Annotated in this window: 144 protein-coding genes, 7 tRNA genes, 1 rRNA gene, 1 other RNA gene and 3 pseudogenes (1 of these 156 running past the window's edge); 85 read left to right on the forward strand and 71 right to left on the reverse strand. The window is 23.7% G+C overall.

The genetic code is table 11. The annotated features are described in order from the left end of the window. From nuoG to folC, 10 genes are all read left to right on the forward strand, one after another. A protein-coding gene (nuoG, locus tag RJT40_RS00535; protein ID WP_343182624.1) for an NADH-quinone oxidoreductase subunit NuoG crosses the window boundary here: on the forward strand, positions 1-726 show its 3' end. The gene continues 1,992 nt to the left of window position 1, outside the view; only the last 726 of its 2,718 coding nucleotides appear in the window; its start codon lies off the left edge, out of view; its stop codon occupies positions 724-726. A 6-nt stretch (positions 727-732) separates the two neighbouring features. Next, the gene (gene nuoH, locus RJT40_RS00540) at positions 733-1,704 is read left to right on the forward strand and encodes an NADH-quinone oxidoreductase subunit NuoH (RefSeq protein ID WP_343182625.1); all 972 of its coding nucleotides are present in this window, start codon (positions 733-735) and stop codon (positions 1,702-1,704) included. Between the two features lie 14 nt (positions 1,705-1,718). Further along, the gene (gene nuoI, locus RJT40_RS00545; protein ID WP_343182626.1) at positions 1,719-2,249 is read left to right on the forward strand and encodes an NADH-quinone oxidoreductase subunit NuoI; all 531 of its coding nucleotides are present in this window, start codon (positions 1,719-1,721) and stop codon (positions 2,247-2,249) included. A 13-nt stretch (positions 2,250-2,262) separates the two neighbouring features. Continuing rightward, positions 2,263-2,784 (forward strand): NADH-quinone oxidoreductase subunit J, encoded by a 522-nt coding sequence (locus tag RJT40_RS00550; RefSeq protein WP_343182627.1) that lies wholly within the window; start codon positions 2,263-2,265, stop codon positions 2,782-2,784. A 3-nt stretch (positions 2,785-2,787) separates the two neighbouring features. Continuing rightward, the gene (gene nuoK / locus RJT40_RS00555; RefSeq protein ID WP_343182628.1) at positions 2,788-3,090 is read left to right on the forward strand and encodes an NADH-quinone oxidoreductase subunit NuoK; all 303 of its coding nucleotides are present in this window, start codon (positions 2,788-2,790) and stop codon (positions 3,088-3,090) included. Next, the gene (locus tag RJT40_RS00560) at positions 3,087-4,925 is read left to right on the forward strand and encodes an NADH-quinone oxidoreductase subunit L (RefSeq protein ID WP_343182629.1); all 1,839 of its coding nucleotides are present in this window, start codon (positions 3,087-3,089) and stop codon (positions 4,923-4,925) included. The genes nuoK and RJT40_RS00560 overlap by 4 nt, the downstream gene beginning before the upstream one ends. Before the next feature lie 99 nt (positions 4,926-5,024). After that, positions 5,025-6,497 (forward strand): complex I subunit 4 family protein, encoded by a 1,473-nt coding sequence (locus RJT40_RS00565; RefSeq protein WP_343182630.1) that lies wholly within the window; start codon positions 5,025-5,027, stop codon positions 6,495-6,497. A gap of 25 nt (positions 6,498-6,522) precedes the next feature. Next, positions 6,523-7,974 (forward strand): NADH-quinone oxidoreductase subunit N, encoded by a 1,452-nt coding sequence (locus RJT40_RS00570; protein ID WP_343182631.1) that lies wholly within the window; start codon positions 6,523-6,525, stop codon positions 7,972-7,974. A gap of 31 nt (positions 7,975-8,005) precedes the next feature. After that, entirely contained in the window at positions 8,006-8,965 is a 960-nt protein-coding gene (locus RJT40_RS00575; RefSeq protein ID WP_343182632.1) for a TerC family protein, read from the forward strand. A 29-nt stretch (positions 8,966-8,994) separates the two neighbouring features. Beyond that, complete coding sequence (folC, locus tag RJT40_RS00580; RefSeq protein WP_343182633.1) at positions 8,995-10,269, forward strand: bifunctional tetrahydrofolate synthase/dihydrofolate synthase; 1,275 nt, start codon at positions 8,995-8,997, stop codon at positions 10,267-10,269. A 13-nt stretch (positions 10,270-10,282) separates the two neighbouring features. Here folC and RJT40_RS00585 read toward each other — a convergent pair whose 3' ends face one another. Continuing rightward, positions 10,283-11,263, reverse strand: coding sequence for a ribose-phosphate pyrophosphokinase (locus RJT40_RS00585; protein ID WP_343182634.1), 981 nt, complete (start codon positions 11,261-11,263; stop codon positions 10,283-10,285). 183 nt (positions 11,264-11,446) lie between these two features. On the opposite strand from RJT40_RS00585, the gene prfA reads away from it, so the two are divergent. From prfA to pta, 4 genes are read left to right on the forward strand one after another with little or no spacing between them, the layout of a single operon-like run. Then, positions 11,447-12,517 carry a peptide chain release factor 1 gene (gene prfA / locus RJT40_RS00590; protein WP_343182705.1) on the forward strand — a complete coding sequence of 357 codons (1,071 nt, stop codon included), beginning with the start codon at positions 11,447-11,449 and terminating at the stop codon, positions 12,515-12,517. A 10-nt stretch (positions 12,518-12,527) separates the two neighbouring features. Beyond that, complete coding sequence (gene prmC / locus RJT40_RS00595) at positions 12,528-13,382, forward strand: peptide chain release factor N(5)-glutamine methyltransferase (RefSeq protein WP_343182635.1); 855 nt, start codon at positions 12,528-12,530, stop codon at positions 13,380-13,382. Positions 13,383-13,431: 49 nt separating this feature from the next. Continuing rightward, positions 13,432-14,649, forward strand: coding sequence for an acetate kinase (locus tag RJT40_RS00600; protein WP_343182636.1), 1,218 nt, complete (start codon positions 13,432-13,434; stop codon positions 14,647-14,649). 52 nt (positions 14,650-14,701) lie between these two features. After that, positions 14,702-16,816, forward strand: coding sequence for a phosphate acetyltransferase (gene pta, locus RJT40_RS00605; RefSeq protein ID WP_343182637.1), 2,115 nt, complete (start codon positions 14,702-14,704; stop codon positions 16,814-16,816). Between the two features lie 20 nt (positions 16,817-16,836). Here pta and RJT40_RS00610 read toward each other — a convergent pair whose 3' ends face one another. From RJT40_RS00610 to gyrA, 4 genes are all read right to left on the reverse strand, one after another. Further along, positions 16,837-17,127 (reverse strand): 2Fe-2S iron-sulfur cluster-binding protein, encoded by a 291-nt coding sequence (locus RJT40_RS00610; protein WP_343182638.1) that lies wholly within the window; start codon positions 17,125-17,127, stop codon positions 16,837-16,839. Continuing rightward, a complete protein-coding gene (gene nrdB / locus RJT40_RS00615; protein ID WP_343182639.1) occupies positions 17,102-18,232 on the reverse strand; it encodes a class Ia ribonucleoside-diphosphate reductase subunit beta in 1,131 nt (376 codons plus the stop codon). Before nrdB ends, RJT40_RS00610 begins: the two co-directional genes overlap by 26 nt. 43 nt (positions 18,233-18,275) lie before the next feature. Then, entirely contained in the window at positions 18,276-20,561 is a 2,286-nt protein-coding gene (gene nrdA / locus RJT40_RS00620; RefSeq protein ID WP_343182640.1) for a class 1a ribonucleoside-diphosphate reductase subunit alpha, read from the reverse strand. Between the two features lie 67 nt (positions 20,562-20,628). Then, positions 20,629-23,154, reverse strand: coding sequence for a DNA topoisomerase (ATP-hydrolyzing) subunit A (gene gyrA / locus RJT40_RS00625; protein ID WP_343182641.1), 2,526 nt, complete (start codon positions 23,152-23,154; stop codon positions 20,629-20,631). A 132-nt stretch (positions 23,155-23,286) separates the two neighbouring features. Between gyrA and RJT40_RS00630 the strand changes: the two genes are divergently transcribed. Then, positions 23,287-24,027: a DUF2076 family protein gene (locus tag RJT40_RS00630; RefSeq protein WP_343182642.1), complete on the forward strand. Its 741-nt coding sequence runs from the start codon at positions 23,287-23,289 to the stop codon at positions 24,025-24,027. Positions 24,028-24,132: 105 nt separating this feature from the next. On the opposite strand, the gene RJT40_RS00635 is transcribed toward RJT40_RS00630, so the two are convergent. Continuing rightward, the gene (locus RJT40_RS00635; protein ID WP_343182643.1) at positions 24,133-24,723 is read right to left on the reverse strand and encodes a peroxiredoxin; all 591 of its coding nucleotides are present in this window, start codon (positions 24,721-24,723) and stop codon (positions 24,133-24,135) included. Positions 24,724-24,809: 86 nt separating this feature from the next. Here RJT40_RS00635 and ung point away from each other — a divergent pair, with 86 nt between their 5' ends. After that, positions 24,810-25,469 carry a uracil-DNA glycosylase gene (ung, locus tag RJT40_RS00640; protein ID WP_343182644.1) on the forward strand — a complete coding sequence of 220 codons (660 nt, stop codon included), beginning with the start codon at positions 24,810-24,812 and terminating at the stop codon, positions 25,467-25,469. Between the two features lie 21 nt (positions 25,470-25,490). Here the strand turns inward: ung and grpE are convergent, their stop codons facing one another. Then, positions 25,491-25,826: a nucleotide exchange factor GrpE gene (grpE, locus tag RJT40_RS00645; RefSeq protein WP_343182645.1), complete on the reverse strand. Its 336-nt coding sequence runs from the start codon at positions 25,824-25,826 to the stop codon at positions 25,491-25,493. Positions 25,827-25,947: 121 nt separating this feature from the next. Here grpE and nadK point away from each other — a divergent pair, with 121 nt between their 5' ends. Next, complete coding sequence (gene nadK, locus RJT40_RS00650; protein WP_343182646.1) at positions 25,948-26,823, forward strand: NAD(+) kinase; 876 nt, start codon at positions 25,948-25,950, stop codon at positions 26,821-26,823. 43 nt (positions 26,824-26,866) lie between these two features. Here nadK and ssrA read toward each other — a convergent pair. Then, positions 26,867-27,227: a transfer-messenger RNA gene (ssrA, locus tag RJT40_RS00655) on the reverse strand. A gap of 154 nt (positions 27,228-27,381) precedes the next feature. Here ssrA and grxD point away from each other — a divergent pair. After that, positions 27,382-27,699, forward strand: a complete 318-nt coding sequence (grxD, locus tag RJT40_RS00660) for a Grx4 family monothiol glutaredoxin (RefSeq protein ID WP_343182647.1) — start codon at positions 27,382-27,384, stop codon at positions 27,697-27,699. Positions 27,700-27,741: 42 nt separating this feature from the next. Here grxD and rnt read toward each other — a convergent pair whose 3' ends face one another. Next, positions 27,742-28,389 carry a ribonuclease T gene (gene rnt, locus RJT40_RS00665; protein WP_343182648.1) on the reverse strand — a complete coding sequence of 216 codons (648 nt, stop codon included), beginning with the start codon at positions 28,387-28,389 and terminating at the stop codon, positions 27,742-27,744. Positions 28,390-28,681: 292 nt separating this feature from the next. Here rnt and ychF point away from each other — a divergent pair, with 292 nt between their 5' ends. Then, a complete protein-coding gene (gene ychF / locus RJT40_RS00670; RefSeq protein ID WP_343182706.1) occupies positions 28,682-29,758 on the forward strand; it encodes a redox-regulated ATPase YchF in 1,077 nt (358 codons plus the stop codon). 50 nt (positions 29,759-29,808) lie between these two features. Here ychF and thrC read toward each other — a convergent pair whose 3' ends face one another. The 3 genes from thrC to thrA are packed head-to-tail and all read right to left on the reverse strand — an operon-like array spanning position 29,809 to position 34,481. After that, a complete protein-coding gene (thrC, locus tag RJT40_RS00675; protein ID WP_343182649.1) occupies positions 29,809-31,095 on the reverse strand; it encodes a threonine synthase in 1,287 nt (428 codons plus the stop codon). Positions 31,096-31,099: 4 nt separating this feature from the next. Then, on the reverse strand, positions 31,100-32,032 hold the full coding sequence (gene thrB, locus RJT40_RS00680; protein ID WP_343182650.1) for a homoserine kinase: 933 nt from the start codon (positions 32,030-32,032) through the stop codon (positions 31,100-31,102). 16 nt (positions 32,033-32,048) lie between these two features. Beyond that, positions 32,049-34,481: a bifunctional aspartate kinase/homoserine dehydrogenase I gene (thrA, locus tag RJT40_RS00685; protein ID WP_343182651.1), complete on the reverse strand. Its 2,433-nt coding sequence runs from the start codon at positions 34,479-34,481 to the stop codon at positions 32,049-32,051. A gap of 295 nt (positions 34,482-34,776) precedes the next feature. Between thrA and truA the strand changes: the two genes are divergently transcribed. The 6 genes and pseudogenes from truA to lpdA all read left to right on the forward strand — a co-directional run bounded on the left by truA (position 34,777) and on the right by lpdA (position 44,815). Then, on the forward strand, positions 34,777-35,562 hold the full coding sequence (gene truA / locus RJT40_RS00690; RefSeq protein WP_343182652.1) for a tRNA pseudouridine(38-40) synthase TruA: 786 nt from the start codon (positions 34,777-34,779) through the stop codon (positions 35,560-35,562). Between the two features lie 116 nt (positions 35,563-35,678). Then, a pseudogene (secA, locus tag RJT40_RS00700) lies at positions 35,679-38,167 on the forward strand (preprotein translocase subunit SecA). A gap of 83 nt (positions 38,168-38,250) precedes the next feature. Further along, positions 38,251-39,294, forward strand: coding sequence for a GMP reductase (locus tag RJT40_RS00705; protein WP_343182655.1), 1,044 nt, complete (start codon positions 38,251-38,253; stop codon positions 39,292-39,294). Positions 39,295-39,412: 118 nt separating this feature from the next. Beyond that, entirely contained in the window at positions 39,413-42,076 is a 2,664-nt protein-coding gene (gene aceE, locus RJT40_RS00710) for a pyruvate dehydrogenase (acetyl-transferring), homodimeric type (protein WP_343182656.1), read from the forward strand. A gap of 13 nt (positions 42,077-42,089) precedes the next feature. Further along, complete coding sequence (locus RJT40_RS00715; protein ID WP_343182657.1) at positions 42,090-43,304, forward strand: 2-oxo acid dehydrogenase subunit E2; 1,215 nt, start codon at positions 42,090-42,092, stop codon at positions 43,302-43,304. Between the two features lie 89 nt (positions 43,305-43,393). Further along, positions 43,394-44,815: a dihydrolipoyl dehydrogenase gene (gene lpdA, locus RJT40_RS00720; RefSeq protein WP_343182658.1), complete on the forward strand. Its 1,422-nt coding sequence runs from the start codon at positions 43,394-43,396 to the stop codon at positions 44,813-44,815. Positions 44,816-44,904: 89 nt separating this feature from the next. On the opposite strand, the gene RJT40_RS00725 is transcribed toward lpdA, so the two are convergent. From RJT40_RS00725 to map, 9 genes and pseudogenes are all read right to left on the reverse strand, one after another. Continuing rightward, complete coding sequence (locus RJT40_RS00725; RefSeq protein ID WP_343182659.1) at positions 44,905-45,621, reverse strand: 5'-methylthioadenosine/adenosylhomocysteine nucleosidase; 717 nt, start codon at positions 45,619-45,621, stop codon at positions 44,905-44,907. Positions 45,622-45,646: 25 nt separating this feature from the next. Next, the gene (gene erpA / locus RJT40_RS00730; RefSeq protein ID WP_343182660.1) at positions 45,647-45,988 is read right to left on the reverse strand and encodes an iron-sulfur cluster insertion protein ErpA; all 342 of its coding nucleotides are present in this window, start codon (positions 45,986-45,988) and stop codon (positions 45,647-45,649) included. 244 nt (positions 45,989-46,232) lie between these two features. Beyond that, positions 46,233-47,187 (reverse strand): annotated as a pseudogene (gene ftsZ / locus RJT40_RS00735) (cell division protein FtsZ); the annotation flags it as partial. Between the two features lie 29 nt (positions 47,188-47,216). Then, positions 47,217-48,479 carry a cell division protein FtsA gene (ftsA, locus tag RJT40_RS00740; protein ID WP_343182662.1) on the reverse strand — a complete coding sequence of 421 codons (1,263 nt, stop codon included), beginning with the start codon at positions 48,477-48,479 and terminating at the stop codon, positions 47,217-47,219. Positions 48,480-48,561: 82 nt separating this feature from the next. Further along, a complete protein-coding gene (gene rsmH / locus RJT40_RS00745; protein WP_343182663.1) occupies positions 48,562-49,500 on the reverse strand; it encodes a 16S rRNA (cytosine(1402)-N(4))-methyltransferase RsmH in 939 nt (312 codons plus the stop codon). Between the two features lie 46 nt (positions 49,501-49,546). Continuing rightward, complete coding sequence (gene ilvN, locus RJT40_RS00750; RefSeq protein ID WP_343182664.1) at positions 49,547-50,020, reverse strand: acetolactate synthase small subunit; 474 nt, start codon at positions 50,018-50,020, stop codon at positions 49,547-49,549. A gap of 3 nt (positions 50,021-50,023) precedes the next feature. Continuing rightward, positions 50,024-51,739 (reverse strand): acetolactate synthase 3 large subunit, encoded by a 1,716-nt coding sequence (locus tag RJT40_RS00755; protein WP_343182665.1) that lies wholly within the window; start codon positions 51,737-51,739, stop codon positions 50,024-50,026. 128 nt (positions 51,740-51,867) lie between these two features. Further along, the gene (gene dapD, locus RJT40_RS00760; RefSeq protein ID WP_343182666.1) at positions 51,868-52,692 is read right to left on the reverse strand and encodes a 2,3,4,5-tetrahydropyridine-2,6-dicarboxylate N-succinyltransferase; all 825 of its coding nucleotides are present in this window, start codon (positions 52,690-52,692) and stop codon (positions 51,868-51,870) included. 36 nt (positions 52,693-52,728) lie between these two features. Continuing rightward, a complete protein-coding gene (map, locus tag RJT40_RS00765) occupies positions 52,729-53,520 on the reverse strand; it encodes a type I methionyl aminopeptidase (RefSeq protein ID WP_343182707.1) in 792 nt (263 codons plus the stop codon). Between the two features lie 227 nt (positions 53,521-53,747). Here map and rpsB point away from each other — a divergent pair, with 227 nt between their 5' ends. From rpsB to dnaE, 7 genes are all read left to right on the forward strand, one after another. Continuing rightward, entirely contained in the window at positions 53,748-54,434 is a 687-nt protein-coding gene (gene rpsB, locus RJT40_RS00770) for a 30S ribosomal protein S2 (RefSeq protein ID WP_428994190.1), read from the forward strand. 101 nt (positions 54,435-54,535) lie between these two features. Next, complete coding sequence (tsf, locus tag RJT40_RS00775; RefSeq protein ID WP_343182667.1) at positions 54,536-55,324, forward strand: translation elongation factor Ts; 789 nt, start codon at positions 54,536-54,538, stop codon at positions 55,322-55,324. A 67-nt stretch (positions 55,325-55,391) separates the two neighbouring features. Continuing rightward, on the forward strand, positions 55,392-56,102 hold the full coding sequence (gene pyrH / locus RJT40_RS00780) for a UMP kinase (protein ID WP_343182668.1): 711 nt from the start codon (positions 55,392-55,394) through the stop codon (positions 56,100-56,102). Positions 56,103-56,184: 82 nt separating this feature from the next. Beyond that, positions 56,185-56,742 (forward strand): ribosome recycling factor, encoded by a 558-nt coding sequence (frr, locus tag RJT40_RS00785; protein ID WP_343182669.1) that lies wholly within the window; start codon positions 56,185-56,187, stop codon positions 56,740-56,742. Positions 56,743-56,885: 143 nt separating this feature from the next. After that, positions 56,886-59,297, forward strand: a complete 2,412-nt coding sequence (gene bamA / locus RJT40_RS00790; RefSeq protein ID WP_343182670.1) for an outer membrane protein assembly factor BamA — start codon at positions 56,886-56,888, stop codon at positions 59,295-59,297. Between the two features lie 13 nt (positions 59,298-59,310). Continuing rightward, entirely contained in the window at positions 59,311-59,742 is a 432-nt protein-coding gene (gene fabZ / locus RJT40_RS00795; protein ID WP_343182671.1) for a 3-hydroxyacyl-ACP dehydratase FabZ, read from the forward strand. Positions 59,743-59,823: 81 nt separating this feature from the next. Further along, positions 59,824-63,318, forward strand: a complete 3,495-nt coding sequence (dnaE, locus tag RJT40_RS00800; protein ID WP_343182672.1) for a DNA polymerase III subunit alpha — start codon at positions 59,824-59,826, stop codon at positions 63,316-63,318. On the opposite strand, the gene RJT40_RS00805 is transcribed toward dnaE, so the two are convergent. Next, the gene (locus tag RJT40_RS00805) at positions 63,311-65,017 is read right to left on the reverse strand and encodes a proline--tRNA ligase (RefSeq protein ID WP_343182673.1); all 1,707 of its coding nucleotides are present in this window, start codon (positions 65,015-65,017) and stop codon (positions 63,311-63,313) included. The two genes, dnaE and RJT40_RS00805, sit on opposite strands and share 8 nt — an antisense overlap. Before the next feature lie 100 nt (positions 65,018-65,117). Then, the gene (argS, locus tag RJT40_RS00810) at positions 65,118-66,851 is read right to left on the reverse strand and encodes an arginine--tRNA ligase (RefSeq protein ID WP_343182674.1); all 1,734 of its coding nucleotides are present in this window, start codon (positions 66,849-66,851) and stop codon (positions 65,118-65,120) included. Between the two features lie 277 nt (positions 66,852-67,128). On the opposite strand from argS, the gene RJT40_RS00815 reads away from it, so the two are divergent. The 9 genes from RJT40_RS00815 to tadA all read left to right on the forward strand — a co-directional run bounded on the left by RJT40_RS00815 (position 67,129) and on the right by tadA (position 71,893). Further along, positions 67,129-68,682, forward strand: a 16S ribosomal RNA gene (locus RJT40_RS00815). A 56-nt stretch (positions 68,683-68,738) separates the two neighbouring features. Next, positions 68,739-68,812: transfer RNA gene (locus RJT40_RS00820), tRNA-Ile, on the forward strand. 22 nt (positions 68,813-68,834) lie between these two features. Continuing rightward, positions 68,835-68,907, forward strand: a tRNA-Ala gene (locus RJT40_RS00825). Positions 68,908-68,928: 21 nt separating this feature from the next. Further along, positions 68,929-69,645, forward strand: coding sequence for a DNA polymerase III subunit epsilon (gene dnaQ / locus RJT40_RS00830; protein ID WP_343182675.1), 717 nt, complete (start codon positions 68,929-68,931; stop codon positions 69,643-69,645). 44 nt (positions 69,646-69,689) lie between these two features. Continuing rightward, a tRNA-Asp gene (locus RJT40_RS00835) sits at positions 69,690-69,763 on the forward strand. Between the two features lie 116 nt (positions 69,764-69,879). Then, positions 69,880-70,350 carry a xanthine phosphoribosyltransferase gene (gene gpt, locus RJT40_RS00840; protein ID WP_343182676.1) on the forward strand — a complete coding sequence of 157 codons (471 nt, stop codon included), beginning with the start codon at positions 69,880-69,882 and terminating at the stop codon, positions 70,348-70,350. Positions 70,351-70,406: 56 nt separating this feature from the next. Beyond that, positions 70,407-70,871 (forward strand): nucleotide exchange factor GrpE, encoded by a 465-nt coding sequence (locus tag RJT40_RS00845; protein WP_343182678.1) that lies wholly within the window; start codon positions 70,407-70,409, stop codon positions 70,869-70,871. Positions 70,872-70,914: 43 nt separating this feature from the next. Next, complete coding sequence (gene smpB, locus RJT40_RS00850) at positions 70,915-71,394, forward strand: SsrA-binding protein SmpB (protein WP_343182679.1); 480 nt, start codon at positions 70,915-70,917, stop codon at positions 71,392-71,394. A 19-nt stretch (positions 71,395-71,413) separates the two neighbouring features. After that, complete coding sequence (tadA, locus tag RJT40_RS00855) at positions 71,414-71,893, forward strand: tRNA adenosine(34) deaminase TadA (RefSeq protein ID WP_343182680.1); 480 nt, start codon at positions 71,414-71,416, stop codon at positions 71,891-71,893. A 20-nt stretch (positions 71,894-71,913) separates the two neighbouring features. Here the strand turns inward: tadA and acpS are convergent, their stop codons facing one another. From acpS to lepA, 5 genes are read right to left on the reverse strand one after another with little or no spacing between them, the layout of a single operon-like run. Further along, positions 71,914-72,294, reverse strand: a complete 381-nt coding sequence (gene acpS, locus RJT40_RS00860) for a holo-ACP synthase (protein WP_343182681.1) — start codon at positions 72,292-72,294, stop codon at positions 71,914-71,916. Between the two features lie 3 nt (positions 72,295-72,297). Continuing rightward, positions 72,298-73,134, reverse strand: a complete 837-nt coding sequence (era, locus tag RJT40_RS00865; RefSeq protein WP_343182682.1) for a GTPase Era — start codon at positions 73,132-73,134, stop codon at positions 72,298-72,300. After that, on the reverse strand, positions 73,131-73,802 hold the full coding sequence (gene rnc / locus RJT40_RS00870) for a ribonuclease III (protein ID WP_343182708.1): 672 nt from the start codon (positions 73,800-73,802) through the stop codon (positions 73,131-73,133). Before rnc ends, era begins: the two co-directional genes overlap by 4 nt. 37 nt (positions 73,803-73,839) lie before the next feature. Then, positions 73,840-74,769 carry a signal peptidase I gene (gene lepB / locus RJT40_RS00875; protein ID WP_343182683.1) on the reverse strand — a complete coding sequence of 310 codons (930 nt, stop codon included), beginning with the start codon at positions 74,767-74,769 and terminating at the stop codon, positions 73,840-73,842. 40 nt (positions 74,770-74,809) lie between these two features. Continuing rightward, entirely contained in the window at positions 74,810-76,597 is a 1,788-nt protein-coding gene (lepA, locus tag RJT40_RS00880; RefSeq protein ID WP_343182684.1) for a translation elongation factor 4, read from the reverse strand. Between the two features lie 155 nt (positions 76,598-76,752). On the opposite strand from lepA, the gene mnmA reads away from it, so the two are divergent. From mnmA to ribA, 8 genes are all read left to right on the forward strand, one after another. Continuing rightward, positions 76,753-77,883: a tRNA 2-thiouridine(34) synthase MnmA gene (gene mnmA, locus RJT40_RS00885; RefSeq protein ID WP_343182685.1), complete on the forward strand. Its 1,131-nt coding sequence runs from the start codon at positions 76,753-76,755 to the stop codon at positions 77,881-77,883. A gap of 34 nt (positions 77,884-77,917) precedes the next feature. Then, positions 77,918-79,291 (forward strand): adenylosuccinate lyase, encoded by a 1,374-nt coding sequence (gene purB, locus RJT40_RS00890; protein WP_343182686.1) that lies wholly within the window; start codon positions 77,918-77,920, stop codon positions 79,289-79,291. Between the two features lie 75 nt (positions 79,292-79,366). After that, positions 79,367-80,149 carry an enoyl-ACP reductase FabI gene (locus tag RJT40_RS00895; RefSeq protein ID WP_343182687.1) on the forward strand — a complete coding sequence of 261 codons (783 nt, stop codon included), beginning with the start codon at positions 79,367-79,369 and terminating at the stop codon, positions 80,147-80,149. Positions 80,150-80,183: 34 nt separating this feature from the next. Beyond that, a complete protein-coding gene (locus tag RJT40_RS00900) occupies positions 80,184-82,118 on the forward strand; it encodes an exoribonuclease II (protein WP_343182688.1) in 1,935 nt (644 codons plus the stop codon). A 109-nt stretch (positions 82,119-82,227) separates the two neighbouring features. After that, a complete protein-coding gene (locus RJT40_RS00905) occupies positions 82,228-82,875 on the forward strand; it encodes a YchE family NAAT transporter (RefSeq protein WP_343182689.1) in 648 nt (215 codons plus the stop codon). 57 nt (positions 82,876-82,932) lie between these two features. Then, positions 82,933-83,559: a lipoyl(octanoyl) transferase LipB gene (gene lipB / locus RJT40_RS00910; protein WP_343182690.1), complete on the forward strand. Its 627-nt coding sequence runs from the start codon at positions 82,933-82,935 to the stop codon at positions 83,557-83,559. 82 nt (positions 83,560-83,641) lie between these two features. Further along, the gene (gene lipA, locus RJT40_RS00915) at positions 83,642-84,529 is read left to right on the forward strand and encodes a lipoyl synthase (RefSeq protein ID WP_343182691.1); all 888 of its coding nucleotides are present in this window, start codon (positions 83,642-83,644) and stop codon (positions 84,527-84,529) included. 266 nt (positions 84,530-84,795) lie between these two features. Beyond that, a complete protein-coding gene (ribA, locus tag RJT40_RS00920; RefSeq protein WP_343182692.1) occupies positions 84,796-85,383 on the forward strand; it encodes a GTP cyclohydrolase II in 588 nt (195 codons plus the stop codon). A 21-nt stretch (positions 85,384-85,404) separates the two neighbouring features. Here ribA and yciA read toward each other — a convergent pair. From yciA to trpD, 5 genes and pseudogenes are all read right to left on the reverse strand, one after another. After that, positions 85,405-85,767: pseudogene (yciA, locus tag RJT40_RS00925) on the reverse strand (acyl-CoA thioester hydrolase YciA); the annotation flags it as partial. A gap of 502 nt (positions 85,768-86,269) precedes the next feature. Beyond that, positions 86,270-87,079 (reverse strand): tryptophan synthase subunit alpha, encoded by an 810-nt coding sequence (gene trpA / locus RJT40_RS00930; RefSeq protein ID WP_343182694.1) that lies wholly within the window; start codon positions 87,077-87,079, stop codon positions 86,270-86,272. Positions 87,080-87,097: 18 nt separating this feature from the next. Further along, the gene (gene trpB, locus RJT40_RS00935; protein WP_343182695.1) at positions 87,098-88,270 is read right to left on the reverse strand and encodes a tryptophan synthase subunit beta; all 1,173 of its coding nucleotides are present in this window, start codon (positions 88,268-88,270) and stop codon (positions 87,098-87,100) included. A gap of 65 nt (positions 88,271-88,335) precedes the next feature. Beyond that, positions 88,336-89,694, reverse strand: coding sequence for a bifunctional indole-3-glycerol-phosphate synthase TrpC/phosphoribosylanthranilate isomerase TrpF (trpCF, locus tag RJT40_RS00940; RefSeq protein WP_343182696.1), 1,359 nt, complete (start codon positions 89,692-89,694; stop codon positions 88,336-88,338). Then, positions 89,687-90,694 (reverse strand): anthranilate phosphoribosyltransferase, encoded by a 1,008-nt coding sequence (gene trpD / locus RJT40_RS00945; protein ID WP_343182697.1) that lies wholly within the window; start codon positions 90,692-90,694, stop codon positions 89,687-89,689. The genes trpCF and trpD overlap by 8 nt, the downstream gene beginning before the upstream one ends. A 180-nt stretch (positions 90,695-90,874) precedes the next feature. On the opposite strand from trpD, the gene sohB reads away from it, so the two are divergent. From sohB to glyA, 4 genes are all read left to right on the forward strand, one after another. Then, positions 90,875-91,810 carry a protease SohB gene (gene sohB, locus RJT40_RS00950; protein WP_343182698.1) on the forward strand — a complete coding sequence of 312 codons (936 nt, stop codon included), beginning with the start codon at positions 90,875-90,877 and terminating at the stop codon, positions 91,808-91,810. Positions 91,811-91,906: 96 nt separating this feature from the next. Continuing rightward, positions 91,907-92,992: a 23S rRNA (adenine(2503)-C(2))-methyltransferase RlmN gene (gene rlmN / locus RJT40_RS00955; protein ID WP_428994191.1), complete on the forward strand. Its 1,086-nt coding sequence runs from the start codon at positions 91,907-91,909 to the stop codon at positions 92,990-92,992. Positions 92,993-93,046: 54 nt separating this feature from the next. After that, entirely contained in the window at positions 93,047-94,312 is a 1,266-nt protein-coding gene (gene hisS / locus RJT40_RS00960; protein ID WP_343182700.1) for a histidine--tRNA ligase, read from the forward strand. A gap of 72 nt (positions 94,313-94,384) precedes the next feature. Then, entirely contained in the window at positions 94,385-95,644 is a 1,260-nt protein-coding gene (gene glyA / locus RJT40_RS00965; protein ID WP_428994192.1) for a serine hydroxymethyltransferase, read from the forward strand. Between the two features lie 58 nt (positions 95,645-95,702). Here glyA and bioD read toward each other — a convergent pair whose 3' ends face one another. Continuing rightward, positions 95,703-96,368 carry a dethiobiotin synthase gene (bioD, locus tag RJT40_RS00970; RefSeq protein WP_343182702.1) on the reverse strand — a complete coding sequence of 222 codons (666 nt, stop codon included), beginning with the start codon at positions 96,366-96,368 and terminating at the stop codon, positions 95,703-95,705. Positions 96,369-96,453: 85 nt separating this feature from the next. Continuing rightward, a complete protein-coding gene (gene bioB / locus RJT40_RS00975) occupies positions 96,454-97,476 on the reverse strand; it encodes a biotin synthase BioB (RefSeq protein WP_343182339.1) in 1,023 nt (340 codons plus the stop codon). 66 nt (positions 97,477-97,542) lie between these two features. On the opposite strand from bioB, the gene bioA reads away from it, so the two are divergent. Continuing rightward, the gene (bioA, locus tag RJT40_RS00980) at positions 97,543-98,832 is read left to right on the forward strand and encodes an adenosylmethionine--8-amino-7-oxononanoate transaminase (protein WP_343182340.1); all 1,290 of its coding nucleotides are present in this window, start codon (positions 97,543-97,545) and stop codon (positions 98,830-98,832) included. 63 nt (positions 98,833-98,895) lie between these two features. Here the strand turns inward: bioA and RJT40_RS00985 are convergent, their stop codons facing one another. Both RJT40_RS00985 and RJT40_RS00990 read right to left on the reverse strand, forming a co-directional pair. Next, positions 98,896-99,885: a beta-propeller fold lactonase family protein gene (locus tag RJT40_RS00985; protein WP_343182341.1), complete on the reverse strand. Its 990-nt coding sequence runs from the start codon at positions 99,883-99,885 to the stop codon at positions 98,896-98,898. Between the two features lie 25 nt (positions 99,886-99,910). Further along, positions 99,911-101,962, reverse strand: a complete 2,052-nt coding sequence (locus RJT40_RS00990; protein WP_343182342.1) for a DEAD/DEAH box helicase — start codon at positions 101,960-101,962, stop codon at positions 99,911-99,913. A gap of 172 nt (positions 101,963-102,134) precedes the next feature. On the opposite strand from RJT40_RS00990, the gene gap reads away from it, so the two are divergent. Continuing rightward, positions 102,135-103,142, forward strand: a complete 1,008-nt coding sequence (gene gap / locus RJT40_RS00995; RefSeq protein WP_428994194.1) for a type I glyceraldehyde-3-phosphate dehydrogenase — start codon at positions 102,135-102,137, stop codon at positions 103,140-103,142. 82 nt (positions 103,143-103,224) lie between these two features. On the opposite strand, the gene fldA is transcribed toward gap, so the two are convergent. Then, positions 103,225-103,752, reverse strand: a complete 528-nt coding sequence (gene fldA, locus RJT40_RS01000; RefSeq protein WP_343182344.1) for a flavodoxin FldA — start codon at positions 103,750-103,752, stop codon at positions 103,225-103,227. Between the two features lie 232 nt (positions 103,753-103,984). On the opposite strand from fldA, the gene RJT40_RS01005 reads away from it, so the two are divergent. The 5 genes from RJT40_RS01005 to pfkA all read left to right on the forward strand — a co-directional run bounded on the left by RJT40_RS01005 (position 103,985) and on the right by pfkA (position 110,488). Continuing rightward, entirely contained in the window at positions 103,985-104,728 is a 744-nt protein-coding gene (locus RJT40_RS01005; RefSeq protein WP_343182345.1) for a Nif3-like dinuclear metal center hexameric protein, read from the forward strand. A 47-nt stretch (positions 104,729-104,775) separates the two neighbouring features. Further along, positions 104,776-107,478: a 2-oxoglutarate dehydrogenase E1 component gene (locus RJT40_RS01010; protein ID WP_343182346.1), complete on the forward strand. Its 2,703-nt coding sequence runs from the start codon at positions 104,776-104,778 to the stop codon at positions 107,476-107,478. A 12-nt stretch (positions 107,479-107,490) separates the two neighbouring features. Next, entirely contained in the window at positions 107,491-108,642 is a 1,152-nt protein-coding gene (gene sucB / locus RJT40_RS01015; RefSeq protein ID WP_343182347.1) for a dihydrolipoyllysine-residue succinyltransferase, read from the forward strand. Between the two features lie 71 nt (positions 108,643-108,713). Further along, positions 108,714-109,415, forward strand: coding sequence for a 2,3-diphosphoglycerate-dependent phosphoglycerate mutase (gene gpmA, locus RJT40_RS01020; RefSeq protein WP_343182348.1), 702 nt, complete (start codon positions 108,714-108,716; stop codon positions 109,413-109,415). A gap of 110 nt (positions 109,416-109,525) precedes the next feature. After that, positions 109,526-110,488, forward strand: coding sequence for a 6-phosphofructokinase (gene pfkA / locus RJT40_RS01025; RefSeq protein WP_343182349.1), 963 nt, complete (start codon positions 109,526-109,528; stop codon positions 110,486-110,488). Between the two features lie 91 nt (positions 110,489-110,579). Here pfkA and tpiA read toward each other — a convergent pair whose 3' ends face one another. The 6 genes from tpiA to serS all read right to left on the reverse strand — a co-directional run bounded on the left by tpiA (position 110,580) and on the right by serS (position 117,734). After that, complete coding sequence (gene tpiA, locus RJT40_RS01030; protein ID WP_343182350.1) at positions 110,580-111,344, reverse strand: triose-phosphate isomerase; 765 nt, start codon at positions 111,342-111,344, stop codon at positions 110,580-110,582. A gap of 134 nt (positions 111,345-111,478) precedes the next feature. After that, the gene (gene rpsA, locus RJT40_RS01035) at positions 111,479-113,095 is read right to left on the reverse strand and encodes a 30S ribosomal protein S1 (RefSeq protein ID WP_428994184.1); all 1,617 of its coding nucleotides are present in this window, start codon (positions 113,093-113,095) and stop codon (positions 111,479-111,481) included. Between the two features lie 102 nt (positions 113,096-113,197). Further along, positions 113,198-113,872, reverse strand: a complete 675-nt coding sequence (cmk, locus tag RJT40_RS01040; RefSeq protein ID WP_343182351.1) for a (d)CMP kinase — start codon at positions 113,870-113,872, stop codon at positions 113,198-113,200. 79 nt (positions 113,873-113,951) lie between these two features. Then, positions 113,952-115,244, reverse strand: coding sequence for a 3-phosphoshikimate 1-carboxyvinyltransferase (gene aroA / locus RJT40_RS01045; RefSeq protein ID WP_343182352.1), 1,293 nt, complete (start codon positions 115,242-115,244; stop codon positions 113,952-113,954). A gap of 69 nt (positions 115,245-115,313) precedes the next feature. Further along, the gene (gene serC / locus RJT40_RS01050; RefSeq protein WP_343182353.1) at positions 115,314-116,399 is read right to left on the reverse strand and encodes a 3-phosphoserine/phosphohydroxythreonine transaminase; all 1,086 of its coding nucleotides are present in this window, start codon (positions 116,397-116,399) and stop codon (positions 115,314-115,316) included. A 45-nt stretch (positions 116,400-116,444) separates the two neighbouring features. Then, positions 116,445-117,734, reverse strand: a complete 1,290-nt coding sequence (gene serS / locus RJT40_RS01055; protein WP_343182354.1) for a serine--tRNA ligase — start codon at positions 117,732-117,734, stop codon at positions 116,445-116,447. A 150-nt stretch (positions 117,735-117,884) separates the two neighbouring features. On the opposite strand from serS, the gene trxB reads away from it, so the two are divergent. The 3 genes from trxB to aspS are packed head-to-tail and all read left to right on the forward strand — an operon-like array spanning position 117,885 to position 120,854. After that, positions 117,885-118,865 carry a thioredoxin-disulfide reductase gene (gene trxB / locus RJT40_RS01060; protein ID WP_343182355.1) on the forward strand — a complete coding sequence of 327 codons (981 nt, stop codon included), beginning with the start codon at positions 117,885-117,887 and terminating at the stop codon, positions 118,863-118,865. A gap of 26 nt (positions 118,866-118,891) precedes the next feature. Further along, complete coding sequence (gene infA / locus RJT40_RS01065; RefSeq protein WP_343182356.1) at positions 118,892-119,107, forward strand: translation initiation factor IF-1; 216 nt, start codon at positions 118,892-118,894, stop codon at positions 119,105-119,107. Between the two features lie 31 nt (positions 119,108-119,138). Next, on the forward strand, positions 119,139-120,854 hold the full coding sequence (aspS, locus tag RJT40_RS01070) for an aspartate--tRNA ligase (RefSeq protein WP_343182357.1): 1,716 nt from the start codon (positions 119,139-119,141) through the stop codon (positions 120,852-120,854). Positions 120,855-120,927: 73 nt separating this feature from the next. Here the strand turns inward: aspS and RJT40_RS01075 are convergent, their stop codons facing one another. From RJT40_RS01075 to pyk, 3 genes are all read right to left on the reverse strand, one after another. After that, a complete protein-coding gene (locus RJT40_RS01075) occupies positions 120,928-121,725 on the reverse strand; it encodes an iron chelate uptake ABC transporter family permease subunit (RefSeq protein WP_343182358.1) in 798 nt (265 codons plus the stop codon). 21 nt (positions 121,726-121,746) lie between these two features. After that, positions 121,747-122,463, reverse strand: coding sequence for a zinc ABC transporter ATP-binding protein ZnuC (znuC, locus tag RJT40_RS01080; RefSeq protein WP_343182359.1), 717 nt, complete (start codon positions 122,461-122,463; stop codon positions 121,747-121,749). A 95-nt stretch (positions 122,464-122,558) separates the two neighbouring features. Then, positions 122,559-124,004, reverse strand: coding sequence for a pyruvate kinase (gene pyk, locus RJT40_RS01085; RefSeq protein ID WP_343182360.1), 1,446 nt, complete (start codon positions 124,002-124,004; stop codon positions 122,559-122,561). Between the two features lie 197 nt (positions 124,005-124,201). Between pyk and zwf the strand changes: the two genes are divergently transcribed. The 4 genes from zwf to tsaB all read left to right on the forward strand — a co-directional run bounded on the left by zwf (position 124,202) and on the right by tsaB (position 128,970). Next, positions 124,202-125,632 (forward strand): glucose-6-phosphate dehydrogenase, encoded by a 1,431-nt coding sequence (gene zwf, locus RJT40_RS01090; RefSeq protein WP_343182361.1) that lies wholly within the window; start codon positions 124,202-124,204, stop codon positions 125,630-125,632. A 132-nt stretch (positions 125,633-125,764) separates the two neighbouring features. Further along, a complete protein-coding gene (gene htpX / locus RJT40_RS01095) occupies positions 125,765-126,643 on the forward strand; it encodes a protease HtpX (protein WP_343182362.1) in 879 nt (292 codons plus the stop codon). Positions 126,644-126,696: 53 nt separating this feature from the next. Then, on the forward strand, positions 126,697-128,265 hold the full coding sequence (locus RJT40_RS01100; protein ID WP_343182363.1) for a TerC family protein: 1,569 nt from the start codon (positions 126,697-126,699) through the stop codon (positions 128,263-128,265). Positions 128,266-128,289: 24 nt separating this feature from the next. Further along, positions 128,290-128,970, forward strand: coding sequence for a tRNA (adenosine(37)-N6)-threonylcarbamoyltransferase complex dimerization subunit type 1 TsaB (tsaB, locus tag RJT40_RS01105; protein ID WP_343182364.1), 681 nt, complete (start codon positions 128,290-128,292; stop codon positions 128,968-128,970). Between the two features lie 69 nt (positions 128,971-129,039). Here the strand turns inward: tsaB and leuD are convergent, their stop codons facing one another. From leuD to minC, 7 genes are all read right to left on the reverse strand, one after another. Next, the gene (leuD, locus tag RJT40_RS01110; RefSeq protein WP_343182365.1) at positions 129,040-129,651 is read right to left on the reverse strand and encodes a 3-isopropylmalate dehydratase small subunit; all 612 of its coding nucleotides are present in this window, start codon (positions 129,649-129,651) and stop codon (positions 129,040-129,042) included. A gap of 23 nt (positions 129,652-129,674) precedes the next feature. Next, positions 129,675-131,075 (reverse strand): 3-isopropylmalate dehydratase large subunit, encoded by a 1,401-nt coding sequence (gene leuC, locus RJT40_RS01115; RefSeq protein WP_343182366.1) that lies wholly within the window; start codon positions 131,073-131,075, stop codon positions 129,675-129,677. Between the two features lie 2 nt (positions 131,076-131,077). Then, on the reverse strand, positions 131,078-132,172 hold the full coding sequence (gene leuB, locus RJT40_RS01120) for a 3-isopropylmalate dehydrogenase (RefSeq protein WP_343182367.1): 1,095 nt from the start codon (positions 132,170-132,172) through the stop codon (positions 131,078-131,080). Between the two features lie 57 nt (positions 132,173-132,229). Then, positions 132,230-133,783 carry a 2-isopropylmalate synthase gene (leuA, locus tag RJT40_RS01125; RefSeq protein ID WP_343182368.1) on the reverse strand — a complete coding sequence of 518 codons (1,554 nt, stop codon included), beginning with the start codon at positions 133,781-133,783 and terminating at the stop codon, positions 132,230-132,232. A gap of 78 nt (positions 133,784-133,861) precedes the next feature. Next, entirely contained in the window at positions 133,862-134,110 is a 249-nt protein-coding gene (locus RJT40_RS01130) for a cell division topological specificity factor MinE (protein ID WP_343182369.1), read from the reverse strand. 3 nt (positions 134,111-134,113) lie between these two features. Then, positions 134,114-134,926, reverse strand: coding sequence for a septum site-determining protein MinD (gene minD / locus RJT40_RS01135; RefSeq protein WP_343182370.1), 813 nt, complete (start codon positions 134,924-134,926; stop codon positions 134,114-134,116). Between the two features lie 28 nt (positions 134,927-134,954). Beyond that, positions 134,955-135,653 carry a septum site-determining protein MinC gene (minC, locus tag RJT40_RS01140; protein ID WP_343182371.1) on the reverse strand — a complete coding sequence of 233 codons (699 nt, stop codon included), beginning with the start codon at positions 135,651-135,653 and terminating at the stop codon, positions 134,955-134,957. A 106-nt stretch (positions 135,654-135,759) separates the two neighbouring features. Between minC and RJT40_RS01145 the strand changes: the two genes are divergently transcribed. Together RJT40_RS01145 and RJT40_RS01150 are read left to right on the forward strand one after the other, a co-directional pair. Beyond that, positions 135,760-135,882, forward strand: a complete 123-nt coding sequence (locus RJT40_RS01145) for a hypothetical protein (RefSeq protein WP_343182372.1) — start codon at positions 135,760-135,762, stop codon at positions 135,880-135,882. Positions 135,883-135,932: 50 nt separating this feature from the next. After that, the gene (locus tag RJT40_RS01150; protein WP_343182709.1) at positions 135,933-136,781 is read left to right on the forward strand and encodes a methyltransferase; all 849 of its coding nucleotides are present in this window, start codon (positions 135,933-135,935) and stop codon (positions 136,779-136,781) included. Between the two features lie 6 nt (positions 136,782-136,787). Here the strand turns inward: RJT40_RS01150 and RJT40_RS01155 are convergent. Together RJT40_RS01155 and RJT40_RS01160 are read right to left on the reverse strand one after the other, a co-directional pair. Beyond that, a tRNA-Leu gene (locus RJT40_RS01155) sits at positions 136,788-136,873 on the reverse strand. Between the two features lie 20 nt (positions 136,874-136,893). Beyond that, positions 136,894-136,964 (reverse strand) — tRNA-Cys (locus RJT40_RS01160). 173 nt (positions 136,965-137,137) lie between these two features. On the opposite strand from RJT40_RS01160, the gene RJT40_RS01165 reads away from it, so the two are divergent. The 10 genes from RJT40_RS01165 (at position 137,138) to ptsG (ending at position 144,703) form a co-directional block, all read left to right on the forward strand. Further along, positions 137,138-137,225 (forward strand) — tRNA-Ser (locus tag RJT40_RS01165). A 364-nt stretch (positions 137,226-137,589) separates the two neighbouring features. After that, positions 137,590-138,513 (forward strand): RluA family pseudouridine synthase, encoded by a 924-nt coding sequence (locus tag RJT40_RS01170; protein ID WP_343182373.1) that lies wholly within the window; start codon positions 137,590-137,592, stop codon positions 138,511-138,513. Between the two features lie 53 nt (positions 138,514-138,566). Beyond that, the gene (gene rpmF, locus RJT40_RS01175) at positions 138,567-138,746 is read left to right on the forward strand and encodes a 50S ribosomal protein L32 (RefSeq protein WP_343182374.1); all 180 of its coding nucleotides are present in this window, start codon (positions 138,567-138,569) and stop codon (positions 138,744-138,746) included. Positions 138,747-138,822: 76 nt separating this feature from the next. Next, positions 138,823-139,752 carry an acyltransferase domain-containing protein gene (locus tag RJT40_RS01180; protein WP_343182375.1) on the forward strand — a complete coding sequence of 310 codons (930 nt, stop codon included), beginning with the start codon at positions 138,823-138,825 and terminating at the stop codon, positions 139,750-139,752. Further along, positions 139,739-140,473 carry a 3-oxoacyl-ACP reductase FabG gene (fabG, locus tag RJT40_RS01185; RefSeq protein WP_343182376.1) on the forward strand — a complete coding sequence of 245 codons (735 nt, stop codon included), beginning with the start codon at positions 139,739-139,741 and terminating at the stop codon, positions 140,471-140,473. Before RJT40_RS01180 ends, fabG begins: the two co-directional genes overlap by 14 nt. A gap of 70 nt (positions 140,474-140,543) precedes the next feature. Next, the gene (locus tag RJT40_RS01190) at positions 140,544-140,783 is read left to right on the forward strand and encodes an acyl carrier protein (RefSeq protein ID WP_343182377.1); all 240 of its coding nucleotides are present in this window, start codon (positions 140,544-140,546) and stop codon (positions 140,781-140,783) included. A 15-nt stretch (positions 140,784-140,798) separates the two neighbouring features. Further along, positions 140,799-141,437, forward strand: coding sequence for a dTMP kinase (tmk, locus tag RJT40_RS01195; protein WP_343182378.1), 639 nt, complete (start codon positions 140,799-140,801; stop codon positions 141,435-141,437). After that, a complete protein-coding gene (locus RJT40_RS01200; protein ID WP_343182379.1) occupies positions 141,428-142,414 on the forward strand; it encodes a DNA polymerase III subunit delta' C-terminal domain-containing protein in 987 nt (328 codons plus the stop codon). Before tmk ends, RJT40_RS01200 begins: the two co-directional genes overlap by 10 nt. 16 nt (positions 142,415-142,430) lie before the next feature. After that, positions 142,431-143,261, forward strand: coding sequence for a TatD family hydrolase (locus RJT40_RS01205; protein WP_343182380.1), 831 nt, complete (start codon positions 142,431-142,433; stop codon positions 143,259-143,261). A 5-nt stretch (positions 143,262-143,266) separates the two neighbouring features. After that, a complete protein-coding gene (ptsG, locus tag RJT40_RS01210) occupies positions 143,267-144,703 on the forward strand; it encodes a PTS glucose transporter subunit IIBC (RefSeq protein ID WP_343182381.1) in 1,437 nt (478 codons plus the stop codon). Positions 144,704-144,778: 75 nt separating this feature from the next. Here ptsG and RJT40_RS01215 read toward each other — a convergent pair whose 3' ends face one another. The 4 genes from RJT40_RS01215 to RJT40_RS01230 all read right to left on the reverse strand — a co-directional run bounded on the left by RJT40_RS01215 (position 144,779) and on the right by RJT40_RS01230 (position 151,382). After that, positions 144,779-145,909 (reverse strand): porin, encoded by a 1,131-nt coding sequence (locus RJT40_RS01215; protein WP_343182382.1) that lies wholly within the window; start codon positions 145,907-145,909, stop codon positions 144,779-144,781. Positions 145,910-146,005: 96 nt separating this feature from the next. Next, the gene (asnS, locus tag RJT40_RS01220) at positions 146,006-147,406 is read right to left on the reverse strand and encodes an asparagine--tRNA ligase (protein ID WP_343182383.1); all 1,401 of its coding nucleotides are present in this window, start codon (positions 147,404-147,406) and stop codon (positions 146,006-146,008) included. 120 nt (positions 147,407-147,526) lie between these two features. Next, positions 147,527-148,471, reverse strand: coding sequence for a rhodanese-related sulfurtransferase (locus RJT40_RS01225; protein ID WP_343182384.1), 945 nt, complete (start codon positions 148,469-148,471; stop codon positions 147,527-147,529). A 58-nt stretch (positions 148,472-148,529) separates the two neighbouring features. Beyond that, the gene (locus RJT40_RS01230; RefSeq protein WP_343182385.1) at positions 148,530-151,382 is read right to left on the reverse strand and encodes a valine--tRNA ligase; all 2,853 of its coding nucleotides are present in this window, start codon (positions 151,380-151,382) and stop codon (positions 148,530-148,532) included. A gap of 1,012 nt (positions 151,383-152,394) precedes the next feature. On the opposite strand from RJT40_RS01230, the gene argF reads away from it, so the two are divergent. After that, the gene (gene argF / locus RJT40_RS01235; protein WP_343182386.1) at positions 152,395-153,408 is read left to right on the forward strand and encodes an ornithine carbamoyltransferase; all 1,014 of its coding nucleotides are present in this window, start codon (positions 152,395-152,397) and stop codon (positions 153,406-153,408) included. Between the two features lie 67 nt (positions 153,409-153,475). Next, entirely contained in the window at positions 153,476-153,859 is a 384-nt protein-coding gene (locus RJT40_RS01240; RefSeq protein ID WP_343182710.1) for a Rid family detoxifying hydrolase, read from the forward strand. Between the two features lie 54 nt (positions 153,860-153,913). Here the strand turns inward: RJT40_RS01240 and RJT40_RS01245 are convergent, their stop codons facing one another. From RJT40_RS01245 to greA, 11 genes are all read right to left on the reverse strand, one after another. Then, positions 153,914-155,575: a DEAD/DEAH box helicase gene (locus RJT40_RS01245; protein ID WP_343182387.1), complete on the reverse strand. Its 1,662-nt coding sequence runs from the start codon at positions 155,573-155,575 to the stop codon at positions 153,914-153,916. 147 nt (positions 155,576-155,722) lie between these two features. After that, the gene (gene pnp, locus RJT40_RS01250; RefSeq protein ID WP_343182388.1) at positions 155,723-157,813 is read right to left on the reverse strand and encodes a polyribonucleotide nucleotidyltransferase; all 2,091 of its coding nucleotides are present in this window, start codon (positions 157,811-157,813) and stop codon (positions 155,723-155,725) included. A gap of 149 nt (positions 157,814-157,962) precedes the next feature. Next, on the reverse strand, positions 157,963-158,223 hold the full coding sequence (gene rpsO, locus RJT40_RS01255) for a 30S ribosomal protein S15 (RefSeq protein WP_343182389.1): 261 nt from the start codon (positions 158,221-158,223) through the stop codon (positions 157,963-157,965). 28 nt (positions 158,224-158,251) lie between these two features. Continuing rightward, positions 158,252-159,160 carry a tRNA pseudouridine(55) synthase TruB gene (gene truB / locus RJT40_RS01260; RefSeq protein WP_343182390.1) on the reverse strand — a complete coding sequence of 303 codons (909 nt, stop codon included), beginning with the start codon at positions 159,158-159,160 and terminating at the stop codon, positions 158,252-158,254. Between the two features lie 41 nt (positions 159,161-159,201). Next, entirely contained in the window at positions 159,202-159,600 is a 399-nt protein-coding gene (rbfA, locus tag RJT40_RS01265; RefSeq protein WP_343182391.1) for a 30S ribosome-binding factor RbfA, read from the reverse strand. Between the two features lie 33 nt (positions 159,601-159,633). Continuing rightward, complete coding sequence (gene infB, locus RJT40_RS01270; protein WP_343182392.1) at positions 159,634-162,183, reverse strand: translation initiation factor IF-2; 2,550 nt, start codon at positions 162,181-162,183, stop codon at positions 159,634-159,636. A gap of 94 nt (positions 162,184-162,277) precedes the next feature. After that, on the reverse strand, positions 162,278-163,564 hold the full coding sequence (gene nusA, locus RJT40_RS01275) for a transcription termination factor NusA (protein ID WP_428994185.1): 1,287 nt from the start codon (positions 163,562-163,564) through the stop codon (positions 162,278-162,280). A gap of 242 nt (positions 163,565-163,806) precedes the next feature. After that, positions 163,807-163,891: transfer RNA gene (locus RJT40_RS01280), tRNA-Leu, on the reverse strand. Positions 163,892-164,295: 404 nt separating this feature from the next. Further along, positions 164,296-166,095, reverse strand: a complete 1,800-nt coding sequence (gene ftsH, locus RJT40_RS01285; RefSeq protein WP_428994195.1) for an ATP-dependent zinc metalloprotease FtsH — start codon at positions 166,093-166,095, stop codon at positions 164,296-164,298. Positions 166,096-166,148: 53 nt separating this feature from the next. Next, positions 166,149-166,775, reverse strand: coding sequence for an RlmE family RNA methyltransferase (locus RJT40_RS01290; protein ID WP_343182393.1), 627 nt, complete (start codon positions 166,773-166,775; stop codon positions 166,149-166,151). A gap of 36 nt (positions 166,776-166,811) precedes the next feature. Further along, a complete protein-coding gene (gene greA / locus RJT40_RS01295) occupies positions 166,812-167,291 on the reverse strand; it encodes a transcription elongation factor GreA (protein WP_343182394.1) in 480 nt (159 codons plus the stop codon). 134 nt (positions 167,292-167,425) lie between these two features. Between greA and RJT40_RS01300 the strand changes: the two genes are divergently transcribed. The 4 genes from RJT40_RS01300 to cgtA all read left to right on the forward strand — a co-directional run bounded on the left by RJT40_RS01300 (position 167,426) and on the right by cgtA (position 169,492). Then, positions 167,426-167,674 carry a BolA/IbaG family iron-sulfur metabolism protein gene (locus RJT40_RS01300; RefSeq protein WP_343182395.1) on the forward strand — a complete coding sequence of 83 codons (249 nt, stop codon included), beginning with the start codon at positions 167,426-167,428 and terminating at the stop codon, positions 167,672-167,674. Between the two features lie 115 nt (positions 167,675-167,789). Next, on the forward strand, positions 167,790-168,101 hold the full coding sequence (gene rplU / locus RJT40_RS01305) for a 50S ribosomal protein L21 (RefSeq protein ID WP_343182396.1): 312 nt from the start codon (positions 167,790-167,792) through the stop codon (positions 168,099-168,101). Positions 168,102-168,120: 19 nt separating this feature from the next. Further along, a complete protein-coding gene (gene rpmA, locus RJT40_RS01310) occupies positions 168,121-168,375 on the forward strand; it encodes a 50S ribosomal protein L27 (protein WP_343182397.1) in 255 nt (84 codons plus the stop codon). 103 nt (positions 168,376-168,478) lie between these two features. Further along, entirely contained in the window at positions 168,479-169,492 is a 1,014-nt protein-coding gene (gene cgtA / locus RJT40_RS01315; protein ID WP_343182398.1) for an Obg family GTPase CgtA, read from the forward strand. The last annotated feature ends 39 nt before the right edge of the window (positions 169,493-169,531 follow it).

Consider the following 169,531-nt stretch of genomic DNA (forward strand, 5'->3'; position numbering starts at 1 on the left):
AAAAATGAATTTGATACTGTTGTGCAAGATTATACTAAAGATATAACGTTTTTTAAAAAAATTAAATTTCTTGCACCAAATGCTAAGTTTCGTTTATTTAATCAAAAAATTGCTCGATATCCTCATAGAGCTAGTAGTAGAACAGCAATATTTTCCATGTTAAATATTCATGAACCTGGACAAAAAAAAGATAGTAATACTATGTTTAATTTTTCTATGGAAGGCATTCAACAACCTGATCAAAAATCATCTTCATATATTCCATTTTATTGGTCTCCCGGATGGAATTCTTTACATTCTTGGAATAAATATATATTTCAGGGTAAAGAGTATAATTCTGGAATTCGATTGTTTAAATCGTATAATTTTCGTAAAGAATATTTTCTGCACAATATGCAGTATAATGATAAAAATAACATTTCTAATAAAAAATGGATTGTTGTACCTTATTATTTAATTTTTTGTAACGAAGAGCTAATTCATAATACTGATTATTTTAAAAAAAAATATTCTATAGGGCCTGCTTTATTGAATACTAAATATCAAAATTTATTGAATTTAAAATATAATTCAGTTATTAAATTTAGTTATTTAGGAAATATATTTACATTTGTTGTACATTTTTCAAAATCATTACCTTTACAACATATAGGTTTGCCAGTGGGATTTCCTAATATTCCTCTTGATTTAATAGGATGTGGAATAGAACACATAAGAGGTGTATAAAATATTATGCTTATATTTTATTTAAATTTTTTTTATTTTGGAAAATTGTTAATACAATCTTTTCTTTTTGTTTTCATAATAATTTTTTTTAGCGCTATGTTAAGTTTTTTAGAACGTAGAATATTAGCGTTATTTCAAAATCGATACGGTCCTAATCGTGTTGGGTGGTTTGGTATATTACAGTTATTTGCTGATATGATTAAGATGTTGTTTAAAGAGGATTGTATACCATCGTTTAGTAGAAAAATTTTTTTTATTTTTTCTCCTATTATTTCTTTTTTATCATTTTTATTCATTATTCCTATTATTCCTATAAATGAAAATATTGTTATTATGAATTTAAATATAGGGATTTTATTTTTTTTGATGATTTCTGCAGTTTCAATATATGCCATTTTATTTGCTGGTTGGTCTAGTAATAATAAATATGCTTTATTAGGAGCAATTCGTGCTGTTGCTCAAACTTTAACTTATGAAATTTTTTTAGGACTATCCTTAATGGGAGTTGTTGTCCAGTCTCATTCATTTAATTTAATTGATGTTGTGCACGATCAGAAACATCTTTGGAATATTATTCCACAATTTTTTGGTTTTTTTTCTTTTTTTATTGCTGGATTAGCTTTATGTCATCGACATCCTTTTGATCAACCGGAATCTGAACAAGAATTGGCGGATGGTTATCATATTGAATATTCTGGTATGAAATTTGGAATGTTTTTTATTGGTCAATATATTTCTATGATTGTGGTTTCTGCTTTAATTGTTGTATTTTTTTTCGGTGGATGGTACGGCCCATTATTTTCAGGAATGACTTGGTTTTTTTTGAAAGTTTTATTTTTTTTAATTTTTTTCATTTTGTTAAGAGCTGCGTTACCTAGACCGCGTTATGATAAAATTTTGTATTTTGGTTGGGTGATATGTTTACCGTTAACATTATTAAATTTAATAGTTACTGCTTTTATTGTATTAATCACTTAATTTTTGGATATATTATGAATTTTAAATATTTTTTTTATTTTGTTTTCACGCAAATATATAGTGTTTTTATTACTTTGAAACATATGTTTGAAGCTCGTGAAACATTATTGTATCCAGAGCATCAAATATATCTATCTCCTAGATATCGTGGAAGAATTGTTTTAACCAAAGATCCTGATGGAAAAGATCGTTGTGTTGCTTGTAATTTATGTTCTGTGGTATGTCCCGTTAGTTGTATATCTGTTAAGAAATCACAAGATAATTCAGGTCGTTGGTTTGCCAAAGAATTTTATATTAATTTTTCTCGTTGTATTTTTTGCGGTTTGTGTGAAGAGGCATGTCCAACTAATGCTATTCAATTAACTCCTGATTTTGAGTTAGGTGATTTTAATCGACAAGATTTAATATATAAAAAAAATGAATTAACTATTTCTGGAGTAGGAAAATATCCTAATTATAATTTTTATAAAAAATGTGGTGTGAAATTATCAAAAAACGATTTTTTAAATGTTATACCGGTTAATGTAAAAGATTTATTACCTTAAGGAATTTTATGATATGTATTTAATTTTTTATTTTTTATCTTTTTTTACTATTTTATTTACAATATTGTCTGTTGTACAAGATAACTTAATGCACGCTTTGTTTTATTTTTTTTTTTCAATTTTAACTACTGCTTGTATTTTTTTTTTATTAGGAAATTTTTTTATAGCTGCTTTACAAGTTATTGTGTATGCTGGAGCAATTTTAGTATTATTTGTTTTTATTATTATGATGTTAAATTATAGTTTGAAAAAAAAGATGTATAATTTTAAAAATTATATTTTTTTTATATTTTTTATCTTGTTTCTTTTATTGTTGTTTTTATTAAAAATATTTTTTTGTTTACATACGAAACATGTTATTTTTAAGATAGAAAATTTGCAAGCATTGGGTTTATATCTTTTTAAACCATATATTTTATTTATTGAATTAATTTCAATTTTATTATTGTCTGTATTAATTGTGATATCTTTGATATATAAAGGGAAAAATAATACGATTTTTTCTTTCTTGATATATGAGAAACAGGATAAATAATGCATGATTACTTTATTTCATATTTTTTTTTTATCAATATTTTTGTTTTTATTAGGAATAGCATCAATTATTTTACATAAAAATTTATTATTTTTATTTCTTGGGTTAGAGATTATGATGAATTCTATTATGTTATTTAGTGTATTTGTGAGTAAATTTTGGAACAATTGTGATGGACAAATGATATATATATTTTCAATTACTATTGCTGCTATAGAAGCCAGCATTAGTTTAATGTTACTAGTAAAAATTATTCAAGAAAAACATACTTTAAATGTTAATAAATTACGTGAGATTTATGAATGAATATACTTTATTTAATCTTTTTTTTTCCATTTTTTAGTTCTTTATTTTTATTTTTTTTTAAAGAACAAATTGGTGTTAAATTAATTTATATTTTTGGCATTGGTTCTATATTTTTTTCTACATGTATAGTTTTTTTTTTAAAATATTTATTTTTTTCTCATATATATTATATTTTTTCAGAAAAATTATGGACGTGGTTGAAAATAAAAAATTTTAGTATAGATATTTGTTTTTTATTAGATAATTTATCTCATATATTTTTATTAATGATTTCATGTATTTCATTACTAATATGTATATTTTCTATTTGGTATATGAAAAAAAGATATGATTCTGTTGTTTTTTTTTCATTAGTAAATTTTTTTGTAGCAAATATGTTTTTTTTAGTTTTATCTGATAATTTTATTAGTATGTATGCAGGATGGGAAGGAGTAAGTTTTTGTTCTTATGCACTAATTAATTTTTATTATTTAAAATCATATGTTAATAATGCTGCTTTTCGAGTTTTTGTTATTACTAAAATTGGAGATCTATTTCTTATTACTGCAATATTATTACTATATAAAAATTTTAATACTGTAAATTTTTATGAAATACAATTTTTAATTAAAATACATCTTATAAAATATAATTATTTTTTAAATTTTATTAATTTATTTTTATTTTTTGGTGCATTAGGAAAATCTGCTCAAGTCCCGTTACAAATTTGGTTATCAGAAGCTATGGTAGGACCAACACCTGTATCTGCTTTAATCCATGCAGCTACTATGGTCACTGCAGGAATATATTTGATTTTAAGAAATCATGATTTATTTTGTTTAACTCCGCATATTTTATATTTATGTGGTGTTGTAGGTAGTATAACCATGTTATTATCTAGTTTATCTGCTGTTTTTCAATTTGATATTAAACGTATACTTGCATATTCTACAATGAGTCAGTTAGGATATATTTTTTTGGCATTAAGCGTAAAAGCCTGGAATGCATCTTTATTACATTTGTTATCACATGCTGTTTTTAAAGCATTATTATTTTTATCTTCCGGTGTATTAATTAAGAATTGTAATAATCAAAAAAATATTTTTTATATGGGAAATATGTTGTATAAAGAAATGCCATTTATATACGTATGTTTTTTAATTTCTGGTTCTGCATTATCTGCTTTTCCTATTTTAACGTCTGGTTTCTATAGTAAAGGTGCTATTTTATTAGCTTTATATGAACAAAATAATATTTTTTTATTTATTATTTCTATCGTTTCTGCTTTTTTAACAACAATTTATATTTTTCGTTTGATTTTTATAGTATTTCATACAAAGTCTGATATTTTTTTAAAAAATTTTTCAATTTCTTTTGTACAATATTTTCCATTAAGTATTTTAGCAATATTATCTACTTACCTTAATACTTATCTAATTTCAAAATTTTTATTATTTTCTTCTTGCGTTACTGTGATATATAATCATGATAAATTTTATATAGAATTTTTTTCCAGTATCTTTACTATTTTAGGAATTTATTTTACATATTATTTATATTATATTAATACAAATTTCATAAGAAAAACTTTTCTAAAAAAATGTTTTCATGTTTTAAAGAACATTTTTTTAAATCATTTCTATTTTTTAAAACTATATAATTTATTATTTTTAGAATTTTATTTAATGATTGTGAAAATTTTTTCATATAGTTATTTTTCTTTTATACCAAAATATTTAATTTTAATTTTTGAAAAATTTTACTCTTATTTGTTATATTTTGAAGATTGTATAATTAGTGTTTATATTATTTTTTTAACTATTATTATTTTATTTTTTTGTATAGTAATACATTAAAAAATTTATATTAAATTGATATTTTTATTTTTTAAGAAATTATATACAATATTTTATTTTATAATAAATGATTTTTTTTGAAAATAGGATACTTGCATTATGAATTTGTGTTTATTTATTTTAATTCCATTTTTTGGTGGTATATTTTGCTGGTTATTTGATAATAAAAAATACCAACTAGCAAAATTGTATGCATTATTTTCTATGTTTTTAACATTTTTATTATCAATCTTTTTTTGTTATAAAGATTTTTTCTGTACTTCCTCTTTGTATTATTTTAAAGAGGAATTTATTGTTGCATGGATACCATTTTTAGGTATTCATTTTCATCTTATGTTAGATGGATTATCATTAATCATGATTATTTTATCTACTTTATTAGGTGTGGTAGCTATATTCTTTTCAAAATATTCTTCTAAAAAAAATCCAGGATTATTTTATTTAAATTTTTTGTTTATTTTTTTAGGAGCTATTGGTATTTTTTTATCAGCTGATTTGTTTTTGTTTTTTTGTTTTTGGGAAATGATGTTAATACCGATCTATTTTTGTGTTATTTTTTGGGGTAATAGTGAATATAATAAACAAGAAAAAATTGATACTGTGAATCAATTTTTAATTTATACACAAATTTCTAGTATGTGCATGCTGTTTTCTATTTTAATTTTAGTTTTCAATGGTTATAATTATATCAATTATTTAACTTTTGATTATAATCAATTAATTACTATTCCTATTTCTATTTTTTATGAATATTTGGTAATGCTTGGTTTTTTTATTGCTTTTGCAGTGAAAATGCCAATTTTTCCTTTTCAAAATTGGGTTCCAAATTTACATAGTAAATTGCCAATTGATGGTTCTATAGATATCTGTGGAATGATGATTAAGGTTGCTTTGTACGGATTTTTGCGATTTCACATGATTTTTTTTCGTCATGAATTACACTTTTTTTTCCCAGTTGCAGTTCTTTTAGGTATAATAACTATTTTTTATAGTTCTGTTATGGCTTTTTCTGAAAAAAATGTTAAAAAAATTATTTCTTATAGTTCAATATCTCATATGGGTTTTTTATTAGTGGCTTTGTATTGTGGGAACATTTTTTCTTTTTATGGTGTAGTAATTCAGATTTTATGCTATTCTTTATCAACTTCAATGTTGTTTATACTTTTTAGTAAAATTTATTTTAATTTTAGAACGACAAATATTAACCGTTTTGGTGGTATTTATTCGCATATAAAGTGGATTCCTAGTTTATTTTTGTTTTTTTTATTTGTAAACTTAAATTTTCCAGGAACTTTAAGTTTTGTGGGAGAACTAATAATTTTATTAAGTATATTTTCTAATTCTCCTCCTATAGCATATATATTGATTTTCAGTTTACTATTTTCAGTGATTTATTCATTAAATATTTTGCATAAGATATTTTATGGGAAATATAAAAATATGAAAATTAATACAATAACACAAATAAATCACTGTGAAGTTTTTTTAATATTTTCCTTATCTATTATAATTATATACTTTGGGTTATTTCCAAAATATATTATAAAAATGATACATATTTTTAATACCTAACTTTATTTATAGGATTTATATTGATATGTTAATTTCTGTCAAAAAAATATTTTCCTTATCTCCATTCTTGATTTTATTATTAAGTATTTTTTCAGTTTTTATTTCAATAATCGTAAATAGAAATTGTTTTTTTGTTTTTTATATTACTATTTTATTTTTGATTTCTATGATTTCTACATTACCGTTAGTGTGTAACGTGATTCCAGTTTATATTACTTCTTTATTATATATTGATTTTTATTCTGTGATTTATATTTTTTTAATTCTTTTTTCTACAATTTTTATGTTATGTGTATCATACTTTTATTTAAAAAAATATTTTTTTTACCAGGAGGAGTTTTTTTTATTAATTTTATGTTCTATTTTTGGATCTATGATTTTAGTTGTTTCGAATCATTTTTTTTCTGTTCTAATTGGAATGGAATTAATGTCAGTGCCTTTTTTTGGATTAATGGTGTATTCTATATCGAGCAATAAAATATCAACTATGTTAAAATATATTATATTATCTAGTTTCATGACTTTATTAATGTTATCTGGGATAGTAATTATATATTTAATATGTGGTAATTTAAGTTTTTATAGTATTAAAATTTTTCTATTAATAAATAATGTGTGTGATAGAAATATTCTATTTTTAGGTTTGATATTTTTTCTGATTCCATTATTTTTTAAATTATCCGCATTTCCTTTTCATTTTTGGATGCCGAATGTTTATAAACATATTGATCCTATATTATTGATATATTCTACTACTGTAATGAAAATTTCTTCTTTTTTTGTATTATTAAAAATATTTTCGTTTTTTCCATATCATCAGTCACATATATTATATTTTTTAATAAAGATGATGATTATATTATCTATTATTTTTGGTAGTATAATGGCATGTTTTCAAGATAATATAAAGAAATTTTTTGGATATACTTCTATAGTACATATGGGGTATTTGTTAGTGACGTTGTTAATTGTTAAAAAATATAATTTATCTATTTTTATTTCTTTTGTTTATTTAATGAATTATTCTATGAGCAATATTGGTATATTTAGTATTCTAAGTGTAATTAAATTAATGAATCCTAATTTTAATTATCAATTTAAAGACTTTTATTTATACCAATCTTCTATATTGAATAAATATTTTTTAAATATTTCGATGATAATTTTTATATTATCTTTTTTATCATTTCCATTTACATTAGGTTTTATTGCGAAAATATTAGTTATATTAATAGGAATGAATAAAAATTTTTATTTTTTTAATTTTATTGTATTAATACAATCTGCTGTAAGTGTATGTTATTATTTGAAAACGATTTGTATTTATTTTAATTATAAAAAGCGTTTTCTGACAAAAAGAGGTCATGTATCTTATTCATTATTAGAATTTTTTGTTTTTTTGATAAGTATTGTCATTTTGGTTCTTGGAATATTTCCACAAATTTTATTTAAAATTATACAGTTTAATTATATATAATGATTATTTAAATATTTATAGGTATTTTATTTTGAATGCTATTATTTCTTTTATTCCATGGGTGATGTTTTTTTTAATTATTATATTTACAATAATAATTTATAATTTTTTATATAAGAGATATTTTTTTAAATTTAATTTATTTAAAAGATCTGTTATATTATTTTTTGTTTGGTTAATATCAAGTATTTTATTTAGTTTAATGATATGGATTTATGATTTATTTTTTTTTAATATTACTGTTGCCAATGTTCGTTTTACAAATTTTTTTTTTGCATATGGGATTGAACAAATATTATCATTAGATAATATTTTGATATGGTTTATTATATTTGAACATTTTTCAATTCCTATTCAGTATCAAAAAAGAATATTAATGTATGGTACTTTTATGGCATTTTTTTTACGAATGATTGTAATGATATTATGTTCTTATTTTATTTTTCGGTGGCATTGGTTGGTTTTGATTTTTGGAATTATATTATTTTTTTCTGGTTTTGAAGTTTTAGTATTGAAAAATGATCATCATCATTCAGTAAAAAAAAGTTTTTTGTTATTTTTAATTATGAAATTAATCAAAGTGACTGATTCTGTTTCTTCAAATCAATTTTTTATTTTTAAAAAAAATGTATTATATTTTACTCCATTATTTGTTGCATTATTAATGATTGAAATGAGTGATATTATTTTTTCTATTGACAGTATACCAATTATTTTTTCTTTTGTTCGTAATTTTTATGTTGTTTTTACATCAAATATTTTTTCTATTTTAGTTTTGCGTTCTATGTATTTTATTTTATCAAATTTATTATATAAAAATAATTTTGTTAAACGTTTTTTTTCTTTAATAATTATGTATCTTTCTATGAAAATTATTATGTTAAATTATATTTATGTATTAAAAAATATATATTTAATTGTAGTTGTATTAATTTTGGTTTTATTTTTAATGTATAATGTAGTTATTACGAAATTGTTACAATTATTTTGATAATAATTTTTTTAATAGAAAAATTTTATATGAAAAAAAATATTTTTAATGAAAGTAATTTATTAAAAAAGTGGTTTAATTTTATTAAAAAAAATTGTTTAAATGATTTTGATGATTCTATTGATCGAGTATTTTTAATTGCAAAAAGATTAAATTTATTTCCATTTTCATCGTTTGTAATTACTGTTGCAGGAACAAATGGGAAAGGTAGTACCTGTAAAATTTTAGAACAATATTTTTTAAGATTAGGTTATACTGTTGGATTATATACTTCTCCGCATTTTTTTTATCATTACGAAAGAGTTCGTATTAATGGAAAATATATTACTAATGATAATATTTATATTCATGTTTTTTATTTAGTGAGTATAATATGCGGTGATACCCTTTTGACATATTTTGAGTTTATTACTTTATCCATATTATTGATTTTTAAAAATTACTATCTAGATATCGTAATTTTAGAAGTAGGTCTTGGAGGAAGATTAGATGCTACTAATGTTATTAATCCTGATATGGCAATAATTACAAATATTGCTTTAGATCACGTTAGTATATTAGGGAAGACGAGAAATATGATAGGGTATGAAAAATCAGGAATTTTTAGAAAAAAAATTCCGGTGATTATTGGAGACTGTAATATACCTTACTCTGTATATCAACAATCTTATAAATTTGAAGTATATTTGTATAGATTTCAGTATGAATGGAATTGGATTAAGTATAAAAATTTTTGGAACTTTTATGATCATTTAGGAGTAATTAGTCACTTACCTATTGATAGTAAAATATCAATATTTAATATTGCCCTTGCAATAGCAGCTATAAGAGTATCTCCATTTCAAATGAATGACCGAGCTTTACAAAAAACAATTCGTTTCTCTTACTTATTGGGTAGGTTTGATGTGATTCATAAAAGACCATATATTATTTTAGATGTAGCGCATAATCCTCATTCTGCTATTTTTTTGTATAATAAATTAAAACAGTTTTTAATAAATCATTCTTGTAAGAAAGTATATGGGGTAATTGGAATGTTATCAACTAAAGATGTTAAAAATACTATTTTTACTTTTAAAGATATCATTGATTGCTGGTATTATAAAACTTTATTACATGAAAAAACTGCAAGTTATTATAATTTAAAAAAATATTTGCCATATAATGCAAACTATATTCCTAATATGCAACATATTTTATGTAAATTATTGAATCACGCACATCAAAAAGATGTGATTTTAATTTTTGGATCATTTCATATAGTTTCTGAAGCTATGATATTTTTTAAAAAATTTATTACATAAAAATTTATATTTTTTATATTTTTTTCTTATACATGTTCGTGTATTTTTTATATTCAAACATTGCAGAAATTGATTCTTCATTACTAATTCTTCTAATAGCTTCTGCAAGCATAGCGGACAATGTTAATATTCTTACTTTTTTTTGTATTTTCATAACTTGAGATAAAGGAATTGTGTCACAAACAATAATTTCATCAATATAATCTTTTTTTATATTTTTTAAAATATTTCCTGAAAAAACAGGATGCGTTGCATATGCTAATACTTGATTGGCTCCTTTTTTTTTCAGTGCTTTTGCTGCTTTGCATAGAGTATCTCCTGTATCAATCATATCATCTACTAAAATACAATCTCTATTTGACACATCTCCTATAATATTCATTACTTGTGCTACATTTTTTTTTGGTCTTCTTTTATCTATGATTGCCATATCAGTGTCATGTAATAACTTTGCTATAGCTCTTGCTCTTACTACTCCCCCGATATCTGGAGAAACAATAATTGGATCTACAAGTTTTAATTTTAACATGTCTTCTAATAAAATAAAACTACCAAATACATTATCTACAGGAACATCAAAAAATCCTTGTATCTGTTCGGCATGTAAATCAACAGTTAAAATACGATCGATACCGACATTAGATAAAAAATCTGCAACAATTTTTGCTGTTATTGGTACTCTAGTAGATCGTACTCTACGGTCTTGCCTAGCATATCCAAAATAAGGTATCACTGCCGTGATTCTTCCTGCTGATGCTCTTCTTAACGCGTCTGTAATTACCGCCAATTCCATGATGTTATCGTTTGTGGGGTAACATGTTGATTGTATAATAAATATATCATCTCCTCTAACGTTTTCATTGATTTTTACACTAATTTCTCCATCACTAAATTTACTGACAGTTGCATTTCCTAAATTGCTATATAATTTTTTTGCGACTAATTTTGCTAATTCTGGTATAGAATTTCCAGAAAATATCTTCATATTTGACATAAATCTCTCTTTGTAATGTATTTAAAAATTTTTTAATCTTTTGAATGATATATTATTTGTGTTTGTATAGTTTTTTATTATTTTGTGATATATTTTAACTATTGTATCGTTTTATTAATAATATTATAAAAAAAAAATAATTTTATATTTTATTTTATTACTTTTTTGAAGGAACATATGAATTTGAAGAATAAAATTATTGACAAATTAGAAATATTGTATAAAAAATTTAAAAAAATTGAAATATTATTATCAAATAAAAAAATTATTTTGCATCAAAAGAGATTTCAGTGGTTGTCAAAAAAATATTTGGAATTATCATATTTAATAAATTTATATTTAAAATGGAAAAAAAATCAACAAGATATTATATCAACTAAATCGTTGTTATGTGATGTTGAAATGGTAGAAATTGCTCACGAGGAATTAATTTTTTTAAAAAAAAAATCTTTATCATTTGAGAATCAAATTAAAAAAATGTTAATTCCTATTGATCCTAATGATATGAAAGATGTTTTTATTGAAATACGAGCAGCAACTGGTGGTGATGAAGCTGCAATTTTTGCTGGAAATTTGTTTAAAATGTATGGTCGATATGCTGAAATGAAAAATTGGAAAGTAGAAATTATGAGTTTTCAAGAAGGTGAAAAAGGTGGATTTAAAGAAATAATTATGAAAATTACAAGTTTTGGAGTATTTGGGAGACTAAAATTTGAATCTGGAGGGCATCGAGTACAACGTGTTCCAAAAACTGAATCTCAAGGCAGGATCCATACTTCTACTTGTACTGTTGCGGTCATTCCAGTTTCTAAAGATTTTAAAAATACTGTTATTAGTCATAACGATTTAAAAATCGATACTTTTCGTTCTTCTGGAGCTGGTGGACAACATGTCAATACTACTGATTCTGCAATTCGAATTACGCATATTCCTACAGGAACTGTGGTAGAATGTCAAGATGAACGGTCACAACATAAAAATAAAGCACGAGCATTATCAATTCTATCTTCTAGAATTCAAGCTAATGAACTTGCAAAAAAACAACAAAAGGAGTCTATTATTCGACGTAATTTATTAGGAACAGGTGATCGTTCAGATAGAAATCGTACATATAACTTTCCAAAAAATAGAATAACTGATCATCGTATTAATTTAACATTATATTGTTTACATGATATACTAAATGGTAATTTAGATGTTCTTATTGAACCAATTATTCAAGAATATAACACTAATAAATATCTTAAATTATAAAAAAATAATAATGTATATTTCTGATTGTTTAAAACATGCAAGAAGGTTGTTATCTGGATGTAAAGTAGCACAATTAGAAGCAGAAATATTGTTAAGTTTTGTTATAAAAAAATCACTTGTTTGGATAAAGTTATTTGATAATTATCAATTAAATGAAATGCATATAAATCTTTTTAATAAGCTTTTAAATCGTCGAATTTATGGTGAACCTATTGCTTATATTATTAAAAATAAAGAATTTTGGTCATTATCTTTTTATATATCAAGTTTGGTTTTTATTCCAAGACCGGAAACAGAATTATTAGTTGAAAAAGTTATAGATTTTTCTTGTAAAAAAAATTGTATATTAGATTTGGGTTCAGGTTGTGGAACTATATCTTTATCTTTAGCGCATGATTTACCAAATTGTAATATTTTAGGAGTAGATAATAATGATCAAGCAATCTTTGTATCAAGAAAAAATTTAAATCGTTTTAAATTAAAAAATGTTATTTTTAAGAAAAGTAATTGGTTTTCTAAAATTAAAAAAAAATTTCATTTAATAGTTAGTAATCCTCCATATTTAAGTAAAATAGAGTATTATACATTATACCAGGGAAAATTTTTTGAACCGTATACTGCTTTTGTTTCTGGGAAAAATGGTATTAGTGATATTGAACATATTATTTTTTATGCAAGAAAATATTTGTTTAATACAGGATGGTTATTTATAGAACATGGTTGGCAGCAAAAAAATATTGTTCAACAATTATTTAAAATAAATAATTATTATAATATTCAAACGTATCAAGATTATTTTCAGTATGATCGATTTACTATAGGTCAGTATATTTGTGAAAATTATAAAACTAATAAATATTGGTAAAATACAATATTAATCATTTAACTGTATAATTTATTAAGAGACTTATATTATGTTACATCAAGGTGTGCTAGTGTTAAATTGTGGAAGTTCTTCTATTAAGTTTTCTGTCATTAATGTTGAAAATAATAAAAGGTATTTTTTTGGTTTTATTGAACGTTTGTATTTACCAAATTCATGTATTGTTTGGCATGATCAAAATAAGAAAAAAAATATCGTTTTTAGAGACTATATTACACATAATAAAGCTTTGAAAAATATTATGGAAATATTATCCATATATGAAAATAATATTATTAAAAAAATTACATGTATTGGTCATCGTGTTGTACATGGAGGTATGAAGTTGAATAAATCAATTATTATTAATCAATCTGTTTTGGAAGAAATTCAAAAGAATATTATATTTTCTCCGTTACATAATCCGATGAATTTTTTAGGAATTCAATTTTCTTTACAATATTTTCCTAATTTAATTAATAAAAATGTTGCTGTTTTTGATACTGCTTTTTATCATACTCTTCCAGAACATGCGTTTTTATATGCTATACCATATTATTTTTATAAAAAATATAATATTCGACGTTATGGAGCACATGGTATTAGTCATTCGTATGTTACACATCAAACATCAAAAATTTTGAAAATTAATTTAAACTGTTTAAATATTATTACATGTCATTTAGGAAGTGGTTCTTCTATTACCGCTATTTGTAATGGTCAAGCTGTAGATACTTCTATGGGTTTAACACCATTAGAAGGGTTAGCGATGGGTACAAGAAGCGGTGATTTAGATCCATCGATTATATTTTTTATGTATAATATTTTAAAAATGAATATGAAAGAAATTGAAATAATATTAAATAAAAAATCTGGTTTTTTAGGATTAATGGATAATATAACGAGTGATTTTCGTTATATTGAGAAAAAATATCTTTTAGAACAATCTTCATATAGAACAGTGAATTTATTTTGTCACCGATTATCAAAATATATTAGTGCGTACACTACTCTTTTGGATGGAAAATTAGATGCTTTAGTTTTTACAGGTGGTATAGGGGAAAATTCTTCTTTGGTAAGAGAATTAACAGTTAAACGATTAAAATTATTAAATTTAAAATTAGATGATCAATTAAATAATATGAAATTTTCAGGTTCATGGAGATTTATTCATTTCAAAAATTCTATTCCTATTATAGTAATTCCTACAAATGAAGAATTAGTTATTGCGAATGAGACAATTAATTTATTAAAAGAAAATATTGTATAGAAAATTATATTAGGTATAATGTCATTATTTAATATTTATTTTTAGGATTTTTGTGACTCGTACTATTATGTTAGTTCCGGTAGGTGATAGTTTTGGATTGACTACTATCAGTATTAGTTTGATCAATATCTTAAATAAGAAAAAAAAAAAGATTGTTTTTTTAAAATTATATTCTAAATATTTACAGAAATATATTTCGAGAACAGATACTGCGTCTTTTTTAAAAAAATATTTTTTTATTCCCAGTATTTCTTTAATTCATAAAGATTTTGATTTATTTTTTTCAGAAAAAGTACTTCAAAAATTAATTTTAGAAGAGTATTTTCAATTATATTTAATGTATAAAAAAAAGTACGATATTATATTTATTGAAGGAATGAAAGTAATTAATAATAATTTTTTTATACATGAAATGAATATAAAGTTTGCACAAATTATACATGCAGAATTAGTTTTTTATTCTTTAGATACATATTATGATATCTTTTTAAGAATTTTTTCTGAAAATTTAAATAAATTTTCTGATTTAAATATTTTAGGAGTAATTAATAATTTTTGTCATTTTCCTATAAAAGATTATTTTCAAGATATTGCACAAAAAAAATTTTTATTTAAAAAATATAAAAAAAAAAATTATGCGAATAAAAAATTAATTACTAAAGTAATTCATTTAAATTGGAAAAGAGATTTAATATATTATCCTGTTTCTATTATTTTAAAATCTATTCAGGCAAAAGTTTTTTTTAAAAATCACGATATTAATATTATTAAAACATTTGTGTTACATAATTCGTTTTTATTAAATAAAAAAAATTTCTATCAAGATTCTTGTTGTATTATTTCATTTAATCAATTTATTGAAATCTGTCATAATGAGCTTTTACGTAAGTTATTTTTATTAAATTTTAATTTTTTTTTATTAACGGAATGTAATTATTGCAATTTATACAAATTAAAAATTTTAATTCAATCTTTAAAATTATTACATACAATTTTTTATACATTATTATCTATTAAAACAGTAGTATCACAAATTAGTAATGTTCGTTCTATCCTTTATTTAAAGAATTCGAAACATGTTGATTCTGTATTAAAATATATTACATCATATCGAAATATTCATGATATTTTAAAAAAAGATACTTCATACCGTGAATTTAGCGTCACGAATTACTATTCAGAAAATTTTAAAAATTATTTAATGAATGAATCTATCAAGCTGCGTAAACGTATTTTATTACCTGAAGGTGATCATCCTAAAATTATTCAATCAGCAAATATGGTGTCTAACTTAGGAATGGCGCAATGTATATTGTTAGGTGATAAAAATAAAATAGAAGAAATTGCTCAACAATATAAAATTCATTTATCGAAAAAAATTATTATTATTAATCCTAATGAAATATATCAAAATTACATTGAAAAATTATTTATTTTACGTTGCAAAAGAGGTATGACAAGAGAAAAATCTGCAATATGTGTTAAGGATCGTATGATATTAGGATCTTTAATGTTACTTGATAATGAAGTGGATGGTGTTGTTTGTGGAATACAATATAATACTTCTGATGTTTTACGTACTGCGTTGCAAATTATTGGAGTAAAAAAAAGTCACAAAGATGGTTTACAGTTAGCCTCTTCTATATTTTTTATGTTATTTCGTCATCGAGTATTAATATATGGAGATTGCGCAATTAATATCAATCCTAACGCAGAACAATTGTGTCAAATTGCTATTTCTACTGCTGATTTTGTTCGTTTGTTTAATATTCAACCAAAGATTGCTATGCTTTCTTACTCTACTGGCAACTCTGGTTCTGGAGAACCAGTGGAAAAGGTTTTGCAAGCAACGAAATTAGTTAAATTATATCGTCCTGATTTAACTATAGATGGTCCAATACAATATGATGCTGCTGTTAATCAAATTGTTTCAAGTGTTAAGTCTCCTCATTCTCCTTTGCATGGTGAATCAAATATATTAATTTTCCCAGATTTAAATTCTGGAAATATTACCTATAAAGCAGTACAACAATCTTCAAAAATTATTTCTATTGGTCCTATTTTACAAGGTTTTTTAAAACCCGTAAATGATTTGTCTAGAGGAGCTACAATATATGATATTATTTATACAATTGCAATTACAGCGATGCAATCTAAAAGTAAATGATATCAGTAATGATAATAATTTTAAATTATGATACTAATATCGTACATTGGAGTGCAACAACATGGAAAAATATATTTTTGTTGATGAAAAGAAAATATATTTTTTTTAAAATATTTGATTTTACCATGTATAAGTCGAATTTTACAAGTTCCACAAAATCCATTTTGACATTGGTAGGGTATATTAATGTTTTTTGAAACTAATATTTCTAATAATGAACGATTTACATTTTTTGTTATTAATATTATGTTTTTATTTATTAAATTTATAGAATATTTTTTTTTCTTATAATTTAAAGTTTTTGAATTCATCTTTAGAAATTTCACAGTCAATTTGATTTGTTAAATATGAGCTTATTTCTACTTCTTGTGGTGCTGGTTGTATATGATCTGAAGTTAACCAATTATTTATCCATGGAATAGGATTGGAAATATTTGAAAATATTTGAGGCAAATCGATAGCTTTCATTCTAATATTTGTAATATATTCTATATATTGGCACAATATTTTTTCATTTAAACCTACAATTTGTCCATTTTTGAATAAATATTTAGCCCATTTTTTTTCCTGTTCTGCAGATTTTTTAAATAAATCAATAGCTTTTTTTTCACATTTTTTTATTATTTTAAACATTTCAGGATCATTTTCATGGTTTTTTAGGATATCAATCATACTTTGTGTACCTGTTAAATGCAATGCTTCATCTCGAGCAATGAGTCGAATAATTTTTGCGTTTCCTTCCATAATTTTTTGTTCTGCAAAAGCAAAAGCGCAAGCAAAGCTGACATAAAAACGAATTGCTTCAAGTACATTGACATTAATTAAACATAAATATAATGCTTCTTTTATTTTTTTTAATTTTAAATTTTTTTCATATTTTTTATTAATATTTTTATTACATTTTGATATATTCCAATCATGAGTCATATTAATTAATTTGTCATAATATTGAGATATATTTTTTGATCTTTCATAAATATTTTTATTTGGTATAATGTTGTTAAATATTTTTGCTGGATCGTTTGTAATATTTCGAATAATATGAGTATATGACCTAGAATGTATAGTTTCTGAAAAAGACCAAGTTTCAACCCAGGTTTCTAATTCTGGTAATGATATAATTGGTAAAAATGCTATATTTGGACTTCTTCCTTGAATAGAATCTAATAATATTTGATATTTTAAATTACTAATAAAAATATGTTTTTCATTTTCTTTTAATTTATTAAAATCAATGCGATCTTTGGACAAATCAATTTCTTCTGGTCTCCAAAAGAAAGATAATTGTTTTTCTATTAAATGTTCAAATATTTTATATTTTTGTTGGTCGTATCGAACAATATTTACTGGTTGTCCAAAAAACATTGGTTCTGTAAGTTGATTATTTTGTTTTTTAGAGAATATTGTATATGACATATTTTCCTTAATAAATTCATAAAACATTTATGAAATATTTAATTTATAATGTGCATGCTCCATTATCACATGAAACAATGCTGGATATTTGTTGTATACCATGATCGATATTTTTTATTCCATCTCTTGTATTTTGATAATATAATGTTTTAATTCCAAGAGCATATGTAGTAAGTAGGTCTTTTAATAATATTTTCATTGGAATTTTGTTGTTTGGAAATTTTTTTGGATCATAATTGATATTTGTTGAAATTGATTGGTCGATAAATTTTTGCATAATTGATACTAAATGTAAATATCCTGTATTATCTGGAATATTCCATAATAATTCATATTTTTTTTTTAGTTTTTTATATTCCGGAACAACTTGTTTGAGCATTCCATCTTTTGATGCTTTTACTGTAATATATCCTCTTGGAGGTTCGATTCCATTTGTTGCATTAGTAATTTGTGAAGAAGTTTCTGTGGGCATAATTGCTGATAATGATGAGTTTCTTAGTCCGTATTTTTTAATTTTTTTTCTTAATTTTGTCCAATTTAATTTTAGTGTTTGGTTACATATAATATCTATTTTTTTATAATATGTATCAATTGGCAATATTCCATCGGCATATTTTGTTTGATGAAATAATGGACATTTTCCTTTTTCTTTTGCTAGTTTACATGAAGCTGTTAACAAATAATACTGTATATGTTCAAATAATTGATGTGTTATATTCTTTGCAGTTCCATCCGAGTAACGTACATTGTTTTTTGCTAAAAAATATGCAAAGTTAATTACTCCTATACCTAATGGTCTTCTATTTTTTACACTGTTTTTTGCAGCTAATATTGGATATTTTTGATAATCAATGATTTCATCTAGTGCTCTTACGAGTAAATTAGATAGTTCTTTTAGTTCGGTAAATTTTTTTATTTTTCCTAAATTGAAAGCAGATAGAATACATAGTGCAATTTCTGCATTAGGATCATGTATATCAGTAATTGCTGTTGTAGGTAATGTAATTTCTAAACATAAGTTTGACTGTTTAATAGTTGCATATTTTTCTTTAAATGGTCCATGCATGTTACAATGATCTACATGTTGTATGTAAATTCTACCAGTAGAAGTTCGTTCTTGCATAATTAATGAAAATAAATCAGTTGCTTTAATTTTTTTTTTTCTAATATTTTTATTTTTTTCGTATTTTTTGTACAGTTTTTTAAATTTTTGTTGGTCAGAAAAAAACGAATTATATAATAATGGTGTATCAGATGGACTAAATAATGTAATGTATTGTTGTTGAATTAGTCTATTATACATAAATTTATTAATTTGTACACAATAATCAACATGTCGAACACGATTTTCTTCAATTCCTCGATTGTTTTTTAATACGATTAAACTCTCAATTTCAAAATGCCAAATAGGGTAAAATAATGTTGCTGCTCCTCCTCTTACTCCTCCTTGTGAACATGATTTGACTGCTGTTTGAAAATGTTTGTAAAATGGAATGCATCCGGTATGAAAATTTTCTCCGTTTCTTATTGGACTGCCAATTGCTCTGATTTGCCCAACATTAATTCCAACTCCTGCTCTTTGCGAAATATATTTTACTACAGAACTTGCGGTAGCATTTATTGAATTTAGACTATCTGCACATTCAATTAAAACACATGAACTAAATTGACGCATTGGAGTACGTACGCCAGACATAATTGGAGTAGGTAATGAAATTTTAAATTTTGAAACAGCATTGTAGAATTTTTTAATATATTGCATTTGATTAGTTTTTGGATATTTTCTAAATAAACATGCTGCTATTAAAATATATAAAAATTGTGCACTTTCATAAATTTTTCCACTAATTCTGTCTTTTATTAAATATTTTCCTTCTAATTGTTTTACTCCTGCATATGAAAAATTCATATCTCTTTCATGTTTAATAAATTTGTTCATTTCTTGATATTCTTTTTTAGAAAAATATTTTAATAATTTTTTGTCGTACTTTTTTAATTTAACCATTTTTTTTACATGCGTATATAATGCAGGAGGGTGAAATTTTCCATACGCCTGTTTTCTTAAATGAAAAATTAATAGTCTTGCTGATATATATTGATAATCTGGATGTTTAGTGGAAATAAGATCGGATGCTATTTTTATTATAATTTCATGAATTCGAATAGTTGTAATATTGTCATAAAATTGTATTTTTGCTTTTAATACAATTTTTGATGTAGAAATATTTTCTAACTTTTCTGATGCCCATTCTAGAATTTTATAAATTTTTTGAATGTTCATTTTTTCTTTTTTATTATTTCTTTTAATAACTGAGTATTTTTTGTACATTATATTTTACCTACAAATTACATATTTTATTTCTACTAATTTATATATATATATATATTTTTGATATTTATATGTTAAATTTATTAGAGATTTTTTGTAATGCTACTACCTTTTCTTTTTTTACAGTACGGATTAGAATTACTCCTTGTGTATTTCTATCTAATATTCTAATTTCCGAAACACGAATACGTACTAGCGTTCCGGCATTAGTAATCATGATGATTTGATCATTTTCTCTAACCTGTATTGCGCTAATTAATACCCCATTTTTTTTTGTGATTTTAATTGATCTAACACCTTTATTTCCTCTTGATTTAATAGGAAATTTATTTATCTTTGTTCGTTTTCCATATCCATTTTCTGTTACTGTTAAAATTTCTCCATTTTTATCTGGCACTAATAAAGATACAACTTGGTCATCTTCTTCTATATTAATTCCTCTAATACCGTATGCTGTTCTTCCCATTTTACGTACTTCTTTTTCTGAAAAATGTACTATTTTTCCATGTTTACTGAATATCATAATATTATTTGTTCCATTTGTAATCGCTGCTCCAATCAACTCATCTTTTTCTTTTAAATGTATTGCCATAATACCTGTTGATCTTGGTTTTTTAAATGTATTTAATGTAGTTTTTTTTACAATACCTCTAGCAGTTAACATAAATACATTTTTATTTCCAGTAGTATTATTTAAATTTAATATAGCTGTAATACGTTCTTGACGTTGTAAAGGTATTAAATTAATGATTGGTCTTCCTCTAGCATGACGGCTAGCTTCAGGTAATTGGTATACTTTTATTCTATATAAAGTTCCTTTATTCGAAAAACATAATATCGTGTCATGCGTGTTAGTAATTAACAATGTTTCTATACAATCTTCTTCTTTGGTTCGTGCTGCTAAACGTCCCTTACCTCCTCTTCGTTGTGCTTCGTAATCTGATAACGGTTGATATTTTACATATCCTGATTTTGATAAAGTGACTACTACATCTTCTTTGGTAATCATATCTTGAATGTCGACCTCAGTTTCATGTTCTATGATTTCTGTTTTTCTCTGATCTCCGAATATTTTTTGTATATCAATTAGTTCATTTGTAATAATTTTTAACATTTTTTTTGGATTATTTAATGTTTTAGATAAATCATTAATTTTTATAATGAGATTTTCATATTCTTTGATAATATTTTCATGTTCTAAAGTGGTTAATTTATGTAGTTTTAATTCTAAAATAGATTTAATTTGTTTTTCAGTAAATTGATACTTTTCTTTTTTATTTGTATTGTTTATTTCTAAATCTTGATTTTTGATATCATCAGTGTAAATCAATTTTGATTTTTTTCCTATTATCCATGTTTTAGATAATAATTCTATTTTTGCAATTTGTGGTTTTTTAGACTGTTTGATGATTTTAATAATATCATCTATATTATCTAAAGCAATTGTTAATCCTTGTAATATATGTGCTTTTTCCTTTGCCCGTTTTAAATCAAATATACTTCGTTTAGTAACTATATTTTTTCGATGTGACAAAAAATATTTTAATATATTTTTTAAAGACATAACTTTTGGCTGTCCGTGGTGTAAAGCTACCATATTAATTCCAAAAGAAACTTGCATTGGTGTTAATACATATAATTGATTTAATAGTATTTCTTTTATTGTATCTTTCTTTATTTCAATTACAATTCGCATACCATCTTTATCAGATTCATCTCGTAATGCATGTATTCCATCAATTTTTTTTTCCTTAACTAATTCAGCGATTTTTTCAATTAATATGGATTTATTGACTTGATATGGCAATTCATATATTATAAGAGACTCTCTTTTATTTTTTTTTTGTATTTCTATTGTATATCTCGCTCGAATATAAATTTTACCTTTTCCTGTACGGTATGCTTGTTCAATTCCTTCGTATCCACTAATTGTTCCTGCAGTAGGAAAATCAGGACCTGGTATGTAATGCATCAATTCTTTTAAAGAAATATCATTATTATTAATATATGCTAGACAAGCATTAATCACTTCATTTAAGTTGTGTGGTGGAATATTTGTAGCCATACCAACTGCAATTCCAGATGATCCATTGATTAATAAATTAGGTATTTTAGTTGGTAAAACCTCTGGTATTTTCTCTGTTTCATCATAATTTGGTAAAAAATTTACAGTATTTTTTTCCAAATCTATAAGTAATTCATGTGCTATTTTTGACATTTTAATTTCTGTATAACGCATCGCAGCTGCTGCATCACCATCAATAGATCCAAAATTTCCTTGTCCTTCAATTAATGTATATCTTAAAGAAAATTTCTGAGCCATACGTACAATGGCTTCATATACTGCTGAATCGCCATGAGGGTGATATTTTCCTATAACATCACCGACAACTCTTGCAGATTTTTTGTATGGTTTATTCCAATCATTTCCCAATACTTTCATTGCAAACAATATTCTTCTATGTACAGGTTTTAGTCCGTCTCTAACATCAGGTAATGCTCTACCAACAATGACTGACATTGCGTAATCTAAGTAAGATGATTGTAGTTCTTTTTCAATGTCAATTTGTGGGATTTTTGTGATTGTTTTCATATTTCATTCTCTTGTAATCATATGTACTGATTAATATAAATTATATCATAATGAAATGATTTAACTAACATTAAAATGATAGTTTGATTTTATATATTTATTTAAATTTCCAAATTATTGTAGGAGAAATTAATGAATGATACAGAAAAAATATTAATCATAGATTTATTTAAAAAACTGAAAAATATAGAAAATGAAACAAAAAATAAAGACCATGAAGTAGAAAAACTAATTTTACAATTATCTAAATCAACCAATCACGCAATATATTTCATGGTACAAAAAATTTTAGTTCAAGATTTAGTAATACAAGAGCTAAAAAATAAATTAAAAGAATATAAAGATAAATTATATAATCAATCAAAAAATGTAAATTTTTTAAATGAAAATTTAAAAAAAAATGTTTTACATGATTCTGAAATTAAAAATAATAATAATATAAGTCAACCATTGTTTGAAAAATTTCGTAAAACAGGTTTAAGCAATTCAGATAATTTTACTACAGATAAATCGAATATTTTTCATTCTAAAGAAAGTAATAGTTATACTTCTAATTTTCTTAGTAATGCTTTACAAACAGCGTTAGGCGTTGCAGGAGGTATGGTGGCCGGAAATATTATTACAAATTTATTTAATTATAATCATCATATTGATAATACTGGTCATAAAAATGATTTAAATAATGAATATTCTGCAGATGAGAATAGTAATTCTATTAAAAATATTTTTTTAAATTCAGATACTGATAATTCAAATAGTTCAAGTGTTTTAGTAGATGATATAAATTCTGATAGTATGGAGAATTTAGAAGATGATATCAATGATATTGATGATGTAAATGATAATATCGATGATTTTGATTCAAATATTTAGAAATATTATCACTATTTTATAAAATATTTTATTATACAATTTAATAAAATTATCAATATAATACATACCAAGCAGGACTTTATCCTGCTTGTTTTATGTTTTATATTATTTTTTATTGAAATATTTTATTAATCCTTCCTGTGAAGGTTGTATACTTTTTTTTCCAATTTCCCAATTTGCTGGACAGACATCTCCATGTTTTTCATGAAAGTAAATTGCATCAATTATTCTTAAAATTTCTTTTATATTTCTTCCAAATTGTAGATCGTTGATTATTTGGTTTCTAATAATTCCATTTTTGTCAATAATAAATGTTGCGCGTAATGATACTCCAAATTTTGGATGTACAACGTCATACGCTTCTTGTATTTCCCCTTTTATATCTGATATTAAAGGATATTGTATCTTTCCAATACCCCCTTTTTTAATTTCAGTATTTTTCCATGCTTGATGCACAAATACTGAATCTCGAGAGATTCCAATAATTTCAGTATTTTTTTTCTGAAATTCTAAATATGATAAATTAAACTCAATAATTTCAGTTGGACATACGTAAGTAAAATCCATTGGCCAAAAAAATAGAACAACTGATTTATTTTTTGTTTCTTTTTTAAGATTGAACTCTTCCGTTATAGTGCCATCCGCAAGTATTGCAGGGGCAACAAAATTTGGTGCATGTTGAGTAATTAAATTCATATTTTATCTTCTTTTTAATTTATTTAATTATCATATAAGTGTATAATATTTTAAACTTTCTAATATATTATATTTTTATAAAAAAAATGAAAAATTTCTCTTTAGAGTGGAAATCTATTTTCAATAAAGAAAAGTTAATACTATCGAAGATTTTATCTCTTGTTACAGAAGAACGTAAAAAATATAATATTTATCCTCCTAAAAAAGAGGTATTTAATGCGTTTTATTTTACACCTTTTCAATCTATTAAAGTAGTAATCATTGGGCAAGATCCTTATTTTCATGTTAATCAAGCGCATGGATTAGCTTTTTCTGTTCGAATGGGGTGTATGATTCCTCCTACGTTACAGAATATATATAAGGAGGTGATTGCCAATTTTTTTTATCATAATAATTATTATCAACATGGTTGTTTAATAAATTGGGCTAATCAAGGAGTGTTATTATTAAATACAATATTGACTGTACGATCTGGTAAACCAAGATCGCATGTATCGATTGGTTGGATGCAGTTCACGGACCAAATAATACGTTATATTAATCATTATTTAAAAAATATTATCTTTTTATTATGGGGGAATGATGCCAAAAAAAAAGCAATATTAATTGATTCTAATAGACATACTATTCTTTTTGCTTCACATCCTTCTCCATTATCAGCACATATAAGTTTTTTTGGATGTAAACATTTTTTAAAAACAAATAAAAAACTTTTTTTATTAAAAAGAAAACAGATTATTTGGTAGTAATTTTTATATGTATTATATTTATTTGTTTTTTTTATTGAAGTGTTGTACAGTTTTTAATAAAGATTTTTGAATTAATTGAATGCCTTTTGTAACAGCATGATTTGTTAAGTTATTTTCTTGAGATTTTTTGAATATTTTTTCAAAATGGTTGATAATATGAGATATTTTTTTTAAAAATTCCATTAATTGATTATTTTTAATATTTTTTATTGTGTCTATGGATTTCTTTTTTATGTTTTCTATATTTGCTTCTGTTCGTAGTTTTATTTCTTTCTTTTCTTTAATAATTTCTTTTAATTGATTTTTTAATTTTTCTATCTTTTTGATAGTATTGTTTTTTATATCGTTTTGCATATAATTTAATATTTTAAAAATTTAAATTTATGGTTATATTATAGAGATTTTAATTTTTAGTTCAATATAATATATTAATTTATTATCTTTTACTTTTTTTTGTGATTTAGGACGATTTATAATGAAAAGAAAAATTCAGCGGATCGCTATTTTAGGATATCCTCGTGATGTGAATTTATTTCTAACTCATAAAATTTTATATGAGTGGTTAACAAAACAGCAATATAATGTTGTTGTTGAATCTGGGATTGCACGATTTTTAAATTTAAATAGTGTAAATACTGCTACTTTAGAACAAATTGGAGAAAAATGTGATTTGGGTATTGTAATAGGTGGAGATGGAAATATGTTATGTGTTTTGCGTACTTTATCTTATTATCCTATTAATATTATTGGTGTGAATTGTGGAAATTTAGGTTTTTTAACTGATTTAAATCCTGATAACATGATTAATATGTTATCTTGTATTCTTTCTGGAGAATATTTTTTAGAAAAGCGATTTTTATTAGAAGTCAGTATATATCATGAGAAAATTCAAAAAAATAGTTTTGCTGTTAATGAAATTATTTTACATGCAGGAAAGAATGTTCATATGATTGAATTTGCGGTTTATATTGATAAGTTTTTTGCTTTTTCTCAACGTGCAGACGGTATAATTATTTCAACACCAACAGGTTCGACGGGTTATGCATTATCTGCAGGAGGTCCTATTTTATCTACATCTTCTAATGTTGTTGTTATAGTACCTATGTTTCCTCATACTTTGTCTTCTAGGCCTATTGTAGTAAGCAGTAATGATAAAATTATGTTAAAAATATTTGATTGTGATAATAAAGCAAAAATTAGTTGTGATGGACAATGTAAGTTTTCAGTTTTTGAAAAAGATAAAGTTATGATTTATAAGAGTAAAAATTTTATTAATTTAATACATCCAAAAAATTATCATTATTTAAATGTATTACGAAAAAAACTATGTTGGTCAAAAAATTTTTTTTGATTGATGAAATCAATAAAATAGTTTTTTTATTTTTAAGTATTTTTTGTGGAGTTGGCGGGATTCGAACCCGCGTCCAAAATATTAACAATTATAGTAACTACATGTTTATTCTTTTTTTTTTTTTAGTATTTCAGTAAAAAAGAAAATACTATTGAAATACTTATCTCAATTTTTTTATCATACAAATTTTTGAGAAAAATTTATAATGATTTTCTTTTTATTAACCTTGTATTATTCTCTAAAAGAATAAATAAGAATAAGAAGGGCTTTTTTAGTTTTTTAAGCTGCTAAAGCGTATTTTTCTTGTTTTGCGTTTGTTTTTTTCGGTTTTTTAACGAGGCAAACCGTACCTCGACATGTACTATAAATTGTATAGATATTTTGTCGAATCCAATATCAACCCCTATTAAATTTTTATAGAAAATTAAATGAAACTTATTATATCACAATTTTAACATATTTTGTCAACAAAAAATATTTTTAATTAGAGTATTTTTTTATTTTGTTTGTAATTTGTATTACAATATAATTTATCATTTGATGTATAAGGTGAATAATATGAATGTTATTAAAGAGATAAAAAAACAAATTCACGATAATCCAATTTTAATTTATATGAAAGGATCTCCAGATTCTCCAAGTTGTGGTTTTTCTGCAAAAGCAGTAGAAGCAATTTCATCATGTGGCGTATATTTTGCATATGTTGATGTTTTAGAAAATGAACATATTAGATCTGCACTTCCTGAGTATGCGAAGTGGCCTACTTTCCCCCAATTGTGGGTAAAGGGTGAATTAATCGGAGGATGTGATATTATATTAAATATGCATCATAGTGGAGAATTAAAAATTCTGTTAAATAAGTCAATAATTAAGTAATACATTTATAGAAATAATTAGATTAATTTTTTATTAATCTAATTATTTATTTATGAATTTATTTTTTTTAATAGGCCACTTTCCTAATTTTTTCCATAGATTAATTAATTTACAAAATAAGTTTGCAGTTTGTATTGCATCATATAAAGCAGAATGCGCTTTTTTATTATCGAAACATAATCCCATTATTTTACAAGCTTTTGATAATACTGTTTCGCCAACAGCGAATCCACTTAATGTGGCTGTATCAAATGTAACAAACTGATGAAATGGATTATTTTTTATATTACATCTTTTGATTGCTTCTTTAATAAAAGAATAATCAAATTGTGGATTATGTGCAACTAATATACTTTTTTTACATTTATTTGATTGCATTTCTTGATTGATAATATCAAATATAAATGTTAGTGCTTCATGTTCAGAAACTGCTTGTCGTAATGGATTAAATGGATCAATTTTATTAAATAATAAAGATTTAATTTCAATTAATGATCCTGAAAATGGAGTAATATGATAATGTATTGTTTTTGATTTTTTTATCCATCCATTTTTATCCATTTTTAATGTAATCACCGCTATTTCTAATAAAGCATTTATTTTTTTATTAAATCCGGCTGTTTCGATATCAATGACTACTGGAAAAAATTTTCTGAATCTTTCTTGTAAGTTATTATATTGAAAGTGCATGTTATTTTTTTTATTATTTTATACATTAATTCTTTCAAATTAATATATTATTATTTTTATATTTATGGTTCATTTTATGAAATTATATATTATTTTTTTATTTTTATTTTATATAAATTTTTTAGGTATATTATATAATACTTTTTTATATTCTATTTTTTATTATATCATTTATATCATGAAATATATTTATTTGTAATATATCAGTATAAAAATATAAAATTTTTTTTTGAAACACATAAAATATATTGTAATGAATATATTATATTTTGAAATTTTTAGAGAGGTAATTATGGGTTTAAGATGTGGTATTATTGGTCTTCCCAATGTTGGAAAATCGACATTATTTAATATTTTAACAGGATTAAACGTTCCTGCAAAAAATTTTCCATTTTGCACTATTAATCCTAATTATGGATTTTGTTCTGTTTTTGATAATCGATTAAATGAAATTGTTAAAATTACAGAACCAAAATCCATTGTTCCAGCATATATTGAATTTGTAGACATTGCTGGATTAGTCAAAGGAGCTTCAAAAGGTTTAGGGTTGGGTAATTTATTTTTAGATAATATTCGTAAAACTAATGTTATAATACATGTCGTACGATGTTTCCATGATAGTAATGTTATACATGTTAATAATGTTATTCAACCGAAAGATGATATTGAAATTATAAATATGGAACTGATTTTTTCGGATTTAAATCTATGTCAGCAAGAAATATTAAAATTAAAAAAAAATAAAATTACTTTAAACAAAAAAAAAATACAGTTATTAGAATTATGTTGTGATGTTTTAGAGAATGGAAAATTTCTAAATACATTATTTTTTAATGAAATAAAACTAAATTTATTATATGATATTAAATTTATTACCATTAAGCCTGTTATTTATATTGCAAATATATCTGTTAATAATTTAGATAATTTTAATATTAAAAAATTCATAAATTCAGATTTAAAAGAAAATAATATTTTTATTCCCATTTCCATTTTACATGAATACAATTTACTAAATAAAAAAGTTAAAAATAGTAAAAATATTTCAACGTTAAATCATCATACTATATTGATAAATAAAATTGTTCATGCAGGATATAAATTATTAAACTTACATAATTTTTTTACGGTTGGAAAAAAAGAAGTACGATCTTGGCCTATTCCAATTGGAACAAATAATTTTCAAGCTGCTAAAAAAATACATACAGATATTCAAAAAGGTTTTATTCGAGCACAAGTCGTTAATTATATTGATTTTATTAAATTTCGTGGTGTAATAAAAGCAAAACAATTTGGGAAGTTGAGATATGAAGGGAAAAATTATATAATACAAGATGGTGATATTATTAATTTTTTGTTTACATCATAATTTATTTTAGAGAAGAAATATATTTCTCTTCTCTAAAAATAGATGTCATTTTATGAAAGTAAGATTTTTTTAATTTTAGAAAAGTCAGGTTTTATATAATGTGATAGTATTGGCATTTTAGATGATAATTTGAGATTCTTTGGTAAAGAAATTTTTACATTTAGTATATTTTCTACAATATTTTTAAATTTTACAGGATGAGCTGTTCCTAAAAATAGTCCAAATTCATGATTTTGAATCTGCTCTCTCAATAATTTATAAGCTACTGCTGCATGTGGTTCGGAAATATATCCCATATGTTTTAGTTTTAGTAATTCCTCAGTAGTAATTTCATCTGATACACTTCCAAATCCTAACGTTTTTAATTTCCATTTTTTGCGATGAAATAATTCTTCTACTCTAGGCCAATTATTTGGTCTGCTAATATCCATAGCATTAGAGATTGTAGAAATACAATTATATGGTTTCCATAATCCAGTTTTTAGAAATCTTGGAACAGTATCGTTAGCATTCGTTGCTGCTATGAAAGATTTGATAGGTAGTCCCATAGATTTTGCTAATAACCCTGCTGTTAAATTACCAAAATTACCACAAGGAATGGAAATAACTAAATTTCTACGTTGTTCTGGATTAATTAATGCGTATGCTTCAAAATAGTAACAAATTTGTGCTAATAATCTACTAATATTAATTGAATTAGCTGAGTTTAATCCAGTTTTTTTTCTTAATTCATCATCATGAAATGCTGTTTTCACTAGTTCTTGACATTCATCAAAACTTCCATCAATTGCTATAGTAGTAATATTTTCCCCTAATGTACAAAATAGTTTTTCTTGTAATAAACTAATTTTACCTTGTGGATATAGTATAACTACTCTAACATTTTTTGCTTTATAAAATGCATGTGCTACTGCTGCTCCGGTATCTCCTGATGTTGCAGTGAGTATTGTGACAATATTATTTTTTTTATTTAAATGTGATATAATTTGTGCCATAAATCTAGCACCAAAATCTTTAAAAGCTAATGTTGGTCCATGGAATAGTTCACAACATGAAATATTTTTTGTTACAGGAATGATTTTCGGTCCTGGAAATGAAAAAGCATGGTAAACATATTTTTTTAATTTTGAAATTTCAATTTCGTTCCCAATAAACATAGATAAAATTTTTACACTTCTTGTTAAAAAATCCATTTCTATCATTTCTTCTATTTGATTTTTATGTAAAATAGGCAAATCAATTGGAAAAAATAATCCTTGATTTTCTCCTAATCCAATTTTTACTGCTTTTAAAAAGTTCACTTGTTCATAATAATTTTTTAAATTGTATAATTTCATAATATTAAATCCCTATTTTTCTAGCTCCTAATAAATCTAATTGACAAATATGTACAAATCCGTTTTTATTTTTGAGATAATTTTCTGATAACCATTGTTTAATTTTAACAGCTCTACTTTGTTTATTACATACTACAAATATTGTTGGTCCTGATCCAGATATCCCAAAATTTATTGCACCTAAATTTAACACTGTTTTTTTAATTTCTAAAAAATTTGGAATTAATTGTATTCGATAAGGTTCTGCAATAATATCTTTCATGAGCATAATTGCTAAACTTTCTTGTTTAGTATGTGATGCATGAATAAATCCAGATAATAATCGACTATGTTCTACACAAATTTCTTTTTTATATTTTGATGGCAAAATAGAGCGAGAACTAGAAGTGGAAATATTAATTCCAGGCCATGCAACAATCCATATCCATTTTTTAAAATATGGTACAGGTTGACTAATATAATTATTTTCATTAATAATTAATTGTAGTCCACCATAATAGCATGGTGCTACATTATCGTAATGTGGTTCTCCTGATATTTCTCCTTCAATTTTTCCCATGAGAGATAATAATTTTTTTTCATTTAATGGTAATTTGCAAAATTTATTAATTGCTACTAAAGTTGCTACGATAGAACAAGCGCTGGATCCTAGTCCTGAACCAATAGGCATATTCTTTTCTAAAATTATAGAGCATGATATTTTTTTTTTCAGAATAATACAAAAATGATTCCAACATTTCCAAACAATATTTTTTTTAATGTTTTGAGGTAATTGTGAAGAAAATTTACCAACATTTTGTAAATCAAAACTATTATTTGAAGTAATTGTCACACAGTCTCCAAGTAGTGATCCATCTTGAGGGGATATAGCCATGCCTAAAGTATCAAAACCAACATTAATATTACCAATAGATGCAGGTGCATAAATTTTTATCATATTAAATTTCCAACTGTTATGATAATATCTGTAATAAATCAGAAAAAATACCGGCTGCGGTCACATTGTTTCCTGCACCGTATCCTCGTAGTACCAACGGTATAGGATTATAGTATTGACTATATATTGTTAACGCATTTTCTCCATTTTTAACAGTATAAAGTGGATCTGTTTTTTTTACAGAAGTTAATTTTACTTGACATATACCATTTTTTTTAATTGTTCCTATAAGTCTCAATACTTGATTTTTATCTTTTGCTATTTTATATTTTTCATAAAAAAATTTATCTAATTTAGATAATTCTGATAAAAATTCTTCTTTTTTTTTGATATTCATCATTTCTTTTGGAATGATAGGTGTAATTGCAATATCATGTAATTCTAGTTGATATCCGATTTCTCTAGCTAGTATCAGTAATTTTCGAGCTACATCTATTCCTGATAGGTCATCTCTTGGGTTAGGTTCAGTAAAACCTAATTTTTGTGCCATAATAGTTGCTTGAGAAATAGATATTCCTTCTTCCAATTTTCCAAAGATAAATGACAGCGATCCTGATAAAATACCTTTAAATTTAATTAATTTATCTCCTGCATTAATTAAACTTTTTAATGTGTGAATAATTGGAATACCAGCACTAACGTTTGTTTCATATAAGAATTTTTTATTGACTTTATCGGATATTTTTCTAATATTAATATAATTTTTCCAACTTCCTGAATTAAATTTTTTATTTGGAGTAATAATGTGAATTTTATTTTTTAAAATGGTATCATAGCAATCGGCTATAGTTTGACTTGCGGTACAATCTATTATTGTTGGATTATATAATGCTGCAGTTTTTAAATTATAAATAATTTTTTTTATGCAAAATTTTTCTTTTTTTTGATATAGCTGTTCTTTCCAGTTATTTAATTGAATTTTATGAGTATTAAATAACATATATTTTGAATTTGCTATGCCATAAATTTTAAATTGAATATTTTTTTGTTCAAGTATATTTTTTTGTTTTTGCACTTGTTGTATTAAAGCTGTTCCAACACCACCTATTCCGATTAAAAATATTTCAATAATTTTTTTTTTATGAAATATTTGATCATGTATAATTTTTATATTTTCTTGAATATTATTATTATCAGTAACAATTGAAATTGCATATTGGGAAAATTCGTTATGAATATTTAATATATTTAAATTGGTATATTTTAATATAGAAAAAATTTTGTTTTTACACTTTATGTTACTTTTGATTGTATTGCCAATTATTGAAATAATTTTTATTTTTTTTTTAATAGTAATATTTTTTATTTTATTATTTTTTTTTTTTAACTGATCGTGTAACAATGTAATTTGTTGATTTTTTTTTATTGTAATATAAAAAAATATTGTTTCTTTTATTTTGGAATAACTTTGAAACAAGATGTGTACACTGTTATTTAGAAATACTGAAAATATTTGGTTTGTTATTTCATGAATAGTCGTAGGTGTAACTACTTTAATTTTTATCATTATAATATTTTCAAGATATGTTATTCCCTTTATTGTTTTTTTTTTCGGATGATTATTATTGATTATTGTTCCTGATTCATTTGGATATTTTGTATTTTTGATAATACATGGAATATTATTTTTTGATAATGGAGAAATAGTATTTGGGTGTAAGACTTTTGCTCCAAAAAAAGATAACGCCTTTGCTTCATTATAAGATAAGTGTTTTAATACCCTTGCGGTAGAGATAACATTTGGATCTGTTGTGTAAATTCCATTTACATCAGTCCATATTTGACATACCTTTGCATTTAAAAGTACGGATAGTATTGCTGCAGAATAATCTGAGCCATTTCTACCTAATGTTACTAGTTCTTGTTGTTCATTACCTGCAATGAATCCTGGCATGAAAATCAGATGTTTTTTTGGAATATTTACTTTTTCTATATTTAACTTTGATTTTTCAATGTTAACTTGAGCGTTTAATATGTCTCCTTTGGCTATAATTATTTTTTTTGGGTCAATCAGGAAAGTAGGAATGTTTTTAGTAATAAAAATATTTTGCATAATTTTTATAGAAAAAATTTCTCCCATTGAGATAATTTTTGCATACAATTGATCACATTTATTATGTTTTTTTGTTTTTTTAATATTTTTCTGAATGTAATCAAATTTGTTTATGATATATGTAGTAATTGTTTTGTCGGGAAAGTTTTTTTTTTGATTTTTAATTCCACAAATTATTTCAGAAAAAATTTTTTTTAATTTATGAAAAATTTCATCTGATGGGGAATTACATTTTATATTTTGTATTATTTGTTCTAAATAGTTTGTAACTTTTGCTGGAGCAGATAAGACAATTGCTAAATCTTCTTTTTGAAATTCTTGTTCAATGATTTTTGATACTTCTAAAAATTTGGTTGAATTTGCTACAGATGTTCCACCGAATTTAAGTATTTTCATTTATTTAATATCTCCGAACTACATGTAGTTATGCTATTTATTGTATAACATTTTTTTTAAATTGATCTTTAATAAAAATATTTAATAAAAAAATGATACTTATATTCTAAATTATGTTAAAATAAATTATTACCTTATATGATTTTATTTAATTTTAGAAAATATTTTTCAAAAAAATTTTTGAAAATATTTTTAATAATTTTATTTTTTATTTTTTATTTTAATATATATTATGATGTATAAATTATCATAATGACTAAAAATACATTTTATTATATATTATAGGTCAAGTATTATGATTGAAAATACTAAAATTAAAAAATTTGCTTTAAGAGTGGAATATAATGGTAGTTATTATCATGGTTGGCAGAACCAAAAATCTGATATATTAAGTATTCAAAAAATAGTTGAAAAGGCTATATCAAATGTTGCAAATCACAAAGTTAGTGTAATATGTTCCGGTCGAACTGATGCTAAAGTACATAGTATAGGACAAATAATACATTTTACAACTGTTTCAGTTCGTAGAGATATTTCTTGGATTTTGGGTATCAATAGTTATTTACCCTCCGATATTGCTGTACAGTGGATTGGCAGAGTGTCTAATAAATTTCATGCTCGTTATAGTGCAGTTTCACGTTGTTATAGATATATTATTTATAATAGTAATTACAGGTCTCCTTTTTTACATAATTATGCTAATCATATTTATAATAAACTAGATGTATATGCAATGTATCAAGCTAGTCAATATTTAATTGGAGAGTATGATTTTAGCTCATTTCGTTCTAGTACCTGTCAATCATATACAGCGTACAGAAAAATTATTTATACTAATGTTTTTAGTTTTAAAAATTTTATTTTTATTGATATTCAAGCGAATTCTTTTTTGCAATATATGGTAAGAAATATTGTTGGATGTTTGATTGAAGTTGGTAAAATGCACAAAAGATCTTATTGGATGCAATATGTTTTAAAAAAAAGAAATCGTAAATTTTGTTCGTTTACTGCTAAACCAAATGGTTTATATTTGCTGTCAGTTAAATATCCAAAGATATTTAACGTACCATGTAATATATAAATAATATGTGTTAATTTTTGTATTGATTGTTATAATTTTATTTACTTAAATTAATATATTTTATACATTTATTAATGTATCTATTTGTATTAATTTTATGAAGCGAGAGTAATTTTATGTTTTTAGAAATATTTAATTTTTTATTTGGTGATACAAATAGTAGAAAGATTAATAGTATGAAAAAAATTGTTGATAAAATTAATATTTTGGAAGCATATATTAGTAAGTTATCAGATAATCAATTAAAAAAAAAACTCAATTTTTTAAAAAATCTTTATTAACTGGATGTTCATTGCGTAATTTATTGCCTGAGGCATTTGCTGTAGTTCGAGAATCTAGTAAAAGAATTTTTAATATGCGACATTTTGATGTTCAATTATTAGGTGGAATTGTTTTGCATAATAATTGTATTGCTGAAATGCGTACAGGAGAAGGTAAAACATTAACATCTACTTTATCTGCATATTTAAATGCTTTATTGGGTTTTGGAGTGCATATTGTGACAATGAATGAATATTTAGCAAAAAGAGATGCAAAAAAAAATAAAGAACTTTTTGAATTTCTTGGTTTGACTGTTGGAATTAATTTATCTGGAATGTCGATTCAACAGAAAAAAGAAGCATATTTATGTGATATCACTTATGGTACTAATCATGAGTTTTGTTTTGATTATTTACGTGATAATATGGTGTTTTCTAAGAAAGATCGTGTACAAAGAAAATTATATTATGTTTTAATTGATGAAGTAGATTCTATTTTGATTGATGAAGCACGTACGCCATTGGTGATATCAGGACCTGTTCAAAAAAGTACAAAAATTTATCATATTATTAATAATATTGTTTTAATTTTGATTGAAAAAAATCAAAAAAATATGAAAGTTAATAAAAAAAACGGATATTATTTTGTAGATGAAAAGAATAAACAGGTTTTTTTTACTGAATTGGGATTTATAGAAATTGAAAAACTATTAATACAGTATAAATTAATTTGTGAAAATGAATCTTTATATTCTATTAAAAATATTATATTTTTACAGTATGTTATTTCTTCTTTAAAAGCAAATATTGTTTTTAATTGTGATGTAGATTATATTATAAAAAATAAAAAAATAGTTATTATAGATGAACATACTGGCAGAATGATGTTGGATAGAAGATGGTCAGATGGAATACATCAGGCAATAGAAGCAAAAGAAAAAGTAAAAATATTTAATGAAAATCAAACTTTGGCATCGATTACATTACAAAACTATTTTAAACTATATAATCGAATTTCTGGAATGACTGGAACAGCTTATACGGAAGAATTTGAATTTAAAATGATTTATAATTTGGATACAATAGTTATACCAACACATTGCCCGATGATTCGAAAAGATTTTTCTGATCTTTTGTATGTTTCTGAAGAAGAAAAAATTATTGCAGTGATTGAAGATATAAAAACATGTATTTCAAAAAAACAACCAGTTTTAGTTGGTACTACTTCAATTTATAAATCAGAAATTATTTCTAAAAAATTATATCAATTGGGTATTAGTCATAATGTGTTAAATGCAAAGTGTTTAGAAAAAGAAGCAGGTATTATTGCAGAAGCTGGTAGATTAAGTGCTGTAACTATTTCTACTAATATGGCTGGAAGAGGTACTGATATTATTTTAGGAGGATGTTTAAATAAAAAGAAAAAATATTTTTCTAATTTTTTATATAAAAAAAATAAAGAAAATAATCAAAAAGAACATGATTATATTGTTTCAATAGGAGGATTACATATTATTGGAACTGAGCGTCATGAATCAAGACGTATTGATAATCAATTACGGGGTAGATCGGGCAGACAAGGTGATCCAGGATCATCACGTTTTTATTTATCCATGGAAGATCCATTAATACGTTTATTTGTTTCAAAAAAAGTTCAGAAAATGATAAAAAATTTTGGTTTAAAATTTGGTGAACCTATTCAACATAATTGGATTAATAAACTTGTTTCTTATGCACAAAAAAAAATAGAAAATCATCATTTTGAAACACGTAAACGATTATTAGAATATGATGATATTTTAGATAAACAAAGAAAGATTATTTATACTATACGAAATAATATTGTTAACATGAATGATATGACGTTAATTATTAAAAAACGATTATTAGAAATATTAACTAAAATGATTAATATATGTTGTCCGAGTCAAAATATTAAACAATGGGATGTATCATTGATAGAAAAATTTTTAAAAAATGATTTTAATTTTTCTATTTCCATAATAGAGTGGTTTAATAAAAATAGAAAAAATTCTCGAGAAGATCTTGTTAATACTATTTACTCTCGTATGTTATATCAATATAATCGGTCAAAAAAAGTTTATGGAAGTGATTATTTATGTATTATAGAAAAAAATATTATGTTAAATACATTAGACTTTTTTTGGAGTGAACATTTATCTTTTATGGAATACTTACGTTCTGGTATACATTTTCAATGTTATGCGCAAAAGGATCCTAAACAAGAATACATTAAGGAGTCATATTTTGTTTTTTCTAACATGTTAGATGTATTACAGTATACAATTTTTTCTAAAATTGTAAAAAAAATATTTAATGTATAGCACTATATTTTATTTAATTAATTTATTTTTTATTTTTTTTTGTAAATAAAATAATGGAATATTAATTTTTTTTGGAATAAAAAATGCGTATTGAAGAAAGTATTAAATTAGGATTTAAGGATGTTTTAATTCGTCCAAAACGATCTATGTTAAAAAGTCGATCTGAAGTAAATTTATGTAGGAGTTTTTTTTTTAAACATTCTAATATATTTTGGAAAGGTATTCCAATTATTGCGTCAAATATGGATACTATTGGCACATTTAATGTTGCAAAGGTTTTATCTGATTTTAAAATTTTAACAGCAATACATAAATATTATGATATTTCTGATTGGAAAAATTTTATTTCTTCTCTTCCAAAAGAAAAATTTAATTATATTATGATTTCTACTGGTACTGCAAAAAAAGATTATATGAAATTAAAAAATATATTATCTCTTTCTCCATTATTAAAATTTATTTGTATTGATGTAGCCAATGGATATTCTGAACATTTTGTACAGTTTGTAAAAAAAGTTCGAATGGATTTTCCTAATAAAGTGATTTGTGCTGGTAATGTAGTTACTGGAGAAATGGTTGAGGAGTTAATACTTTCTGGTGTAGATATTGTTAAAGTTGGTATAGGATCTGGTTCAGTTTGCACCACGAGAATTAAAACAGGGATTGGATATCCTCAATTATCTGCTGTTATTGAATGTGCAGATGCAGCACATGGTTTGAAAGGGCATATTATTAGCGATGGTGGTTGTACTGAATCTGGAGATATTTCAAAAGCAATAGGTGCTGGTGCTGATTTTGTTATGATTGGTGGAATTTTTGCAGGACATGTAGAATGTGAAGGATCTATGGTGCAAGAAAATAATCAGAAATTTATGGTGTTTTATGGTATGAGTTCTAAATATGCTATGTGTTTACATAAAGGAAAAGTTGATGATTATAAAACTGAAGAAGGAAAAGTAGTAAAAATATTAATCAAGGGTTCGATAAAAAATACTATACATGATATATTAGGTGGTATACGCTCTACTTGTACTTATGTTGGGGCTACTACAATTAAAGAACTAACAAAGCGTACTACATTTGTTCGTGTTTTTGAGCAGGAAAATAAAATTTTTAATAATCATTAAATATTTTAATATGTTACTTGACATGATAATATATAAAAATATTATATATTATAATGTGAGTAATGATTATTTTTTATGTTTTATATTTAAATAAAATTTAATACTAGGAATCATAGATATGATAAAACACTTTTTTTCGGATATCGATCCTATTGAAACAGTTGAATGGATAGATTCTATAGAATCAGTAATACTAAAAAATGGATTATATCGCGCTCGTTTTATAATACATCAGTTAATAAAAAAAATTAGAAAATACGATTCTGAAAATTCAATAAATACTTTGGTAACAGATTATATTAATACGATTCCGTTGAATTTTGAACCAGATTATCCAGGAAATTTAGAGATTGAAAAAAGAATTCGATCTGTTGTAAGATGGAATGCTATTATTATGGTTTTACGTGCTTCTCAAAAAAATTTAGATTTAGGGGGACATTTATCTTCTTTTCAATCTGCTGCTACTATTTATGAAGTTTGTTTTAATCATTTCTTTTATGCGAAAAATAAGAATCATGACGGAGATTTAATTTATTTTCAAGGTCATATTTCTCCTGGAATTTATTCACGTGCTTTTTTAGAAGGACGTTTGACAGAAAAACAATTAGATAATTTTCGACAAGAAACTTTTGGTCATGGCCTTCCTTCATATCCTCATCCAAAATTAATGCCAAATTTTTGGCAATTTCCTACAGTTTCTATGGGATTAAGTCCTATTAATGCAATTTATCAAGCAAAATTTTTAAAATATCTTGAAAATAGAAATTTAAAAAACACAAATAACAGAACTGTTTATGCTTTTTTAGGTGATGGAGAAATGGATGAACCAGAATCAAAAGGTGCAATTACTATTGCAGCGAGAGAAAAATTAAATAATTTGATATATGTTATTAATTGTAATTTGCAAAGATTAGATGGACCAGTAATTGGAAATGGGAAAATTATTGACGAATTAGAAAGTATTTTTTATGGTGCGGGATGGGAAGTAATTAAAGTAATTTGGGGAGATCATTGGGATCATTTATTAAAAAAAGATAATAGTGGGAAATTAATTCAATTAATGAATGAAACGGTAGATGGAGATTATCAAAATTTTAAATCTAAAGATGGATCTTATATTAGAAAACATTTTTTTGGTAAATATTCTGAAACTCTACAATTAGTTCAAGATATGTCTGATGAAGAAATTTGGATGCTTAATAGAGGAGGACATGATCCTAAAAAAATTTTTGCAGCTTTTCATAAAGCAAAACAATCAAAAGATAAACCAGTAGTAATTTTAATTCATACTATAAAAGGATATGGAATGGGAGATGTAGCAGAAGGAAAAAATGTTGCGCATCAAGTGAAAAAAATGAATATTCATGAATTAAAATATTTTTGTAAACGATTTGATGTTCCAGTTCAAGAAAATTTAATTCCCTCACTTCCCTTTATTAAGTTCGAAAAATCTTCTCCGGAGTATATTTATTTACACGAAAAAAGGAAGGCATTAGGAGGATATATTCCAAAAAGAATAACTCGGTTTACAGAAGAATTGTTTTTACCTAGTTTAAATGATTTTTCTTCTTTATTTGTCCAACAAAAAAAAAAGATTTCTACAACTATTGCATTTGTTCGTATATTAAATATTTTATTAAATTTTTCATCTTTAAAAAATAGAATTGTTCCTATCATTGCCGATGAAGCTCGTACATTTGGAATGGAAGGTTTATTTAGAAAAATTGGAATTTATAATCCTCATGGTCAAAAATATATTCCTCAAGATAAAAATCAATTATTATATTATAAGGAAGATCAAAAAGGACAAATATTACAGGAAGGGATTAATGAACTAGGAGCAGCTGCTTCATGGTTAGCTGCAGCTACTTCATATAGCAATAATAATTTTCCAATGATTCCATTTTATATCTATTATTCAATGTTTGGATTTCAAAGAATCGGTGATTTGTGTTGGGCTGCTGGAGATCAACAGGCTAGGGGATTTTTGATTGGAGGAACTTCTGGTCGGACTACTTTAAATGGAGAAGGATTACAACATGAAGATGGACATAGTCATATTCATTTTTTAACAATACCAAATTGTATTTCTTATGATCCTGCATATGCATATGAGATAGCTGTTATTATACACAATGGTTTAATAAGAATGTATGGAGAAAAACAAGAAAATATATATTATTATATTACTACTATGAATGAAAATTATTATATGCCAGAAATGTTAAAAGGAATGGAAGTCGGTATTATTAAAGGAATATATAAATTAAATTCTCTGATAGGTAAAAAATATAAAGTACAACTATTAGGGTCAGGAGCTATTTTAAGAAGTGTAATTCAGGCCGCACACATTTTATATAATGATTATTGTATTAGTTCAGATGTTTACAGTGTGACTTCTTTTACTGAATTAGCTCGTGATGGACAAGATTGTGAAAGATGGAATATGTTACATCCTTTTAAAAATCCAAAAGTTCCATATATTACAACAGTTATGAATGATGCTCCAGCAATAGCTGCAACTGATTATATGAAATTATTTGCTGATCAAGTACGGAAATATATACCAGCCAAGACCTATCGAGTGTTAGGAACAGATGGATTTGGTTGTTCAGATAGTAGGAAAAATTTACGTCAGTATTTTGAAATTCATGCTCATTATATTGTAATTGCTGCATTGACAGAATTATCTAATCACTGCATCATAGATAAAAAAATTATTGTTGATGCGTTAATAAAATTTAATATTAATACAGAAAAAATCAATCCAATTTTTGTATGAGAGGTAAAGTGCAGTGGATACTGAAATTAAAATCCCAGATATTGGAATTGATCAAGCAGAAGTAATAGAGATTTTAGTACATGTTAATGATTATGTGAAAAAAGAGCAAGGTTTAATTGTTATAGAAGGAGAAAAAGCTTCTATGGAAATTCCTTCTCCACATACTGGTATAGTTAAGGAAATTAAAGTAAAAATTTCTGATATTGTTAAGAAAAACTCTATTATTATGATTATGCAATTAAAAAATACTTTTAAAAATCAGAACACTATTTATAATAGTGATAAAGATGTTGACAATATTAAACAATCAAAAGTGAAAGATCTTAATATTATTTATGCCTCTCCTATTATTCGTAGATTAGCAAGGTCTAAAAATATTGATTTACATAATATTGTTGGTAGTGGAAGAAAAAATAGAATTATTAAAAAAGATATTGATAATTATATAAACGATTTAAATTCTCATGTTAGTAAAAATAATATATTTCAAGATACCGTGAATCCTGAAAAGAATAATTGCAATAAGTTTGGTGAAATAGAAAAAGTCATTATTAATAAAATAAAAAAACGTACTGGAGATGTATTATCTAAAAATTGGTCTACTATTCCGCATGTAACACAATTTGATGAAATAGATATCACTGATTTAGAAAATTTTCGTATTCAATATAATCAATCCAATAAAGAGAAAAAAAATAATAAACTTACATTATTAACTTTTGTTGTGAAAGCTATTTCTAAAGGATTGGAAAAATATCCATATTTTAATAGTTCTATTTCTCGAGATGGTAATACTATTTATTTAAAGAAATATATAAATATTGGAATTGCTGTAGATACAAATCATGGATTAATAGTTCCAGTGATTAAAAATGTAAAAAATAAAAATTTGTTTGAAATTTCTCAAGAAATATTTCATAAATCGAATAGTGCTCGCCAGGGTAATTTAAATATGTTAGATATTCAGGGTGGTTGCTTTACAATTTCTAGTTTAGGGGGAATTGGTGGTACATATTTTTCTCCAATTATTAATGGATCGGAAGCAGCTATATTAGGAATTTCTCGATCTTGTTATAAACCTATTTGGAATGGAAAAATTTTTGTTCCTAAATTAATGTTACCAATTTCATTATCTTATAATCATTGTATTATTGATGGTGCAGATGGCGCACGATTTATTACGTATATTAATAAAATATTATCAGATATTAGATTATTATTAATTTAATTTTTTAAATTATTTTTATTTATTATATTTTAAAAGTATATTATAATATTAAAATAAAAAAATTCTAAAATTTTATAGAGGGTATAAAAATGATTCGGAAGATTCATACACAGGTTTTAGTTCTTGGCTCTGGTCCTGCTGGTTATGCAGCAGCTTTTCGAAGTGCAGATCTAGGATTAAATGTAACACTGGTTGAAAAATATGATACATTAGGCGGAGTATGTTTAAATGTTGGTTGTATTCCTTCAAAGTTTTTATTACATATAGCAAAAGTAATAAAAGAAGCAAGAGAATTGTCAACTCAAGGTGTTATATTTAATGATCCTACAATTGATATAAATCTTATTAAAGCAAATAAAAATAAAACTCTTTCTGATTTATCACGTGGACTAAAAAGTTTATCTAAAATAAGAAATGTTATTTTATTAAACGGAACTGGTTATTTTTTAAATAAAAATACTGTAGTCGTTGATGGTAAAAAAGAAATGATACATGTACATTTTGACAATGTTATTATTGCGACAGGATCAAAACCAATCACATTGTCAAATTTTCCTATAGATAATAAATATATATGGGATTCAACGACTGCTTTATCATTAAATACTATTCCAAAGAAGATGTTAATCATTGGTTCAGGAATTATTGGATTAGAAATGGCAACCTTTTATAGCACAATTGGTACTCAAGTAGATGTAATTGACCGTTTTAAAAGAATTTTGCCATTTTTAGATAAAGATGTGATTGATGTTTTTACTTCTTCGGTTTGTAAAGATTTTAATATTTTGTTAGAAACAAATGTTAAAGATATTTTCATAAAAGATAATCAAGTTGCAGTTACGATGTTAAATTCTGGAAGTGAAAAAAAAATATTTTATGATGCTATTCTTATAGCAATTGGAAGAAAACCAAATATTAGTGGTTTAAACTTAGAAAAAATTAATGTTGAATTAGATAAAAATAATTTTATTAAGGTAAATAATCAATTATGTACTAACGTTTCTAACATTTACGCAATTGGAGATGTGATTGGACAACCGATGTTAGCTCATAAAGGTATGCATCAAGGTCATATTGCTGCAGAAGTTATTTTTGGACATAAACATTATTTTGATCCAAAAGTTATTCCTTCAGTTGCCTACACTGATCCAGAAATTGCTTGGGTAGGGATAAACGAAAGAGAAGCTGTACAAAGAAATATTAACTATGAAGTTGCAGTTTTCCCGTGGAAAAATTCTGGACGAGCATTAGTATCAAATTGTTCTAATGGAATAACAAAATTAATTATTAATAAAGATAATAGAACAATTATTGGCGGAGTGATTGTTGGAAGAAATGCAGGTGAATTAATTTCAGAAATTACATTAGCAATAGAAATGAATTGTGATATAGAAGATATAGTATTAACAATTCATCCACATCCTACGTTGTGTGAATCAATTAATTTGTCTGCACAAATTATACAAGGAACTATTACTGATATGGTGAATTCAAAATCAAATATTCGGTAATATGAAAAAATTAAATTCATTATTTTATAAAGAATTATTTTTTCAATAATTCTTTATATTTTATATAATAAAAAAAATCTATTATTTCATCACAATGCGAAATATATTTCTTTAATTGATATTATAAATTTTATTAAAATTGTTATTATTTTTTTTATTTTTATAGAAGTTTTTTTTATATTTTTTTTGAAAAGAGAAGAAGCTTTTTTTTTTGAATGATCTGAGATGATTTTTATAATCAAGCATGGTATACGGAATTTGTAACATGTATGTTTAATGGAAGATGATTCCATATCCACTGATATGGCTATAGGAAATTTTTGTAGTATTCTTTTTATTTTACTTTTTTTATCAATAAACGTATCACCACTAACAATATATCCTTCTTGATATTTAATAGAATAATAATTTAATATTGTTTTTAATACATTTCTTAAAATTAAATTTGTTTTAAATATTTTAGGATAATTAGGAATTTGTCCTTCTTTATAACCAAAACTTTTTAAGTTAACATCATAATAAGAAACTTTTTTTGCAATAATTATATCAAATATTTTTACTGAAGAATTTAATTTTCCTGCTGATCCAATATTGATAATAAAATTTACTTTATATATTTTAATTAATATCGTGCAAGCAATACTACTTTCTGTTTTTCCGATTCCGGATTGTATAAAAATAATTTTTTTTTTATTCTTTGTTAAACTTAATTCATGTACTGAATTACTAATTTTTTTAATTTTGTAAATTTCATTATTAAATATTAATAGTTCACTTTTCATGGCATAAATAACGCCAATTTTCATATATTTATACTCTTTCTTTTGAATTTTAAATACTAAAGGATGTTCCGCAACTACATGTACTTTTTGCATTTGGATTTAATACAACAAATTTTGTTCCTGTTAATGTTTCTTGGTAATCAATTGTTCCTCCTTGAATATAATTTAAGCTAATTGCGTCAATCACTATTTTAAATTTTTGTTGCATAAAAAAATCGTTTTTTTTAATTTTTTTTTCTAATTTAAATTTATATTGAAATCCGTTACAACCTCCTCCAGTAATATATATTCTAAAATATAAATTTTCATTCATGTCATTTTTTATTAATTGTGTAATTTTTTTTTTAGCGTTTTTAGTAAATTGTATTTGAAGTTTTGAAAAATTTATCATATATTTTTGTGATTATATTGTTTAAGATAATTATTTTTTTTAATTTATTTTTTTCTTAAAAAAGCTGGTATATCTAAATAATTTGGTTCCTTAATATTATTTTTTTTTATTTCAATATTTTTTCGATATATTTTTTTTTGATGTGATCTTTTTATACAGGAATGAAAATTTTGATAACGATAATTATTTGTTGTATTTTCTTGATGTAGATTTTTATTATTAGAAAATTTATTATTTTTATTTTGATCTATCCCAATTCCAGTAGCAACAACCGTGACTCGTAGAGAATCATTCATTTCTGAATCTAGAGAAGTTCCAATTACAACTGTAGCATTGTCAGAAGAAAATGATCGGACAGTATTACCAACTGTTTCAAATTCATCTAATCTTAGATCTGTTCCAGCGGTAATATTTACTAATACTCCATTAGCTCCAGATAAATCAATATCTTCTAACAATGGACTAGATATAGCAATTTCAGCAGCTTCTTCTGCTCGGTTTTCTCCTGAAGATAATCCAGTTCCCATCATTGCATAACCCATTTCTGACATAACGGTTCTTACATCAGCAAAATCTACGTTCATTAATCCAGGTTTAGTGATTAATTCAGCTATTCCTTGTACTGCTCCTCTTAATACGTTATTTGCAGCGCTAAATGCATCGAGTAAAGAAATTCCTCGATTTAGTACTTTTAAAAGTTTATCATTTGGGATAATAATTAACGAATCAACATATTTTGACAGTTCAACTATTCCCTGTTCAGCAAATATCATTCTTTTTTTTCCTTCGAATACAAACGGTTTAGTGATTACTGCAACAGTTAATATTCCCATTTCTTTTGCAATAGATGCAACGATTGGAGCAGCTCCCGTTCCAGTTCCTCCACCCATTCCAGCGGCTATAAAAACCATATCTGCTCCTTCTAGAGCTGTATGTATTGCTTCTCTATCTTCTTCTGCTGCATGTTTTCCAATCTCTGGGTTTGATCCTGCTCCTAACCCTTTAGTAATATTTTTTCCTATTTGGATTGTTTGTCCTACTTCTATTTTTTTTAATGCCTGTGCATCAGTATTAATTGCAAAAAATTCCACTCCTTCTATTTTTTCTCTTACCATATGTTCTACGGCATTACCTCCACCTCCTCCAATACCAAGTACTTTTATTATTGCATTATTACTTAATTCCATAGATTCCAACATATTTTCCTCTATATAAATATTTTTAATTGTTATATTTTAGTGATTTTTTTATACCATAGATGCAATTTATTATATATTTTGCTTAAAATTGTATTTTTTTTGTGTTTTTCTTTTTTATAAAAGATTTTTTTTTCTGCGTATTTCAATAATCCTAAAACCGTGGAATAACTAGGATGAATAATTTGGTCATTATATGTTTTTATATTTTTTGGCATTCCAATTCGTATTGGCATATTAAATGTTTTTTGTGCTATTTTTTTGATTAATTTAATTTGTGATCCTCCTCCAGTTAAAACAACTCCAGAATTAATCTTATATTTTTGTCCTTTCTCGTATAGTTTTTTTTGAATATGAATAATAATATTGCTAATTATATAAAATAACTCTTTGTATCTAGATTCAATAACTTCAATTAAAGTATTTTGTTGAATTTTTTTTGTACTAATTCCATATTTAGTAGAAATATTAATTATTTCTGATGTTGATAACGATGAAGATATTTTAGATCCATATTTAATTTTTATTTTTTCTGCATTATCAAAGGATGTATTAAATGCATATGCAATATCATGAGTTACAATATTTCCTGCATATGGAATGACTTGACTGTGCTGTATGGAACCATTAATATAAATGACAATACTGATATTATTTCCACCTATATCAATAATACATACCCCAGATTGTTTTTCTTCTAATTTTAATACTGCTTGACCAGATGCAATTCCGGAAAATATTATTTTTTTTATTTTGACATTGCATTGATTAATTGCTTTAATGATATTTTTTTGAATATCATGTTTATGCAAGATTAAATGCACTTTTGCTTGCATACGACATCCTGACAATCCAATTGGATTTTTTATTCCATGTTCTTGATCAATGGAATATTCTTGTGGTATAATATGTAGTATACTATATCCTTCTTTTAATTTTATGCATTTTGCTGTATAAATTGCATATTTAATATCATTTTTTGTTACCTCATTATTGTAAATTGGAACAATTCCAATTTCGTTTTTACATTTTATGTATTTATTAGATATAGAGACGTATATAGAAGAAATATTACATTCAGCTATAATTTCAGCTTCATTAATAGCTTTTTTTATACAAGAAGAAATTGATTTTAAATTTTTTATGTTTCCATGATTATCTATTCCTTGAGAATGGCATTTTCCAAAACCAATAATTTTAATAATTCTATTTTTTAGTATTTTTCCAACTGTTACAACAATTTTTGTAGACCCGATATCTAATCCAATTATTAATTTTTGGTTTTTTTTACTCATTATATTTTAACCTATCTCTACCATTCAAACATATTTTATACTAATAAAATTTTTATTTTATGTTTTATTGATCAAAAAAAAATTAATTTTTTAGTTCTGCAGTTCTTAAAATAGCACTTCTTGATCTCGGATTATTGATGATTTCTTTTTTTGTTGGAAAAATTCGATGAATAATTTTCAGTTTTTTTTGATATAATTGCAATATTTCATTTTCTTTTAATGGAATTTTATTTAAAAAATGTGGATTTTTACTATTTTTTATCATAAATTGTTTTACTAATCTATCTTCCAAAGAATGGAAACTAATAATTGATATTCTTCCTTTATAATTTAAAAATTTTAATATTTTATCTAAAAAAATTTTTAATAAATTTATTTCTTGGTTAATAAATATTCTAATTGCTTGGAAACTTTTTGTAGCAGGATGTTTATGACGTTTTTCCCATGGAATATGAGATTTGATAAGGTTGGATAGTTCTAATGTAGTAATAATTGGTTTTTTTTTTCTTGTTTTTTTAATTGCCTCTGCAATTCTTTTTGAAAATTTTTCTTCTCCAAAATATTTTAATACTTTATAAATTTTATTTATTTTTTCTTGATTTATCCATTTTGATGCAGATATTCCGATTTTTGGATTCATGCGCATGTCTAATGGGCCATCTAAATTGAATGAAAAACCTCGTTTTTTAGACATGATTTGCATAGTTGATACTCCTAAATCTAATATAATTCCATCAATTTTTTTTTTTATTTTATTTTTTTTAAAAAAAAGATCTATTTCTGCAAAATTACCATGAATGATATGAAATCTATGATCTGTTATTTTTTTAGCTATTTTAATTGCTTCTGGATCTTGATCAATAGCATATAATGTTCCATTTTCCCCTAGTTTTTCTAAAATTTTTATAGAGTGTCCACCTTCTCCAAATGTTCCATCAACATATATTCCATTTTTTTTTATTTTTAATGATTGGATAGTTTCTTTTAATAAAACTGTTTGGTGTTTTTTTTTATTATTCATGAAATATTTTCTTGCAGTATGAATTTCTATGTTAAATTTTTATTGATCATTTTTGTATTCCGATAATTCCTGAACGTGATATTTCGATAATTTTGGTAGTTTTTTTTACAATTTTTAAAAAATCATTTATTTTTTCATTAGAATTTATCATTTGTATTACATATGTTTTGTGGTTAATGTTGATTATTTTTCCTTGAAATATTTTGATGATAATTTCTAATTGTACAATTGAATATCCAGAGTTTTTGATTTTAATTAAAGCAATTTCTCTTTCTATATATTGTTTTTGATTTACCTGTGTTACTTTAAAAACATTAATGAGTTTATGTAGTTGTTTTTCAATTTGTTCAATTGTTTTTTTATCACCATTTGTTTGAATTGTTACACTTGATAGCGTTATATCTTCTGTTGGAGATACAGTAATGCTTTCAATGTTATATCCGCGTTGCGAAAATAATCCTACTACACGAGATAAAGATCCTGGTTCATTTTCTATTAATATTAATAAAATTTGTTTCATACATTATACCTTTTTTCTTAGCCACATATCGTTCATACCTCCATCTCTAATTTGCATAGGGTATACATTTTCTTGATGATCAATTTTAATATCTAAAAATACTAATTTTCCATTTTTTAGGTGATTTAATGCTATTTTTATTTTTTTTTCTACTTCATCATTTTTTTTAATTTGTATTCCAATATGTCCATATGATTCTGCTAACTTTATAAAATTAGGTAATGATTTCATATATGAATGAGAATGTCTACCTTCATAAATCATGTCTTGCCATTGTTTTACCATTCCTAATGCGTGGTTATTTAAACTAATTATCAGAATTGATAGATTATATTGCATAGCTGTTGATAATTCTTGTATATTCATTTGAATACTACCATCTCCAGTAATACAAATAACTGTTTTTTTTGGAAATGCTAATTTTACACCTAATGCAGCCGGTAATCCAAATCCCATTGTTCCTAGTCCGCCAGAATTAATCCATTGTCTTGGTTTATTGAATTTATAGTATAGAGCTGTAAACATTTGATGTTGTCCTACATCTGAAGTAATATATGCTTTTCCTTGTGTTAAATTCCATAAATTTTCTATGACATATTGAGGTTTAATCAGTAGACTATTTTTGTTATACTCTAAGCTTTTTATATTTTTCCATTTATTAATTTGCTTCCACCATGGATGTAAACGATTTTTTTTAATATTTTTTACTTTTTTAAGTGTTTTTAATATTTTTTGTAAAATATTTTTTGCATGACCAACAATTGGTATATGTGCAGTAATAGTTTTAGAGATAGATGTTGGATCAATATCTATATGTAATATTTTTGCGTTAGGACAATATTTGTTGATATTATTTGTTGTTCTATCATCAAATCTTACTCCAATAGCTAAAATAACATCCGAATTATGCATAGCCATATTTGCTTCGTAAGTGCCATGCATTCCTAACATATTTAAATTTTGTTTATGCTGACCTGGAAATGCTCCAAGTGCCATTAAAGAAGTAGTAACGGGAATGTTTAACATTTCTGCAATTTCTTTTATTTCCGCAGTACTATTAGATGTAATAGCTCCTCCTCCGATATACATAATAGGCTTTTCTGCTTCTAATAATGTTATTACTGACTTTTTAATTTGTCCTGAATGTCCATCTTTTATTGGATTATATGATCGAATATGAATATTTTTTGGACAAAAATATGGTTTTTTATTTTTTTTATTTAAAATATCTTTAGGCAGATCTATTACAATTGGTCCTGGACGACCTGTTATTGCTAGCCAAAATGATTTTTTAAATACAACTGGAATATCTTCAGTTTTTTTTACTAAAAAACTATGTTTGACAATAGGCCTTGAAATTCCTATCATATCACATTCTTGAAATGCATCGTATCCAATTAATTCAGAATTTACTTGACCTGATATAATTACCATTGGTATGGAATCCATATATGCTGTTGCTATTCCAGTAATGGCATTGGTTGCTCCAGGACCAGAAGTAACAAGTACTACTCCTATTTTTCCTGTTGCTCTGGCATATCCATCTGCCATGTGTGTAGCCGCTTGTTCATGACGTACTAATATATGCTTAATTTTTTTATTATTTTTTAAAGCATCATAGATATCTAGAACTGCTCCTCCAGGATAACCAAAAATATATTCGATTCCTTCATCAATTAATGAACGAATTACCATTTCTGATCCTGATAATAATTCCATTTTATATCCTTATTTATATGATTTATATATTATATTGGTATATTCTAAAATAGAAAGATTTAAAATATTTTTTTTTAATACTTTTCAGATCCATGAATGTTTTATAGGATCTGAAATATTTTATAATATTATGAGATATTTCTTAATAATTGATTAATTCCTACTTTTTTTAAAGTTTTCTGATCTACTTTTTTTACAATAACAGCACAATATAAATTATATTTTTTATTGTGTGAAGGCAATGTTCCAGAAACTACGACAGATCCTGCTGGTACTTTTCCGTAAGTAATTTCTCCAGTTTCTCTATTATAAATTTTTGTACTTTTTCCAATATATACTCCCATAGAAATTACGGATCCTTTTTCTACAATTACTCCTTCGACAATTTCAGAACGTGCTCCAATAAAACAATTATCTTCGATAATTGTAGGATTATCTTGTATTGGTTCTAATACTCCTCCAATTCCTACTCCTCCTGAAAGATGTACATTTTTTCCGATATGAGCGCATGATCCAACTGTAGACCATGTGTCTATCATGGTTCCTTCATCTACGAACGCTCCAATATTAATGTAAGAAGGCATTAATATAGTATTTTTACCGATAAAAGCTCCTTTTCGTATAGTTGCTGGTGGTACAATACGAATATTATTTTTTTTTAGTTCTTCTTTTTTGTTATACTGATATTTAAGATCTACTTTATCGTAAAAAATATTTTTTTCTCCAGAAAAAACTTTATTTTTTTGAATACAAAAATACAATAAAATAGCTTTTTTTAACCATTGGTGTGTAATCCATTCATTCGATATTTTTTCTGATATTTTTAATATACCCCTTTCAATGAATTCAATTGTATTGATAATTGCATTATATGTTTCAGGCTCAACAGTTTGATAATTTATTTTATTTTTTATTTCAAATGCTTTATTAATAATATTTTTTATATTTTGCATGTTTTTGCTCTGTTTAAAATATATTTAAAATGAAATTTACATATTAACATATATTTTTTGTATTTTTTCATTTTTTCTTTTAGTTAATATTTCACATCCATTGTGAGTTACTAGAATAGTATGTTCATATTGTGCGGATAAATTATTGTCTTTTGTTCGAATAGTCCAGTTATCATGCATGCAAAATACTTTATTTGTTCCAGCATTGATGATAGGTTCAATCGTGAAAATCATTCCAGGTTTTAATACAATAGAGGTATCGAAGTTATTATAATGTAAGATATGTGGTTGTTCATGAAAATTTTTTCCAATTCCATGTCCACAGTATTCTTTTACAATTGAAAATGGGGTATTTTTTATATAATTTTGTATTGTTTTTCCAATTATATTTAATGGTAATCCTGGTTTAATTTTTGGAAATGTGATATATAAACTTTGTTTTGCCACTTGACATAATTGAAGTGCATGATCTTGACAATTTCCTACAATAAACATTTTAGATGTATCAGCATAGTATTTTTTTTTTATAATTGTAACATCAATATTAACGATATCTCCATTTTTTAATTTTGTATATTCATTAGGAATACCGTGGCAGACAGTTTCATTAATAGAAATACATATTGATTTTGGAAATCCATAATATCCTAAACAAGCTGGTATTGCTTTTTCTTTTTTTGTAATGTATTTATGACATATATTATCTAATTCTGCAGTGGTGATACCAGAAACAACATGTTTTTTTATCATATGTAATACGTTACTTGCGATATTACCAGCAATTCTTATTTTTTTTATTTCTTCGTGATTTTTTATAGGAATATTTATCATTTTATTTCATATATTATGATTTAATAATAATTTATAATTATATTTTTTTTAAAAAATATTTATCTATATTTTTATTCAATATGACGATGTTTGTATTATAAATTATTAAAATTGAATTTTATTATTGTATTATTGATAATAATATATTGTTTATATAGAATATAGTTAATTAATTTATATTTTTTAGGAAATATTTTTATAATTTCAATATTAAAGAGGTAGTTATGAATTTTTTTTCTATGCATGATATGATAAAAGCAGGTGTACATTTTGGGCATCAAACTCGTTTTTGGAATCCTAAAATGAAATCTTTTATTTTTGGTACACGTAATAAGATACATATTATTGATTTAGGAAAAACAATACCGATGTTTTATAATGCTTTATTAGAATTAAAAAAAGTTTATAAAAAAAAAGGGAAAATATTATTTATTGGAACAAAACGAGCTGCTAGTTCTTTAATTAAAGAATCTGCTATACAATGTAATCAATTTTATGTTAATAAAAGATGGTTAGGAGGGATGTTAACAAATTGGAAAACAGTAAGTCAATCTATAAAAAGACTGAAATTTCTTGAAACACAAATACAAGACGGAACTGTACTAAAACTAACAAAAAAAGAAAGATTAGTACGATCTAGAGAATTATTAAAGCTAGAAAATAGTATTGGGGGTATTAAAAATATGGGTGGTTTACCTGATGCGATTTTTGTGATTGATGCAAAGAATGAACATATTGCAATTAAAGAAGCTAATCATTTAGGTATTCCAGTTTTTTCTATTGTAGATACTAATTCTGATCCGGAAGGAATTGATTTTATTATTCCTGGAAATGATGATGCTATTCGTTCCATTAAATTATATTTACGTGTTGTCGTCGATTTTCTTATTAATGATGCTAAAATACTTTAAAATTATTTTTAAAATATATATATTTATTATAAATGATATAATTTTTACATTCATAGTAATATTTTTACTGTCTTATAGTAGTTATTGTAAGGAAAGAAAATATGTGTATTAATACAAAAGTTGTAAAAGAATTGAGATTAAGATCAGGAATTGGTATTATGGAATGCAAGAAAGCATTAGTTGCTGCTAATGGAGATCTTGAAAAAGCAATTATTATTTTAAAAAAAAATGGTTATATTAAAGCAGAAAATAAATTTAAAAATTTAGCAACTAAGGGAATTATAGCGTTATGTGTTAAAAAAAATATTTCATATATTTTAGAATTAAATTGTGAAACTGATTTTGTTGAAAAAAACTTAGATTTTTTACAATTGGGTAAAGAAATACTATTTATTGCACATACTAATCAAATAAATAATTTATCGGATTTACAAACTATATCACAAGAAAAAATAGTATCTTGTATTGCACGATTTAATGAGAATATTTTTATTCGAAGATTTGGTATTTTACACGATGTAAATATTACATCTTATTTACATAGAAATAAGATTGGAGTGTTATTGCAAGCATATTCTAAAAATAAAATGATTTTAAAAAATATTGCCATGCATATTGCGTCACAAAATCCAGATTATTTAGAACGTCATGCTATTCCTTCGGAAATTTTAGAGAAAGAAAAACAAATACAATTGGAAATAATTTTAAATTCTGGAAAACCAAAAAATATATTAAATAAGATTGTTGAGGGGAAAATAGAAAAATTTGTTAATAGTATTTGTTTATTAGAACAAAGTTTTATTTTTGATGCTACAAAAAAAGTAAAAGATATAATTCATGAAAATAATGTAAAAGTATTGAAATTTATTAGATTTGCTGTTGGTCAATAAAATTAATCAATAAAGTGAATATATATTATGATAGTATTACAAATCATGAAAATTATGATATTTAGATATGAAATTTTTATATAAACGAATTGTTCTTAAAATCAGCGGCGAAGTTATTAACGGCATAAATACATCCAATACGGAAAATCATATTTTGTATACAATAGCTAAAGATATAAAATATTTGCTCAGTCATGGTATTGAAATCAGTATTGTAATAGGAGGGGGTAATTTATTTAGAGGTGCTTCTTTATCGAAATTTGGAATAAATAAAGTTACTGCTGATTATATAGGTATGTTATCTACTGTAATTAATGGATTATTTTTTAAGGATGTATTAAATAAATTTAATATTTCTGTTTGTTTAATGTCTTCAATTTTTATGCATACCATGTGTGATTCATACAATTTAGATAAAGCGAAAAATTTATTATCTAATTCTGTTGTTGTTATATTTTGTGGAGGAATTGGAAATCCTTTCTTTACTACGGATTCTGCTGCATGTGTACGTGCAATTGAAATTAATGCAGAAATTGTTTTAAAAGGAACAAAGGTAAATGGAATATATTCTGATGATCCTTGTAATAGTACAGATGTTATGTTTTATAAGAACTTAAATTATCAAGATGTTTTAAATCAGGAATTTAAAATTATGGATTTAACGGCATTTTCTTTGGCTAGAGATCATAATATTCCTATTTGTATTTTTAATATTAATAATAAAAAATCTTTAATTCGTGTGTTGTTAGGGAAAGATGAGGGAACATTAGTTAGTTAAATAATATTTTAAAACATATGATTATTTTATTTTTTTTTTTTTAAATTATTTTTTATTTATTAGGATATGTAAAGGTTGATTTATGCATACTGATTTTATGAAAGAGTTAAATGATCGTATGAATCAAATTTTTGTTTTATTTAAAAAATATATAAATAAAAATTATGCAATTCGTATTTCTCCTGATTTATTAGAAGGAATAAAAATTAATTATTATGGTTCTCAAATTCCTTTAAAACAATTATCTAATATTACTGTAGAAAATTCTAATACTTTAAAAATTAATGTATTTGATAATAAGATTCTTCGTGATATTGAAAAAGAAATTTTTCGATCGAAGTTAGAACTTACTCCATTAGTGAGTGATAATATTATTAGAATTGTTTTCCCTGCACTAACAGAAGATAGAAGAAAAAAAATTTTTAAGTTAATTTGTGAAGAGTCTGAAACATGTCGTATCAATATTAGAAATATACGAAGAGATGCTAATCATAAATTAAAAAAATTTTCTCAAGATAAATATATTGGGAATGATACAGAATATGATATGCAACATCAAGTACAAAAAATGACTGATAATTATATGAAAAAAATAAATTCTCTTTTATTAAAAACAAAAAAAGAAATTATGAAAATATAATTAACATATTTTTATGAAATATATCCATTGAATATTTTTTATAAATTTATTTTTTATCAATATATATATATATATATATATATGTTAAAATTTTATTTTATATAGTTTTTTTATTTTAATTTCAATATATTGTGAAAATATTTATGATACAATTTATATTGTTGATTTTTTTTTCATTATGTAACATAAACACTTGTACTTCTTATATTCATATTAATTCAGATTTAGGTAAACAATGTTTTTTAAAGAATATCTCTACAATAGAAACTCTCAGCAAGATTCACTGTAAGCAAGTTGTATCCAAAAAAAAAGACATTCGATTTGATTTATTTAAATTCATATATAGTAGTAGTTTTTATCATCATGTCATTAATAAATATAATTATGAACCTTTAAGTATAGTACATAAAGATTCTATCATTGAGCGTTTTTTTTTTATTGGAAATAAAAAAATTAGTAAAAAATTATTACTGAAAGTTTGTAAACGATTGGGTATAAAAAAAAATAGTGTTTTAAATATACAACAAGTAAAATCTATAAAATATAAATTACAAGAATTGTATAATAATCTAGGAATTTTAAATGCAAAAATTAATATTCACTATCAAAAAATAAAAAGTGGAAATTTTATTGTTAAATTTTTTATTTCAGAAGGACCTGATCAAATATTAAATGATATTCAAATTATAGGAAATAAATATTTTTCTAGTAATAAGATTATTAGTTTATTTCAATCATACCCAAATTTTTTTCAAAGAATGGTATTTAATAATAAAAAATATCAATGGAAGTTATTTAAAAATGATTTAGAAAAATTACAATCATTTTATTTGCAACAAGGTTATATTAATTTTTGTATAAAAAAAATTAATTTTAATTGTGTTCAAAATAATAAAAATATTCTTGTAACAATTGTTTTATCTGAAGGTAAACAGTATAAGTTGTCTTCTTATGTTATTCATGGAAATTTATTGAATTATCAATATTTGTTTCAACAGGATTGGTTAAAAAGCAAATTGAATAAACAGTATAATTCCGATGAAATTGGAAAATTACAACAAGAACTGAAAATAAAATTTTTAAATCTTGGATTTTTACAATGTAATATTGATACTAAAATCATGTTATACAACTTTGATAATACAGTTATTGTTCATTTTTATATCGATTTGGGTCCACGATGTTTTATCAAAAACATTATAATAACAGAAAATAAATATAAAAAAAATGATTATTCCTTATTATATTGTATTAAAAATATGGTTATTGGCTCGTTTTCTAATTTTCATTCAATACAATCGAGTATATTTCATGTAAAAGATATTGATTACTTTAAACATTTTATTTCAAAATTTAGTTGCTTTGATAATCGTGAAAATAAATCACATATGATATCTCAAGTAAAGGAAAAAAACAATAATAATTTTGATGTTAGTTTAGGATATAATCTTTCTTATGGACCGAATATAAATATTAATTTTAATCATAAAAATTGGCTCGGTTTAGGAGAAAACACTAATATTAATTTTATACACGGTAAATCAAATGATAATATAGATTTTTCTTTTAAATATCCTCATTATCGCAAGAATATTATTTTTATTAATAAAATATTTTACCATTATTCACATCATACAGGTTTTAACGATAACATATTAAAAATAATTAAGAAATATGGATCTAATAATGATATAGAGTTTATGTTTTCTCCAAATTATTCTATTCATTTTGGTGTGAATTATTTTAAAAGTCACACGTATGATATAATTTTTTTAAAAAAATATTTATTTAGTAATAAAGTATTAAAAAAAAATAGCAATACTTTAGATAAAAATAATTCTTATCATTCAAATATTTCCGTAATGTATGATTGGTCATACAATAGTATTTCTCGTAAAAATTTTCCTACATCTGGACATCAATTATCTTGTCATGGAAAATTTTTTTTTAATAGCAATAATGATTTTTATCATAAATTAACATTTATTGTAGAGAAATATTTTTCGAATTTAAAAAATAAGAAATATATATTTCATTCCTGTTCTACTATTGGTTTTGGAAGATCGTTGAATAAAAATCATTATCCGAAATATGAAAACTTTGGATTACAAGATGATAATAATATTCGTGGTTTAAGTAATAATAGTATTCATACAAAATTTTTATATCAGTGTAATAAAAATAATCATGATGATAAAGAATTTAATTTTTATATTAAACAATCTAATGAATCAATTGGAGGAAATAATTTTTTTATTAATAAATTTGATATTATATTTCCAATTCATTCTATTTTAGGATATAATTGTAATAATTATGTGCAAGCATCTTATTTTTTAGATTTTGGTAGTTTATGGGATAATTATACTCACAATACAGTTAAAAATAAATATCATTACGTTAATAGTATATTCGATATTCATGCGTCTACAGGATTTGAATTAGTTCTGATTTCTCCTTTTGGACCAGTTCATGTTATTTATGTATATCCTTTTTTCTGCCCTCATACAAATTTTGTTAATCCATTACAAATACATATGAGTTATACATGGTAGTGGTGTAAAATTTATGAAAAATATATTAAAATTTATACCGCATAGGTATCCTTTTTTACTTATTGATCGTATTATTGAATATAATAAAGATAAATTCATTAAAACAATAAAAAATATTACTGCTAACGATCCATGGTTGCAGGGTCATTTCCCTGGAAATTTTATTTTTCCTGCAGTATTATTGGTAGAATCAATGGCACAAACAGCAATTATATTGTCTTATATAAATAATTATCATAATCCAAAAAATGGTTTTTATAGTTTAACAAAAATTCAACATGTAAGATTTAAGAAAATGGTTGTTCCGGGAGATCAATTAATTATATATGTAGAAATTTTAAGAAAATTTAATTATTCTATTTTTTTTTCAGGAAAAGTTTTTTTAAAAAACATCTTGGTTTGTTCTGCTAAATTTTTATGTACTTATATTAAAAGTATTAATTAAATATATTTGATGTGCAATGAAAATATTTTATTTTTATATTTATTCTTCTTTTTCTTTCTTTTTTTTTAATATTTAAATATGATGAAACCAAAATTTGTTCATTTATCTGTTTGTAGCGATTATTCTATTACAAGAGGATTAAATACACCGAAAGATTTAGTAAAACATGCTTATACTTTAGGAATGCCAGCCTTGGGTATATTAGATGATAGTAATTTTTATGGTGTAGTAAAATTTTATAAAAACGCGATGAAATATGGAATCAAGCCAATTTTCGGTGTACGCATGAGAATCAAATTTAATTTTATTCCTAATGAATTTAGTATAATTAAAATTTTAGCTATAAATGATATTGGTTATCGAAATTTGATGGTTTTAATTTCAAAATCACGTACAGAATTTCAAATAATTAATAATTCTAATAAAAAATATTTTTTTATATTACAAGATTGGTTAGTTAATTATAGAGAAGGTTTAATAATTCTTTCTGGTGGTGTAGATGGAGATTTTGGAAAATATGCAATTAATAAGAATTATTCACTTGTTTATAAATTGTTTGATTTTTATAATAAATATTTTTTAAATTTTTATTATATAGAAATAAACAGAACAAATCGTATATATGAAAAAGAATATATACTATATGCAATTGAAATTGCTTCTTTATACCATGTTCCTATTGTTGCAACTAATGATGTTTGTTTTATACATAAGATTGATTTTGATACTCATAGAATTAAATTAGCTATTGATCAAAGAGTGATGTTAAGTCAAAATTGTTTTGATAATTTATATAGTACTGAGCAATTTATGAAAACTGAAACTCAGATGTGTGATTTATTTTCAGATATACCATCTTCTTTAAAAAATAGTGTAGAAATTGCTAAACGTTGTAATGTTAGTATACCTACGGGAAATTATTTTTTACCATCTTTTCCAACTAATTCAATAAATGCAAAAGAGTTTTTAATACAAAAAAGCATATTTGGATTAAAAAGTCGATTGAATATTTTATTTCCTAATATTAATGATTCAACAAGTGTTATTAAAAAATATTATGAAAGATTGTTTATGGAATTAAAAATTATAAATAAAATGAATTTTCCTAGTTATTTTTTAATTGTTATGGAATTTGTACAATGGGCAAAAAAAAATAATATTCCTGTTGGTCCTGGAAGAGGTTCAGGAGCAGGATCATTAGTTGCGTATGCGTTAAATATTACTGAAATAGATCCATTAAAATTTGACCTTATTTTTGAAAGATTTTTAAATCCTGAAAGATTATCCATGCCGGATTTTGATATAGATTTTTGTATGGAAAAAAGAGATATTGTTATTGAACATGTAAAAAATTTTTATGGATCTGATCGAGTTGCTCAAATTATTACTTTTGGAACTATGTCTGCACGCTCTGTTATTAGAGATGTTGGAAGAGTTTTAGGATATCCTTATGGATTTGTAAATAAAATCGCTCAATTAATACCAATGGATATTGGAATTACTTTAAAACAGGCATTGTCTAAACAATGTGAATTATTAGAATTATTTCAAAAAAATGTTGAAGTAAATAAATTAATTAATATATCAAAAAAATTGGAAGGTGTGACTCGCAATACTGGGAAACATGCTGGAGGAATCGTTATTTCTCCTCAATCATTGGTACAATTTACACCATTACAAAATGATGAGAATATGTTTATCACTCAATTAGACAAAGATGATATTAATTATATTGGTTTGTTAAAGTTTGATTTTTTAGGATTAAGAACATTAACAATTATTAATTCTGCTGTATGCATGATAAATTCATGGTTAAAAAAAAATAATCAGGATAATATCAATATTAATCATATAAAATTAAATGACGAAAAAAGTTTTGATTTATTACGTACTGGGAATACTATTGCAGTATTTCAATTAGAGTCATATGGTATTCGTAATTTAATTTTGAAACTGAAACCAGATTGTTTTGAAGATATTATCTCATTAATTGCACTTTTTAGACCTGGTCCTTTACAATCTGGAATGGTAGATAATTTTATTAATCGTAAACATGGTAAAGAAAATATTTATTATCCTGATAAAAAATGGCAACATATTTCTTTAAAACCAATTTTGGAATCAACATATGGAATAATATTATATCAAGAACAAGTTATGCAAATTGCACAAGTGTTTGCTGGTTATACATTATCTAAAGCAGATATTTTACAGAGAGCCATGTCTAAAAAAAAACATCAAGTTATGGCAGATCAACGAATACATTTTCAATATTCTGCAAAAAAAAATGGTATGTCTAATCAACTTTCAAGCAAAATATTTGATTTATTAGAAAAATTTTCTGGATATGGATTTAATAAATCACATTCTTCTGCTTATGCTCTAATTTCATATCAAACATTATGGTTAAAATCTAATTATCCATCTGAATTTATGGCTGCTGTTATGAGTGCTGATCTTGATAATTTAAATAAAATTAAAATCTCGATTTATGAATGTTTAAAAATGAATATTAAAATTCTTCCTCCTGATATTAATCAAAGTAAGTATTTTTTTATCGTAAATCAAGATCGTTGTATTGTTTATGGATTAGGAGCAATAAAAGGGTTAGGAAAAGCTGTAATTCAAAATATTCTTTCTGTTCGAAAAAGAATTGGTAAATTTAATAGTTTTTTTGAGTTTTGTGTTACAGTACAAGAGAAATTTATTAATAAAAGAATTTTAGAAAAATTAATTTTTTCTGGATCGTTTGATTGTTTTAAAATTAAAAGATTTTTATTGATTTCATTAATACCGTTTGCAATACAATTATCTGATCAGTATCGTTCAGGACATCAAAAAAATCAATTACAATTGTTTCAATCAATGCATGCAGACGATCGTATTTTTCGTAATAAAATACAAGAGAAATTTATCACTGCTTGGACAAATAAATTAAAGTTAGATTATGAAAAGGATGTCTTAGGGTTTTATTTGACTGGAGATCCATTAAGTGAATATTTATATGAATTAAATAATTATGTTAAAAATATTACTGTTCAAATGAAAAAAAAAAATATTACTACTTCTGTTGTCATAATTTTTGGAATTATATCAAATATTCGATCTAAGTATACTAAAAATAAAAAAAATATTATGTTTTTAGAAATTACGAGAAATTTTCGTTGCATAGAAGTGATAGTATTTAATAATTTTTTAGTTTTGCATAAAAATATATTCAAAAAAGATAAAATAGTAATCATTGTTGGAAAATATATTTCAGATCATTCTATAATAGGTAAAAGAATATTATTAAATAATATAATAGATATTGATTCTGCTCGTAATAAATATGTTAAAAAAATAATTTTGTTGATTAATCAATCTAATTTTTATAAAACAATATTATTAGATATAAAGAATATTTTGAAAAATTATTCTAAAGGATTCATTCCTATTTATATATTTTATAGAACTAAAAATTCCTTTAGAAATTACAAATTTCAAAAATGCTGGAATATTACTTTATCGGAAGAATTAATTGTCCAATTAAAAAATATTTTAGGAAATAAATGCGTTTATTTAAGTTTTAAATAATTTTATTATATATATTTTTTTTAATTATATCAGCAATTTGATTAATTGGAATAAGTTTTTTTTTTTGAATTTCCTTTCTTTTCTGATATTCAATAAGATTGGATTTTAAAGTCTCATGATTAATAATAATTATATTTGGTATACCAATTAAATTGATATCATATAATTTTTCTCCTATATTTTTTTTTCTATTTTCTAATAATACAGATATACCTTTTTGTTTTAGCTCTTCATATAATATTTCTGATATTTTAACAGTTTTTTTGCATTTGTGAAAATTAATTGGAATAATTGCTGCGTGAAATGGAGCAATTTCATTTGTCCAAATAATTCCTCTTTTATCATGATTTTGTTCAATAATTGCAGAGATTAATCTAGTAACCCCAATACCATAACATCCCATATGTATAGTTTTGTTTATTCCATTTTTGTTTTTTAATTTCAGATTAAAATAATTTGAATATTTTTTTCCTATTTGAAATATGTGTCCTATTTCAATACTTTTTTTTATTTTATATTTTTTATTTTTATTTTTATTAATAACAATATTTTTTATTTTTGAAAAAAGAAAATCTTGATTTAAAATATGATTTTTAAAAAATATATTATTAATAATTACTATTGGAAAAATGTGTTTTAAAAACACAATATCTTGGTTTATAATTATTTTTTTTTTAAAATTTATTTTTTTATTTTTTTTAATGATTGTATTGATTTCGTGGTAGTTAAGAAAATTTATTTTTTCATTTTCTTGATTTAGATTAAGAATAGTTTTAATTTTTTCTTCATTAAGTATTTGATCTCCTTTGATCATAAAAATAATAAAATTGTTTTTTTTTTTATCATTTTTTATAATAAAAATTTTAATAATATTTTTTTTTATTATAAGGAATATTTTTTTCATTTGATAATTATTTTTATTATATATATTTTTGATGTTTAAATATTCTTTTTTTTGAAAAATAGTTGTTTTTTTTGCTTTTTGGATTTTATTGATTATATTTTTTGATTGCTGAATATTTTTTGAAGCAATAATAATTGCATCTTCTCCATTTTTAGATAATGCTTGAAATTCATGAGATACCTTTCCTCCAATAACTCCAGATTCTGCTTGCACTGGATAAACGATTAAATTCATTTTTTTAAATATTTTCATATATGTTTGGTACATTTTTTTATATGTTTTTGATAATGAATCTTTATTTTCATGAAAAGAATATGCATCTTTCATAATAAATTCTTTTGACCTGATTACCCCAAACCTTGGTCTAATTTCATCTCTAAATTTTGTTTGTATTTGATAAAGAATTAATGGAAATTTTTTATATGATGTCATTTCTTGTTTAATAAATTCTGTAACCATTTCTTCATGTGTCGGACTTAATATAAAAATTTTTTTATTTCTATCTTTTATTTTTATTAATTCATTTCCATATTTTTTTATTCTATCACTTTTTTTCCATAAATATTCTGGTTGCATAATTGGAAAATACATTTCAATAGATCCAATTTTTTTCATTTCGTATCTTATTATTTTTTTTATTTTTTTAATAACTTTTAGTCCCAGTGGTAGCCAAATATATATTCCGGAACTGATACTTCTTATTAGCCCTGCTTTAATCATTAATTTGTGACTAATAGAATTAATATTATTAGATATATTTTTTATTGTGTTTAATGGATATTCGCTAGTTCGCATGATTTTTTTGTTTTAATTTGAATTTAATAATATTTTATTATATTTATATTTTTATATTTGTATTTTATTTCTGACATATTATGGATATTTTTTTTAAATTCTACATTTTTTCTATTGTGTGAATACCTAATAGTTTTAATCCTAACTTAATAGTTTTTGCAACTAAAACGGATAATTTAATTCTACTATATTTAGTTTTAATTTTTTTAGCATATAAAATGGGGTATTTTTCATAAAAAATAGAGAATAAAGATGATAGTTTAAATAAATATATGCAAAGAAAATGAGGAAATCCATTATTTGTGATATCTTCAAGAATTTCTTCAAATTGTAATATTTTTATAGAAATTTGAATTTCTATTTTTTTTTTTAAAATTATTTTTTTGTTTTTTTTTTTTATTTTTAATTTATTTTTTTTTATAATAGAACAAATTCTTGTATATGTATATTGAATGTATAATGCTGTATTTCCTTGAAAAGATAGCATTTTATTCCAATCAAAAATATAATTTTTAGTTCGATTTTTAGATAAATCGGAATATTTTATTGCGCTAATTCCGATAATTTTTGATATATAAGATATTTTTTTTTTATTTAAGTATGGATTTTTTTTTTTTATAATATCTGTAGATTTTTTAATTGATTCTTTTATTAGTGTTTTGAGTTTAATGGGCTTTCCTTCTCTAGTTTTAAATGGTTTATTTTCTTTTGTTAATACCATACCAAAAGCATGATGTTCTAAATGAAAATTTTCTGGAACATATTTTGCTTTTTTTGCAATTATTTCAATTTGTTTTAAGTGTTGTTTTTGTCGTATATCCGTATAATAAATAATTCTATTTGCTTTTAATATTTGCATTCTGTATTTCAGGCATGCTAAATCAATTGTTGAATATAAAAAACTACTATCATTTTTTTTTAAAATTACTCCCATCGGTTTTCCATGTTTGTTTTTTATATTTTCGAGATATACAATAATATTTCCGAGATGATTATTCGTAATTTTTTTTTTTTTTAATTCTTTTATCATATGAGGTAAAAAATGAATATAAAAACTTTCTCCTAAAATATGTTCTTTTTTTAATGATATATTTAATATATCATAAATTTTTTGATTTTCGATCATTGTAATTTCAATAATTTTTTTCCATATTTCGATATATTTTTTATTTTTTTTTTGTAATTCAATTAAATATTGATGTGATTTTTTTTTGAAAATTATGTTTTTTTCATATATTTGTTTTGATTTTTGATAAAATTTTTCTAAATCTTGTAAAGATAATTGATTTATTTTATATAATTTTTTTTTTTTCTTAATCAATGCAATCATCATGCCAAATTGTATTCCCCAATCTCCGATATGATTCATTCTTTTTACTTGATAACCTATAAATTCCATCGTTCGTGCCATGACATCTCCGATTATTGTAGATCGCAAGTGTCCTACATGCATCTCTTTCGCCATATTAGGAGATGAGTAATCTATTACAACTGTTTTTTTAACATTTTTTTTTATTCCTAATCTTGTAGAATAATATATATTTTCTAATTTTTTTGATATCCAATTTTCATCAATCAATATGTTAATGAAGCCAGGAGAAGAATATTTTATTTTTTTAAATATTTTGTAAGAATTAATATTTTTAATAATTTTTTCAGATAATATTTTTGTATTAATTTTTAATTTGCTAGCAACAGGAATAATTCCATTAATTTGATAATGCCATAATTTAGTATTATCGGTCCATTGCATACTACTAATGTAATGATGAGGTATTTTTTCTTTTAAACATGCTTTTATTAAATATTCATTTAAAATTTTTTTAATTTTCATATCTTTTTAATTAATAGTGTATAAAATTTCATGTTATAAATTATAAATTATTTCGTTAATAAAAATAATAATATTAAAATATAATAAATTTGTTGACATATTTTTGTAATCATGTAATATGTACTTATAAGTTTGTTGATTATGCTCTTTAAAAATTGATTACATAATTAATGTGGGCACTGAAAATTAATTGCAAAATTTTCTTCTATTATATATTTTAATAGAGGATGAGTTTTTCAGAAGTTTATACTATTATTTTTAATTTAATAATAGTAATTAATTGAAGAGTTTGATCATGGCTCAGATTGAACGCTGGCGGCAAGCCTAACACATGCAAGTCGAGCGGCAGCGAAAGAGAGTTTACTTTCTTGTCGGCGAGCGGCGAACGGGTGAGTAATATCTGGGGATCTGCCTAAAAGAGGGGGATAACTATTGGAAACGATAGCTAATACCGCATAATGTTGAGAAACCAAAGTAGGGGACTTATTTAAATAAGCCTTACACTTTTAGATGAACCCAGACGAGATTAGCTTGATGGTAAGGTAATGGCTTACCAATGCGACGATCTCTAGCTGGTCTGAGAGGACAACCAGCCACACTGGAACTGAGACACGGTCCAGACTCCTACGGGAGGCAGCAGTGGGGAATCTTGCACAATGGGCGAAAGCCTGATGCAGCTATGCCGCGTGTATGAAGAAGGCCTTCGGGTTGTAAAGTACTTTCGTCAGGGAAGAAGGGAAAATAACTAATACTTATTTTTCTTGACGTTACCTGAAAAAGAAGCACCGGCTAACTCCGTGCCAGCAGCCGCGGTAATACGGGGGGTGCAAGCGTTAATCGGAATTACTGGGCGTAAAGGGCGCGTAGGCGGATTATTAAGTTAGATGTGAAATCCCTAAGCTTAACTTAGGAACTGCATTTAAAACTAGTAGCCTAGAGTATCGTAGAGGGAGGTAGAATTCCAGGTGTAGCGGTGAAATGCGTAGATATCTGGAGGAATACCTGTGGCGAAAGCGACCTCCTGGACGAATACTGACGCTGAGGCGCGAAAGCGTGGGTAGCAAACAGGATTAGATACCCTGGTAGTCCATGCCGTAAACGATGTCGACTTGGAGGTTGTTTCCTTGAGAGATGACTTCCGAAGCTAACGCATTAAGTCGACCGCCTGGGAAGTACGGCCGCAAGGCTAAAACTCAAATGAATTGACGGGGGCCCGCACAAGCGGTGGAGCATGTGGTTTAATTCGATGCAACGCGAAAAACCTTACCTGGTCTTGACATCCATAGAATTTTCTAGAAATAGAAAAGTGCCTTCGGGAACTATGAGACAGGTGCTGCATGGCTGTCGTCAGCTCGTGTTGTGAAATGTTGGGTTAAGTCCCGCAACGAGCGCAACCCCTATCCTTTTTTGCCATCGGTTCGGCCGGGAACTAAAAGGAGACTGCCGGTTATAAACCGGAGGAAGGTGGGGACGACGTCAAGTCATCATGGCCCTTACGACCAGGGCTACACACGTGCTACAATGGTACATACAAAGGGAAGCAAATCTGCGAAGACAAGCAAATCTCATAAAGTGTATCTTAGTCCGGACTGGAGTCTGCAACTCGACTCCACGAAGTCGGAATCGCTAGTAATCGTGAATCAGAATGTCACGGTGAATACGTTCCCGGGCCTTGTACACACCGCCCGTCACACCATGGAAGTGAGTTGCAAAAGAAGTGAGTAGTTTAACCTTTGAAAAAAGGAGAACGCTTACCACTTTGTGGTTCATAACTGGGGTGAAGTCGTAACAAGGTAACTGTAGGGGAACCTGCGGTTGGATCACCTCCTTACTAAATTTGCAATTATATTTTATAGTGCCCACATCAATTATTTAATTTTTATATATAGGCTTGTAGCTCAGCTGGTTAGAGCGCACCCCTGATAAGGGTGAGGTCGGTGGTTCAAGTCCACTCAGGCCTAAAATAAATAATAATCTATTTTTGGGGCTGTAGCTCAGCTGGGAGAGCGCCTGCCTTGCACGCAGGAGGTCAGCGGTTCAATCCCGCTTAGCTCCATAATTTATATTTAATTTATTTATGAAAAAAAATTGTATAAGAAAAATATCTCTTGATATTGAAACAACTGGTTTAAATAAAACAGGTCCAGTTTATTTAGGTCATAAAATTATTGAGATAGGCGCTGTAGAAATTATTAATAGAGAAATTACAAAAAATCATTTTCATTTTTTCCTTAATCCAGGAAGGTTAATTGATCACGAAGCTTTTAAGATACATGGAATAAAAAATGATGATTTGTTAAATAAACCTAAATTTTCTGATATATACTTAAATTTTTTAAGTTATATTGGAAATTCTGATATTATTGTTCATAATTCTAAATTTGATATTAGTTTTTTGAATTACGAAATTAAAAACTTAAATTTAAATTATAAAAAAATATCTGATTATTGTCATGTTATTGATACTTTAACCATGGCTAGGAAAATTTTTCCTGGAAAAAAAAATAATTTAGATGCTTTATGTAAAAGATATAAAATTAATCATTCTGACAGAAAATTACATAGTGCTTTTCTAGATGCTACATTATTAGCAAAATTGTATTTAAGAATGACAACTGTTCAAAAAATTATGAATTTTGAATTTTGCCACCTTAAAAATATCAGTTTGATAAAAGATATAGATAAATTTAATAAAGACTTAGTTGTTTTAAAGACTTCAAAATTGGAGTATAATACTCATTTAGAGTATTTAAACAACATGATGGAAAAAAGTGGTTGTTTATGGATGAATTAAATTGATTTTGTTTTTATTATTTTTTTTTTTTTTTTTTTTTTTTTGGTGCGGTAGTTCAGTTGGTTAGAATATTGGCTTGTCACGCCAGGGGTCGCGGGTTCGAATCCCGTCCGCACCGTATTATTTTATAAAATAGTTATATTATTATAATAAAATGAAGTTGTTTTTTATTTTTTAAGATTAATAATATAATTTGAATTCATATATTTTATTATAAATAGGTTTTGTTTTTTTATGAACAAAAAACATATTGTTACATGGGATATGTTACAAATATATACAAAAAAATTAGCATATAAAATACTTCCAATAAAACAATGGAGTGGAATTATTGCTGTTAGTAGAGGCGGTTTAATTCCATCAGCATTATTAGCTCGAGAATTAAGCATAAGATATGTTGATACTGTTTGTATATCAAGTTATAATTATCACCATTTAAAAAATATTACGGTAATTAAAAAATCAAAATTACAAGGGAATGATATTATTGTCATGGATGATTTAGTTGATACTGGAGGAACAGCGAAAGTTATTAGGAAATTGTATCCAAATGCATATTTTGTTACAGTTTTTGCTAAACCAAAAGGTAGAAAATTGGTCGATAATTATATCATTGATATTCCTCAAAATGTATGGATAGAACAGCCATGGGATATGGAAGTTACTTATATTTCACCTTTAATTGAAGAATCGAAATTATTATGATAATAATTTTAAAAATACTATTTAGTATTTTAATTAACTAAATTTAATGATGGATTATGAAAAACGAAATTAAAAGAATTTCTTATTTAATAAAAGATAAAAAAAAAGAAATATTTTTTATAAAAAAAATTTCAAATAAAAATATTAAAATTCTTTTGCAACGTGTTAAAAAAGATATAAAGAATGCTTATAAATATTCATTATCTAATATTATTTCTATGATCTTGCCTGATATTGATAATTTAGAAAGATCTTTACAAGCTATGAAAAATATAAAAGATTTTAATGAAATAAAACACGATTTGAAAAAGATCTTATTTTCTTTTTTAGAATTGTTTAAAAAAAACAATGTTTTTATAATTAACGATGTTGGTAAGTTATTTAATCCTAATATACATCAAGCGATATCTATAGCAAAAAAAAGTAATTTTAAATCTAATTATATTATTGAAGTAATGCAGAACGGGTATCAATTAAATAAGAGATTATTACGTCCTGCTATGGTTGTTGTTTCACAATAAAAATTGAATTTATTGATATAACAATTTTTAATATAAAAATAAAATGATTAATTTAAAAAATAAAAGAAATATAGAAAAATTTTTTATTACAAAAAATAAGAAGGTGTATTATAATTTTTTTGTTGAAAGCATTATTGAAGCTGGTTTGGTATTGCAAGGTTGGGAAGTTCGTTCTTTACGTGAAAAAAAAGTAAATATCGTTAATGCATATTTTTTTTTTAAGAACAATGCAGTATATTTAACTGGATTGGATATACAATCTAATGTTATTAAAAAATTAAATAAAAATATTCACTCTAATCGAAATATAAAAGTTTTATTAAAAAAAAAAGAAATTGATTTTTTGTATGGAAAATTTCAAACTCGAGGATATAGTTTAATTGCACTTTCTTTATATTGGAAAGGTGTGTGGTGTAAAGTACAAATTGCTATATCCAAAGGTAAGAAAAAGATAGATAAACGATTATATAAAAAAAATAAAGAATGGAATATAGAAAAAAATAGAATAAAAAAAATTATTTAACAGTGATTTCATGATAAATATGAAAAAAAATTTTTTTAGTAGTACTGTTTCTTCAAAAGATAAAATATGGATGCAATTAGCTTTAATTCTGGCTAATAAAGCGAAATGTATTAATGAAGTACCGGTAGGTGCAATTTTAATATTTGAAAATCGTATTATTGGATCTGGTTTTAATTGTTCTATTGCTAATCATGATCCCACTGCTCATGCTGAAATTATAGCAATTCAAGAAGGAGGAAAAATTTTAAAAAATTATAGACTAAATCATACTACATTATATGTTACTCTACAACCATGTATTATGTGTTTAGGAGCTATTATAAATAGTAGAATTAGTCGATTAGTAATTGGTACAAAGTTTTTAAAAAAAAAAAAAGATTTGTATAATACATCAGAAATTTTACAAGTATTAAAAACTAAAATTGAATTTTCTGATTCAATTTCTCTTACATCTTGCACGAATATTATAAAAAAATTTTTTCAATCAAAACGTTTGTAATGATTTGAATAAGAAAAAAATTAACGTTCTAAAATTACTACTGTACAAACATATTTTTTTTCATCAGTAATGCTGATGTGAGTAAATTTTATTTTTAATATTTTAATTATTTTTTTTGTTTCATTTAAAAAAATAATTATTGGTTTTCCATATTTATTATGATGTAATTCAATATTTTTAAATTTTATTTCTTTTCTAATACCAGTTCCAATTGCTTTAGAAATAGACTCTTTTATTGAAAATCTCTTAGCTAAAAAATTTATTTTTTCTTTTTCTTGAAAAAACTGATTTAATTCATAATTTGATAGTATTTTTATAACAAATTTTTTTTTAAATTTATTAAATATTTTTTTTATTCTTTTTTTTTGTAAAATATCTATTCCAATTCCAATGATTGACATATTTTATTTGTTAATTTTAATTTTTACATATAGTTTAACATCTTGATTAAGATATTTTTTAATTGTTTTTTTTGCTAAAAAAATACAATTTTTTATTTTTTTTCCTTTTTCTCCGATAATAATTTTTTTGATTCTTGGTAGTGGAATAATTAAAGAAGCATAAATATTATATATATTTTGTTTATCAATATAGCATTGATCAATTTTAATTTTTATTAAATAAGGAATTTCTTTGTTTAAAAATTTAATAAATTTTTCTCTAATAAATTCAGAAATAAAAAAATTTTTATTAAGATTTGTAATATATCTTATAGGATATATATGATTTGATTGAGGTATATTTTTTTTTATCATTTTTTGTAATATCAATATGTGTTTTTTCTTTTTTGCAGATATTGGAATAATATGTTTAAATTGATGTTTTGCTGTTATTTTTTCTACAAATGGTAATAATATTTTTTTACATTTCATTAAATCAATTTTATTAATAATTAATATTATTGGAATCAGTTTTTTTTTAATCTTTTTTAAAATTATTTCTTCCTGTTCTGACCAAAAAGTTTGATTAATAACGAAAAGAATCAACTGCATTTTTTTGTGATTCAAGATATTATTTTTTAGTAAAATATTATACTTTTTATTAATTCCTGGCGTGTCAATATAAATAAACTGATGTTTATTTAATGTTTTTACAAAAAGAATATTTTGATTAGTTGTTCCAGGTTTTTTTGAAGTAATAGACATTTTTTGTTGCAAAAGTTTATTAATTATAGTAGATTTTCCAACATTAGTTTGTCCAATAATTATTATTTTTCCACAATAGCTATCTTGACTTTTCATTTTATTCCTAAATTTATTAAAGCTATTTTTGCTGCTTGTTGTTCTGCTTGTCTTTTATTTGCACCAAAACCAATAATATTTTTACTAATTGTTTTTATTTTACATTGTATTGTAAATAATTGGTTATGCGCTTCTCCATATATTTGTATTATTACATATTGGGGTAAAGGTAAATTTTTGGATTGCAAATATTCTTGTAGTTTTGTTTTTGCATCTTTTTGCGTTTCTCCTGGAGTAATGTTTTTTAATCTTTTTTTGTACCATTTCAGTAGAATTTTTTCGACAATAAAAATATTACTGTCTAAAAATATTCCTCCTATAATTGCTTCTATTGTATTTGCTAAAATAGATTCTCGTTTTGATCCCCCGCTTTTTAGTTCTCCTGGCCCTAAGTTTAAATAATTTCCTAGTTTAAATTCATATGCAATTTTTGCTAGCGTGTTTCCTTTCACTAATGTTGCTCGCATTCTACTCATATCACCTTCATTGACATTTGGAAAATATTTATATAATGCATGAGCAATAGTAAAATTTAATATTGAATCTCCTAAAAATTCTAATCTTTCGTTATGATTATTTCCTGAGCTTCGATGCGTTAACGCTTGTTTTAATATTTCTTTTTTTTTAAAAAAATATCCTATGATTTTTTGTAATTTGTTTATCACAATTTAACTCATTTTATTTAATTTGTTTTTTTTATAATTCTTATTCAATTTTACCAATACGATTAATATTAATTGTACTAGGCCATTGATTTTCTTGGTATTGTAAATTCATCCAGATATAATTTACTTTTCCAATGATGTTACTTTCTGGAATAAATCCTATATAACGACTGTCTAAACTATTATGACGATTATCTCCTAAAACAAAGTATTCTTTTTTTGGAACTAACCAGAATTGTTTTGGTTGTCCAGATTGTTGAAAGTAATTTTTAATTTTATTTTTTATATTATATGATATTAATATGTTATATTTATAATGGTTAATTTCTTCTCTATATATGATGCATTTATTTTTTAATGTATTGTTGTAATTTTTATTTTGTGAAATATTTTTTGTATCAGTTAAATTATTATTTTTATAATTTTTATATTGATTTAACATATAATAATTGATTTTTATTTTTTGTTTTTTGCTTGCATTTTGAAAATCTGAGTAGATAATTAGTTGATTATTAATTGTATCATAAATAATTTTATCTCCTGGGATTCCAATTATTCTTTTGATAATATATTGATTTTTGTTTTTTGGGTTTGTAAAAACAATGATATCTCCTCTTTTCGGTTGATGAAAATTTATTATTATTTTTTTTGTAAAAGGATTTTTTATACCATAAAAATATTTTTTTGCTGCAATATAGTCTCCTGGAAATAAATTTGGTTTCATGGATTCTGATGCAATATAAAATGGTTCATAAAAGAAACACTTAATAATTAATATAATTAATATAATTGGAAAATATGCGCTACAAGATGTAATCAAATTACTATATTTGCATTTTTTGTTTTTTATTTTTTCTTGATTTTTTGTATCCATTAATTGATTTTTTAAATAAAATATTTTTTCTATTATCCATAATATACCTATTATGCAAATAATTATTGGTAATATTTGTGAATATACATTTTTCATATTATTTTATTCTTATAAAAAAAGTGAAAGATAAGTAAATTTATTTATTAGAAAGTATTGAAAAAAAAGTTTCTTTTGGTATTGTAATATTACCAATTTTTTTCATTTTTTTTTTTCCTATTTTTTGTTTTTGTAATAATTTTTTTTTTCTACTAATATCTCCTCCATAACATTTAGATAAAACATTTTTTCTAAGTTGTTGTACAGTTGATCGTGCAATAATTTTATTTTCAATTTCTGCTTGTACTGAAATATTAAATTGGTGTCTAGGCAATAATGATGCTATTGTGTTAACAATTTTTCTTGCTTTTTTACAGGATTCATCTTTATGTATTATTAAAGATAATGCATCAATTTTTTTAGAATTAATTAATATATTTAAACATTGTACATCAGTTTTTTTAAAATATTTAAATTTATAATTTAAAGATGCATATCCACTAGAAACAGATTTTAATTTATCAAAAAAATCTATAATAATTTCTGATATTGGTATTTCATATTTTAATATTACTTGATTCGTGTGATAAATTATATCTTTTTGTATACCTCTTTTTTTTAAACATAATTTAATAATTTTTCCAATATATTTTAATGGAGTTAAAATGTTACATATTGCTATCGGTTCTCTAATTTCTTTTATTTTTTTTAATTTTGTAAGTTTTTTTGGATTATTTAATCTTATAATTTCTTGATTTTTTGTTTCTATTTCATATATTACACTAGGAGTTGTAGTAATAATATTTAAATTATATTCTCTTTCTAATCTAGCTTGTACTATTTCCATATGTAATAGTCCTAAAAAACCACACTTAAATCCAAAACCTAAAGCATGTGAAGATTCAGGTTCATAAAATAATGCAGAATCATTTAAACTAAGTTTCGCAAGTGCGGTTTTAAGAAGAGGGTATTGTTCTGTAAGTATCGGAAATAATCCTGAAAAAATCTTTGGTATTATTTTTTTAAATCCTGGTATAGAAATATTTTTTTTATAATCTATTGATGTAATAGTATCTCCAACAGAAAAAGAAGAAATTTCTTTTATTCCACAGGTAATCCATCCTATTGAGCCACATTTTAAATATTTTTTTTCTTTAGATTTAGGAGTGAAAATTCCTATTTGATGAACGATATAAATTTTTTTTGTACTAAATATTTTTATTTTTTGTCCAGTTTTTAATACACCTGATTTAATACAAATTAAAGATATTACTCCTAAATAATTGTCGAACCAAGAATCAATAATTAACGCTTGTAATTCAGATTTTATTGATCCTGCGGGAGGTGGTATATTTGTGATAATATTTTCTAAAATATTTTTTATTCCTTTTCCTGTTTTTGCTGAACAGGAAATAATATTGTTTGATTTAATTTTTAAAATATCTTGAATTTCTTGCTTAACACGTTGTATATTAGCTGTTGGTAAATCAATTTTATTAATTACTGGAATAATAACAAGGTTCATTTTTAATGCCATATTACATGTAGTTAATGTTTGCGCTTCTATTCCCTGTGAAGCATCTATAACTAACAATACCCCTTCACATGCATTTAATGATCGTGATACTTCATATGAAAAATCAATATGTCCTGGAGTATCAATAAAATTTAATTGAAAAACTTGTTTTTTTTGATTGGTATATTGAATTGTGACACTTTGTGCTTTTATAGTGATACCCCTTTCTTTTTCTAAATCCATAGAATCTAATACCTGTTCAGACATTTCTCTTTTTTTAAGCCCACCACATATTTGAATTAGTCGATCAGATAAAGTAGATTTACCGTGATCAATATGTGCAATAATAGAAAAATTTCTTATATTATTCATAATTTATTTTTGATATAAGTTTATAAAAGTAATTGTTTTAATATTATGATAAAATTTATTTTATAAATAACACTATATTATAATTAATTTATTTAGTTAAATTGTTTTAGAAAATATTATATTATAAATGTTTATCATAATTCGAATATAAATTTATGGAAATAAAAAAAAAAAAAGTAATTATAGCTATGTCTGGAGGTGTTGATTCTTCAGTGAGCGCATACCTCTTATTACAAGAAGGTTATTTTGTTGAAGGTGTATTTATGAAGAATTGGGAAGAGGACGATCATATTAATTATTGTTCTTCTTCTAAAGACTTATATGACGTTCGTCAAGTTTGTAAAAAATTAGGAATATATTTACATGAAATAAATTTTTCTTATGAGTATTGGAATGATGTTTTTAAAGTTTTTATATCTGAATATGTTAAAGGTAATACTCCTAATCCTGATGTTTTATGTAATAAAAAAATCAAATTTGGTATTTTATTTAATTTTGTAATAAAAAATTTACAATTTGATTATTTTGCAACTGGACATTATGCTCAAATTAAATATTTTAATCGTCAACCATTCTTAATTAAAGGTTACGATAAGAATAAAGATCAGAGTTATTTTTTATATACATTAAAATCGAGTAAATTAAAAAAAATTTTATTTCCTATTGGTCATTTAGAAAAAAAAGTAGTTCGTAAAATAGCACAAAAAATTAATTTACATAATGCAAAAAAAAAAGATTCTGTAGGAATTTGTTTTATTGGTCCAAAGAATTTTTCTAAATTTCTTAATCGATTTATTCCTAATAAACCTGGAAACATTTTAGATAAATATGGTTATATTATTGGTATACATAATGGTCTATCGTACTATACTATTGGTCAAAGAAAAGGAATGAATTTATTAGGACAATATAATAAATTAAATTGTCCATGGTATGTGATAAAAAAGAATTTTATGAAAAATAGCCTAATAGCTGCACAAGGAATAAAGAACAAGGAATTAATTTCTTTTGGTTTAATTGCAGCTAATATTAATTGGATTAATAGATTATGCATATCCACTCGATTTACTTGTACTGTTAAAATTCGATATTTGCAAAAAGAGGTTTTATGTCAAGTTCAGTTATTGAGTTTAACATCAGTGAGATTGTTTTTTTGTAGACCTGTTTTTTCCGTTGCTATAGGGCAATCAGTAGTATTTTATAATTCAGAAATTTGTTTAGGAGGGGGTATTATTCAACAATCTTTTCATGATATTGTTTNAAAATATTTTATTTATAATATGTAAATATAAATTTAGAATATATTTAGGAGGAAAGAAGATGCATGATTTTCATTTATTAGCAATTTCACCAATTGATGGTCGATATTATCAGAATACTACAATATTACAAGATATATTTAGTGAATATGGTTTTTTAAAATACAGGATAAAAATTGAAATACATTGGTTACAACAATTGTCATTGATTCCAGAAATTACACAATTATCTAAATTCGATGCTATTACAATTAATTCGTTAAATGATATATGGAAAAATTTTAGTTTGTGTGATGCGAAATTTATTAAAGAAATTGAAAAATCAACTAATCATGATATTAAATCAATTGAATACTTTTTAAAAAAAAAAATTTCAGAAAATCTTTCAAATCATTCTTCAATTATTAGTTTTATTCATTTTTCTTGTACATCAGATGATATTAATAATTTAGCATATGCAACAATGATTAAAAAAACTCTACATAAAGTTATTATTCCTTTATGGGAAGAAATTATATTAGTCATAAAAAATTTTTCATATAAATTTCGTAAATTAAGTATTTTATCTAGAACACATGGTCAGCCAGCAACACCATCCACATTAGGAAAAGAAATGATCAATTTTTTTTACAGATTAAAAAGACAATTAAAACAATTAAAAAACATGGAGATATTAGGTAAAATCAATGGCACTACTGGAAATTATAATGCTCATATGATTGCTTATCCAAATGTACAATGGGATGTTATTAGCAAGAATTTTGTAAATAGTTTAGGTTTAACGTGGAATCCTTGTACTACGCAAATTGAACCTCATGATTATATATCAGAATTGTTTAGTTGTATAATACGATTTAATACTATTTTAGTTGATTTAAATCGAGATATATGGGGATACATTTCATTAAATTATTTTATTCAAAAAACTACTTATGATGAGGTAGGATCATCAATTATGCCTCATAAAATTAATCCTATTGATTTTGAGAATTCAGAAGGAAATCTTGGTTTGTCGAATGCAATTATGAATCATATGATTCATAAATTACCAATTTCAAGATGGCAAAGAGATTTAAGTGATTCCACAGTGTTAAGAAATATAGGTACTGCTATAGGATATTCAATTATATCTTATAATTCTCTTTTAAAAGGATTAAAAAAAATTACAGTTCATTCTGATAACTTACAGAAAGATTTACAAAATAAATGGCAACTATTAGCTGAACCAATTCAAACTGTTATGAGAAAATTTGGTATTGTTGATTCATATGAAGAATTAAAACAATTAACAAGAAACAAAAAGGTTACTATGCATCATATACATCATTATATTGAAAAATTAAACATTCCAACATTAGAAAAGGAAAAACTAAAAAAAATTACTCCGAGTAATTATATTGGTGATGCAATGAATATTGTAAAAAAGTTTTTTTAATTTTCTTTTTAAATATATATAGTATATATTTATAATAAATTAAATTATTTAAATATATTAATTATTTTATAAAATATGAGTTTTTTAAAAAATAAAAAATTTTTAATTACTGGTTTGTTAAATAAAAAATCTATTGCATATGGAATAGCGAAATCTATGTATATGCAAAAAGCTTCTTTAGCATTTACCTATATGAATTATAAACACAAAAATAGAATTGAAAATCTTGCTCATCATTTTAATTCTGATATTGTTATTAAATGTAATTTTATGTATGAAAAGGAAATTAAATACTTATTTTCTCATTTATATAAATATTGGAACAATTTTGATGGTTTTATACATTCTGTTGCTTATGCTGATAAAAATCAATTTTCTTTAAATTATACTCAAACTGTTAATAAAAAAAAATTTATTGAAGCAAATAATATTACTACATATAGCTTCATATCGATGTTAAAAAAATGTTATAAAAAATTAAACCCAGGATCTTCCATTGTAACATTAACATATTTAGGTTCAAACATTGCTATACCATATTATAATATTATGGGCATTGCTAAATCTTCTTTAGAATCTACTGTCAGATATGTGGCTAATGAATTTGGAAGAAAAAATATTCGAATTAATTTAATTTCTGCTGGTCCAATAAAAACAGTTTCTGCTTATAAAATTCCAAATTTTAAAAAAATATTATCATATTATAAAAAGTTTTCTCCAATAAAAAGATTAGTAACAATTAGTGAAATTGGTAACACGGCAGCGTTTTTATGTTCAAATTTATCTAGTGGAATAACAGGACAAACAATTTATGTTGATGGTGGTTTAAATATTGCAACCATGAATCATTTATATTAATTAAATGAATACATAACTTTTATTGGATAAATTTATGTTAAATGAAAGTATAATATTAGAAAAAAAAAAAAGAACAGAACATTTGTTAAATGATCAAATTATTGGTGTTGTGAAAAAATATAATGAAAATTTTGGATTATTTAAAATAAAAAATAAATATCATTATTTTATTCCAAATCAATATATTAAAAATGTTATGCATGGCGACCGAGTTGTTTCTATTATAATAAATATTCAAAATAAAATACTTGTTAAACCTGTATTTTTAATTAAACCATTTTTAAATATTTTTATAGGTATTATAAAATGTGTTAAAAAAAAAATTTTTATTAAACCTGAATATCCATTATTAAATGAATACATTATATGTGAAGTAAATAAAAATATATGTAATATAAAGGATGGGAATTTATTTTTTGCGCAATTAGTACAACATAAATTAATTAATAAAAAAAATTTTCTTGCAAAATTAATTAAATTTGTTGTTTCTAAAAATGATAAATTTTTGTCATGGAAAATAATATTATCATATTATAATTTTGAGTACCAATTTCCTAAGAATAATAATTTTAAATTAATTATTCAAAATGAAATATATAGAACAAATTTAACTCATTTAGAATTTATTACTATTGATCATGATTATACAAATGATATAGACGATGCTATTTTTATTAAAAAAAAAAATGATTTTATAAAAATAATTATAGCTATTTCAGATCCTACTGCTTATATCCGAGAAGGAAGTGAATTAGATATTATTGCTTCAAAAAGATTATTTACAAATTATCTTCCAGGTTTTAGTATTCCGATGTTACCAAAAAAATTTTCTGAAAATTTATTTTCATTATTCCCTGGAATTAAAAAACCAGTTTTAGCATGTAAAATAAAAATTGATAATTGTGGAAATGTTTTAGATAATGTTCATTTTTTTTTAGCATGGATTAAATCTCACCATAAATTAACATACAATAATATTACAAATTGGATTGATAAAAAAACAAATTGGAAACCAAAAAAAACAGTTAGACATCAAATTTCTTTATTGCATGTATTATGTAAAAAAAGAATTTTATGGAGAAAAAAAAATGCACTAATTTTCAAAGATCATCCGGAATATAAGTTTCATTTTTCTGACACACAAGATGTAATAAATATTTCTATGGAATATAGAAATATTGCACAAAAAATGGTTGAAGAAGTGATGATCCTTGCAAATGTTAGCGCTGCAAAATTTTTATCAAAAAATTTAGGATGGGCGATTTATAATATTCATAATGGTTTTACGAATGTAAATGCAAAACATGTATCTTCAATATTAAAAATAAATAATATTAATATAGATTATACACAATTAATTGATTTAGTTGGATTTTGTAAATTTAAACGTTTACTAGAAAAAAAACCGAATGATTATATTGAATGTTGTATACGAAAATATCAATCATGTAGTACATTAAGTATTACTCCAAAACCTCATTTTGCACTAGGTTTTCCTGAATATTTAACATGGACATCACCGATACGTAAATATAGCGATATGATTAATCATAGACTATTGAAAAATATTATTTTAGGTTATTCTTCAATAAAATTAAAAAATGATATTATTAAAAATATTATTAATTGTAAGCATCGTCATCGTATTGTAAAAAAAAAAATAGAAAATTGTTTATATGCAAATTTTTTTTATAATACTAATAAACTTAATCAAGTATTTGAAGTAAAAATTTTTAATATATTACCGTATGGAATTAAAGCACGTGTATTAGTTAATGGCGCTATTGTTTTTATTCCAAATGTTTATATATATTCTATTACAAGTGAATTATTTTGTGATCAAAAAAATGGAATTTTATATTTAAATAATCAGGAATTGTATCGTGTTTCTGATAAATTAAAAGTTATTATTTCTAATATTAATCTTAGTACTTATAGTATTTTAGCAAAACCTTATAAAAATGAATAATTTTAATTTAAATAAAATATTTGAAAATTTTGATATAAAATTGATATTTAATTATATATTTTAGGTATGATATAATAAATATTTGAAATAATAATATTTAGGAGAGCACGTGTTGTATTCAGAATGTTGGTTTAAAAATTATTTTAATTTTTTTTTGACATTATTTGCACTGGTTAATCCTATTGGAATGATTCCAATTTTTATTGGAATGACTGGTTTACATTCTGTGAAAGAAAGAAATAAAATTAATACTATATCTAATTTTTCTGCAGCAATTATTTTAATTATTTCTTTACTGGTTGGTAAAATTGTTTTAATTTTTTTTGGGATTTCTATTGAATCATTTCGAATTGCTGGTGGATTATTAATTATTACTGTTGCAGTATCTATGATTAATGGTTCATTAATGGATGGTTTACTAAAAAAAAAAAACAAACATACGGCATTTTATAAAAAAGAAAACATTAGCATTGTTCCATTATCTATGCCATTAATTGCTGGTCCTGGAGCAATTAGTTCAACAATTATATGGAGTGCTCATCATAATGACTGGATGAATACCATTGGATGTAGTATAGTTATATTAATTTTTTCTTTAGTATGCTGGATACTATTTCAATTAGCTCCGTATTTTATTAGATTATTAGGATCTACTGGTATTAATATTTTAACTCGTATTATGGGTTTATTACTAATGTCTTTAGGTATTGAATTTATTATTACAAGTTGTACAGCTATTTTTTATAAAATATTATAAATTAATTAATTTTTTATAGTATTATATTAAATTTCAGTTGAATTTATTGGAAATTTTGTGAAAAATAAAGTTATTGTTCGTAATTTAGGTGTGAAAAATTGGTATAATGTTTTTTTTAATATGAATATTTTTACTAGCTTTCGCGATCAACATACATTAGATGAAATTTGGTTAGTTGAACATGAACCAGTATATACAATTGGGCAAATTGAAAAAAATAGTTTTTTTTCTCATATTTATAATATTCCAGTTATATCTTCTAATCGAGGAGGAAAAATTACATATCATGCACCTGGTCAACAAGTTGTATATTTGTTATTAAATTTAAAAAGGTTAAAAATTAATATTAGGAAATTACTGTTTTTAATTGATACAATTGTATTAAATACATTATATTATTTTTCTATTATAGGAAAGAATAATATTTACCGTCCTGGAATATATTTAGGAAAAAAAAAAATTTGTTCTATTGGTTTACGTATCCAAAAAGATTGTTGTTTACATGGTTTTGCATTAAATGTTAAAATGGATTTAAAGCCATTTACATATATACATCCATGTGGAGATAGTACAATACAAATGACACAGATGTATAATGTAAATAAATTTATTTCATTACATCAAGTATGTGAAGTTTTATTAAAAAAAATTTTATTTTTTTTTAATATGCAATGTGTATCGTAAATATTCATATAAATTAAAAATTTTATTAAATAAATAAAAAATAAAAATAAATACTAATAATAAAAAAAAATTTAAGTTATATATGAAAAAAGACAATAAAGGTAATTTATTAAAAAAACCATATTGGATAAAAGTAAAATTGCCGGATACATTCAATCAAATTAATCAATTAAAAAATATACTTAGAAAAAATAATTTACATACTGTTTGCGAAGAAGCACTATGTCCTAATTTAACAGAATGTTTTTCTAAAAAAACCGCAACATTTATGATTTTAGGAAATATTTGTACTAGAAAATGTCCGTTTTGTGCAGTAAAAAAAGGTAGACCGGGTTTTGTTGATAAAAATGAACCAAAAAAATTATCAGAAACTGTTTTTCAAATGGATATTCGATATATAGTTATTACTTCAGTAAATCGAGACGATTTAAAAGATGGAGGAGCGAAACAATTTTCTAAATGTATTCAGTATTTGCGTCATAATAAAAAAATTAAGATAGAAATTTTAGTTCCAGATTTTCGTTCTTCTATAAAATATTCGATTGATATTTTATCTCAATATCCGCCAGATGTTATGAATCATAATTTGGAAAATGTACCACGATTATATAAAAAAATTCGACCGGGAGCAAATTACAAAAAATCGTTATACTTATTGGAATATTTTAAAAAAAATAATCCAAATATTCTAACAAAATCTGGATTAATGTTAGGATTAGGAGAAACAGACAAAGAAATAATTAGTGTTTTAAAAGATTTGCGTGAAAATGGTGTAAATATGCTAACATTAGGACAATACTTACAACCAAGTAATAAACATCTTCCAGTTGAAAGATATGTTACTCCTATTGAATTTAAAAATATTCACGATGAAGCATTATCTATGGGATTTTCGAGTGTTTTTTGTGGACCTCTTGTTCGTTCTTCATATCATGCGGATTTACAAAAAAATAAAGTAGATTTTATATAGATATGGTATAATAATTTTATCAAATTTATTTTTTTTAAATAATGATATTTTATAATCATCTCATCTATTGTTAAAATAAAATTTTTTTATATCTGATGATAATTATGTGCAAATAATTTATATAATATTTTTTATTTAAAATCTATAAATTTATAATTTATTATAATATTAATTTAATATATATATAAATTTTATATTATCAATATACAACAGTTATAATTTTACTAATTGTTATAATAAAGTGATTCAAAAAAAAAAGAGTACATATGAAAGTTAAACGTATACAAGATGCTATATTGCCCACTAAATGGGGAGATTTTATTATTATTGGTTTTGAGGAAAATGTAAATCGTAATAATCATGTTGTTTTAACATATGGAGAAATTTCTGGAAATAGTCCAATATTAGTAAGGATTCATTCTGAATGTTTAACAGGAGATGCATTATTTAGTTTGCGTTGTGATTGCGGAGAACAGTTGAAATCTGCATTAAAAATAATTTCGAATGAAGGAAAAGGTATTTTAATTTATCACAGACAAGAAGGTAGGAATATTGGATTATTAAACAAAATCAGAGCATATCATTTACAGGATATGGGATTGGACACAGTAGAAGCAAATCATAAATTGGGATTTTCTGCTGATGAAAGGGATTTTACTGTTTGTTCAGATATATTAAAATTAATGAAAATAAAAAAAATCAAATTATTAACTAATAATCCATTAAAAGTAAAAATTTTAGAAAAATGTGGAATTCAAATTGTTGAAAGAATTAATTTATCTATTCAGCATAATCCTAAAAATGAACGATATATAAATACTAAAATTAGTAAAATGGGACATTTTATTTCTTAATTAATTTATACGTTAATATAATTACTTTTTTAAAACAGATCGAGGATTTCCTAAGTCATCAATTGCAACATAAAGAAATATAGCTTGAGCACTTTTGAAATATAATCCAAATGGCTTTGATGAAATTTTTTTAATCCATATTTCAACATTAATTTTTATTGATGTATTTCCAATATATATACAATTAGCATAACAACTAACAAGATCTCCTACAGATATTTTTTTTAAAAAAATCATATTGTTTACTCTTAAAGTCACAACTTTTCCTTTCGAAATTTCTTTTGCTAAAATTGCTCCACCTAAATCCATTTGTGACATAATCCACCCTCCAAAAATATCTCCATTTACATTTGTAAAAGCTGGCATAGCTAATGTTTGTAAAACTTTTTTTTTTTATTTTTCATTTTTTTCATATATTTTACTTAATATTATATAATTGAAATACGTAATTTTATATTAGTTATTTTTATTGATATATAGTTTTTATCTTAAAAAATATCTATTATATAAGAAAAATAATATAATAGATAACGAAATAATTGTTAAATGAAAAATATTTTTTATAATAAAAAATATAAACCATAATGTAAAAAACAAAAAAATTATTTTGTTTTTATAAAACAAATTTATTACAATTAATTTCATTATTTTTTTTTTTTTAATTTTTTTGAAAAAAAAAAATACTATTATTGATAATAACGGGAAAAAAAATATATATATTATATATTTTATTATACTTGATATCAATATGAATATGAATAATATTTGCAATACTTGTAAAGTAAATTTATAATTCATAAATTATTTTTTTTTTTATATTACTAATTATTATAGTAGATGATTTTTTTTAAAATAGCAACAATATTATTTTATAAATTACATTTTATTAGTTCATCTTTGTAGAATTTTTTAATATTTTTGATAAATCTTGGATTTTCATTAACATAATTTTCTTTTTATAATAAAAACTTGCAATTAATTGAATAATAATCGATCCGCAAATTATACCGTCTGTTCCTAATGATAATGATTGTTTAATATGTTGAGTGCTAGAAATACCAAATCCATGTATAATTGGTTTTGATGTATATTTTTTAATTGTTTGAATAATTTTTATATTAGGAAGTACTGCAGTTTTATCATATCCGGTTACTCCTGTTCTAGAAATTAAATAAATATATTCTGCATTAGTTTTTGATATTTTTTTAATTAATTTTTTCTTTGCATTTGGAGGACAAATGAATATTTCAGATACATTATTTTTTTGTGAAAAAAAAATAAATTCTTTTGATTCTTCGATAGGAAGGTCAGGTATTAATACTGAATCTATTTCTATTAATTTACAAGTTTTATAAAAATTTTCTATTCCGTAATTAAAAATTACATTTGCATAAATTAATATCCCAATTGGAATAAAAGAATACTTTGTTCTTATTTTTTCTATTATTTTAAAACAAGTAGATAAATTAATTTTATTTTTTAATGCTCTTATATTAGCATTTTGCACAACTACTCCATCCGCCACAGGATCAGAAAATGGAATTCCTAATTCTAATGCATTTGCTCCTGATTCAATCAGTATATCAATTATTTCATAAAATACATCAATCGAAGGATCTCCTATTGTTATATATGGTATAAAACAACCCTCTTTTTTCGATTTTAATTTTTGAAATGTTTGTTTATATCTAGACATGTTTTTCCTTTTTTTTTATTATAAAATATGTTTATATACCGTTTTCATATCTTTATCTCCTCTTCCTGATAAATTAACAACAATAATATTTTTTTTATTAGGGTTATTTCGAATAATTTTTAATGCATAAGCAATTGCATGAGAAGATTCAAGAGCTGGAATTATACCTTCATATTTACATAACATTAAAAATGCATCCAATGCTTCTTTATCAGTAATGGAGTAATATTTTACTCGATTAATTTTTTTTAACCATGCATGTTCTGGTCCAACAGAAGGGAAATCTAATCCCGCTGAAATTGAGTGTGATTGTTGAATTTGACCATCTGTATTTTGCATAATTGCAGATTTCATACCGAAGTAAATACCAGTTGTTCCATATTGTAATGGAGCTCCATGCAAACCAGTTTTTATTCCTCTCCCTCCTGGTTCAATTCCAATTAATTGTACTTTTTCATTAATAAACTCGTGAAATATTCCAATAGCATTAGATCCTCCACCTACACATGCAATAATTATATCTGGTAGTTTAGATTCATGCATTAAAATCTGTTTTTTTGTTTCTATACCAATAACTTTTTGAAATTCACGTACTATTGTTGGGTAAGGATGTGGACCAGCTGCTGTTCCTAACATATAATAAGTATTTTGGTAATTTTCTGACCAATCTCTTAATGCTTCATTGCATGCATCTTTTAATGTTCCAGAGTTGCTGTTTACTGGAATAATTGAAGCTCCCATAAATTTCATTCTTAATACATTCTCTGATTGTCGTTTTATATCTTTATAACCCATATAAATTCTACATTTCAATTTTAGTAGTGCGCATGCAAAAGCCGTTGCTACGCCATGTTGACCTGCTCCAGTTTCTGCAACAACTTGTTTTTTGTACATCTCTTTTGCTAATAATGCTTGTCCTAGTACTTGATTCGTTTTATGTGCACCTCCATGTAATAAATCTTCTCTTTTTAAGTATAATTTAGATTTTGTCCCATATGTAATATTTTTACATAATGTTAAAGGTGTTGGTCTTCCTGCATAATTATTTAATAAATCATGAAGATCATTTTTAAATTTTTTATTTTTTTGAAACTCTACAAAATTTTCTTCTAATTCTTGTAATGCAGGAATTAAAATTTGTGGAACATATCTTCCTCCGAAATCACCAAAATACGCATTCAATAAATTCATATTATTAATTCCTTTCATATAATAAATTTTATTTGTATATTATTTTTTTTTTTTTTTTTTTGAAATTATGATTTTAATTTCTGAAATAATATCTTTAGTTTTTTATAATTTTTTATACCAGGGCTAGTTTCTATTTTTGAATTAAAATCTAAACCAAAATAATTTAATTTTTTAGCTTTTTGACAGTTTTTTTCTGATAATCCCCCTGATAAAAATATTTTATCTAAATTAGATAGTTGAATGAAATTCCAATTAAAACAGTTTCCACTTCCTCCTCGGATATTATCAAATAAAAAATAATCAATATATTTAAAATTTATTTTTTTTATATAATTATTAATGCATAATGCTTTTATAATTTTTATTTTTTTTGGTAATTTTCTTTTTATTTCTTGAATATATTGTTGATTTTCATTCCCATGTAGTTGTATAGCGTACAAATTTAATTTATGACATATTAATTGAATTTTTTTAATCTCTTCATCTTGAAATACCCCAACATATTTCAATTTTACTGATGAAATTATTTTATTGGCTTGATGAATTGTGATATTGCGTAGAGAATTTTTGACAAAAATTAAACCACCATGTGTTGCTCCAAGATCTTTAATTCTTTTTGCATCTCTTGATCTTGTTAATCCACATATTTTGTTATTTCCGAATATAATACTATTGACTTTTAAAGCAATATTTTTTGCTTGCATGATTTCAGTTCCTATTAAAAAACCATGCACAATTTTTTTTAGTTTGTTAACTTGTTTATTGTTTTGAATCCCAGATTCACTGATAATAATTCTATTCTGAGGTATTAAAGGAGCAAGAATTTTTGTTTTATTCAGAGAAACATGAAAATTATTAAAATTTCTATTATTGATACCAATCACTTTTGCGTTTAATGTAATAGCTCTTTTTAATTCAGTATAATTACTGATTTCAGTTAAAACTCCCATATTGAGACTATGAGCGATATTTGATAATATATGATATTGTATATCATTTAAATAAGATAACATTAATAAAACTGCATCAGCCTGATGATATCGGGATAAATAGATTTGATATGGATCAATAAAAAAATCTTTACACAATATCGGTTGTTTTGTTAATTGGCTCATTTCTGTTAAAGAACTTAATTTACCTTGAAAATATTTTTCATCAGTAAGAACTGAAATGATTGTTGCATGTTTAGAATATACCTTAGCAATTTTTTCAATATTAAAATTTTTATTAATTATTCCTTTTGATGGAGATGCTTTTTTTGCTTCCAAAATAAAAGCAGGATTATTCAATTTTAACATAGAATAAAAATTTCGATGAGATAAAAAAATTTTTTTTTTTATTGTTTTACATGGTTTAATTTTTTTATAATATTTTAAATATTGCACTTTATTGTATAATATTTCTTTTAGTATATTATTATTCATAGTTATTTTCTTTTCTAATGTGTTGAATATATTGATAAATTTTACCACTAATTATTTTTTCAAAAATAATTTTTGTATTTTCTTTTAAATTATTATATCCAAATAATTTAAACAAAATTGCTGTATTTACAGCAATTAAATATAAATATTGTATTTTTTCTTTTCCTTGAATAATATTTTGAAATATTTCTATTTTTTTTTTTTTATTACTTATATTAAACATGTATTTCGGAAGAATATTAATTCCAAAATCCTCTGGATATAATTTGTAAAAATTAATTTTCCCGTTTGTTACTTCTACTACGTTAGTTGGCGCATATAATGTAATTTCATCTGTTTTATCGCTATTGATAATTATTACTTTTTCAAAGTTTAAATGATTGACAATTTGTGCAATTGGTAATAACAATTTTTTTGAATATACTCCAATAATAGAAAAATTGGGATGTGCAGGATTTAATAATGGACCTAATATATTAAATATTGTATTAGTATTTAATATTTTTCGTACTAATGCAGCATGTTGAAATCCTGTATGATATTGAGGTGCATATAAAAAACAAATGTTTAAAGTATCTAATTTTCTTTTAGCCATTTCGCTTGTTAAATGAATATTAAAATTAATATTATTTAAAATATCCGCTGATCCTATGTTATTTGATGAACTTCGATTACAATGTTTAATAATTTTAATTCCAAAAGAAGATGCAATTAATGCACTAATAGTAGAAATATTAATCGTATTTTTTTTATCTCCTCCAGTACCGACAATATCAGCAAATGTATATCTTGGAATTGGAAAATATTTACTATGGTCATAACATGCTTTTATTGCTCCAATAATTTCATAAATAGATATTTTTCTTATTTTAAAAATAGTTAATAATACTGTTAAATGAATGCTAGAAATTTGATTGAGTATGATCTTTTGGAATAAAAAATAACTTTCTTTTTCATTTAATTGATTTAAATTATATAATTTTTTAAATATTTTTTGCATATACATTTCATATTGAATATTTTTTATAAATTATATTATATTAGTTATTTTAACTATAATTTTTATTTATTTTTTTTATTTTTTGTAAAATGGTTTTAAATAGAAGTTTTTTATTTGTAAGGAGTTTAAAATATTTATAAATAATTATTTTTCAACATTATAATGAATATAGGAAAAAAAATGGATTTAATATATGAATATATTTTATTTTTATTAAAATTTTCAACATGTATTATATTTGCATTATTATTTTTAATATTTTTCGTAAAAATATTAAAAAAAAATAAATTACAAAATAGTAAACTTAGAATTATTGATTTATCTCGGTATTATAACCAAACAATTTTTCAAATTTTAAGTCGTCTTTTTAATCATCGTTTAAAAGAATATAATTTTAAAAAGAGTATATTATTTAAAAATAAATCTACTTTATATGTTTTGGAATTTATAGGAGATATGCATGCCAGTGAAGTCTCAAACTTAAGAAAGGAAATTTCTATTATTATTTCTATTGCTAAACCAGATGATGAAGTATTATTAAAATTAGAAAGTGCAGGTGGGACGGTTCATGAGTATGGATTAGCAGCGTCACAATTACAAAGGTTACGTAAAAAAGGAATTAAATTAACAGTAGTAATAGATAAAATTGCAGCCAGTGGAGGTTATATGATGGCCTGTGTTGCTAATTATATTTATTCTGCTCCATTTGCGATTATTGGTTCAATTGGTGTGATTGGACAGCTTCCAAACTTAAATAAGTTATTAAAAAAGTATAATATTGATTTTGAATTACATACTTCTGGTAGTTATAAAAGAAATTTAACTCTTTTTGGAGAAAATAAAGATATTCACCGTATACATTTTCAAAATAAATTAAATTCTACGCATCAATTGTTTAAAACATTTGTACAAGAAATGCGTCCTGTAATTAATATTACTGAAGTATCGAATGGAGATTATTGGTTTGGTAGAGTAGCTTTAATCAATAAGTTAGTTGATGAAATTGGTACAAGTGATGATGTTATCGTAAATATGATGAAAAAATTTCATGTTATTCGTATTTATCATAAAAAGTCAAAGGGTTTTTTTACTCGTTTTACAAATTATTTTTTTTAAAATATTATTTTTAATATAATTAACAATTAATGCAACTGAAATATATTGTATATGCTATAATATTTTTTTTAATTAGTTACACTATACATTATGAAAATGATAATAAAAAATCAATGTATTACAGAAAAAATAAATTTATTTAATTTCGATCGAAAAACTATGTATAGTTTTTTTAATTCCATTCAAGAAAGAAGTTTTCGCGCTGATCAAGTGATGCGTTGGATATATTATTATTTTTGTGATGATTTTAATAAAATGACTAATTTAACATATAAATTAAGAAATAAATTAAATTCTTTAAGTTGTATTCAAGCTCCTACTTTTATCGAAAAAAAAATTTCTCAAGATAGTACAATAAAATGGACAATGTCTTTACATGATGGTAATTTTGAAACTATATTTATTCCCGAAAAAAAAAGAAATACATTATGTATTTCTTCACAGATTGGATGTTTGTTAAATTGCCAATTTTGTGCAACTGGAAAGAAAGGTTTTTATCGTAATTTATCTGTTGCAGAGATAATTGGTCAAATATGGAAGATATATAAATTAATTAATGATAAAAAAAATATTTTTTATTCCCCTATAACAAATATAGTATTTATGGGCATGGGTGAACCATTATTAAATTTCAATAATGTTATAAAATCGTTAAATATTATATTTGATAAATATGGTTTAAATATTTCAAAAAAAAGAATAGTATTATCTACTGCTGGTATTGTCCCGGGCATTAAAAAGTTATCATCCGTGATAGATGTTAAATTAGCTATTTCTTTACACGCTCCAAATGATACATTGAGAAATCAATTAGTTCCAATTAATAAAAAGTATAATATTTCTATGTTGTTACATGCAGTGTCAAATTTTTTAAAAACATCAAAATTAAATAAAAAGGGAATTACCATAGAATATGTTATGTTAAATAATATTAATGATACAATATTGCATGCGAAAGAATTAATAAAAATATTAAAAAATATACCCAGTAAAATTAATTTGATTCCTTGGAATTATTTAAAAAACTCTGTTTTTCAATGCAGTTCTTTAAAAAAAATAAATAAGTTTTCTGAATTTTTAAATAAAAAAGGATTTACCACTACCATCAGGAAGTCAAGAGGAAAAGATATTCATGCAGCATGTGGGCAATTAATAGGAGATTTTAAAAAAAATAATATATAATTTTTTATTATGAAATATTAATTATATCATATAAATAATATTAGGAATTTTTTTGTGAATTATTTGTTTCGATCAATGAAAGGTATGCATGATTATTTACCAAAAGATCTTGCATTATGGAATGAAGTTGAGATAGTTTTAAAAGAAGTATTATTAAATTATAATTATTCTGAAATTCGATTACCTATTTTAGAAAGAACTAATTTATTTACACATTCTATAGGGGATATTACTGATATTATTGGAAAAGAAATGTATTCTTTTTATGATAAAAAAGGAATTAGTATTACTTTACGTCCAGAGGCTACAGTAAGTTGTGTAAGAGCAGTAATTCAACATAATTTATTATATCAAAAAAAAATTAAGTTATGGTATTATGGACCAATGTTTCGATATGAAAGACCACAAAAAGGTCGCTATAGACAATTTTATCAATTTGGAATAGAAACATTTGGCTTTTCAGAACAAGATATAGAATTAGAATTAATTTTATTAATTAATAGGTTTTTTCAATATCTAAAAATTAATCAATTTATACAATTGGAAATTAATTCTATTGGATCATATATTGAAAGATTAAAATACCAGGAATCTTTAAAAGTTTTTCTTCAAAAAAATATATCTTATTTAGATCACGATTGTATAAAAAAATTACAGTATAATTCTTTAAGAATATTAGATAGTAAAAATCAAAATATTCAAAAAATATTATTAGAAGCGCCGAAATTAATTGATTTTATTAGTTCATCATCTAAAAAAAAGTTTTATCATTTATGTCAGATAATGAAATTTTTTAATATTAAATATAAAATTAATAATCAACTAATACGTGGATTAGATTATTATAATGATACTGTATTTGAATGGAAAACAAATTATCTAGGATCACAAAATACAATATGTGCAGGAGGTAGATATGATACATTAATTAAAAAATTTGGAGGTCGTCATACTCCTGCCGTAGGTTTGGCAATTGGAATGGATCGATTGGTATTATTACTACGTTCCTTATCAATATATAAAAAAAATTCTTTTTTAATCGATCTGTATATATTTTTTGAAGAAATTACTCTTAAAAAAATGGCAATTTTTTTATCGGAAAACATAAAAGATCAAATTCGAAAAATAAAAATTATGATAGAATTTTATCCTGTGAAAATGAAAAAAATATTTCAAAATAGAGAAAAATATGATGCAAAAATAATACTATTTTTAAATAAAAAGAAAGAAACGATAATTTATGATATAAAAAGTAAAAAATCTAGTATCGTAAAATATAATGATATTATTAAAGTAATAAAGTTAAAATATAGAGATTAAACACAGGTAATTTTTTTTTGATGTATCATTAATATTTTTACTTATTAAAATAAGTAATTTAATTAAAAGGAAATGATTATTTTGAAATATAAAACATTAAATTTAAATACAGATAAAAAAATATGGAATTATATACAACAGGAAATGAAAAGACAAGAAGAACATATTGAACTTATTGCGTCAGAAAATTATGCTAGTTTTTCTGTTATGCAGGCTCAAGGATCACAATTAACTAATAAGTATGCTGAAGGATACCCTGGGAAACGATATTATGGAGGATGTAGTATCGTTGATAAAATAGAAAAATTAGCTATTGAAAGAGCAAAAAAATTATTTCAAGCAGATTATGCAAATGTGCAACCTCATTCTGGATCACAAGCAAATTTTGCTGTTTATGCAGCTTTATTACATGCTGGAGATACTATTTTAGGAATGAATTTGTCTCATGGTGGTCATTTAACACATGGATCTAAAGTGAATTTTTCTGGAAAATTATATAATACAGTTTCTTATGGTGTAAATGAAAATGGAAAAATTGATTATAATGAAATCGAATATTTAGCAAAAAAATATAAACCTAAAATGATTGTTGGTGGATTTTCTGCATATTCACAACACATTAATTGGAAAATCATGAGAGATATTGCTGACACAGTAAATTCTTATTTATTAATTGATATGGCACATGTTGCTGGATTAGTTGCTGCAAAATTATATCCTAATCCTATAGAATATGCAGATGTAGTTACAACTACTACGCATAAAACTTTAGCAGGGCCAAGAGGAGGATTAATATTATCAAAAAATAAAAGTGAAAAATTTTATAAAAAATTGAATTCTGCAATCTTTCCTGGTACACAAGGAGGACCTTTAATGCATATTATTGCAGCTAAGGCCATTTCATTTCAAGAAGCATTAGACCCTGAATTTAAAATATATCAACAACAGATATTAAAAAATGCAAATTCTATGGTCAATGTTTTTTTAGAAAATAATTTTCATATTGTTTCTGGAGGAACTCAAAATCATTTATTTTTAATTGATTTACGAAATAAAAATATTACAGGTAAAAAAACTGAGTCGGTATTAGAATTGGCAAATATTACTGTTAATAAAAATAGCGTACCTAATGATTTAAATAATCCATTTGTAACTTCCGGAATTCGTATTGGAACGCCAGCTATTACTCGTCGAGGATTGACGGAAACAGAATCCATTGTTGTTGCCAATTGGATAATTGAATTAATAAAAAATTATGATTCTTGTAAAAAAATATTACATATTAAAAATCAAGTGTTAAATTTATGTAAAAAATATCCTGTTTACAAATAAATAGTTTAATATATTTATGTTATTTATTTATTAAATAAATAGTATAATTTTTAAAATTTTAAATAGGTAAACAAATATTAATTTTGCTTATTTCAAAACTGTTATTTATATCTTTGATGTATGGAATATTTCCTAAATATGGCGCTTGAATATATTTTTTAATAGTATATATATAATTTAAAATATATTTTTCATAGGTTATACAATTAGAATACCATCCATAAAATTTGACTCCGGAGTTTACAATTGCTTTTTCTGTTAATATGGCATGGTTAATACATCCTAATTTAATTCCAACAATTAAAACTACTGCTATTTTTTGTTTCTTTATCCAATCAGAAAATGTAAATTTTTTAAATATTGGAGTACACCAACCACCGATACCTTCAATGACAATCCGATTGGATTTTTTACTAATATTGTTTAATCCTTCAGAAATTTTTTTAAAGTTAATTGAATTACTATTTTTGATAAAATTTGGTGGTAAAAATTCCTTTAAACAAAATGGGTTGATTTCATTATATTGGAATTTTTCACTACTATATTTTTGTAACAATAAAGCATCATTATTGTAAAATCCGTATTTTTTTTCGCATCCAGCAGCAATAGGTTTATATCCTGCAACATTATATCCTAATATATTGAGTTTTTTTAGTATAATTACAGATACTGTTGTTTTTCCAATACCGGTATCTGTTCCAGTTAAAAATATTTTTTTATTCATGTTTTTTAAAATTTTATATACTAATGAAATTAGTACTACCTATATGAAATAGGTAGAAGTTATATAATTAATAAATTTATTACATTTATATATTAGCATTATGATACATTTTTTTTTCTTTCTGATTTTCTAATTCATGAAATGAATCATCAGTATTTGTTTTTTTTGTGTGTAATCCTAATTTCTTAAATAAATTTATGTCATCTTTTTCTGATGCATTTTGTGTTGTTAATAATTTACAACCATAAAAAATAGAGTTTGCTCCTGCTATAAAACACATAACTTGCATATTTTTACTCATTTTTTCTCGTCCTGCAGAAAGTCTAATGTAAGAATTAGGCATCATAATACGAGCAATGGCAATAGTTTTAATAAATTCAATGCTATCAATAGTTTTTTTATCTTCCATAGGTGTTCCAGGAATTTTAACTAACATATTTATTGGAATACTCTCTGGTGGTTTCTCTAAATTAGCTAATTGTGTTAATAATTCAGCTCTATCAATAGTTTTTTCTCCTAATCCTAGTATTCCTCCAGAACATATTTTTATTCCTGAATCTCTGATAATTTGTAATGTATTTAATCTATCTTGATATGTTCTAGTAGTAATAATTTTTTTATATATTCTTGGAGAAGAATCTAAATTATGATTGTAAAAATCTAAACCAGCTTTTGATAATTGTTGAGCTTGGTTTTGATTTATACTACCCAATGTCATACAGGTCTCCATGCCCATTTTTTTAATTTTTTTAATTATTTTTAATAGAAATGGCATATCTCGATCTTTAGGATTTCTCCAAGCTGCTCCCATACAAAATCGATTTGATCCAGATTTTTTTGCTTTTTCTGCAGCTTTCATAATTTTTTCAAAATCTAATAATTTTTCTGTTTTAATATTAGTTTTGTATCTTGAACTTTGTGAACAATATTTACAATCTTCTGGACATAATCCAGTTTTTATTGATAATAATGTACTCACTTGAATTTCATTTGGGGTAAAACAAGATCGATGTATTTTTTGTGCTTGATAAATAATATCTAAAAAAGGTTTTTTAAATAATTGATATACATCTTTTGTTTTCCATATTTTTTTTGTTTTTTTTTTCATTTTTTATATCCTGTGTAAATGAATAATTTATAATAAAGTATTTGATATAACTAGTTTTTAATAAATATGAAAAATAAAAAATTAAATTTTAATAATAAACATATTTGGCATCCATATGATTCTATTTTAAATCCCTTACCATGTTATTTTATTGATTCTGCTTGTGGTGTATATTTAAAACTTTCAAATGGCATGAAAATTATTGATGGAATGTCTTCTTGGTGGTCTGCAATACATGGATATAATCATCCAGAATTAAATCAAGCTATGAAAGAACAGATAAATAAGGTATCACATATCATGTTTGGAGGTTTAATTCACAAACCTGCTATTGATTTATGCAAACAATTATTAACTATTTTACCAAAAAAACTAGAATGTATTTTTTTATGTGATTCTGGATCTGTTGCTATTGAAGTAGCCATGAAAATGGTTTTACAATATTGGAATAAACCAGGATATCAAAAAAAAATATTTTTAACAATAAAAAATGGATATCATGGCGATACATTTTCTGCTATTTCAGTTTGTGATCCTTTAAATTCTATGCATCAATTATATGAAAAAATTATACCTAAGTATTTATTTGCACATCAACCAAGATTATCGTTTTATGATCAATGGCATAGTTATGATATTTATTCTTTTTTAAAATTTATGGTTGAAAAGAATAAAAAAATTGCTGGAGTAATTTTAGAACCAATTGTTCAAGGTATAGGAGGAATGAAATTCTATCATCCAGAATATTTAAAACAGGTGCGTTTATTATGTAATATATATAACATACCATTAATTATAGATGAAATCGCTACTGGTTTTGGAAGGACTGGGAAAATGTTTGCTTATGAACATGCTAATATTACTCCAGATATTTTATGTATTGGTAAAGCTTTAACTGGTGGAACAATGTCATTAGCTGCGACTATTGTTACTAGAAAAATTGCTAATCAAATTAGTAGAAATTATCCTTATAAAATAATGCATGGTCCAACTTTTATGGGTAATCCTTTAGCGTGTTATGTAGCAAATAAAAATATTTCTCTTTTAAAAAAAAATACTTGGAAAGTACAAGTTCAAAATATTGAAAAGTATTTAAAAAAAAAATTAATGATATTAAAAAATCATCCTCGCGTTCGTGATATACGTATTTTAGGAGCAATCGCTGTTATTGAATGTTATCATTTAATTAATTTAAAATTAATACAAAAATTTTTTGTTAGTTATGGAGTATGGATTCGTCCATTCAAAAATATTATTTATTTAACTCCTCCATATATTGTTAAAACATTTCATTTACATAAATTTGTAAAAGCTATTTTCGATGCTGTACAAAATAATTCACTGTTTTATTTTTAAATTGTTCATTTTATTAATAATATGATTACTATATCTATTTTAGATATAGTAATGTTTATCTTTTTAGATTTGATGAATTAAAATCCATGTAGGATGTTTATGAACAGAATATTCATATAATTTACTTAAAAATCCATTTTTCATAGAAATATTGTATACAATAATAGTATTTGATTTTTTTCCTATCGAAATTAAATATTCATTATTTTGATCTATGGCAAATGATTTTGGTTGTTGTGTTGTAGAAATAAGATTATTGTATTGCAATGTACCATTTTTATTGACTTTAAATGTAGTAATAGTATTATGTAATCGATCAGATGCATATAAATAATTATTACATAAAGTTAAATGTATATCTGCAGACCATGATTTTTTTAAATTCATAAAAATACTAATATTTTGTATAATTTCGATATTTTTTTTTATATAATTAATTTTAAAGACATCAACTGTTCCATTTAATTCATTAATACTATATAAAATATTGTGATGTTTATGTATTGTCATGTGTCTTGGTCCAGATTTTTTAGAAGCTTGAAAAAAATTAATTTTTTTGCATGAAATACTGTTTTTTAATATTTTTAATTTATATGTATAAATACGATCTGCTAATAAAGCTGGAACAAAGGCTAATTTATTAAAATTGTCTATATTTACTGAATGACATCCCGGTAAATTATGAAATATCTTTATGGGATATGTTGGAATATGATTTTTATTTATATAACTTATACTCATACAATTAGCATGATAATATGCACAAAATAAAAAGTTTTCTTCTTTGTCAAGAGCAATATAATTAGGACTATATGGAATTTTTGTAGAACTAAGATATTGTAATTTTCCGTTTGATAAAATATTGTATGTTAAAATTTTATAATTTGGTCTTATTCCAATATATAATTTTTTTCTTTTTTTTGAAATTTCTATTGGTTGTCCTTCACCCATGATAGTAATTCGTTGTATTAAAAACATTTGTCCAGTATTTAGTAATTCCCATACCTCAATTGCATGATTTTCCGTTGTGACAATATATATAATTTGTTTCATATTTTCCCTTTTTTAAAAAAAATAATTAATTTTTTGTATCAAAAATATTTTTTATATTTTTTAAAAAATTTAATATCCATTGTATTCTTGTTTTATCATTTTTTATTTGATAAATAAATTTTAAAGAAAATTCATTATTTAATTTCCATTTTTTAAATGTTGAATTAAATAACTTTAATAATTTAATAGTGTTTATTTTTTTTGAGTTAATAAATTCTATTTTTCCTCCTAATTGATTCGATTGAATTTTTGTAATACCAATTTGGTTGAGTAAAATTTTTATTTTTGTTTTTAATAATAGATTTTTTACTTCTTGCGGTAAAATACCAAAGTTTTTAATGAGATTATTTTTTATATTCAATAATTTTTCATTTTTTTCAGCTGATAAAATTTTTTTATAGTATAATAATCTTATATCAACACTAGAAATATATTTTTCTGGCAATATTGTTGGAATAAATAATTTTATTTCTGGTTGATTTTTTTTCAATTGTGCAATAGATAAACTATTATTTTCTTTTATGTATTCAATCGTTTTTTTTAAAAATTTTTTATATATAAAGAATTCGATATTTTTAATATGTCCACTTTGTTTTTCTCCTAATAATTCTCCAGCTCCTCGAATTTTTAAATCATGTTGAGCAAGTTCGTATCCTGAGCTAAAATCTTTTATAGATTTTATAACCTCTAGTCTTTTTTTTTTATTTAATGAATTTTTTTTTTGTTCAGAAATTAGTAACCAGGCATATGCTTGTATATTTGATCGTCCTACACGACCACGCATTTGATATAATTGCGCTAATCCAAAAGAATCAGCATTTTCAATAATTATAGAATTTACTGTTGGTATATCTAATCCAATTTCTATAATAGTAGTACAAATTAATACATGAAATTTTTTTTCTAAAAAATTATTTATAATTTTTTGCAATTTCTTTCCATTCATTTTCCCATGGCCAATCATAAATTTCGCTTCTGGTACTAATTTTCTTAAAGACATTAATTTTTCTATTAAATTTTTTACTTGGTTACAAATATAATAAATTTGTCCATTTCGTTTTATTTCAAATAAAATAATTTTTCGAATTAAGTTTTGATTGTATTTTTTAACAAATGTTTTAACAGTACAACGATTTTTTGGAGGAGTATTAATAATGGATAAATCTTGAATGTAATTCTTAGTCATATTTAATGTTCTGGGAATAGGAGTTGCAGTTAAAGTCAAAATATCAATATTATTAGAAAATTTTTTAATTTTTTCTTTATGAATCACTCCAAATTTATGTTCTTCATCTACAATAATTAGCCCTAAATTATTCCATATAATTTTACTAAATAAAATTTTATGAGTTCCGATTAAAATATTTGTTGATCCGTTAAGAATATTTTTAAAGCACATGCTTTGTTCTTTGTGAGATTGAAAACGAGAGATAATTTCAATATTAATATTATATTTTGTAAAACGTTCTCGTAAGTTTTTATAATGCTGTTGCACTAATAATGTTGTTGGAACTAACATAACAACTTGTTTATCATTTTTTACTGCAATAAAAGCAGCACGGATGGCAATTTCTGTTTTTCCAAATCCTACATCTCCACAAATTAAGCGATCCATTGGTTTTTTTGCATGCATATCAGATAATACAGCATTCATTACTGTTATTTGATCCTTCGTTATTTCAAAAGGACAATTTTTACAAAATAAATTATATTCTTTGATATTAATGTGAAATGAAAATCCTTTTTTTGATTTTCGATATGCATGATTTTCTAATATTTGTATTGCAGTATCATTTACTTTTTTAAAAATTGTATCTCTTTTTTTGATCCATTTATGACAACCTAATTTATTTAAATTGATATTATTAATTCCAGAGCTATCATGATAATGTTTTATTAAATATAAATTCTCAATAGGAACATATAATTTATCGTTATTTGCATATACAATTGTAATATATTCTGTTGAAATATTATTATTTTTTATAATATTTAATCCTTGGTATCTCCCTATTCCATGTTTTAAATGAATTACTAACGAATTTTTTTTGAAGTATGTTATATTTTTTTTTATCATGAATTTTAATTTATTCTGTAGTGATGATAGAGATAAAATTTTGATATAAATAAATTATATATTGTAAATTATTATATCAAGAATATAAGTTATAAAATAAAAATTTAAAATGATATATTTTTTTACATTATGGTATATTTAATTTATAAAATAATATTATAATTTTAAAATGGTGTATGTTATGGCTATTAAAATTGGAATTAATGGTTTTGGAAGGATTGGTCGTATAGTATTTCGATTAGCGCAATTACGTTCTGATATTGAGGTAGTTGGAATTAATGATTTATTAGAAATAAAATATATAGCATATATGTTAAAACTAGATTCTACACATGGTAGATTTAATGGTTCAATAGAGGTTCAAGATAAACATATTATTGTTAATAATAAAAAAATTAGAATTTTTTCTGAAAAAAAACCAGAAAATATTGATTGGAAACAATTATCCGTAGATGTTGTTATTGAATCAACTGGTATTTTTTTAACTACAGAAAGTGCATTTAAACATATTATTTCTGGAGCAAAAAAAGTAGTAATTACTGCACCCCCTAAAGATAATACTCCAATGTTTGTTAATGGTGTCAATTTTGATAAATATGAAAATGAAAAAGTTGTGTCTAATGCTTCATGTACTACAAATTGTTTAGCACCATTGGCTATGATAATTCATCAATCTTTTGGAATTGAAGAAGGATTAATGACTACCGTACATGCTACTACTGCTACTCAAAAGACTGTTGATTCTCCTTCACAAAAAGATTGGAGAGGAGGAAGAGGAGCATTACAAAATATTATACCATCATCAACAGGTGCAGCAATTGCTGTTGGAAAAGTATTGCCTGAATTGTCTGGAAAATTAACAGGAATAGCATTTCGTGTTCCTACAGCTAATGTTTCTGTAGTAGATTTAACAGTAAGATTAAAAAAATCTACCACTTATAATACAATTTGTCGAACAATTAAACTTGCTTCTCAAACTTATATGCGAGGAATTGTTGGATATTCTGAAGAAGATGTTGTTTCTACTGATTTTAATGGTTCTCAAATAACTTCTATTTTTGATGCATCTGCTGGTTTATCTTTAAACAGTAAATTTTTTAAATTAATTGCTTGGTATGATAATGAAACAGGTTATTCCAGTAAAGTGTTAGATTTATCGATTTTAATTGCAAAAAAATAAAATATATATTCCTAGAAATTAAACAGCATGTTTAATTACATAAATTATTACATGCTGTATTTTATATTATACAATTAATATATTATTTTTTTTTATTAATATTCTTTATTTCAGTTAATATAGATTTTGTCCAAATTGCTATTCTTTGATCGCTTAATTTTTTTTGTCGATCTTCATCAATTACTAGTCCTACAAAATATTTTTCATTTATTAATGCTTTAGAAGATTCAAATTTGTATCCCTCAGTAGACCATTTTCCAATCAAAGTAGCATTTTTTTCTTTTAAAATTTCATAAATTATTCCCATTCCATCACAAAAGTATTCGCTATAATCTTCTTGATCTCCACATCCAAAAATAGCGACTATTTTATCTTTAAAATCTATTTTTTTCAAATGTGGTAAAAATTCATCCCAATCGCATTGCATTTCACCATAATACCAAGTAGGTATACCAAATATTAAAATATTAAATTTTTCTATATCTTTTTCTGTTGCATCAGAAATATCGAATATTGCAGATTTTTCTAATCCAATTTTATGATGAATAATTTTTGCAATTTTTTCGGTATTTCCAGTATCACTTCCGAAAAAGATTCCTATCTCTTTCATAATATCCTCATTTTTTCAGTTAATATATTATAATTTATATTTTGTTACTTATAAATAAAACAAGAAATTTTTCTTTAAATATTAATTTATAATATATAAATTATATAAAATTTTACATTTAAATCATATTATTAAATAAAAATAAATTTTTATGAAAATAAATTTATTTATTTTTATATTAAATTTATAAAAAATAAAAATATATTTTACAATTTTAATTATTAGGAAAATTATGAACAATTATGAATTAGAAAAAATCATAAATAACAAGTTAAATAGTAAAAAAATTCATGATTATATTCCTAACGGTTTACAAATCGAAGGGAAAAATAATATTAAAAAAATTATTACCGGAGTTAGTATATGTCAAAAATTAATTGATATAGCCATTCAAAAACAAGCGGAAGCTATTATTGTACATCACGGATTTTTTTGGAAAAATGAATCTAATAGAATTATTAAAAATAAAAAAAACCGATTAAAATCAATTTTATCTCATGAAATTAACTTATATAATTGGCATCTCCCGTTAGATATACACGATCAATTAGGTAATAATGTTCAAATAGCAAAAAAATTAGGTATTAATATATTAGGGAAAATAACTGATTTAGTTTTATGGGGAAATTTTTCTCATAAAATACCTGTTTCAACATTTATTCAGAAGGTAAATACAATATTTAATCATGAAGTAATGTGTTTTAAAAATCCAGATAATAATTTTATTAAAAATATTGCGTGGTGTAGTGGTAGAGGGCAAAAATATATTAAATACGCTTGTAATTTTAGTTTAGATGCTTTTCTAACTGGTGAAGCATCTGAAGATACTATGCATTATTCATATGAAAATAAAATTCATTTTTTTTCAGCTGGTCATTATTGTACTGAACGTTTTGGAATACAAAAATTAGGAGATTGGTTAAATAAAAATTATAATTTAAATGTTGAATTTATTGATATTTATAATCCAATATAAAATTATTACTACAATATCTTTCATATAATTAATATATAGGTTTTTTTATGAAAAAAAAATGCATGTTAAATGATTTGATTTTTGATCTACATTATAATAATCAATTATATATTGATGCAATGTATAAAAATTTTATACATGATCCGAATGCAATGTCTTCAGAATGGAAAAATTTTTTTTGTAAATATCAAGAACATGATGAAACTGATAAAACAAAAGATTATAATTTTTTTAATAAAAAAAATGACATTTCATTACTAATTCAGTATATTAGACAATATGGTCATATATATGCAAATATTAATCCCTTAAAAAAAAAATTTACATCAAATGAATTAAATTCATTTTTATTATTGAATAATAAAAGATTTAAAAAAGAATCAATATCAATTTTACAAAATTTATTATATGATGAAAAAAATTCTTCTTTTTATCAAAAATACGAGAATTATAAAAATATATATTGTAAATATATAGGATATGAATATTATCATATTGATAATATAAAAGAAAAAAAATGGATAAAAAATTATATAGAAAATATATCGAAAAAATTTATATTATCTGATATAGAAAAAATTAACTTATTAAATACATTAATTAAAACAGAAATTTTTGAAAAATATCTTCATTCTAAATTTATAGGAGCAAAACGCTTTTCAATTGAAGGGGCAGATGTTTTAATTCCTATGTTAAAATATATAATAAATTATGCATGTAATAACGTTACATCAAAAGTTATTTTTGGAATGGCACATAGAGGAAGATTAAATGTTTTGGTAAATGTATTAAAAAAAAAAATAAACGATTTATGTTATGAATTTTCAGAATCATATAGCAATTTATATGGAACTGGAGATGCAAAATATCATGTTGGTATGAAAAGGAAAATTAAGCGTGGTAGTAAGAATATTATAATTGATCTAAAATATAATCCATCGCATTTAGAAATTATTAACCCAGTTGTTATGGGAGCAGCTAAAGCATATCTTGAACAACAAGATACACTAAACACAAATTTTGTTTTACCAATTAATATTCATGGAGATGCTGCAATTATTGGACAAGGAGTAAATCAAGAATTATTAAATATGTCACAAACAAGAGGTTATTGTGTTGGAGGAACAATACATATTGTTATAAACAATCAAATTGGATTTACAACTTCTGATATTCAAGATATACGTTCTAGCACATATTGTACAGATATTGCAAAAATGATACAATCTCCAGTTTTTCATGTTAATGCAGATCATCCAAATTCTGTGATTTTTGCTACTCAATTAGCATTAGATTATAGGTATAAATTTAAAAAAGATGTTTTTATAGATTTAGTTTGTTACCGAAGAAGAGGTCATAATGAGTCTGATGAACCAAGTGTCACTCAACCCATGATGTATAAAAAAATTTCTCAACAAAAAACAATTAGTAATATTTATGCAGAAAGATTACAAATTAAAAAAATTATTAATGTAAATTACTATAATAATAAACAAATAGAATATCGTAAAAAGATAAATATTTTAGGAGAAGAAAAATTTTCATGTAATAAAAAAATAGAAAAAAAAAATTGTATTTTTTATAAAGAAAAAATTGAAAAAATCGATTTAAAAAAAATTTTTTTACAAATTAATACAATTCCTCAACATATTCAATTACATAATCGAGTACATAAAATTTATCAAGATAGATACAATATGGCCACCAAAAATACATTAATTGATTGGGGTGCAGCAGAAAATTTGGCTTATGCAATTTTGATATGCCAAGGTATTTCATGCAGAATTTCTGGAGAAGATGTTGCTAGAGGGACATTTTTTCATCGCCACTCAGTAGTATATGATCAATCAAGCGGTTTAGATTATATTCCTTTGCATCATTTACAACAATCGAAGGGAAAATTTAGAATTTATAATTCTGTATTATCAGAAGAAGCAACATTAGCATTTGAATATGGATATTCTATTGATTCAAAAAAAACAATAAATATTTGGGAGGCACAATTTGGTGATTTTGTTAATAATGCACAAGTTGTGATAGATCAGTTTATTAGTTCCGGAGAACAAAAATGGGGAATAAAATCAAATTTAATAATTTTTTTACCTCATGGATACGAAGGCCAAGGACCTGAACATTCTTCATGTCGATTAGAAAGATTTTTACAATTATGTGCACAAAATAATATGAAAGTCTGTTCACCATCTACTGCCGCACAAATATATCATATACTGATTAAACATGCACATAGTAAACAGTATCGACCGTTAATTATCTTGACTCCAAAATCTTTTTTGCGAAATGATATGGCTAAATCATCTTTTGTGGAAATAAAAGATGGATACTTTAAAAAAGTAATACAGGAAAAGAGAAATATTACAGATAATGCAATTAAAAAAATAATTTTTTGTTTTGGAAAAATATATTACGAATTAATAAATAATACTATTTTTCTTAAAAATAAAAATGTTATTTTAGTAAAAATTGAACAATTATATCCATTTCCAAAATTAGAAATTTTAAATTTATTGAATGTTTATATTAATCTTCAAGAAATTATTTGGTGTCAAGAAGAACCAAAAAATCAAGGGGCATGGTATTATATATATTTTAAATTTCAAAAAATACTCTCTAAACATATGAAATTAAAATATATTGGTCGTGATGCTTTTGCTGCTCCTGCAGGAGGATCAATTTTTTTACATAAACAACAACAAAGAAAAATTATTTCTAATGTTTTAAATATTATATAAGAGATATTTTACATGAAAAAAAAAAACATTTTAGTTCCAGAGTTACCAGAATCTGTTAATGATGCAACAATTATTCGTTGGCATAAAAGTATTGGAGAAGTAGTGAAACAGGATGAAATATTAGTTGATATAGAAACTGAAAAAGTAATTTTAGAAGTTCCATCAATAATTGATGGAAAACTAGAAAAAATATTATCTCTTCCTGGATCTATAGTAAAAAGTAAACAAATAATAGGACATATAAAAGAAATAAATACTGAAAATGAAAAGTATGCTGTAATTTCATCTGATGAAAAAAAAAAAAAAATAATAAAAGATATAAAAAATATTCAAAAAAACAATGATAGCCCATCTTATAGAAGAATTATTTCTAAAAATCAAAATAATGTAATCAATCAATCAATAAATACAAAAGAAATAAATAAAATTGTTGATGATAGATTGCCACAAAAAAAAAATAAATTTGACAAAAAAACCATCGTACCTCTTACAAATTTTAGAAAAAGAATAGCAAATAGGTTATTACAAACTAAAAAAAATACAGTGATGTTAACTACTTTTAATGAAATAAATATGAGTTCTGTGATTAAAATAAGAAAAAAATATAAAGATCTATTTCAAGAAAAACATACGATCAAATTAGGATTTATGTCATTTTTTATAAAAGCGGTTGTGCAAGCTCTAAAAAAATTTCCAAATATAAATGCTAAAATTAATAATAATAACATAATATATTATCATTATTTTGATATTAACATCGCAATTTCTACAACTCATGGATTAATTACTCCAATTTTAAAAAACGTTGATAATATGTCGATGGCTGAAATAGAAAAAAAAATTTTTGATTTAAGAAAAAAAGCAGAATTAGGAAAATTAGAATTATCAGATTTATTAAGTGGAAATTTTACAATTACTAATGGAGGAGTATTTGGTTCATTATTTTCTACTCCTATTATTAATCCTCCGCAAACTGCTATTTTAGGTATGCATGCCATTCAAGATCGTGTTATTGTCGTACATGACAAGATAACAATAGCTCCAATGATGTATATTGCTCTTTCATATGATCATCAATTAATTGATGGAAAAGAATCTGTAGGTTTTTTAAAAACAATTAAAGAGGTATTAGAAGATTTTTCTAGAATTATGTTAGATATTTAATAAAAATTTTTATCAAAAAAATTTAAACATTGAAAATGATTTTCTATTATGAAATAAACAGGATATATAATATGAAAAAAAAAAATCGTTTAGTTTTAATTCGACATGGAGAGAGTTTATGGAATCAATTAAATCAATTTACAGGATGGACAGATGTACAATTATCTATAAAAGGTAAAAAAGAAGCGCTTGCTGCAGGAAAATTGCTAAAAAAAAAAAATTTTTTTTTTGATTATTGTTACACTTCAGTATTACAAAGAGCTATTCATACTTTATGGATTGTTCTAAAAGAAATAAATCAATCTTGGTTACCTGTAAAAAAAACATGGCGTTTAAATGAACGTCATTATGGTAAATTACAAGGACTAAATAAAGATTCAGTAATAGAAAAATATGGATTAGAAAATATTCAAAAATGGAGAAGAAGTTTTAAAGAAATACCGCCAAAAATGACAGATCTTCAAAAACTTGTTATACGTTCTGATAACCGATATGTAAATCTTGAAAATTCAGAAATTCCTAATTCTGAAAGTTTAGAACTTACTTTATTAAGAATTTTACCATTTTGGGAGAAAGTGATTTTCCCAAAAATACAAAATAATAAAAATATATTAATTGTTGCACATGGTAATTCATTACGCGCTTTAATTAAATATTTATCAAAATTAGATGAAAAATCAGTTTATAATTTATCTGTTCCAACCGGAATACCTATTATATATAATATTGATAATTCTAATATTTCTAAAGAATATAAATTTTTAAAAAATTAAAATGTTACTATTTCAAAATATTTTACAATATTTTACTAAATTTTAAAATATATCTTGTAATAATGATTTTATATTTTCATTTAAATGTTTTTATTTCAAAAAAATTAATTATGATAAAAAGAATTGGTGTACTAACAAGTGGGGGAGATTCCCCTGGAATGAATGCAGCAATACGATCTATAGTACGTACAGGTTTAAATGAAAAATTAGAAATATTTGGAATATACGATGGGTATTTAGGGTTGTATAAAAATTACATGATACAGTTAAATTATAATAGTGTTTCTAATATGTTAAATCGAGGAGGAACATTTCTTGGATCAGCTAGATTTCCAGAATTTTATAAAAAAAATATTCGATCAATAGCAATTCAAAATATCAGAAATAAAAAAATTGATGCTTTAATTGTTATTGGAGGAGATGGATCATATACAGGTGCTCAAAAGTTAACTGATATCGGTATACCATGTATTGGTTTACCGGGTACTATAGATAATGATATTTATGGTACTGATTATACTATTGGTTATTTTACTGCACTAAATACTATTGTGGAAGCAATTGATCGATTACGTGACACATCTTCTTCTCATCAAAGAATATCTATTGTAGAGGTGATGGGTAGATGTTGTGGAGATTTAACTTTATTTGCAGCTATTGCTGGTGGATGTGAATTTATTGTGTTACCAGAAATGTCTTTCAAAAAAGAGTTACTATTAAAAGAAATTCAATTACGTATTCGAAATGGAAAAAAACATGCAATTATTGCGATTACTGAAGGCATTTGTGATGTAGAAAAATTAGCAAAATATATCGAAAATCATATTAAAAGAGAAACTCGATCGACTATTTTAGGACATATTCAAAGAGGAGGATCACCTGTTGCTTATGATAGAATCTTAGCATCAAGAATGGGTGCATATGCAATTAAAAAAATTATTCAAGGTTATGGTGGAAAGTGTATTGGAATAAAAAACGAAACAATTATTAATTATGATTTTTCAATTGCAATTAATCATAAAAATAAAAAAAATAAAAATAATTTTTTAAATCTTGCTAAAAAATTATATTAATTTTTTTTGTAACAGTGCCGGATTAACCGGCGCTACATTTATTGTATATAAGAAATTTTTTGTTAAAATTTTTATGTAATTAGATGTATAGTTATTTTAAAAAATTAGTATACTTAATCATTTTAATAAAATTTTTATATATTAAAATTGAATTTCCAACTAACACTCCATCTATATGATCAGATGCAAAAAATTGTTGTATATTATTTTCATTTACTGAACCTCCATATTGTACTTTTATTTCTTTTGGATTAAGATTACTATTATTCATCACATATTCTTTAATAAATTTATGTATTTTTTCTACATATTGAATTTTTGCATTTTCCCCTGTTCCAATTGCCCAAATTGGCTCATAAGCAATAATAGCATTTTGAAATGCTTGTCTTCCAACAATATTAAATATTATTTCTATTTGTTTTTTTAATATTAATTCTGTTTTTTCATTTTTTTTTTCTTTTAAATTTTCTCCAATACATAATATAGGAGTAATACCGTTTTCTTGAAGAATTTTAAATTTTTTTGCAATACAATCATTATTTTCATAATGAAATTTTCTACGTTCAGAATGACCAATAATAACGTATTTGACACCAATATCTTTTAACATCGTTGCAGATATTTCTCCAGTAAATGCTCCAGATAGATTTATATCAACATTTTGTGCTCCTAAAAAAAAATTTTTTTTTTTTATACTATTTTTTATACTATTAATATAAATAACAGGAGGAACAAAGATAATTTTATTAAATAATTTATTTTCGTTAAAATAATTTTTTAAATTTTCAATATAATAATTAATAATAGAATTGTTACCGTTTAATTTCCAATTAGCAGTAATAATAAATTTTTTCAAAATGACCTCACCATTATGAGAAACTAAGTTATTTTTTATGTAATATAACTTAGTTTACTCTAATCAATATGAATAATGATATAATTAAATATTATTTTATATTATAGTAATAAATATTTTTAATATGATACTAATTATTGATCGATTTTAAAAAAAATATCATGTTTAAATTTTTTTAAAAAAATTGATTCACTGTTTTTATCAGTATAATTTTTATATGGTAAAATATGAATAACTCTATTTTTTCGATCAAATTTATTAAATTTGCATTCAATTAAATCATTGACTTTAAATAATAATAAACAATTCTTTTTATTTAAAATTCCAATAACATCACTACCTAAATATACTTTAATAATATTATCTTGAATCAATAATACTCTTCCCGGAATGATATCATCTTTTTTATACTGTTGAATATATTTACTAAAATTATCTTCTGTCAGTTGTTTTAAACCTAATGAAATTCTTTCTCTTTCAGGATCAACTTGTAATACTACAGCAGAAATTTTATTTCCTTTTTTGTATTTTGCTAATACTTTTTCATTTGTATGATTCCACGAAATATCAGATAAATGGACTAATCCATCAATTCCACCGTCTAAACCAATAAATATACCAAAATCAGTAATAGATTTAATTTTACCTTGTACACGAACACCTTTATGATTTTCTTTTGAAAAAATTTCCCAAGGATTTGGTTTACATTGTTTAATTCCTAATGATATACGTCTTCTTTCAGCATCAATATCTAAAATCATCACTTGCAATTTGTCTCCAATATTTGCAACTTTATTGGGATGAATATTTTTATTTGTCCAATCCATTTCTGAGATATGAACTAATCCTTCTATTCCTTCTTCAATTTCAACAAAACAACCATAATCAGTAAGATTAGTCACTTTCCCGAAAACTTTGTTTCCTTCCGAATATCGATTTAATATAGAATTCCATGGATCATCTGTTAATTGTTTTAACCCAAGCGATACTCTTGTTTTTTCGCGATCAAATTTTAATACTTTAACAACAATTTCATCTCCTATATTAACAATATCACTTGGATGTTTCACTCTTTTCCAAGCCATATCAGTAATATGTAATAATCCATCTACGCCACCTAAATCTACAAATGCTCCATAATCAGTTAAATTTTTTATTACTCCTTTAACAGTCATTCCTTCTTGTAATTTTAATAAAAATTGATTTCTTTCAGCGCTTGTTTCAGATTCAATTACTGCTTTTCTTGATACAACTACATTATTTCTTTTTTGATCTATTTTAATTATTTTCAGTTCAATTGGTTTATTTTCTAAATGACTAGTTTCTTTTATAGGACGAATATCTACTAATGATCCTGGTAAAAATGCACGTAAATCATTTAATTCTATTGTAAACCCACCTTTTACTTTCCCACTTATCATGCCAATAACAGTTTCAGAATTCTGATATGCATTTTTTAATGCAATCCAAGATTCATGTTTTTTTGCTTTTTCTCGAGATAAAACCGTTTCTCCAAAACCGTCTTCCATTGAATCTAATGCAACATCTACATAATCTCCGATTTTAATTTCTAGTTTTCCAAATTTATTTTTAAACTGTTCAATCGGAACATATGATTCTGACTTTAATCCAGAATCAATAATAACTGTTTCTTTTTTTATATCAATTATTTGACCAGAAATAATTGATCCTGTTTTTGTTTTAATTTTTTTAAAAGATTGTTCAAGTAAATAAGAAAATGATTCTTTCATAAAAATAATTTACAATAATTTAATTTAACATCTGTTTAACGTCATGTTAAACATAGTTAATAAAAGTTTCCTATAATCATCCTAATCATAGATAATAAATACTTATAAAAAAATTTTTTTTTTAATATAATGCATTGCAAAATTACAAGTTTCTTGAAAATTCATATTACTAGAATCTAGTATGATAGAATTTTTTGCTATTTTTAATGGGGCAAATTTTCGATTTTGATCACGATAGTCTCTTTTTTGCATTTGAAATAATAATTTTTCAAAACAAATATTAAAACCATTTTTTTTAAGTTCTTTTATTCTTCTATATACTCTTTCTTTCAAATTTGCATATAAAAAAAATTTTATAATAGCATGAGGAAAAACAATTGTTCCCATATCTCTTCCGTTTGCCACTAATCCTGGATTTTGTTTAAATAATCGTTGCTTGAACAATAAATAATCTCTAATATATTTAATAGTTGATAATTTAGAAGAAATATCTGTAACATTGGAAGATAAAATATCTTTTTTTGTAAAGCATTTTGTATGAAAAGAATGAATTTTTCCATTATGATAAATAAAATGGTTTTCTAGTGCATGCATCAAAGATATAACATTTTTTTTTGATATCATATATTTATTTTTTAAAAATAAACATGCAAGCACACGATAAATTATTCCAGATTCTAAATGAAACCAATTTAATTTTTGTGATATTGTTTTTGATAATGAACTTTTTCCAGATCCACTCGGTCCATCTATTGTAATAACATAAGATGATTGCATAAGATATAATACTCATATTCATATTTAATTAATATAAATTTATTATTAAATTCTTTGCTTTTTAAAATATTTTAATTAATTATTTTATATATGATATAGTACTGATTTTTTGAAATTCAGAAAAATAATTCGGAAAAGTTTTAGATACACATTGTGGATTTAAAATAGTAACATACTGTCCAGATAAAGCAATTAAAGAAAAACACATTGCCATTCTATGATCATTATAAGTTTCGATTTCTGCATGTAAAAATTTTTTAGGTGGAGTAATATTTATAAAATCTTTTCCAATTGATACATTTGCACCAATTTTTTTTAATTCTGCCGACATTGCTTCCAATCTATTTGTTTCTTTTACACGCCAATTATATATATTTTTAATTATTGTTCTGCCATTTGCAAATAATGCTAGCATGGCAATAGTCATCGCTGCATCTGGTATATGATTCGCATCTAATTCTATTCCTGTTAAAACATTTTTCATGCATTGTATAAAATTTTTTCCATATATGATTTTTGCGCCCATTTTTTCTAAAACACTTACAAATTGAATATCTCCTTGTATGCTATTTTTATCAATCCCTATAACACGAACCTGAGGACCTTTAATAGCAGCAGCAGCAAGAAAATATGTTGCTGAAGACGCATCTCCTTCAATGATATATTCTGTAGGAGATTGATATTTTTGATTTCCATTAATATAAAAATATTTATAATTCTTATGATATATTTTTATTCCAAATTGTTGCATAATTTTCAATGTCATATCAATATATGGCTTAGAAACTAGTTCTCCTTGAATAACAATTTTTGAATTTAATTGTGCTAGTGGCGCTGCTATTAATATAGAAGTTAAAAATTGACTAGATATGTTACCTTGAATCACAATATTTCCTCCAATAAAACCTCCTTTAATTTTTATAGGTAAATAATTTTCATTTTTTAAATATCTAAATTTACCTCCTCCCTGTTTTAAAGAATCAACTAAATTTTGTATAGGTCGTTCTTTCATTCTTTTATCACCGGTAATAATAACATTACTTTTTTGTAAAGATAAAATAGCAGTTAATGGTCTTACTGCAGTACCTGCATTTCCTAAAAATAAATATGTTTCAGGTGAAAAGTTAAATTTATTTCCTGATCCATATACAATACAAGTAGTACGATCAGTGAATTGATATCTAATACCAAGTGTTTTTAATGCTTGTAACATATGATTAACATCATCACTACTTAATAAGTTTTTTATACATATTGTTCCGTTTGATATTGCTGATATTAATAATACTCGATTTGAGATGCTTTTTGATCCTGGTAAATATATATTTCCATTGATCGAAGAAATTGGATTTAGAACTAATTTATTATACATAAAAAATACCTTATATTTAATATAAATGTCTTATATAAAATATAATTATATTATATATGAAAGATTAATTTAACCGAAATTTTTTTCAAATTCTTTCATAAATTTAATAAGTTTTTTTACTCCTGTTATAGGCATAGCATTATAAATAGATGCACGCAAACCTCCTAAAAATTTATGTCCTTTTAAAAATTTTAATCCTTGTTGTTCAGATTGTTTTATAAATATTTTATCTAATTTTGAATTAGATAAATGAAATGTTATATTCATATTAGATCGATTTTTTTTATGGATTTTATTGATATAAAAACTACTACTATCAATAGTTTTATATAATAAATTTGATTTTTTTATATTTAATTTTTCAAAATAAGATATTCCACCTAAATCTTTCATCCATTTTAAAACTAATGAAATAACATACCAAGAAAATGTTACTGGAGTGTTAAACATAGATTGATTTTCTAATATTTTTTTATAATCAAGTATTGATGGTAAATATGCATGATTTTTATTTAATATTTTTTTTTTAATAATTATAACAGTGATACCAGAAGGTCCAATATTTTTTTGAGCACTTGCATAAATTAAATCATATTTATTAACATCAATTTTTTTTGATAGTAAACAAGAAGAGAAATCTCCAACAATAATTTTATCTTCAAAAATTGGTTCTTCATGTATTGCAATACCTTCTATTGTTTCATTAGGACAATAATGTAGATAATCTGTACGATGATTTAATTCCCAATCTTTCATATTTAAAAGAGAGATTATTTCATTTTCTTGTTTAATATTAATACAATTAACAGAACAATATTTTTTCCCTTCAAGCATAGCCTGATAAGACCAATAACCACTATTAATATAATCCGCACAATTAAATTTTTTTATAATATTCATAGGAATTGCAGAAAATTGACCTCTTGCACCACCTGGACAAAATAATATTGCATATTCTTGTGAAATATTTAATAATTCTCTTAAATATTTTTCAGACTTTTGTATTATTGGATAAAAATCTTGACTTCGATGACTAATTTCAATAATTGATGATCCGATATTGTTCCAATTTAAAAAATTTTTTTGAATATCTCGTAAAACTATTTTTGGTAACATTGCAGGTCCAGCACTAAAATTATATATTATTTTTTTCATATTCATGTTATTAATTATATAGTAAAATTGTTATTTAGTTATTTTTTATGTAATGAATTTTATACCATTCATATATTTTTTACTTAAGATTTCTGGTATTTCTATTTTTCCATCATTACATTGATAATTTTCTAAAATAGCAGCTAATGTTCTACCAATTGCTAATCCAGAACCATTTATTGTATGTAAAAAATATTTTTTTTTCTTATTTTTTTGAAAATATTTTGCATTAATTCTACGTGTTTGAAAATCTGACATATTTGAACAAGAAGATATTTCTTTATAACAATTACAAGAAGGAAACCATACCTCTAAATCATATGTTTTTGTAGCAGCAAATCCCATATCTCCTGTACATAATAATAATTTTCTATATGGCAATTTTAATAATTTTAATATTTTTTCTGCATGCGAAGTAAGTTTTTCTAAATGCAACATAGAATCTTTAGGGTGAGTAATTTGGAAAAGTTCTACTTTATCAAATTGATGCATACGAATCAGCCCTTTCGTATCTTTCCCATAAGATAAACTTTCTGCTCTAAAACAAGGGGATTGAGCAACTAACATAATAGGAAGATCGTCTTCTTGAAGAATTGCGTTTCTAAATAAATTTGTTAATGGTACTTCCGCAGTGGGTATTAAAATATATTTTTTTTTTATATTATTTTTTGTAGATACGTAAAACAATTCTTTTTGAAATTTTGGTAGTTGTCCAGCACCATACATACTATCATTATTAACTAAATATGGAACATGTATTTCTTTATATCCATGTTGCATAGTATGTATATCTAGCATAAATTGTCCTAATGCACGATATAAAAGAGATAATTGATCTTTGATAATTACGAATCGAGCTCCAGACATATTACTAGCAGTAAACCAATCAAATCCATTTATTTTTTTTCCTAATGAAACGTGATCTAGTGCAGAAAAAGAATAATTTTTAATTTTACCCCAATACTTTATAATTTTATTATCATGATAAGAACGACCAATTGGTACATTTTTATCTGGTATGTTTGGCAACATGGAAAAAAATAAATTTATTTTTTTTTTTACTTTTTGAAATTCAATTTCTTGGTTTAATAAATTTTTTTTTATTTCTTTTACTTGCTTTTTTAAATTATCAACAGTCAATTGATTTTTTTTTTCTTTATAAATTAATTTAGATATTTTTTTATATTTAGATCTAAAATTTTCGACAATTAATTGTAAATTTTTTCTTTTTTTTTCAAGCAATTTTATTTTTTTAATATCTAAAAAAAATCCACGTTTTTTAAAAAGTATAGCAATATCTTCAATATTATTTCGTAATGAATATGGATCAATCATAATATATTATAATTTTAAACGAATAATATTACTATAACATAAAAATTTATTTATTGTATAATTATTATTTACTATTTTAATAATGATGATCATGGTAAAATATTTACACATGAAGAGATTGTTAAAAAATTTATTATAAAAAAGAAAAAAATGCATAAAAATAATGAAAATAAATTCCATAAATTAATAATTATTGGATCTGGACCAGCAGGATATACAGCAGCTATTTATGCAGCAAGAGCAAATTTACAACCTATATTAATTACTGGTTTACAAAAAGGAGGACAATTAATTAATACAAATCAAATTGAAAATTGGCCTGGAAGATTTAAAAAAACTACTGGAATAGAATTAATGAATGATATGGAAAAACATGTAAAAATATTAAATACAAAAATTGTTCACGATCAAGTAATAAAAGTAGATTTTTCTAATAAAATTTTAGTAGTTTTTTGCGAATTTCATAAATATTATAGTCATACTGTTATTATTGCCACTGGTTCCTCTCCTAAATATCTGAATTTAAAATCAGAAAAAAAATTTCTTGGTAAAGGAATATCAACTTGTGCAACTTGCGATGGTTTTTTTTATAAAAATCATGACGTAGCTGTTGTTGGAGGAGGAAATACAGCGATAGAAGAAGTATTATATTTGTCCAATATTGCTTCTCAAGTACATTTAATACATAGAAGAAAACAATTTACTGCAGAAAAAATTTTAATTGAAAAATTAAAAAATAAAATTAATTTAGGAAAAGTCGTTTTACACCTTGATTATGTTGTTAGTAATATCATAGGCAAAAAACTAGAAATAAATTCTATTGAGATTACTCATACTAAAAATTATACTGAAAATAAAAAAATAGTTTTTGTAAAAGCATTATTTATTGCTATTGGAAGCATGCCAAATACTAAGATATTCAAAAATATTTTAAATATGAAAAATGGATATATTCAAATTCAAAAGAAATACAATGGTTTTAATACACAAACAAATATACCAAATGTATTTGCTGCTGGAGATGTAACAGATAACATATATAAACAAGCTATTACTTCTGCAGGAAGTGGATGTATGGCGGCATTAGATGCAGAAAAATATTTAAATTCATTAAATATCATTAATATTTAACAATATATTTTAAGGATATAATTGTAATGAAAGAAAATAACATTGAAATGCAAGGAAATATAATAGATACCTTGCCAAATACTATGTTTAAAGTAGAATTAGAAAATGGTCATATTATAACAGCTCATATATCTGGAAAAATGAGAAAAAATTACATTAGAATTTTAACTGGTGATAAAGTAACAGTGGAATTAACTCCATACGATTTAACTAAAGGAAGAATTATTTTTCGTAGTCGATAAAATTTACTTTTAATACCAAGGTCAAAATTATATGCGAACAAAATATTGTAATCATATTAGCATCACTGACATTAATACAACTGTTATATTATGTGGATGGGTCAATCGAGTAAGAAATTTTGGTAATTTTATTTTTGTTGATTTACGCGACTGTTCAGGAATTATTCAAATATTTTTTCATTCTAAAAATTCATCTGTTTTTAAAAAAGCTATGCAACTAAAAAATGAATTTTGTATTCAAATTGTTGGTGTTGTACAATCTAGATCCAAAAAAAATGAAAATAAAAAATTAAATACTGGATTGTTAGAAATTGTAGCAAAAAAATTAAAAATTTTTAATGTATCAAAAAAACTACCAATAGATTTTAATAATATTTATGAAGATGTAATCAAGTTAAAATATCGATATTTGGATTTACGCTGTTTAAATATGTTGCAAAAATTTAAAATAAGACATGAAATTACTTATTATATTCATCAATATATGCATAAAAACAATTTTTTAAATATAGAAACACCGATTTTAACTAAATCAACTCCTTCAGGAGCAAAAGATTATTTAATCGAAAGTCGATTACATAAAAAAAAATATTATGCATTATCACAATCACCGCAACTATTTAAACAATTATTAATGATTGCAGGATTTGATCGATATTATCAAATTGTTAAATGTTTTCGAGATGAAGATTTACGTTCAGATCGACAACCAGAATTTACACAAGTTGATTTTGAAGTATCTTTTGTAAATGAAATCAAAATAATGGAAATTACAGAAAAATTAATTACAGAAATATGGAAAAATTTTTTAAATATTTCATTAAAAAAATTTTCAGTTTTATCATTTTCTGAATCAATAAAAAAATATGGTTCAGATAAACCTGATTTACGTAATCCTATGGAATTAATCGACTTACCTCATTCCTTTTTTAAATATTTTAATTATAATAATATTCAAAATTATGACATAAAGATTAGAACAACAACTTTATTAATTAAAAATGGTATTATCAAACTAAAGGATCATAACATTCAATCTTATAATCATATTATTCAAAAAAATAACGATATTTTATATATATATATATATATACAAGATATCTCTTTAAAAAAATATAAAATTATTAATATAAAAAATTTATTGAATGCAAAAACAATTAATGAAATTGTTCATCGAACAAATGCAAAAAATGGAGATATTATTCTTATAATATCAGGAGAATATAATACAATAAATAAATTATGTAATATTTTAAGAGAAAAAATAGGATATGATACAAATTTAATTCAAAAAATATGGAAACCAACATGGATTATAGATTTTCCGATGTTTAAAAAAAATAAAGATGGAAGTTTTTCAGCAATACATCATCCATTCACAGCTCCAAAAAATTGCAATATTACAGATTTAAAAAATAATCCAAGTTCTGTTTTATCAAATTCTTATGATTTAGTAATGAATGGGTACGAAATAGGAGGAGGTTCAGTAAGAATTCATGATGTTTTAATGCAAAAAACAATATTCGAAATATTAAATTTAACATATTCCAGTAATATGGATGCATTAAATTTTTTTATTAATGCATTAGAATACGGTACTCCTCCACATGCCGGCATTGCTTTAGGTTTAGATAGAATTATCATGTTATTAACAAATAGTACAAATATTAAAGATGTAATTGCATTTCCAAAAACAAATACTGCAACTTGTTTAATGTCTAATGCTCCTAATAAATTTATATATTAATTTAATATTACAGTTTTATAATAAAAAAAATGATAATTATCTTGTTTAATTATATATAATTTCTTAAATTTATTTATATTATTATACTGATAAAAAATAATATAGACTCTAAACATATAATTAATGGACTAATCGGAATATTGTAAAATATTGATATCATTATTCCTAATGTAATAAATGTGAAATTAATTATGATAGAAAAAAAAACCATCATTTCTGGTGATGAAGCAAATTTTTGTGTAATTGCAGGGGGAATAATTAATAATGCTGTTATTAACAATGCGCCAATTAATTTGGTTGATATAGCGATCAAAATTGCTGTCAATAACATCAAAATTAATCTCATTTTTAAAATATTAATTCCACTAATTTTGGCTATTTCTGCATTTATAATCATTCCAATCATATCATCCCAATAAATTATGATAATCAGTATTGTAATAATACTAATTGCTATAATGGAAAATAAATCACATACGTTTAATTTTAATAAATCTCCAAATAAATATTTTGTTAAATTTGACTGTTCGTTTTTCTTAATAATATGTAATATAATCATTCCTAATGATAACGATCCATATGTCATAACTGCAAAAATTGTATCTAAAGAAAGTGTTGAAAAATTTTCTATATATGCAATTAATATTGTTAAAAAAATTAAAAAAAATAATACCGTTAAAAATATATTTGTATGTAATAAAAATGATAAAGATAAACCCAACAAAGAAGCATGTGATAAAGTATTACCAAATGCAGACATTCTACGCCAAATCATAAAAGATCCTAACGGACCACATATCAAGGATAAAAATATTCCTGCTATCCATCCAAAAAAAATATTACTATGATAATTGAAAAAAAAATTTAACATAAATGTTATATATAAAATTGATTAAAAAATATGTATATGATCATGTTCGTGCTGATATATAGTTAATTCTTGTAATGCATGTGATCCAAACAAAGAGACAAATTCACAATTTTTCGTAATAGACATAGGGGTGCCAGAACAACAAATATGTTTATTTAAACAAATTACCTCGTCTGTTTTTTTCATCACCAAGTTTAAATCATGTGAAACAAGTAATATTGAACATTTTAATTCTTTTTTTAATTCATGAAGTAATTGATACAAAAAAATTTGTCCGCTAATATCTACTCCTTGTGTAGGTTCATCTAAAACTAACAGTCCAGGAGAACATGATAATGTTCTCGCTAATAATATTCTTTGTAATTCTCCTCCTGACAATGTTCCTATCGGTTGATTTATTAAATGTTGTGCTTTGACTCGATCTAAATTTTTCATAATCTCTATTTTATTTGTTTTATAAAACAATTGCATAAATCGATATACTGAAATTGGAAAATTTTCATTAAATTTAAACTTTTGAGGAACATATCCAATAACCAAATTGGGTTTACTGATAATTTTCCCCTGATATGGTTTTAGTAAACCAATTAATATTTTTACTAATGTTGATTTTCCAGCTCCGTTAGGACCAATAAGAGTGATAATTTTATTTTCCATCAGTGTAAAAGATACATTGGATAAAATTTCTTTTTTATTAATCTCAAAGGATAATTTTTTAATTTCAATAATTTTTTTCATAAAATATACATAAAAATATAGAACCAGATAAATTTTTTTTATCTATCTTGATATAAAATAAAATTAATATTATTGATTGTAATCATTAAATATATTTATTGTACTGTCAAAATTCTTTGCAAGTTAGTTTGACCTGCTTGACCCATAATATCTCCTTGTGTAATTACAATAATATCTCCAGATTTTAAAATATTTTTTTTTACGAGTAAAAAAATTGCATCATTTGCTACTTTTAATCCTTTATTTGGACTATTAAAATAAATAGGTATTACTCCTCTGTATAAGGAAACTAAGTTTAATACATTGGAATGTTTTGATAATGCAAAAATAGGTAATCCTGAACTAATTCTTGAAGTTAATAAGGCACTGTGACCAGATTCAGTTAATGTAATAATTGCACTAACACCAATTAAATGATTAGCAGCGTACATAGCAGACATTGTTACAGTTTCTTCAATATCATCAAATTTTACATTTAATCTGTGTTTAGATACATTAATACTAGGAATTTTTTCTGCACCTTTACATATATCAGACATATGTTGTACTGTTTCTGATGGATATTTTCCAGTAGCTGTTTCTGCAGATAACATAACTGCATCTGTTCCATCTAGTACTGCATTAGCAACATCCATAACTTCTGCTCTTGTTGGAACAGGGTTATTTACCATAGACTCCATCATTTGAGTTGCTGTAATTACCGTTCTGTTTAATGTACGAGCATATTTAATAAGTTTTTTTTGTACCCCAGCTAATTCTGAATCACCAATTTCAACTCCTAAATCTCCTCTTGCAACCATAATAGCATCCGCTTCTAAAATCATACGTTTCATAATATCTATATCAGAAACTACTTCTGCTCTTTCTATTTTTGCTATTATTTTTGCATTATTTCCTGCTGCATATGTTAATTCTCTAGCCATCATCAAATCTCGTGGATGTCTTGGAAATGAAACTGATAAATAATCTACTCCAATATTAGCAGCAATAATAATATCTTTTTTATCTTTTGATGTTAATGAACTTGCCGACAAACCTCCTCCAGATTTATTAATTCCTTTATTATTAGACAATTTACCTCCAATAACTACTTTCGTGATTACTTGTGTTAAATTAATATCAATTACTTTTAACTTGATTTTTCCATCATCCAATAATAAAATATCATTAATTTTTAAATCTAAAACTAATTGTTTATAGTCCACTCCAACTATTTTTTCATTTCCATATTTATTTTTAAAATCAATATCTAATGTAAAGATATTCCCTGGTATTAAAAAAATATAATTATTTTCAAAATTTGCGATTCGAATTTTTGGACCTTGTAAATCTCCTAAAATTGCTACATTATAACCAATTTTTTTCATTATTTGAAAAGCATGATATGCTCTGCTTTCATGTTCTTCTTGGGTTCCATGTGAAAAATTTAATCGTAAAACATTAGCTCCTGCTAATATTGATTTTTCAAGATTATCATTTTCATCTGTTGATGGACCTAATGTAATAACTATTTTTGTTCTTCTTGATCTTGTATCATTCATGTTTTTAACCGTTATGAAATATTTTATAAATATTAAAGTTTTAATTAAAAATATTTTATATAATTTTTAATTATATAAAATATTTTACAAAAAATATATATTAATTTATCAAATTAAACATATAAAATAATTTTTTAATATTTTAAAAAAAAATTGATAATATAATTAATAAGAATTATAAAAATATCGAGGATAACGTGAAAAAATTTTTTTTGCAACAATATGATTTAATATTATTTGGAGCAAAAGGAGATTTATCTGGTCGTAAATTAATACCAGCATTATATGAACTAGAAAAAAAATCATTACTTCATAAAAATACTCGTATTATTGGAGTAGGAAGAGCACATTGGAGTAATGAAAAATATATTGAATATACTTTTAATACATTAAAAAATTTTTGTATTAATCCTATTGACATGCAGATATGGAAAAAATTTCAATCTAAATTATTATTTTGTAATTTAGATGTAACAAATATTAGTCATTTTTATACATTAAAAAAAGTACTTATACAAAATAATAATACAAAAATATACTATTTTGCTGTTCCACCACATACTTTCGGAAATATCTGTAAGGGTATTGGAGAAATAAAATTACATTATTATCCTAATAGGATTGTTGTCGAAAAACCAATAGGAACATCATTTAAATCATCTCAAAAAATTAATAATCAATTAAATTTATATTTTCAAGAAAACCAAATTTTTAGAATTGATCATTATCTTGGGAAAGAAACTGTATTAAATTTACTTATTTTAAGGTTTTCTAATCCTATTTTCTATTATCAATGGAATCACAATTATATTAAATATATTAAAATTTTTGTTTCTGAAAAAATAGGAATTGAAGGACGATGGAAATATTTCAATAGTATTGGACAAACTAGAGATATGGTTCAAAACCACTTATTGCAAATTTTAAGCCTTCTTACTATGTCTATTCCTAAAAGTTTAGATGCAACAAATATTCAATCTGAAAAAATAAAACTACTAAAATCATTACGAAAAATAAATTTAAAAACTATTAATACAAATACTATTCGAGGGCAATATAATAGTGGTATTATTGATAATCAATGTGTGCCATCTTATACAAAAGAATTATTTTCAGAAATAAATAGTCAAACTGAAACTTTTGTCGCAATAAAAACATTTATAGATAACGAAACATGGAAAAATGTACCAATTTATTTAAAAACCGGGAAAAGAATGTTTGAAAAGACATCTAAAATTGTTATTTGTTTTAAACAATTGCCTTATAATTTATTTCAAAATTATAAACATCAAAACAAATTAATCATTCAACTACAACCAAACGAAGGAATTACTATACAATTTTTTAATAAAAATCCTGAAATTAGTTCTAAATATAATACTAAAAAATCAAATTTATATTTCAATTATTGTGATATTTTAAAAGAAAATATTCCCGATGCATATGAAAGACTGTTTTTAGAAATAATGAATAATGATCAATCTTTATTTATATCAAAAAAAGAAATTGAGATTTCATGGAAATGGATTGATTCCATTATCCAATCTTGGAAAATTAATAATACACCATTAATCCTGTATAAGTCTGGAATCAAAGATATTAAATTCAATGATGAATATGATGTATAATTTTCTTAAAATATTATATAATCATATAATGTAATCATATTCTCATGAAAAAATAAAACATTAAATATTTATTTATTATATAATAAAAATATATTATAATAAATCCATTGTAAATCATGAAGGTGTAATAAAATGATACGAGTAATTCTATTTTTACTCACGAATTTGTCTGTAATGTTTATGTTTGGAACAGTATTATTTTTGACAGGAATGGAATCTAACAGTATCAGGGCGTTAATGATTTTGTCTTCTATTGTTGGTTTTAGTGGGTCAATTACTTCATTATTATTATCTAAATGGTCTACATTACGATCTGTAAATGGGAAAATTATTAGCCACCCTAGAAATAAAACTGAAGCTTGGATTCTAGATGTTATACGATATCAAGCAAGTCAATTAGGTATTAAAACACCAGAAGTGGCAATTTATAAATCAAATTCAGTCAATGCATTTGCAAGTGGATACAGTCAAAATAGTTCTTTAATTGCTTTATCTACTGGTTTAATTGAAAGCATGAATAAAGAAAATCTCCAAGCAGTAATTTCTCATGAATTTAGTCATATTATGAATGGAGATATGGTAACGTTAGCATTAATACAAGGTATAATAAATACATTTGTTTTTTTTGTATCAAATTTTACTTCTAGAATGGTTATGCAAATGTTATATAAAAATAGACAATCAAATTATGTTCGTTCATATGGATTTTTAATAAATTATGTTGTTTCTATGATTTTACAAGCTGTTTTTGGTATGTTAGCTAGTTTAATTGTCATGTCTTTTTCAAGATATAGAGAATTTAGAGCCGATGCAGATGCTGCAAAACGTATTGGATGGAATAAAATGATTTCTTTATTAGTAAAATTTAAACAACTTACTGAACCGCAACCATCAGAAGATATTAAAACATATTGTATTCGCGGGCAATCTAAATCATTTTATAATTTATTTGCTTCACATCCTCCAGTACAGGATAGAATTGATGCATTGCATAAAAAATTATACATATAAATATTTAAAAAAATTAGTACAATATAAATAATATACTATTAACGGAGTATAAAATGTTTTTTTTGTTAAATCCAACAATGTGGGTTGGATTATTAACTTTAATTTTATTGGAAATTGTTTTAGGTATTGATAATGTAATTTTTATTGCTATATTAGCTGGAAAACTACCTCCTAAAGAAAGAGATAAAGCCCGACTAATTGGTTTAGGGCTATCTTTAACTATGCGATTAATTTTATTATTACTAATTTCTTGGATTATCACATTCACGAATCCTATTTTTAATAATAAATATTTTAATTTATCTGGAAATGATTTAATTTTATTATTTGGTGGATTATTTTTGTTATTTAAAACAACAATTGAATTACATGAAAAATTAGAAGGAAGATCAGAAAATCATCAAAATAATAAAAACTATTCTGGATTTTGGATTATTGTTCTACAAATTGTTGTATTAGATGTAATTTTTTCTTTAGATTCTGTTATTACAGCTGTAGGTATGGTAAACAAATTATTTATTATGATGTGTGCAGTAATAATATCTACTGTTTTAATGTTGATTGCTTCAAAACCATTAATTAATTTTATTAATTTACACAAAACAATTGTTGTGCTCTGTTTAAGCTTTTTATTAATTATTGGAATAAATTTAGTTGCTGAATCTTTTGGTTTATATATTCCTAAAGGGTATATATATTTTGCCATTGGGTTCTCAATATTAATAGAATTATTTAACCAAATTGCACTACATAATGTTATTAAATATGAATCTAAAAAACCAATGCGACAAAGAGTAACCGAGATTATATTTAGATTAATCGATAAAAAATACTATAAAAAAACAAATAAAATTGAAAAAAATTTACAAATCCATAATAATACCTTAAAACAAAATATATATTCTTATAAAGAAAATTTTCAAGATGAAGAAAAATACATGATTAATAGTGTTTTAACTTTATCAAGCCGTTCTATTCGTAGTATGATGACTCCACGAAGAAACATTTCTTGGATTAATACAAAACATAATATTTTACAGATCAAAAAAAAATTGTTAGAAACTCCACATAATTTATTCCCAGTATGTAAAGGAGAATTAGATGAAATAATTGGAGTTGTACAAGCTAAAGAATTACTAATATATTTAAGTAATAATGATCATAATCATGATATTACAAATTTTGCTTCTAAAAATCCACCAATTATAGTATTAGATACACTGGATACTATGAACTTAATTTCTATATTAAGACAAGCTAAAGGAAATTGTATTATTATTCACAACGAATTTGGTACAGTACAAGGATTAATTACACCATTAGACGTATTGGAAGCAATTGCAGGAGAATTTCCAGATGCTGATGAAACTCCAGAAATCACAATCGAAAAAAACAGTTGGTTGGTAAAGGGTAGTACGGATTTACATACTGTTTTTCAAACATTAAAAATTAAAGAGCTTTTAAATAAAAAAAAAAATTATTCTTCATTATCAGGTTTATTAATTGATCAACATGGAGAAATACCGAAAAATGGAGAAATAATCGATATATTTCCGTTACAATTTAATATTATTTCAGTAACAAAGTATCATATTGATCTTGTACGTATTACAAAAAAATAAATTTATGGAATGATTTTAATAAATATGAAAATAGAAAATAAAGTTAATACAACAATTTTATCTATCAATACTGCATTTTATGATACCTCTGTTGGATTATTTCATAATAACTGTTTTTTTGAAAATACCAAAATGAGTGATTATAATCATGAAAAAAATATCTTACAATTAATTAAAGATATTTTAAAAAAAAAAAATATTAAAATAAACGATTTAAATATTATATCTTTTGTGAATGGGCCAGGAAATTTTACAGGATTAAGAATTGGAGCAAATGTTGCCCAGGGATTATCAATACCATATAACATTCCAATTGTTGGTATTTCTACGTTTGATATTTTAGCTGATCAAATATGGGAAAAATATAAAATAAAAAAAATATCTATATATATTTATATTAATGATAAAAATTTATATTGTGCTGATTCTGATAGAATATATAATAAACGATATTATATTAAAAATTTAAAATTATCTAGTATAAAACAAATATGTGAAGAAAATAATACATTAAAAAAAAAAAAATATATTGCAATTTTTGGAAAAAATTTTTTAAAAAAAAATAAAAAACAATATTTATATACTATTGAAATTAAAAAAATTAACATGAAGAATTTAATTAACTTAACAAAAATAGATAAAAAAAATAAAAATAATTTATTAAATGACAATATTCAATTAAATTATTTAAATAATTTAAAATAATTTTATAAAATAATAAAACTACACACTTTAAAAAAATAAAGTACATGTAGTTTATTAAAAATATATTAATTATTTTATATTTAAAAAAAAATTAGGTATTCTTTTTTCATATTTTTTAATTTTATTAATATTTCGCAACGTTAAATCAATATTATCTACCCCATTTAATAAACATTTTCGGTAAAAATCATCAACAAAAAAATCATATTTTTTATTTTCAATTACTAAAGAATTGTCAAGTAAATTTACTGTTGCCTGAATCCCAGGTTGATTAAAAATTATATTAAAAATTTCATTGATGAAATTTTCAGATAATGTAATTAATAATAAATGATTATTAAAACTATTATTATAAAAAATATCAGCAAATTTAGAGGAAATAATTACTTTAAATCCATAATCTAATAAAGCCCATACAGCATGTTCTCTGGATGAACCACAACCAAAATTATTACGTGTAATTAATATACTAGCAGACTGATAACAAATTTTATTTAATACAAAACTTTTATTTACTTGTTTTTTATCTCCTTTTATAAATCTCCAATTATAAAATAAGCTTTCTGAAAAACCAGTACGATTCACTGTATGTAAAAATTGCTTGGGAATAATAGCATCTGTATCAACATTAGATATATCTAATGGAACAATTATACCAGTATGATTAATAAACTTCTTCAATGTATACCTCGATATAAAATAAATTATAATAAATTCCTAACATCTTGAAATTTTCCACATAGTGCTGCTGCTGCAGCCATGGCTGGACTTACTAAATGCGTTCTAGTTCCACGTCCTTGTCTATTTTCAAAATTACGATTACTAGTTGATGCGCATCGATCTTCTGCATGTAATTGATCATCATTCATACCTAAACACATAGAACAACCTGGTAATCTCCATTCAAATCCAGAATTAATAAATATTTTATCTAATCCTTCTTGTTCAGCTTGTTCTTTCACTACTTTTGATCCAGGAACAACAATGGCTTGAACTTGATGATGAATATGTTTATTTTTTATAACTCGAGCAGCTGTTCTTAAATCTTCTATTCTTGAGTTCGTACATGATCCAATAAATACTTTATTAACTTTTATATCTGTTAACAACATACCGGATTTTAAACCCATATATAATAATGATTTTTTTGATGTTTCATAATATAATTTATTATTTAACTTATCAAGATATGGAATTGGTTCATTAATCGATATCACTTGACTAGGATTTGTTCCCCATGTTACTTGAGGAGAAAGAGAATCGATATTAATATATATTGTTTTATCGAATTGAGCATCAATATCTGATTGTAAATTTTTCCAATATTTCATTGCAATATCCCAATTATTACTTTTTGGGGAATATCTCTTATTTTTTAAATAATCAAATGTAATATCATCTGGTGCAATAATTCCAGATTTTGCTCCCATTTCAATTGCCATATTGCACAACGTCATACGACCTTCCATGCTTAATTGGGATATTACCTCTCCGCAAAATTCTACAACATATCCTGTACCACCTTCTACTCCAACAGTTTTAATGACAAATAATATTATATCTTTTGCATCTATTCCTTTTTTTAATTTACCACAAAGATGAATTTTCATTGTTTTATAACGTTTTTGTTTAATTGTCTGTGTTGCAAAAACATGTTCTACTTCTGATGTTCCAATACCAAAAGCTAATGCACCAAATGCACCATGTGTTGAAGTATGAGAATCTCCACAAACAATTACCATTCCTGGTAGTGTCATGCCCTGTTCTGGACCAATAACATGTACAATACCCTGATTAGGATGATGTAAATCATATACAGGAATATTAAATTCTTGACAGTTTTTAAGCAATGTTTGTATTTGAATTTTTGAAAATTGATTTAAATTATTTATATCATTTGTTTTAGTTGAAACATTATGGTCCATAGTTGCAAAAGTTTTATTTGGACAACGAATAGATCTGTTATTAAATCGAATAGCATGAAATGCTTGAGGTGATGTTACTTCATGAATTAAATGTAAATCAACATACAAAATGGATGCATCTATTGTATCTTGATGTATTACATGTTGATCATATATTTTTTCATATAATGTTTTTCCCATATTTATATCTCTTTAATAAGTGTATTAGAGATTATATCTCCCATATGTGAAGTTGTGATATAATCATTTTGGTTATCAATAATATCAAATGTTCTATAACCCATTTTTAATGTTTTTTTTACAGATTCATATATTGCATCAGATAATTCAAATAAACCCATACTATAACGCAATAGTAATGCAATAGATAAAATTTGTGCAATTGGATTAGCAATATTTTTACCTTGAATATCTGGAGCTGAACCACCAGCTGGTTCATATAAACCAAAATTTTTTTCATTTAAACTAGCAGAAGCTAACATCCCAATCGAACCAGTAATTGCTGCACATTCATCAGATATAATATCACCGAATAAATTTGAACATAAAATAATATCGAATTGACTAGGATTTTTAATAATTTGCATAACTGCATTATCGATATATAGATGTGATACTTCTATATGAGGATATAATTTGGAAACGTTATCAACGACTTCTCTCCATAACTTAGAACTTGATAATACATTTGCTTTGTCTATAGAAACAATTTTTTTTTTTCTTGTATTTGCAATTCGAAAAGCTAAATGTGCTATTCTTTCTATTTCAGATTCATAATATTTTTCAGTATCAAAGGCATATTTTTTATTATTTTTATTATATTTTCGACCCGATTTTCCAAAATATATTCCCCCAGTTAATTCACGTATACATAATATATTTATATCAGAATGAATAACTGTATGACGTAATGGAGATAAACTTTTTAATTCTGAATATAAAACAGAAGGTCGAATATTTGCAAATAAATTAAAATATTTTCGTAATGGAAGTAACGCTCCTCTTTCTGGTTGTTCATCATCTGGAAAATGTTTCCATTTTGGCCCACCCACCGAACCTAATAGAATTGCATTTGATCTTTCACATCCTAATAATGTACTTTTAGGCAATGCAGATCCAAATTTATCTATTGCTATGCCTCCAATATCATATTCATGTATATTAAAATTTATAAAACATTTTTTTTTTAAAATATTTAAAATTTTATATCCTTCTCGCATGACTTCTGGACCAATTCCATCACCGGGGAGTACAGCTAAATTAAATGTTTTTTTCATATATTATATAATTATATAGTTAATTAAAGTATGTTATATTAAATTGTAATTATTATTTTATTTTTCTTTCGAAAATTTATTTAATTGTAAAATTACTTGGTTTGCTCTCCAAATATTATTTAAGACATTTATCATTGCTTTGACAGAAGATTCAATAATATCCGTTGCTAATCCTATTCCATGAAATTTTCTATTTTTATATTCAACTATAATATCCACTTGCCCCAATGCATCTTTCCCCTTCCCTTTAGCAAATAATTGGAATTTTTGCAATAACATAGAGTAACCAGATATTTTATGTAATGCTTGATATACTGCATCTACCGGTCCGTTACTCGTAGTAGAAAATTTAGTAATTGTATTTTTCCCACATATTAAAGATACTGATGCAGTTGAAAAACCACTAGAACTGGATTTTACATGAAAATGATCTAAAATAAAATATTCTGGGTTTTCTTGTTGATTATTGATAAATGCCAATGCTTCTAAATCATAATCAAAAACCTGACCTTTCTTATCTGCTAATTTTAAAAACGATGCATATAATTCATCGATATTATATTCACTATTTTTATATCCCATTTGTTGCATTCGATGTCGTACTGCAGCCCTACCGGAACGGGAAGTTAAATTTAATTTCACTTCTTGTAAACCAATGGTTTTTGGTGAAATTATTTCATAATTCTCTCTATTTTTTAAAATACCGTCTTGGTGAATACCAGAAGAATGGGCAAAAGCATTACTACCGACAATTGCTTTATTCGGAGGAACAGAGATATTACAAATTTGGCTAATTATTTTACTAACACGATATATTTCTTTTTTTTCAATTGTAGTATGTACTTTAAGTATGTCTTTTTTAACAGCAATCGCCATAATTACTTCTTCCAAAGCAGCATTTCCTGCTCGTTCACCAATACCGTTAATTGTACCTTCAATTTGTCTCGCTCCTGCTGCAATAGCTGAAATTGAATTCCCAACCGCCATACCTAAATCATCATGACAGTGTACAGATATTATTGCTCGATCTATATTTGGAACTTTCTGATATAAAGTATGAATAATATTACTAAATTGATTTGGTAATGTATAACCTACAGTATCAGGAATGTTAATTGTTTTAGCACCAGCTAAAATAGCTTTTTCTACTATTACACATAAGTTATCTAAACAAGTTCGACCTGCATCTTCACAAGAAAATTCAACATCATCTGTATATCGTTTTGCTCGTTTTATTCCACGTATTGCCATATCAACGATTTCATCAAAATTTTTTTTTAATTTAGAATACATATGTAAATTTGATGTTCCTAAAAAAACATGTATACGAAAATTATTTAAAACGGACATAGCATCTGCAGCTACATCAATATCTTTATCGAGACATCTTGCTAAACTACAAATTGTAGTATTCTTTATTTTTTTTGATATTTCTCGAACAGAATCAAAATCTCCAGGAGATGAAATTGGAAATCCAACTTCCATAACATCAACTTTCATTCTTTCCAGTGCAATTGCAATTTGCAATTTTTCTTTTACGCTTAAGCTTGCTTGTAGTGCTTGCTCACCATCCCGAAGAGATGTATCAAAAATAATAATTTTTTCACTCATAATTTTCCTATTATAAAGTTTTAAATTAAACAAAATTCATATTTTATATTTGTATTATTTATATATAATATAAATATTTCATTTTCGTGATATAATATTTAAATCTAAAGTTAAATTATACGGTGTTTTTTGATGAAATGTTACATGAATTAAATTTGCAGTCATCTGAGAATTTTGATTAATAACAGATAATAATTCTTTTTTTAATTTTACAAAATAAGTTGAATGGACAATTCTTTTTTTTTTAGAAAACATAAATTGTAATCTTTTTTTTGCAATATATGCTGTATGTTTTTTTTTATATACAAAAAAACCTAATAATGACATTATTTATCTCCAAAAAAATCTTTTAAAAAAACCTATTTTTTCTTCTTTTAAAAATCTAAAATCGCATTGTTTCCCTAATAATCTATCTACTGTATCACAGTATGCTTGCCCAGCATGAGAAGAATAATTTAATATTACTGATTTTCCTTGATTAGATGATTTTAATACAGATGAATCTTCTGGAATCACTCCAATTAAAGGAATACGCAAAATATCTATTACATCTTCCATACTGAGCATCTCTCCTTGATTGACACGCATCGGATTATATCGATTAATTAATAAATATTCTTTTACTGGAAGTGAATTCTTTTCAGCTCTCTTAGATTGTGAAGCAATAATTCCTAAAATACGATCTGCATCTCTTACAGAAGAAACCTCTGGATTAGCTATAATTACTGCTTCATCAGCAAAATACATAGCAATAAATGCCCCTGTTTCAATTCCAGCAGGAGAATCACAAATAATAAATTCAAATTCCATATTTAATAATTCTTTAAATAAAGCACTAATACCCTCTTTTGTTAATGAATCTTTATTTCTAGTTTGTGAAGCAGGTAGAATAAATAAATTTTCTGTATATTTATCTTTTATTATAGCTTGATTAATTGATACATCTCCTTCAATTACATTAATTAAATTATAAATAACACGTCTTTCACAACCCATAATTAAATCTAAATTACGTAATCCAATATCAAAATCAATTACTATTGTTTTATTACCCTGTCGGGCAAGTCCAGTAGCAATTGCTGCACTAGAAGTAGTTTTCCCTACCCCTCCTTTCCCTGAAGTAATTGTAATAATACGAGTCATATACGTATTCCATATTTATGTATATTATTTAAAATAATGGTTTAATAGATAAATTATAATCTTTAAGAAAGATATGTACACTTTTCCCTAAAAAAATAGAAGGTATTTTTTCAATTAATAAATATTCTCCTGCAATAGAAACTAACTCAGCAAAAAAATTAGTACAAAAAATATTTTTTGTAATATCTCCATTAAATCCAGCTAAAACCCTTCCTCTCATTTCTCCATATACATGTATATTTCCATCAGCAATTAATTCAGCTCCTGTATTAACATGGTTAAGAATAATTAAATCTGATTTACAAACAAATATTTTTTGACCAGATCGTACTGGTTGATCAATAATTGTAGATTGCATTTTCTTATTTTGATAAGAAAAAGATTGATTTTTTGCACAATTATTCTTTTTTACATATTGTTCTTGATAATTTAAAATAGGCAAACCAGATTGAAGAATTAAATTTTTCAATATCTTGTTTTTACAATTAAGAATACCAACAATTTTTAATCCAGTAGATAAAATTGCTGTTTTCATTGTTTTCCAATTTATTTTAGATTGTAAATAAGATATATTCAATATTATTGAAGCATTTTTAAATAAAAATGGTTTTATTCTCATTTTTTTTAAGATTTCATGTTTTACAATATGTGCAGCACTAGTATTAATATATAGTACTAAAAATGTAAAAACATGACCTTGAAATTTAATTGGTTCATTTTTTAGCATATTTTTAAAATATTAATTTAAACATATAATAAAAAATATATAATTTACAATTATATATTTTATAATCAAAAAAAAAACAATTTATATTATATATAGTGTAATCTAAATGAAAAAAAAAGAAGATAAATTATATGAAGAAAGTATAATAATAAAAAATTATTTAAATAATACCGATAAAAATTTCATTCTATTTTCAGGAGATATGCAAGACAATTTTTTTTTTATTTAAACAAAAATCAAAATAAGTTTCATATACAAAAATGCTATGATGAAAAAAGAATAAAAAAATATAATAAAAATAACTTTTATTTTCGAATTTTCCCAAAAAAACAAAATATTTTAAATTGCAATATGATTGTATTTTTTTGGATAAAAAATAAAACTGAATCAATATTTCAGTTAACATACATATTATCAATAATTCAAAAAAATAAAAAAATTCTAATTATCGGAAAAAATAAATTTGGAATTAAAAGTATTACAAAAAAAATGCATGAATGGATGTATATAAAAAAAATTTTATACAAAAAAAAATGTACTGTATATTTAAGTTATAAAAAAAAAAAAGTAAATTTTGCACTAAAAAATTTTTTTAAAAAACATATCTTATATAATCAAATTATTATTACCCTTCCAGGAGTATTTGGATATAAAAAAATAGATCCAGGTAGTATATTGTTAATTTCTACTTTTAATAAAAGTATTCAAGGAAAAGTATTAGATGTTGGATCTGGTTCGGGAATTTTATCTGTTATGTTACATAAAAAAAATAGTAATATTAAATTAACATTAATTGATAATAACAGTACTGCTTTGTTATGTAGCAGATATTCTTTAAAAGAAAATAAAATAATTGGTAATGTTTTTTATAGCAATCTTTTTTCTCATGTTCAAGAAAAATATAATTTTATTATATCTAATCCACCCACTCATTATGGAAATTTGAATAATTTAAAAATAGTTCATGAATTAATTAAACAATCCGTTAATTTTTTGCACAAAAATGGTGAATTAAGAATTATATTACACTCTAATATATCATGTACAGAAATATTACTTCAAGAATTTGGAAACTACAAAATTTTAAAACAAAAAAATCATTACAAAGTATACCAATCAATACTATAATTTTAATACCCAGAGCGGGAATCGAACCCGCAAAGCTGTTAAGAGCCGAGGGATTTTAAGTCCCTTGTGTTTACCTATTTCACCATCTGGGCTTAACGAAAATTATAAAATTAGGCGCGTTCTGGAGTCGAACCAGATTATACGGATTTGCAGTCCGCTACATAACCAATCTGTCAACGCGCCAAAATTATTTCATCCAATTAAATTGTACAATGTATTAAAATTTTTGTCTAATAATATTTTATTTGTAAAAAAAAATCACACCTTAAGAATAATATTCTTATTCAATTAAAAACTTTACATTGTATATAATATATATTATTATATTTATTGATACAATTATTTTTAAAGAATTAGGAGGGGTGGCCGAGTGGTTGAAGGCAGCGGTCTTGAAAACCGCCGATGAGTATTCCTCATCCGAGAGTTCGAATCTCTCCTCCTCCAATAAAAAAAATAAAAAAAAATATTAAAATCTATATTTTTAAAAATGATTTTTTAAAAAAATATAAATAAAATGATTTTATAAAAAATTTTTTTTGAAAATATAAAATATAAAATATAAAAAATAAAATATTAAATATTTATCAAGTATTATTTTTTATATTTTTTATTAAAAAACTATATTCAAAATAACCTTTTTTGACTTTTAAAATATAATTATTTTTTTTTAAATTCAATATTTGATATCATAGTATTATTAAAAGAGTATATTTAATTTAATCATATATTTTGTATGTATTAAAATTTCTATACAATATAGGTATTAAAAGATGAAAAAAATTAAAAAAATAATACATAAAAAATCAATATGATTCAAAAAAAGATAATAATTATTGATAATAATTACAGTAACCAAAGAATAGATAATTTTATAAAAACTCAATTTTATAAAATTCCGAAAAGTTTATTATATAAAATAATCAGAATAGGAAATATTCAAATCAATAATAAAAAAGTTCATCCAAGTTATAAACTCCAAAAAAGAGATGTATTGTCTTATAATAATATTTTACAATATAAAAAAACAGATAAAAAAAAATCCGTTTTAACTACATACATGAAAAAAAATATTATCTCCAGCATATTATATGAAGATAAATATTTATTAATAATCAATAAACCATGTGGCATTGCAGTTCATGGAGGTAGCGGCATTAAGTTAGGAATAATAGAAATGATTAGGTTAATAAAACCAGAATATCGGTACATTGAATTAATTCACAGATTAGATCGCGATACTTCAGGAATTTTAATGTTATCCAAAAAAAGATCAATGTTAAGAATTATGCATGAAAAATTCCGTGAAAAAAAAATTAAAAAAAAATATATTGCGTTAATTCATGGAAATTTAATTCCAAATAAAAAAATTATTTCTTTCCCATTAAAAAAAACAAATTATCAAAATAAAAAAAAAGTTGTATTAGATATATACGGAAAAAAATCAATTACAGTGCTAAAAGTAAAAAAAAGATTAAATCAAACAACATTCATTGAAATAATACCTAAAACAGGAAGAACACATCAAATTCGTTTTCATACATCACATATTGGATATCCAATTGTATTTGATAAAATTTATGGAAATAAAATACTAGATTATAAAATTGACAAATCATATAAATCAAAAAAAATGTTATTACATGCTTATGAAATATCATTTTTACATCCATATAAAAAAAAAATTTTTTTTATTCAAGCGCCATTGTGTAAAAGATTTAAAAAATATCTTTAAATCAATATCTTATAAAGAAAAAGTATTATATACATATTATAAATGAGGGAAATATGGCTGTACAAAAAAGTAAACCAACACGATCAAAAAGAGGAATGAGAAGATCTCACAAAAAAATTAAAATTTTTTGTTTATCTCAAGATAAATACAGTAAAGAAATGCATTTAAGACATCATATGACAAAAACATTTTTTTACAAAGGAAAAAAATTATTAAAAGATAAAAAAGATTAAATAATTTTAAAACATATTAATATCACTATTCGAACAAAAAAATATTCGGTATATAATTTGAAACATGAATTTTTCCATGATCTTCCCTGGCCAGGGATTACAAAAAATTAATAAATTAATTTCATTAAATAAAAAATACAAAATTATTCAAAATACTTTTCATCAAGCATCAGAATGTCTAAAATATGATTTATGGGGAAAAATTAAAAAATTCCATCAATATAATATAAAAATAAAAAATATACAACCATTAATTTTCACAGCTTCTGTATCAATATATAAATTATGGAAGTTTCTTGGAGGAAAAAATCCTAAGATGACTTCTGGACACAGTTTAGGAGAGTATGCAGCTTTAGTATGTGGGGGGGTAATAAATTTTTCTGATACAGTTAAATTATTACAAAAAAGAGAATATATGATGCAAAAAATATCTCAAAAATATAAAACCAGTATGGAAATAATTTTCGGATTAAATAAAACATCCGTGAATAAAATAATTAAAAAACATAATTTTACTAAAAAAATTAATATTTCTAGTATTAATGCAAACAAACAAATTGTAATTACTGGATTTAAAAATGAAATAAAAAAAATTATTCCAGATATTTATAAAAAAAAAGCACGTATTATGAAACTTCCTATAAAAATAGCTGGACATTTTATGATTATGAAAAAAGTTAAAAGAAATTTTTCTAAAAAAATAAAAAAAATCCCTATAAAAGATGCAAAATATTCTATTATAAATAGTATTACTGTAAAAAAATATAATTCAAAAAGTAATCTCAGAAAATCCTTAATAAATCAATTATTTTATCCTGTACAATGGAAAAAAACAATTGACTTAATTTTAAAAAAAACAAATATCATTTTAGAAATAGGAACAAATGATTTTTTAATCAAATCAATTCAAACAAAAAAAAAAGTTAAACTAATTTCTATCAATAATATAGAAAATATTAATACAGCTATCAATCTAACAAAAAAAAATGTTTATGAAAAAAAATAAAAAAATTGCCCTAATTATTGGAGCAAGTAAAGGAATTGGATTAGAAATAGCTAAAAAATTATCTTTAAATAATATTTTTGTTATTGGAACAAGCACTAATATTAAAGGAAAAAAGATCATTCAAGAAAAAATTCAAAATTTAGGATTAGGAATGATTTTAAACTTAAAAAACTTAAAAGATATAAAAATATGTATTCAAAAAATACATAAAAAATTTAAAAAAATTGATATATTAATTAACAATGCTGCTATTAAACATGATAAATTAATTATAAATATGGATTATCATGATTGGTCAAAAGTATTAAAAATTAATTTAAACTCAATATTTTATATATCAAAATTAATAGTAAAAATTATGCTTCAAAATAGATATGGAAGAATCATAACAATAGGTTCTACAATAGGTAGTACCGGAAATATTGGTCAAAGTAACTATGCTGCATCCAAATCTGGTTTAATAGGTTTGAATAAAAGTTTAGCATTAGAAGTTGCTAGAAAAGGAATTACTGTTAATATCATTTCTCCTGGTTTTATAAAAACCGGAATGACAAAATTGCTTACAGATCGTCAAAAAAAAAAATACAAATCGACAATCCCTATGAAACGTTTTGGTAATCCTGAAGAAATTGCATCTATTGCATTATTTTTATCTTCAACAGAAGCATCTTATATTACAGGACAAACAATACATGTTAATGGTGGGGTATATATGAATTAATATTTATATATTATAATATTTATAAATATATTATAATTATATTATTCTTTCTTTTTTTTGTTAAAAAAATATGAAAAATATAGAAAAAAAAATAAAAAAAATTATTTCACAAATTACAGAAATAGAATTAAAAAAAATTAACAACACAGATTTTTTAATTAAAGATTTAAATCTTGATTCATTAGATATCATTGAAATTACTATGGCGTTAGAAGATATTTTTAAAATAGAAATTTCAGACGAAGAAATTGAACAATTTAAGACAATTAATTCTATTATTGAATATATTAAATTAAAAAAAAATAAATAATACATAAGATATAAAATGAATTTTTTAGATAGTAAATTTATTGCAATTGAAGGATTAGATGGATCAGGTAAAACTCATTCCATAAATATAATAAAAAAAATATTTAACCAATATCAAATTCCGTATATTATTGTTCGTGAACCAGGAAGTACTCCATTATCAGAAAAAATAAGAAAAATAATTAAAAATGATAATATATATGAAAATATTAATAAAAAAACAATTCTTTTATTAATATACGCAGCACGTATGCAATTAATTGAAAATTTAATTCAACCTGCATTAAAAAATAATATTTGGGTAATTGCAGATAGATATGTTTTATCTTCATATGCATATCAGGGAGGGGGTTTTAAAATCCATCAGTCGATTATACAACAAATAAACAAAATTGTTGTAAAAAAATTATTACCTCATTTAACAATATATTTAGATGTAATTCCAAAAATTGGATTACAAAGAGTCTTAAGAAGAGGAAACATAGATGCAATAGAAAAAAATAATTTAAATTTTTTTATTAGAATAAGAAATATGTATTTAAAATACATTAAAAAAAATAAAAATATCATAAAAATTAATGCAAATCTGAAAAAAAATATTGTACATGAAAACATTAAAAACACATTAATTAAATGGTTAAAAAAATGTATATAAAAACATTTTCTTATTTAAATAAAATATATAAAAAAATAATCATTAATTATCAAAAAAAAAAATTACATCATGCAATTATTGTAGAATCATATTATTTATATGATATTTATTGGTTAATTTATTGTATTAGTAAGTGGATTTTATGTCATAATAAATTAAATATTTATGCATGCGAAACATGTACAAGTTGTATTTTAATAAAAAAAAAAAATCATCCTGACTTTTATATTTTCCATCCCAACAAATTAGATAAAATATGTGATATTGAAAAACTAAGAAAAATAATTATCAGCATTCAAAATACACCACAACAAAATCAAAATAAAATTTTATGGATTCCAAATTATCATACACTAACGTTGTTCAGTATTAATACTCTTTTAAAGATTTTAGAAGAACCTCCAAAAAATACATTTTTTTTTATTGGAAATATTATTGGTAATACTTTACATCCTACATTTAGAAGCAGATTACTATTACATCGTATACCTATTGTTACTGAAAAATTTATTTTAAATTGGATAAAGAAAAAAAAAATATATAACCAAAAAAAATTTTTCATTGAATTTCGAATTAATAACCATGATTTTCATGCTACGATACAATCAATTAAAAAAAAAATGTGGGTCAAGAGAAAATTTTTATATCAAACTATTCATAGTTTAATAAATCAAAAAAATTTTTTAAAATTATTACCTATATTAAATAACAAAGAATGTATTATTCAATTAAATTGGATTATTTTATTATTTTTAGACAGTCTAAAAAAAAAAAGTAATATTTTTTATACTATTATTAATATTGATTATATTGATTTAATCCACAAAATAAACCAAACATATTCTTATTTTTATATATCTAAAATATTAGATATATGGATAAAATGCAGATATCAAATTTTTACAATAAAGAATATTAATCAAGAATTGTTAATTTTAAAAAATTTATTAAAATGGAATATCTTTCATAACAAATAAATTATACAAAAATCATATGCACGAGAAAAAAATATTTTTAATTGATTCACATTGTCATTTAAACTTAATTTCATGTTTAAAAAAAAAAAATAATATAAAATATATTTTAGAAAAATCATTCCGATCGCATGTTTATTTATTATTAACAGTTTCTGTATCTCTTCAAGATTTTAAAAATTCAGTCAAATTGTTTAACAAATATAAAAATATTTTATATAGCTGCGGAATACACCCATTAAATCATGACATTCAAAAAGCAGAACAATTTACAAAATTAAAAAATTTAATTTTAAATAACAAAAATATCATTGCATTAGGAGAAACAGGATTAGATTTTTACAAATATAATACAACAAAAAAAGAACAATGTTTTGCATTTGAAAATCATATCGAACTGAGTATCAAATATAATAAACCTTTAATTATTCATACTAGAAACGCAAAAAAAAAAACATTGGATATTCTTTCTCAAAAAGAATATCAATCGTGTTACGGAGTAATACATTCATTTACTGGTGATATCGATATGGCAAGAAGATTATTAGACTTAGGATTTTATATTTCGTTTTCTGGAATTATTACATTTAAAAATGCCAAAGATATAAAAGAAATTGTTAAATTTATCCCAATAAATAAAATATTGATTGAAACTGATTCTCCTTATTTAACGCCAGAGCCTGTACGAGGAACAATAAATATGCCATCTTATTTATTATATGTGGCAAAATATATTTCAAAATTAAAAAAAATAAATATATATGATATGGCAAAAATTATTAAAAAAAATTTTTTTTCACTATTCAACTTACCTAAAATAAAATTAAATAAAATTATATACAGGAAATGATTTATATGATAAAAAACATGTTTTCTAATTTACAAAAACTAGGCAAATCATTAATGTTACCTGTATCAGTATTACCTATCGCAGGAATTTTATTGGGAATAGGATCGGCCAACTTTCATATTTTTCCTCCAATCATCTCTCATGTTATGTTGGAGGCAGGAGGTGCAGTATTTAAAAATATACCATTAATATTTTCAATAGGAATTGCATTAGGATTCACTAATAATGATGGAGTATCTGCATTAGCAGCAGTAGTATGCCATGAAATTATGATCAAAACTACTACTGTTATAATTCCATTAATTACAATACATTCTAATACACATCATCAATATTTTAGTGACACAGGTGTATTAGGCGGAATTATCTCTGGAACAATCACAGCATATTTATTTAATAAATTCTCAACAATACAATTACCAGAATATCTAGGTTTTTTTTCTGGAAAACGTTTTATACCAATGATTTCCGGATTATTTGCGATATTATTTGGATGTATATTATCTTTAATTTGGCCATCCATCAGTAATATTATTGAATTGTTCTCACAATGGGCTGCATATCAAAATCCTATGTTAGCATTTGGTATTTATGGTTTTGTTGAACGAGCATTGATACCGTTTGGTTTACATCACATTTGGAATGTTCCATTTCAAATGCAAATTGGAGAATATAAGAATTCATTTGGACAAGTTTTTCATGGAGATATTGCAAGGTATATGGCTGGCGATCGAACTGCGGGAAAATTAGCTGGAGGTTTTTTATTTAAAATGTATGGATTACCAGGTGCTGCATTTGCTATTTGGAATAGTGCAAATAAAAAATATAGATCAAAAGTTGGAGGAATTATGATTTCTGCAGCTTTAACAGCATTTCTAACAGGAATTACAGAGCCAATTGAATTTTCATTTTTATTAACTGCTCCAATATTATATTTTGTACATGCAGTTTTAGCAGGATTAGCATTTCCAATTTGTATTGCATTAGGAATGCATGCTGGAACAAGTTTTTCACATGGATTGATTGATTTTATCATTCTTAGCGCAAATGGAAAATCAATATGGTTATTTCCAATTGTTGGAATTGTATATGGATTAATTTATTATATTATTTTTTATTTCTTAATTACTTACTTTAATCTGATGACACCGGGAAGAGAAATTATTCAAGATAATATAATTGTTAAAACTCCAAAAGAATTAGCTCCTTTGTTAATTTGCGCTTTGGGTGGAATTAACAACATTGATCATTTAGATGCTTGTATTACGAGAATTAGAGTAACTGTAAAAGACATAAATAAAATAGAACAAATTAAAATAAAAAAATTAGGTGCATCTGGTATTGTCATTTCAGGTTTAGGAGTACAAATAATTTTTGGAACTAAATCTGATAATTTAAAAACTGAAATGGACATACACATCAAAAAAAATAAAAATAAATAAAATTATGTATTTTATTTAAAATATTATACTTCTATTATTTTATTTAAATAATGATAGAAGTATAAAACTACTTATTTAAAAATTATAGACTATACCACTTTTTAAAATATTTTTTTTATTATATGAATGATCTATATGATTATATAAAATATTAAAAGAATTACCTATATAAATAAAAATATTTTTATTAAAGTAATATTTTACCGATGCATAAATTTGTTCTAATTGATAATATCTTTTATATTTTTGTAACAAAATAAAATCTCTAGAAACAATATCATTTTTATTATAAAAATCATATTCATGATATATATTTGAATAACTAATATCTGTAAAGATGTGTGAACTTACTTTATATTCTGTATAAATATTAAAACTCTTATAATTGTAAAAAGAGCAACCAATTGAATTGATTGGATCAATACGATAAATATTATTATAACACGATGATATATTTAAATGATGACCAACATATTGACCTGATAAAGAATATGACTCATTTTTATATTGTGATAAATTATATAAAACAGGATGTATATAATGATTAATATTAGTTAAATAAACACCAGAAAGACTAAATCCAGTATTTTTAAAATCATACTTTATAAACTGACTTATAATATCATTGGTAATTTTATTATCATGACTAGAGTATTGATATTGCGATGCTACAGTTAAGTTATCTATTAAACCAAAAAAATTTACATTATGATAAGTAATTGAATTTTCTACATCAGAATTTAAATATTTTTGCTGTTTGAATAGTATGTCAGAATGATCATTTTTCACATTTCCTCGAGACATTTTATTAATTTCATACATGAAATTATGATCTTTCCCTATTTCTAACAATCCAATTTTATTAACATAAATCCCTATAACTAATGGATTAATATACTTCACTTGAATTTTGCTATATTTTGAAATAGTGTCTTCTTTTTTCACCTGTAGACCACATTTAAAATAACTAAATATATCACTTCCATTTTGTTTAATTCCATACAACATCAAATTTAATAAATTATTATAATTCTTATAATCAGAATCTTTTTTATCGATATTACAAGTATTTTTTTTATATTGCGTAAATGTTGCATCTCCATATATCTTAATATTTTCACTTTTATAAATAGTTAATGCATGTGCTGAATTAATAGAAAAAAAGATTACAAAAATCATTATTAAAAAATTGTTTATTTTAATCATATATAATAATCTCATATTATTAATAAATAAAAATAAATAAATATCAATTGTATTATTATATCTTAAAAACAATAATATGCATAGCAAAAAATTCTATCAACATAATAAATTATTTACAGTTCTCGGAAATGGAATTAAATCTTTAACATTTTTTATACCAGTAATATAAGACAATAATCTTTCAAAACCTAAACCAAAACCAGAATGAGGAACAGTACCATAACGACGTAAATCTAAATACCAATCATAGTCTTTAATATTTAACTGTAGTTCTAAAATTCTCTTTTTTAATACAGATATTCTTTCTTCACGCTGTGAACCCCCAATGACCTCTCCTATATTTGGTAGTAATAAATCCATAGCAGAAACGGTTTCTTTATCTTTATTCATTCTCATATAAAAAGATTTTAAATTTTTTGGGTAATTTTTAATAAAAATTGGTGATCGAAAATGATGATTTACAAGATATTTTTCATGATCAGAAGAAAGATCATCTCCTTTCTGGATATCATATAAAAACTTATCCTTAGAACGTTGTAAAATTTCAATAGCTTCAAAATATTCAATTTGAGTAATTTTATTTAATATAAATTTTTCTAATCTTTGAAATATACTTAAATCTATTTTTTGATACAAAAAATTTATATCAGGTACACAATGATCTAAAACATGTCGAATAATATGTTTAATTAAATTTTCAGATATTAAAATAATATCATTTAAATCTGTAAATGATTCTTCTATCTCTAACATCCAAAATTCTGACAAGTGACGAGTGGTATTAGAATTTTCAGCTCGAAAAATTGGACCAAATGTATATACCTTTTTCATAGAACACGCATAAGATTCTGCAGTTAATTGCCCAGAAACTGTCAAAAATGATTCTTTTCCAAAAAAATCTTCTTGAAAATTTACTTTTCCAGATTCGTTTATTGGAAGATGATGAAAATTTAATGTTGAAACACGAAACATAGCACCAGCTCCCTCAGCATTTAAACTGGTAATAATTGGTGTAGAAACCCAAAAATAATTATTTTGACGCAAATAGTCATGCATTGCATAAAAAATTTCATTCCTTAATCGAGTAATGACACTGATCAAGTTAGTACGTGATTTTAAATGAGGAATTTTCCGCAAATATTTATTAGTACATTTCTTAGAAGATATAGGATAATACTCAGGTTGATCAACCCATCCAAAAACATTAATTTTTTTTACTTGAATTTCATACCGTTGTTTCTTTCCAAGAGAATATATTAATTTTCCTATTACACAAATTGAACATCCTATGCTTAATTTTAATACTTCTGTATCATAATTGAGTATATTTTTTCGAATTAAAACTTGTATTGTATTAATACAAGAACCATCATAAATATCAATAAATGAAATTCCAGCTTTTGAATGTCTTCTATTACGCACCCATCCAAATATTTTAATTGTTTGATTAACAAATAAATTATTTTCATATACTTCTTTAATTAATAATAATTTCATTTTAAAAATCCTATTTATTTATAAAATCAAATTAAATAAAATTATACTAAGTATTAATATTAATAGTAAAAATACTAGTATCGATGAATTATATATATGAAAAAACTTCAGATATAATATTTATTTTTTTGAAAAATAATTTTTTTTACATTGTGATGAACAAAAATAAGAATATTTTTTAGAACACAATGTACATTGAATAAATAATTTATGACAAAAGTCATTTTTACAATTTATATAGTCATCACATGGTATACCACAATTATAACATATAGATAGAATATCATTCGATATTCTTTCTGCAATACGATTATCAAAAACAAACATTTTTCCTTGGAATTTAATTTCAAAATTATTTTTACGTGATTCATATAAATAATTTAAAATACCTCCATGTATTTGGTATACTTTGTTAAATCCATTATGTTTCAACCATGCTGTTGCTTTTTCGCAACGAATTCCTCCTGTACAATACATAACTATGTTTCTTTTTTTATATTTTTTTAAAAAATCTACAATTATTCTCAATTGAGATCTAAAAGTTTCTCCAGGTATTTTTATTGCATTAATAAAATGACCAATAACATATTCATATTCATTGCGCATGTCAACACAAATCGTATCTTTTTTTTTTAATATGTTATTAACATCGCTAATCTTTAAATAATTTCCAACATTATTAAAATCAATATTTTTATCTTTTAAACCATCGGATATAATTTTTTTACGTATTTTAATTTGTAACATCCAAAATGATTTTCTTATATCTAAAGATTGATTAATATGAATGTTGTAAAAAATATTATCTAAATTAGATAAACAAATTTTAAACTGATTGATATTTTCTTTTAAAACACTAATTTGAGCATTTACACCTTCCTTCGAGATATAAATTCTTCCAAAAATTTCTAACTTTAAGAAAATAATATACATTTTATTTCTTAAAGTAATAGGATCATTGATATCACAATACTTATAAAAAGATAATGTATATCTTGATCGAGAATCATGTAACATATCTATTTTCAGTTGCTTTTTTGAATAAATATTATGTAATAATTTCATAACATTCCCAATAAAATAAAAATATTTCAACTATTTTATTTAAAAATTATTTATTTAATTAATATGACAGTTTATTTTTTTTTTTAACAAGGTTTTTACGATGTAAAATTAAAATTTTTAGTTCTTTCCGTTTTTTTGAAATTATTTCTTCTTCAGCACATTGAATAAATTTTTTTTTTTTTAATATATCATTTAAATGTTGAATTTTTTTTTCAACTAAATTAATTTCTTTATCTATTTTTTTTAAAAAAAAATTTAAATACAATGATTTATCTATTTCAATAAAAAAGTTAATTTTTTCAACAATCTGTATAAAAGAATTTTCTGGAATATTATAATCTGAATGAAAAATTTTTACTTCACTTAAGTAACTCATTTTTTTTATAATGTGAGTATAAGACAAAATATATTTTTTATAGTTTTCTGTGATATTAGATATTGAAAAACATAATAAATCATTATATTTCATATTTAGTTCTATTCTTACTTTTCTGATAAATAAAATTATTTTTTGAATGAAATAAACAGTTTTCACTATTAGAGAATTATCACCCATATTATCATTAAAATTAGGAAATTTTTGTAACATAATAGTTTGTGCATTAACATTCATTGTTTTCATTATTTTGATCCAGATATATTCAGTAATAAAAGGAATAATAGGATGGGCTATTCTTAATAGGATTTCAAAAACATATATTAAATTACATTTAATATATTCAATTTCAGTTAAACTACCTATTTTAAAAAAAATTTTAACAAATTCTATGTACCAATCACAAAATTTATGCCAAAAAAAATTATGCAATGCATTTGCAGCTAAATCAAATCGATATGTATCCAATGCATCTCTGTATATTTTAATAAAATCATTTAGTTCAACTAAAATCCAAATGTCAAAAATGCAAAACATATTTTTCTTTAATTTTTTTTGTTTTTTACTTATATTTAATAAAATAAATTTACTAGCATTCCAAATTTTATTACAAAAATTTCTATATCCTTTTAGACGATTCATATCCCAATTAATACTTCTAGTATGTGAAGATAATGAGGTAAATGTAAATCGTAATGCATCTGCTCCAAAACCTAAAATTCCATCAGGAAAATTATCCTTAGTATTACGATATATTTTTTTTTCTAGATTATTTTTAATATTATTACTCATCCTTTTTTTTAATAAATTATCTAAACTAATACCATCAATAATATCCAATGGATCTAAAACATTGCCTTGAGATTTGGACATTTTTTTTCCTTGTTCATCCTTAATTAACCCTGTAATATAAACGGTTTTAAAAGGAATCTGTGCATTACCATGATGATCCTTAATGGTATACATAGTCATCATAATCATACGAGCAATCCAAAAAAAAATAATATCAAAACCACTAATCAAAACACTAGTAGGATGAAAATTTTTCAATAATTTTTTTTCTTTTGGCCAATCTAAAGATAAAAATGTCCATAAACTAGAAGAAAACCATGTATCTAAAACATCCGGATCTTGTTTTAGTGGTATATTATCATTAATATTATGTCTTTTTCGAATATCATATTCATTATATCCAACATATATTTTACCTGTTAAATCATACCATACAGGTATTCGATGTCCCCACAATAATTGACGTGAAATACACCAATCTTGAATATTATACATCCAAGAAAGATACATATTTTTATATTGAACTGGGATAAAATTAATTTTTTGATTATTTACTACAGAAATTGCTTGTTTAGCAAGTTTTTTTGTACGCAAATACCATTGATTAGTTAACATTGGTTCAAGAATTTCTCCACTTCTATCTCCATATAATACTGTAGTTTCTGTTTTTAATACTTGATATAACATACTTTTTTCTTTTAAAATATTTACGATAATTTTTCTTGCCAATAACCTAGTTTTTCCTTGCAATATTTTAGGAATACTTTCATTATATAAATGTATTAAATCTCCTTGAGAATCATAAACAGTAGCATGTTTGCTCACTAAACCCGTAGTAGTAAAAATATTAATCATCAACAACTTATGTTGTACAGCAATAGCATAATCATTAAAATCATGAGCAGGGGTAATTTTTACACAACCTGTTCCTTTATTTATCTCAACAAATCTATCAGCAATAATAGGAATTTTCCTATTTATAATAGGAACGATTGCATAACATCCAATAAATTTTTTATATCTTTTATCATGTGGATGAACTGCAATTGCGGTATCTCCTAATAAAGTTTCTGGCCTAGTAGTTGCTACTATAATAAATTGATCTTTATTATTCATTTTTCTATTATAAACAACAGCATATTTAATATACCACATATTTCCTATAATAGTTTTATGCTCTATTTCTAAATCAGAAATTACAGTTTGTAGTTTTATATCCCAATTACACAATTTTTTTTTACGATAAATTAATTTATTATTATACAAATCTATAAAAACTTTTTTTACTCCTATTCTTGAAGCTTTATCTAATGTGAATCTTGTTCTATTCCAATCTACCGAACTACCTAATCTTTGAATTTGATAATTAATTTTTTTACTAATTTCTTTTTTCCATTTTAAACATTTTTTAATAAAATTAACTTTTCCTATATCATTAATATTTTTATTTTCTTCAATTTCAATTTTTTTCATCACAAGAATTTGTGTTGCAATTCCTGCATGATCTAATCCCATTTGCCATAATGTATTATGGCCTTGCATACGAAAATACCGAATTAAAATATCAATAATTGTTTGTTGAAATGCATGACCCATATGCAAATTACCTGTAATATTAGGAGGAGGCATCATAATACAAAAATTTTTTCTATGATTTGTATAATTACATTTAAAATAATTATTTTTTTTCCACGTACGATATATTTTTTCTTCAATATTTTTTGGATTATATTCATTTTCCATACTTTCACAAACTCCATAAAAAATAAAATATTATTTTTAATTTAATAAATTTAAAAATACTGTAATTTAAAAAAAAAAAAAGAAAAAAATTTTTGTAATTTTTGTTTAATGAACAATCAAAAATATTTAAATACTCCAGTTGATATTTTTATATCAGCATATAAACATACAACTATAATAACATCGAAAAATTTATTTTCTTAATATTTTCTAAATCAGAAAAATTTGACTGCAACTTTCTATAATGTTGAAAAAAATAATATGTATAAATTTCATCATTGGTTTCATTTAAATAATGATATAAATTATTCAGTAATTTATCAGAATTAAAAAAATAATCAAGTTATCGTATTCTTAAAATGATTATATATAATCGTTTTTGAGAATTACAAAATATATTTTAAAAATTACATATAATTAATTTATTCTATTTTTAAAATTTACCACCTGAACAATTTTCCTAAAATATTTTTTAATATCTTCCTTATTTTATAAATATTTTTTCCAAAAATATTTGTACAATCTATTAAATAAAAAAATAAAATTTAAAAAAAATATTTAACTATATATTGCATACTAATATCTATCAATGTTAAAAATTATATATCGTATTTCATGACATTTATACTATGAAATTATCGTTTTCAAAACATATAATTTATATTCTTAAATATATTTCTTTATTATATCTTTTTTTTTAATAAATATTTATATCTTTTATTTTCAATATAATTAAATAAAAAATATTTTTCCAATCTAAACAAAACTCTTGTTTTTAACTAATTAATATGTAAATGACTATATTGATGAATAATATTTTCGAATATAAAAATTATAAAAATTTTTAATAAAAAAATGATAATTTTTTATTTACAAAAAAAAGTAATATTTTTTTATTAATAACATTATATTTGTAATATAATGTTATAAAATATAAAAAAATTTAAAAAACTTTTATTTAAAAAATATTTGTATATAATAAATAAATATTCTAAACATTTAAAACATAAATATGAAAAAACTATACAAAAGAAATTTCTTAAAAATTTCTGATTTCAACAAATCAGAAATAACAAAAATTATTCAATTTGCACGTATTTTAAAAAAAAATAAAGAAAAAAAAAAAGAGGTCAGGTATTTAAAAAATAAAAAAATTGCTTTAATTTTTGAACAAGAATCTACCCGAACAAGATGTGCATTTGAAATTGCCGCTTTTGAACAAGGAGCATATACAAGTTACTTTGCTCCAAATAATTTACATTTAGGATATAAAGAATCTGCTCATGATACTATAAAAGTTATGGAAAAAATATATGATGGAATAGCATATCGGGGTATTAAACATAATAATCTAAAAATATTATCTGAAAATTCTAATATTCCTATATGGAATGGATTAACTGAAAAATACCATCCAACACAATTATTAGCTGATATCTTAACTATGCAAGAATGTACACCGCAAAAAAAAATATCAGAAATTATTTGTACATATGTAGGAGATGCTTCTAATAACATAGCAAACACAATATTAGAATTAGCCTCTATATTAGGATTTAATTTACGATTAGTTGCTCCAAAATTATATTGGCCAAATAAAAACACACTAAATAAATATCAAATTAAATATAATAAAAAAATATTATGTACTGAAGATATTGAACAAGGTGTGAAAAATACTGATTTTATATACACTGATGTTTGGCTATCAATGGGAACAAATCAAAAAGAATTAGAAAAAAGGATAAAAATATTAAGAAAATATCAAGTCAATTATCAAATGTTAGAGTTAACAAAAAATTTAAATATTAAAGTATTACATTGTTTGCCTGCATTACATGATATAAATACTATTTTAGGAAAAAATATTTCTGAAAAATATAATATGCAAAATGGGATAGAAATTACCAATGATGTATTTCAGGACAATAAAAATATTATTTTCACACAATCAAATAATAAATTACATACAATAAAATCACTAATGATATTAACATTAAAAAAAAATGTTAATATTCCTATATAATAAATTTTATTATTTAATTCAATTTAATCAAAAAAAAAAAAAAAAAAGAAAGAAAGAAAGAAAAATTATGAAAAAAATAATTAATACAAAAAAATCACCATTACCAATTGGACCATATCAACAAGGAATATTAATAGAAAACACTTTGTTTATTTCTGGTCAAATTGCAATAAATGAAAATAATCAGATTATATCTGATGATATTGGAATACAAACAAGAAAAATATTAGAAAATATTAAAAATATTGTACAAACATCGAACTTAAAAATCAATGACATCGTGAAAATTAATATATTTACAACATGTTTAGATAAAATAAATATCATAAATTCTATATACGAAAAATTTTTTATAAGTAATCAATCCATATTTCCAGCACGTACTTGTATTGAAGTAAGAAAGTTGCCAAAAAATGCAAAAATAGAGATTGATGTAATAGCAATAAAATAATGCAATTGTAATAAATATGCCACAAAGTGGCATAAAATCAGTGTTAAATATTTTTCATTTTTTCATTTTTTTTACACTTTTAGAATAATTAAATAATTTTATATTCATTGGTTTATTAAAAATTCTTGTATAAAAAAAAGTTTTAACAATATCTTTATTAAGATTTTTTGACAACTCTACCGTAGAAAATGAAGAAAAAATTTTTACATTTCCAATATCGTAACTGTTAATATTGCCTTCATTAGCAATAGCTCCAACTATATGTTTGACTTCTACTCCATCTGTCTTTCCTAAAGAAATTCGATACACATTCATATTGAATTTATTTTTTTTGAATTTAAAATGACTAACTTTTTTAAACTTTCTACTTTTTAATAAATTTTTACTATTTGTATTACCCACACTATGAACAATTAATTTTCTTTCTCCTTGAGCGATTTTTAATAAAGCAGCAGCTAATGTAGTAATATCATATTGTTCATCTGGATTAAATACTTTTAACAAATTTTTATATTTGTCAAGATCATGACTATTTAAATAATTTAATAATTTTTGAGAAAATCTTGCTATTCTACATTTACTTAATAAATGATCATCAGGTAATTCTACTCTAAGAATTGATTGTCGTGTAAAATGTTCAATATTTCTTAATAATCTTCGTTCACGATATTCAACAAATAATAATGCTTTACCCGGACGACCTGCTCTTCCAGTACGACCAATTCTATGAATATATGATTCTGCATCCATTGGAATATCATAATTAATTACTAAACTTATACGATCAACATCTAATCCTCTTGCTGCAACATCTGTTGCAATCAAAATATCCAATTTTCCATTTTTTAAACGTTCTAAAGTTTTTTCTCTAATATTTTGATTCATATCTCCATTCAAAGCTGCACTATTATAACCATATTTTTCTAATGCTTCCGATACCTCTAAAGTTGCGCTTTTTGTACGAACAAAAATAATTGTAGCAGAAAATTTTTCATATTCTAAAAAACGCACTAATCCATCAGTTTTTTTACAACAAACAATCCAATAATTTTGTTGAATTTTTGGAGTAGTAATCATATTAGATTGAATTTTTACTTCTTTAGGAGTTATCATAAATTTTTGAGAAATTTTTTTAATAACATATGACATAGTTGCAGAAAATAATGCAGTTTGGTGTTTTCTTGGAATTTTAGAAAAAATATTTTCTACATCTTCTATAAAACCCATCCTTAACATTTCATCTGCTTCATCTAAAACTAAAGATTTTAAATAAGATAAGTTTAGCGTACCTTTTTTTAAATGATCTAATAATCTTCCTGGTGTACCAACAATAATTTGTGGACCTTTTTTTAATACTTTTAACTGAATGTCATAACTCTGACCACCATATACAGCTAAAACTTTAATACAAGTGATGTACTTCGAAAATTCAGAAAAAGATTTTGCAACCTGAATTGCTAATTCTCTTGTTGGTGTTAAAACTAAAACTTGAGGAAATTTCAAATTAAAATTAATATTATGTAATAAAGGTAATGCAAATGCAGCAGTTTTTCCACTTCCAGTTTGCGCCATTCCTAACACATCTTTTCCCGATAACAAATAAGGAATACATATTTTCTGTATTGGGGAAGGCTTTACATACTTCATTTCATGTAATGCTTTAATTAATAATTTATTTAAACCAAAATTCAAAAATGAATTTTCAACTTGAATCATGTAATATATATACCCTTTAAAATGTAAACGATGAATGTATATTAATAAATATAAATGTATATTGTTAACAAAAAAAGTAACATAAATATATCCTTATTAATTAATATTTTAAATTTCATAAATATTGTTAAAATAAAATTTTATATTTTAAATATCATTTGCTGCTTTTATACTTAGTCGTAATCGTCCTTGACGGTCAATGTCTAATACTTTTACTAAAACTGTTTGATCAATACTAAGATAATCTTTTACTTTTTCTACTCTCTGCATCGCAATTTGTGAAATATGCACTAATCCTTCTTTTCCAATACCAATAGAAACAAAGGCGCCAAAATCTGTAATACGAATTACTTTTCCAGTATATATTTTTCCTACTTTAATATCAGAAGTAATTTCCTGAATTCTTTTAATGGCATTTTTTGCTTTTCTTTCAAGAGTTGCAGAAATTTTAATTGTACCGTCATCTTGAATTTCAATAGTGGTACCTGTCTCTTCAGTTAACATACGAATTACAGAACCACCTTTACCAATAACATCTTTTATCTTTGTAGGATTGATTTTTATAGTATGAATACGAGGAGCAAACTCAGATATTTTACTTCTTGGAGTACTAATAAATCCTTTCATAAAATTTAAAATATATAACCGAGCTTTTTTTGCTTGATATAATGCATCTTCTAAGATTTCACGAGTTATTCCTGATATTTTCATATCCATTTGCAGTGCAGTAATTCCATTTTCAGTACCCGAAATCTTAAAATCCATATCTCCTAAATGATCTTCATCTCCTAAAATATCCGATAAAATAACATATTTTTCTCCCTCTTTCACTAAACCCATCGCAACTCCTGCAACAGCAGATTTAATTGGTATTCCAGCATCCATTAACGCTAAAGAAGCTCCGCAAACAGAAGCCATAGAAGATGAACCATTAGATTCAGTAATTTCAGAAACAACTCTAATAGTATAAGGAAACTTTTCCAGTTTTGGCATTACAGCTAACATACTACGTTTTGCTAATCTACCATGCCCAATTTCTCTTCTTTTTGGAGATCCGACTATTCCAATTTCACCAATAGAATATGGAGGAAAATTATAATGAAATAGAAAATTATCTATTCTATCTCCTAATAATTCATCTAAATTTTGTGCATCTCTTGATGTACCAAGTGTTACTGAAACTAATGATTGTGTTTCTCCTCGAGTAAATAAAGAAGATCCATGTACACGGGGTAAAATACCAGTTCTAATATCCAAATCACGAATGACATGGTTTTTCCTGCCGTCTATTCGATTCTCTCCATTTAATATTTTATTTCTCACAATTTTTTTTTCTATATAATATAGAATATTTTCTATTTCAGATTCAATAAAGGAAATATTATTTAATAATAAATTTTGTATAACATTTTTTTTTATAGTATTTAATTTTTCATATCTTTTTACTTTTTTTGAAATTTTATATGCATCTATAATATCTATTTCAACAAGATTTAATACATATAAAAATAATTCATGATCTTCAATATTAATTGTAACATATTTCCATGGTGTAATTTTTACATCATTAGCAAATAAACAAATATTTTCAATCAATTCTTTTTGCTGTTGATGTCCAAATAAAATAGCATTTAAAACATCTTTTTCATTTAATAAATTTACTTCTGCCTCAACCATCAAAATCGCATCTTTTGTTCCTGCTACTACCAAATCTAATTTAGTATTTTTCATTTCTTCAGTAGTAGGATTTAAAATATACTGATTATTAATATAACCTACTCGAGCAGCTCCAATTGGTCCCATAAAAGGAATTCCAGATAATTGCAATGCTGCTGATGCTCCAATCATAGCCACAATATCTGGATTAATTTGTGGATTTACTGAAACAACCGTTGCAGTAACTTGTATTTCATGAAAAAATCCTTTTGGAAATAATGGACGAATCGGTCGATCAATTAATCTTGCAATTAATACTTCATTTTCACTTGGCCTCCCTTCTCTACGAAAAAAACTACCAGGAATACGACCAGCAGCATATGTACGTTCTTGATAATTTATATTTAAAGGGAAAAATTTTTGATTAATTGGTGTAGTTTGGTCTCCTACAACAACAACAAAAACAGCAGTATCGTCCATTGTAACCATAACAGAAGAAGTTGCTTGTCTTGCCATCATACCAGTTTCTAGAGTAACAGTATATTTACCGTATTGAAATTTTCTAATAATAGAATTTAACAAAATAACTTCCTTAATTAATATAAAAATTTTTTAATACATAAAAATCTAATAGTGTATTCAACTAAAATATTAATAAAATTTAAAAAAAAAATTTTTAAAATACACCTATGTTATATAGTATAAATTTTTTATTAAATATAAAATATTATTTATCGACGTAATGATAATTGTGATATGATTTTAATATATCGATTTAAATCACTGTCTTTTAAATAGTGTAATAATTTTTTTCTTTTAGACACCATATTTAACAAACCTTTTTTCCCGGAAAAATCCTTTTTATGTAAATTAAAATGTTTTTTTAAATAGTTAATTTGATCAGTTAACAATGCAATTTGAACCTCAGTTTTTCCAGTATTAGTTTTATTTGTACTATATTTTAATATAGTAATTTGATTATTTTTTTTCATAAATATTCCTATGTATTATATAATTTTCTTAAAAATTCAATATTTTATATGAAATTAATTGACTTATTTCATTAATTTCCCCTAATATAAATATATTATGGTCATTTTTTATAATAATTCTAAAAATTCCTGTCTTGATAAATGGGAAAAAACAAAAATTTTCTTTAATATATAATATTTGTAAATCGTCAACAATAATTTTAGGACACTTAAATAATATACTTTTTATAGAATATAATAAATTACAAAAAATATTATATAATTCTTTTTTTTTATATAAATTACACAATTTATTTAATTGATTCATCGTAACAGAACAATTAACATTATATGATGATATCATGGTTCTTCGTAAGAAAGTAACATATGCACCACAATGCAATAAATTTCCTATTTCGTGCACTAATGTACGAATATATGTTCCTTTAGAACAAGATACTTTTAACTCAATGAATTGATAATTATATTTTATACAATTTATATTGTAAATATAAACACTTTTTGAAATTTTTGGTGTTTTGATATTTTCCCTTGCATATTTATGTAAAGGTTTTCCTTTATATTTTACCGCAGAATATATCGGAACATATTGCTTAATTTTACCAGTAAATTTTTTTAAAATATAATGCAATTGCGTGTAAGTAAAAAATACATCTTTTTTTTCTAATTCTATACTTTCCGCATCATAAGTTATAGTAGTTGCTCCCAATTTTGCAATTACATGATATACTTTTTTCTGATTTACTAAGTATTCTGATAATTTTGTTGCTTTCCCAAAACAAATAGGTAAAATTCCTGTTGCTATTGGATCTAGGGTACCAATATAACCAGCTTTTTTAGCACAAAAAATTTTTTTAATTTTTTGTAAAATTTTATTTGAAGTAATGTTAGACGGCTTATCTAAAAATAATACTCCATGTATATATTTTTTATGCATAATATCTTTTATTTAATTATTTACAAATAAAATATATAACGTTAATTAATTTTATTTAATAAATTATCAATTTTTATTCCTTCAATAATAGAATTATCATAATAAAACTTCAAATATGGAATTTTCCTGATATTTATTTTATGACATAAAACACTCCGAATATAACCTGAAGCTTTTTTTAAAATTTTCAAAATATTTTTTATACTTTTCATATTAGTAACACAATTATTTTTGCTTTTAGATACATTGAAATAAGTAATAAATACTTTTGCGCAAGATAAATCTTTTAAAATTTTCACTTCAGATATTGTAATCATAAAATTAATTCTAGGATCATTTAAATTATTGTAAAGAATATTTGCAATTTCTTTTTTAAAAAATTGCTCTATACGCATTATACGATTATATTGACTTGCATTGTTTTTTTTTAAATATTTCATATATTTATTTTATAAAAAATTGATATAGTTAAATTACTTCTTAACTTCTATAACTTCAAATGATTCTATCACATCACCAACACAAATATCATTATAATTCTTGATTCCAATTCCACATTCCTTTCCTGTACCTACTAACTTTACATCATCTTTAAAACGACGTAAAGATCCTATTTCTCCTGTATATATAATATTTTTTTTCCTTAAAATACGAACTGCATTATTTTTTTTGATGGACCCATTCACTACCATACATCCTACAATAACAGTAGATTTTGTTAATTGAAATTTATCTCTTACTTCCGCTGAACCAATTACTATAGTTTGATGTTGTGGAGATATTAAACCTTTGATTAATAGTTTAATATCATCAATTAGAGTATATATTACAGAATAAAAACGAACATCAACTTTTTCTTTTTTAATGAGTTTTTTTGCTGTAATATTTGTTTGTACATTAAAACCAAGAATCATAGATTTAGTAGAAATAGCAAAATTTACATCTGTCTCTGTAATATTCCCAACATTAGAATATAAAATTTTAATATTAACTTCTTTATTTTGTATAGCAACAATTGCATTAGAAATGGCCTCTAATGAACCTTTTACATCGGTTTTTAAAATTATATTACACTCTTTGATTGATTGGTTTTTTATACGATTAAATATATCATTTAAACTATTTTTTTTCATTTTTTCAAATTGGTTGTTTTTTATTTTATTTTTCCTATATAAAGCTACTTCTCGGGCATCTTTTTCATTCTTCACTACATGAAAAATATCACCGCTAGTTGGTGCATCTGATAGACCTAATATTTTTACTGGAATTGATGGACCTATTTCTTTTTTTTCATCATTATAAGAGTCAATTATTACTCGTATTTTTCCATAAGTTGTACCACAAAGTACATTATCTCCTTTTCTTAATTTTCCCTCTTGAACTAATATAGTTGCTGTAGGACCGCGATATTTATCTAGATATGATTCAATAACTACTCCCATAGCCATTCCAGAAACAGTCGATTTTAATTCTAAAACCTCTGCTTGTAATAAAATTGCACTTAATAAATTATCTATTCCAGTTCCAGTAATTGCAGAAATATTTACAAAAATAGTTTCTCCTCCCCATTCTTCTGGAATAACTTCATAATTCATCAGTTCTTTTTTCACTTTCTCAGAGTTGGATTCAATTTTATCAATTTTATTAATTGCAACTAATAAAGGTACACCAGCAGATTTTGCGTGTTGAATTGCTTCTATTGTCTGTGGTTTTACTCCATCATCACCAGCCACTACTAGCACAATAATATCAGTAATTTGTGCACCACGAGCTCTCATTTTTGTAAATGCAGAATGACCAGGAGTATCTAAAAAAGTAATTTTTCCTTTTTTTGTATTAACACAATATGCTCCGATATGTTGTGTAATACCTCCAAATTCATTTTTAGCAACTTTAGTAGAACGGATATAATCTAATAAAGAAGTTTTTCCATGATCAACATGCCCCATAATTGTTACTATTGGAGAACGATGTACCGAATTATATTTCTTTCTTGAAATTTTATTTTGATTAATAATAAATCTTTCTAAACTATTTTCATATTGTAAAATTGCTTTATGTCCCATTTCTTCTATAATTAATTGTGCTGTTGTTTGATCAATAACTTGATGAACATCAGTCACATCAATAATATTTTTTATGCGCTTAATAATTTCTGACCCTTTAATAGCCATTTTATTTGCTAAATCTTGTATAGAAATCATGTCATGAATAATAACTTCACGAATCAATTTTTTTTTTGGTTTGATAAAATTTGTTAATAAAGAATAATTTTTATTCTTATGTAAAAAAAATTTTTTATCATGTTTTTTTTTTTTTATATTATTCTCGTTGACTTTTTGACTATTTTTAACTTTATTATTTTGAATATAACGATCACTTTGATATTCAGAAACATTATTTATATCTTCATATTTATGCAAATTTATATTATTATTTAAAGAAGAATTATACAGAGATTTTTTTTTAATTGAATCATTGATTATATTTATTTTAACCTTTTTATTTATATGAAAATTTTTTTTATAATGGTTTTTATTTTTTATAACATGATCTTTTTTTTTATTTTTAAAATATATAGACGATGGAATATCTACCGTTTTTTTTTCATAAACAATATTTTTTTCAGAATTCATATTTTTTAAATATTTCTTTTTTAAAATTATTGATTCTGTTTTTTTATTATAGATAGTATTTATATCATTTGTTGAATTTAAAGAATCTTTTTTTAAAAAAACATCTTTCTTGATTAAATTTTTATCATTATTATTTAAATTTATATTTGTTTTTTTTAAACTATTAATTTTTTTTTCAGAAAAAGAATGATGAGAATTTTCGTTAACATGTATATTAAGTGATAACTCATTTTTTGAAGATAAATAATGCAATAATAATTTTTTTTCATACAAATTAACATAATCATTTTCTTCTTTCGAAATTCCTATATTAGAAAATTTTTCAATTAAATCAATAACTGTAATGTTCATTTCACGTGATAAATTTTTTAACGTAAATAATGTCATATTCTCTCCATAATAAAATACACTACTTTTAATTAAATAGATTTTTTTTACTAAATTTTTTTGATATATTATAAAATAAAAATTTTTAAATAAATTATTTAATAAAAATATGATTTTTTTTTTTAATTAAAAGATTTGATAAATAATTTTCAGCTTTTTCTTGCATATTAAATAAAATATACTTATTAATTTTCTTGATTTTAAAAAAATGTGTATAAGAAATACATGCCAATTCTGATAAAGATAAAAAACTAGAATGAGTTAAAATATTTAAGAAATCTTTTTTTTTATATAACTGATTATTAATAGGAGTTTGGATCTCGTGTATTTTGTGTTTATTTTTATCTTGTAAATCTTCCATAGTCATAACATTTAACTCCCATCCGCTCAATTGCGCTGCTAAACGAACATTTTGTCCATTTTTACCAATTGCTTGTGCTAAATAATTTGGATGTACTGCAACATCCATTGCATGAATATTTTCATGAACAATTATCGATACAACATGTACAGGGGCCATAGCATTAATAACAAACTGTGCTGCATTATTATTCCATAAAATAATATCTATTTTTTCTCCTCCAATTTCTTCAGAAACAGATTGCACTCTTGCACCACGCATTCCAACACAAGCACCAACTGGATCTACTCTTTTATTATGTGTTGTAACAGCAATTTTTGACCGAAATCCCGGATCACGAGCAATTGCTTTAATTTCAATTACTTTTTCATTAATTTCAGGAACTTCAATTCTAAATAATGCAATTAACATTTCTGCTCTTGAACGACTGATTAACAATCTAATTCCATGTAATTGTGAACGTATTTTATATAATACACCACGTATACGATCTCCAGTAAAAAATTTTTCTTTTGGCAACATATCTTTTTTCAAAAGAATTGCTGAAATATCATGTCCTAAATCAATAATCATTGCATCACGTTGAATTCTTTTTACAAAACCTTTTACTAAAGCACCTTTTGAATTGTAAAACTTATTTACAATCATTGCTTTTTCCGCTTCTCGAACTTTTTTTACAATAATATGTTTCGCTGCTTGTGTAGCAATTCTATCAAAATGAATTGATTGAATTTTATCTTCTATAAATTCACTTAATTGAACTTTTTCATTTTCATATTGTGCAGCTTCTAATGTAATTTCTTTAGTAGGATTAATAATTTTTTCTACTACCATCCATCGACGAAAAGTATCAAAATTTCCGTTTTTCCGATTAATACTAACTCGTACATCAATATCGTATGTATATTTTTTTTTTGTTGCAATAGATAATGCAATTTCTAATGCTTCAAAAATTTTTTCACGAGGCAAAGATTTTTCATGTGATACTAAATTCACAACTGACAAAATTTCCTTATTCATTATATTAACCTTTAAAAATTTAATATCTAAAATGAAACATTAATATAAAATATTACAAATTAAATATTGTATTTTATCGTAACATAATTGGTATTAAAATTTAAGATATTAAATTTATGTATTCAACAAAAAATAACATAGATAAAAAATAAATTAAGTGATAAAAATTACAACATTACTTACAATGTAATTCTTAGAAATGTACAATAGTAAGAATTTGCTATTCATAAAAGAAAAAATTTTACCGAGAGTGGGAATCGAACCCACACGCTTGAATTAAGCATTACCCCCTCAAGGTAATGTGTCTACCTATTCCACCATCCCGGCAAATTAAAATATGATAGTTTACTCGTTATGTCATACATGTTAAAATTTGATCTTAAGATATACCAAATATACACATTATTATACTTAATAAAAAAAACAATATAATAAAAAACTTTGTGATAACATTTACTAATGAACTATGATAAATTAAATAAAATATACTAAAATTTTTATTATAATTATTTAAGTAATATGTATTATTATCAACTGGATTAAATAAAATTAATATAATTAAAATGAACGAAACTAAAATAAATAAAAAAAAAATTAAACTATTGATCATAAATTTATAATAACCTTATAAAACATATAAATTATATAAAAAATATAAATAAATATCTCATCTACTATATATAATTATATAATAGTAGGATAACTTTTATATTTAAACTGCAATTGAAATTTTACAAAATTTTTCCATTCATCAAGTCATGGATTTGACTAGCATTAATAGTTTCATATTTTATCAATGCATCTTTCATAGCATATAAAATATTTATATTATCTTTTAATATTTTTTTTGCACGACAATAATTTTTCTCAATTAATGATTTAATTTCTTTATCAATTAAACTAGCTGTAAATTCAGAAATGTGACTATTTGTAGACAATGAGTGTGTAAATGATGAACCATCTTCTTGATTAGTTTCATATAATAACGGACCTAATTTATCTGAAAATCCCCATTTCGTTACCATATTACGAGCTAAATTAGTTGCTACTTTAATATCATTCATTGCTCCCGTAGAAACCTTTGAAGCTCCATATATAATCTCTTCAGCTAAACGACCTCCATACAAAGTTGATATTTGACTTTCTAATGCTTCTTTACTTAAATTAATCACGTCTGATTCAGGTAAAAATAAAGTTACACCTAACGCCCTACCTCTTGGAACAATTGTTACTTTATGAACAGGATCATGATTTGGAACTAATTGACCGACAATGACATGTCCTGATTCATGATATGCAGTACATTCTTTTTGTTGTTCTGTCATTATCATAGAACGTCTTTCTGAACCAATCATAATTTTATCTTTCGCTTTCTCAAAATCCAGCATGGAAACTTCTTTTTGATTTGCACGAGCAGCAAACAATACTGATTCATTAACTAAATTTGATAAATCTGCTCCAGAAAAACCAGGAGTCCCTCGTGCAATTATCATAGTATTTACATCAGATGATATAGGTACATTTTTCATATGAACTTTTAAAATTTGATTTCTACCTTGTACATCTGGCAATGATACTACCACTTGCCGATCAAATCGACCAGGCCTTAATAAAGCAGGATCTAAAACATCAGGACGATTTGTTGCAGCAATTAAAATAATACCTGGATTTCCTTCAAATCCATCCATTTCAACAAGAATTTGATTTAATGTTTGTTCTCTCTCATCATTACCACCCCCAAACATGCTACCTCTGTGACGTCCTACTGCATCAATTTCATCGATAAAAATGATACAGGGTGATTTTTTACGTGCGTAATGAAAAACATCTCGAACTCTTGCTGCTCCCACACCAACAAACATTTCTACAAAATCAGATCCAGATAAAGTTATAAAAGATACACCAGCTTCTCCTGCAATAGCTTTTGCAAGTAAAGTTTTTCCAGTTCCAGGAGGTCCAATCATTAATACTCCTTTTGGAATTTTACCCCCTAATTTTTTAAATTTTTTTGGTGTTTTTAAATAATCAACTAATTCACGAACCTCTTCTTTTGCTTCATCACATCCTGCAACATCTTTAAAAGTAACTTTAATTTTTTTTTCAGAAAAAATACGTGTTTTACTTTTTCCAAATGATGTTGAATTTCTTCCAACATTATTTTTCACTTGTCGCATAAAATAAAACCATACACCAATTAATAGAAACGTAGGAAACCAAGATACTAACATGGAAAATAAAATATTTGATTTTTGAGGAGGCATACCCACTATAATAACATGATTTAACAATAGTTTATGTAATAATTGATGATCATAAAAAGGCATATAGGTAGAATATTTTTTATGCATAAAATTTACAAAATAAATATATTTTCCATAAATACGTGCCTTTCGTACTTCATGTTTATGTATTGCAGATAAAAAAGTGGTATAATTTACTTCATGGATAAGATCGTTATTTAAATTTAATCCAATTAGTATACACATTAGAAAAAAAAATAATATTAACCAAAAAAAAACATTCTTAACTATATGAATCAAGACATTAACCTCATTAAATAAAAAATTTTAGAAATAAATAAATATTATTTTCGAAAACCTCTAGCAAGAACAAAAATTTCACGAGAACAATTCTTTGAAGCAGATGGTTTACAAATTGTTATATTAGAAAAAAAAGAACGTAATTGTTCTAAAAAAAAATTCCATTCATTACCATGAAATATTTTTACTAAAAATGATCCACGATTTGACAAAACCTTTAATGTTATTTTTATAACTAATTTAAACAAAGATACTATATTAGACATATCAATATAAGATATTCCAGTAATATTTGGAGCTATATCTGACATAATAAAATGAATTTTTTTATCTTTAATCATGGTTAATAACTTATTAAATACATCGATATTTTTAATATCTCCTTGTAAAAAAAATACACCTGGAATAGCATGCATAAAATTTACATCACATGATATAACTAATCCATTTTTTCCAATTTTTTTAATAGCATATTGAGACCAACTTCCAGGAGCCGATCCTAAATCAACAACATTCATCCCTTTTTTGAATAAATGATATTTTAGATCTATCTCATGTAATTTAAACCATGCTCGTGATCGTAAATGATTGATGTCTCTTTTTCTGATAAAATGATCACGAAAATGTTCATTTAACCAACGTTTTGAACGATGATTTTTTTTTTTTTTCATAAAAAATAATTTCAAACAAATAAAGTAAAATATAATTTAAATATATTGTATATCAAGTATTTGATATTTCACTATTCCAGAAGGAGTATTTACTAATACGATATCTAATTTTTTTTTTCCAATCAAACTCCTTGCCATTGGAGAATTAACAGAAATTAATCCTTCTTTAAAATTTGCTTCGTCATCCCCAACAATACAAAAAATAAACTTTTTATTTTGATTAATATTAAAAACACTTACTGTAGCACCAAATACAATTTTCCCATTAAAAGGAACATTTTTAATATCAATAACTTGCGCATTGTACAATTTTAATTCGATTTCTTTAATACGTTTTTCACAAAATGCTTGTTCTTCTCGTGCAGCATGATATTCAGCATTTTCTTTTAAATCTCCATGTTTTCTTGATTCAGCAATCGCATTAATAATTTTTGGACGAATAACATTTTTTAAATTTTTTAATTCCATATTTAGTTTTTTTAATCCATTAACAGTCATTGGAATTTTGTTCATCAAGATATTCCTAAAATATTTTAACATTAATATATATTAAAAAAAATTATATATTGTATAAATAATACATAATCACTAAAATAAAAAATATAAACTATTTAAAGAAAATTCAATACATTAAATTTATTAAAATAAAAATGAAAAACGAAAAATTAAAACTTCATATTATAAAACATGTTGAATTAAAAAAATTATATATTGAAGGAAATGAAGATCACATAGATATTACTGCGATCGGTAATATATTTAATGGAATAAGTAATATAAAAAGACAACAATTAATTTATAAACCAATTACAAAATATATTTTAGAAAAAAAAATACATGCAATAACAATACATACATTTACAGAACAAGAATGGAAAAATAAAAAAAATAAATTTTGATAAAATGTTTAATAAGGAATTATATATCAAAAAATAAATTTGTCAAAAAAAATCTTTTACAAATTTAAATAATAATTTTTTTTAATATAAACTATTAAATAAGGAAAAATAAAATATGTACGCAATTTTTGCACATGGAGGAAAACAATATCAAGCTAAAAAAGGACAAACTATTCGTTTAGAAAAAATTAATCTGAACATAGGACAAGAATACAACATATCCAATATACTTTTGATTGTAAAAAAAAATAATATTAAAATCGGCAATCCAAATATAGATAATAGTACTATTACAAGTAAAATCATACAACATGGAAAATATAAAAAAATTACAATAACAAAATTTAAAAGAAGAAAACATTATAAAAAAAAACAAGGACATAGACAAAATTACACGGATATAAAAATTATTAATATTAATATATAATTCATTATAGGAAAAAAATATGGCACAAAAAAAAGCTGGAGGATCAACCCGTAATGGAAGAGATTCACATTCTAAAAGATTAGGGGTAAAAAAATTTGGAGGAGAATACGTTATTCCAGGATCAATTATTGTACGACAAAGAGGAACAAAATTCCATGCTGGGAAAAATACAAAAATAGGAAGAGATCATACAATATTTGCGATTCAGAAGGGAAAAATACAGTTCCAAAAAAAAGGAATTAAAAAAAAACAGTATATTAATATAATTGTATAATTTACATCTACTCCATTATGCATCTTGAATTATTTTATTTAAAAATATTCAGACATATATTTAAAATAAAAAAATAAAAAATTAATATCAATAAGAGTGTATTATGAAATTCATTGATCAGGTGACCATCACAGTTTCTGCTGGTAATGGAGGCAACGGTTGTACCCATTTTAGAAGGGAAAAGTTTGAACCAAAGGGAGGTCCAGACGGAGGTAATGGAGGTGATGGAGGTAATATTTGGATTCAATCTAATCAAAATTTAAATACTTTAGTTGATTACAGATTTAATAGTCTTATTTCTTCCGAAGATGGTGAACCTGGAAAATCCAAAAACAAATCTGGAAAAAATGGCTCAGATAAAATCATTTATGTTCCAATAGGAACAAGAATTATTAACAGCGAAACAAAAGAAATTATTGCTGATTTAAACAAAATTGGAGAAAAGATATTAGTTGCAAAAGGTGGAAAAAAAGGAATAGGAAATAGAAAATTCAGATCATCAACTAATCAAGCTCCATATAAACACACTAATGGAAGAAAAGGAGAAAAATATACTCTAACATTGCAACTTTTATTAATTGCTGATGTAGGAATTATAGGATTACCCAATGCAGGTAAATCAACACTTATGCATGCTATTTCTAATGCAAAACCAAAAATTGGAGAATACCCTTTTACAACACTTATTCCTACTTTAGGAAAGGTAAAAATAAAAAAAAATTTTTTTATAATCGCAGATATACCTGGTTTAATTAAAGGTGCATCACATGGATCAGGACTTGGAATTCAATTCTTGCAACATATCAAAAAATGTCGAATTTTATTACATTTAATTGATATTTCTTTAAACAAAGAAATAGTAATAAAAAATATAAAAAACATTATACTAGAAATAAGAAAATATAGTCGTGAAATATATAATAAACCTATATGGATAATATTTAATAAAATTGATTATTATAAAAATCAAGAAGAAAAAATAAAAAAAAAAATTATATATATAAAAAATAAAACAAAAATTAACAGAAACTATTTTTTTATATCTGCTAAAAAGAAAAAAGGAACAAAAAATTTATGTAACAAAATATCAGAATATTTATCATTTATATTAAAATAAAATTATATCACAAAAAATAAAAATTATATATATATATAT

Origin of the sequence: Buchnera aphidicola (Shivaphis celti), from assembly GCF_039349365.1 — a bacterium.
GTDB classification, from domain to species: domain Bacteria; phylum Pseudomonadota; class Gammaproteobacteria; order Enterobacterales; family Enterobacteriaceae; genus Buchnera_L; species Buchnera_L aphidicola_AL.

Coding starts and splice junctions, on each gene's coding strand:
- RJT40_RS01180 (WP_343182375.1), top strand. CDS start 138,823: ATGATCTTCCCTGGCCAGGGATTACAAAAAATTAATAAATTAATTTCA.
- fabG (WP_343182376.1), top strand. CDS start 139,739: ATGAAAAAAAATAAAAAAATTGCCCTAATTATTGGAGCAAGTAAAGGA.
- rsmH (WP_343182663.1), bottom strand. CDS start 49,500: ATGAATAATAAAAAAAAACACCAAACAGTTTTATTAAAAGAAACTATC.
- serS (WP_343182354.1), bottom strand. CDS start 117,734: ATGATTGATCCATATTCATTACGAAATAATATTGAAGATATTGCTATA.
- RJT40_RS01100 (WP_343182363.1), top strand. CDS start 126,697: ATGTTTTTTTTGTTAAATCCAACAATGTGGGTTGGATTATTAACTTTA.
- dnaQ (WP_343182675.1), top strand. CDS start 68,929: ATGAAAAAAAATTGTATAAGAAAAATATCTCTTGATATTGAAACAACT.
- ilvN (WP_343182664.1), bottom strand. CDS start 50,020: ATGAAACAAATTTTATTAATATTAATAGAAAATGAACCAGGATCTTTA.
- RJT40_RS00705 (WP_343182655.1), top strand. CDS start 38,251: ATGCGTATTGAAGAAAGTATTAAATTAGGATTTAAGGATGTTTTAATT.
- nrdB (WP_343182639.1), bottom strand. CDS start 18,232: ATGTCATATACAATATTCTCTAAAAAACAAAATAATCAACTTACAGAA.
- RJT40_RS01205 (WP_343182380.1), top strand. CDS start 142,431: ATGCACGAGAAAAAAATATTTTTAATTGATTCACATTGTCATTTAAAC.
- fabZ (WP_343182671.1), top strand. CDS start 59,311: ATGAAAAATATATTAAAATTTATACCGCATAGGTATCCTTTTTTACTT.
- gpmA (WP_343182348.1), top strand. CDS start 108,714: ATGAAAAAAAAAAATCGTTTAGTTTTAATTCGACATGGAGAGAGTTTA.
- rpmF (WP_343182374.1), top strand. CDS start 138,567: ATGGCTGTACAAAAAAGTAAACCAACACGATCAAAAAGAGGAATGAGA.
- RJT40_RS01230 (WP_343182385.1), bottom strand. CDS start 151,382: ATGGAAAATGAATATAATCCAAAAAATATTGAAGAAAAAATATATCGT.
- pyk (WP_343182360.1), bottom strand. CDS start 124,004: ATGAATGATACAAGATCAAGAAGAACAAAAATAGTTATTACATTAGGT.
- RJT40_RS01215 (WP_343182382.1), bottom strand. CDS start 145,909: ATGATTAAAATAAACAATTTTTTAATAATGATTTTTGTAATCTTTTTT.
- lepA (WP_343182684.1), bottom strand. CDS start 76,597: ATGAATAATATAAGAAATTTTTCTATTATTGCACATATTGATCACGGT.
- RJT40_RS01145 (WP_343182372.1), top strand. CDS start 135,760: ATGAAAAAAAAAGAAGATAAATTATATGAAGAAAGTATAATAATAAAA.
- RJT40_RS01300 (WP_343182395.1), top strand. CDS start 167,426: ATGAAAAACGAAAAATTAAAACTTCATATTATAAAACATGTTGAATTA.
- lpdA (WP_343182658.1), top strand. CDS start 43,394: ATGATTCGGAAGATTCATACACAGGTTTTAGTTCTTGGCTCTGGTCCT.
- RJT40_RS00600 (WP_343182636.1), top strand. CDS start 13,432: ATGTTACATCAAGGTGTGCTAGTGTTAAATTGTGGAAGTTCTTCTATT.
- argF (WP_343182386.1), top strand. CDS start 152,395: ATGAAAAAACTATACAAAAGAAATTTCTTAAAAATTTCTGATTTCAAC.
- trpCF (WP_343182696.1), bottom strand. CDS start 89,694: ATGAATAATAATATACTAAAAGAAATATTATACAATAAAGTGCAATAT.
- RJT40_RS00630 (WP_343182642.1), top strand. CDS start 23,287: ATGAATGATACAGAAAAAATATTAATCATAGATTTATTTAAAAAACTG.
- RJT40_RS01200 (WP_343182379.1), top strand. CDS start 141,428: ATGTATATAAAAACATTTTCTTATTTAAATAAAATATATAAAAAAATA.
- fldA (WP_343182344.1), bottom strand. CDS start 103,752: ATGAAAGAGATAGGAATCTTTTTCGGAAGTGATACTGGAAATACCGAA.
- nusA (WP_428994185.1), bottom strand. CDS start 163,564: ATGAATAAGGAAATTTTGTCAGTTGTGAATTTAGTATCACATGAAAAA.
- RJT40_RS01225 (WP_343182384.1), bottom strand. CDS start 148,471: ATGAAATTATTACATAATATTTATTCAAAAAAGCAACTGAAAATAGAT.
- nuoI (WP_343182626.1), top strand. CDS start 1,719: ATGAATTTTAAATATTTTTTTTATTTTGTTTTCACGCAAATATATAGT.
- dapD (WP_343182666.1), bottom strand. CDS start 52,692: ATGCAAAATATAAAAAATATTATTAATAAAGCATTTGAAATAAAAAAT.
- znuC (WP_343182359.1), bottom strand. CDS start 122,463: ATGAAAAAAATTATTGAAATTAAAAAATTATCCTTTGAGATTAATAAA.
- RJT40_RS00990 (WP_343182342.1), bottom strand. CDS start 101,962: ATGATAAAAAAAAATATAACATACTTCAAAAAAAATTCGTTAGTAATT.
- bamA (WP_343182670.1), top strand. CDS start 56,886: ATGATACAATTTATATTGTTGATTTTTTTTTCATTATGTAACATAAAC.
- cmk (WP_343182351.1), bottom strand. CDS start 113,872: ATGCAATCATCTTATGTTATTACAATAGATGGACCGAGTGGATCTGGA.
- RJT40_RS01245 (WP_343182387.1), bottom strand. CDS start 155,575: ATGATTCAAGTTGAAAATTCATTTTTGAATTTTGGTTTAAATAAATTA.
- rpmA (WP_343182397.1), top strand. CDS start 168,121: ATGGCACAAAAAAAAGCTGGAGGATCAACCCGTAATGGAAGAGATTCA.
- infA (WP_343182356.1), top strand. CDS start 118,892: ATGAAAGAAAATAACATTGAAATGCAAGGAAATATAATAGATACCTTG.
- aspS (WP_343182357.1), top strand. CDS start 119,139: ATGCGAACAAAATATTGTAATCATATTAGCATCACTGACATTAATACA.
- tsaB (WP_343182364.1), top strand. CDS start 128,290: ATGAAAATAGAAAATAAAGTTAATACAACAATTTTATCTATCAATACT.
- serC (WP_343182353.1), bottom strand. CDS start 116,399: ATGAAAAAAATAATATATAATTTTAGTGCTGGACCTGCAATGTTACCA.
- argS (WP_343182674.1), bottom strand. CDS start 66,851: ATGAAAATTAAAAAAATTTTAAATGAATATTTAATAAAAGCATGTTTA.
- rpsO (WP_343182389.1), bottom strand. CDS start 158,223: ATGAAAAAAAATAATCAAATTACTATATTAAAATATAGTACAAATAAA.
- RJT40_RS01190 (WP_343182377.1), top strand. CDS start 140,544: ATGAAAAATATAGAAAAAAAAATAAAAAAAATTATTTCACAAATTACA.
- grpE (WP_343182645.1), bottom strand. CDS start 25,826: ATGCAAAACGATATAAAAAACAATACTATCAAAAAGATAGAAAAATTA.
- truB (WP_343182390.1), bottom strand. CDS start 159,160: ATGCATAAAAAATATATACATGGAGTATTATTTTTAGATAAGCCGTCT.
- asnS (WP_343182383.1), bottom strand. CDS start 147,406: ATGAAATTATTATTAATTAAAGAAGTATATGAAAATAATTTATTTGTT.
- dnaE (WP_343182672.1), top strand. CDS start 59,824: ATGAAACCAAAATTTGTTCATTTATCTGTTTGTAGCGATTATTCTATT.
- folC (WP_343182633.1), top strand. CDS start 8,995: ATGAAAAAAAATATTTTTAATGAAAGTAATTTATTAAAAAAGTGGTTT.
- rpsA (WP_428994184.1), bottom strand. CDS start 113,095: ATGAAAGAATCATTTTCTTATTTACTTGAACAATCTTTTAAAAAAATT.
- frr (WP_343182669.1), top strand. CDS start 56,185: ATGCATACTGATTTTATGAAAGAGTTAAATGATCGTATGAATCAAATT.
- RJT40_RS00585 (WP_343182634.1), bottom strand. CDS start 11,263: ATGTCAAATATGAAGATATTTTCTGGAAATTCTATACCAGAATTAGCA.
- RJT40_RS01290 (WP_343182393.1), bottom strand. CDS start 166,775: ATGAAAAAAAAAAAAAATCATCGTTCAAAACGTTGGTTAAATGAACAT.
- RJT40_RS00635 (WP_343182643.1), bottom strand. CDS start 24,723: ATGAATTTAATTACTCAACATGCACCAAATTTTGTTGCCCCTGCAATA.
- ftsA (WP_343182662.1), bottom strand. CDS start 48,479: ATGAGTAAAAAAAACCAAAAATTAATAATTGGATTAGATATCGGGTCT.
- aroA (WP_343182352.1), bottom strand. CDS start 115,244: ATGTATAATAAATTAGTTCTAAATCCAATTTCTTCGATCAATGGAAAT.
- smpB (WP_343182679.1), top strand. CDS start 70,915: ATGATTAATTTAAAAAATAAAAGAAATATAGAAAAATTTTTTATTACA.
- sohB (WP_343182698.1), top strand. CDS start 90,875: ATGGATTTAATATATGAATATATTTTATTTTTATTAAAATTTTCAACA.
- RJT40_RS00570 (WP_343182631.1), top strand. CDS start 6,523: ATGTTAATTTCTGTCAAAAAAATATTTTCCTTATCTCCATTCTTGATT.
- trpD (WP_343182697.1), bottom strand. CDS start 90,694: ATGCAAAAAATATTTAAAAAATTATATAATTTAAATCAATTAAATGAA.
- era (WP_343182682.1), bottom strand. CDS start 73,134: ATGAAAAGTCAAGATAGCTATTGTGGAAAAATAATAATTATTGGACAA.
- RJT40_RS00985 (WP_343182341.1), bottom strand. CDS start 99,885: ATGAAACAAATTATATATATTGTCACAACGGAAAATCATGCAATTGAG.
- nadK (WP_343182646.1), top strand. CDS start 25,948: ATGAAAAGAAAAATTCAGCGGATCGCTATTTTAGGATATCCTCGTGAT.
- thrA (WP_343182651.1), bottom strand. CDS start 34,481: ATGAAAATACTTAAATTCGGTGGAACATCTGTAGCAAATTCAACCAAA.
- pfkA (WP_343182349.1), top strand. CDS start 109,526: ATGATAAAAAGAATTGGTGTACTAACAAGTGGGGGAGATTCCCCTGGA.
- trpB (WP_343182695.1), bottom strand. CDS start 88,270: ATGAATTTATTGAATGCGTATTTTGGTGATTTCGGAGGAAGATATGTT.
- ptsG (WP_343182381.1), top strand. CDS start 143,267: ATGATAAAAAACATGTTTTCTAATTTACAAAAACTAGGCAAATCATTA.
- RJT40_RS00755 (WP_343182665.1), bottom strand. CDS start 51,739: ATGGAATTATTATCAGGATCAGAAATGGTAATTCGTTCATTAATTGAT.
- nrdA (WP_343182640.1), bottom strand. CDS start 20,561: ATGTACAAAAAATACTCAGTTATTAAAAGAAATAATAAAAAAGAAAAA.
- trpA (WP_343182694.1), bottom strand. CDS start 87,079: ATGTCTAGATATAAACAAACATTTCAAAAATTAAAATCGAAAAAAGAG.
- leuA (WP_343182368.1), bottom strand. CDS start 133,783: ATGAGTGAAAAAATTATTATTTTTGATACATCTCTTCGGGATGGTGAG.
- nuoK (WP_343182628.1), top strand. CDS start 2,788: ATGATTACTTTATTTCATATTTTTTTTTTATCAATATTTTTGTTTTTA.
- htpX (WP_343182362.1), top strand. CDS start 125,765: ATGATACGAGTAATTCTATTTTTACTCACGAATTTGTCTGTAATGTTT.
- tsf (WP_343182667.1), top strand. CDS start 54,536: ATGTGTATTAATACAAAAGTTGTAAAAGAATTGAGATTAAGATCAGGA.
- rplU (WP_343182396.1), top strand. CDS start 167,790: ATGTACGCAATTTTTGCACATGGAGGAAAACAATATCAAGCTAAAAAA.
- thrB (WP_343182650.1), bottom strand. CDS start 32,032: ATGATAAAAATTTATGCACCTGCATCTATTGGTAATATTAATGTTGGT.
- prmC (WP_343182635.1), top strand. CDS start 12,528: ATGTATATTTCTGATTGTTTAAAACATGCAAGAAGGTTGTTATCTGGA.
- leuC (WP_343182366.1), bottom strand. CDS start 131,075: ATGGGAAAAACATTATATGAAAAAATATATGATCAACATGTAATACAT.
- RJT40_RS01130 (WP_343182369.1), bottom strand. CDS start 134,110: ATGTCATTATTAGGTTTTTTTGTATATAAAAAAAAACATACAGCATAT.
- RJT40_RS01005 (WP_343182345.1), top strand. CDS start 103,985: ATGAACAATTATGAATTAGAAAAAATCATAAATAACAAGTTAAATAGT.
- cgtA (WP_343182398.1), top strand. CDS start 168,479: ATGAAATTCATTGATCAGGTGACCATCACAGTTTCTGCTGGTAATGGA.
- aceE (WP_343182656.1), top strand. CDS start 39,413: ATGATAAAACACTTTTTTTCGGATATCGATCCTATTGAAACAGTTGAA.
- ribA (WP_343182692.1), top strand. CDS start 84,796: ATGAAAGTTAAACGTATACAAGATGCTATATTGCCCACTAAATGGGGA.
- ung (WP_343182644.1), top strand. CDS start 24,810: ATGAAAAATTTCTCTTTAGAGTGGAAATCTATTTTCAATAAAGAAAAG.
- tmk (WP_343182378.1), top strand. CDS start 140,799: ATGAATTTTTTAGATAGTAAATTTATTGCAATTGAAGGATTAGATGGA.
- RJT40_RS00805 (WP_343182673.1), bottom strand. CDS start 65,017: ATGCGAACTAGCGAATATCCATTAAACACAATAAAAAATATATCTAAT.
- RJT40_RS00900 (WP_343182688.1), top strand. CDS start 80,184: ATGTTAAATGAAAGTATAATATTAGAAAAAAAAAAAAGAACAGAACAT.
- RJT40_RS01240 (WP_343182710.1), top strand. CDS start 153,476: ATGAAAAAAATAATTAATACAAAAAAATCACCATTACCAATTGGACCA.
- gpt (WP_343182676.1), top strand. CDS start 69,880: ATGAACAAAAAACATATTGTTACATGGGATATGTTACAAATATATACA.
- minC (WP_343182371.1), bottom strand. CDS start 135,653: ATGCTAAAAAATGAACCAATTAAATTTCAAGGTCATGTTTTTACATTT.
- RJT40_RS00565 (WP_343182630.1), top strand. CDS start 5,025: ATGAATTTGTGTTTATTTATTTTAATTCCATTTTTTGGTGGTATATTT.
- pyrH (WP_343182668.1), top strand. CDS start 55,392: ATGAAATTTTTATATAAACGAATTGTTCTTAAAATCAGCGGCGAAGTT.
- rnt (WP_343182648.1), bottom strand. CDS start 28,389: ATGCACTTTCAATATAATAACTTACAAGAAAGATTCAGAAAATTTTTT.
- RJT40_RS01075 (WP_343182358.1), bottom strand. CDS start 121,725: ATGTTAAATTTTTTTTTCAATTATCATAGTAATATTTTTTTTGGATGG.
- rlmN (WP_428994191.1), top strand. CDS start 91,907: ATGATAATAAAAAATCAATGTATTACAGAAAAAATAAATTTATTTAAT.
- truA (WP_343182652.1), top strand. CDS start 34,777: ATGATTGAAAATACTAAAATTAAAAAATTTGCTTTAAGAGTGGAATAT.
- RJT40_RS00895 (WP_343182687.1), top strand. CDS start 79,367: ATGAGTTTTTTAAAAAATAAAAAATTTTTAATTACTGGTTTGTTAAAT.
- trxB (WP_343182355.1), top strand. CDS start 117,885: ATGCATAAAAATAATGAAAATAAATTCCATAAATTAATAATTATTGGA.
- thrC (WP_343182649.1), bottom strand. CDS start 31,095: ATGAAATTATACAATTTAAAAAATTATTATGAACAAGTGAACTTTTTA.
- leuB (WP_343182367.1), bottom strand. CDS start 132,172: ATGAAAAAAACATTTAATTTAGCTGTACTCCCCGGTGATGGAATTGGT.
- minD (WP_343182370.1), bottom strand. CDS start 134,926: ATGACTCGTATTATTACAATTACTTCAGGGAAAGGAGGGGTAGGGAAA.
- RJT40_RS00610 (WP_343182638.1), bottom strand. CDS start 17,127: ATGAATTCAAAAACTTTAAATTATAAGAAAAAAAAATATTCTATAAAT.
- ychF (WP_343182706.1), top strand. CDS start 28,682: ATGGGTTTAAGATGTGGTATTATTGGTCTTCCCAATGTTGGAAAATCG.
- sucB (WP_343182347.1), top strand. CDS start 107,491: ATGAAAAAAAAAAACATTTTAGTTCCAGAGTTACCAGAATCTGTTAAT.
- bioB (WP_343182339.1), bottom strand. CDS start 97,476: ATGAAAAAAAAAACAAAAAAAATATGGAAAACAAAAGATGTATATCAA.
- bioA (WP_343182340.1), top strand. CDS start 97,543: ATGAAAAATAAAAAATTAAATTTTAATAATAAACATATTTGGCATCCA.
- bioD (WP_343182702.1), bottom strand. CDS start 96,368: ATGAATAAAAAAATATTTTTAACTGGAACAGATACCGGTATTGGAAAA.
- lipA (WP_343182691.1), top strand. CDS start 83,642: ATGAAAAAAGACAATAAAGGTAATTTATTAAAAAAACCATATTGGATA.
- tadA (WP_343182680.1), top strand. CDS start 71,414: ATGAAAAAAAATTTTTTTAGTAGTACTGTTTCTTCAAAAGATAAAATA.
- acpS (WP_343182681.1), bottom strand. CDS start 72,294: ATGTCAATCATTGGAATTGGAATAGATATTTTACAAAAAAAAAGAATA.
- purB (WP_343182686.1), top strand. CDS start 77,918: ATGCATGATTTTCATTTATTAGCAATTTCACCAATTGATGGTCGATAT.
- RJT40_RS00845 (WP_343182678.1), top strand. CDS start 70,407: ATGAAAAACGAAATTAAAAGAATTTCTTATTTAATAAAAGATAAAAAA.
- gyrA (WP_343182641.1), bottom strand. CDS start 23,154: ATGAAAACAATCACAAAAATCCCACAAATTGACATTGAAAAAGAACTA.
- RJT40_RS01010 (WP_343182346.1), top strand. CDS start 104,776: ATGAAAAAAAAATGCATGTTAAATGATTTGATTTTTGATCTACATTAT.
- rpsB (WP_428994190.1), top strand. CDS start 53,748: ATGAATTTTTTTTCTATGCATGATATGATAAAAGCAGGTGTACATTTT.
- RJT40_RS00550 (WP_343182627.1), top strand. CDS start 2,263: ATGTATTTAATTTTTTATTTTTTATCTTTTTTTACTATTTTATTTACA.
- RJT40_RS01170 (WP_343182373.1), top strand. CDS start 137,590: ATGATTCAAAAAAAGATAATAATTATTGATAATAATTACAGTAACCAA.
- glyA (WP_428994192.1), top strand. CDS start 94,385: ATGATTATTTTGAAATATAAAACATTAAATTTAAATACAGATAAAAAA.
- RJT40_RS00560 (WP_343182629.1), top strand. CDS start 3,087: ATGAATATACTTTATTTAATCTTTTTTTTTCCATTTTTTAGTTCTTTA.
- RJT40_RS00725 (WP_343182659.1), bottom strand. CDS start 45,621: ATGAAAATTGGCGTTATTTATGCCATGAAAAGTGAACTATTAATATTT.
- nuoH (WP_343182625.1), top strand. CDS start 733: ATGCTTATATTTTATTTAAATTTTTTTTATTTTGGAAAATTGTTAATA.
- infB (WP_343182392.1), bottom strand. CDS start 162,183: ATGACATTATTTACGTTAAAAAATTTATCACGTGAAATGAACATTACA.
- rbfA (WP_343182391.1), bottom strand. CDS start 159,600: ATGAAATATTTAAAAAAAAACAATGCAAGTCAATATAATCGTATAATG.
- grxD (WP_343182647.1), top strand. CDS start 27,382: ATGAATGTTATTAAAGAGATAAAAAAACAAATTCACGATAATCCAATT.
- erpA (WP_343182660.1), bottom strand. CDS start 45,988: ATGATAAATTTTTCAAAACTTCAAATACAATTTACTAAAAACGCTAAA.
- lepB (WP_343182683.1), bottom strand. CDS start 74,769: ATGAAAAATGTATATTCACAAATATTACCAATAATTATTTGCATAATA.